This is a genomic window from Vibrio sp. SS-MA-C1-2 (genome assembly GCF_021513135.1).
Classification (GTDB): Bacteria; Pseudomonadota; Gammaproteobacteria; order Enterobacterales; family Vibrionaceae.
In genome coordinates this window covers 2,883,576-3,066,809 of sequence record NZ_CP090981.1, presented here as the reverse complement: position 1 = coordinate 3,066,809, position 183,234 = coordinate 2,883,576, and the positions used below count along the sequence as shown (strand labels likewise).

The window sequence follows — 183,234 nt, the reverse complement described above, 5'->3', positions numbered from 1 at the left end:
TTCTTTTTATCGATAAAGTAACGGATTATGAAGAAGGTCAGTATCTTCATGCAATTAAGAATGTGTCGGTAAACGAGCCTATGTTTAACGGCCATTTTCCTGTAATGCCTGTATTTCCTGGAGTTCTAATTTTAGAAGCAATGGCTCAAGCTACTGGGTTATTGGCATTTAAAACCTTTGGTGCACCTACTGAGAACGAACTTTACTACTTTGCAAGTGCGGATAAAGCAAAATTCCGTAGCCCTGTCGTACCCGGTGATCAACTTGTTGTTGAAGTGAACTTTATTCGCGATCGTCGCGGTATTGCTCAATTTGATTGCTATGCAAAAGTTGATGGTAAAGTTGTTTGTTCTGCTGAGTTGAAGTGCGCCCGCAGAGAGATCGAATTATAATGATTGATAGTACCGCTCAAATCCATCCAAGCGCAATTGTGGAAGATGGAGCTACTCTTGGTGCAAATGTAAAAGTTGGTCCATTTACCTATATCACAAAAGATGTTGAGATTGGTGATGGAACTATTGTTCACTCAAATGTTGTGATCAAAGGTCCAACGGTGATTGGTAAAGACAATGAGATCTTCCAATTCGCGTCTGTTGGTGAAGAGTGCCAAGATCTAAAATACAATAACGAACCAACGCGTTTAGAAATTGGTGATCGAAATAAGATCCGTGAAAGTGTGACTATTCATCGCGGAACAATTCAAGATCAAGGTCTAACTAAAATTGGTAGCGATAATTTGTTTATGATCAACACCCACGTTGCTCATGATTGTGTTATCGGTAATCGCTGTGTATTTGCTAACAATGCAACACTAGCTGGACACGTAACCGTTGATGATTTTTCTATCATTGGTGGTATGTCAGCGATTCATCAGTTCTGTGTAATTGGTGCCCATTGTATGGTGAGCGGAACATCTGCCGTTGTTAAGGATATTCCTCCTTATACTATGGCTTCAGGTAATCGTTGTGCGCCATTTGGTGTAAATAGCGAAGGCTTGAAACGTCGCGGCTTTACTAAAGAAGCGATTAGCGAGATCCGTAGCGCATATAAACTATTATATCGCTCAGGACAAACATTCGCAGAAGTTAAACCACAAATTGAAGAACGCGCAAAAACAGTGCCTGAGCTTCAACTTTATGTCGATTTCTTCGAACGTTCGACTCGCGGTATTATTCGATAATGAACAAAAAACCTCTACGCATTGGCATTGTCGCTGGAGAGATCTCTGGCGATATTTTAGGTGCAGGCTTAATTGAAGCACTTCGAAAGCAACATCCTGATGCTGAATTTATCGGCATCGGTGGCCCTTTAATGATCGAACAAGGTTGTCAATCTTGGTTTGAAATGGAAGAGCTTGCCGTGATGGGAATCGTAGAGGTTCTTGGTCGCTTAAGACGAATATTAAAAATTAAAGCGGCATTAAAAAAACGCTTTATTGCCGATCCACCGGATATTTTTATCGGCATTGATGCTCCTGATTTTAACCTTCGCCTAGAAGCGGATCTTAAAAATGCAGGCATCAAAACCATCCATTACGTGAGTCCATCGGTGTGGGCGTGGCGTCAAAAACGAATATTTAAAATAGCCAAAGCAACCAATCTTGTTTTAGCCTTTTTACCTTTCGAAAAAGCCTTCTATGATAAATATAACGTACCCTGTCGTTTTATTGGTCATACAATGGCAGATGCAATTCCATTGGAATGCGATAAAGAAGCCGCGAAAGCAGAACTAGGTTTACAGCTTGATCGACGTTGGTTAGCTGTGCTACCAGGTAGTCGTGGTAGTGAAGTATCAATGCTGGCACAACCTTTTATCGAAACCTGTAAAATCCTTCACCAACGCTTTCCTGATCTCGGTTTTGTCGTACCCGTGGTGAATGATGCTCGTCGCCAACAGTTTACGGAAGCATTACAACAATATGCGCCAGATCTTGAATTTACTATTGTCGATAAAGCTCGCCCAGCAATGATTGCTGCCGATACGGTATTGTTAGCCTCAGGCACTGCAGCATTAGAATGTATGTTAGTTAAACGCCCAATGGTGGTTGGCTATAAAATGAAGCCATTTACATTCTGGTTAGCGACTAAGTTAGTTAAAACCGCTTATGTTTCACTACCCAATTTGTTAGTGAATCGGGAGATTATTCCTGAACGATTACAGCATGATTGTACTCCTGAAAACCTTGCCACAGAGCTGACTTCATTATTAGAGAATGATAATCATGCATTGATTGAACAATTTAATGAGCTGCATTTAATGCTAAAAAAAGATGCCGATAAACAGGCTGCTGAAGCGGTGTTAACACTAATTGCTGAGTAAGCACTCTTAACACTATTTCTCGTTTATCATCTTTCATGTAGTTAAAAGCGGAACCATTAATATGAGTAAGATACTTCCTGATTTTGAATACCCTGCTGGATTTGAACTTTTTGCCGGTGTAGATGAGGTGGGGCGTGGTCCATTAGTGGGTGATGTTGTCACTGCGGCTGTTATTTTAGATCCCAATAACCCAATATTAGGTCTGACTGACTCCAAGAAGCTTTCTGAGAAAAAGAGAGAACTGCTTTTTGATGAGATCAAAGAGAAAGCATTAAGTTGGTCTATTGGCCGCTCAGCTCCTCAAGAGATCGATGAAATCAATATTCTACAAGCGACGATGATTGCCATGCAGCGTGCGGTTGAAGGTCTATCTGTTAAACCGAGTTACGTGTTAATTGATGGTAATCGAATTCCTAAACTATCGATACCTGCTGAGGCGGTGGTAAAAGGTGATCTTCGTGTTGCTGAGATTAGCGCAGCGTCAATCATTGCCAAAGTCACTCGAGATCGTGAAATGGTTGAATTAGATAAACAATACCCTGAATATGGTTTTGCGGGTCATAAAGGTTATCCAACCAAAGCGCATTTAGCAGCCATTGAAAGACATGGTGTTTTTGAACAGTACCGTAAAAGCTTTAAACCGGTAAAACGAGTTCTAGGGTTAGATTAAATCGCTCTGAATTCTGTTAAACAACTTAGTTATAAATCTCTGTTCTATTCCGCTTACTGCTATTTTTTACTGGAAATACACAGTAATTATCCTTTCAGTTTGATACACTAAATTCAAGCTCACAATTAGTATTTGACCCTATTATGACCGATCCGCGTTTTATTCATCTTCGTATTCACTCTGATTTTTCCATGGTCGATGGCCTAGCAAAGATCAAGCCTTTAGTTAATGCTGTTGCAGATAACAAAATGCCCGCCATGGCACTAACGGATTTTACTAATCTATGTGGTTTAGTGAAGTTTTATAACAGTGCCCAAGGTGCTGGTATTAAGCCAATAGTGGGGGCTGATTTTAAAGTACAGTCGTCAATTTTTGGTGATGAGCTTTGTGATTTAACCATTTTAGCATCAAATAACGAAGGTTATAAAAACCTCACCTTATTGATCTCTAAAGCTTATCTTAGAGGGCATGTTCAACACACACCTGTGATTGATCGCGATTGGCTAATCGAATATAAAGAGGGATTAATCCTCCTTTCTGGTGGTCGCCATGGTGATGTTGGTAAGGCATTACTAAAAGGAAATCAGCAACTGGTTGAAGAGTGTTGTGATTTTTATCAGCAGCACTTTTTAGATAACTATTATTTAGAGTTGATCAGAACCGGCCGTCAGGATGAAGAAGCTTACTTACATTTTGCGGTTGAGCTAGCTGAGCAGTTAGATATCCCTGTTGTTGCGACTAATGATGTTCGTTTTATTAGTCCAGATAAATTCGATGCCCATGAGATTCGAGTTGCAATCCATGATGGGTATACTTTAGATGATCCACGTCGTCCTAAAAATTATAGCTCAGAGCAGTATTTACGCAGTGAAGAGGAGATGGTTGACCTCTTCTCTGATATTCCTGAAGCACTAGAAAATAGTGTCGAGATAGCAAAACGTTGTAATGTGACGGTGCGGTTGTATGAATACTTTCTTCCTAACTTCCCGACTGAAGGGTTAGAAACGGGTGAGTTCTTAGTTAAAAAATCAGAAGAAGGATTAGAAGTTCGATTAGAGGCGCTATTCCCAGATCCTGAGATTCGAGCACAAAAACGTCCTGAATATGATGAACGTTTAGATATTGAATTGAAAGTGATCAACCAGATGGGATTCCCCGGTTACTTTTTGATTGTGATGGAGTTTATCCAATGGTCAAAAGATAATGCGATCCCTGTTGGTCCTGGGCGTGGTTCAGGCGCGGGATCTTTGGTCGCATATGCGCTTAAAATTACCGATCTTGACCCGTTAGAACTTGATCTACTTTTCGAACGATTCTTAAATCCTGAACGTGTATCGATGCCCGATTTCGATGTCGATTTCTGTATGGATAAGCGTGATCAGGTTATCGATCACGTTGCTGAAATGTATGGTCGTGATGCGGTCTCTCAGATCATCACCTTTGGTACGATGGCGGCTAAAGCGGTAATTCGAGATGTCGGTCGTGTTCTTGGGCATCCTTATGGCTTTGTTGACCGTATATCTAAATTAATTCCACCTGATCCAGGCATGACGCTAGCAAAAGCCTTTGAAGCTGAACCTCAATTACCGCAACTTTATGATGGTGATGAAGAGGTGAAAGCGTTAATCGATATGGCGAGAATTTTAGAAGGTGTGACCCGAAATGCAGGTAAACATGCAGGTGGCGTGGTTATCTCTCCAACAACAATCACTGACTTTGCGCCGATCTACTGTGATGCTGAAGGTAACTTCCCGGTTACTCAGTTCGATAAGAATGATGTTGAAACAGCGGGACTCATCAAGTTTGACTTCTTGGGACTTCGAACGTTAACGATTATTGACTGGGCATTGGCGATGGTAAATCCTCGTCGAGTCGAGCAAGGATTAGATCCAATCAATATTGAGACGATTCCTATTGATGATCAAGCCTCTTTTGCTTCATTGAAAAGATCAGAAACCACGGCGGTTTTCCAGTTAGAGTCGCGCGGAATGAAAGATCTAATCAAACGCCTACAACCTGATAGTTTTGAAGATATTATCGCGCTGGTAGCCCTGTTTAGACCGGGACCGCTGCAATCAGGCATGGTAGATAACTTTATCGATCGTAAACATGGTCGAGAAGAGGTCTCTTACCCCGATGCACAATATCAGCATGATTCACTGAAAGAGATCCTTGAACCTACCTATGGAATTATCCTGTATCAAGAACAGGTTATGCAGATCGCACAGGTATTGGCGGGTTATTCATTGGGTGGCGCAGATTTACTTCGTCGTGCAATGGGTAAGAAAAAACCAGAAGAGATGGCAAAGCAGCGTTCCGTCTTTAAAGAGGGTTCTGTCAATAATGGTGTTGATGCCGATCTGTCGATGAAAATCTTCGATCTGGTAGAGAAGTTTGCAGGTTATGGCTTTAACAAATCACACTCGGCAGCTTATGCACTCGTCTCTTATCAAACGTTATGGCTAAAAACCCATTACCCAGCTGAGTTTATGGCAGCGGTAATGAGTGCTGATATGGATAATACCGATAAAATTGTCGGCTTAGTAGAAGAGTGTCGCCGAATGGGGCTTACGATCCTCTCTCCTGATATCAATGCTGGGACTTATCACTTCACCGTCAATGATAAAGGTGAGATCGTTTATGGTATTGGTGCGATTAAAGGGGTGGGTGAAGGGCCGATTGATGTCATTATTGCGGCACGAAAGCAGGATGGTTACTTCCGTGATTTGTTTGATTTTTGTGCCCGTATTGATACTAAAAAAGTGAATAAACGCGTGCTTGAAAAGCTGATTCAAGCCGGAGCAATGGATCGTTTAGGGCCTCATCGAGCGGCAATGATGGCGACTCTTCCTGAAGCGTTAAAAGCGGCAGGGCAGTTCCATCAAGCACAATCTTTTGGTCAGGCTGATATGTTTGGGGTTTTAACCGAAGCACCAGAGCAAGTTGATATCGCTTATGCTTCCGTTCCTAAATGGCCTGAAAAAGTTTGGTTAGAAGGTGAGCGTCAAACACTGGGTCTCTATTTGACAGGACACCCAATTAATAGCTATGTTAATGAATTAAAGCATTATATAACATGGCGATTAAAAGATGCGCATCCGACAGGACGTGATAGAATTGTTACTATTTCTGGCTTAATTGTTGCCTCAAAAGTGATGACGACCAAACGAGGCGCTAAATTAGGTATCGTTAGTTTAGATGATCGTTCCGGTAGAATGGAGGTCATGTTATATTCAGATACCTTGGAACGTTATGTTGATCTGATACAAAAAGACAAAATAGTGGTGATTAGTGGACAGGTCAGCTTTGATGACTTCAATGGAGGGCTTAAAATGTCAGCCAGAGAAGTCCTTGATATTAGTCAAGCAAGAGAGAAATATGCTCGGGCTATTGCAATATCAATAACAGATAACCAAGTAGATAGACAGTTTTTTGAGCGATTTAATAAAATATTAGAACCTCATAATGGCGGTACAGTCGCGGTTAATATTTACTATCAACGTCCTGATGCACGAGTTAAATTAACCCTCGGTACGGAGTGGCGTATAACACCTAATGATGATCTAATGGATGAGTTAGCGTTGTTAGTTGGTGAAAAACAAGTTGAACTAGAATTTAGTTAAAAAGTATATAGCGAAGAGATCGGATTCTCTTTGTATTAAATTAATATATCTTGCTTCTAAAAAGAGAGAGCAAGATAGCGTAGAGGAATCGTAGTGATATGAGCATGAACTTTCTTGATTTTGAACAGCCTATTGCTGAACTTGAGGCAAAAATTGAAGCATTACGCGCGGTATCTCGTCGTGATGAGCCATCTGCAATCGACCTACAGAAAGAGATTGAACAGTTAGAAAAGAAAAGCCTAGAGTTGACTAAAAAAGTTTTTGGTGATCTTGGTGCATGGCAGGTTGCTCAACTTGCTCGTCATCCACAACGTCCTTACACATATGATTATATCGAACATATCTTTACTGATTTTGATGAATTAGCCGGTGATCGCGCTTTTGCTGATGATAAAGCGATGGTGGGTGGTATCGCTCGTCTAAATGATATGCCTGTGATGGTAATGGGGCATCAAAAAGGTCGTGAAACCAAAGAGAAAGTATTACGTAACTTTGGTATGCCAAAACCTGAAGGTTACCGTAAAGCTCTGCGCTTAATGGAAAAAGCTGAAAAGTTTAAGATGCCTATTATTACTTTCATCGATACCGCTGGTGCTTATCCTGGTGTTGGTGCAGAAGAACGTGGTCAATCAGAAGCTATTGCTCGTAACCTTAAAGTGATGTCTAGCTTGCGTGTGCCAATCATCTGTAACGTTGTTGGTGAAGGTGGTTCTGGTGGTGCATTAGCGATTGGTGTTGGCGACCGTGTTAACATGCTACAAAACTCAACGTATTCCGTTATCTCTCCAGAAGGTTGTGCATCAATTCTTTGGCGTGATGCAGCTAAAGCGTCAACCGCGGCTGAAGTGATGGGGATTACCGCTCCTCGTCTAAAAGAGTTAGAGTTGATTGATTCCATTGTTGCAGAACCGCTAGGTGGAGCGCACCGTAATCCTGTGCAAATGGCTGCAAACCTTAAATCACAAATCATTACAGACTTAACTGCACTGCAAACACTCTCTACTGATGAGTTAATTGAGCAGCGTTACCAGCGTTTAATGTCTTATGGTTACTGCTAATACCTATTTATCGTACTCACGTTACTGATAAATAATCATCAAGGTTGATATGAGTTTTATAACTGATATCAACCTTGATTTTTTTGCCTGTCTATATACCCTTCTTACTTGAAGTTGCTAGGTTGTTGGCGTCGCTCATTCGCCCCAATTATATAGTACATCTATACTCATGGGGCCTCATTCACTTGCCGCTGACTAGCAACTCCAACTACTTTGGGTATACCTTTATTATTTTGTGTATAATAGATTTATCCTCTGACTGATAGTGCTCTATTATGCTCACAACACTGCCAAATTTCTCAACTCAACTATCTCCATTCCAAAGTGTTCCATCTATCACTATCGCATTTAGTGGTGGCGTTGATTCTCGCGTGCTATTACGTAATGTCTCTCTGTGGGCGAAAGAGAATGATTGTTTAGATCGAGTCAATGCGGTGTATATCCATCATGGATTAAGTGTAAATTCAGAAATTTGGGCTGAAAAGTGCCAACTATGGGCTGAAGATGAAGGTATCATCTGTTATGTGGAGAGAGTTGATGTTTCACAAGATAAAGGCGTCAGTGTCGAACAAGAAGCGAGAAATGCACGTTATCAAGCCTTAACTCCTTATGTTAAGCCGGGTGGAATACTAGTAACAGGGCAGCATGCAGATGATCAAGTCGAGACCTTTATCCTTGCTCTTAAACGAGGTAGTGGGCCTGCCGGCTTAGCATCTATGCCTTATCAACTCTCTTTTGCTGAAGGACAAATTATTCGTCCGCTATTAACCTATAGTCGCCAAGAGATTGAAGTTTATGCGCAACAGCATAGATTACAATGGGTCGAAGATGAGAGTAATCAAGATAATAAATATGATCGCAATTTTCTCAGAAATACACTTATTCCACAATTCGTTGATCGTTGGCCGGGGTGGAAAAAAGCGGTTAATCGCACCGCTAAATTATGTGGTGAGCAAGAGCATTTATTAAATGAACTAACCGCAGATAAGTTACAACAGGCAATTTTTAAAGACGGTAGTTTGCAAATTGATTCGTTAGTTAGATTGAGTGATGCATTAAGTCGAAGACTTGTTCGCGATTGGATTAAACAGAAGAAGCAGCTTGAAAACAGCAATATTACTTTACCTAGTGAGGCACAACTCCAACAAATATTTCATTCAGTGATTGATGCTAAACCTGATGCAAATCCTCAAGTATGCTGGGGCGATATTCAAGTAAGGCGTTATCAAAATCGTTTGTATATTGTTGAAAATTTGCCTTCTATTGAAGATCTCGTCATTGATATACAGTTAGATAAATGGGTCAGGTTGCCGGAAAATTTAGGTGAGATAAGGCTACAGCATCGACCATTTGGTGATGGAAACTTAAGATTGCCGATTGAACTTAATGAGGAGACTCAAACCGCGTTAAGTCCGATAACGATTCGTTTTAATGGCTCTGGTATCGCGATTAAACCTGTAGGGCGGCAAGGAAAAAGAAAACTGAAGAAACTGTATCAAGAATATGGGGTGCCAAGTTGGTTAAGAAAAAGAACACCACTGCTTTTTTATGGTGAAAATTTAGTTTCTGTCGCCGACTTATTTGAAAATAGTGCTTTTGTTGGTCTAGACTGTCAGTTATATTGGAGAAGAACTATTTGTGATACAAAAGAGTAGTTTACTATCAAACTTAATAAAGGGAACTTATGAAAAAGCTAATTACAGCCGCAGCTCTATCCGCTCTACTTTCTTTTACTGCCTCTGCCGCCGATATTGAAGCGGGTAAAGCTAAATCATTAGTCTGTAGTGCATGTCATGGACCAAGTGGTGTTGCTGTTATTCCAACGTATCCTAATTTGAAAGGACAGCATGAGGCATATATTAAATTAGCACTTCATGCATATAAAAATAAAGAGCGTACTGGTGGGCAGGCGGTTATTATGCAAGCTCAAGCCGGCTTATTAAGCGATACAGATATTGATAATCTAGCCGCTTATTATTCAAGTTTAAAGTAATTATTTAAGCCATACCTAAAGTAATTGGAGTTGCTAGTAGGCGAATGAGTACAGCCAACAACCTAGCGACTTCAAGTAGGAAGGGTATAAAAGTAATTACGTAAACTTAAAGTAACGTTTGATCATTATGATTGAAGAAAAAAGCCGGTCGCAATAATCTCATTCGATTAGGTTATTGCTACTGGCTTTTATTTTTTAGGATAATAATCGAGGTGATTAATTATCTTTGCAATCACTAAATATCTTTATGGTCACTAATCAAGAGGTTGGCTGCGGCATAAGCGGCTTGTTCTCTTAACTCTAAAGCGATGTTCTCATCACTTGCTACACGGTTTAGCGCTCGAATTGCACAGCCGATAGATTTTGGCATATACCCTTGTTCGCCACTTCCAATTAATGCATATTGAATACGGATCATCTCACAGCAATCAGCTAAATTCATATATTAACTCTCTTTAATTATATTTATATATCGTGTGATATTAGCAGGAGTTATTCTATATTTTAAATTAATTCTATATTTTTAAAAAAGCACGGAGTTCAGTTTCTCTATTCATCGCATCAGTAAAACCAATATTGATTAATGCCTTAATATAATCAGGTTCAAAAAGAAGATAACTGGTTAGCGCAGCATCATCTTTTGGACTAATACCTAGTAGTGTTAATAAGCCTCGGACTGCTGGCGGTAAAGAGGGATAGTAACCGACTGCATAGCGATCAAATGAGACAGAAGGGCTAAGAATGAAGGTTTCAATCTCTTTTCTGCTAGCATGTTTTCTAACCTGTTTAGGCATCTCCGCTAATAGTTTATTGGTTTTTAACAAATTATCATGATCAGCTGATAGGGTATCACTAAAAACGGCATCCATTAAATGACCTGATATTTTCGCCAATCCCGGTGGATCTTGTGGGCGTTGCTTATTAAGCTTCGATGTTGTTTGATCGATGATTAATATTTTTTCTGCCCCCATACGAATTGCAGGCTGTAAGGGAGCAAGTTGGTGAATAGAACCATCACCATAGTAATGTTGGTTTAATTTTTGAGCTGGGAAAATCAAGGGTATAGCAGAAGAGGCCAAAAGGAATTCATTGTTAATTCTTGCTCGACGCCCTTTTGCTCTTGGGCGATCCCAAGGCTGAATATCTTCGTTGCCTTGATAGAAACAGACCGATTTCCCGCTGTAATAACTTGACGTATTAATGGCTAAAGCATCTAACTGTTTTGTCGCAATTTGTTGTTCTAAACGGCGATAATTTACAACTTCATTTAGCAGCTCTAGTAGTGGGCTATTATCGAGTAGGCTAAATGGTGGAGGGGTATAATAATCTGCTTTTACACGAGCCAACCACTGTTTCATTATATGTTTACTTACACCCGTCGGAGATGAGACCAGTATATTCTCAGAGTGAAGACGAGACCAGAGCCAGTGAAGTTTCTTAACCCCTAAACGAAAACTCGAATTATAACAAGCAATCGCCGTCGCATTAATTGCGCCAGCAGAAGTGCCGCTATAGATTGAAAAAGGACTTTGATGGATTCGAGGGTACCATTGAGAGATCGCTTGCATCGCGCCCACTTGGTAAGCGGCACGAGCTCCTCCCCCCATTAATACTAACCCTAACTTATCAGCCATAAAATCCTTTCCGTTTCAGATTACTATTTAAATATAGACCCGAAATAGCGGTTTTTTATATTGCTAATTATTGATGATTAAATTGGATTAATTAATGTGAAGGTATATATAAAATATATACTTAAAATAATTGGCGTTGCTAGTCGGCGGCAAGTGAGTGAGGCCCCAAGAATATAAGTGTACTCTATGATTGAGGCGAGTGTAGCCAACAACCTAGCGACTTCAAGTCTGAAGGATATAGAGAATAAAAAAACCCACCGCAATATATTGTTATCAATAAAATACAATATTCGCGATAGGGTTTAATATTTAAATTAGAGAAGGATTAGCTCATTTGTGATTTGATGTAATCAACAATATTGTCCATCTCTACTGGTACTTTGTCGCCACCTTTACGTGACTTGTACTCAAATACGCCGTTATCCATGCTACGATCACCGATAACAACAGTATGTGGAACACCAATTAACTCTGCATCAGAGAACATCACGCCTGGACGCTCTTTACGGTCATCGAATAACACTTCAATACCTTGAGCCGTTAGGTCTTGGTATAGTTTCTCAGCTGCTTCTTTAACGCGCTCAGACTTGTGCATATTCATCGGTACGATAACCACTTGGAATGGTGCTAATGCTTCAGGCCAGATAATACCGTTTTTATCGTTATTTTGCTCAATAGCTGCAGCAACAACACGAGAAACACCAATACCGTAACAACCCATTTCAAGAATCGCACTCTTACCATTTGGACCCAGAACGGTTGCACCCATTTTTTCAGAGTAGTTATTACCAAGCTGGAAGATATGACCGACTTCGATTCCACGTTTTAGTTGAAGAGTCCCTTTACCACAAGGGCTTGGATCACCTTCGATCACGTTACGAAGATCTGCAACAGCAGTGAACTCCGCATCACGTTCCCAGTTAATATTGATGAAGTGCTTATCATCGATATTTGCACCGGCAGAGAAATTACTCATAACCGCAACTGAATGGTCAACAATGATTGGCATTGGTAACTTAACTGGGCCTAAAGAACCTGGTCCTGCATTTACTGCGTCACGGATTTCTTCTTCTGTTGCAAACTCAAGTGGAGAGGCAACCATTTCTAGATGCTCAGCCTTGATTTCATTTAGCTCATGATCACCACGAACAAGAAGCGCCACTAGTTCACAATCTGCATCTTCAGCCGCTTTAACAATTAATGTTTTGACTGTTTTCTCAATTGAGAGACCAAATTGCTCAACCAATTCGTTGATGGTTTTTGCATTTGGTGTATCAAGGTTTGCCATCTCAGCGGTTGGTGCAGTACGCTCAGTTGATGGTGCTACAGCTTCTGCTTTTTCAATGTTCGCTGCATAATCAGATTCAGTAGAGAAAGCAATCAGATCTTCACCACTTTCCGCAAGCACATGGAACTCATGGGAACCATTACCACCGATAGCACCGGTATCAGCTAGCACTGGACGGTAATCAAGCCCCATACGATCAAAAGCTTTACAGTAAGCCGTATGCATTGCTTGATAAGACTCTTCTAAGCCACTTTTGTCAAGATCGAAGCTGTAAGCATCCATCATAGAGAATTCACGGGCACGCATCACACCAAAGCGAGGGCGTCTTTCATCTCGAAACTTAGTTTGAATCTGATACAGGTTCAACGGTAGTTGCTTGTAAGAGTTTACTTCGTTTCGAACAAGGCTTGTAATCACTTCTTCAGCGGTTGGGCTAAGAATAAATGGACGTGTATGGCGATCGGTGAAGCGAAGTAGCTCAGCCCCCATTTTTTCAGAACGACCAGTCTCTTCCCACAGTTCAAAGGGCTGTACTACGGGCATTAAGAGCTCAACAGCACCAGCATTATTGATCTCTTCACGAACAATATTTTCGACTTTACGAAGAACACGCAAACCGGTAGGTAGCCAAGTATAAAGACCTGACGCCAATTTACGAACCATGCCTGAACGAAGCATTAGCTGATGGCTAACAATCTCCGCATCGTTTGGCGTCTCTTTCAGAGTTGAAAGGAGGTAGTGACTAGTACGCATCTAGAATATCCATTAGTTGAGAATTATTTGAGATTTACTTGAGTAAAGTATCACTTTGCACAATAAGAGCAAAAAAAGCACTAATTGGCTAGATTCTTTTTTATTGGCATTTGGTAGCTAATATTATAGCAAGGGCGCTATTTTACCAGTCAAATTTACTGCTCAAAAGGATTCGATATTAATTACTTCGATTTGTTGCTCATTTATACGAAATGTGACGTTAAAATCGAATAAATGCACCGCATACTCTTTTGTATCTGGCTTATTTTTCTTATAAGCAGGGCGTGGATCTTGAGCGAGTACTTCCATAATGACTTGTTGGTAGTAACCGCAATGAGAGGTTGAGTTTAATTGCTGAAGGCTAGCAGAATTAAAAGTAACCGTTTTTAGCTCAGGTGCGTCACTGGCAAATCCTCCCTCAGCCTCTTCGATAATGTCAGAGTAGGGGATATAAGGTTTGATATCGATAATCGGGGTATTATCAACTAAATCGACACCACTCAAATGCAGAATCACTTGTCCCTCTTTTAACTCTACACGCTCTAATTTTACGGCAGACATACCAATGCTATTAGGGCGAAAAGTAGCACGACTAGCAAAAACGCCAATTCGTTGGTTTCCCCCTAAACGAGGCGGACGAACTGTTGGACGCCAGCCTTGTTCTAAGTTTTTATCAAACAGAAAAAGCAGCCACAAATGAGAGAACTGTTCGATTTCTCGTACTGACTCTGGTGTGTTTGCTAGACCTTCCAAAATTAATTGAGAATGAGCCGAAGGCACCAAATTAGGCTGTCGAGGAACGGCAAACTTCTCTTTGTAAGGGGTGTTGATATGTCCTACAGGGGTAATTGTATACTCATTCATCATCGTCGCTTTTTAAATGTCTTTTTTGATAAAAGAATTATGACATTAAATTTATAATCAGACGAATGAATCCTGCAGAGTAACTAAAAAATTCACTGCTAGACTTACAATAGTTTATTGGATTTTTAAAAGGTTAAAGATGGAACCCATTAAAGTCGGTGCATTTGTTTCATTTACAGTCGCAATACTTTTGCTTTTTGTTGGCAAACGGTGCATTAGTAAGTATGAAATACTGAGAAAATATAGCATTCCAGAGCCTGTTATTGGTGGTTTTTTGTGTGCCTTAACGGTGGCTGTTATTTATGGAGTGATGGATACAAAGATAACCTTTGAGCTTCCAGCCAGAGATCTTTTGTTGCTCTACTTTTTTGCCGCCATGGGATTGAATGCTAGTATTCGTTCATTACTCGATGGTGGAAAACCATTGTTAATGTTAATTATCCTTGCGGCTATTTATATCGTCTTTCAAAATAGCGTTGGAATGAGTATCGCTTATCTATTTGGGATGGATCCTAAAGCGGGATTAATGTCTGGATCGGTGGCATTAATCGGTGGTGTGGGAACAACATTAGCATGGGCGCCAACCTTTGTAGAACACCTCAATATTGAAAATGCGTTAGAGCTAGGAATTGCCAGTAATACGATCGGATTGATTTTTGCTTGTGTTATCGGTGGGCCAATCACTAATTACTTAATGAAAAAATATGCGATTGAAGGTAACGATGAGCACGACTTAGATGTGGGATCAACCCATGTTAATGAAGATGAACATATCTCCAGTTATAGTCTACTTTTTGCATGGTTACGTCTGAATATTGCGGTGATTTTTGGTTATGTTATTAATCATGGTTTAACGTATCTTAATATTGAATTGCCGATGTTTGTCTCTTGTCTGTTAGCGGGTATATTAATTGGTAATCGTACAGCGATTGTCTTTCCTAAGCCAAAAATAGAGGGCAGTGATCGTGGTTTATCGTTGATCTCTGATATTTGTTTGGGGATGTTTATTGTAATGGCATTGATGGATCTTAAAATTTGGGAACTGTCTGGAGTGATGGGGTATATCTCGGTTGTGATGGCAGCGCAGATCTTTATTACTATCCTGTTTACTATTGTGGTGGTCTTTAAATTGATGGGGAAAGATTATGAGTCCAGCGTCATCTGTTCAGGATTTGGTGGTATTACACTTGGTTCTACGGCTACTGCTATTGCAAATATGACAGCCGTAACCAAAGAGAATGGTAGCGCTAAAAAAGCCTTTTTGTTGGTGCCTTTAGTTTGTGGTTTCTTTGTTGATATATTGAATGCGATAGCGATTAACTTTTTTATTGCCTTATAAATTGGCTATATTTTCATTGTTATCAACCTAAAAATAAAAAGTCAGACGTTCTATTTTTATCCATAGAATTTCTGACTTTTTTAATTAATTATTTCTAGAATTAATTAAATTTATCAATTCAGCAACAGCCTATTAAGTCAATCATTGACATGTAATACTAATCCTCAATCTTTTTTAGCACCTCTTTTTTACTGATGCGACAGTATACCCAAGTAATTGGCGTTGCTAATAGGCGGCAAGTGAGTGAGGCCCCATGAGTCTAGATTTTCTATATGATTGGGGCGAATGAATATAGCCAACGACCTAGCAACTTCAAGTAAGAAGGGTATAACGCAGCCAATAATCTAGCAGCTTCAGATATGAAGAGTATAAAAGGTTATTAATAATATTTGTAATCAATATGAATAAGTAAACAACTTAACTAATTAATCATGAGGGATTATTAATGTTTATTTCATATATAAAAAAATTATCATTTATTAATTTAGCAGCAATTTTAGTGGCAGCCCCTTTTTTGGTTTCAGCTGAGACATTAAAGGAATTCCAAGTCTCTTTACCCTCTCATAGTACCTTAAAAGTGTTATATGACTTTAATGATGAAGGGTTAGATAATGTTAGCCAACGGGGACATCAAAATACTGACATTAAATCGAGATCAAAAAATATCACTCAGGTGGATAATGAAGAATTGATGCCCGGTAAGGCGATTGCGTTTTCATTACCTGACTCAAGTTTAGTGGTAAATAATATCTTCTCTGATATTGAGCATACCGTTTCTTTCTGGCTCAAGCTTGATGCTCTTCCTGAAAAAGGGCAATTACAATCTATCTTTGAAGGCTCAAATTGGAGTGCGAGACGATTGCCTGTCATGTTATTGACCGATGAAGGGCAGCTTCAAATGTGGTCAAAACCTCGATTTCAGAAGATCAAAGAGGCAAGATTACTCTTTGAGACCGATCAAAAAGGGTTGATCGAAACCGGTAAATGGACGCACTTTACTTACTCATCAGATAGAGATAAATCTTCTCTTTATATTAATGGTAAAAAAATCATTGAGGGAGAATCCGCACTAACGGCTTTTCAACGATTGCGGTTTGGCGTGGTTGATGATCCCAAAGAGCAAGTTAACTCATTTAAAGGGGCATTGGATAACTTAACGGTCTTTCGAGGACGTTTAGATCAAGCGCATATTGATCGAATTTACAGCAGTGGATTTAAACAACAAGAGTCTCCGCTTTCTGCCGCCCTACCTAACCCATCAAATACCCTAGAAAATGTTCAATTAACTCAGAAAACACTGACATGGACAGTAGATTCGCTCTTTATGGGCACTCAAAATCCAAAATTTAGACTGCAGCTAAGTAAGAGTCGTGATTTATCTTCCCCTCTGGTTAATGAGCTCATTGACAATAATGCTGAAACAGAGACGTTTGAGTATTCATTACCAGATAATATCAAGTTAGAACCAGAAACAACTTATTATTGGCGAGTCGATTATGATGGGGCGCCTTTTATCAATGAAACTTGGCAGTTTAAGACTGAAGCGCTGAAAACGGATAAGTTAGATACCGTTTCTGTGATGGCGTGGAATATCTTTGAAGGTGGACAGCTGGTGGATCCTGTTCATGGTCATCGCTTTATGGCTGAAATCATATTACAAAATAATGTCGATATTATTACTCTTCAGGAGCCAAAAAACATCGATAATGTAAAACGTGTCGCTGATAAATTAGGTTTCTATTACTCTTTTGGTGAAGGGAATGAGTATACAACTGCGATTATTAGTCGTTATCCAATTACTCAGTTTTATGATGCAAAAGATAGAAATACGGCATATCAAGTACAATTAAATGATGAAAAAGCATTAGATATCTACTCTGTTCATCTTAAACCTTCTCCTGATGTCGCCTTTAATTTGGCGAATAAGGAGTTCAGTGATCAAGATTTGATTATGCAGGATCAAGATGATGAGAAGTGGAATAAAAAAGGCAGAGTCGGTGAAGTTGAATTACTATTGAGTGTCATTGATGAGCGAGCGAAAACCATTAATCATCCGATTATTTTAGCGGGTGATTTTAACACCTTATCGGCACGAGATTTTACCGAACAGAATAAAGATCATTATCAAGGACGCAGTAATATTAATTGGCCGTCGATCTCCCTCTTAGAGAGCCAAGGAGGATTTGTTGATAGCTATCGAGTGCTAAATCCGAGTGCAGATGGTGAGTTAGGGCTCACATTCTCCCCATTCTTTATTTCAAGTTCACCCCCTGTTCGCATTGATTATACGTTCCATAAAGGCAATGAAATTACGCCAGTAGAAAGTTTCACCAATGAAAAGACTCATCCGGTACTTTGGACATCTGATCATGCTGGTGTAGTCACTCGTTATAAGATAACCCCTTAATATAGGATGTTGATATCGCTTTCAAAATCAATGTTATAAACTTAATCCTCACAAGAGGGTGATAAAAACAGCCATTCTTGATGATGGCTGTTTTCTTTTATATCGGGTGACGTTTTGATAGAGAGAGCCGTTATATTATTGCTTAATATGGTGTTATCGATTGGATTAGCTTCTTTTTATAATAGAGGTTTCCTAAGTAAATCAAAACGGCGGAAGCCATACATAATCCCACCATATTAATAACAGAGGTTGATGTACCATCAAATAGTCCGCTACTTACATCAATTAAAATAGCGACAACCACTAAACGAATCGCGGTGACTAGTGAAGCGCTAACACCGGTTTGATCAGGGCAAGCATCCATCGATTTAGCAAAGAATATTCCGATACAAAAGCCTGCTCCAAATGAGTAACCCGTCATGACGGCGGTAATAATCAAGGGAGAACTTTGTAATGATGAGGGTAAAAGAACAAGTGCCATGGTGGCTATCGACATTAAACATAAGCCAATATTCTTCATTCTCTCTGAGCCAAAGCGGTCAATCAAGCGACCACTATTAACACTGGAAAGAACAAAAGAGACCAATAAGGCGACTTGATAATAGGGGAATGTATTTTCATTCACATTTAAATAGTTAATAAATAGAATCGACATATTGGATACGAAAATAATGTACCCTGAAAACATAAAGCTGACGATCATACAGTTAGTCCAAAAGTCACCACTCTTTAATACGATTTTATAATCATTAGAGATTGTTTTCATTGATAAGGGTTTTCTTTTTTCTTCGACTAATGTTTCTGGCAATAAAATATAGCTCATTGCGCCAGTAACTAACGTTAATACCGCGATAAATAAGAAATTATAATGGTATCCAAATGTTAGATTGATCCAGCCACCAAGCATTGGTGCAAAAGCCAAAATGCTCACCACTAAACTATTTAAGTCACCAATGACTTTTGCTGCTTTATCTGAAGTGAAGCGATCAAATATCATCGCAGAGCCAACAATCATACAAGCGGCACTACCAAAACCTTGAATAAAACGAAACACGATTAAGGTTTCAATGGTATTGGCAAAGACACAACCAAAGCTAGCAATAATAAAAATGAGATAACCAACATTAAGGATCTTTTTTCGGCCAAAAGAGTCAGATAAAGGGCCATAAACTAATGATGACAAACAGATACCGAGAAAGTTAAAACTCAATATCCGTTGGATCATTACTTCATTCGTATTATAAGCCACCATCATATCGGGAAAGGCTGGCAAGTAAATATCAGTTTCCATTGCAGCAGCAAGAAATACAATGGTAATTAAGAAGCGAAATGTCCCTTCGCTAGTTTGTTGTTTATTCATAAACTCTCTTTTATCGTCCCAGATCTTCAGGCGCTATAATTAGTTATTTTTAATAGTTATAAGCAAAGTAAGCTTGGATTATACCTTTCTTATTTTATGTTACTATCCCCTTCTTACTTGAAGTTGTTGGTTGTTGGCTACGTTCGTTCGCCTCAATCATATAGCGCACCTATATTCATGGGGCCTCACTCACTTGCCGTCTACTAGACACTCCAATTAACTTTGAGATCTTTTCGATTAAAAACAAAAAAGCTCATCGACTTTTTATTCGAAGTCGATGAGCTGTTATTAATTTAAGGTGATTGCTATGGTTTAAATTTTATTCAACAAAAAATGAGATAATCTCCTCTTTATTATCTGCAGTTATTTTCATGATAACTTCAACGGGTAAAGTGGACGAATGAATCGTGCCTGTTGCAATATAGATACCTTGATCAACAACAGGAGCATGATTTAAACCAGTACCAGACATTTCTTGAGCTTTGAAGGTCGTTGCGCCACCGACATCAATCATCACAAAATCACCATGCTCAAAATAATTGTCATCCGCTTTTTTAAACTCTTGTAATTCAATAATGGCTGCTGTTTCTGGTGGCGTAGTCTCTTTTATTTGATGAGAAAGCCTAAATGACGCACGGCTATCTTTTGAGTTAAAGTAGTTTGGTGAGCCATCTTGGAAATACATATAATGGTTCATTTCAGCATGCCAAGCACCAATAAATAGGTTACTTGTGTGATTAACTTGATAGTAACCATTCACATCAGCAGCAAGGATTGATGGGTAATTGGTTAAGTTTTTATCAGTAATCTCAATTGAATGCGTAGTATGTACCTCACCATATTTATTCAACACTTCAAAAATAACAAAATCACCTTCAGAAACATTGAACTGAGGATTGAACTCACCACCTTGGATAAGATTTTGTTCTGACTCTGGTTCAGGATCGGGAATCGGTGGTGTCACGGCATCATTAACGACAGTAATATCACTACAGTTATAGAAACCTTCACCAACGGCATCAATACGTTGCCAGCGTGAGAAAAAGATGTGATCACCAGACCGGTTGGAAGGAATCGTCACTTGAGTTGAATAGTTAGCACTGACCGAACCAGATGACTCATGAATTAATTCAAGATCATCCCAACCTAATCCATCTTCGTGATTCCAACCTTGTTTGGTCATATAAAACTGCCAAAAACTTGGATTATGTGGGGCTGTTGCATTAAATGTGTAGGTAAAGACGCCCGGTGCCATCTCTGTGCGTGTCCATGCATCAAAATCAGTTTCAGAACTCATGCCTGATTTACGGCTGTCATTTGCGTGACACAACGTTCCATTCGGAATCATAGCCTCAACAGTGGCTTGATTATTGTAGTCAGGAATATTGATAGAGAACTCATTACGCTGAACAAATGGATAAGAACCGGATTCATTTTTTGCTGTTTCACACCCTTTAGAGGGCGGGGTACCATACCAAATTCCCCCTTGTTGATAACAGACAGATTGGCGAGCTTCTGGATAAGTACTCCAACCATGAGCTTGAGTATCACCAGAATGTAAAGCTGAAAATATTAATGCTGAAAGTGGTGCTAGAGATAATAAAGAACGTTTCATTAAATAAACTCCATTTTAATTAAAATCATATAGTTAATGTTTAAATATTATTTTTTATGCTTATCAGAAATGAGCGATAAATAATTTACCATGGTGAATATGTATATTTAACTATAATATTCTTATTTATAAATTTTTATTATTTACATTTTGTGTTTAAGTGTTTCACTTGTTTATGAATTTTTTCTTATTCTTAAGTTTTTATTAATCGATTGTTTTAAATGTATTTTTTAATTTTTCATTTTTACTGTGTTATATTTGTGTATGTATATCATCAAATGATGGGTTTATTTAATAAATCCATTTTCTTTGCTTTTATTTATATTCTTAAGGGGATAAGTGTAAGAGTGAAATAATAACTATGGTAGTAAATATAATGAATAAAAGGAATATTCTTTCTTTTCCAGAATTATCTGGATTATCTTTATCAATACTTTCTTTATCGATAATAACGTTATCAACGATTAGTTTTCCAAGTCTTAGTTCAATGATGATTAATGAGTGGCAAGCGAAAAGTTATTTAGGTGATGAAGAGGTTTGTTACGATCAAGTACATTACCGAGCTAAATGGTGGGTTGGAGCCACAGATATCCCATCAGTTGATGCGGCTCAGCTGCCAGTTGAATCTGGATGGGGTGCCACAGCTTGGTTGCCTCTTATTGAATCAAACCTGTGTATCAATTCTGAACAAGAGGATGTACAACAACCCCCACAAGAGGTGCAATATAAAGTCAATCGACGATTAGAGGTTGAACTAACACAGAGTGAAGCTAAACAAGTTCATCGTGATTATCTAACTTTAACCGATAATCAAAAACTACCAATCGTCCCTGATCTTATTCGATTAGATAATATTGAGATTAAAGCAGGTCAATTAATCAATAAAACCCCTTATCGTTTAAATGAAATTTATCTTCAATCTAAAGGGAATATCTATCGTTTAGAACTAACGCCTTCTTTGGATGCTTATTCTTTGGCTACTTTGCCAGCTTATTGGCATCAAGCTGAATTTATTCACTCACAATCTATTGCTAATTCAATCATCAATTATCGAGGTGAAAGAGGAAATAGTAGCCAAACCAGTAACTCTAACTATCTGAATAAAATAGAAAGAGACAATGCAGAACGAGCGCATATTTATGAGCGTTATATGATGAATCATCCTAATATGTTGGATGAAGTCTATCAACGTTTAAATCTTATTTGTGAAGATAATCGAAAGTGCTTTAATTATCGCGGTGGTACAGAGAAATACGCCATTGATACTTATTTTGCTAAATCAATTTCTGGTGTTACGACGACCCTATGGATGGATAGCGATATTTGGGGAATTGCCACGGGAGGTCCCCTCAATCAGAAAGAGAGTCATGCGGAACAACAATTTTCAACAGTTTGGATGCACCCTGAATTAATGGAGTACATCAATACAGGAACTCATTTAAAACAAATTGAAGGTGCACAAGCGTTAATGCATGAGATTTATCATAATTATGGCTTCAGTCATGATTCAGGTTGGGCTTCAACCAAAGGTATCGATGATCTCTTTGGCGAAAAATTTGTGAACTATTATCGCGCTGACATTGATAAAGACTATATTCCATCTGAGTTATTGGTTATCGATAAGTATGACGCTGAAAGCAATCGCTATCAATTTGAACTCTATGGTGAAAGTAATAATATTAATCTTAGGTTATTAAGTACAACAGATCTGGATGTTGAAGTGACTGAAAGTGGCACTCATCAAGTTAGTATTCAATTTTTACAACAGCCCAAAGCAGATGTTTATGCCTCCTTTTATACTGATACAGGTCAGCAGATGGCAACGGTGCCACTTAATTTTGTAACTGAAATCAATACGCAGCCGGCTTTAGAGAGCTTTAATGAGCAGATTGTCCGTTACCTAGAATCAAGTCCAATCGTTTATGTGACAACCGTGGATGGCTCATGGGTAAAAGATTTTCATTTACCAACGCTGGGTGTAGAAGTAGGTCAAGAGGTTCACTTTACTCGTCATGCGGGTTATGCCTCTTATGTCCATTATAATGGTCAAGATAAAGAAACCTTAATAAAAGATAAAACGACGATGTTTCGATTTAATGGGGAAGATTGGAGTCAGATTAATTAATTCAAATGATTTTAAATATAGGATAAAAAAGATAAGCAGAACATCATGTTGTGCTTATCTTATTGGTGCAATGTAAATTAAATATAAATCAATCTATTTCCAGAATTTAGCTGGGAAGTTGATAAACGGAAACATTTAACAAAGCCATTATCCGCACAGTTAAATAGACCTAATTGAACACCATCAATCTCTTTCGTGACATTAAAGAAACCTAATTGTACTGCTGAGTTTTCAGAGACATTACCAAAACCAAAATCAACTAAAGTGTGGCCTTTTGAATAGTTCATTGCGGCGATATTGATGCCGGTAACATTGTTGGTCATATTAAATAGACCCAAGTTTACTCCGTTGGTTTGTCCGGTGTTCCAGTTAAAGGTTCCAAGAGATACACCCGTCATGCTGTTATTGATTTTTGAGGAACCAAATAGCAAACCAAAGTTCAGACCAACAGTATTATCCGTTTCAGACATACCTAAAATAGAGACATCAATCCCTTTTAGATCTGAAACTGTACCACGTAGCACAGCTAAACGAACCCCTTCGACTTCTTGAGCATCAGGTGTATTGTAATTAATGGTAGAAAACATCGCCGGAGCCGTTTCTGCCACCGCTAATGGGGAAGCGAGCAAGAGAGTTGCTGCTAATGTGTGTTTTAATTTATTCATTATTATATTTTTAAACTTCACAATTAATAAAAAGAGTTTAAAAATTATAGCCAACTATCTTTTATTTTTTAGTCCTAAGTAGGTATTTAAGCGATGACTCAGAAAGATAAAAAATTGATTAGCGATTAACAATATGATCTCTATTCAATTTATTTTTATGCAAAGTACGATTTTGTCCTGTTAACATAATAGAGCCATTATCCAACAATTCGATTAAGTTGAGAAATAATGGCTCTACTTTTTTGGTTTAACTTATCTTACCTAAAATAATTGGAGCTGCTAGTAGGCGGCGAATGAATATCACCAACAACTTAGCAACTTCAAGTAAGGCGGTATAGCTTAAAGAGGGAAGTTAATGATAGGGAAACATTTTAAGAAACCATTATCAGCACAGTTTAATAAACCAATTTGAACACCATCAATCTTCTTAGTCATGTTAAAAAAGCCAAATTGCACGGTAGATTCTTGAGATATATTGCCTAAACCAAAATCAACTAAGGTGTTACCTTCAGAATAGTTAATCGTACCAAAATTCAAACCTTTTACATTATTGGTCATATTGACTAAACCAAAGTTTAAACCATTAGTTTGACCTGTATTCCAGTTAAATAGACCTAATGACGCACCGGTCATGCTGGTATTAACTTTTGATGCACCAAAAAATAGACCGAAGTTAAGACCCGTTGTCGTATTCGTTTCAGACATCCCTAAAATAGAAAAGTCGACCCCTTTTAACTCTGAGACTTCACCATGTAGCATGGCTAAGCGAACACCTGATACTGAACTCTTAGCTGGAGCATTAAAGCCGTCCACACTAGAGAACATCGCACCAGCAGAGTCAGCCATGGCTAAAGGTGAGGATAAAAGTAGAGCTGCCGCTAAAGTCCGTTTAATTGTCTTCATTTTTATATCCTATTGATAATATTATTCATATTAGAGTAGTCTATATTTATTCTAATTTTCATATTTTTTATGATTTTGTCTACTAAGTATGTATAGCGTTGAACTCATTATTATTAAGATTGAGTTCAATCTGGTCAAGTTGTTGCCAAAAAAATTCAGCATTTTTATGTAGTTTTAAACTATTGCGATATAAGCGAATTTGATATGGAATTTGGTAACTATCAGGGTCAATGGCAGTCAATTTTCCTTCCATTAACTCAGTATTAATTAAAACATCAGGAAGCCATGCAATGCCTTGGCCCGAAAGTACGAGTTCTTTTTGTAATTGGCAAAGAGAGGTTTCGAACACTGGATAAGTATTTAATTTTTTACTCTCAGCGACATAAGTATCTAATGCTCTAGCACCATACGAATTTTGACTGTACTCAATCATAGGAATTTTTTTATTCTGATAGGGAGTAAATAAAGGTTTATTGTGATTATCGTTGGCGGTGACTAAAAGAAAATGACCTTTACCTATATATTTATGCTCAAATGGGGTTTGTAACAACTTTTCATTATCAAAACCTAAATAGAAGTCACAATGAGAATTAGATATAGCCTTAATCGCTTCATTGACCCTTAAAATGTCAATAATCATTTTATGTTGATATATTGATTGATATTGATTGATGATCTTTAAAAGTGGAAAGGATGATAGTGTGTGGGGAGCCGCTATTTTAATTGGTTGAGAAGGACTACTTTCTTCGCCATTTATCTTTTTAATTCCCTCATCTAATTGAGATATTATATTTTTTGCAACAAGTTGAAACTGCTTCCCTTCCGATGTTAATTTTATTGGTGTTCGGCTTCTATCAATAAGTTGCTGACCAACCATCTCTTCTAAGGCTTTAATATGTCGGCCAAATGCGGGTTGTGTAATATTTCTTAATTTTGCAGCATGGGAAAAATTTCGGACTTCTGACAACACTAAAAAGTCTTTTAACCACTTTATATCCATTTTTAACTCTCCATGCTTTCAAGAAAAGATAGTGATGCCATTCTAGCATTGTCTGTGCATTATTGGCATTTCACAATTTGTTGAATATCAATGATACTCGTATGATGAAAACTGATTATGAGCAAAGGAATGGACAAAAAAAGTTTAACCATGGATGAATTTTTTCATCAAATCCCTAAAGTTGATCTTCACTATCATTTACTTGGTGGAGTGAGAATGGAGACGATGCTTGATTTTGCCAACAAGTACGGGGTTCAATTAAGTGAAGATGAAGCAAAGTGTTATTATCGTGCATATCAACATGAAACGCCGACGACAAAAGGAGGAATAGAGGCATTAACTTTCTTATACCAGTTAATGAAAGAACCTGAAGATTATTGTCGAGTTCTTAATGAAGTTGCAGAAGATGCCGCTGAAAGTCATATTAAATATATTGAAACCTTTTGGAACCCTTCCGATACGACACTTGATTATAAAGTTGTCACTAACGCTTTGATTAAAGCCATAGATGATATTGAGGAAAAACACTCAATTATTATTCGCTTAATCCCATCGATTAATAGAGAAAAATCACCGGAAGAAGCGATAACCATGGTAAAGGCGATGATTGATAATCCTCATCCGTATGTACTTGGTATTGGCATTGATTATAAAGAACAAAATTCACCGGTAGAACATTACTGGAAAGCTTATCAATTAGCGCAAGAGTTTGGTTATAAAACAACAGCACACTGTTCTGAGTTTGGTTTACATTGGCGAAATGTTGAAAGTGGTATTGAGTTGATCAATGTCGATCGAATCGATCATGGTTATACAATTATTGATAATGCAGAGTTAACTGAGAAATATGCTCAAGAAGGCATCCCTTTTACTGTTATACCTTCAAATACATATTATCTGAAACAATGGCCTGATTATCATGAGTGGGTATCTCAACACCCAATTCGCGAAATGGCTGAGGCTGGACTTGTTATTATCCCATGTACGGATGATTGGCACATTCATAATACGACGGGTGCCAATTGTTATCGTGTTATGTGTGAAGATTTTGGCTTTGATTTAGATAGTATAAAACAACTCATGTTGAATGGAATTCAAGCAAGCTGGCTTTCTGATGAGAAAAAGAAACAATATATTCAAGATTGGAGTGTATTATTCGATCTTTTACGTAATCGTTTGCGTTCAGAGCCAACCTTAAAGAATGACAATGTGATTCATTATAAAACAAAGAATTTAAACTACTTCTTTGATTAAAAGGAATAAGAATATGGATATTGCACAAAAACAGAGTCAAAGCCTATTATCTAGGTTCTTTAAATTTGATGAAAATAAAACAGATTTAAAAACTGAAGTTATCGCAGGATTAACAACATTTGCTACAATGGCATACATGATTGCCGTTGTACCCGGAATGATGAGTAAAGGTGGAATCCCCTTTGAGAGTGCCTTTACTGTCACGATTATCATGACAATTATAACAACGATTGCTATGGGGATTTATACTAACAGACCTTTTGTACTCGCGCCGGGTTTAGGTAGTGTTGCCATTTTTTCATACACCCTTTTAGGGAATGATGTTCCGTTAAGTATTGCTTCTGGCATCGTATTTATTAGTGGTGTGTTATTTATGCTGGTCTCTTTTCTTGGTGTGAGAGACTTTATCGTTAAAATTATTCCACAGAGTGTCAAAGTTTCTGTTGGAGTTGGTATCGGCCTTTTTATTGCATTGCTAGGATTTAAGCAAGCTGGGATTGTTGTTGCAGATCCGAGGAAAAATGTTCTAGTTTTTGGTGATTTAGCGTCTTTAGAAGTTATCATTGCTCTAATTGGCTTTTTTACTGTTCTTTGGTTTACCTCTAAAAAGATACAAGGAGGTATTATTTTATCGGTATTGCTGATTACTCTAATTTGTCTTCCTTTGGGAATTACTTCTCTGCCATCTACCATGTTTAGTCTCCCTAGCTCTATCGATGGAATGTTATTTGAGTTAGATGTGTTAGGTGCATTAAACCCCGTATATTTGCCTTTCTTATTAGCTTTTTTTATTCCTGATTTCTTTTCTACCTTAGGGGCAATGCTCGGTATAGGTGGACAAGCGGGTTACTTAGATAAGAATGGTAACTTACCTGGCATTGAGAAAAACTTTCATGTTGATTCAACGGCGACAACCATTGGTGGTTTGTTTTCTTGTCCAGTATTAACAACGTATGTTGAGAGTTCTGCCGGTGTTGAAGCAGGAGGCCGAACTGGCTTTACGGCATTAGTTACTGCTGGTTGCTTTCTTTTAGCGTTATTCTTTTCACCTATTGCAGGAATGATCCCAACCGTCGCAACAGCACCTGTTTTGATGTATATCGGAATAACGATGATGAGCTCAATGAAGAAAATCAATTACGATGATATTACCGAATATTTACCCGCATTTGTCTGCGTCGTAATGAGTGTATTTAGCTTTAATGCAGGTAATGGTATTGCATCAGCGATGTTGGTTTATGCTTTCTTAAAAATAGCCACAGGACGTTATAAAGAAGATCATTGGTCTGTTTATGTTATCGCCGCGAGTATGATCTATTATTTTTATATTATATCAGCACATTAATCTTAAAAGAGCCTATACCAAAATTAATTGGAGTCGCTAGTCGGCGGCAAATGAATGAGGCCCCATGAGTATAGGAGTACTCTATGATTGGGGCGAATGAATATAGCCAACAACCTAGCAACTTCAAGTAAGAAGGGGATAGGCTTTTTATGATGAAGGAACAGTCATGACTAAATGTTACTTTTTTATCCATGGTGCGTTACATGGTAGCTGGTGCTGGGATAGAGTCGTTAAATTGCTAAAGCTTCAAGATCCAGACTGTATTATACAAGCTATTACGCTAAAGGGACTTTCCGATAGACAAGAAGAAATGACACCAAACCTTTCCGTTAATGATCTTGTTTGTGATTTAGAGAAGCAGTTAGAACCATTGTTGATTCATGATGTGGTTTTAATTGCTCATAGTTACGGTGCTGTTATTGCCAATTGCTTAAATGAAAAATATGGGCAATCTATCAGACATCTTATTTTATTTGATGGCTTAGTTTGTGATATTGATAAAAAACCTATAGATATATGGAGTTTAGAACAGCAAACTCAAAGATTAAGTCATCAGGTTAAAATCAATAATATCCCTTGTTTTGATGTTGCACCAGCCGAAGTTTTTGGAATTAATGAGCTTGAAGATATTGTTTATGTGAATAACTTACAAACACCACAACCTATATCAACCTACACAACGAAGACCGCTTTAAAAAGATCATTAAAAAATCAAAACAATGTTGTTTATTTTGAATTGACAACACCTAAAACAGCAACAGCGACAACCAGTGTTGATTATATTCAATCTTATTTAAACTGGAATATTGAGTCAATTGACTCAGGACATGATGTGATGATTACCGATCCTAAATTAGTTATTGAATTAATCGCTAAAGTAATAGAGGAAAATAATTGCGTTTAAAGTAAGATATAAAAAATTTAAAATACAAACTATAAAGTTGTCATTAAATGAAAAAGCATGTCGAAGTTGTTGCTGGGATCTTACAATATCAAGATCGATTTTTAGCGGTTCAGAGAGCTGAATCCCCGCTCTCTTATGTCAGTCAAAAATGGGAGTTTCCCGGTGGAAAAGTTGAACAAGGTGAATCGTTAATTGAAGCACTAAAGCGAGAGTTACAAGAAGAGTTAACGATTACGATTGATCATGCCGACTTTTTATTAACCATTGAGCATCGTTATCCTGACTTTGATATCACCTTACACTGTTTTCTTTGTCAGTTAAACACGCCAGATATTGATCTGAATGTTCATATTGATCAGCGCTGGCTACAACGAGACCAATTATTTTCAGTCGATTGGGCTGAGGCTGATATCCCTGCGGTTGATAGGCTTCACTTCGTTATTGATAATAAAGTGGGAGGTTAAAATGAAACTAGAATCTATCCATCATGTGGCGGTAATCTGCTCTGACTATCAAAAATCTAAAGCATTTTATGTGGATATCTTAGGGCTGAAAATTATTGCTGAAACGTATCGAGAAGCACGGGGATCTTATAAATTGGATCTTGCATTGCCTAACGGGAATCAGATTGAATTATTCTCTTTTCCTAACCCTCCCGAGCGCGTGAATAACCCTGAAGCGAGAGGATTACGACATTTAGCATTCTCTGTCTCGTCTGTGGCAGCATTCGTTGAATATTTAACCTCGTTAGGGATAGAGGTTGAACCGATCCGTGTCGATCCTTTAACGGATAGAGCATATACCTTTTTTAAAGATCCTGATGGATTACCGTTAGAGCTATATCAAGTTTAATACCACACTTATTTTTTATACCTTAATCTAGTACATTAATCGCACGATATTCATCAAAAGCGTATTGATCGGTCATGCCGCTAATATAGTCTTGAATTAATCGCACTCGAAAATAGAATTCCCATATATCATCACTGTAATCGTGAGGTAAATAAGGGATCTTTGCTTGTTTCTCTTTTTCTGTCTTGTTTTGTTTTTCCATCTTTAATGTTTGAATCGCAATTTCATAAGCGCGTAAGTGTTTTTTCGGCAGCTTTTTATATAGCCTTCTTTCATAAAGCGGTGCTTTTTCAATTTCTGAGAATGTTTTACTATCCAGTAGCAATAGCGGTTTATATGCCTCCAATAATCCACTAATGATCCGATACCCCTGAAGCTCTCTTTTCTCTACTTCTGGATGGCAAAACGCATATTTTACCGCGATATTTTTGAGGGTTTGGACTAAAGCATGGTTATCTTGATAGTCTTCAATCAGAGCTCGGTTGAATGAACCATGGAAAACATCGTCGATATTGTCGATAAATTGCTTACATGCATGTGTAGGTAAGCGTTTGTTCATTTCAACCCTAAGATTGACAAAAAACTGACTATCGATGAAATTTTCCTCTTCATGCGTCTGTTTCATTGCATTATCGACGATCTTTTTCATCGTATCTCTATCTGATAATTGATATTGACCATCAAGAGCTTGAAACTCTTCATTAAGCGCATATTTTAATTGCTCAACGGTGAGAATGCCTTTTTCTACTGCATCTTCAATGTCAGCGATCCCATAAGAGATATCATCGGCGGCTTCCATAATATATGAGAAAGGAGAGCGGCAATGATCACTCATGGATAACACCTGTTTCATTGACTCTATGTAGCGGTGTTCACTGAGGTAATAGCCCTCTTTTTTCATTAAATAATTAAACACCGCAGGGGCTGATTGTTTGGTTTGATCGCCTCGACGCGTGTACTTAAAAATACCGGAAACTTGAGTATAAGTAAGGTTTAATTTTAGTAAGGTATGAACGAGACGAATAGCTTGAGCATTACCCTCAAAATGAGTGAGTTCTTGCACAATAGGCGCGGGAAGTTCAAATTTAGCTCTATTTTCGAGATCTTTAGTGAGAGAAATAAGGTTGCGAGTAAACCAATCATTAATCGCTTGTTCACCAAAATGGCCAAAAGGGGGATTGCCAATATCATGCATTAAGCAAGACATCTCAACAATCGATTCTATTTGGCGCTCTAAATCGATTAGGCGGTATGCCTGTAATTGCTGTTTTGATAACGACTTAAAGATTAACTGAGAAATATAACGACCGACTTGTTGAACCTCTAAAGAGTGGGTGAGTCGACTACGAACGGCGGCATTACGCTCTAATGGGAAGACTTGAGTTTTTTGCTGTAAACGTCGAATAGCCGCTGAGTTGAGGATACGACCACGATCACTTTCAAAGTTCTCTTGCTTTGCGATTGAGTCTAATTCATCAAAGGGCTTAGGTTTGGCGACTTTGCCATTATGATAAACCCTTTTCCCTCGTACTTTTTGATGAAAGTTAATCGTCATTGTTTGCACTGCCTCTCGTCTGATCGCGATAAGTGACTCGTCATTATTATCCGAGTCATTACTTTCAATATACTTGAGTGCGAGTATAAATCTATGCGCAATCCAGAGTTTTAACTGCTGATTCTAGTTTTTGAGGGGAGAGTGTAAGTATTGAGAGCAAAAGGTTATTCAATATTTATATTCTTATTCCCTTCTTTTTATCAATTCTTATTAATCTCCCCATCTCTTGTAATCCTTTTTAATCGTCGCATACTGGGTCTCTTATAAACAGTAAAAGCAAAATATTTCATTGCGTATCAACGAATTAGGAATGTGTTGATATTGATAATTTAGAATAAAAAGAGGGAATTTAATGAATAAGTTCTTGAGTTTTTTAGATAGAGCGATAGCGTGTTCTGCCGCAAGCCGCAAGCCGCAAGCCGCAAGCCGCAAGCCGCAAGCCGCAAGCCGCAAGCCGCAAGCCGCAAGCCGCAACAATAAAAAAAATTGTTTAAACAAATTATTATTAATACCTTATTACCCTAGAATACCCCACCTGATCCGTTATCCATTACATCTTATTATGCTAGTGCTGGCCGCAATGGTTTATTCACCCATGAGCGCTGCTGCTTTTTCTGAAGATGAGGTTGATCTGTTTTTTGGTAGTCAGAGTACAGGGCGACTCCCAGCCGAAATCGGTGACTTATTAACGGAGTTTGGTATTGTTGATCATGAAGGTAAGGCTGATCCTTCTGACGTTAGGTACATTCTGGAGATGAATCTGAACGACAAACATATTACTTATTTCCAAAATAGCAAAATCAATCTTATTGTGTTAGCTAAAAAATCTAACCCTAAAGCTCTAGCAACCTTGATGAAGGCTATCAAGACACACAGCACGGGGATATACCTTATTATCATTAGTGATGGGGCGTATAATAATCCTACCGGAGTCTATGAACAATTTTTTGAACATTTTGGTAATTTAATGCCTTATCAGTTATCGGCTTCTCCAGCTATGGGAGGAAATGATGGCGGCTATAGTATTACAAATAATTATGGAGGAAAACCAGATTCGACGAGTCCGTATGGTGCTTATTATTCAGGTAATAAATACATAGACTTAATTTTTGACCGATATAACGCTGTTCTTGGTGCTAATCAACAGAATGAATTTTTTCGTGCTGAGGACGGCGAAACATTGGCTGTGATGTATGGCTACAATGAAATGCGTTTTCCCGATACTGGAAAAATAACTCCAATCCAAGGGGCTTGTATTATCATTATGGATTATAACCCGCTTTCTGGGAATGATGGGAATCGGGTTGCCAATAAAGGGAAAGTCCGAAAAATGGTGGAGTTTGCTATAGAAGAGGGGGGCGCTTGCCATGCTGAAGTTAATTCTGTTCTTGCTAGACCTGACCCTCATCCAGACTCACCTCCTGAAGTCTCACGTTATTTTACTGTCAAATTGGACTCAACTTTTTCTGATAATCCACTTAATGGCGTATTAAACAATGATGAAACAAAAAAGTTTGATGGAGCACTTTATCTGACGGCAATGGGCAGTGATATCGCTGATGTGGGAAATAATATTCAGAGTACCGAGACAACACATGGGTGGCTACAAAAATCGGGTATTGGAGCGGCTACCACCTTTGAATACAAACCGAAAGCGAGTGCACCTGCTGGGGGAGAGGATACGTTCTTTTATCGTGTTTGTGCGGACACCTCACCACCGCGTATAGAAACCTATTGCTCCGTGAGTTCTGTGACGATCACTTTTGGCGCCCGCCCGCCACCACCACCGCCGCCTAATTTTGTTGTTGAAGGCTATCTGTTTAACGACAACAGCTCCACCGCCCCCCATAACGGTTTAAAAGAGGCTGGGGAAGAGGGGTTAGCCAACCGCGTTGTAATTCTAACGAATGTGGATAACGCCACTGAAACCTTAAGTGCCGTCACCGACTCCGAAGGCTATTTTTCTTATCCCTTACCTAACGAATGGAAAACCAAAAACATTACCTTAACGGTTGAACCTACCGCAGGCTGGCAAGCGATCAGTGAATCTATTAATGGAACGGCACTGACGGGAAGTTCAGCAAGCAATAGTGAGTTTGCTAATGCGCTTGCTGATAATAACGCCTTCCTTTTCGGTCAAATTAAAAAGCCCGTATTAACCCAGGATCATAAAAGAAGCATTGCTGCCAATGAAGGGACGCAATATTTTGCTCATCAACTTCAACTCTATTCACCTTCTACCCTTAAAATCTACCAAGATGATAATTGTAACGGGGAATTAGAGCTGGGCGACACTGAAATCACCGCCGATATCACAACGACTCAGCCAGAACAAACATTCTGTATCGTGACGGAAGTGCCCCCTCAATTTTCAGCCAGCGGCGTCGATGCTGATTTTTACTATTACCTTGATGTTGAAGTCAAGCCGCAAGACGTCGGAACAAGCCACGGGGTCGCTTTTGCTCTCAGTAATCAAGATATTTTGAGTTTAACGAATTTTGGCAAACTGACCCTAGAAAAGACCGTAAGAAACATGAGTGAAGTGGGCAGTGTAGAGAGTAAAAATAACACCGCAAAATCGGGGGATACCTTGGAATATAAACTCTACTTCTCTAATGAGTCAGAGCATCCCATTTCCAATGTGGTGCTCTTAGATTATGTGCCTGAATTTAGCCAGTTAGTGGGGGGAGTTTACCCGTCACACAAAATTGTGGTTTGTCAAAAACTATTGAATGCGAATTAAAACAACCACTCGGTGCAGAGAATGCTATTGGGTACCAAGGGAAAATTCGTTGGGTACTCCCTGAGCCGCTAAATCCAACGGACCGTGGTGTCGTAAGTTTTCAAATCAAAGTCGATGATTAGAGGGAATAAAAATGAATCAGTTAATATATAAAATAGTTCGTGATAGTTTGGTTATTTGTCCCCTTATTTTAGGGGTTATCGCGTTCCCTTCATTAAGTGATGAGGAGAAACGGGGTGAAGGTTGGACGCGAGAAAATACATTAATAGTCAAAGGGTTCGTCTTTAATGATAACAGCGAGCAAGGGCGAGGAAATGGCATTTTAGATAACGGCGAGCAAGGGTTAGCACAACGTTGGGTATTGGTGTCGTACGATAATACCTACAGCACCGTTGAGACCAATGAACAGGGGGCTTTCTCGGAGTCTATTCCACTAGAGGCTAAAAATAAAAAAATTAAGATCTCACTCAGTCCCGTCAATGATGAGCAAAAGTACCGTTGGTGGAACATCAGTAAATCGTTCAACGGACGACCAATGGCAAGTTGATCGGTAAAGTGGATGATGTGTTCTATTTCGGGCTGGTGGAAGTGAAGTGATTGAAGATCCGATACATCTATATCTAAAATAATGGAAGTTGCTAGTCGGCGGCAAGCGAGTAAGGCCTCATGAGTATAGATGTTCTATATGATTGGGGCGAATGAGCGACGCCAACCACCTAGCGACTTCAAGTATGGAGAGTATAGCCGTAAAAAGATACGAGGTGATGCCTTTATACCTTAAACATTGTGCTTTACATCATGAGCTTGAATATGTGGTATTTACTCTTATTCGTTGAAGAAAACATGATAGAATCTAGAACTCTTTTGTTATCATTTTAATGTCACGTAATAATACTTCATAAGGTAAAGCATGATTTTAGAAAATAAATTGAATATTACAGATCAAATCATACTTTCTAAAACAGAAGAGAGAATAAGTAAGCAGAAAGCTAAAGAACTGTTTGATTCAGGTGAAATTAATCAAGTGAACATTGGAACTTTTGCAGGGTTAAGCTTTATTCATGGTTATCTATTTGATGAGATTTATCACTTTGCTGGAAAAATGAGAGATGTAAATATTGCTAAAGGTAATTTTCGATTTGCCCCATTAATGTATTTAGAACAGTCTCTAAAGTTCATTGATAAAATGCCACAAAGTAATTTTGATGAAATTATCGAAAAATACATTGAAATGAACATAGCTCATCCATTTAGAGAAGGTAACGGACGTTCAACGCGTATCTGGTTAGATTTAATTTTAAAGAATGAGATTAAGCAAGTCATTGATTGGAATGCCGTAGATAAAGATGATTACCTTTCTGCAATGGAGCGGAGCCTAGTCAAAGACATTGAGATTAAGTATCTATTAAAACAAGCATTAACTTCGGATATCAACAGCCGTGCGCTCTTTATGAAAGGTATTGATGTTAGCTATTACTACGAAGGCTACAGCGAATTTAAGACCGAAGAATTGTAAAAGTGACAGCTTCAGAGGCGTGTTTAATTCAAAAAACACCTCATTATTCATTTATTTCGAACCACTCTTTAGCGACATTCAATAAAGCGTGCTGATTTGATTTCTTTATCTGTTAATCTTGACGTAGTTCTAGCCATAATAGGTACACCAAATTGAGACAGTAAAACCAGTGTACCTTGTGATGTACCTATAAATAAAAAAAAGCTATTGGATGCAGATAGACGTCAATAGACGCTAAATTATTGATTTTTTGTTGTTCGGATACAAAAAAAGACGCCCTAGGACGTCTTTTTTTGCTTATTTGGTGGAGCTGGCGGGAGTTGAACCCGCGTCCAAAATCACTCTAACCAATGGCGCTACATGCTTAGTCTACCTTTAATCTCGTAAGTACACTGCGAGCAGACACGCTATGTAAATACATACCAGAATTCTATTTCGCGGTTCAGCTCTCTAGTCAAAGCTTCCCTCGCTATCTTGTTTGGGTTTGAACTTCTATGATTCCCCGTCTTACAAGCGGAAGCTAGGGTAGAAGTGCTCTAGGAGGTTATTAAGCTGCTAGTGCGTAGTTTTCGTCGTTTGCGACTATTTTTTTGCGGCTTTTTACGAGGCCAACCGCCCCTCGACATGCTCCACAAGCCTTTATGATCCTGTCGAATCCTAAATCAGCCCCAGAGAAGGCAAATAGTAACAGATAGCTATTTGCCGTCAACTCTTTATCAACGAACAGAGTATTAATTTGTGTTGAATGGTTAAATTAACAGCAAATTAGAGACTATCGATTACTCTGCTTCATGATTCTTGCTTTATCACGTTGCCAATCTTTTGCTTTTAGATCGCTGCGTTTATCGTGCAGTTTCTTACCTTTAGCAACACCAAGCTTAAGTTTAACCCAAGAACCTTTCCAATAGAGTGCTAATGCAACTAATGTAAAGCCGTCTCGGTTTACTTTGCCGACTAAATTGTCGAGCTCTTTACGCTTAAGTAATAACTTACGATAACGCATCGGATCGGCAACAACATGGGTCGATGCCATATGTAGTGGTGTAATCGTAGAAGCCAATAGGTAGGCTTCGCCATCTTTCAAGAATACATAACTCTCAGTGATATTGGCTTTACCAGCTCTTAAGGCTTTGATTTCCCAGCCTTGTAGTTCCAGTCCTGCTTCAACCTCTGTTTCGATTGTATATTCATGACGGGCCTTTTTATTTAAAGCAATCGTGTTGCTACCCGATTTGTTCTTTGATTTTTTCTTAGCCATAGTCATTATATTATAAGCAAGTAATGGACGACATTACATGACTTTATTCTCTTTTAGTCAATAAGATTGATTTTAACCCAATTTTGGCATCAGATGTTACAAGATGGTATGATGGGGAGGATATTTTTAGAGGACCCTTTATGCCACAGATTCGCCGTTCAGCTTTGGTACCATTTAGTGCCCAACAGATGTTTGACTTAGTTAATGATGTTAATGCTTACCCGCAATTTTTGCCGGGATGTGTTGGCAGCCAAATCATTGACGAAAAAGATGATTTAATGACCGCGTCGGTTGATGTATCAAAGGCTGGGATCAGTAAAACCTTTACGACTCGCAATCAATTAGTGACTGGCGAGCGAATCGACATGCAACTGATCGATGGCCCTTTTAAAAAGCTAATGGGTGGCTGGCATTTTACTGAGTTAGACAGTGATGCCTGTAAAATTGAGTTGAAACTCGACTTTGAATTTAAAAATATGTTTGTTGAAATGGCATTTGGCAAAGTATTTAGCGAATTGACAAATAATATGGTCAATGCATTTACCTCAAGAGCCAAAGAGGTTTATGTCGATGCCACAGTCTGATGACAGTCTGATCCGTGTTGAGGTAGTTTATCCTTTACCTCATCAACAAAAGATCTTTCAGCTAATGGTGACACAAACCAGTTCAATAGAAGAGATCATTCGCAAATCAGGGGTGCTTGAGAGTTACCCTGAAATTGATCTTTCTAAAAACAAGTTGGGTATTTATAGCCGCAGCGTGAAATTATCAGGCTCTGTTCGTGATGGTGACCGAATTGAAATTTATCGTCCATTGATTGCGGATCCTAAAGAGATCCGTCGTCGTCGTATTGAGCAGAGTAAAGAGAAGAAGTAATTTAATCTAGGGAGTTAGGATGAAGAAGATAGAAGCGATCATTAAGCCGTTTAAATTAGATGATGTACGTGAAGCATTGGCTGATGTTGGTATTGCAGGGATGACAGTAACAGAAGTAAAAGGCTTTGGTCGTCAAAAAGGTCACACTGAACTGTATCGCGGTGCTGAATATATGGTCGATTTTTTACCAAAAGTGAAATTAGAAATCATTGTTGCTGATGAAGTGGCTGACCAATGTGTTGATACAATTATTGAGACAGCACAAACAGGAAAAATCGGCGACGGTAAAATCTTTGTTTATGAAGTTGAACGTGTGGTTCGAATTCGTACCGGCGAAGAAGATGAAGAAGCAATTTAATGATTAAAGCCTTTTTAATTACTAAATGTGTTGAAGTTGTTAGCCCTAAAGTAATGAATAATAACACTACCTCTATCGATGCATATTCGGTAGACTAATGACAAGTTTAACCTTTTTACTGTAACGTAATCGTTTGCATGGAGAGGTTTCTCTGTAAAATAATACAATAGAAACACCACCTCTTTTAACGTTAAGATTATTTTGAATCAGGAGATACAGATGCTAAAGCGTGATATGAATATCGCAGATTATGATGCGGAATTATTTGCAGCTATTCAAGAAGAAACGGCTCGTCAAGAAGAACATATTGAATTAATTGCGTCTGAAAATTATACCAGCCCTCGCGTCATGGAAGCACAAGGGTCTCAGCTAACCAATAAGTATGCTGAAGGTTATCCAGGGAAGCGTTACTACGGTGGTTGTGAGTATGTTGATAAAGCGGAAACATTAGCAATTAATCGTGCTTGTGAGTTGTTTGGTGCGGAATATGCCAATGTACAGCCACATTCAGGATCTCAAGCTAACTCAGCCGTTTATATGGCACTGCTTAATGCCGGTGATACCGTTCTAGGCATGAGTTTGGCACATGGTGGTCACTTAACTCATGGTTCTCCTGTAAATTTCTCTGGTAAGCTTTATAACATTATTCCTTATGGTATCGATGAAGCGGGTCAGATTGACTACGAAGAAATGGAAGAGTTAGCCGTTAAACATAAGCCAAAAATGATCATTGGTGGCTTCTCTGCTTACTCTCAAATTGTTGATTGGGCAAGAATGCGTGAAATCGCAGACAAAGTTGGCGCTTATTTCTTTGTTGATATGGCACACGTTGCGGGTCTTATTGCTGCTGGCGTCTACCCAACACCGGTTCCTCATGCCCATGTTGTGACAACAACAACCCATAAAACATTAGCAGGCCCTCGTGGTGGTTTAATCCTATCGAATGCGGGCGAAGCGCTATATAAAAAGCTAAACTCAGCGGTTTTCCCTGGTGGACAAGGTGGTCCACTAATGCATGTCATCGCAGCAAAAGCGGTCGCATTTAAAGAAGCGATGGAGCCTGAGTTTGCAAGCTATCAGCAACGTGTCGTGGATAATGCACAAGCGATGGTTTCTGTCTTCCTCGAACGCGGTTATAAGATCGTCTCTGGCAGTACTGAAAACCACCTATTCCTTGTTGATCTGATAGATAAAGATCTTAATGGTAAAGAAGCGGATGCAGCACTCGGTTCGGCAAACATTACCGTCAATAAGAATAGCGTACCTAATGATCCATTAAGCCCATTTGTAACATCTGGGATTCGTGTGGGTACACCCGCTATTACTCGCCGTGGCTTTACTCAAGATAATGCAAAAGAACTTGCTGGTTGGATGTGTGATGTATTAGACAACCATCAAGATATGGCGGTTATCGAAGCGACCAAACAGAAAGTCCTTGAGATCTGTGGGCGTCTTCCTGTTTACGCATAATCAATAAAAAAATCGACAACCTATACCTAAAATAATTGGAGTTGTTAGTCGGCGGCAAGTCAGTGAGGCCCCGTGAGTATATACTCAAAGTAATTGGAGTTGCTAGTAGGCGGCAAGTGAATGAGACCCCATGAGTATAGATGTACTATATGATTGGGGCGAATGAGTGACGCCAACAACCTAGCAACTTCAAGTATGAAGAGTATAGATGTACTATATGATTGGGGCGAATGAGCGATGCCAACAACCTAGCGACTTCAAGTATGAAGGGGATATACCCAAAGTAATAAGGGTATATTGATGTGATGTTGATTCTCTCTAGGGTGTTTAAAGGCGTGTCATTTATCTTTAAATACCCTTGTTAATTTCTGTTGTTCAGGATTTTTACTTTTTACTTTTTATTTTTAATCATTTTTACTTTTATTTTTTCATAAAGAATTCGTACCATTTTTATTTAAGGAACTCATATGCACTGTCCTTTCTGTGCTGCAAATGATACCAAAGTTATCGATTCGCGATTAGTGGCTGATGGCCATCAAGTTCGTCGTCGTCGACAATGTTTAGCATGTAGTGAGCGTTTTACAACCTTTGAAAGTGCCGAGCTGGTTATGCCACGTCTAATTAAAACAACAGGTAACCGTGAACCTTTTAATGAAGATAAACTTCGTGGTGGAATACAACGCGCCTTAGAAAAAAGACCGGTAAGTGTTGAAGTGATAGAGAGCACGATTAACCATATTAAGTCTCAATTAAGAGCAACAGGAGAGCGTGAAGTTCCTTCTGATATGGTGGGTAATTTAGTGATGGATGCATTAAAAGAGCTGGATAAAATTGCTTATATCCGTTTTGCATCAGTATATAAAAGTTTTGAAGATCTTCGTGAATTTGGCGAAGAGATCGCAAGATTAGAAAATTAATTGGATTATAATCAATTGAGTGATAATTGATTGATTGTATTGTTATTAATTGATTTTATTCACTTGTTCTCTTTAATTAATAGGTAGTTTTATGTTTTCACCGTTAGATCATCAACATATGGCGCGTGCATTGCAATTAGCAAAACGAGGCGAATTTACTACGGCGCCAAACCCGAATGTGGGGTGTGTGATTGCTCATGGAAATCAGATTGTTGGTGAAGGTGCGCATTTAAAATCGGGTGAACCTCATGCCGAAGTTCACGCACTGGCGATGGCAAAAGAGCAAGCAAAAGGCGCGACGGCTTATGTTACCCTTGAGCCATGTTCTCATTATGGTCGAACACCGCCTTGTGCCAACGCATTAATTAAAGCAGGCGTGAGTCGAGTCGTCGCAGCGATGGTTGATCCAAACCCTAAAGTGGCTGGGCGTGGCTTATCAATGCTCGAAGAGGCTGGAGTTACTGTTGAGTCTGGTTTAATGCAAGCGCAAGCTGAAGCATTAAATGTTGGTTTTATTAAAAGGATGAAAACCGATCGTCCCTTTGTACAGTTAAAAATGGCGGCTTCGCTCGATGGACAGACGGCCCTTGAAAATGGCGAGAGTCAATGGATAACTGGCAGTGCTGCTCGCGCTGATGTTCAACGTTTTAGAGCGAAATCAGCCGCGATTCTTTCAGCTAGTGGAACGGTTCTTGCTGATAATCCTAGTTTGAATGTTCGTTGGTCACAGTTGCCGGAATCGGTAAAAGTAAACTATTCTGAAGAAGAGTTAAGAATACCCACTCGAGTGATCATTGATAGCCAAAATCGTGTGACCAGTGATTACCAATTATTAAGTTTGGCAGGCAAGACTATTTTAGTTGGCACTCAAGCGAGAGATGATATTGAGTCGTTGGGTGATTCGAGCCTTAAAAATGTGACACAATTAGTGGTCGCAGAAAAAGATGGCAGAGTTGATCTTGTCAGTTTAATGGATCAGCTTGGCGAGTTAGGTATTAATAACCTTTGGATTGAAGCGGGTGCAGAATTGAGTGGGGCATTATTTGATGCCCAATTAGTCGATCAGGTCATTCTCTATATTGCGCCTAAATTGATGGGTTCAACAGGGCGTGGTGTGTTAGATTTAGCGGCAATGCACTCAATGACAGAGGTTCCTGAGCTAAAAATAGATGATCTACGCCAAATTGGTGATGACATCCGAATTATTGCGACGCCTCAAGGCAATGAACATTAATTTAGTAAATAATAACGTATTTTATACCGAAGTCAGAAAGGTATAACAAGTAAAAGCAGGTTGACTTTAAATGTTTACAGGTATCATTGAAGCTGTTGGTAATATCACAGCAATTACACCCAAAGGGCAGGATATTGCGATTACTGTCAATAGCGGTACATTAGATTTAGACGATGTGAAGTTAGGGGATAGTATTGCCACGAACGGTGTTTGTTTAACCGTGGTTCAGTTAACCGGAAATGGCTATGTTGCCGACCTTTCTCTGGAGACGATGAACCGTACTGCCTTCGCAACCTATAAAACAGGTCAACGAGTGAACTTAGAGAAGGCGATGTTGCCGACAACACGCATGGGTGGACATATGGTGTCAGGTCATGTTGATGCTGTTGCTACGATTGTTAGTCGTCATTCATTAGGGCGTGCAATTGAGTTCTGGCTACAAGTCCCTTCCTCCCTAGCTAAATATATTGCAGAGAAAGGTTCAATAACGATTGATGGAATTAGCTTAACGGTTAATGATGTTGATGGTGATAAATTTAAGATTACGATTGTCCCTCATACTGCGCAAGAGACAACGATTGAGCAGTTCAATGTTGGAACGAAAATTAATTTAGAAGTTGATGTGATTGCTCGTTATTTAGAGCGCCTAATTCTTGGTGATAAAGCCGCAGAATCATCATCAACCAAAAGCGAAGTAACCATGGAGTTATTAGCTAAATCAGGTTTTTTAAAGTAGTTAAAGTTGGCTTTAAATTTATATTAATGAAAAATTAAGGATTCCAGATCATGGCAATTAGTAGTGCAAAAGAAATTATTGATGATATCCGCCTAGGTAAAATGGTTATCTTGATGGATGATGAAGATCGCGAGAATGAAGGCGATCTTATTATTGCCGCTGAAAAAGTGACACCTGAAGTGATTAACTTTATGGCGACACATGGTCGAGGATTGATCTGTTTAACATTATCAAAAGCGCGTTGTTTACATATGGGATTAAACCCGATGGTTGACGATAACACCGCTCAGTACAGTACGGCCTTTACGGTTTCAATTGAAGCTGCCGAAGGCGTAACGACGGGGATCTCAGCTGGCGATCGTGCAGTGACAGTTCAAGCGGCTGTGGCTAAAAATGCCGTTGCTTCTGATCTTGTTCAACCTGGACATATTTTCCCATTAATGGCTCAAGATGGTGGCGTTTTAACGCGCGCAGGCCACACTGAAGCCGGTTGCGATCTTGCTCGTTTAGCCGGCTTTGAACCAGCAAGTGTGATTGTCGAAATCTTAAAAGAAGATGGCACCATGGCGCGTCGTCCTGATTTAGAGATCTTTGCTGAACAGCATGATATTAAACTAGGCACGATTGCAGACTTAATTGAATACCGTAATAACAACGAAACGACCATAGAGCGTGTTGCAAGTTTTAAAATGCCAACCGACTTTGGCGAATTTGATGTTGTAACCTATCGTGACACTATTGATAACAAGATCCATCACGCCCTAACTAAAGGTAAAATTGACGCTGATCAGCCAACGTTAGTTCGTGTTCATCTGCAAGATGACTTTGCTGATCTATTTCACTCAGACCGTTCAACAACACGTAACTGGCCACTAGAAAAAGCGATGGAAAAGATCGCGAAAGAAAATGGTGTGTTAGTTGTGCTCGGTAATCATGATACGACGGACAGCATTATCCACAAAGTGAAGAACTTTGAACTGGAAGATGGCGGCACTAAGACTGCTGGAACTAAATGGCAAGGAACCTCTCGTCGAGTTGGTGCTGGTTCTCAAATTCTTGCTGATTTAGGGGTTGCAAAAATGCGTCTACTCTCATCTTCGGACAAACGTTACCATGCATTATCGGGTTTTGGTTTGGATGTGGTTGAATACATAACACAATAAAAGTTTATTTTAGTGTAATAATAGAAGTAGGGTGAATTTATGTTGTTAATATTTCAGCCTATTTTATAATGATGTCGAATGGTCACCGCTATCTTTAAGTCAGTTTTATTGAAGTAAAACTCATAGTGACTATTCTAACTATTAATAAGTGTGATAGAATCCGCCGGTTTCTCTCACCAGAATGATTTTACAGGAAGAGCCATGAAAATTATCGAAGGCGGTATCGCTGCTCCAAACGCAAAAATTGCAATTGTTATTTCTCGCTTTAACAGCTTCATTAATGACAGTTTACTTGCTGGCGCGGTAGATACTCTAGAGCGTCTAGGCCAAGTTAAGAGCGATAATATTACTGTTGTTCGCTGCCCAGGTGCAGTTGAGCTGCCAATTACTGCACAACGCGTTGCACGTAGCGGTAAATTTGATGCTATCGTTGCATTAGGTTCAGTTATCCGTGGCGGTACTCCTCATTTTGAATTTGTTGCTGGTGAGTGTAATAAAGGTCTAGCACAAGTGAGCCTGGAATTTGATGTTCCTATTTCATTCGGTGTGTTAACGACTGATACTATAGAACAAGCTATCGAGCGCGCGGGTACCAAGGCTGGTAATAAGGGAGCTGAGGCAGCTCTAAGCACGCTTGAAATGGTTAATGTTTTATCCCAAATTGAATCCTAATGGGGGTTAGTGTGAAACCAGCCGCACGTCGTAATGCACGTCACTTTGCGCTACAAGCAATCTATTCTTGGCAGATCACCCAAGATAATGTTGCTAGTATCGAACAACAATTTCTTTCTGGCGGACACGATTTTGAAGAAGAAGAGCATCGCTCAGAAGCGCCAAAATTAAGTCAACCAGATACTGATGTTGAGTATTTCCGTAACTTGTTAACGGGTGTAGTGATGAGCTACCAAGAGTTAGATAGCAAGATGCGTCCATACCTGTCTCGTCCTTTACAGGATCTTGATCAGATGGAATTAGCTCTACTACGTTTAGCTATGTATGAAATGACTAAACGTGAAGATGTGCCTTTTAAAGTTGTTATTAACGAAGCAATTGAACTAGCTAAAGCATTCGGTGCTGAAGATAGCCACAAGTTCGTTAATGGTGTTCTTGATAAAGCGGCACCATCACTTCGTAAAGCAAGAGCGAAGTAATTGTGAAGTTTTAAGAAAAGGTCAGCTTATTTGCTGGCCTTTTTTATGCCTGTTTTTTGGCTTAATTCTCCAATAGTTAAGAAGAGAATAAGCGACTTATCAATGATATTTGTAAAGAGAATATAACCGGTTATGAGTTGTAATGAGTTTGATCTTATTGCTCGCTACTTTGAGCAGCAGAATGTCAATCGTAACGATGTGATTGTCGGTATTGGTGATGATTGTGCGCTATTAGAAGTGCCAGAAGGGTGCCAGATTGCGATCAGTACCGATACGTTAGCGGCTGGAACACACTTTCTTGCTGATGCCGATCCTAAATTAGTGGCTCATAAAGCATTGGCTGCTAATCTTAGTGATCTTGCGGCAATGGGGGCTGACCCCGCATGGGTTTCATTGGCGCTAACAATGCCTGAAGCCGATGAAACTTGGCTGACTGGATTTTGTGAAGGCTTCTTTTCATTAGCTGAATATTTTAACTTACAGTTAATTGGCGGGGATACAACAAAAGGCCCTCTGAGTATTACGATCACCGTTCAAGGTTTTGTTCCTCGAGGTAAATCGTTACGTCGTAGTGGTGCTAAAATTGGTGATTGGATCTATGTAACAGGGGAGTTGGGTGATAGTGCGGCAGGTTTAGCGCTTATTTTAACGCCGCCAGATAAGCTAAACTCAATAGAAAAGCAGTTAGTGGAGCGTCACTATTTGGCCGATCCTCGTATTGTGACCGGGATTACATTGCGCGAATTTGCTAGCTCTGCCATTGATATTTCAGATGGTTTAATTTCTGATTTGGGACATATTCTCAAACAATCTAATGTTGCTGCGATCATAAATGTCGATAATTTACCTCTCTCTCCGGAATTAATTGCATCTCATGATGATCTAAGTCAGGCTCAAAAAATTGCCCTTACCAGTGGTGAAGAATATGAGCTATGCTTTACTGTCCCTAACCATAAAAGAGAGCAGTTGACTGTTGAGATGCAGAGAAATGGGATTAATGCGACCTGTGTTGGACAGATAAAACCAGGTATTGGATTACAATTATTAAATAATGAACAGAAAGTGGATTGGTCGTCGCTTTCTGGTTATGACCATTTTAAATCATAGGATAAATTACATATGTCAGATCCAAGAGATAAGATCCAGCTATCTAATATGACGCATTTTCTCGCGACAGGATTCGGTAGTGGATTATCACCCATTATACCGGGCACGATGGGGACACTGGCTGGGATCCCTCTTTATCTTCTTATTGCTCAACTATCTTGGCCACTTTATTGGTTAGTGATTATTGTTGCTTCAATTATTGGTTGTAAACTTTGTCAAAAAACTTCAGATGATATGGGCGTCCATGATCACGGTTCAATTGTTTGGGATGAATTTGTTGGTTTATGGATAACGTTAAGTATTGTGCCTATGATGGGGATTTCTCCTTTTGATTGGCAATGGTTACTTGCGGGCTTTGTATTATTCCGTTTCTTTGACATGCTAAAACCTTGGCCAATTAGCTACTTTGATAAAAATGTCCATGGCGGTTTTGGTATCATGATTGATGATATTGTGGCGGGTTTTATTGCTTTACCTTGTCTATGGGCATTTGGCACTTGGATGGGTTGGTAATATTTAATACCTTGCTAATCACGCAATAAAAAGCCGCTAATTTAGCGGCTTTTTTGATGGCGATTCGACTCTTCAAGTAAGAAAGGGTTAAAACGAGATTTAATCTAGATTCTATTTCTCGATATAAGCTCGGATCTGTTCTTCAATTCCTTCAGCATCAAGTTTAAGGTCATGCCACAGTTCTTGTTGTGTTCCTTGAGAGATGAATCGATCTGGAAGCCCTAAGTTAAGGACCGGTTTGGCGATCTTCTCGGCCATGAGGAACTCATTAACGGCTGAACCTGCACCACCTTTGATAGTATTCTCTTCAAGGGTCACGATAATATCATGCTCAGCTGCGATTTTTTTAGTCAGATCTTCATCAATAGGTTTTACAAAACGCATATCAACGACTGTTGCATTGAGCGATTCTGCAGCGATGAGTGCTTCTGAGAGGAAAGTACCAAAGTTTAGAATAGCGACTTTCTCTTTATTGTCAGCTTTTTCATTTTGTTGTTGATATTGACGACGAATCACACCTTTACCAATTTCAATGGCAGTCATCTCTTCAATAACTTCAGCACCAGAACCTGTACCACGCGGATAACGGACGGCACTTGGTCCTTGATGCTGGTGGCCCGTATAAAGCATCTGACGACACTCATTCTCATCACTAGGTGCCATAATCACCATGTTAGGAATACAGCGCATAAAGCTAAGATCAAAAGCACCTTGGTGTGTTTGACCATCAGCACCGACTAAACCTGCACGATCGATAGCAAACATCACCGGCAGATCCATAATCGCAATATCATGGATCAGTTGGTCATAACCGCGTTGTAAGAAGGTTGAGTAGATTGCAACAATCGGATGATTGCCACCAATTGCTAAACCTGTTGCCAACGTCACGGCATGTTGTTCTGCAATTGCAACGTCGATATATTGCTCTGGGAATTTTTTAGAGAACTCCACCATGCCTGAACCTTCACGCATTGCAGGAGTAATCGCCACTAATTTAGGATCGATAGCGGCCATATCACAGAGCCAATTGCCAAATATTTTAGAGTATGATGGCTTGCCACCGCTACTTTTTGGTAGTGAATTTTCAGCTGGATCAAATTTAGGTACACCGTGATAACCGATGGGATCATTCTCAGCGGGAGCGTAGCCTTTACCTTTTTTCGTCATAATATGAAGGAATTGAGGGCCTTTCAGATTACGCATATTCTTAAGGGTTTTCACTAGCTCGTTAACATCGTGACCATCTATAGGGCCAATATAGTTAAAACCTAGCTCTTCAAATAAAGTCCCAGGGACAACCATCCCTTTGATGTGCTCTTCTGCTCGTCTCACTAATTCTTTAATCGGCGGTGCACCGGCTAATACTTTTTTTCCACCTTCTCGAATAGAGGTGTACAAGCTACCCGATAGGATTTTTGCTAAATGATTATTCAGAGCACCGACGTTTTCTGAAATCGACATTTCGTTATCATTTAGAACAACGAGCATATCGGAATGAACCGCACCTGCGTGATTCATCGCTTCAAAAGCCATACCTGCAGTGATCGCACCATCACCAATCACACTGACCACTTTACGATTTTTCTGTTCTTTTTCCGCGGCAATAGCTAAACCTAAGCCTGCACTGATGGATGTCGATGAGTGCCCAACTGAAAGCACATCATATTCACTCTCTTCACGCCAAGGAAATGGATGCAGTCCGCCTTTTTGACGAATCGTCGGTAACTGCTCACGACGACCGGTTAGGATCTTATGAGGATAAGCTTGGTGCCCGACATCCCAAATTAGCTGATCAAAAGGGGTGTTATAAACGTAATGAAGAGCAACAGTAAGTTCAATCGTCCCCAAGCCTGAGGCAAGGTGACCACTCGACTGACTCACCGAGTTTAAAAGGTAACGACGAAGCTCATCACAAAGAGTTGGCAGGCTCTCTTTAGGTAATGAACGGAGCTCTTCAGGAATGCTGGCAAGAGCTAAAGTTGGGTATTTTGATATATCTAAACTCATAAAATAACAGCACTTTTGTTTGAATTAATTATTGCGCTCGATGATATATCGGGCGAATGCTTCTAATTGTGTTGTATCATAAGGAATGGCTTTAAGCGCTTCCAACGCGTCTTGCAACAGCAGTTGAGCTTTCTCTTTTGCCCCTTCTAAACCGAGGAGTGAAGGGTAAGTACTTTTATGAAGTTCAAGATCTGAACCGCTAGGTTTTCCTAATGTACTGGTGTCACTGGTTATATCAAGTATATCGTCTTGAACTTGAAATGCTAAACCAATAGCTGAAGAAAATTGATTTAATGGCTCTAAAATAGCCACACCACGCTGACCTGCAGCTAATGCGCCTAATGTTATTGCACAACTTATTAGGGCTCCGGTTTTATGCTGGTGGATCTTTTGTAGATGCTGAAGTGATACTTGTTGATTTTCAGCTTCAAGATCATAAGCTTGTCCAACACACATTCCCGCCGCACCCGATGCTCGAGCTAGAGCTTGAATCATCGCAATACGTTGACTTTCAGCTTCTTTTGATAATTGACCACTTGCAAGTACTTCAAAAGCGAGTGTTTGTAGTGCATCGCCAGCTAAAATAGCAATAGCTTCATCAAAAACGATATGACAAGTTGGTTGTCCGCGGCGTAGTTCATCATCATCCATTGCTGGGAGGTCATCATGAATTAATGAGTAAGCATGAATAAACTCTATGGCGGCTGCTGGGGTATCGAGATCGTCTTCTGATACACTAAGCATCTGTCCGATAGTATAGACCAAAAAAGGTCTAATTCGTTTACCGCCTAATAAAGCACCATGACGCATCGCTTCTAATAAACGAGAGTCCTCACAACTTGGTTGAGTTAACCAGTTTGCTAAGGATTGATTGCTTCTATCTTGGCAGTGCTGCATTAACACAGCGAATGATTGATTACTCATCATTCGTATCAAATGGTGTTAAAGCTGCATTTTCATCTTGCTGAAGTAATATTTCAACACGTTGTTCTGCTTGAGATAATTTTTGTTGACTATGGCGAGCAAGAGTAATGCCACGTTCAAACTTTTTCAGTGCGTCTTCTAATGCTAGCTCACCAAGTTCTAGTTCACTAACTATCGAATCTAACTCTGTCGTTGAGGCTTCAAACGACATATTTTCAACTTTTTTATTGGCCATAGTTACATTTTTCTATTGGAATGCTTAAGAGAAAGTTAACGCACCATAGTCTGGTGGTCAAATATAGTTATCTTTTTTGTGTGATAAATTATATTTCTAATGGAATCATCTAATTTTAGCATGATGAACAAGGAAATATTGATGGAAGTTGCCTTATTGATAACTTTTTTTATTATAACATTTCAGCATCTAGTTGCCATGATGTATAATCCGCGCCCTACTTTATAGTGATGTTTGACTTTTGATAAAGCAAATGGTGATACTTTCCCCTCTGGTTGGACGATGAGCTATAATTGAGATCTCTAATGACTATTGATTAGCTGCAGTGCTCAATAGTCTCTATTTTTTGTTATTTATATTGTGAAGGCTGTTATGAAATTTATTGTTAAAATTCATCCAGAAGTGATCGTAAAGAGTCAATCTGTGCGTAAACGTTTTACTAAGATCCTGGATAGTAATTTACGTAACATATTGAAACGAAGAATAGAGAAGGTGGCTGTTTTTAATCGCTGGGATCATATTGAGATCCAATGTAACGATGATGAAAAGCGAGATGTTGTCCTTGAAGTTCTTACCAATACTCCGGGTGTGAATCATGTATTAGAAGTGACGCAAAGTGACTTTATTGATCTCCATGATATTTACCTACAAACAGAAGCGGTAGTGAAAAGTCAGATCGAAGGAAAGAGCTTTTGTGTTCGTGTGAAGCGTCGCGGTAAGCATGATTTTACTTCAATTGATGCTGAGCGTTATATTGGTGGTGGTCTTAACCAATCTGTTGAATCGGCACGTGTTCAATTAAAACGTCCAGATATTACCGTCAATCTTGATATCGATAATGAAAAACTCAACCTTGTACTTAACCGTTTTGCAGGGTTAGGTGGTTTCCCTATGGGGACGCAAGAAGATGTATTGAGCTTAATCTCTGGGGGTTATGATTCAGGGGTTTCTAGCTATCTTCATATTAAACGTGGCAGTAAAGTTCATTACTGTTTCTTTAACCTTGGTGGTGCAGTGCATGAAACTGGCGTTAAAGAGGTGGCAAGTTTCTTATGGCATAAATACGGTTCTTCAGCAAAAGTAAAATTCATCAGCATTGATTTTGAACCGGTTGTCGCAGAAATTTTAGAAAAAGTGGATGATGCTCAAATGGGTGTTATTCTTAAACGTATGTTTGTCCGAGCGGCCAGTGATGTAGCCGATCGTTTTGGTATTCAAGCATTAGTGACGGGTGAAGCATTAGGTCAAGTATCTAGCCAAACCTTAACCAACTTAAAAATGATCGATCAAGCGACAGATGCATTGATTCTGCGCCCTCTTGTGACATGGGATAAACAAGATATCGTTGATCTTTCTCGTGTTATTGGTACTGAAGAGTTTGCTAAAGTCATGCCTGAGTTCTGCGGTGTGATCTCTAAAAAGCCAACCATTAAAGCAGAGAGAGCCAAGCTTGAACGCGAAGAAGAGAACTTTGATTTCTCAATCTTAACTAGCGTAGTGGAGAATGCACGTATTATGGATATTCGTGACATTGCAAAAGAGAGTCAAGAACAAGCGCCTGATGTTGAGCTTGTTGAAGAGATTGATAGCAACAGTGTTGTGCTTGATATTCGTAGTGCAGAAGAAGAAGAGCAGAGTCCTTTAGAGCTGGATGATATTGAAGTGATTCATCTTCCATTCTTCAAGTTAGCAACCAAATTTGGTGACTTAGATCAGTCTAAAAACTACTTATTGTATTGTGATCGTGGTGTGATGAGTCGTCTCCAGGCACTGTATTTGAAAGACCAAGGCTTCAATAATATTAAGGTTTACCGTCCTTAATTTATCAATTTCTTGGTGGGGCAGAAATGATTTTAAATCATTGAATAGTAAGGCCGGTTTAGTGAATTTAAACCGGTCTTTTTATTTGGAAATTTGTTCAGTAATTTTGAATAAAGTGAAAAATGATTAGCTATTCATTTTGTTGCTCTGCTTCCAAATTTTCTTTTGGTTTTCGATACTTTGAGCTGAAAAAACAATACTTGGCAGTAAAACCATTGGCGCGGCAGTATCTGTTGCATGTTGTTTACTGGTCAATTGACTAACAATCTCTAGCGCAAACTCTTGTGCCGTCCCCGGCCCTTGGCTAGTGATCAAATTATGAATCGTATCGACCATGACACGCTTAGTTTTTAAGTAGTACTCAGGAATATGACTGGCAAAGTCAGGATGACAGGTCATAAAGGCTTGAGGGTAGATATTATGATGAGCCAATACTAAAGCAGGGGACGCACAGATAGCCGCAACCCAACGCTGGTCGCAGATCTGTTGTTTTATTATCTCAATCACCAATGGGCTATCACGGAAGCACTTTGCGCCTTCAGCTCCACCCGGTAAGACAATACACTCAAACTCATCATCTGCAACTTTGGCAATGGTGGTATCAGCTACCAAGGTTACACCTCGTGAACAGAGGATATCTAAACGACCATCAAATGCAGTACTTGCGGTCGTGACATTAAACCCCGCTCGAACTAAAGTGTCGATAGTAATGACCGCTTCCATCTCTTCAATACCGGGCGCCAATAGAACCAGAATATCCTTACTCTCAATTTCCATTAAAAGATCTTGTGCTGCACCAGAATGATTATTCGACATAATTGAACCCTATCTTATGATTGTCATTATCTCAACGATTATACTATGGAAATCATTATCGGCAATATTAGTTAACAGGGGAGAGCATTGACACTTAAATAATGGTTAAAAATTGTTAAAAAGAGCTAAGTAAGAAAAGAGGTTTTTGAGGCGATACTTAATAAAAAAGAGCCAACATCAAGGTCAGCTCTTTATCGAAATAATTTTAATAAGTTCTATTTAGCTTAGAACTTATAAGTCACACTGAAGTAATGAGACCAACCACTACTTGCGAAATCCGTGGTATCAGGGATTAAGTAAACATCTTTATACCCTTTTAAGCCATAACCAGCAGCATAGTGCTCTGAATGCCAATAAAGTCCAAAGAAGGCACCACCGCCATTGTCTGCTTGTTTCGTACCTTTAAAAGAGTCATCAGAGAATTGCCAATCGACATAACCTTGGAAGGATAGGAAACTATCGTTGTTGAAAGTATAAAAAGGCTTAAACCAGTTAGTTGAAATTTGAGCACCATTCCATGCCTTAGCATTCATATCATAAACCGCATACAGATTTAAGCCCATCTTTCCTAACCAAGGTACCATGATATCGGAACCTAAACCGACTTTATAACCGTTAGTGTCAGTGCCACCGTAGGTTACCTCTTCATATGAACCATCACTTTTCTCTTTATAGCCATCATAAGAAGCGCCACCACCACCAATTTCAAAAAGGGTAGCAATATAAAGCTCTTGAACTGGGCCAAAAGAGAGATCTTTGCCTGTCATTGCATCAAGTGAAAAACGAGGGTTCAACTTTAAATACATTTTATTCTGGCCATCTTTATCAGAATGACTGTTTTCAGTGATGTTGAAGATATCAAGGTAACCATACAGATCAACAATGCCAGAGCGGCCACCAAACTCTAACTCAAGGTAGTTATGCCCATTATCTGAATTAGGTGAAGTTTTATCTTGCGGTTTTTCATCTAATGCATACATGAGGTTAAATTGACCCCATTTATAATCGTTTTTATGGATATCGTCTGAGTAGTCTGCAGCTTGAACACTAAATGTAGATAAAGCAGCCAGAGAGCTTAAAGCTAAAAGAGTTTTGCGCATATTGTTACCTATTGAGTCAAAGTTAGGTGAATAGCAACAATCGGATAGCTGCTATTTTCCATTGCTACTTTCACTGTAGATAAAAAAAATGAACCTTTTTTTAATTTATCAATCACTATGAATTTAGTGTGATTGTGATCACACTTTTTAGGCCGGTATTTATGATTTATTTATTCATCACTCTCATTTGTCTTTTCTGCTTATTGCTCTTTTTTTGCTTATTGCTCTTTTTTATCTTGGCTTAATTGATTGAAGTGGTCTTTCATTGAAATTAATAGCACTAAACTAGGAATAACCATTAATGCGGTAATAATAAAGAACAATGACCAACTATTTAGCCACTCGACAAAGACACCACTCAGTGAGCCTAGTGTTGTACGACCAAAGTTGCCTAATGAAGCAAGCAGAGCATATTGAGTGGCTGAGAAAGCTCGCCCCGTTAAATAAGTTAAGAATGAAACAAAAGCAACACTAGCAAATGCGCTGGTAAAGTTATCAACTAAAATAGTTGCTAAGAATAGATGTTCATTAGGGCCGACGGTTGCTATCCATGCAAACATTAAGTTGGAAGCAGCCATTGCGATCCCACCAATGAGCAGCCCTTTGACAATACCAAAGCGAACATTAATCGCACTACCAATTAAGGTAAAGACAATCGTTGCAACCCAACCAACCAATTTAGAGTATTCTCCTATTTGTTGGTTACTGAATCCAATTTCTTTATAAAAGACAATCGACATGCGTCCAAGGAAGGCTTCGCCAATTTTAAATAGAAAGACGAACAGTAATAAAGAGATTGCTATTCGAACCCCATTACGGCGGAAAAAGTCGATAAAAGGTTCAAAAACAGTGACTGAAATCCAGCTAATAAGGCGAATCCAAGCTGTTGGCTTACCATCACTTAACAGTTTTGCATGACGTAATTCAGCCTCACTTTGCAGCTTTTCTCTAAATGTTACGGGTTCTCGAACGCAAAGAGTAAAAATAATTAGCAAGACAACAAAGCCCGCCATTCCATAGTAAACACTATTCCAACCAACAGAATCGGCGTTGGTAAAAGCAAAATAACCCGGCAGAGAGTAGCCTGTCCACCATCCCATGACGGCCATGGCAGAAGCTTGAGGCATTTTATGTTTTTCATCTTCCCTAAAACTATCAATACGGAAAGCATCAATGGCGATATCTTGAGTTGCTGAGCTGGTGGCAATCACCAATGCTAAAGCGGAAGTGATGGCAATATTATGTGCAGGGTCAGTACCAGCTATCGCTAGCGTCGCGATTAACATCACAATTTGAGTGAGGAATATCCAACTACGTCGTTGCCCTAACCACAGATTTAAGACTGGAAGTTTGACACGATCGATCAGAGGTGCCCAAAGAAAGTTGATAGCATAAACGGCAAAAACCGAGCCAAAAAAACCGATAGCAGCACGAGTTAATCCCGCATCTTTTAACCAACCTGACATATTAGAGCCGATTAAAACCCAAGGAAAACCACTGGCACACCCTAACATAAATACCCAAAGTAGACGTTTATCTAGGTAACTTTGGAGTGTTTCTCTCCATGAAAGTTGATTCGCCATGTGGTGTCCTTGTTGTTAACTAATGAGTTGATCGTTTTTATTTAATCACTTTAATTTCAGTGATCACAATCGGAGTGTTTGGCACATCACGCATACCGCCTTTGATACCTGTTTTAGTTGCTGCAATTTTTTCGATGGTTGAATAGCCTTCTGTAATTTTACCAAAAACGGCGTAACCGACTTTAGTTGAACTTTGATCTAAAAAGCCATTATCTTTGACATTGATAAAAAACTGACGAGTTGCAGAGTCGGGTACTTGAGTTCTTGCCATTGCTATAGTGGCGACATTATTTTTAAGACCATTACTGGCTTCATTCTTGATTGCAGGATATGTTGCTCGCTTATTCATCTTGGCATCAAACCCACCACCTTGAACCATAAAGCCTGCAATAACTCGATGGAATTGAGTGCCGACATAACTGCCATCTTCAACATAACGAAGAAAGTTTTTGGTCGAGATCGGTGCTTGTTCACTATTTAGATTAATGGTGAATTGACCATCCGTCGTGGTGACTTGAACAAGTGGTGCTGCCATCGATGGTGTAATAAAAAGTGCGGCACTGAGTGCGATGGCTGCGGTTAAGATTGTTTTTTTCATCTTCTACTCTTATTTGTCAATTGTGTATTGGTTATTTTTCTGGGTGCTGTTCAAATTTACTGTTTGATTAAGAATTGCTGTAGTTCATTATCTTTGGCGATATCAGATAAAACCAAGCTTAATAATTGACTGACTTTCTCAGAAATATCTTCTTCAGACGCTGAACCACCACTAGTCTCTGACGATTCACCTGAATAACGTTTAGTAAATTGATGACCTTCGGCTTGTGCAATTAGCTGTACTTTTACTCGACTCTTGATGGTGTTAGTGACTGTTTCATTTTTCACATTGGCAACCATGTCTAAAATATCGACCTGAAGAGTTAACGGCGCATTTGGTTGAATCTTAAACCCTTGTGATTTTAGTTGTAGTATTAATAAATCACTAAACGTGGAACGAAGGTTTTGTTGTGCATGAAGAGGGTAGACAAACTTCTCTCCTGTATCATTGAGTGCAATATACTGAGCGGTTCTTAAATCATTAACGGTTAGCTCTATTGATCTATCTTTTACGATAGGGGCTGCTGCTAATGTTGCTTTTGGTGATAAATCGATCGGTTGTGGGGTTTTTGAACTACAACCCGCAATTGCAATTAAAGCGAATAACCCAATTAAGCCATTTTTCATTTTCTATCCTTAACAATATATATTGATATTTCAGTTAGATAACCATATTAGTATATGGTAGTTATTGCTTTTCTGATTGATAAATAACAAATTTTTTATTAGAGGCAACTTTAGAGCAATTACCAAATAAGCGGTTCAATTTTTCGTGATACTTTAAATGGCTATTACCAATGACCATTAATTTTCCATTTGGTTCTAATACTTGATAAGCATCGTTAAACATTTGCCATGCAATATGATCAGTGATGGTATTTTGCTGGTGAAAAGGCGGGTTACAAATCACCATGTCGGCACTGTTGAGATCAAAATCATCAAGACAATTATTTACTTTCAGATCGATATTATGATTATCGGGTACATTTAACTGGCAATTCTCGGTTGCTGAGGTAATAGCCATATAGCTTTCATCAATGCTGGTAATTTTTGCACTTGGATTCAGTTGGGCTAATCGAATGGTTAATACGCCATTACCACAACCTAAATCAATAATATGCTTATACTTATCACCCTTTGGCAGATGAGGTAAAATAAAACGAGCTCCAAGATCTAAACTCTCACCCGAGTAGACATTGGCGTGATTAGTTAGGGTGATATGATACTCATCAACAGACCAACTTAAAGGTTTTGGTAGCGGTTGTGATGTACTTTTATCAACCGTCGTAAAAATAAGACGTGATTTCTTTTTTGCCAAAGAGGTGGTTGTTTTACCTAAGTAGCGTTCAAATAACTTTAAGGTCGAAGTATGGATATCCTTTGCTTTACCGGCAGTGACAACAATTGTTCCATCTGGTAGTGCCTGACATAATTGGATAAGTTGCCATGTTAGCAACCGCTTACTCTTAGGTAACTTCATCATCACCGCATCGGCTTCAGGAAGGGCTTTTAATCCATCTTGAATAAGGATAGGGTTAGCATTATTCGATGATAAATTCTGTTCAGTTGCTTGTTTTGCAATAAAAGAGTCTGTGACCAAAGTGACATTGGATCGCTCTTGAAACCAGCAGCTTAACGCACCAAACGTATCATTTAAGATAAGATAATGCTGAGGAGATAAATCCTGTTGTTGCTCGAAGTGATGAATGAGATATTCATCAGCCGAATCCCAAGCTTGTAAGGTTTCATTTTTTCTAATTGGGAAGCGTTGTAGAGTAAGAGAGCGATCCAAAAGGGATAATGTGGTTTCCATGGGGCATCCAGTTGGTAGAAAATAATTTGTTATTAATTAAATGAGCGTTGTTTTTATACCTATAACGATAGCATAAACAACAGAGTGATAGTCAGTTTAAAGCTAAATCACACTGATTAAACAGGTGGTTTATACTATAGTAGTTAAGACGTCGTAAGATAAAAATAAATAGCATCTTGATGCAGTTAAAGTCTTTGACTATAAAATAGAGAATTTATATTCAAAGGTTTATATCTATACCTAAAATAATTGGCGTTGCTAGTCGGTGGCAAGTGAGCGAGACCCTATGAGTATAGGTGTACTCTATGATTGGGGCGAGCGAGTGCAGCCAACAACCTAGCGACTTCAAGTATGGAGGGCATAGCAATTTGAAGTCAAGAGAGGAAAAGCACCTCTGTTGATGGTCAGAGTGAGTTTATATTAAATGGTTTAATCAATAATCTAACACAATATGAAGAAGGAAATTTTATGGTTGAAAATGATATAAATAGTAAGTTAGAGAATGAGTTCTCTCCAAACTATTTAACCGTTGAGAATGAAAGCCACCGACATAATGTCCCGCCTGGTTCAGAGAGTCATTTTAAGGTGGTGATTAGTAGTGCTCAATTTGAAGGATTGCGTTCAGTTAAGCGTCATCAACTTATTTATAGTACGTTACAAAAAGAGTTTGATGAAGGGTTGCATGCGTTGGCACTACACACATTTACACCGGAAGAGTGGAGTGCATTAGATAATGATGTTGCTGCTTCCCCGGGTTGTAAAGGTGGTTCAAATCATTAGTATTTAGTGTTTGTTTGAACGATATATTTTATTTTTAATAAATTTGATTTTAAAGTTGCACAGTTATTATTTTTATTAAAGCTAGGTGCTTGTTGGTTGCGGCAATGTAGACAACTTGTACTGTATGAACATTGGTCTTAACAGCTTATTCTTAAACTTAATCTAATGGTTATTTATTCATGTCTATAACTTATTTATATTGGATTATATTTTTGTGATCTAAGTCTAGTTTAGCTGTTTGTGCGTCAATATAAGGCTATTTTATGACTCAAAATGATAGTTGATTACGATTTCGATGGGCATGAAATTAGAAATAATGATAGAATATGCAACTTGAAAATTAAGCTCTGTATTTTGTTTGTTCAATATATAGACGATCGTCATGACTAAAAAGTGACAAAATAGGGATTACTTACTTTAATATAAAGGTAAGTAGTTTAAGTAGAATTCTTTCCCGTTAATGTAGTGCAAAAAATATGATTACAATTAAGAAGGGTCTGGATCTCCCCATTTCAGGGGCCCCAGCACAGGTGATACATGATGGTCCAACCATCAAACAAGTTGCCTTGCTTGGCGAGGAATATGTTGGAATGCGTCCTACAATGCACGTGCGTGTAGGCGATATGGTAAAGAAAGGCCAAGTTCTTTTTGAAGATAAAAAGAATCCTGGTGTTAAATTTACTGCTCCAGCATGTGGTAAGGTTGTTGAAATCAACCGCGGCGCTAAGCGAGTGTTACAGTCTGTTGTTATCGATATCGATGGCGACGATCAAGTAACGTTTAATAAATATGATACAGCTCAGCTAACAACACTAGACCGTCAGGTTATTGTTGATCAGCTAGTCGAATCTGGTGTTTGGACTGCATTACGCACACGTCCATATAGCCGTGTTCCTGCTATTGATGCTGTACCTAATGCTATCTTCGTAACAGCAATGGATACGAATCCTTTAGCTGCAAACCCTGAAGTGATTATCAATGAAAACACAGCGGCATTTACTGCTGGTTTAGATATCGTTTCACGTTTAACTGAAGGTAAAGTTTACGTTTGTAAAGCAGGTTCTAGTTTACCTAAGAGCAATGCAACAAACGTCGAAGAACATGTGTTTGGTGGAGTTCATCCAGCAGGCCTCGTTGGTACTCATATTCATACTCTTCATCCTGTAAGTCTTGGTAATGTCGCTTGGCATTTAAATTATCAAGATATTATCGCTTTTGGTAATTTTTTCCTTACCGGTGAAATTGATACCCAACGTGTAATTTCATTAGCGGGTCCAGTTGTAAACAAACCTCGTCTAATTCGTACAGTAAAAGGTGCATCAATTGCAACGCTTGCTGATAACGAAGTGATGCCAGGTGAAGTTCGCATTATCTCTGGCTCTGTACTGAGTGGTACAGCGGCTAGTGGTCCTTCTGCTTATCTTGGTAATTACCACCTACAAGTTTCTGTTTTACACGAAGGTCGTGAAAAAGAGTTATTAGGTTGGATTGTTCCGGGTAAGAGCAAGTTCTCAGTAACACGTTCTTTCTTAAGCCATCTGTTTAGCGGTCGGTTATTTGATATGACAACAACAACAAATGGTAGTGAGCGTTCAATGGTGCCAATTGGTAACTACGAAAAAGTGATGCCTCTAGACATTGAGCCAACATTGCTACTTCGTGACATCCTTTCTGGTGACCTTGACAGTGCACAGGAATTAGGTCTTTTAGAGCTAGATGAAGAAGATTTAGCGCTATGCACTTATGTGTGTCCTGGTAAATATGAATATGGTCCAATCTTACGTGATTGCTTGGACAAGATTGAGAAGGAAGGTTAATCCATGGGCCTGAAGTCTATTCTTGAGCGGGTAGAACCGCATTTTGAGCCAGGTGGTAAATACGAAACTTGGTTTGCATTGTATGAAGCATTTGCAACCCTAATGTATACCCCAGGTACGGTAACTCGTACTGGTGCTCACGTACGTGATAGTATCGATCTAAAACGTATCATGATTATGGTTTGGTTTGCCGTATTCCCAGCAATGTTCTGGGGTATGTACAATACTGGTAACCAAGCTATCGAAGCGCTTAACCACCTATACTCAGGTTCTGAGTTAGCAACTGTTATTGCTGGTGATTGGCACTACTGGTTTACTCAGATGTTGGGTGGCTCACTAGCAGCAGATGCTGGTGTAGGAAGCAAAATGCTTCTTGGTGCTGCTTATTTCCTACCTGTATATGCAGTTGTATTTGCAGTAGGTGGTTTCTGGGAAGTTCTATTCTGTATGGTTCGTAAACATGAAGTTAATGAAGGTTTCTTCGTCACTTCTATCTTGTTTGCGTTAATCCTTCCAGCGACGATTCCTCTATGGCAAGCGGCACTAGGTATTACCTTTGGTGTTGTTGTTGCGAAAGAGATCTTTGGTGGCACAGGTCGTAACTTCTTGAACCCAGCATTAGCAGGTCGTGCATTCCTATTCTTCGCATATCCGGGTGAAATCTCAGGTGATGCAGTATGGACAGCGGCTGATGGCTTCTCTGGTGCTACTGCTCTTAGCCAGTGGTCACACGGTGGTCAAGGTTCAGTTGTACATAATGTAACTGGCCAAGCTATTTCTTGGATGGATGCATTTATTGGTAATATCCCTGGTTCAATGGGTGAAGTTTCGACTTTAGCTATTTTAATCGGTGGCGCAATGATCGTATACATGGGTATCGCATCATGGCGTATTATCGGCGGCGTACTAATCGGTATGATCGCAACTGCAACTCTTTTCAACATTATTGGTTCTGACACTAACCCAATGTTCAGCATGCCTTGGCACTGGCACCTAGTATTAGGTGGTTTTGCATTCGGTATGATTTTCATGGCGACAGACCCAGTATCAGCTGCATTTACCAATAAAGGTAAGTGGTGGTACGGCGCGCTAATCGGTGTAATGGCTGTATTAGTTCGTGTTGTTAACCCTGCATATCCAGAAGGTATGATGTTAGCTATTCTATTCGCTAACTTGTTCGCACCACTGTTCGATCACTTTGTGGTACAGGGCAACATTAAACGGAGATTAGCTCGCAATGGCAAGTAATAACGATGGCATTAAAAAGACGCTGATTGTTGTTATCGCATTAAGCCTAGTGTGTTCGATTATCGTATCACTAGCCGCGGTTGGATTGCGTCCTCTGCAGAAAGAAAATGCTCTTTTGGATAAGCAGAAAAACATTTTATTAGTAGCTGGTCTTCCGATCGATACCAATAAAGAAATTCAGGATAACTACAAACAGTTTATCCAACCTCGTCTAGTTAACCTAGATACAGGTGATTTCAATACTACGCTTGATCCATTAACGTACAACCAACGTTTAGCAGCAAAAGATCCTAGCGAGTCAATTAAACTGACTCCAGAGCAAGATAAAGCGAAGATTATGCGTCGTGCAAATGTCGCAACTATTTATCTTGTTAAGGATGCAAATGGCAACACAACGAAAGTCGTGCTACCCGTTCATGGTACAGGTCTTTGGTCAATGATGTATGCATTTGTTTCTGTTAAAACTGATGGTAATACAATTGAAGGTATCACTTACTACGAGCAAGGCGAAACAGCCGGTCTTGGTGGTGAGGTTGAAAACCCTAAATGGCGTGCACAGTTTGTTGGTAAAGAACTATTTGATGCAAATGGTAAACCAGCACTACGCGTTGTTAAAGGTGGCGCACCACAAGGTGATATCCACGGCGTTGATGGCATCTCTGGTGCAACATTAACGGGTAACGGTGTACAGCACACCTTCGACTTCTGGCTAGGTGATAACGGCTTTGGTCCTTTCCTTGCTAAAGTCCGTAAGGGAGTTCTAAATAATGGCTGATGCAAAAGAAATGAAGAAAATCCTTACTTCGCCGTTGGTTGATAACAACCCAATTGCGTTGCAGGTTCTTGGTATCTGTTCTGCTTTAGCAGTAACAACCAAGATGGAGACAGCGGTCGTAATGACAATTGCTGTAATGTTTGTAACAGCATTCTCTAACTTGTTTGTCTCTCTAATTCGTAACCACATTCCAAACAGTGTACGTATTATCGTGCAAATGGCGATTATCGCGTCATTGGTAATCGTGGTTGATGAAGTGCTTCGTGCATTTGTTTACGATATCTCTAAGCAGTTATCTGTATTCGTTGCACTTATCATTACAAACTGTATTGTAATGGGTCGTGCTGAAGCATTCGCGATGAAGTCTAAGCCGCTACCCGCATTCATTGATGGTGTTGGTAATGGTCTTGGTTATGGTGTCATTCTACTAGCCGTGGCATTCTTCCGTGAACTATTTGGTTCAGGTACGCTATTTGGTATTGAAGTTTTACCGCTGATTAAGAATGGCGGTTGGTATCAGCCAAACGGTATGATGCTACTAGCACCATCTGCGTTCTTCCTTATTGGTTTCCTAATTTGGATCATCCGAATTATTCGACCTGAACAAGTAGAAGCGAAGGAGTAAGGGTAACATGGAACATTATATTAGCCTGCTAGTAAAATCGATCTTTATCGAAAACTTAGCATTATCTTTCTTCTTAGGTATGTGTACATTCCTAGCAGTATCGAAGAAAGTAAAAACCTCTTTAGGTTTAGGTATTACCGTTACGTTCGTACTTGCAATTGCAGTACCAGTTAACAACCTGATCTATAACCTAGTGTTACGTGAGAATGCGCTAATTGAAGGTGTGGATTTAAGCTTCCTTAGCTTCATTACATTCATTGGTGTTATCGCAGCATTAGTACAGATCTTAGAGATGGTTTTAGATCGTTTCTTCCCACCACTATATAACGCTCTTGGTATTTTCCTACCATTGATCACAGTAAACTGTGCAATCTTTGGTGCGGTATCATTCATGGTTCAGCGTGATTATAACTTTGGTGAGTCTGTAGTTTATGGTATCGGTTCTGGTATCGGTTGGACATTAGCTATCATTGCACTTGCGGGTATCCGTGAGAAGATGAAGTATTCTGATGTACCTCCAGGTCTACGTGGTCTAGGTATTACCTTTATCACAGTAGGTTTAATGGCGTTAGGCTTTATGTCTTTCTCTGGTGTTCAACTGTAGGGTAAGCACCCAATAATAAGGAATAACAAATGCAAAGCATTATTCTTGGTGTAGCGATGTTTACCATTATTGTATTGGCGCTAGTTTTAGTGATTTTATTCGCTAAATCTAAACTAGTACCTACAGGTGATATCACTATATCTGTTAACGGCGATCCTGCAAAAGCAATTAGCACAGGCGCTGGCGACAAATTACTTAACGCACTATCTGCAAATGGTATCTTTGTATCATCTGCGTGTGGTGGTGGTGGCTCTTGTGGCCAGTGTCGCGTAAAAGTGAAATCAGGTGGTGGTGATATTCTACCAACTGAACGTGATCACATCTCTAAAGGTGAAGCTCGTGAAGGTGAGCGTCTAGCTTGTCAGGTTAGTATCAAAACTGACATGGCAATCGAACTTCCTGAAGAGATCTTCGGTGTTAAAAAGTGGGAATGTACTGTTCTTTCTAATGACAACGAAGCGACATTTATCAAAGAGTTGGTTCTTAAGATCCCTGAAGGCGAGGAAGTTCCTTTCCGTGCAGGTGGTTATATTCAGATTGAAGCTGAACCACACCATATTAAATATTCAGACTTTGATGTTCCTGAAGAGTACCGTGGAGACTGGGATAAGTTTAACCTATTCCGTTACGAGTCAATCGTAAATGAGCCTTCAATCCGTGCTTATTCAATGGCATCTTATCCTGATGAAAAAGGCCTTATTAAGCTAAACGTGCGTATCGCTACGCCGCCGCCTAATAACCCTGATGTACCACCAGGCATTATGTCTTCGTACATCTGGTCTTTAAAAGAAGGTGATAGCTGTACTATTTCTGGTCCATTTGGTGAGTTCTTCGCTAAAGATACGGATAATGAAATGGTATTTATCGGTGGTGGTGCTGGTATGGCACCAATGCGTTCACATATCTTTGATCAGCTTCTACGTCTTAAGTCTAAGCGTAAGATGACATACTGGTATGGTGCACGTTCTAAGCGTGAAATGTTCTATATTGAAGATTTCGATAAGCTAGCTGCTGATAATGATAACTTCGATTGGCACGTAGCCCTATCTGATCCTCTTCCAGAAGATAATTGGGATGGCTACACAGGTTTCATTCATAATGTTATTTATGAAAACTACCTGAAAGACCATGACGCACCAGAAGATTGTGAGTACTACATGTGTGGTCCTCCAATGATGAATGCTGCGGTAATTGGTATGCTACATGATCTAGGTGTTGAAGATGAAAACATCCTACTTGATGACTTCGGTGGTTAAGTAGATCTCAATACCGATAAAATGGCTAGCCGTAAAGGTTAGCCATTTTTGTTATAATGATAATAAATTTTCATTATTTATTATTTACTATCTAATTGATTTCTTTAATACATAAAATCAAATGTTTTTTATGTCTTGAGGTGGATGAATGATTAAGAAATTTCGCCATTGGCTCGTTTTATTAAGTTTTGCATTTTTAGTGACCGGTTGTAGTCAACCTCCCACTGAGATCCACATGACTGGACAAACGATGGGAACCTACTATTCGATTAAAGTTGTGTCTCAAGACGGTATGCCAGACAAAGCAACACTGCAAGCTGCACTTGATGATGAATTAGAAGCAGTTAATGGCAAGATGTCTACGTATAAGCCTGATTCTGAATTAAGCCAATTTAACCAATCTCGTCAAACAACACCTATTATGGCTTCTGCTGAGATGACTAAAGTTGTCAAAGAGGCGATTAGAATTAGCAAAGCAACAGATGGTGCGCTTGATGTGACGGTTGGCCCTTTGGTTAACCTTTGGGGTTTTGGACCAGATGGGCGTCCTGATCGTGTTCCATCTGAGCAAGATATTGCAGAAAGATTAAGTCATGTGGGGATTCAAAATTTATCTGTGACTGATAACACGATGACTAAACAGATCCCTGAGCTTTATGTTGATCTCTCATCGATTGCTAAAGGATTTGGTGTTGATCAAGCCGCTGATTATCTCGATCGTATCGGGATGAAAAACTACCTTGTTGAAGTAGGCGGAGAGCTTCGTGTTCGTGGGCATAACAGTAAAAATGTTCCTTGGCGTGTGGCGATCGAACGTCCAGCACCGGGAGAGACAGCCGTTCAAGGTATTATTGCTCCGGGAGATATGGCGATTGCTACATCAGGTGATTATCGTAACTTCTTTGATCAAGATGGCGTCCGTTACTCTCATACTATAAACCCAAAAACAGGTCGACCGATTACAAGTCAGCTTGTTTCTGTTACAGTAGTTGCTAAATCTTGTATGACAGCAGATGCATTTGCAACCGGGCTCGATGTCCTTGGTCCAGAGAAAGGGCTAGAAGTTGCGGAAAAAGAAAATTTAGCTGTCTTTTTAATTGTTCAAACGAAAGATGGTTTTGAAGAGTATGCTTCAACCGCTTTTAAACCTTACATGAAGTCGTGGAGTAAAACCAAATGAGTACTTTTCTAATTACATTTGGCACTTTTTTATTAGTGATTGGCGCTATGTCAATCGGCTACATTATCAAACGTAAAACTATCAGTGGAAGCTGTGGTGGTTTAGGTAGCGTTGGTATCGAAAAAGAGTGTGATTGCCCAGAACCTTGTGATGCGCGTTTAAAGCGTGAAGCACGAGCAGCCAAGCAAGCTGAATGGAATAAAGATCGTATTGCTTAATTAACTTAGCAATATAAATAAAGCGTCATCTTCCAATTAACTTAATCTTATAGAAGTTAAGCTAACTGGAGGTGACGTTTTTTTTTGCTATTTATTTTATAACTGGTTATATTTACAGTATGAGTGAGCCAGTAACAAAAAATCGAAAAATTATCCACGTTGATATGGATAGTTATTATGCATCGGTAGAAATGAGGGATAATCCTGAATTGCGGGGCATACCAATGGCGATTGGAGGCAAGAAAGGGCGTGGGGTACTCTCAACCTGTAATTATGAAGCGCGTGAGTTTGGTGTTCGTTCAGCAATGTCGACAGCGAAAGCTTTGCAGTTATGTCCTAATCTTACTGTGATCTCTGGAAACATGGAAAAATATCGCCAAGTCTCTAAACAGATCCATCAAATATTTTCTAGGTATACAACTATTATCGAACCTCTATCTTTAGATGAGGCTTACCTTGATGTGACCGACTCCTCTCTATTCAAAGGCTCTGCGACACGGATTGCTCAAGATATTTGTCAAACAATTGAACAAGAACTTAATCTTACAGCTTCAGCCGGTGTTGCTCCGTTAAAGTTTGTCGCTAAGGTGGCTTCTGATATCAACAAACCCAATGGGATTTGTGTTGTTCCTCCTGAAAAAATAGACCCATTTATTGCCGAACTTGAACTCGGTAAAATATCTGGTGTCGGTAAAGTGACCCTTGAGAAATTACATCGATTAGGATTGTTCAAAGGGAAGGATATTAAAGCCTACGATCAAACTGCGTTATTAAAACAGTTCGGCAAATTTGGACATACTTTATGGCAGCGCTGTCACTCTATTGATAATCGTCCCATTGTTGTTGAACGAGTTAGAAAAAGTGTTGGTGTTGAAAGAACCTTTTTAACCGATATCTATAATATCGAACAATGTATTGATGTTATCGATACCCTTTATTTAGATCTAGAGGGAAGAGTCAATAAAGCATTAGAGGATAAAATCATTACTAAACTTGGCGTAAAACTGAAATTTAATGATTTTCAACAAACCACCGTTGAACATAAACATGACGTTTTAGATAAAGACTTTTTTATCTCTCTCTGCCAAGAAGCCATCGGCAGAAGTAATGGCAGAAGTATTCGTTTAGTTGGTTTGAATGTCGGTGTTGAACCCATCAGTTTGAATGCGCAATTAACGTTGCCTTGGTAGCCGTTTCTTTTAAAAAATTAACTGATATACCCTTCTTACTTGAAGTTGCGAAGTTGTTGGCTATATTTATTCGCCCCAATCATAGAGTACACCTTGACTCATGGGGCCTCATCCACTTGCCGCCTACTAGCAACTCCAATTACTTTGGGTATAGGTGGTTTTTACGTTTTCTAGAGTCAAATTTATATAAAAAAAAGAGCACCTCATTGAGATGCTCTTTTAATGTTAAAGCGAATTACTATGCTTTAGCGGGAATGTTCTCAAGCATCGCAATCATTTGACGCCAGAATTCACCGACAGTCGCAATGTTAACTTTCTCATCGGGAGAGTGAGGGAACTTGATCGTTGGACCAAAAGAGATCATATCCATGTTTGGATAAGGCTTCTTAAATAGACCGCACTCAAGGCCAGCGTGAATTACCATAATATTTGGCTTGTGGCCGTAGATATCTTGATAAACATCACGGAATATATGCATGATCTCAGAGTCTGCATCAGGCTTCCAACCAGGGTAAGCGCCAGAGAATTCAATTTCAGCACCCGCTAATTGGGCAACAGAAGCTAACATACCTTCTGCCATTTCTTTGCCTGAATCAATAAGAGAGCGAATTAGACAAAGTACGGTGATTTTATCATCTTCGGTGGTGATAACACCGACATTTAGTGATGTTTCAACTACACCTTCAATATCATCACTCATACGAAGCACGCCGTTCGGACACGCATTTAAGCCTGCAACAAAACGGGCTTGTGACTCAGAAGAGAGTACGCTCATTGATGATTCAATGGCTGTCACAAAAGAAACAATGCTAGTTTCAACCTTACCCATCTCTTGAGTGAGTAATGCGGTGTACTCAGTAAATAGTTGCTCAAGTTTCTCAGCGTTTTCTGTAGGAACGGCAACCGTAACGAAGCCTTCACGAGGGATTGCATTACGTAAACTGCCCCCACGGAATTCAATCAAGCCAAGCTCTAATTCATTAGCATACATCGCTAAGAAACGACCAAGAAGTTTGTTTGCATTACCACGGCCAGTGTGAATATCACAGCCAGAGTGACCGCCTTTTAATCCTTTTAAGGTTAACTGACGTACAACTGAACCTTGAGCTTGCGCTTGACGAGTAATGTTGAAAGTAAATGCACCATCAACACCGCCAGCACAACCCATGTAGACTTCACCCTCTTGTTCAGAATCGGTATTGAGAAGAATATCACCTTCTAACCAACCTGCTTCTAAACCAAAAGCACCTGTCATACCTGCTTCTTCATCAATAGTGAGAAGTACTTCAAGTGGACCATGTTTTATATCATCAGCAGCAAGGACAGCGAGTGCTGTTGCCATGCCAATGCCATTATCTGCACCTAATGTTGTCCCCTTAGCTGTTAACCATTCGCCATCAACATAAGTTTGAATTGGATCTGTTGTAAAATCATGGTCAGTATCTTCATTCTTTTGCGGAACCATATCTAAATGGGCTTGAAGAACCGTACCTTTACGATTTTCCATTCCTGCCGTTGCTGGCTTTTTAATAATGATATTGCCCACATTATCACGACGAACATCAAGATGACTCTCTTGAGCCCAAGATACGATATATTGAGCTAATGCCTCTTCATGCTTCGAAGGGTGAGGAATTGAACAGATTTTTTCGAAAAAATGCCATACAGGTGCTGGCGATAGTTGGCTCATCTCAGACACAGTGATCTCCTTGATGTGAGAAAATATAATAAAATAAAAGTTTTATACCCTTCAATGACTTTAGGTATAGATAGTTAAGGAAAGAATACCACTGCATAAAGGGAGGCGGTAGTGAAATTAACTGACAAAAGTAAGATGTTACTTATTAGTTTTGATTAAGTTCGTCCGTTAGAGGTGACGATTGTGATATTTGATCATCAGATAAACGTTTGCTTCGAATATTTTTTAAAATAAAACTGTGATCTACATCTCAGTTGTTGTAATTAATTTTATTTCTGTTAACCTGATCACATTAACAGAGTAAATCGATACGTAAATCAGTTCAAGGATTGAACCCATTTATATGCCTCCACGGAACCGAGTTATATCGTCAATGATATCTATCTAATTGTAGTTTTATACTTTACTTAATTGAGAGTTAGCAGTGTAAATTGCAACGGCAATGAAGTTGATATCGAATCATTTGATTTAACGTGACTAGAGGTAATTATCATGTATAGCATCGTAGCAAAAAACTATTGGACCACTCGCGCTAACCAGTACAACATCTTCAAATATTCATCGTTGTTTGGTTACTAAGTTTAATCTTTATAGATTGGCTGTAAATATAGTGTAGAGAAAAACCACCTTTAATCGGTGGTTTTTTTATATCTGGATTTTGTTATCTCACGCAATATTTAGAGTGAGTGACAATAAATTAAAGCAAAAATGAAGTTAAAATAACCAGATTAATAAAAATTATCCTTAATTGTGTGATCTTAGTGGAATGCAAACGTTTGACCAGTTACAATTTAAGGCAATATTTAAGTGGGTTGGATGTATCGTACTCATCTTTCTTTTTAACGAATAGCCAAAATTACTGATTCGAAGGTCTTTATGAGCAAATTTATTATTACATGGGATAATATTCAGTCTTACACTCGTCAACTTGCTGAGCGTCAGCTACCAGTCGAACAGTGGAAAGGAATTATTGCAGTTAGTCGTGGTGGGTTAGTTCCTGCCGCAATTCTAGCTCGTGAGTTAGGTATTCGTTATGTTGATACGGTATGTATCGCAAGTTATAGCCATGATGAGCAACACGATCTTAAAGTGCTTAAGAAAGTAGAAGGCGATGGCGAAGGTTTTTTAATCATTGATGATCTTGTCGATACCGGTGGTACGGCTGAAATGATCCGCCAAATGTATCCAAAAGGTAAGTTCGTGACTGTATGTGCTAAGCCTGCTGGTCGTCACTTAGTTGATGATTATGTTGTTGATATTGCCCAAGATACTTGGATTGAGCAACCATGGGATATGACGGTTGATTTCGTTGATCCAATCTACAAGCGTAAATAATGTCCTGCCATTCCATAGTTAATTTTCCCTCGATAATTTCTTAAATGAGCTTGGGATCATAATTGACATAAAAAAAGGTCACTTCGGTGGCCTTTTTCTGTATTGTAGACCCTTCTTTTATTTTCGAGGAGACATTTCTAATGACTAATAACAACCTCTCCACGACGCTCTTTAGTAAGCATAAAAGTGCCAAAGAGACCTCAACTCTTGTGACCTCTTTTCGATCTGATAATTCAGGCTTATCGAGTAAAGGCCATACAAAACATTGGTATCGAGTATTAAAACGTGCTCAATGGATTTGGTTAGGGATTGATCCTATTGAACAAGAAGAGATATTGGCAAAAATTGCCAATTCAGGCGCAGAACGTAGTGATCCTGATCTACTTGATACCGTTATTGGCTATCGTCCAGGCAATTGGATTTATGAGTGGACGGCTGCGGGTATGATTTACCAAAAGCGAGCGGCTGAAACTGACGATCATGAAGAGGCTGGAAAACTTTACATTAAAGCCAGCCATTATTTTTGTGTTGCCGCTTACCCTAATATTAAAGGTGACACATTGGCGGATCAAGCCGCACTATTTGCACAAAAAGCCTACCATAAAGGAATTGAACTGCTACCGATGGCAGTGAGAGAATTGAATTTTAAATTGCATGGAAAAACAGCGACCGCTTATTTGCACCTTCCTCAAGAGCAAGTACAACGCCCATTAACGACGATTGTAGTTTCCGGTGGAATGGACATGTTACAACCTGAAGCATGGCGTCTTTTTGAGCAATATCTAGCACCTCGAGGGATAGCGATGGTGTCTATTGATATGCCGAGTATCGGAGAGAATCGTTCTTTTGTATTACAGAATGATGGCAGTGAGTTACATCGTGCTTTGCTTAACCATTTACAAAGTGTGCCTTGGGTAGATAGTAAAAATATCTTAGGGTTAGGCTTTCGATTTGGTGGCAATATTTTAGCGCGCTTAGCTTTTACTAATCCGGATAAATTTAAAGCGGTGGCGACGATTAGCGGTATTATCGATGAGATGTTTACCGAAAAATTACTTTTAGCCTCAATACCACCAATGTTTATTGATGTGATGGCATCTCGAATTGGCCGTCAGAATGTACAAAAAGAGGTGATGTTACCGCAATTAGCCATTTGGTCATTGAAGCGTCAAGGTTTACTCTCTGGCCGTAAAACAACGGTTCCGATATATGCTTTAACCGCGGAAAAAGATCCAGTTGCGACCTTGAAAGATACCGAATTACTAGCAAGAGCAAGTCAGAAAGGTAAATCTCAAGTATTAACGTCGACATCTCAATATAGCGCTTATGACCAGACGATTACGTTAGCGTTAGATTGGTTACTGGATCAAAAATGATGATATTTATTTCTTAATTAAATGATATTGCAATTATTTTAGACTTGAAATAATTAGAGTTGCTAGTAGACGACAAGTGAGTGAGGTCCCTGAGCATAGACCGACTATACTCAAAGTAATTGGCGTTGTTAGTCGGCGGCAAGCAAGTGGTGCCCCATAAGTATAGGTGTGCTATATGATTGGGGTGAACGAGCGTAGCGAACAACCTAGCAACTTCAAGTATGAGGGTATAGATATCGTGTGTAAATGCGATAGTAATGGATTGCTGTAAAAATCCTGTTAAATATTATTATTTTTTATTGTTTATTTTGTTATCATGGTTCAATTACTTATACCATGGAAGCGTAATTATGCCAGAAGATAATAATCAAATAGAAAATAAAAAGCCCGTGCTAAGTCACCCAAGAGTAATGGCAAAGTTACTAGCATTAGGTCCTTACCTTCGTAGTGAACAGTCGAATAAAGAGGGATACTTTTTTGATTGCCTTGCTGTGTGTCTTGATCCAGAAAAAACACCAGAATCAAGAGAATTTTGGGGGTGGTGTTTAGAACTAACACCACTGGAAGAAGGATTTGCTTACCGCTATACATTTGGTCAATACGACTTAGAAGGTAAGTGGATTAACAATGAGATACCTAAAGAGCATCAAGACGAAGTTCAGAAAACATTAGATGTATTCTATAATAAATTAAGTAAATTAGTTGAGAAAGAGCTAGAGTTACCACTTCAGGCACACTCAAAGTTTTCTGGTGACATACTGGTTTCCGTTGCTTAAATATAAATTATCTTGAACTTAGGTCAAATTTAACATTATTTGCTAATTTCACTTGTCAACGCCTCTTAGTATTGTTAAAAGAGCAGCTAATTACTGCTCTTTTTTATTGTCTTTTTTATGAGGTCTGTTTTGACATCAACGAAGTTATCGACAGAAAACCTGTCCTCTTCAACAACGACTCGAAAAAAAACCATCGTTGTTAAGCTGGGAACCAGTGTATTAACTGGGGGATCGCTAAAAATTAATCGTTCGCACCTTGTTGAGTTGGTTCGCCAATGTGCTCAATTAAAGCAACAAGGACATAAAGTGATTGTTGTGACATCAGGAGCGATTGCTGCTGGTCGAGAACATTTAGGCTACCCCGAACTGCCCAGTACAGTTGCGTCAAAACAGATGTTAGCAGCGGTAGGGCAGAGTCGCCTTATCCGTGAGTGGGAAAATCTATTTCTGCTCTATAATATCCACGTTGGACAGATGTTACTGACTCGAGCTGATCTGGATGATCGCGAGCGTTTTCTGAATGCCAGAGATATGCTACATGCTCTATTGGATAATAATATTGTTCCTATTGTTAATGAGAATGATGCGGTATCAACCGCTGAAATTAAAGTGGGCGATAACGATAATTTATCTGCATTAGTTGCCATTTTAGCCGAAGCGGATAAGTTACTACTTTTGACTGATCAAAAAGGGCTATTTACTGCTGACCCTCGCTCTAATCCTGATGCTGAGCTGATTCGTGAAGTTCATACCATTGATGAGACATTACGTAAATTAGCCGGGGACAGTGGAACATCTTTGGGCACAGGTGGCATGGCAACGAAATTACAAGCAGCTGATGTTGCTCGTCGTGCCGGTATTGAAGTGATTATTGCCGCAGGTAGTTCACCTGAAGTCATTAACGATGTCGTAAATAAAAAGAATATTATTGGTACTCGCTTCTTGCCATTGAGTAGCACTTTAGAAAGCCGTAAACGCTGGATCTTAGCTGGGCCTCCGCCAGCTGGAGATATTATTGTTGATACGGGAGCTAAGTTAGCATTAACCGAACGAGGCAGTAGTCTGCTCTCTAAAGGAATTACTTCTATAAAAGGCGATTTTCCACGTGGTGCAGTTGCGCGCATTTGCGATCAAAATGGTGAACGGTTAGCGCGTGGAATTTGTCGCTATTCCAGTGATGATTTAAAGAAGATTGCTGGAAAACACAGTCAAGAATTTACTGTTATTTTAGGTTATGAATATGGACCCGTCGCTATTCATCGTGACGATATGGTTGTTATTTAAAGGAGTTTATTATGAATTTAAATCAAATGGGATTAGCGGCTAAAGAAGCCTCTTATTCACTAGCAACCGCCTCGACAGCGGTAAAAAATAGCGCATTAGCAACCATTGCTGATCAACTAGAAGCGAATCAAGCGGCTATTTTAGCTGCGAATGCAAAAGATATTGAATTGGCTCGAGATGCGGGTATCGGTGAAGCTCTACTTGATCGTTTAATGCTTAATGAATCGCGCTTAACAGGCATCGCTAATGATGTTCGTCATGTGATAACCCTTGATGATCCAGTGGGTAGCGAGCTTGATAGTCGAGTCCTTGAAAATGGGATGTCATTAGCAAAACGTCGTGTTCCTTTAGGGGTTGTTGGCGTGATTTATGAAGCTCGCCCTAACGTAACGATTGATATTGCTGCTCTGTGCCTTAAAACGGGGAATGCGAGTATCTTACGTGGGGGTAAAGAGACGTTCTTTTCTAATTTAGAGCTAGTTAAAGTAATTCAAACGGCACTAGAACAGAGTGGGCTGCCTGCAACATCAGTACAGTATATTGAACAGCCTGATCGTGAATACGTAGCACAACTGCTAAAACTGGATGATTATGTTGATATGATTATTCCAAGAGGTGGTGCTGGATTGCACAAAATGTGTAAAGAGAATAGCACAATCCCTGTGATTATCGGTGGCTTTGGTATTAGTCACTTATTTGTTGATCAAAGTGCAGATCTTGAGCGTTCATTAGATGTTGTTATTAACTCAAAAACACAACGTCCATCAGCGTGTAATTCACTCGATACATTATTAATTCATCAAGATATTGCTCAATCATTCTTAACGCTATTAGCCGATAAGATGAAGAGTTTAGGTGAGAAATCTTGTCAGCTGGTGGCAGAGCCTGAAGCGTATAAGTTACTTGAAAGTGCCAATGCAGAAAAATTGCGAGCTGCGATTGAAGGTGATTTTGATACAGAATGGCTAAGTTATACTTTAGGTGTCAAAATCGTGGCTAATGTTGAGGGGGCGATTACTCATATGCGTGAACATAATGCCAGTCATTCAGATGCGATCATGACCAACAATATGACTGCTGCAGAAGCATTTATTAATGCGGCAGGTTCTGCTGCGGTTTATGTTAATGCATCGACACGCTTTACTGATGGCGCTCAATTTGGCCTTGGTGCTGAAGTCGCAGTATCAACTCAAAAACTGCATGCTCGTGGTCCAATGGGATTAAAAGAACTTACCAGCTACAAATGGGTCGGTAAAGCGGATTACCTTTGTCGCCCATAGCGTTATACCCTTCATACTTGAAGTCGCTAGGTTGTTGGCTACGTTCATTCACCCCAATTATAGAGTAGACCTATACTCATGGGGCCTCACTCACTTGCCACCTACTCGCGACTCCAATTATTTTGGGTATATATTAAAAATGACATCATAATAAAAAGGCATTGAATCTTGCTATCATCAGCGGATTCAATGCCTTTTTTAGTTAGCTTTTTAGTTAGGTCAAAGAGATTATTTAATCTCAATACCTTTTGCTTGTAAGTCAGCGTGGTATGAAGAACGAACGAAAGGTCCACATGCAGCATGGGTAAAACCAAGTTCTAATGCAATCTCTTTTAACTCATCAAACTCTTCAGGCGGCACGTAGCGCTCAACAGGCAGGTGATGACGGCTTGGAGCAAGGTATTGACCTAAAGTCAGCATTGTCACGCCGTGAGCGCGAAGATCAGTTAATACCTGAATGATCTCTTCTTTGGTTTCACCTAATCCCATCATGACGCCTGACTTAGTCGGAATTTCTGGGTGTAACGCTTTAAACTTCTGAAGTAATTCTAATGACCACTTATAATTCGCCCCTGGACGCGCTTTGCGATAAAGGCGAGGTGCTGTTTCTAAGTTGTGATTGAATACATCTGGTGGAGATTGCTCTAAAATTTCTAGTGCCTTATCCATACGACCACGAAAATCTGGGACTAATGTCTCAATACGGATCTCTGGGTTCTCTTTACGGATCGCAGAGATTGAATCAGCGAAGTGTTGTGCACCACCGTCACGTAGATCATCACGATCGACAGATGTAATCACCACATACTTTAACTTCATATCTTTGATTGTTTGAGCTAAATGTTGTGGCTCGTTACTATCTGGCGTTAATGGGCGACCATGAGCAACATCACAGAAAGGACAACGACGAGTACAGATAGCACCTAGGATCATAAAGGTGGCCGTACCGTGGTTAAAACATTCCGCAAGGTTAGGGCAAGATGCCTCTTCACAGACTGAGTGCAGCTTATTTTTACGCATTGCTGATTTGATCTCTTGAATACGCTTGCTGTCACTTGGTAATTTGATCTTCATCCAACTTGGCTTTCTAAGCATCTCTTTCTGCTCAGTTGGAATGTTTTTTGTTGGGATCAAAGCCATTTTGTCGGCGTCACGATATTTAACGCCACGCTCCATCTGAATAGGTTTACTCATGATTGTTTTCCGTGATTAGGTTTACACTACTGTAGTCGAGTAACTGAGATAGTTGCTCAATGAGTACGGGTTGAATCTCTGCAAGTTCTGTGGGGCCATTTAACATTGACGTTTGTGTCATCTCCATTCCAGCATAACCACATGGGTTAATTTGCAAAAATGGCGAAAGATCCATATTGATATTAAGGGCTAACCCATGAAATGAACAGCCTCGTCTAATTCGTAAGCCGAGAGAGCAAATCTTTCTGTTATCAACATAAACACCGGGAGCATCTGCTCGAGCTACTGCTTCTATTTTGAAGTGAGCTAGGGTGTTGATAACCGCGTTTTCGATATGAGTGACGAGATCTCGTACACCTAACGACTTGCGCTTCAAATTGATCAAGATATAAGCGATCTGTTGACCAGGGCCATGATAGGTAATCTGCCCACCACGATCACTGTTGATGACTGGGATATCACTATTACTTAGTAGATGTTCCGCTTTTCCTGCTTGTCCTTGAGTAAAAACAGGAGGATGCTCGACTAACCAAATTTCATCAGGTGTCGATTGATCTCTATTATTGGTGAAATCTTGCATCGCTTGCCAAGTTGGCTGATAAGGTTTTGAACCTAATTGCCTAATATATAAAGAGTCATCAAAAGATGAATCAACAGGATCGCTCATAGTTACTGTCCAGTTTTATTGAGGATTCTTTAATTAAAGAACAACACGTACGATGTCAATCTCACCAAGTTCTTTATAAAGTGTTTCAACTTGATCAATATTAGTCGCAGTAATGGTCACTGAAACTGCATCGTAAGTGCCTTTTTTACTTGGTGTAATTTTTGGAGTGTAGTCGCCTGGAGCATGACGTTGAATAACCTCTAATACTAAATCGGGTAATTCTGGTTTAGCATAACCCATCACTTTAAAACTAAACTGACATGGGAACTCTAATAGGTCACGTAGTGTTGCTTGCTCTTGTTCTTGCATTATTGCTCCTGAGCTCAATTATCTCTAAATGTTGAGAGAAAGGTATAAAAGAGAAGCATCTTAATCCTAGAAAGAAGATAAAACAAGCGGATCTGGAGGGAATATTGTGAGATTTTTATCAATTTGGCAATAGGATAAATTAGAAATAGCAATAGAAATAATAATAAGAAATTTGATTTATATTATGTTTTGTACATTTCTGATTTGAAATTATTGTCGCTATTAATGACAAGAATAAAAAAGAGCAACCTTGGCTGCTCTTTCGTTTTCATGGTAAATCTTGAAGGAAGAGAGGAGAGGTTAACTCATCCAACCTTGAAAAAGTAACATGATGTAGTCAATAAAGCGGCTGAAGAAACCACCTTGTTGAACATTCTCTAATGCCACTAGTGGATATTCAGCAACATTTTTACCGTCAACTTGGTAATAAAGTTTACCGACTGTATCACCTTTATGGATAGGGGCTTTTAACTCTTTATCTAAAATAAAGTGGGCTTTTAGATCGTTAACTTGACCACGAGGAAGCGTAACATAAGTATCTTCAGTCACACCTAATGTCACTTCTTTTTTGTCACCCATCCAAATGCGTTCAGTAACAAATGTTTGGTTGGCTTTGTGTGGAGATACCGTATCAAAGAAACGGAAGCCATAGTTTAGAAGTTTCTTACTTTCCGCACCACGTGCATTTGCACTTTTAGTTCCCATCACAACAGAGATTAAACGCATTTTCCCTTCTGTTGCTGAGCTGACTAGACTATAACCTGCATTGTCGGTGTGGCCTGTTTTCATGCCATCGACATTCATGCTCTTATCCCATAATAGGGTATTACGGTTGTACTGGGTAATATTGTTATAAGTATAAGATTTGATTTTGTAAATATCGTACTCATCGGGTACATCATGGATAACGGCTTTAGCAAGGCGAGCCATATCATGAGGCGTGGTATAAAGGTTTGGATTATCTAAACCATGAACATTGGCAAAGTGGGTATCTTTCATACCAATAGTTTGTGCCCAAGAGTTCATCATATCGACAAATGCCCCTTGAGAACCTGCAACATGCTCAGCCATTGCAACACAAGCATCATTACCAGATTGGATAATAATACCATGATTTAATTCATCAACTGTTACCGTATCGCCAACTTCTAAGAACATTTTTGATGAACCAGGGAAATTCTTTGCCCAAGCTTCTTTGCTGATCACAACATCATCATTCTTTGAAATGTCACCACTTTTTAACTCTTGACCAATGACGTAACTGGTCATCATTTTTGTCAAGCTCGCAGGGGATAGTTTTTTCTCTGCGTTACTTTCAGCCAATATTTTGCCTGAATGATAATCCATTAAAATATAACCCTTTGCTGCGATTGCTGGCGCTTGAGGGACGATCGCAGGTGCTGCAAAAGCGGAGACAGAGCTAAGCAGGGTCGAACTAATAATAAGTGTACGGAATAAGGATGATTTTTTCATTGCGAATCTTATAAGTTAATGGAGTCGAGATTGCTATCACGATAGCACGTTTTTCTATAATTAGGGGTCAATAAATATGATCTCTAACTTCCTGTTTGACTATTTATTGGAATTTCTATTAAAAATGCGGTTGGATAACCTAAGTTTTTAATTTTATCTAGCAGTATATAGGCTTGCTTGTAATCTTCAATGGGACCAAGCTGTATTCTTGAAACTGTTTTTGCCTTTACGATCTGATGTTTGATTCTCAATTGCTCAGAAAGTTCCGCAGCTAATGCATTGGCTTTAACATTATCACCAATTGCTGCGACCTGAATCATATATTGATGAACGACAGGAGTTTGCCATACATTATCAATGGTCGGTTTATCAACATTGATGAGTTCAACACTAACAGCGGTTGTTCCTGTTTTTAGCATATCGAGTTTTAACGCAGCGACATAACTAAGATCGATGATTCGTCCTTCATGGAAAGGACCACGATCATTAACCCTGACCACAATACTTTTACCATTATTTTTATTGGTTACTTTGACGTAACTTGGTAAAGGCAGAGTTTTATGAGCCGCTGTCATTGAGTACATATCGTAGATCTCACCATTAGAGGTGAGGTGCCCATGAAATTTCTTACCGTACCAAGATGCGAACCCTTCTTGGTAGTAGGTATCTGGGTTTTTTAGCACTTGGTAATTGACACTTCGCACCGTGTAATTTTTATTGCCACCTTTACTCGGTGCTTCATAACGAGGTTGAGCATCTTCAATATGAGCCAGAGAAGGGGGAGCTGCAGGTGCAATATCATCCTTCATATCGTAACGTTCACTTGAATTTGATGAGCATCCCGCCATAAGCAGAACAATAAAAATACAAAATACGCGCATTAATTTGCCTTTGATAATAGTTTTTTATGGGTATTTATCGACATTAAAATACCAAATCCAGCCATCAGAGTGACCATTGATGTCCCTCCATAACTGACTAATGGAAGTGGAACGCCTACTACGGGAAGTATGCCACTCACCATACCAATGTTAACAAAGATATAGACAAAAAAGCTAAGGACAATACTGCCACCCATTAAACGACCGAAGGCTGTTTGGGCTTGACTCGCAAGAATGAGACCACGACCGATAATAAAGAGATACAGAGTTAGTAATAAGAGTACACCAATTAACCCCCACTCTTCGGCAATAACCGCAAAAATAAAATCGGTGTGACGCTCTGGCAAGAATTCCAGCTGAGATTGAGTTCCATGCAACCAACCTTTGCCGAATAGACCACCTGAGCCAATCGCTATTTTTGATTGGATAATGTGGTAACCCGCACCAAGAGGATCTGACTCTGGATTAAACAAGGTTAACACTCGAGTTTTTTGATAAGGATGCATCAGATAGAACCAGAGAATAGGGAGAAATGCCGCAACTAATACACCCGCGGTTAGAATCACTCGCCATCGGATCCCGGAAAGGAAAATAACAAAAACCCCAGAGGCAGCAATAAGAATCGAGGTACCTAAGTCAGGTTGCTTTGCAATTAGAATTGTTGGAAGAAAAACCATCCCTAATGCAATAAAGATATCGCTTAACTTTGGAGGTAATGGACGACTACCAATATATTTCGCCACCATTAGTGGTACTGCAAGCTTGAGTAATTCCGAAGGTTGAAAGCGGATAAAACCGAGATCTAACCAGCGCTGAGCTCCTTTTGAGCTGACACCAAAAAAGAGCACCCCAAGTAGAAGAATAACGCCTGCACCAAAAAGATATGGCGCCCAATTTTCATAATAGCGAGGAGGGATCTGCGCTAAAATAAACATCACGCCAAGTGATAACACCATTCGAAAAGCTTGGCGTTCCATCATGGCCATATTCATGCCGCTAGCACTATACATAATGACCAATGCGCAGCCCATCAAGAGCAGTAGACCTGCTAACAACGGAAGATCAATGTGGAGGCGCTCTGCAATCGAGGCTTTTTTGTGCTGGTTATAAAGGCTCATCTCTTTTTCTCTGCATTAGCGTTAAGTTTATTCTCTTTCAATAAAATATAATCAAATATTTCACGAGCAACAGGGGCTCCATTACTCGATCCTCCACCGGCATTTTCTAAAACAATAGAAACAACAACCTCAGGATCATCAAATGGAGCAAAGGCGGTGTATAATGCGTGATCGCGAAGATGTTCCGCTAACTCATCGGCATTATATTTCTCGTCTTCACCTAGCCCAAAGACTTGCGCTGTTCCTGATTTCCCTGCGGTTTCATATTTAGCGGTAGCGAAAGCTCGACGAGCTGTACCGCGTTTTCCATGATTAACTCGATGCATGCCCTCTTTGGCAATATTCCAATACGACTCTTTAACATTATCGATCGGGGGATAAAGTGTTTCTGGCGCTTTTTTTATTTTCGCACCTTCAATTGTCTCTTTTAACAGTTGTGGAGCTCGAACAATACCATCATTAATTAAGACTGTTGTTGCTTTGGCTATTTGGAGAGGCGTCGCCGTCCAATAACCTTGCCCAATCCCCACTGGAATGGTATCGCCTTGGTACCAAGGTGTTCGATAGCGGCGCATCTTCCATTCTCGAGTTGGCATATTTGCACTGCTCTCTTCTAAAAGATCAATGCCCGTCTGCTTACCATAACCAAACTTCATCATCCAAGAGGAGAGGCGATCTATCCCCATATCAAAGGATACTTGATAAAAGAAAGTATCGACCGATTCTTCTAGCGCTTTGGTGATATTAACCTTGCCATGTCCCCATGCTAACCAGTCGCGAAATGGACGAGTTTTAGAGTTGGGAATTCGCCAATAACCGGGGTCATTTCGAGTTGTACTTGGCGTGATCACCCCTTCAGAGAGTGCGGCAACGGCAATCATTGGTTTAACCGTTGATGCGGGAGGATAAATACCTAACGTGGCACGATTCACTAATGGGCGATCAGGATCGTTGAGGAGTTCTCGGTAATTTTTGCCTGAAATACCATGAACAAACAGGTTTGGATCGTAGCTTGGACTAGAGACCATAGCTAATACACCTGAGTCTTTAGGATCGACAACAATAACCGCACCACGACGTTTTGCCATTTTTTCCATGATAAATAACTGGAGTTTAATATCGAGATTGAGAACCAGATCTTTTCCAGCAATCGGTGGCTTATATTCGAGGGTTCGAATGATCCGTCCACGGCTGTTCACTTCGACTTCTTGATACCCAGCGGTTCCATGGAGCGTTGATTCATAGAATCGTTCAATGCCTAATTTACCAATATCGCGGGTAGCTTTATAATTCGCATAGTTCTCGTTACGTTTTAAACGAGCAATATCTTTGTCGTTAATTTTTGCGACATAACCGAGAACATGAGTTAAGGCTTCACCGTATGGATAGTAACGCTTTAGGTAGCCATTAATTTCAACACCAGGAAATTTATGCTGATTGACTGAAAAAAGAGCAACTTGTTGTTGAGTCAGCTGGTTTTTTAATAATACTGATTTAAAGCGTCGAGAGTGGCGACGCTCTTTTTCAAATTGAGTAATATCATCGTCAGTGAGGTTAACCAACGGCTTTAGTCGCGCTAATGTCTCGCTGATATTATCAACATCTTCGGGGATAACTTCTAACGTAAAGACGGGACGGTTTTCAGCTAAAGGGACACCATTACGATCAAAGATTAAACCTCGATTGGGTGCGACGGGAACTACTTTGATTCGATTATCATTGGATCGTGTTTTATAGTCCGTAAATTCGACGACTTGCAGATTATATAAATTAATAATCAGCGTCCCAAGAAGAGAAACAATAGCAATAAAGCAGACTATCGCTCGTCGTGAGAAGAGAGATGATTCTGCACTGTAGTCTCTAATTGGGGTTCGTTTATGCCTAGCCACGATTACTCTCTATGGTAAGGGTGATTTGCTGTAATGCTCCATGCGCGATATAGACTTTCAGCCATCACAACACGAACTAAAGGATGAGGAAGCGTTAAAGGTGACAGAGACCAGCTTTGATCTGCTGCTGCTTTACAAGCCGGTGCTAAACCTTCTGGACCACCAATTAAAATCGAAACATCACGACCATCTAGTTTCCAGCTCTCCAACTGTTGAGCGAGTTGCTCTGTTTCCCAGCGTTTTCCTGGTATATCAAGCGTAACAATCCGGTTACCTTTAGGGACAGCCGCAAGCATTGCCTCTCCTTCTTTCTGGAGAATACGAGGGATATCTGCATTCTTACCACGTTTGCCTGCTGAAATTTCGACTAACTCTAAAGGCATGTCTTTGGGAAAGCGACGACTATACTCTTTATAGCCCTCTTCAACCCATTTTGGCATTTTAGTACCAACGGCGATTAACTGAAGTTTCATCGTCCTAACTCCATAACTTTTCTAGTTGGTAAAGGTTACGCTGCTCTTCTTGCATGATATGAACAATCACATCACCCATATCAACAACAACCCATTCGGCTTCTTTTTGACCGTCGATAGCATGAGGCGGGATCCCTGCAAGTTTACTCTCTTTACACAAATTATCAGCAATCGATGCAACATGACGTGTGGATGTACCTGTGCAGATCACCATCATATCGGTAACGCTAGATTTATCGGTAACATCTAAAGAGAGGGTGTCGCTAGCTTTCATATCATCGATAGTGTTAATGATGAAGTCGTGTAATTCTGGGTTGTGCAAGTTGATACCTCATTTATATCAAAAATTATAAGCGTTGGAGAGTAATGATCAGGAGCGCTAATTTTTATCTGGTTCAACGGCAGATCGTAAAATTACTCTATTTAATTCCAACTATGTCATTACAACGTTAAGTTACAGCAGTTTATCAAGTAAAAGAATCTGAATGTAGTGGCATAAGCTGATTGTTGGCCATTGAAAGGCAAAGTAAGGCGAGTTGAGGCCAATTATCTTGACTAAAGTGAACTTTGCTTTCGATTTCTATCTCTTTGAGTAACTGTATTTGCTGGCGTAACTTGATTAAATTGGTTCGATTAATCGCTTCAGTATAGAGAGGTCGCTTATTTTGCCAAACTCTTAACTGCTCAAATAGCGTGTGAAGCGGAATCCCTTTATCTTGTTGTTCTTTAATCGAGTAAAGCTGGAAAAGCTCTTTTTGTAAAGTACGAAGAATAATGATGATTTCAACACCTTCTCCTTCTAGTTGATTAAGAATACGTAATGTACGTTTAGATTTACCCGCTAAAATAGCATCAACCAGTTGATATGGAGAGTAATGGTTTTGTTGGCTTAGTGCTTGTTCGATACGTAATAGTGTTAATTGACCGTCTGGATAGAGTAGCGCTAACTTGTCTAAGCTCTGTACTAGCGCTAATAAATTCCCTTCATGCCATAAAGCAAGTTGTTGAATACTTTCATGATCGGCTTTTAATTTTAAGTTGTTACAACGCTGTTGAATAAAGCGAGGTAAAAAGCGTTGATCTGGGGTATTGGTTTGAATATATAATCCACTTTTTTCAAAACTAGAGAACCATTTAGCACTCTCTTGTCTTTTAACTAGTTTCGGGCCAATCAAAATTAAGATGATATCTGGATTAAGTAGAGGCAGAAGTTGTTGAAACTGCTTAGCTGCCGCTGCATTGACCCCACTCTCAGGAATGGTGATCTCGATAAGCTGTTGAGAGGAGAAAAGACTCATCTCTTGACAGCTATGAAAAACATCATCCCAATTGAGTTGATTATTAAGCTCAAATTGGTGGCGTTCTTGGAAGCCTTGATGAGACGCGGCCTCTCGAATAGCACTTTGTGCTTCTAATTTTAAAAGCGGCTCATTACCAAAGATAAGGTAAGTTTGACACAACGATTTAGTTAAATGTTGTGCCAATTGTTCAGGATAGATACGCATTATTTCGCGCTTAAACCTGTGTAGTCTGCAACAGGCTTGTCGTCAACGACGGCATTTAATCGTGCCATTTGACGCATGATCTGTTCAGAAACTTGTTCTTGCATCTCACCTCGGATTTTATCCTCTTCAACAGATTTAGCCAATGCCGCTTCTGGATTATCAAGATAACTACGGTGGGAGGTTGAAGTATAAGTCACAGGCTCTTCATTTGGAATCGTAACGCGATACTTCACGCTGTAGGAGATCTCTTTCTCAGCGGTACGACCGGTTTGGTAAAGAGATAGCGTTGAATCATCGCTGTAACTTTCATTAATAATATGAAGGTTTGCGACATTTTTAGCTGGTGGAACTTCTGTTATGCCGTGAAGTTTTAATTTATTCTCAATGATACGATGGAAATCACTATATTGATCAAAACTGGTTAGAGATAAATTATTCACTTCATTGGGTAACAGGTAGTTACCTCGTAAATGGAAACCGCAAGAAGCGGTGGTCAAAGCGACCACCGCAACAAGCAGGAACCGACAGAATTTTTTCATATTCATGGCTCCTTTTGGAATTTAGTTAGCAACGATGTTGAGAAGTTTACCCGGTACAAAAATTACTTTGCGGATAGTTTTGTCTTCAACAAATTTAGTTACATTTGGGTCATCCATCGCTAAAGCTTCAACCTGCTCTTTAGTGATGTCTGCGGCAACGGTCATTTTTGCACGTAGCTTACCGTTGACCTGTACGATAATCAGTTTTTCACTCTCAACAAGTGCTGATTTATCTGTTTCTGGCCATAAGACTTCATCGATGTCACTCTCAGATAGGCTCTGCCACATCTCAAAACAGATGTGTGGAGTGATAGGATAAAGCATACGAACAACCGCTTTTAGTGCTTCATCAAGTAGCGCTCGATCTTGGGTGCTTGCTTGAGGCGCTTTAGCCAGTTTGTTCATTAACTCCATAATGGCAGCAATCGCAGTATTGAATGTTTGACGACGGTCAATATCATCTGTCACTTTTGCAATCGTTTTATGAAGGTCACGACGTAGTGCTTTTTGATCTGAAGTTAATGCGGCAATATTTAACGGATCTACTGCACCTTGAGAAACGTGCTCATTAACTAGTTTCCAAACACGACGTAAGAAACGGTTAGCACCTTCAACACCAGACTCTTGCCATTCAAGTGTCATGTCGGCAGGAGAAGCAAACATCATAAATAGACGTACCGTATCTGCACCGAACTTATCAACCATCTCTTGTGGATCGATACCGTTGTTTTTTGATTTAGACATTTTAATCATGCCTGAGTGATCAACTGGACGACCTTGGTTATCGACCGCTTTTTCGATACGACCTTTTGCATCACGTTCTACAGTAACATCCGTCGGCGCAACCCACTCTTTGCCACCTTTCTCTGTGGTGTAGCTAAATGCATCAGCCAATACCATTCCCTGACAAAGTAGTTGCTTGAATGGTTCATCAGAAGTCACATAACCTGCATCACGTAGTAATTTATGGAAGAAACGTGAATAAAGTAGATGCATACATGCGTGTTCAATACCACCAATGTATTGATCAACAGGCAGCCAGTAGTTGGCTTTTTCTGGATCTAGAATATCATCAGCTTGTGGTGAACAGTAACGCGCGTAATACCACGATGATTCCATAAAGGTATCAAAAGTATCCGTTTCACGTAGTGCTGGTTCACCATTGAAGGTGGTTTCAGCCCATGACTTGTCGGCTTTAATTGGGCTAGTTACGCCATCCATTACCACATCTTCAGGCAAGATTACAGGTAACTGATCAGCAGGGACAGGGTGAACTTCACCATCTTCTGTTGTTACCATTGGGATTGGTGCGCCCCAGTAACGTTGACGAGATACCCCCCAGTCACGTAGACGGAAGTTAACGGTCTTTTTGCCTTTACCTTCTGACTCAAGCTTTGTTGCGATGGCATCAAATGCCGCTTGGAACGTTAAGCCATCAAACTCACCGGAGTTAAATAGTTTACCTTTCTCGGTATAAGCTTCTTCAGATATATCTAATTCAGAACCATCTTCAGGCGTAATAACCGCAGTAATATCGATGCCATACTTTTTAGCGAACTCGAAATCACGTTGATCGTGAGCAGGAACCGACATGACAGCGCCTGTTCCATAATCCATAAGAACAAAGTTAGCGACGTAGACCGGCACTTCACGGCCATTTAGAGGATGAACCGCAGTTAAGCCAGTGTCCATACCACGTTTTTCCATGGTGGCTAATTCAGCTTCTGCAACTTTGGTGTTACGACACTCATCAACAAATGCAGCAAGTTCAGGATTACTCTTAGACGCTTTTTCTGCTAGTGGGTGACCCGCAGCGATAGCAACATAGGTTACACCCATTAAGGTATCAGGACGTGTAGTGTAAACCTCAAGTGGCGCTTCTTCACCGTTAACAGCAAAAGAGAGTTCAACACCTTCTGAACGACCAATCCAGTTACGCTGCATGGTTTTTACCATTTCAGGCCAACCTTCAAGGTTGTCTAGATCGTCTAATAGCTCTTGTGCGTATTCAGTGATTTTAATAAACCACTGTGGAATTTTTTTCTGTTCTACTGGAGTATCACAACGCCAGCAGCAACCATCTTCTACCTGTTCATTAGCGAGAACAGTTTGGTCATTTGGACACCAGTTAACCGAAGAGGTCTTCTTATAAACTAAACCTTTTTCATATAGCTTAGTAAAGAACTCTTGTTCCCAGCGATAATATTCAGGTGTACATGTTGCAAACTCACGATTCCAGTCATAACCAAAGCCTAAAAGCTTCAGTTGGTTTTTCATATACTCAATATTTTCATACGTCCAAGGTGCAGGTGCAGTCTTGTTTTTAACCGCTGCATTTTCCGCTGGTAGACCAAATGCATCCCAACCGATTGGCTGCATCACATTTTTGCCTTGTAAGCGTTGGAAGCGAGAGACAACATCACCTATAGTATAATTACGGACGTGTCCCATATGGAGACGGCCACTTGGGTAAGGGAACATAGATAGACAATAGAACTTCTCTTTATTTGGATCTTCGGTCACGATAAAGGTGTTATTATTGTCCCAATGTTGCTGAACTTTGGATTCAATATCTTTAGGGTTATATTGTTCTTGCATTATTAAGTATCCGGATTTTGTGAGATCAACATGATCACGACGTTGTTTTTAGTATAGAGTAACTAGTTTCTTTACATATACCCATCTTACTTGAAATTGCTAGGGTGTTGACTGCATTCGTTCGCCCCAATGATATAGTACAGCTATAATCATGGCGCCTCACTGACTTGTCGCCGACTAGCAACTCCAATTACTTTAGGTATAGAATAACTAAAGGATCGCATCGCAACAATAGCTGATATGCAGAGGTGAGTTATGTCTAAGCAAAAAAAGCAGTATGAAGCATTATTAGAGCATGTAACTAAGGTGATACAAACTAGCCCCGAGCTTCTCAATCGTTGGATTGATGTATCTGAACAATACATTAATGCAGCGACAACAATGAGTAAAGATGAATGGGCGATTATATCTAAATATTTTCAGCGCGATATGGCAGAGTTTGCGTCTGAATATCAACAAAGTAAAGGTGCTTTTTCAGAAAGTCCATTTTATTACTCGCTTATCGATACAGCATGGCATGGATTAGCTGAAATTACCGACAAAACAAAAGTTGAATGGACTGAGCTACTTGATGATATCGAACATCAAGGAATTTATAAAGCAGGAGAAATTGTAGGGTTAGGTAAATTGGTGTGTGAAAAGTGTCAACATACAACGATTTATGATCACCCTCAAACCCTCGAGTCTTGTGACAAGTGTCATCATGATCACTTTACTCGTCAATTACTTGAGCCTTAATCACTTCAATATTTTACCTGCCAGTATTCATCTCAATAAAAAGGGAGATCGCCTTATTCTCCCTTCATTTTTGTTTCACTTTCAATTTAACGTTACTCTTTATCTTTAGAGTTAGCTTTGAAGCGCCAAATAATCGCAATCGATAAGCTTATTATTACATAGATTATCAGCGGCCAACTTCCCCAACGATTATAGGGGGTTAAACCTGTTGTTGGTGTGACATCGGCGCGTAGTACACCGGTTTCAAATTGAGGCAGTGAGGCGGTGATATCTCCTTTCTCATCAACAATTGCCGTCACGCCATTATTGGTAGAGCGGATCAATGGACGGCCTAATTCGATCGAGCGCATTCTTGCCATCTGCATATGTTGTAGCGGGCCAATCGAATGACCAAACCAACTATCATTAGAGAGAGTTAATAGCAGATCCGTATTGTTATCAACATTACGACGGACTTGATCACCAAACGCGATCTCATAACAGAGTGCGGGCGCTAAATGCAGTCCGTGGGCTGTGATATTCTTTTGCACTAATGAACCTCGACTAAAAGAGGACATGGGTAGATTAAAGAAAGGTGCAATTGGTCGCAAAAACTCTTCAAATGGCACAAACTCACCAAAAGGCAATAGGTGATGCTTGCTATAACGATGCGCTGTCGAGTAATTATAATCTCCATCGCCATTATTACCCAAGGTCAAAATACTATTGTAGATCTTACCCATTTGTAATTGATTATTTTGATCGCGAGTATAGGGCTTTTGATCTAATACCCCAGTAATTAATGCTGAATCATTATTTTTTGCGGCACTGTCTAATTGACTTAAAAATGCGGGTAATTCTTGTTCTGTCGCGGGTATAGCGGCTTCTGGCCAGATGATGATATCCGCATTCCAGTTTTCACGAGTCAGATCATTATATTTGATTAATGTTGGCCAGCGTTGCTCTGGTAACCATTTCTTAGCTTGATCGATATCACCTTGAATGAGAGCAAAGCTGGTTTTCTTTTCAGGTACTTTTTGTACCCATTGAGTTTTGTTTAACCCAGATGCAGTGAGAGCTACGGTTAATATAATGGTGATAGAAAGTGTTAACCCTTGTTGTAGTCGACGATTAGTTAGGGACTCACTAACAAAAGTAAAAAACAGATTCAGTGCTGCAATTTTAGTAGTTGATTGTAGGCGATCTTTTTGCGCTTTATATTGTTGAAACTCTTTATTTAGCAATAATATAAAATAGGCTATCGCTGAACCAATAAAGATCAATGCTAAGGTGATCCCTTCTACACCAAGTAATGGGCCGTAACCACGTAGTGGGTTATCTGTTTGACTGTAGCCGAGCCAAAGCCAAGGAAATCCTGTCATCACCCAACCACGTAACCAATCTGAGATTAACCAGAGTGCGGGCGCGGCAATAAAAAAGCGTAACCGATTAAATTTTGGGGTTAGTTTCGCCCAAGCAGCGGCAAATAGTGTTGGGTAGATAGCCAAGTAACTGACCAACAAAAACATCATTAAGACACTAGCAAATTTAGGGAGTCCACCAAAGTTATCGATGCTGACATGAACCCAACTGATCCCTGTCGCAAATTGGCCAAATCCCCAAGAAAAGCCAACCCAAGCAGATGGTTTGGTTTTTAAGTTATGCAGCAGTAAGAAAAGAAGTGCGATTGAAATTGGTGCGATAAATGCGAGATGATAAGGTGCAAAGGCAAGGGTTGTTGCTGCGCCTATCAGTACGGCTGCAAGGAGCCGTACTTTTAGAGATAAATTGAATGTCATTATCTAATTATCAAGTGTGGGTTGAGGGGTTCCTTCAGGGATAGTCACTTGAAGCTGAAGGATTCGACGGTTGTCTGCTGCTGTTACTTTAAACTGGTATTTATCAATTGTAATGGTTTCACCACGATTAGGTAGATGGCCAAATGTCATTGAAACTAAACCACCTAATGTATCGACTTCATCATCGTTGAATTTGGTTGAGAAGGCATCGTTAAACTCTTCTATCGTTGTTAATGCTTTGATAGAGAAGGTATGTCTGCTCAGTTGGCGGATATCATCTTCTTCTTCATCATCAAATTCATCTTCAATTTCGCCGACAATCTCTTCTAAAATATCTTCGATAGTAACAAGACCAGACACACCACCAAATTCATCGACAACAATCGCCATATGGTAGCGCTCTTCACGGAACTCTTTGAGCAGACGGTCAACACGTTTGCTTTCAGGGACAATAACGGCAGGGCGAATAATATCTTTCAGATCAAACTCTTCAATCCCTGGTCTTAGGTAACGAAGAAGATCTTTTGCTAGAAGAATACCTTCTACGTGATCTTTATTCTCATTGATAACCGGGTAACGGGAGTGGGCTGCATCAGTAATGATTTCAACCACTTCTTCGAGAGTGAGCGTATTGTCGATAGTGACAATTTGTGAACGAGGGATCATGATATCACGAACGCGGTGTTCAGATATCTGCATGACTCCTTCAAGCATATCTCGGGTGTCATGATCAATCAGGTGGTTTTCTTCTGAGTCACGGAATACATCCACTAACTCTTTACGATCTTTAGGTTCACCTTGAAATATTTGACCGATACGTTCGAAAAAAGATTTTCGACTCGGACCTTCTTCATTTTGAGAGTTATCGTCGTTCATTGTTCGGTTTTGTTTAGCCTCAACTTTAGGGAAATGATAGTTTGATTGTGTAACTATCAATATTTAATATTTAGTAAAATAGAGCTAGGATTAACCCTAACTCATATTATTTGCATCATACGCTATATTATGACGCGAAAGACATCAATATTATGAACTAATTTTTTTCTTCGTGATAAGGATCAGTAAAACCAAGCTGTTGCATAATCTCGGTTTCAAGACTCTCCATCTCTTCCGCTTCTTCATCATCAATATGGTCATAACCAAGAAGGTGAAGCGAGCCATGAACAACCATGTGTGCCCAATGAGCTTGTAATGGCTTATTTTGCTCCTTGGCTTCTTGCTCCACCACGCTTTTACAGATCACCAAATCACCAAGTAGATCGAGCTCAACCCCATCAGGCAGCTCAAAGGGAAAAGATAACACATTGGTTGGTTTATCTTTTCCACGATATTCACTGTTGAGTTGTTGGCTCTCTTCGCTATCAACAATACGAATGGTCAATTCAGCATCGGGAACGGCTTTTCCAACCGCCGCTTCAACCCAAGTGACTAATGCTGGTTCTGACGGGAGGTTATCTTCTTGCTCTGTTGCGATTTGTAGATCAACAAAAATAGCCATAAATACTCACTTCTTCTACTTAACTAATTATTGTGATTTAGCTTCTGCTTCACGTTCTGCCTTACGGCGCTGTTCTGCTGCTTGAGTCGCTTTACGATCTGCCACTTCCCAACGCTCATAAGCATCAACAATTTGAGCAACAACAGGGTGACGAACCACATCATTAGACTCAAAGAAGTTAAAACTGATCTCTTCCACTTCACCTAATACTTCAATCGAATGACGTAAACCTGATTTGGTATGACGAGGAAGATCGATCTGAGTGATATCGCCCGTAATCACCGCTTTTGAGTTAAAGCCGATACGGGTTAAGAACATTTTCATCTGTTCAACAGTGGTGTTTTGGCTCTCATCAAGAATAATAAATGCATCATTCAACGTACGGCCACGCATATAAGCCAATGGTGCAACTTCGATAACATTACGTTCAATCAGTTTTTCAACACGTTCAAAGCCAAGCATTTCAAATAAGGCATCGTAAAGAGGACGTAAGTAAGGATCTACTTTCTGGCTCAGATCACCCGGTAAGAAACCTAACTTTTCACCAGCTTCAACAGCTGGGCGAGTTAAAAGAATACGGCGGACTTCTTGGCGCTCTAATGCATCAACAGCTGCGGCAACGGCAAGGTAGGTTTTACCTGTACCTGCTGGGCCAATACCAAACGTGATGTCATGGGAGAAAATATGAGAAATATAGTTTGCTTGATTGGGGGTGCGAGGTTTAATAACGCCTTTTTTGGTTTTGATAACCGCGGCTTTATTATAAAGATGATTAGTATCGCTATTCTGATCGAGGATTCCATTCTCTTTAATTGCTAAGTGCACTTGTTCAGGATCGAGATCCCCAATAACACCTTTCATTGGTGCAGTATTAACATAAAGCTTTTGTAAAATATCGATAGCGGCTTTGGTGCGATACTCTTGGCCGGTAATCGTAAAAGTATTGCCTCGGTAGTTAATCTCAACAGCTAAACGACGTTCTAATTGTTTTATATTGTCATCAAAAGGGCCGCAAAAACTGATTAATCGTTGGTTATCTGATGGCTCTAGGATGGTTTCAGCAGTGATTATTTTACTCAAAGTTACCTCTCAAATTGTCAGGACAGCATGAGACTGCCCTGACCAATTAATGTGACTATGGCGTATATGTACCTACACCTAGTTCATCTTCTTTACGTGTTTTTTCCATCATTTCGGTTGGAGACATTGCCATGCGAAGATCCATGTCTGCTTCAACACGAACTAATTGACCGCGTAGAGAGTTAGGATAGACCTCTGTAACCTTAACATCAACAAATTGACCGATAAGATCAGGCTGTCCTTCAAAGTTAACCACGCGGTTATTCTCTGTACGTCCACGAAGTTCCATTGGATTCTTACGTGATGGGCCTTCAACAAGAATACGTTGCTCAGTCTCTAACATTTGACGAGAGTAGCGCATTGACTGGCTATTTACCTGTTGCTGAAGATCGTATAGACGTTGCTTTTTCTCTTCCATTGGTACATCACAAGGGTAATCTGCCGCTGGTGTTCCTGGGCGAGGAGAGAAGATAAAGCTGTAGCTCATATCAAAATCAACATCACGGATCAGTTTCATCGTATCTTGGAAATCTTGAACTGATTCACCAGGGAAGCCAACAATAAAGTCAGAGCTTACTGAGATATCAGGACGAACTTTACGTAATTTTCGGATCTTTGATTTGTATTCAATCGCAGTATGAGGGCGTTTCATTGCTGTAAGAATACGATCTGAGCCACTCTGTACCGGTAAGTGTAAGAAGTTCACCAATTCAGGGGTATCTTCATAGACTTCAATGATGTCATCAGTAAATTCAATTGGGTGGCTGGTGGTATAACGAATACGGTCAATACCATCAATGGTTGCAACTAGACGAAGCAGTTCTGCAAAAGAGCAGATCTCATCGTCATGCATTAATCCACGGTACGCATTTACGTTTTGACCTAATAGGTTTACTTCACGTACGCCTTGCTCTGCAAGTTGAGCAATTTCAAATAACACATCATCAAGAGGACGGCTAACTTCTTCACCGCGTGTATAAGGAACAACGCAGTAAGTACAGTATTTAGAACAGCCTTCCATAATAGAAACGAAAGCAGTAGGACCTTCAGCTCTTGGCTCAGGTAAGCTGTCGAATTTTTCAATCTCAGGGAATGAAATATCCATAACAGGCATATGTTCGCTGTTTGAACGTTTAATCATCTCAGGTAAGCGGTGTAGCGTTTGAGGGCCAAAGATAACATCAACATAAGGTGCGCGTTGACGAATATGGTCACCTTCTTGAGTTGCAACACAACCACCAACACCGATCACAAGATCAGGTTTAGTATCTTTTAATGTCTTCCAACGACCAAGCTGGTGAAACACTTTCTCTTGTGCTTTTTCACGGATAGAGCAAGTATTCAGTAACAAGACATCAGCTTCTTTCGGGTCTTCAGTTAGTTCATACCCGTTGGCAGCGTTTAATAGATCAGCCATCTTAGATGAATCATATTCATTCATCTGACAACCCCAGGTTTTAATAAGCAGTTTCTTAGTCATGTACTCTTACTCTTTTCTAATTAATGTAGATAAACAGATAGACGAGGGTAAAACTCGGGCTATTTATCATGCAAGCGGGCTATTGTACTTGTTTCCATTGTCGGTGACTATACCCTTCTTACTTGAAGTTGCTAGGTTGTTGGCTACTTTCGCTCGCCCTATTCAAGTAGTACCAATACCGTTATTGAGCCTGTTTAACGGGACTTTCGTTAAGAAACTCTATGAATTAAGGTTGATAGCGATAGGGTGACAAATGTGGGAGGGGTGCTTTTGCTTAAGTGGATAGAAGGATACAATAGCGCTAGATCTCTGATTATGGATAGATAAATGAAAAGTTTTGATGTAGTTATCGTGGGCGGCGGAATGGTTGGTGCAGCAACAGCGGTAGGGTTAGCGCAACAAGGTAAATCTGTTGCCATTATTGAAGCGCACACTCCGAAACCATTTGAACGTGAACAAGATATGGATTTGCGAGTTTCTGCTATCTCTCATGCTTCCGTTGAGTTACTAGAGAGCTTAGGGGCTTGGGATGCGATAAAAGCGATGCGTATTTGTCCTTATAAAGAGTTAGCCACGTGGGAAAATCCTGAGTGCAAAGTGAGTTTTCATTCTGATGAAATCAATATTGAACAATTAGGTTTTATTGTTGAAAATCGTCTAATTCAACTCGGACTTTGGCAGCAGTTCGAATCATTGTTAAATTTAAAATGCTTTAGTTCAACAACGATGAGCAAAATAGTTCGATCTGATGATGGCATTGATATCCATTTAAGCAGTGGTGAAACTCTGCATACTCAATTACTGGTTGGGGCAGATGGCGCAAACTCTCAAGTTCGCCAATGGGCCAAAATTGGCTTAACCTCATGGGATTACCGCCAACACTGTATGTTGATAAATATTTCAACCGAAAAACCACAGCAAGATATTACTTGGCAATGGTTTACGCCGTCAGGGCCGCGATCTTTTTTACCACTGTCGGGACAAAAAGGCTCTTTAGTTTGGTATGACTCCCCAAAAAGAATCAAGCAGCTTCAGAATTTAAACCCTGAGCAATTGAAGGATCAGATTATTCATGCATTTCCTGATTTGATTGGCGAGTTTACTGTTGATGCATCGGGAAGCTTCCCATTAACACGTCGTCATGCTCAATCATATTGGCAGCCCAATATTGTTCTGTTAGGTGATGCAGCTCACACTATTAATCCACTTGCTGGGCAGGGCGTAAATTTAGGCTTTAAAGATGTTAAAGCGCTACTCGAATCTATTGAGCAGCACAAAGAGAATTGGGCATCTGAAAAGACTTTACGTCAATATCAGAGTAAGCGTCGAAATGATAACTTGCTGATGCAGAGTGGGATGGATTTTTTCTATGCAGGATTTAGTAACAATATCACACCATTGAAGATTATTCGTAATTTAGGGTTTGCTGCGGCTCAACGTGCTGGTTTCATTAAGCATGAATTGATTAAGTATGCGGTTGGTTTAAAATAATGAATTGGTCTGCTAATTAACGTCAAAAAAGTGCTGATGAATCTCTCAACGGCACTTTGACTTTTCAGCTATTTAACGTTATCCCCACATCACTAAAATTGCTGCGATAGCGATTAAAATCAATCCTAATACCTCTTTTATTTTCACCTTATCTTTTAACCAGAAGACAGCAATGAGAAGGGTAAAGAATACTTCAATTTGTCCTAAGGTTTTCACATAGGGGACGGCCTGTAAAGACATAGCACTAAACCAGCCAATTGAACCAATACAGCTCGTTATACTCGTAAGAAGCGTTAACTTTGGTTGTTTTAATAACCCACTCACTGTTCTTTTATCAACAAAATAAGCATAGAGTAATAAAACGATGGTTTGAATAGAGAGAACCAGTAGTAAAACCCAAGCGGCTCGATGTTGAAAAGGCAGATCTAAGTTCAGGCTCGCTTCTCTAACCCAAAGAGACGTTAAGGCAAAAGCTGTACCACACGCTAATCCTAATAGAATTGTTGGCAAGGAAAGTTGTTTATATCCTTGCTTACTGCTCATTAAAAAGACCGCAATACTGCCGATGAATACCCCAAGCCCACCAATCCAAGAGAGTTGGGTGCCAAAAAATAGCACCCCAAGGATTGCGGCAACTAATGCCTCACTCTTTGCTAAACCAGCACCAACGGCAAAATTTTTCATCTTAAACAGTTTGACCATTAAACAAGTAGCTAAGATCTGCATTGCTGAAGCACCAAGAATAAAACTACTAAACTTGGCGGTTATCGTTGGTAGTTGAGTTGGTTGCCAAAGATAGAGAGCTAAAAGGTAAAGTGCGGCAATCGGCGTTGCCCAAATAAAGCGAGCTAATGTCACTCCAGCGATGTTAACATTTTTACTGAGTTGGCTTTGAAAGGCGTTACGCCATGCTTGCATTGAGGCCGCAAGAAAAGTGAAGAGGATCCATGTCATTATTTATCTACCATTAAAAAGTCCCAAATTTACTCTGAATGTTTGCAATGAAAATGGTAATCAAGCGCTGATTATATCTAGCAACTTCAGGTCTGAAGAGTATCTCCTTCTTACTTGAAGTTGCTAGGTTGTTGGCTACGCTCATTCGCCCCAATCATATAGTACACCTATACTCATGGGGCCTCACTCACTTGCCGCCGACTAACAACGCCAATTACTTTGGGTATAAAGTAAGTCTAAATAGGGAAGAAGGAATAAGTATAAATAGGTTGAAATATGGTACTGAATTTTAGGCAAAAAAAAACTCGTCAAAAGACGAGTTTCTTAATATGGCTGGGATACCAGGATTCGAACCTGGGAATGACGAGATCAAAACCCGTTGCCTTACCGCTTGGCGATATCCCAATTGCTAACTTAATAAACTGTTAATAAAAACAAGAATATCAATAGCACTTATAATGGTGCGGAAGGAGAGACTTGAACTCTCACACCTTACGGCGCCAGAACCTAAATCTGGTGCGTCTACCAATTCCGCCACTTCCGCAAATTGTTTTACAGCTTACGCTGAAAGTTAGTAATAAATTACTTACTTAAATATGGTGCGGGAAGAGAGACTTGAACTCTCACACCTTACGGCGCCAGAACCTAAATCTGGTGCGTCTACCAATTCCGCCATTCCCGCAAAGTCACTGATATGATTAATCAATCACTCTAAATATGGCTGGGATACCAGGATTCGAACCTGGGAATGACGAGATCAAAACCCGTTGCCTTACCGCTTGGCGATATCCCAATTGCTGATGAATTCTATCTAAAATTAGACCAACTCTCAACAGCGTTTAGCTAGAAACTCTAACTAAATAGTTGTAATGGTGCGGAAGGAGAGACTTGAACTCTCACACCTTACGGCGCCAGAACCTAAATCTGGTGCGTCTACCAATTCCGCCACTTCCGCATTTATTCATGGTGGCTACGACGGGATTCGAACCTGTGACCCCATCATTATGAGTGATGTGCTCTAACCAACTGAGCTACGTAGCCGTAATAAACTGATTTCTCAATTTATTATTGTATATGGCTGGGATACCAGGATTCGAACCTGGGAATGACGAGATCAAAACCCGTTGCCTTACCGCTTGGCGATATCCCAATTGCTGTTATTTATCGTCTCACTAATATTGCTATTATCAGACCAATGTTCACAGCGATTTAACTCATTATCAGTCATAAAATCATTATTTAGGTATGATTTTATGTTTCAAGTATCAAACGAGTCAAATTGTATAAAATGGTGCGGAAGGAGAGACTTGAACTCTCACACCTTACGGCGCCAGAACCTAAATCTGGTGCGTCTACCAATTCCGCCACTTCCGCATTTTATTCATGGTGGCTACGACGGGATTCGAACCTGTGACCCCATCATTATGAGTGATGTGCTCTAACCAACTGAGCTACGTAGCCGTAATAAACTGATTTCTCAATTTATTATTGTATATGGCTGGGATACCAGGATTCGAACCTGGGAATGACGAGATCAAAACCCGTTGCCTTACCGCTTGGCGATATCCCAATTGCTGTTATTCATCGCCTAACTAATATAAATATTATTAGGCCAACTTTACAGCGGTTTAATTAAACTTAATTAACTAAACAATGTAATGGTGCGGAAGGAGAGACTTGAACTCTCACACCTTACGGCGCCAGAACCTAAATCTGGTGCGTCTACCAATTCCGCCACTTCCGCATAAGGTAATAGTCGTAACTATTATCTTTAAATATGGCTGGGATACCAGGATTCGAACCTGGGAATGACGAGATCAAAACCCGTTGCCTTACCGCTTGGCGATATCCCAATTGCTACTCTGAATAGCTGTTCTACTGAAAATATCATAAATGATTAATCAATAAAACCAAAATATGGTGCGGAAAGAGAGACTTGAACTCTCACACCTTACGGCGCCAGAACCTAAATCTGGTGCGTCTACCAATTCCGCCATTTCCGCAAATGGTGGCTACGACGGGATTCGAACCTGTGACCCCATCATTATGAGTGATGTGCTCTAACCAACTGAGCTACGTAGCCAATGTCATAATTTCTTCTCCTCTTTCGAAGAGTCTCTGTCACGACAGCGAGGCGCATTATGCTGATACTAAGGGCAACCGTCAACCCTTTTTTATCATAAAATTCATTTCTTAGTTTGTTCGTTGTAAAATTATACAGAATGGTGGGATATTCCCCAATTTTTGCGGTTTTAGCGTTATTTTCTTCTTTGATGGGGAAATTAAGTTTATGAAAGAAAAGTGATAACTATCTTTATTAATGGATATAAAAAAACCAGCCTTAACAGACTGGTTTCATTGTTATTTAATTTAGCTTGAAAATTAAACGTTAAAACGGAAGTGGACAACATCACCATCTTTAACGATATAATCTTTTCCTTCTAGACGCCACTTACCAGCATCTTTCGCGCCACTTTCGCCTTTGAATTCAATATAAGCGTCATACCCGATAACTTCAGCTCGGATGAAACCTTTTTCAAAGTCAGTATGGATCTTACCTGCCGCTTGTGGTGCAGTAGCCCCAATAGGAATTGTCCATGCACGAACTTCTTTTACACCTGCGGTAAAGTATGTTTGTAGGGTTAAAAGATCGTAACCTGCACGAATAACACGATTTAGACCAGGTTCAGTTAACCCCATCTCTTCTAGGAATACTTCTGCTTCGTCTTGCTCAAGCTCAGAGATCTCACCTTCAATTTCAGCACAAACAGCAACAACAGTTGCCCCTTCTTTAGCTGCAATCTCTGTCACAACGTCAAGATATGGATTATTTTCAAAACCATCATCATTAACGTTAGCAATATACATAGTCGGCTTCATTGTTAAGAAGTTTAAGTAGCTAATCGCAGCATCTTCTTCTTTAGTTAGCTCAACAGCACGTAACATGCCGCCTTCTTCAAGATGAGGTAAGATTTTCTCTAGTACCGCAATCTCAAATTTAGCGTCTTTATCGCCACCTTTCGCTTTCTTAGCTTGGCGTTGAATAGAGCGTTCACATGTTTCAAGGTCACAAAGTGCAAGTTCAGTATTGATCACATCAATATCTTCTGCTGGATCAACTTTTCCTGCGACGTGAATAATGTTGTCATTTTCAAAACAACGAACAACGTGGCCGATAGCATCAGTTTCACGGATGTTTGCTAGGAATTTATTACCTAGACCTTCACCTTTTGAAGCACCTGCAACTAAACCCGCAATATCAACAAATTCCATCGTCGTTGGTAGAATACGTTGTGGATTAACAATTTCTGCTAATGCATCTAAACGTAGATCTGGCACAGGAACAACACCAGTGTTTGGTTCGATAGTACAGAACGGAAAGTTAGCTGCTTCGATACCAGCTTTTGTTAATGCGTTAAATAGTGTTGATTTGCCTACGTTTGGTAAGCCAACAATGCCACATTTAAAACCCATGGTTAGTAACCCTTATTTATTAATTTATTCAGCTTTGAAAGAGTGTAATCTATTTTGCGCTTTAGCTAGATCATCTTTCAGTAAAATATCGAGACAGCGAACGGCTTCATCAACCGCTTGCTCTGTGTTGCTAAACTCTTGCGCTGGGGCTTTAGTTAAAACAAAGCCAGCGACTTTATCTTTATGTCCTGGATGACCAATACCAATACGAAGACGATAGAAATCTTTGTTATTTCCCATTTTAGCAATGATATCACGTAAACCATTATGGCCACCGTGACCGCCACCTTTTTTAAATTTAGCGACACCAGGAGGAAGATCTAATTCATCATGAGCAACCAAGATCTCTTCTGGTTTGATACGATAGAAGTTGGCTAATGCAGATACCGCTTTACCTGATAAGTTCATAAAGGTAGTGGGGATCAGTAGCCTAAGATCTTGACCATCGACAGTAATACGGCCTGTTAGACCAAAATATTTGCTTTCTAACTTTAATGTCACATTATGTTGGCGCGCTAACTCTTCAACCACCCAAGCCCCCGCATTATGGCGAGTTTGTTGATATTGTGCTCCAGGGTTCGCTAAACCCACTAAAAGTTTGATTTTGTTGCTCACAATTACTCTCTTGTATTCACGCGTTAAGATGCGTCATCAGACTTGGGCGCTATAGTACCACTATCCTCTTCTTACTTGAAGTCACAGCGATACTGGTCATTCTCATCATTATATACGCTTCATACTTGAAGTGGCTAGGTTGTTGGTAATACTCGTTCGCCACAATCACAGAGTCGATCTATATTCATAAGCCCTCACTCTTTTACCGCAGACTAGCAATACCCATAATCTTGAGTATCAAGAACGCAATAATTTCAAGCTGTTGAATTGACAATTAACGCAAGTATACCCTTCATACTTGAAGCTGCTAGGTTGTTGACTACACTCATTCGCCCCAATCATATAGAACATCTATACTCTTGAGGTCTCATTTACTTGCCGCCGACGAGCAACTCCAATTATTTTAGGTATAGACATAAAAAAGCCCCGCATTAAGCGAGGCAATTTTTATCTAGCAAGCTGTTTTTAAGAGTTAAACATTGCTGAGATAGATTCTTCATTACTGATACGACGAATAGCTTCTGCAAGCATAGTCGATAGGGTTAGTTGAGAAACTTTACCTGTCGCTTTCATCTCTTCAGTTAATGGAATAGAGTCAGTCACGATAACTTCATCGATCACTGAATCTTTAATGTTTTGTACTGCAGTGCCTGAGAATACTGCGTGAGTTGCATAAGCAAATACACGTTTAGCACCACGTTCTTTCAGTGCTTCAGCTGCTTTACATAGTGTGCCACCCGTGTCGATCATATCATCAACGATAATACAGTCACGACCTTCAACGTCACCGATTAGGTTCATTACTTTTGATACGTTTGCACGTGGACGACGCTTATCGATGATTGCAATATCGATATCATCTAGAGATTTAGCAGTTGCACGAGCACGAACAACACCACCGATATCAGGTGATACGACGATTGGATCTTCAAGATCTTTCGCTACCATATCTTCAAGAAGTACAGGAGTACCGAAGATATTATCGACAGGAACATCGAAGAAGCCTTGGATCTGTTCAGCGTGTAGATCAACTGTCAATACGCGGTCAACACCAACATTTGATAGGAAATCTGCAATAACTTTAGCAGTAATAGGCACACGAGCAGAACGTACACGACGATCCTGACGAGCATAACCAAAGTAAGGAATAACCGCGGTAATACGACCTGCAGAAGCACGACGTAGCGCATCGATCATTACAACTAATTCCATTAAGTTATCATTAGTTGGCGCACACGTTGATTGAATGATGAATACATCACTGCCACGAACGTTTTCATTAATCTGAACACAAACTTCTCCATCAGAGAAGCGAGATACTGTCGCATCGCCAAGAGAAATGTATAAACGATCCGCAATGCGTTGTGCTAATTCCGGAGTTGCGTTACCAGTAAACAGCTTCATATCAGGCACAGTAAAAACCTCTGAGTTTTGTCCAAATTACAATGATGGTTGTGATTTTAGTTGGGTTAGTAGGGGAGATTCGTTGATCCCTTTTGCTACAAATCCGGTTAAATCACTCGGTAGTTGTTTAAGTATGTTGTTGGCTTCTTGTTCTGATTCAAATTCTGAAAACAGACAAGCGCCGGTTCCCGTTAATCGAGATGGGGCATATTCTAACAGCCAAGAAAGCGCCTTATCAACCTCAGGGTGCAATCTTCTTACAATATTTTCGCAATCGTTTTCGTATTTTTGTGCTAATAGGGTTGAAATGTTGCGAGTTCGTGTACCTCGTGTTAGTTCTTTGTGGTTGAATATGTCTGCCGTTGCGATATTGATCTCAGGTTTAACGACTAAATACCATTTTTCGTCAGGAAGTGCTGGCTGAATCACTTCTCCAATGCCTTCTGCAAAGGCGGAAAATCCACGAACGAAAACGGGAACATCAGCTCCTAAGGATAGCCCTATTTCTGCTAATTTATCGAGACTTAACTCTGTTTGCCATAGATAGTTTAAAGCAACAAGTGTCGTTGCCGCATTAGACGAACCACCACCTAATCCCCCCCATTGGTAAGTGTTTATCAATGGCAATATCTGCACCTAATGGTGATTTTGTCGCATTTTGCAGTGAGATGGCAGCACGATAGATAAGGTTATCTGTTAATTCAACGCCGGGCATCTCCGTACTAATGGTGATTTTACCTGAATCGTTGGGTGTAATGGTTAACGTATCGCCGTAGTCTAAAAATTGAAACAAGGTTTGTAATTCATGGTAACCATTTTCTCGACGACCTGTGATATAGAGAAAAAGATTTAATTTCGCAGGGCTAGGCCATTGGATTGGATTATTTATCATTGAGGTTCCATTTATTGATGACAAATTTTATTTTCTGCTTATTTTGACTTAATACCATATTCTGTGGCAGTTGGATCGTCCCAGTTTTAAAATCTGTGGGATCTAAATCGGTATTTGCCAAATGGATGGTTTGATAATGATTATAAGTTAATTGCCACTGACGAGAATTTATCTCTTTATTTAATTGCTTAATTAGTTGTTGCTCATTAAAAGAGTATTGATTAGTGCCGGTAGGCAATCCTTTAATCCAATCTTTCATCTCATCAATAGGCAAAATTAATCCGGTTAACTGATAAGCCATTAGGGAAGCCGATTGACCAATGTGAGTTTTCCCTTCACGATCAACAAGTGTGACTTTATGGGGCGTTACATTCAGTTTTAAAACGGTACCACCCAAAAATGTTGAGAGACGAAGTTGGTAGGTATCTTGATCTTGCTGCTGCCATTCGAACTGAAGGCTCACTCTCTCCTCAGGGCTGATATAACCTATCTTTCCTGATGCCGTAAAATGAGTTAATTGAGACAGTTTTTGTTGATGATGCTGCCAATTTTCGACTTTAACCGATGGGGTGGGTACGGTGGCACAACTGACCGTGATCAGAGAAAGAAGAGCAATGATCAGAATGTGAAGTTTAGATCTCAATGTCGTAAGGCCTCAAGATAATATAATAGCTATAGTGTAGCGATTTATTACGCTATGCTCTACTCTGATTTATCTGATAAGGGACAATATTGCCTATTTCATCCACTATTATGCTACTTGACGCAACATTTAATCGGATCTATTTCTTCTCATCATGTGAAGCATGCAGTAATATTAGGCAGCAAAATTTTGTAATTACTTATTAATTGAGAGTTATTATCATTAATGAATATTTCATCAATTAATTTCACTGTTTTGGATAGTACTTTTAATGTCAATCATTGCTCTTGGAATCAATCATCAAACCGCATCTATTGCATTGCGTGAAAAAGTTGCTTTTTCACCGAGTGTATTAGATGACGCGTTACAACAAATAATAAAAAAAGAGTCCATCAGTGGTGCTGTTATTGTCTCAACCTGTAATCGAACAGAAGTTTACGCAACTTCTGAAACAGGTGATGAAGATCAATTGATCAATTGGCTGGCAAATTTTCATCAAATTTCTTTAGATGAGCTAAAACCAAGCCTTTATATACATAAAGATGATGCAGCGATCGTTCACTTAATGCGAGTGGCTTGTGGGCTAGACTCATTAGTTTTAGGTGAACCCCAAATCTTAGGACAAGTTAAACAATCTTACACGGATGCAAAGAAACAAAATGCTATTTCAAGCCACTTAGATAAACTTTTTCAATCAACATTTAGTGTTGCAAAAAGAGTTCGTACTGAAACCGATATTGGTGGTAATGCCGTCTCCGTTGCATTCGCAGCATGTACTCTAGCCCGACAAATTTTTGAATCCCTTTCTGATACGTCTATTTTACTTGTTGGCGCTGGTGAAACAATCGAACTGGTTGCTAAACATTTGTCGCAGCATGGCACAAAAAAATTGATTGTCGCAAACCGTACTGTTGAAAAAGCGCAATCCTTTGTTGATGAATTTGGAGCAACAGCCATTAGCTTGCCAGAAATTCCTGAATATCTTCATCAAGCGGATATGGTGATCAGTTCAACAGCGAGTCCATTGCCGATTATTGGTAAAGGGATGATGGAGCGAGCCTTTAAAAAGCGTCATCATCAACCCATGTTATTAATCGATATTGCGGTTCCTCGTGATATTGAGCCAGAAGTGGGCGATCTTGCGGATGCTTACCTCTATACCGTGGATGATCTGCACTCTATCGTTGAAAAAAACATAGAACAACGTAAACTGGCAGCCACTCAAGCTGAGGTTATTATTACCCAAGAGAGCGAAAGCTTTGTCAATTGGGCGCGTTCCCTTGAAGCTGTCGATAGTATTAAGCACTATCGTCAACAATCTAATGAGCTAAGACAGCTTCTTTTAGATAAAGGTTTACAAGCGCTTTCTGCTGGTGCTGCACCAGAAGAGGTGTTAACTTCCTTAGCAAATCAATTAACTAACAAACTTATTCATTCACCAACCCGCGCAATGCAACAGGCTGCACAGGAAGGTGATATGGAACAGCTGACTGTTATCCGTAAAAGTTTAGGTTTGACCACGCAGTAATATTAGACACTAATTATGAAACCATCGATTCAATTAAAATTAGAAACACTAGCAGAACGCTACGAAGAAGTTCAGTACTTACTGGGTGATCCAGAAATTATTGGTGATCAAAACCGTTTCCGTGAATTATCAAAAGAGTATTCACAGTTAGAGGAAGTGACTAACTGTTTCAATGCTTTTAAGCAAGCTCAAGAAGATCTGATTGCAGCAAAAGAGATGCTGAAAGAAGATGATGAAGAGATGCGTGAAATGGCAAAAGATGAGATCAAAGAAGCAGATGCCGTCATTGAAAAGTTAAATGATGAACTGCAAATCTTATTGCTGCCAAAAGATCCTAATGATGGTAATAACTGTTTTGTTGAAATTCGTGCCGGTGCGGGCGGCGATGAAGCAGGTATTTTTGCCGGTAACTTATTCCGTATGTACTCAAAGTTTGCTGAGAAAAAAGGCTGGCGCGTTGAGGTGATGAGTGCCAATGCTTCAGAGCAAGGTGGCTATAAAGAGATGATCGCGAAAATTAGCGGTGATGGCGTTTATGGGACCATGAAGTTTGAATCTGGTGGTCACCGTGTTCAGCGTGTTCCTGAAACCGAATCTCAAGGTCGAGTTCACACTTCGGCCTGTACTGTGGCGATTATGCCTGAGATCCCTGAAGCCGACCTTCCAGAGATCAAAGCTTCTGATCTTAAAATTGATACTTTCCGTGCATCAGGTGCTGGTGGTCAGCACGTTAACACCACCGATTCTGCGATTCGTATTACTCACTTACCAACCGGTACGGTGGTTGAATGTCAGGATGAGCGTTCTCAGCATAAGAACAAAGCAAAAGCGATGTCGGTACTTGCAGCTCGTATTATTCAAGCTGAAGAAGCGCGTCGTGCAGAGGCTGTGTCAGATACTCGTCGTAACCTATTAGGTTCTGGTGATCGTTCAGATCGTATTCGTACTTATAACTATCCGCAAGGTCGTGTTTCGGATCACCGTATCAACTTAACACTATACCGTTTAAATGAAGTGTTAGAAGGTGATGTCGATTGCTTGATTCAACCTGTACTTCAAGAGTATCAAGCGGATCAGTTAGCTGCACTTTCTGAGAACCATTAATCATTATGATTAATACCATTGAAATGGTACAAAAAACGTCAGAGTCAAAACTTGCAGAAGCAGGCTTTGACTCTGCGCGTATTGATGTCTCGGTACTGTTATGCCATGTATTAGATAAACCATCGAGTTATCTTTTTACTTGGCCAGAAAGAGAGTTAACAGAATCGCAATTGACTCAATTAGAACAACTGATAACCCGGCGTTTAAGTGGTGAGCCCATTGCTTATATTGTTGGCTGGCGAGAGTTTTGGTCATTGCCTTTAAAAGTTTCACCTGCGACGTTAATACCACGCCCAGATACTGAACGTTTGGTTGAGTTAGCTCTCGATAAATTAACACCACAATGTCAGATTTTAGATTTAGGAACCGGTACAGGTGCGATTGCATTGGCGATTGCTAGCGAACGGCCGGATTGCCAAATCACAGGTATTGACCTTCAACCTGAAGCACAAATATTAGCTGACGAGAACAGAGAAAGACTCGAAATTAATAACTGTCAGTTTTTAGCCGGAAGTTGGTATCAACCATTAAAAAATAATCAAAAATTTCACATTATCGTGAGTAATCCCCCTTATATCGATCAAGATGATCCTCATCTCGCGCAAGGTGATGTGCGTTTTGAACCGTTAAGTGCGCTAGTCGCAGAGAATAAAGGATTAGCCGATCTAGATTATATTGTTGATAAAGGACGAGATTATTTACAACCGAAAGGTTGGATTTTACTTGAACATGGCTATCAACAAGGCGATGATGTCAGAGCGATACTCGAACAGTATGGCTATCAATATGTGGTGACTGAGCTAGATTATGCTGGTCATGGAAGAGTCACTGTGGGTCAATGGCCGGCAGCGAAAATTTAATAAAAGAGAAGTCAAATGTACGCAGCTGTTAAACATATTCATCTATTAGCTATTGCATTAAGTGTTACACTTTTTGTTTTTCGATATATATTATTAATGGCTAACTCTAAAATGTTAGAGAAGAAGTGGTTGAAAATCACCCCTCATATTACTGATACGGTTTTACTTGTATCGGGTATAACCCTGATTTTTATTACCGGCTTTATTCCGTTTACAACTTCAGCCGTTTGGTTAACAGAAAAAATTACTTGTGTCGGTGTTTATATTGCCCTTGGCTTTGTCACCTTCCACTATACCAACAATAAAGTATTTAAAACATTTGCTTTCTTAGGGGCGCTTGGCTGGTTATTTATGGCGGCGAAGTTAGCGATGATGAAAGTACCGATGTTCTTAGGATAAATATGTTTGATTTTGATAATGATGAACTAGATAACATGAGTCTTGTCGACGCTGGCTTAGCCGTTAGCGCGGAAATTAAATCATCGCTATCTCAGTCAATCGTTAAGAGAGAATTAGCTCAACTTGTCGAAGAGGCTGAGCAGAAATTATTAACAATCTCTGATAAGAGTGAGCAATTAGAAGGTTTAATCGAACTTTTTTATCGAGAGTGGGGATTTACAGGCGACTATCAAGAGTATTTTAAATCTGAAAATATCTTTCTTGATAGTGTCATTGAACGTCGTCGTGGGATCCCAGTGACTTTAGGTGCTATTTTCCTTTATTTAACAGAGAAATTAGATCTACCGGTTCAAGCCGTTAACTTTCCTACTCAATTAATATTGCGTGTCAATATCCCAGGAAAGTCAGCCAGTTTTATTAATCCATTTGATGGCAACGTGATCACTTCTCATTTATTGGAAGCTTGGTTAAAAGGGCATGAAGGGGCATTTGCAAAAGTCACTTCCGCTCATCTTCATCCAAGCAGTAATAGTAGTATTATTAGTCGTTGGCTGGGGGTGATGAAGAATATCTTGTTGGGTGAGCACCAGTTTGATTTGGCTCTACGCTGTAGTGATTTGGCGTTAATATTGAATCCTGATGATCCTTATGAAATTCGTGATCGTGGTTTTATTTTTCAGCAATTAGACTGTAATCACATTGCAGCATCTGACTTTGAGTACTTTATTGAACAGTGCCCAGATGACCCATCTATTGAGATTTTACGACTACAATTAAAAGCACTTTCTGAGCAAGGTGTCGTATTGCATTAATAATCATTGATACCAATTAATAAAGATAAGAGAGTAAATAATGAATCAGAAAATTGTAAAAGTTGGTGATATTGACGTAGCCAATGACAAGCCGTTTGTACTATTTGGTGGCATGAACGTGCTTGAATCACGTGATCTAGCGATGGAGATCTGTGAGCATTACGTTACAGTGACTGAGAAGTTGGGTATTCCTTACGTATTTAAAGCTTCTTTTGATAAAGCAAATCGCTCATCTGTTCACTCTTATCGTGGTCCAGGCATGGAAGAAGGTCTTAAGATCTTTGAAGAGTTAAAAGCTCAATTTGGTGTGAAAATTATTACCGATGTACATGAAATTGAACAAGCACAGCCTGTTGCAGAAGTGGTTGATGTGATTCAGCTTCCTGCATTCCTTGCTCGTCAAACAGATCTTGTTAAAGAGATGGCAAAAACAGGTGCTGTCATTAACGTGAAGAAACCTCAATTTATGAGCCCTGCTCAAGTGGGAAATATCGTTGAGAAGTTTGCTGAGTGTGATAACGAAAATATCATTCTTTGTGAGCGTGGTGCATGTATGGGTTATGATAACCTAGTTGTCGATATGCTTGGCTTTGGTGTAATGAAAAAAGCTTCACAAGGCAGCCCAATCATCTTTGATGTGACTCACTCTCTACAAATGCGTGATCCGTCTGGTGCCGCTTCTGGTGGACGTCGTGAGCAGACTGTTGAATTGGCACTGTCTGGTATGGCAACGGGGATTGCAGGTTTGTTTATGGAAGCACATCCATCACCAGATACTGCGCGTTGTGATGGACCATCAGCATTTCCACTGGATAAGCTAGAGCCATTTTTAGCACAAGTTAAACAGCTTGATGACTTGATCAAGGGCTTTGCTCCGATTGATGTGAAATAATCACTTTTAATGATTTTATAAAATAATGAGACCGATATTGTGATGATCGCAGTATCGGTTTTTTATTGCCTTTTTTATGGTGATTGTTCATAAATATAGCGGAAATAAGTGATCCCTTTAGCAATTTTAACAGAACAGTTTCGAGGAAAGCCCAAACGAATTTACAATATATATTCAAAATAATTGATGTTGCTAATAGGCGGCAATTGAGTAAGGCCCCATGAGTATAGGCGTACTATATGATTGAGGTGAGCGAGTGAAGCCAACAACCTAACGACTTCAAGTATGAAGGGTATAGCGATATGAATTTACACATATAATTAAATTAGGATAACAAGGATGAACAAACCTTCAAAACTGACCTTATCAATTGGTATGGCACTGTTAAGCTCAACAGTCGCAAGTACTGCGGTATTTGCAGAAACTGAATGGCAAGCAGATAAAACCTATAATATTACTATTTTGCATACTAATGATAACCACGGACGCTTCTGGCATAACCGTAATGGCGAATATGGAATGGCAGCGCGTAAAACGTTGATTGACCAGATCCGTCAAGAAGTACAAGCGCAAGGTGGGAGTGTATTGCTTCTTTCAGGTGGTGATATCAATACCGGCGTTCCTGAGTCTGACCTTCAAGATGCTGAACCTGATTTTAAAGGCATGAACCGTATCGGCTATGATGCGATGGCGTTAGGCAATCATGAGTTTGATAATCCGCTTGAGACGTTATTTAAACAGCGTGATTGGGCAAATTTTGCCATGCTTTCTGCCAATATTTACGATAAGCAAACAGGGAAGCGTTTATTTTCACCTTATAAAATTTTTAATAAGCAAGGGCTTAAAATCGCGGTTATCGGTTTAACCACAGAGGATACGCAAAAGATTGGTAACCCTGAATACATTAGCGGTCTAGACTTTAGAGATCCAAAAGCAGAAGCTAAAAAAGTGATTGCGGAGTTAAAAGCCAATGAAAAGCCTGATCTGATCATTGCAGCAACTCACATGGGACACTATGAGAACGACAAGCGCGGCGTGAATGCCCCAGGTGATGTTGCATTAGCTCGATACTTAGATGAAGGCGAGCTTGATATGATCGTAGGTGGCCACTCTCAAGAGCCTGTCTGTATGGAAGCGCCTAACTTAACCAATAAAAACTTTGCGCCTGGTGATGTATGTAAACCCGATAATCAAAATGGCACTTGGATTGTTCAAGCCTATGAGTGGGGGAAATTTGTTGGTCGTGCCGATTATGAATTTAAGAATGGCGAGCTAAACCTAGTGAGTTACGATCTTATCCCTGTCAATCTAAAGAAAAAAGTGATGGTTGATGGTAAAAAGCAGCGTGTCTTTATCGAAGATGAGATAGCTAAAGATCCAGAAATGGTCAAATTCTTGAAACCTTACCAAGAGAAAGGGCAAGAAGAGCTGAATATTAAAGTCTCTGAAATAGATCAAAAATTAGAAGGTGACCGTGATGTCGTTCGCTTTAAGCAAACTAATTTAGGCCGTTTGATTGCGACCTCTCATATGGAGCGAGCAAAAGCAGATTTTGCCGTAATGAACTCCGGTGGGGTACGTGATTCTATTATAGCGGGTGATGTGACTTATAAAGATATTCTTAAAGTACAACCATTTGGCAATATTGTCACTTATGTTGATATGACCGGTGCTGAAGTTAAAGAGTATCTGCAAGTGGTGGCAACAAAACCAGTTGATTCTGGAGCGTATGCACAGTTTGCTGGCGTTTCCATGACAGTTGAAGGCGATAAGGTTAGTGATATCGAGATTGGCGGAAAATCGCTGATAGAAGAAGAGACTTACCGCTTTACCGTGCCAAGCTTCAATGCTGCGGGTGGTGATGGTTATCCTAAAGTTGCTGATCACAAAGGTTATGTAAACACTGGCTTTGTTGATGCTGAAGTATTAAAAGAGTACTTATCAACTCACTCTCCAATAAAAGTGGAAGAGTTTGAACCTAAAGGTGAAGTCACTTATAAATAATGGGTGATTAAGCTCAAGTTACTGACTGTATATACCTAATTAATTTGGGTATGGTTTTTTATCTAGTTGTGACTGTAGATAATACGACTAAAGCCTCCTACCTTATGCGATTAGCTAAATGTTAGGAGGTTTTTTTGTTTCATTTTATGGTTTTATAACTAAATCAGATATTTTAATCTTTCCTGTTGAGATCAATAACCCAGAGGTATAAAGTTACTCGCTTCTCGTTATTAATTATTGATCTGTAAGGTAAGATATGACTCCAGCAATAAACCTAGCCAAAAAGAAGGCGATTCCTCATACCGTTCACCAATATCATCACGATAGTAATAATGAGAATTACGGTCAAGAAGCCGTCGAACAGTTAGGACAAGATCCAAAACGTGTTTTTAAAACATTGCTGTTCTCATTAAATGGTGATGTTAAAAAATTGGCCGTTGCAGTGGTACCCGTTAATGGAATGCTTGATTTGAAAGCAGCCGCAAAGGCTGTTGGTGCAAAAAAAGCAGAGATGGCCGATCCTAAATTAGCAGAGAAAGTGACGGGTTATATTGTCGGAGGGATCAGCCCACTTGGACAGAAGAAACGTTTACCGACAATTTTAGATCAGAGTGCTGAACAATTTGAGACAATTTTTGTCAGTGCGGGTAAACGCGGTTTAGAGATTGAATTGGCAGGGAACGATTTACTTACCTTAACCGGTGGTAGTTATGGAAAAATTGGGAAGTAGTTCTCAGTTTAAAAATAAAGGATGATAAAAAATGACATTTACAGTTTGGCTATCACTATTAGCAATCGCAATGTTAGGTGCAATGTCGCCAGGGCCTAGTTTGGCCGTCGTTGTTAAACACACATTAGCGAGTGGTCGAAGTCATGGGATTGCAACGGCTTGGAGTCATGCGCTTGGTGTGGGTTTGTATGCATTATTAACGCTTTTAGGGTTAGCCGTTGTACTGCATCAGTTTCCTTTAGTGTTTAATACGGTCGCCTATGCGGGTGCTGCTTATCTTGCATGGTTAGGCTATCAAGCACTCTCTTCAAAGGGTGGAATTGCCGATAAGCTAGCAGCTGGCGAGCCAGCAAGTTATAAAGAGGCGATGCGTGATGGAGCAATGATCTCATTATTAAATCCAAAACTTGCACTTTTCTTTATCGCACTATTTAGTCAATATGTTGCCATTGGCAGTGAATTGAGCAGCAGAGTAATTATTGTTGCCACACCTCTGATTGTGGATGGGTTGTGGTATACCTTTGTTGCATTTGTTTTATCACACTCCTTAATTCTTGATAAATTAAAGCAAAAAGCGGTTTGGATTGATCGTATCTCTGGGGCTATCTTGATTCTATTAGCGATTCGTGTGGTGTTTGTGATTTAAGCTATTTTTTAGAATAAAACAATAAAACAATAAAACCGATAGCTAGGAATTAGTTATCGGTTTTTTATTGCCTATGTCTAAAATAATTGGAGTTGCTAGTCGGCGGTAAGCGACTGAGCGTAGGCTCTACTTTTATGAATAAACGACTCAACGACTTTAAGTCAAAATATGAATGGGATGTCGAATAATGAGTTAAACCTAAATTAAGAGGGTAATTAACTACGACGAGCTTGATGATGCTCTCGATTATCAAGTTTCTTTGCTGCACTTTTCTTTAGCATCACATAGAGCGCCCCAGATCCTCCATGATGAGGTTGTGTCGAGTGGTAACACATAACCTCTTTAATTTGAGAAAGCCAGCTAGAGACATAACTCTTCATCATCGCGGGTGGAACGGCATTTGCGCCTTTGCCATGAATAATGATCACTGTACGAATATCTAATCGTTGAGATTGACGGAAAAAAGCCAGTATTTCTGAGCGAGCATTTTCCAGTGTCCGTTTATGGAGGTCTAAACGAGCTTGAATTGGGTATTTTCCTAATCTTAATTTACGATAAACCCCTTCTTGAACGCCATCTTGACGATAGCCAATAATTTCATTAGGCGCGAGCATTTTTGCGTTATCAAGAGAAAGGTATTCATTATCAATTTCTGAAAGGCTTATTGCAGCCAAACGACGAGCAAGTTGAGAGTCTTTGCTCATATTTGATTGTTTTTTAGGGGCGATCTGATTTTGCTCCAGGGGATCAATATCAGACATCATTTTTTGGAAGAGTGCTAAATCGTCGTGGTTAGTCATGGTCGTTCAAGAGCAAAATAAACAATAAATTAAGTATACAAAAAAAGCCTCGTTGTTGCCAACGAGGCTTATAAATTGGTCGGTGAAGAGGGATTCGAACCCCCGACCCTCTGGTCCCAAACCAGATGCGCTACCAAGCTGCGCTATTCACCGATAATTTTGTTAATACCGTCACTGAATTATTATCAGATAACCATATTATATTGTTTGGTCGGTGAAGAGGGATTCGAACCCCCGACCCTCTGGTCCCAAACCAGATGCGCTACCAAGCTGCGCTATTCACCGAACTCTCGTTGCACTATCGCGCTTCGAGGAGGCATATAATACCGAGCAAAATTATAATAACAAGCTATTTTTACTATTTTTTACTAATTTCACTACCAAGTGATTAAAATCAGAGCGATGATGATAAAAAAGCAGCACAATAGCGATTACATCTTGATTATCAATCTATTATTTAAACATTTTTGGAATCAGGATCACGAAAATTTCTAAGTACAACGATCATTGGTTATTTATAGTATAAGTAAAGTTAATACTGATAATTATTGATTATTATTTTTATTAATAATCAATATTGAATATTATTTAATTGTTCTCGCTGGAGAGCAACTTTTTCCTTATTTTTTAATATTTAGCAAAGTGAGAAAATGATGTCCGAAATTATTCAATTAGATTGTGATAAAAATATCCATTGCCTTTCATGTCCAGTTTATTGTAATAAAAATGGCGTTCATCTTAATGACAACTTTTTTAACTCCATTAGAATGAGTTCAAATGCTATGCGCGCTTGTTGTCTTTTTGAGACCAATATAAACAGTGTTTTACCTTATGATGATATTGTTCAGCATGTTTGGAATACCAAGTATATTGGAGCGAGTAGTCTCCCTGTTCTTATTAATGAAGTAAGAAAGGTTTTTAAAGAGAAAGAAATGAAAATCTTAAATGTAAGAGGCGTAGGTTATATTTTAATAAATAAGAAATAATAAACTTTATTTACTTTTCTATGATTTTATTTTTCTTATTAATTTTATCTAATTATTTTTAATTTTATATAATTTGATTACTTTAATTCTTGTTGTTAGTATTTGTTTGTTGTTACTAAATAATAACAAATAAATATTAAAAGGAGTTTTAGTCATGAATGATGGAATTATTTCAACAAAGTTTATTGAACTGCAAAGCGATTGTAAGGGGCGAGTTCACTGCGTCGGTTGTAAAGGGCTCGACTATGACTTTATTAAAGAAAGTGGTATTGAGGTCACTGTTGCGGAGAAAGATATTATGCTAACGATTGTTGGTAGTAGTCGAACAATGAAATGTAGTCTTTATGCAATTCGAGCACTCTGTTTATTAACGAATTCAATTAATAGACCGGTTTCAAAAGAGGAGTTAACGACACACATCTGGAATCGAAGTATCGTTAGTAGCAGTAGTTTACCGGTACTTATTTCAGAGTTGCGGGCATTAATTAGAAGTTCAAAATTCAGTTTAATTACGATTAGAAAGTATGGTTATGTCATGAGTATTGAACAAGATTAATAGTACTTATTTAGTTGAGCTGCACCTGATTTTATTAATTTAACTATCTTTTTACTATGACTATAAATATTAGCATGAATATTAGCATGAATATTAATTAATTTATCATTAATTAATAATGATAAAGGATAGGTGGGTTTTTTTAATCTTATTTTTTATTAATTATAAGTTAAAGTTAGTTATGTGTACCATAAAATAAGTGGTGTTGCTAGTAGATGGCAAGTGAATAAAGCCCCAATCATATAGTGCACCTATACTCATGGGGCCTCACTTGCTTGCCGCCTACTAATAACTCCAATTACTTTGCTATATATTATTAACGCTTGATTACGGATAAAAGCGTTAATAGTTCCAACAGGTTTACCGTCGTGAATTTATTTCCTGTTAATAAAGCAACGCATAAAGTTGACGGCGGAATTGACCGGTAATTGGGTTTTCTTGGCCTAATGCAGCCAGCATATCTATCATGGTTTTCTTCACTTCACCATCGAGAGCATTAAGGTCTTTACGAAGAATCGTAATCAGTAATTCTAAAGCCTCTTGCTGACGATTTACCTGACTATATTGAATAGCCAGTTGATAGTTTAAATCTTGATTCATTGGATCTTGTTCTAATTGTTGCTCAATTGCACGAATCTCTGGTGTATCTGCAGCTTGAGTATGCAATTCTAATTTAGCCACTAAACTCGCATATTGTGTATCTTGATCTTTCATCGTCACGGTAGCTAAAGTAACTTCAGCTTGATCATATTGTGCCGTCTCAATTAAGCACTCGGTTAATGCTAATGCAACTTGACCATTTTCTGGCTGCTGCTGGTATAACTGTTGTAATATCGGGAGAGCTTGTTGGAATTCACCTTGTTGTACTAATTGGAAGACTTGTTTTTGTAGTATCTCTTCAGCACTTGGTAAGTGTTTAGCTAGGAGCGATCGAATAGCCTGTTCCGTCTGAGCACCAGCAACCCCATCAGCAGCTTGGCCATTGATAAATACGGCTAACGTAGGAATACTTTGAATACCAAATTGGATGGCGAGTTCTTTATTTTGTTCACAATCTAAAAGAGCTAAAGTAAATGCACCGTTATATTCCATTGCTATTTTTTCAACAATGGTACGGATTTCCATGCTTTCTGGACTCATGGCTGCCCAACAAACTAAAACAACTGGTTTTTCCATTGATTGTTGTAGTACTGGTTGAAAGTTTTGAGCATTTAATTCGACAATAAACCCTTGTTGCGTCATCGCTTGTTCCATCTTTAATATCCGACTATTTATGAGCTGATATTAACTATATTGGGTTTAGAACTCATTTTTCAAGTCGTTAAACAATTAGAAAAAAACTGACAACGATAAAAAAACAGATAAAATTGATTTTTCCTAGTGACATATTAATAACTCATCAACCTTATAAATATAGATGCTGACTTCAAGTTACTCCGTTTTATGTTGTAACTAAAAATCATGATGCATAAGAGTAAATCTCACCGAGAGCACTAAAACTCAAGGTGAGGCAATTTAATGGGGTTATGATGTCAGAAAAATATTTCAGCAATATGACAATGGCTAATTTTTGATCATTTTATCATGAGCTAAATTCTTTTATTTAAAAAAAACTAGTATGTTAGTTAATGTAGGGCATCATCTGTTTCGACATATAGTCAGCGATCCAAGGTTGAGCTTCTGGTTTCGGGTGGAGATTATCACTCATCATTAATTCAGGTTTTATAATCACTTTTTCTAAAAAGAAGGGTAATAAGGGAATATTATTATTATTACTTATATTTATGAAAATTTTATTGAACATTTCGCTATAACGACGGCCATAATTAGGTGGAACGCGAATCTGCATGAGCATGACAGAAGTCTGCTGCTGTTGCGCTAGGGAAACTATCTGTTGTAGATTTTCGGCAATCGTTTTTGTTGGGAAGCCTCGTAAACCATCATTGGCACCCAGTTCAATTAATAGGTAATTAGGCTGGTGTTGTGTTAATAGCTCAGGTAATCTCGCTAATCCATTGCCTGTAGTATCACCTGAAATACTGGCATTAATTATTTTTATATCTTGATTGGATTGCCATTTTTCTTGTAACAGATATGGCCAGCTCTGTTCTATACTCATTTGATAACCGGCACTTAAGCTATCACCTAAAATTAGTAATGTTTTTTCGCCAATATCTCTATCTGTATTGGCATGACTGATAGGTGAAAGGATAAATAAAAGCAAAAAAAGGAATTTATACATGTCAACGCTCCCTATTATTAAAGCCACTAATGTAACCAAAACAGTGACCAGTGGGAATGAAAAATTAACAATTCTTAACAATCTATCCTTAGAAGTGATGACCGGAGAGACTGTTGCGCTAGTGGGTGTATCGGGAGCGGGGAAGTCAACCTTAATGTCTTTGCTCGCGGGATTGGATATACCGACATCCGGTGATATTGATTTAGTTGAACAACGTATTTCAAATCTTGATGATGAACAACGAGCAGCCATTCGTGCACAATCATTAGGGTTTGTATTTCAAAGTTTCCTATTAATTCCTTCTTTGACAGCCCTTGAAAACGTATTATTGCCTTCAACTTTACGAGGCGAAAAAGAAGATAAGAGACGTGCTCAAGAGTTATTAGCGGAAGTTGGATTAACTGGACGAGAACATCATTTACCAAGCCAACTTTCTGGCGGTGAACAACAACGTGTTGCGCTAGCTCGTGCCTTTATGATGCGACCAAATATTCTGTTTGCCGATGAGCCAACTGGGAATCTTGATCAACAGACAGCAGAGAAAATCATCTCGCTACTTTTTGCTTTAAATCGAGATCATGGCACGACATTGGTTCTTGTTACCCATGACAATCAGCTAGCTGCACGCTGCCACCGTATTTTCACCTTAAGTCAGGGGAACGTCACTGTTGCAGAGGGCAATGCAATATGAACAACCAAAACGTATTTTTATGGCGTTGGTCTTGGCGAGAACTTTATCAAGCCCAACTTTGGCCGATTGTGGTTGCATTAGCGTTAGTCATTGCGACGGTATTTGCAATTTCTGCATTGGCTGGGCGATTAAGTGTGGTACTGGAGCAGCAAAGCAGAACCTTGATGGCTGCTGATCAAGTATTGAAAACTTCAAATCCTATTTCACCTGAATTGATGATGAAAGGGGAGCAACTCGATCTGACTGAATCGTTTAAAACAAAGTTTAGCACGATGGCGTTTAGTGATGCACAGATGCAGTTGGTTAGTGTGACGGCAGTGGATGATAAATATCCATTACGTGGTGTACTCGAACTTAAATCACCTCAAGGGATTGTTAATAAAGTTTCTCAAGGTGAAGTGTGGCTATCGGCACAGTTATTTTCTCTTTTAGATGTTAAAGCCAATGATACCCTTTATATTGGGGATGCTGCATTAACGGTGAAAGGGCAGATTATTCAACAGCCTGAGCTTTCATTTAATCCATTTTCTCAACTTCCTTCCGTTTTTATTCATCAGCAAGATGTTGCCACCAGTAATGTTATTCAACCGGGCAGTCGGATCAGTTATTACTGGTTATTAGCCGGCTCTGATGACAATTTAAGTGAGATCAAGCAAGCTTATACACCAGTTGCAGGGGAGAGTTGGCGTGATAGTCAAACTCAATCACGTGGTAATGAGTTAATGCAGCGTGCGCAAAAGTATCTTTCATTAAGTATTACCTTAGTGATATTAATGGCGGGAGCAACACTGGCAATGACTTGTCATCATTATGTTGAGAGTCGAGTTGAAACCGTTGCCGTGCTAAAAAGTATGGGGGCATCCCGAAAGTGGGTGATTCGTTGGTTATTGCGCCAACTGTTGTTATTAATGAGTTGTGCGGTGGTACTTGGATTACTGCTCGGATTAGGATTAGAGGTGTTGATTCGCCAGCCTCTCTCGACAATGTTACCGGACACGCTACCACCGATAAATCTACTTTCGTGGATCATTGCCCCTATTGTGGCAATGATTGTGGCTTTACCCGCCCTGGGTTTACCGCTTTATCGGTTGTTAGCAACACCAGCATTAACTGTCATGCAGCGGGATATCAAAGTTAAAACCTCGATAATAACTAAAGTGATCTTTTTTGCTCTACCAACATTAAGTTTAATTTGGTGGTTTGGTAGCGATATTATTATGTGGCTAATTGCGATTATTTTGTTGCTTGTGTTGGCTTTTTTAGCAGCTGTTGGTGCTGGGTTAATTCGCTTGATTCAGCGCTTTCTTCCTACAACACCTGCGGTTAAATTAGCGATTAGTCGAATTAGTCGTTCAACATTAGCAACAGGAACTCAATTGAGTGCTTTATCTATCTCATTGATGTTGCTGGCGACATTATGGTTATTGCGCGGTGACTTAATTGCGGATTGGCAAAAAAGCCTGCCTGAAGATGCGCCTAACGTTTTTGCCATTAATATATCTCCAGCAGAAAGAGCGGATTATCTTACGGAGTTAGATAAAGCCGAAGTCCCTCGTTCTCAAAGCTTTCCCATGATTCGAGGTCGTATGATTGGAGTTAATGGGGAGGATATCAGTACGCGAGTTCAAGATCGTGAAGATGAAGGCGGGCAAGTCTTACGCAGAGAGTTGAACTTTACTTGGTTAGAGGCTATCCCAACCTATAATGAGCTTATTGAGGGAGAGTGGGGAGACAAGAGTGGCGTCTCTATTGAGTCCAGCATCGCTAAAAATCTTGGAATTAAAGTCGGCGATCAAATTGATTTTATTATTAGTGGTGAGTCGATTTCTGCTCCAGTCAATAGCATTCGTAAAGTTGAATGGCGTGATATGAAACCCAATTTTTATGTGATTTTCACACCCGATCTGTTGAAGCAATTTTCAATGGGAGAAATGCTAAGCTTCCGTATTGATGAACAAAACCCGCAATTATTAACGACTTTAGCACGAGACTTTCCGACGGTAACTCAGTTGGATATCCGTCAATTAATGGTGCGCATTCAGTTGATGATTGAACAGATATCTGCTGCACTTTCTGTGTTAGGTGCTGTTGGGGTTGTCAGTGGCTTATTATTGATGCTGGCAATTCTCCGTTTAAGCTTGGTACAACGACAGCAAGAGGTGAAGTTATATCGCTTATTGGGCAGTAGTCGCAAAAAGATCAGTGCAACGCTGAATTGGGAGTTTGGTGTCATAGCTGTGATGGCTGGTTTAATTGCGGTATTTGGTGCTGAAGCAACATTAGCTGTTGTCCTAAAATGGGGTTTTGAAATGACGCCCGTAATGCATCCTATATTGTGGCTTTTACTCCCATCACTTGCGGTTGGCCTGGTGTTATTTTCGGTTAGAGGTGCGATTAAGCGGTTGATTAACTTGAATTAACTGAATTAAGTTGTATCCAAAATAATGGGTGCTGCTAATAGGTGTTAAATGAGTGGTACCTCATGAGTATAGGTGAACGATATGATTGGGGGAATGAGTACAATCAACAACCTAGCAACTTAATGGCATAAGAGGCTTGAAGTTCCTTGTGAACTTTCAAGCCTTAACACCGAGCTATGATAATGTCTCTTTAAGAGCTGATCTTATTTCTGAATGACTAAATCGGAATCCGGCTTCTTGTAAGCGAACAGGGTGAATTTTTTGGCTCTCTAATAATAGGCAAGAGGCCTCACCTAACATCAATTCTAACATCCATTCTGGTGCTCTAAATAAGCATGGACGATGAAGTACAGACGCTAATGTTTTACTAAACTCTCGATTAGTGACAGGATTTGGTGCGGTAAAATTAAATGCGCCTTTGGCTTCTGTGTGTTGTAAAAGGAAGAGAATGCCTTTAATCATGTCATCGATATGGATCCAAGGGAAATATTGGTTCCCTGAGCCTAAAATAGCCCCCGCTGCAAATTGAAAAGAAGGTAGCATTTTTGCTAATGCCCCGCCTCTTTTACTCAAGACAATACCTGTTCTTAGCAAGCAAACACGCGTTTTTTCATTTTCAGCTTGTTTTGCAATACTTTCCCATTGGTGACAGACATTATAAGCAAAGCTTGATTGCACGGGTTCCGATGTTTCATCAATAATATTATTGCCATGGTCACCATAAATACCCACCGCAGATCCACTGATAAAAGTATGTGGTGGTTCAGAACTTTTTTTAAACAGTGCGACAAGCTGCTCAGTGATATTCCAACGACTACTACAAATGATATGTTTCTGATGACGACTCCAACGTTTATTGACTATTGGTTCTCCTGCTAAATTTATCACAGCATCAAAATCATTAAGATCATTGAGACAATCAAGATTGGAGATAATTCGAATATGATGACCAACTATTGGGTAGGCGTTATGAGGGTTTCTACTCATTACCGTTAATAGTTCTTGGTTTAAGTGGTGAACTAACTCTCGGCCAATAAAACCTGTACCACCCGTTAATAATATTCTCATAAATCCTCATCGCCCCTGACTGATAATAATAAAGATATTCTTGTTTCTGATAATCAGCAAGTTTTCTCCCCAATGAAATCATATTTAATCTTAAAGTTGGTTCTTTAGCTCAATTTAAAACAGTAAAGTCGTTAAGATAAGGACTATCCTTAATCATAGGGTATGCTACCTATTTTTTAAATCACGAGATAAGGAGAGTCAATGCAAGGAATCAAGACATTACTCTTTGCCTTATTGAGTAGTTTTCGTGATCTTATACCTATCATTATGGTGATCGGTTTCTTTCAATTAGTTGTTTTACAACAGCCACTCCCTAATATCACCTCTATCCTTATTGGATTATTGCTCGTTGTCTTTGGACTTACCTTTTTTATTTTTGGACTCGACATGGGACTATTTCCTATTGGTGAGTCGATGGCTCATGCACTGGCTCAAAAAGGAAGTATTTTCTGGTTAATTGTGTTTGCCTTCTGCTTAGGGTTTGGTACCACCATTGCAGAGCCTGCATTAACGGCGGTAGCTAATGAAGCTGCGAATGTTGCCGCTGAAGGTGGCGTTATTGTTAATCAGCTTAAAATAAAACAAGAGTACGCCGATGGTTTGCGTCTTACTGTGGCATTTTCTGTTGGTTTAGCGATTGTTATCGGCGTAATTCGAATTTTAAAAGGGTGGCCGATTCAATATTTGATTATTGGTGGTTACTGTTTAGTGATGATATTAACGTGGTTTGCACCAGAAACTATTATTGGAATCGCTTACGACTCTGGTGGTGTCACAACATCAACGATTACTGTTCCTCTAGTCACAGCTTTAGGTGTCGGTTTAGCAACGGTAATTAAAGGACGAAATCCAATGCTGGATGGCTTTGGTTTGATCGCTTTTGCTTCGCTTACACCGATGATCTTTGTGATGATCTATGGGATGGTGATGACATGATGGAGAGTACTTTCTTTACTCAATTAATATCGACATTTTTCTCAACGATTAGAGATGTCTTACCTATTGCAGCTATTTTATTGACCTTTCAATTGGTGATATTAAGGCGTCCTATTGCCAATGTTGGGCAAGTTATCCTTGGCTTTATTTACGTTATTATTGGGCTATCCCTTTTTTTGATGGGTTTAGAGTTGGCACTGTTTCCTTTAGGTGACATGATGGCCATGCAATTAACCGCGCCCTCATTTATTTATCCTGACGGTGTTATACCTGAGGATATTCATTGGCAAGACTATTATTGGGTCTATTTTTTTGCCGCAGCGATTGGTTTTAGTACCACGATTGCCGAACCCTCTCTTATCGCTGTTGCCATTAAAGCCAATCAAGTTTCAGGTGGCGCGATTGGAGTTAACGGATTAAGAGTTTCAGTTGCATTGGGTGTGGCGTTTGGCATTGCGCTAGGAAGTTATCGTATTGTTTCTGGCGATCCTATTCACTACTATATTCTTATTGGTTATTGTGTTGTGGTGCTACAAACCTTTGTCTCTCCCAAGTTTATTATCCCATTGGCTTATGACTCTGGCGGTGTTACAACCTCGACCGTGACTGTTCCTCTAGTGACCGCTTTAGGTTTAGGTTTAGCCTCAACGATACCGGGGCGAAATCCGGTTATTGATGGCTTTGGCTTAATCGCATTTGCCAGTCTATTCCCTATTATTTCTGTGATGGGTTATGCCCAAATTATTCAATGTTTAACCCGTGAATTTGAAAGTCATTCACTTGAAACAGAAATGGCTGATTCTAATGAATCGGTGGAAGATGAAAATGGAAAAAAATTGAACCATTAATTGTGAATCAAAAAGAGCCGATGAATTCGAAAATAGGCCATAAATCGGACGCTTCTTTTGATCCATTATCTGAAAAAAGAAGAGGTGAATAATGCGTTTTAAATTGATTATTGCATTTGTTGAAGATCATAAAACTGATACTGTTCTTTTAGCAGCAAGAACCGCGGGAGCCACTGGGGCGACGGTGATTAATCATGCTCGCGGAGAAGGGTTAATACAGAAGAAAACCTTTTTTGGTTTAACATTAGATGTACAACGGGATGTTATTTTATTGGTTGTTGAAGAGCACCTTTCGCGAGCTATTTTAGAGACAATTAATGAAAAAGGGGAGTTTGATACCTCTTCGGGACAGGGAATTGCAATACAAATTGATATTGAAGATGCAGTCGGTGTTGCTCACCAAATAGAGTCATTGACTAAAGTTGTTGAGGATCAAATATGATGAGTAACAGAGAAATTGTTCGAGTTGAAGATGTGATGCAGAGTGATGTTGTTATAATTAATGGGCTAATTACCATTGAAGAAGCGATTAAGCTGGCAAAGTCTCATCAGGTAAAAGCCCTGATTGTTGATAAACGGCACCCTGATGATGAATATGGCCTCTTATTGATGAATGATATTGCTAAAAAAGTGTTAGCCGTTGATCGCTCACCAGCGCGAACCAATGTGTATGAGATTATGTCTAAACCTGCACTCTCCGTCTCACCTGTGATGGATATTCGTTATTGTGCGAGACTTTTTGAGCGTTTTGGTATTAGTCGTGCACCAGTAATCAAAAATGGTGAAGTATTAGGAATGGTAAGTTATAACTCGATAGTCATCAATGGTATGACGGAGTAGCTTCAATTCAATCAATAATTAGGCATCTTAAATTATTAATAGGCGTGAATACTCCTAATAATTTTACCACTTCAAGTAAGATGGATGTAAATTGCAATAAAAGAGCTCATAAATGGCGTAGGGTTTTATTGAATGAATGCTTATACTTTATAAATTCTTATTATTTTCTATTTGGAGTTAACTGTGGATCTTTTTTTCGCCTCTGATCTTCATGGTTCATTGAGTGTCACTGAACAAATTATTGACCGTTATCGAAAAAGTGGAGCAACACGGCTTATCTTATTGGGTGATCTGCTAAATCATGGGCCTCGAAACTCGATCCCAGAAGGATATGAGCCCGCTAAAGTTGCTGAATTATTGAATCTATATAAAAATGAGATTATTGCTATTCGTGGTAATTGCGACAGTGAAGTCGATCAGATGCTATTAGATTTTCCGATTTTAAATGATGCCCACTCGTTATTACTTGCTAATGGAACTCGACTTTTTTTGACTCATGGGCACATTAATAATCCAGATAAACAGCCGCCATTAATGAATGGAGATGGTTTAGTTTATGGGCACACGCACATACCTGTTGCAGAGTGGCGTGAGGGTAAAGTCATTTTCAATCCCGGTTCACCAACATTCCCGAAAGGTGGTTATCCTGCGAGTTATGGTATTTTAAAAGATAATGAATTGCATGTGGTGGCATTAAGCGGCGAAGTGGTAAAATCAGTATCGTTATATTGACGTTTTTCGCTAAAGAAGTAAGAATTAAAGCAAGCTGTCGCTAAAGAAAGCATAGTGAAAGAAAGTAGCGTTAAATAAAGAAAAAGGTCAGGATCTTCACTGCATTTTAAAAGTAAAATGCTCGTTTGATCACTGACCTTTTTTTATTCACCCTCTACGGTTTAAGTCGTCAAGAGTGAAGTACGATGATTAGTCGTTTTGACTCGCTTGGATAGCTGTTAGTGCGATAGTGTAAACAATATCATCAACTAATGCACCACGAGATAAGTCATTTACTGGTTTACGCATGCCTTGAAGCATTGGACCAATAGAGACAAGATCAGCTGAACGCTGTACCGCTTTGTATGTTGTATTACCTGTGTTTAGGTCAGGGAATATAAATACGGTCGCTTTACCTGCAACTGGTGAGTTAGGCGCTTTAGATGCTGCCACGTTCTCCATGATTGCTGCATCGTACTGAAGAGGACCATCGATGATAAGATCAGGACGTTTCTCTTGAGCTAGTTTCGTCGCTTCACGTACTTTTTCAACATCAGCACCTTTACCAGATGTACCCGTTGAGTAAGAGATCATTGCTACGCGTGGCTCGATACCAAATGCCGTTGCAGAATCTGCTGACTGAATCGCGATTTCAGCAAGTTGCTCTGCCGTTGGATCTGGGTTGATCGCACAGTCACCATAAACCAATACTTGGTCAGGGAGTAGCATGAAGAAAACAGAAGATACGATAGATGCATCTGGTGCTGTCTTGATGATCTGGAACGGAGGAACAATGGTGTTTGCTGTGGTGTGTACTGCACCAGAAACAAGACCATCAACTTCACTATTCTCAAGCATCATCGTGCCAAGGAATACTGAATCTTGTAGCTTCTCTCGAGCAACAACTTCAGTCATCCCTTTTGCGCCACGTAGCTCAACTAGACGATTAACGTAGTTTTCTCGTACTGCTGCCGAATCAACGATATGAACGCCAGTACCAAGCTCAACACCTTGTTGTGCCGCAACACGCTTGATTTCATCTGGATTACCCACTAATACACATTCTGCAATACCGCGCTCAGCACAGATTGCTGCTGCTTTAATGGTACGTGGTTCATCACCTTCAGGAAGGACAATACGTTTGCCTGCGCGACGTGCAAATTCAGTTAACTGGTAACGGAATGCTGGTGGGCTTAGACGAAGTGACTTTTGTGTCCCTTCTGTCATTGATTCAATCCAGTTTGCATCGATGTGGCTTGCAACGTGTTCGTTGATGTATTCGATACGTTCTTTATCATCAGCAGGGACTTCTAAGTTGAAGCTCTGAAGATTTAAAGATGTTTGCCAAGTGTTACCTTGAGCTTTGAAGATGGGTAAACCTGATTCAAATGCTGGCTCACAAAGGTTCATGATCTCTTTAGGGATATCATAACCACCTGTAAGAAGTACAGCACCAATTTCAACACCGTTCATCGCAGCAAGTGCAGCAGCAACGATAACGTCTGGACGGTCAGCTGAAGTTACAAGTAATGAACCTGGCTTGAAATGTTCAATCATGTTTGGAAGAGAACGTGCACAGAATGTGATGCTCTTAATACGACGAGTATTAATATCACCTTCGTTAATGACTTCTGCATTTAAATGCTTCGCCATATCGATTGCGCGAGTGGCAATTAAATCGATACTCCAAGGCACACAACCAAGAACTCGGATCGGTGATGAGTTGAAGATCTCCATCACTTTTAGCTCATTCTGTTGTGCGCTGTCTGCATCATCAAAAATTTCAGATAGATCAGGACGAGTACGACCAGCATCATCAACAGGTGCATTTAACTTGTTGATAATAACGCCTGAAATATTCTTGTTTTTAGTACCACCAAAATTTGAACAAGCAACTTCAATACGCTCTTTAAGCTGAGTTGGGTTGTCTGTACCTGGGGTCGCAACTAATACGATCTCAGCGCCAAGAGTTGCAGCAACTTCAGCATTCACTTGGTTAGCAAATGGGTGCTTGCGAGTTGGAACTAAGCCTTCAATAAGCGTGACATCAGAATCGCTGTTGATCTGATTGTAACGTGCAACAATTGTTTCTAAAAGCTCATCCATGTTGTCGTTACCGATTAAGCTCTCAGCAACAGACATCTGTAATGGTTGACCTAGTTTAGTATCGTTATTCATATTAACGATAGTTGACGTTAGATCGGGTAGGTCGCCACCGCTACGAGGTTGAGCGATAGGTTTGTAGAATGAAACCTTAACACCTTTACGTTCCATGGTGCGGATGACACCCATGCTAACACTTGTTAGGCCGACGCCTGCGCTAGTAGGGATAAGCATAATAGTACGGGACATTAAGCAGTACCTTTAACAATAGAAATAAAAAGCCTAACTGCGTATTCCTTGCTCTTAATCGAATAACGAGAGATCTAGAATAGGAGTTAAGCCCCAGAGGTTAATAGAAAAACGGGTTAGCGATAAAGGCTAACCCGTTGAATCATTATACGTTTGCTAAACGAGCCGTATCTTCTGCAATCACTAACTCTTCGTTAGTTGAGATAACCATTGCTGGAATGCGGCTGCTTTCTGTTGTGATAGTACCTTCACCACCGAAGCGTGCTTTAAGGTTAGCAGCACCATCAACTTCGATACCGAAGATACCTAGACGGTTAAGTACCATCTCACGGATAGGACCAGAGTTTTCACCGATACCACCAGTGAAGACGATAGCGTCTAGACGACCATCCATAGAAGCCGTGTAACCTGCTACATATTTAGCTAGGCGGTGACAGAATACGTCCATTGCACGAGTTGCTTCTTCTTTCTCGCCGTAATTATCTTCTACGAAACGACAGTCAGAAGTCACTTCAGTTAGACCTTGTAGACCAGACTCTTTAGTTAGCATGGTGTTGATTTGATCAACAGAGTAACCCAGTGCGTCATGTAGGTGGAATACGATAGCAGGATCGATATCACCACAACGTGTACCCATCACTAGACCTTCAAGTGGCGTTAGACCCATTGAAGTATCTACAGATTGACCATTTTTAATTGCACAAACAGAAGCACCGTTACCTAAGTGACAGTTAATGATGTTAACTTCTTCTGCTGGCTTGTTAAGAAGGCCTGCAACTTCACGAGTGATGAATAAGTGTGAAGTACCGTGCATGCCGTAACGACGGATACCGTGTTCTTTATAAAGATTGTACGGTAGTGCGTATAAGAAAGATTCTTCCGGCATTGTTTGGTGGAATGCGGTATCAAATACAGCAACATTCTGAAGTTCAGGGAAGCTGTGTTTCGCAGCTTCGATGCCGATGATGTGTGCAGGGTTATGAAGAGGGGCAAATGTTGATGCGTCTTGAATACCCTTAAGAACTTCATCAGTAATAAGTGCAGACTGAGTGAACTGCTCACCACCATGTACGATACGGTGACCGATAGCGCCTAAGTTCTCTTTTAGTTCTGGCTTAGAAGCAAGAATAGTTTGTACCATGAATGCTAGCGCTTCTTCGTGCGCAGCACCATCGCCTAGTTGTGCTTCGTGCTTGCCATCAAGTTTCCACTTAATACGAGCTTCAGGAAGGTGAAGACACTCAGCTAAACCAGTTAGGTGCTCATCACCAGTAACAGGATCAACAACAGCAAACTTAAGTGAAGAACTTCCGCAGTTAAGTACCAGAATCAACTTAGACATTAGTAACTACCTTTAATTTTTATCAGGAAAGTAGAATTCAGCATTACTCTTGCAATGCAAAGAATTAGGATCATTTTTGGTTAATCGTTTTATTTTAGCCAAAATTGATAATTTAGCGAATAGAGAGTCATCGTTTATTTCAAGATCTAATTATCATTTGTTAGAACTTCTTGGAATAACAACGACCTGCTAGAAACGCTTAAAATATGATAATATTGATGAATTCATGAGTGTCATATTTTAGGCGCGCTAAGAATACATTATCATATGAGATTATAACAAAAAATTTTTACGAAAACTTAATTTGTATCAACTTAGTTGTCATTTTTTTTTAATTCTTATACATTTTGTTTGGGTTTTATCCGTGTGATGTACTATTTATGGTGAAATATTGTGATAAATATTAGCCTTTGCTTTATATTCTGAATAATTCTCCTTATACTCAAAAGGTCGGGTAAATAAAGGATCATAGTGAGTTATTAGCTTTTATGATAAGTTATCTTTCAAACTAGCGGTTATGTACAAAGAGGTAAGCGTTATGGTAAATAAGCGTTTTTTAGGGCGTTTTAGTGATGGGCAAGCGTACATGGAAATGTGGCCTAACCGTAAAGAATTAGCGCCGATCTTTGCTGAAAATCGAGTAATTAAAGCGACAAAATTTGCTAATAAAGTGATGCCGGCTGTCGCTGTGATTAGTATATTGACCCAAATGGTTTTTGCTAATCAACAAGCTCTACCGCAAACATTGGTAATAGCTCTATTTGCGATCAGTATGCCATTGCAAGGACTTTGGTGGTTAGGTACCCGTAGCCGTACTACATTACCGCCTCAGTTAGCGACTTGGTATCGAGATATTCATCAAAAAGTGGTGAAAGAAGGTTTTGCTCTAGAGCCGATGAAACCAAAGCCGAGTTATTTTGAATTAGCTAAATTGCTAAATAGTGCATTTAAACAATTAGATAAAGGGGCGTTAGAGCGCTGGTTTTAATTGTTGTGGACTAATCACCGATCATCACTGAAATAGACTTCAAGTTCTTCAAGAAGATATAGATAGTGATATAAATACCGTATTAGATGGCTTGTGCTTGTTATTGAAGCACAACTCTTATTAATACGGTATTTTTCTATTTCTATTTCTATTTCTATTTCTTTTTATTCCAATGGCCGACCTTTTAGCGCTCTTCTTACCCAGATTTTTGCTGGATAAATAGATTCTAATACCGATATAGGTAACGGTAGCGGATCCCCGCAGATCTCTGACGCTAATAACTCACCAGAGAGTGGAGCAGAACAGACACCACGTGAGCCTAAAGCCGCAATCATAAATAGATTATGATGAATAGGCGTTGGGGCTATCCCTTCATTTTCCGCCACTCTTTTTCTCTTATTCCAATCTATATTCTGCTTTAAATCTTTAAATTGCTCAAATAACTGTGTTTCATCGGCGACATTGCCAATAAAAGGTAGATGATCTCGAGATGCACAACGAACCCCAACTCTGGCTTTTTGTTCGCTTATATCGACGGTTTTAGGCCAGTTAACCTCCGTAATACAATCAACCAATTTTTGTTTGTTCTCTTGTTGTTCTGTTTCTGAATAATCTAAATTTTGGCTATGACGATCATAACTAGCCCCAATACAATGATGCTGATTATTTGGGTTTACAGGGGTTAAATAACCTTCGTAGCAAATAACCCCTTTAATATGATTAAGTTCTGAATTGGTGGGAATATGACTAACTTGCCCACGAACAGCCGTAACTGGTAGCGATTTACATTGATCGAACTGCTGATGTACTTGATGTCCCGCAGCAATGACGACTGTTTGATGCTCTGTTGTTATGACGGTTTGATATGATGTGGTAAGCACTTGCTGCTCTATCGTCAATTGCCATTTGTCGTTATCTTTGGTCAAATTGGTGACTTTATGATTGAATTTGGCTTTAAAATCGCTAAATGTTAGACATTGATTTAATAGCGCTTGAGATAACTGCTGTGGTGATAACCAACCGCCTTGAGGGAAATGAATCCCTGGTAGGTTAGTTTTTACGCCAGTTAATTGTTCTGTTTGGTCTCTATTTGTCGCATAGATTAATGATTCAGGGAGATCTTGTTGTAACATGTGATTCAGTTTGCTCCCAGCTTTGTCACTCCAAGCTAATTGAGTGACACCACACCAATCATGATCAAAACGTTCAACTTCCGCTATTTGATCAAAAAATTGACGAGCAAAAAGAAATGCTGGCGCAAAGAAGTCAGTGACTGGGTATTGTGTGTGGCTATTAAGGAGAGGGTAAAGCGCCCCTTGACGATTACCTGAGGCTCCTTCAGCAACCTCTGAGCTATCACAATATAACGTCACTTTTTTTCCGCGACGAAGCAGGGAAAGCGTTGTAGATAGTCCCGCTACACCGGCTCCAATTATTGCAATATCATCGGTTGATTCAGCAGGGGTGATGCGGTACCAAGGCTTATCTTTTTTTGCCTTTTTTCTCTTCAACATGTTCTGAGATAACACCAGCAATCATTTCACGTTTATGACCAAAGCCCTTCACCTTTGTCATCGCAAAGCCCGCCTCTATCAATCCACGACGTACAAAACCCGCAGCAGTAAAGGTTGCACAATGGCAATCAGGTTTTGCTAATCCAGCCATATTATTAAAAAGTTGTTGATTCCACATTTCAGGATTTTTACTTGGGGCAAAACCATCGAGGAACCAGCAATCCACAACGCCATTTTCACCGCTCCAGACTTGCGGCATCGTCTCTTTAATATCACCAAACCAGAGATCTAATGTGACGGCACCATTATCAAGAATGATTCGATGGCAGCCTGCAACCGCAACGGGGTAGTAAAGATGAAGCTGTTCCACTAACTCAGCCATCTCTGGCCACTGTTTATGCGCTACTTTTAAATCATTGAGTGTGACGGGAAATTTCTCAAAACTAATAAAGTGCAGTTGTTGCAACGAATTTTCAGGGTTTTCGTTACGATATTGACGAAACTCATGCCATGCTGCTAAAAAGTTAAGCCCAGTTCCAAATCCTGTTTCAGCAATGGTAAAACGTGGATAAGGACAGGTTAACCAGCGCTCAGGTAACCGATTTTGTAATAAAAAGACATATCGACTCTCTTCTAATCCATTGTTATTCGAAAAATAGACATCATCAAACTGATTCGAAATAGGAGTACCTGATTCATTCCATTCTAAAGTGGCATTTTCTATTTTTTTACTGCTTGAATTAGGAGAACTGGTCGAATTAGTCATTATCAAATGCTCTTAGAATCGTTGAATTTGTCACAATTATACCCGAAATATGGGAAAGCTGACCACTTTCTGACGATAAAGCGTTTATTATCGACCACAGATTACGTTATTAGGATATTAAAGTTATGAAACGTGCAGTTATCACAGGTATGGGTATTGTCTCTAGTATTGGTAATAATACAGAGGAAGTATTAGCATCTCTAAAAACAGGAAAGTCAGGTATTAACTTTTCTGAGCAATTTAAAGAACAAGGTCTTCGTAGCCAAGTTTGGGGTGATCTAAAAATTACACCTTCAGAGCATATCGATCGTAAACAGATCCGTTTTATGGGTAATGCGGCTGCATATGCTTACATTGCAATGGATCAAGCGATTGCTGACTCAGGCCTAAGTGAAGAGCAGGTTTCTAACGAACGTACTGGTTTGGTTGCAGGTTCAGGTGGTGCATCGGCACAAAACCAAACGTTAGCAACAGATACTATTCGTACCAAAGGTGTTAAACGTGTTGGTCCTTATATGGTACCACGCACAATGGCATCAACCGTTTCAGCTTGTCTAGCGACGCCATTTAAAATTCGCGGTGTTAACTACTCTATCAGTTCTGCATGTGCAACATCAGCACACTGTATTGGTCACGCAGTAGAACTTATCCAATTAGGCAAACAAGATGTCGTATTTGCTGGTGGTGGTGAAGAGTTAGACTGGAGCATGACCATGATGTTTGATGCAATGGGCGCGCTTTCAACTAAGTACAATGAAACACCAGAAAAAGCATCACGCACTTATGATGCAAATCGTGACGGTTTCGTTATCTCTGGCGGCGGCGGTATGGTCGTTATCGAAGAGCTAGAACATGCATTGGCTCGTGGCGCAACTATCTATGGCGAAGTTGTGGGTTATGGTGCAACATCTGACGGCTACGACATGGTGGCTCCATCTGGTGAAGGTGCGGTGCGTTGTATGAAGATGGCGATGCAGAATGTTGATTCTGTCGACTATGTTAATACTCACGGTACATCAACCCCTGTTGGTGATGCAAAAGAGCTAGGTGCTATCCAAGAATTATTTGGTGAAAACAGCCCAGCAATCTCAGCAACGAAAGCGATGACTGGTCACGCTTTAGGTGCTGCAGGTGTTCATGAAGCAATTTACTCAACACTGATGCTAAATAATAGCTTTATTGCACCAAGTATTAACGTTGAAGAGTTAGATAGCGCAGCTGAAGGTCTAGATATTGTGACAGAAGCGCGTGATGCAGAGCTAACGACAGTTATGTCAAACAGCTTTGGCTTTGGCGGAACCAATGCAACGCTAATCATTAAAAAGTTTAGTGAGTAATGATTTTTTGATTCGCTGCTAATTAAGCGTAATTAAATAATTCAAAAAATCGTGAATGAAACCAGCATTGATAGGATTATCGGTGCTGGTTTTTTATTTGGTGTCTGTTCCAGCCGGTTTTTGTGTTGTTTTTTCTTTCATCTCTTTATTTTTTGATTCTTTATTATCAACTTGCTCAATTGCTTCAATATCAATGATCTTGCTTCTATTTAGTACCACTTTCCAACGGTAGTAGTTTGGTTCACCTAAATGATTATCTTCTTTAATCACTAAGTTGATAAGATGACGCTTTTCTACAGATTCACGACTTACTTGACCGTTGTTAAGTTGATATATCTTATTGGAACCTTTGTTGATTAGGCGAGCAATAGAACGAAGATCGACCATTAAACTCTCTTTGGTCTCTTCATAGCCACTTAAGAATTGAGACGAACTCATTTGTACTTCAGAGCGATAACGTAGAATTTTCTCTTCTCGTTGTGCAATCTTCTTTTTCCGTATTGCTAAAATATCCTTGGGTATCAATTTACTCGACAAGTAATCCAACCATTCTAGTTTTTGGCCAATCACTTTTTTCGTGTTGGGGTCACTATAACGTCGACGCCACTTTGGACGATTTTTTCTGATCCAACGCCATAAAATATCACGCAGATCATCTTTGAATATTTCGCGTAATGCATAGACAAATGACATTGCCATAATAAAGGATGCTGTAATTTCCCCCCAATAACCACGAGCAGAAATTGCCACAATCGTCACGACAATCATCACTAAACCCGTTGCGAGTCCTTTTACCATCCGTTTCATGTTACTGCCAAGGGAAGTGAGTTGCTCATTGAGTTTTATTGGATGTTCAATTAAACGGCGAAGTAAACGCATTTTATTACTGAGTCGCGTTATATCGGCCTGAACTCTAGTTGAGTTATAGTTTTTTTCCTCTCGGTAAAGTTGTTCTTTTTCAATAATGGCTATCAATTCTTCTTTAATCGCTTTGTAATCAGCATCTCGATTCATGTGGGAAATTAAAGAGAGGAAACGTTGTTCCGTATACCAAGAGAGATAATTATCAATATTATTGTAATAATGTTTGAGATCTTTTTCTTCGGGCACCGAGCGGCGTAGACGTTTTAAAATGTCGAGGGAGAGTTCGATCATATTTAAAATATCATCAATAATCGTCTCGCTATTATTCTTTTTATTGAATTGATTAACCGCTTTATCGAGAGCAGTAACATATTGATAAGCGAAAAGGCTTAAACTGACTCGGTATTGATTAAAAGAGAGTTTTCCTCGTTTTGCTAATCGACTATGCACTAAAGGAAGGAGTATTTTATCACTGTAATAAACGCGTTTCTGTGTGATTGAGTTATAGTAAAAATTAGACTCAGAAATAATATTTGGCGTAATACCAAGCTCACCGGGAATAAAGAAATAGATCTCTATATCCAGTTTTTTACTTTGAGAAATAACATTTGCTATTTTTAATGTAATCGCATCATGCCGATCAACCGTAACCAATCACGACTCCTTAGTGAGATTTAATAATATATTCTTATGTTTAACAATAAAATACCTCTTATCTTAATATAGCACTATTACAATTTTAATCTTTTGAGATGAACTATTTTATAAAGGGAGAAAATAGTTCATCTATATTGATCAAAACTAAATATTCTTATTAAATAGACGATCGGCTATAATCAACACCATAATGAAGATTAACCTTCAAGATAGATCCATCATATGATGAGATTTAGCACAGTAACGACAGGATAAACACTGATGAGTCAAAAATTTAATATTGCTGTTTTAGGCGCAGAAAGCATTGTGGGTACCGCAATGGTGGAAGTATTAGAAGAGCGTGATTTCCCGATTGATACCCTTTTCTTATTGGGTAGCGAAGAGAACGAAGGTGAGTCTCAGAAGTTTAAAAATAGAAGTGTTGCTCAAACTAATGTTGCTGATTTTGATTGGTCTCAAGTTCATTTAGCGCTTTTTGCTACTGATGAGCAGACTGCATTAGAATGGGCGCCTACAGCGGCTGATTTTGGTGTTGTTGTGATTGACAGCAGTGGTGCTTTTAATCAGCAATATGATATTCCTCTTGTCGTGCCTGAAGTTAACCCTGAAACACTCGCTGAATATCGTAACCAAAATATTATTGCAGTACCAACCAGTAATGTGACCGAAATGTTGGTGGCATTGAAGCCTATTTATGATGCTGTCGGTATTGAGCGTATTAACGTTTCTACTTACCAATCTGTTTCTGGTAGCGGCAAAGCGGGTATTGATGAATTAGCTGGGCAAACAGCAAAGTTGCTTAACGGACTTCCTGCTGAAAATAGTGCTTATGATAAGCAAATTGCCTTTAACTGCCTACCTCAAACGGGTGGGTTGCTTGATAATGGTTACACACGTGAAGAGATGGAATTGGTTTTAGGTGCTCAAAAAGTACTGGCAGATGAGTCTGTTACTGTAAATCCAACTTGTGTTCGTATCCCTGTTTTCTATGGTGATGGCATGAGTCTTCATATTGAAACGGCACAACCAAGTAGTGCTGAAGAGATTACGTCTATTCTTGAACAAGCTGAAGGCGTTATTCTTTTCCCGAATGGCGATTATCCAACAGCTGTAGGAGATGTGACAGGAAGTAGTGATGTCATGATTGCACGTGTTCGTGAAGACATTAGCCATGTTAGTGGGATTAACTTGTGGCTAGTGGCTGATAACGTTCGTAAAGGCATTGCGATTAATACAGTGAAAACGGCTGAAGTGTTAGTTCGCGATTATCTATAGTGATTAAAATGACTCGCTATTAAAATAACGAAAATTTTAAATGAACGGGTTGTTTAAATAAAATAATCGTTAAAACTCAACATTGATAAAAATGGGTGCTATTGAGCAGATAAACTGCTTGTAGTGCCCTTTTTTTATCTGTTATTTCTTCCCCCGTTACTTCTGAAGCTCTAATTATCGAGAGAATTATTGTTTTATTATTGAGAAGTTGAGACGAGAAAAGAAAGAACAGCATCACTCTCATTATTTAGTTAACCGTTTTATTGATTAGGTTTGTATAATTAATGAAAGCTTATATAGGTATTTAAAGATTAACGAGTTTATAAGGACTGACTGAATGAGGATAAAAAAATTTGGAAGCAATGAGATGAAAATGCGTAGTGATAAAACGAACTCTCTTGTCTTTTTATTGGCTCTATCATTGACTGTATTGATGTTTTTTTTCTCCACTAACTCTTATGCATCACCTGATAAGCAATCGACAGCCACTTTGACAATGCAACGCTATGGTCCAACTTCGGATACTGAAACTCTCTGGTCTATTGCGAGTAAAGTAAAAAAAGAAGGTAACTATCGAGCCGATATTTATCAAATTTTAGTGGTGATTTATCGTCAAAATCCAACCGCATTTGCTGATAATAGCATCCATGGTCTGATCCCTAAATCACAGCTATCAATTCCTTCTGATAAACAGGCATTACAGATTAACAGTCAGCAAGCAAAAGATTTACTCGAAAAACCAACGAAATCTAAAGTTAAAACTAAGTCGAATGTATCAACGGCAAGCACTCAAAAAATAAGTAAAACAACCAATAAACATGCCTCATCAAACTTAAAATCAGCATCGAATGAGATAGAGCAAGATATCGCTCAACTACAAAAACATAATCAACAATTAAAGTTACAAATGACCAATATTCAACATCAAATTATGTCACTAAAAGATCAACTTAAAGCCGAGGAGCAGATTCAAACCCAATTAAAAACGGTGATAGCAGAGCAAAAGCAGACGATACAAGTACAACAGCAGCAACAGACTAAAGAGAGTCATCGATTAAGTAATAATGATGATGATTCTCCTTCACTATTAACCTTCATCTTAGGCTTTATCTCTATTGCTATCGGGTTAACTTTTTTATTTTTTATCTATATTAACTACAAGAGAAAACGTATTCTCCGTGTTAATGAAGAGAAGAAACGTTTATTACAAGATCAAGATAGCGAATTTTAATTATAATCTTTTGTTTTTCTATGGTTTGTTGACGTTTTTCTACTGTTTGTTTACTTCATGGGCTTATCACCGACTAGCAACTCTAATTACTTTGGGTATAATTATGCTCCATTTCATTAGTTGGGTAGCAAAATATGCGAATAGCGCTAGGTATTGAGTATGATGGTGCAAGGTATTATGGTTGGCAGCGTCAGCAAAGTGTCGATAGTGTTCAAGAACGGTTAGAGAAAGCGCTCTCAACTGTTGCTAATCAACCTATTAATGTTTTTTGTGCTGGTAGAACTGATTCTGGCGTTCATGGTACTGGGCAAGTCGTACATTTTGATACAACCGCCATTCGTAAAGAGGCCGCTTGGACATTAGGGGTTAATGCGAATCTTCCTGGCGATATTGCTGTCCGTTGGTGCAAAGTTGTTCCTGATGATTTTCATGCTCGCTTTAGTGCGACAGCTCGTCGTTATCGTTACATTATTTTTAATAATAATTTTAGACCCGCTATATTGGCAAAAGGGGTCAGTCATTACCATGGTGAACTCGATGCCGATAAAATGCATCAAGCGGGACAACTGCTTTTAGGTGAGAATGATTTTAGTTCTTTTCGTGCCGCTCAATGTCAATCTAATAGCCCATGTCGAAATATGATCCATTTGAATGTCACTCGGCAGGGCAGTTATGTCATTGTCGATATTAAAGCCAATGCTTTTGTTCATCACATGGTCCGTAATATTGTTGGTAGCTTAATTGAAGTTGGGCGAGGTGAACAGCCAATTGAATGGATGAGTTGGTTATTAGAACAAAAAGATCGTAATTTAGCCGCGCCGACAGGAAAAGCTGCAGGGCTTTATTTAGTCGATGTTGATTATCCCAAAGTATTTGAACTCCCTCGAGTACCAATTGGACCACTTTTTTTACCAGAATGTTAACTATTTGTTCTGAGTGTTCTGAGGGTTTTTTACTATTAGCTCAATGAGATAGTGTCAAATTCTCATTCTTGTTCAATGAAATTAGACAGGTTTTTGACAAAAGATGGGTTGTTAATCCTCTTTTCTAGCAGTAATATTGTTAAATATCTATAGCTTATGCATGACTTTTGCATAGGTACAACCAGTTTTTTATCTACAGAACAGTTGGATTATGGTTTAATTCAACCTAGATTTTAATCACCCCATATATTCTTGCGTCAATAGTTTGATTATTGACGAAAGATAACGCCAACAGACAAATACGATTTGTTGGCTCTAAGATGAAAAGGTTCTTCATGAGTTGGCTAGAAAACATACTAACAAAAAGTAATATCGTCTCTACTCGCAAGGCATCCATTCCAGAAGGGATTTGGACTAAATGTACGTCATGTGATCAAGTCTTATACCAAGCTGAGTTAGAACGTAGCCTAGAAGTTTGTCCTAAATGTGGACATCATATGCGCATGAAAGCGCGTCGCCGTCTTGAAACTTTCTTAGATAGCGAAGGCCAAATTGAATTGGCAAATGATCTTGAGCCAAAAGATATCCTTAAGTTTAAGGATTCAAAAAAATATAAAGATCGTATCTCTGCTGCTCAAAAGAAGAGTCAAGAGAAAGATGCATTAGTCGTGATGAAAGGTACCCTTATGGGGATGCCAATGGTCGCTTGTGCGTTTGAATTCTCGTTTATGGGCGGTTCAATGGGTTCTGTTGTTGGTGCTCGTTTCGTTAAAGCCGTTGAGCAAGCGATGGAAGATAACTGCGGCTTGATCTGTTTTTCAGCAAGTGGTGGTGCACGTATGCAAGAGGCGTTAATGTCGCTAATGCAGATGGCAAAAACCAGTGCTGCACTTGAGCGTCTATCTCAAAAAGGCTTACCATTCTTTTCAGTATTAACGGATCCAACAATGGGTGGTGTTTCTGCCAGTCTAGCTATGTTAGGTGATATTAATATCGGTGAACCAAAAGCGCTAATCGGTTTTGCAGGTCAACGCGTTATTGAGCAAACAGTAAGAGAGAAGTTACCAGAAGGTTTCCAGCGTAGTGAGTTCTTACTTGAGCACGGTGCCATCGATATGATTGTGGATCGTCGTGAAATGAGACATCGTGTTGCAGGTCTACTTTCTAAAATGACCAATCAACCTTCACCTCATGTTGTTCCAGTTGCCGCAAAGCCAACTGAAGAGAGTAGTGAAGCGTCATCATCGGAAGATAATAACGAGTAAATAAGTTACTTATGACTACACCGAGTACACCTAAAGCCACGGGCACGTTAGAGTCGTGGCTTTCTTATCTTGAGTCTATACATTCTAGTGCGATAGATCTTGGTCTAGAAAGAATGGAGATTGTTGCTAATAAACTCTCCCTCATTAAACCTGCCCCTTTCGTCATTACAGTAGCTGGAACCAATGGTAAAGGCTCTACCTGTGCGATTCTAGAAGCGATTTTATTAGATGCTGGCTATCGAGTTGGCGTTTATAGCAGCCCTCATATCATCGATTATAATGAGCGAGTTCGCATCAATGGCGAGCAACTTGATAATCAACACCACATTAATGCTTTTGAATACATTGAATCACATCGAGGAGAAACGAGTTTAAGTTTCTTTGAGTTTGGTACTTTAGCCGCTCTGCATATTTTCAAACAGCAGCAACTAGATATTGTGATATTAGAAGTAGGCTTGGGCGGACGACTGGATTCAACTAATGTTGTTGATCATGATATTTCTATTATAACGAGTCTTGCCGTTGATCATGTTGATTGGCTTGGTGATGATATTAATCAAATTGGTTACGAAAAAGCGGGTATTTTCCGTAAAGATAAACCGGCTATTTGTGGTGAACCAAAACCTCCTGCTTCTGTCGCGGCATATGCAGATGAGATTGGGGCAGAACTCCATCAAGTTGGTTATCAATTCAGTTATAAACAGCATGCCAAGTCTTGGGATTGGTTTTGTGGTGCATTTGATTTGACAGAGCTACCTCTTCCAAATTTACCTGTTGCTAATGCGGCGACGGCAATTATGGCGCTAGGTTTAGCGGAATTAGAGTTGAGTGATGAAAATATCGTTGCTGGTCTAAAGCAAGCTTCTTTACCAGGTAGAATGCAAACGTTGAGTGAAGAGCCATTAATGATTGCCGATGTTGCACATAACCCTCATTCTGCAAAATATTTAGCAGAACAGTTGAGCGCAATAAAAGCAGAAAAAGCTGAAGCTCAATCTGAAGTAGGTCAAGATCAAACTGTTAAGATTCATGCTGTGGTCGGAATGCTAAAAGATAAAGATATTGCAGCGACTTTGGCGGAAATGGATGGGATTGTTGATCTATGGTACCCCGTGTCGTTAACTGGAGTAAGAGCAGCAACAGCCGAGCAATTACAGTGCCACTTACCTCAAGGTACCCTTGGTTATAGTGAAACGAAAAACGCGATTGAAGCCGCAACATTAGTCGCATCTAAAAACGATATTATTATTGTTTTTGGCTCATTTCACACTATAGCAGCGGTCTCTTAATCACTGGACGTTAATTATAGAAAGGAGTTTCTATGGCAAGTCATTTTCAAAGTCGTCTGGTTGGCACCATTATTTTAGTCGCGATAGGGATTATCGTATTACCTGATCTTTTTGATGGAAAAAAACAGACTTATCAAGAAGAGTTTAATGAGATCCCTCTACAGCCGGCTATCTCTCAAGAAGTGATGAATATTGATGAGATCAAACCACCATTAGAAGATCATACTTTACCACCGGATCCTATTGCTGTGGTAGTCAAAGATAAAAAGGTCGATGATGGTCAATTTGAACCTGTTGTTGAAAAGGTTCAAAACAAAGGATTAAAAGAGAGTGCTTGGGTTATTCAGCTGGGCGTGTTTAGCCAATCATCTAATGCAGTACAGTTAATGACTAAATTGCGTGAAGCGGGTTACCAATCTCATGTTTATCCTGAAAAGCCACAACCTGATGTGTTAAATCGTGTGGTTGTTGGACCTAATGTCTCAAAAGATACATTAACGGAAAAATTATCATCATTAGAGAAGTTAACTGGGCTAAAAGGGCAGGTTTTACGTTTTGATCCCCTTGCGCCTTAATTATGATAGTTACTCATAATAATCAGTACGCCTTACGATATTCAAATTTAAAATCGTTGAGTCAGTGACTAGTTAGATCATTATGGGGAAAGGGGTATTTATAAAAATGGATAAGAGTAGGTATTTACTATTATGTTGATTTGGATTGATTACGTTATTATCGGAATTATTGCATTTTCTGCATTAATTAGTTTAGTTCGAGGCTTTGTTAAAGAAGCACTCTCCTTGGTTATTTGGGTTACTGCTTTTTTTGTCGCCAGTAATTTCTATCTACTACTAGCGGATTACTTCACCAAAATTCAAGATCAAATGGTCAGACACGGGGCGGCGATTGCTGCGTTGTTTATCGCGACTCTGATTGTGGGGGCTGTGGTTAACTATGTGATTAGCCAACTAGTTCAAAAAACCGGACTATCAGGCACCGACCGGGTATTAGGTGTTGTCTTTGGTGGGCTTCGTGGTGTGCTTATTATCTCGGCATTACTGTTTGCCATTGATACATTTACGGGCTTATCGAGTTCGGATTGGTGGCATGATTCTGAATTAATTCCACACTTTGGTATTGTTATTGAATGGTTTTTTCAATATATCCAAGGAACTTCAAGTTTTTTGCCTTAAATATCCCCAGTTTTTGCTGTAGACTGCATTTTAGTTAGCGATGTTGTCATCTTGTTAAATAAAATTAAGGATGCAGAATCAGTTTAACGATAAGATATTTCCATTGATAGCTTTACGTTTAGTCTGAATGTTTAAATTTAAAGTTATCGACATTAGAAACAGACCTAATATTCACGACGAGATAAAAGGGATAGATCATGTGTGGAGTTGTAGGAATTGTTGGAAAAAGCGCTGTAAATCAGTCAATTTATGATGCATTAACGGTATTACAGCATCGTGGCCAAGATGCAGCCGGTATTGTTACCATAAAAAGCAATCGTTTCCGTCTGAGGAAAGCTAACGGTTTAGTGAGCCAAGTCTTTGATAATCAACATATGGAACGACTGCAAGGTCATGCCGGTATTGGTCATGTCAGGTATCCGACTGCTGGCAGTTCCAGTGCCTCAGAGGCTCAACCTTTTTACGTGAACTCCCCCTATGGATTAACCCTCGCCCATAATGGTAATTTAACGAATACCGAAAACATTGAAAAAGAACTCCAGCAACGCCGCCGTCACCTCAATACTAATTCAGACTCCGAAATCCTCCTTAATATTCTTGCCGATCAATTAGATCAACTTGGTCAATGCCAACTAAAACAGTTAGGTCGTTCCCAACTTGATAAGATTGATATCTTTGCTGCTATTGCGGCGGTGCACCAAAAAGTGACAGGTGCTTATGGCGTGGTCGCTATGGTCGTTGGGCATGGCTTATTAGCATTTAGAGACCCTTATGGTATCCGTCCTCTCTGTTTTGGTGAGAGAGTATTAGAGGATGGCAGTAAAGAGTACATGGTCGCTTCTGAGTCGGTAGCGTTAGATGCTGTTGGCTTCGAGTTTGTGCGTGATGTTGAGCCAGGAGAGGGGCTGTATATTACCTTTGATGGTCAGCTTTATAGTCAACAATGTGCGGTTAAACCTCAGCTTGCACCTTGTATCTTTGAGTTTGTTTATTTTGCACGTCCAGACACTTTTATGGATAAAGTCTCGGTATATAGCGCTCGCGTTAAGATGGGACGTAAATTAGGTGAGAAGATTCAATCGCAATGGTCTGATAAAGATATTGATGTGGTGATTCCTATACCTGAAACTTCTTGTGATAGTGCGTTAGAAATTGCCAGAGTACTTGATAAACCTTACCGCCAAGGGTTTGTTAAGAATCGCTATGTAGGGCGAACTTTTATTATGCCTGGACAACAACAGCGTGAAAAATCGATTCGTCGTAAACTCAATACCATCAAGTCGGAGTTTAAAGGAAAAAATGTTTTATTAGTTGATGACTCGATTGTCCGCGGGACAACTTCTCAACAAATTATTGAAATGGCAAGGGAAGCAGGAGCAAAAAATGTTTATCTTGCTTCCGCTGCACCAGAGGTTCGTTACCCTAATGTCTATGGTATTGATATGCCAACAGCTGAAGAACTCATTGCTCATGGTCGAGAGGTTGAAGAGATTGCTGCTCTTATAGGTGCGGATGGACTTATTTTTCAGAATTTAGACGATTTAATGACAGCGGTTCAAGAAGAGAATCCTCAGATTGAACAGTTTGAGGCATCGGTATTTAGTGGTAAGTATGTAACCGGTGATATTACAACGAACTACCTTGAATATTTAAATCTTCAGCGCAGTGATAAGGCGAAGGTTATTCAACAAGAGCAACAAATATCGGCTTGATATTGGTTTTTCGATAACGAGAAAATGCCCTGTGCAACAGATACTCCAGATAGTGTATCATTGCCACAGGGCATTTTTATAATATCGCTAAAATTGAGCGATTAATTGATATAAAGAATTTGTGAGCCAAACGTTAGGTTAGTCAGTAAGATTGCTTGATCATCAACAATATCAACTTTCTTTGCCTGTTGAGTGACCGTTTTTATTACAGTTAAAACAAAGTTGATCTGATCTTCACTGAGAATGTCTTCATTGCCTGATGTAATATGACTCTCTTTCGTGTCAGTGAAGACTAAGAAGCCATCGTTAACTCGCCATCGCCCATTTTCTGAAATGTTAATTCTTATCTGTTGCCCGTTATTATCTGTTAAATAAAGAATTGTTAATTTAGAGTAGAGATGATTATTTAAAAATAGATAAGAGGTATTCGCTGACATACTATCAATGTGTGGTAACTTTTTGACATCATTGGGTGGCAGAATGAGCTTAGACTTTAAACTCCAACCATGATTGAGCAATAAATTTTCAATTCGTTGATCGTCGGCATGGTAGATAGTAAAGCTACCCACAATCGAGATCAATAACAGAATGATATGCCATGACTTCTTTAGCTGAGGTGTAAGGTTTTTATTTATCGACATATGATTTCCGGGTTACTCTCGCCTTCAATTAAAGTAATTAAGTTATCTTCGATTTTAATATTCGGGGCATGAATAAAGTTGACAATAAGATTATGGTTTAGCCCTGGGGATAAAATGATTTTTTGTGGAGCTTGCTCAGTTTTGTTGGTATCTAAATAGTTCGTTGTACACTGCTTAAGGAGTGGCATCCATTGTTCAATCCCTTTATGTTCTTGTACAGTATAAATAGGTATCCCCTCAATATCGGTAACTTGTAGAAGTTCAACTTTTTCAATGTCTGTTAACGTGTAAGCTAAAATAGGCAATAGTAATGCGATAACAATGGTGATAATTTTAAAAATACTTAAACCTTGTGAGGTGTTTGTATTTTGGTCATTAAGGGAGGAACCCGTTGCGCTGGTATTTAAATCTGCTTGGTTTATCACGCGATCATTGAGTGATACAGGTGCTGAACGATGAAGTGCTTCCGTTGTATTTTCACTATGGTTTATATTCTCTGTACTAATATCCAGAGACGCTGTATTAAACTCTTCATTGGTTTCTGATATATCAAAATCTGTTGATGTTAACTCGAGAGAGTTATCTGAGTTGTTTTCGATATTAGCGATAAACTGATAGCCACGTTTAGGAATAGTTTTAATATATTCTGGGGACTTAGTTGAATCCTGTAATAGTTTTCTTAGGGTTGATATTGCTTGAGTTAAGCTGGAGTCATCCACTTCAAAACCATGATCTCGCCAGATGTAAGCATGTAATTGTTGACGCGAAACTGTTGATTGACGATTATCAATTAAGAATTGTAGTGCTCGATTCTCATTACTACCTAAACGAACAATGTCATCAGGAATAGCGATATTAATCAGCTCGCTATTTTCGCTATCAAAGATAAATTTCTTATTTATCAGTTTCTTGTCAATTGGTTGTGTCATTTATCTCTCATGATCCTGTGAACTGTTCGGATCAGATTATACTTAATAATCATAATAATTCATATTATTTAGTTATCTTGAAATTGATATAGATCTTGTTAGATAAATAAAAATATTCTATTTCAAACTATTGAAATATGAAATTTAGTCCCAATTTATTCATAATAATCCCTATTATTTGACGTTGCTGGGGAGTCGTTAGTTCATCACCTCCAATCGTATATGACACAGATAAGATTGAGGTGTTATTACTTACTCGCTATTCGCAACGCTAATTACTTTGGGCACCGCTTATTAAGTCATAAGCATTTTTATCAAATTAGATTTATTGATGGAGTAATGATGAGCAGCAATACAACCGCTAACAATAAAGAGACTCGTGGCTTTCAGTCTGAAGTTAAACAATTATTACACTTGATGATTCACTCTCTTTATTCGAATAAAGAGATTTTCTTGCGTGAATTGATCTCAAATGCTTCAGATGCTGCAGATAAGTTACGTTTTAAAGCGCTTTCTGATACCGCACTTTATCAAGGTGATGCTGAATTACGTGTGCGAATCTCATTCGACGCCGATGCTAAAACAGTAACGATTAGCGACAACGGTATTGGTATGGATCGTGATAGTGTCATTGAGCATTTAGGTACGATTGCGAAATCTGGAACGGCTGAATTTTTTGAAAACTTAAGTCAAGATCAGACCAAAGACTCTCAGCTTATCGGTCAGTTTGGTGTGGGTTTTTATTCTTCATTTATCGTTGCTGATCTCGTCACAGTTCGCACTCGTGCCGCTGCTTTAGAAGCTAATCAAGCAGTTCAATGGTCTTCTGAAGGTGAAGGTGATTACTCGATTGAAGATATCGTTAAAGAAGATCGTGGAACAGAGATCACACTTCACCTTCGTGAGGACGAGTCTGAATTCTTAAATGAGTGGCGTTTAAAAGAGATTGTTGGTAAATATTCAGATCATATTGGTATCCCAGTTGAGATCTTTACCCATGAAAAGGATGAAGAAGGGAAGTGGGAGAAGATCAACAAAGCTCAAGCACTTTGGACATTAAACAAGTCTGATATTTCCGATGAAGAGTATGTGGAGTTTTATAAGCATATTTCTCATGACTTCGCTGACCCTTTAAAGTGGGCTCATAATCGTGTAGAAGGGAAGCAAGATTACACTAGCTTACTTTATATCCCGTCAAAAGCACCGTATGATCTTTTCAATCGTGACCATAAACATGGTTTAAAGTTGTATGTTCAACGTGTCTTTGTTATGGATGATGCTGAGCAGTTTATGCCTAGTTATCTTCGATTTACTCGTGGCTTAATTGATTCAAACGATTTGCCATTAAATGTTTCTCGTGAAATTTTACAAGATAATAAGATCACTCAGTCGCTACGTAATGCGTGTACTAAACGTGTATTAACCATGCTTGATCGTATGGCGAACAATGATAAAGATAAATATCAAATGTTTTGGGATGAGTTTGGATTAGTACTAAAAGAAGGCCCAGCAGAAGATCGTGCAAACGGTGAAAAAATTACCAAGCTGCTGCGTTTTGCTTCGACTGAGAATGATAATTCAACCCAGACAACATCTCTTGATGAATACATTAGTCGTATGAATGAAGAGCAAGATAAGATTTACTATATTACTGCGGATAGTTACGCGGCAGCAAAAAATAGCCCTCATCTAGAGCAGTTTAAAGCCAAAGGTATTGAAGTTATCTTAATGTTTGATCGCATTGATGAGTGGTTAATGGGACACCTTAATGAGTATGCAGGCAAACAGTTCCAATCTATTGCTAAAGCTGATTTGGATCTTAGCAAGTTTGATGACGAGAAAGACAAAGAGAAACAAAAAGAGACAGAAGAAAATTTTGCTTCCGTTCTTGAACGTACAAAAGCTTATCTAGGTGATCGTGTCAGTGAAGTACGCACGACGTTCAAACTTATCAGTACGCCTGCGGCTGTTGTCACTGGTGAGCATGAGATGGGCACTCAAATGGCTAAATTACTTGCTGCTGCCGGACAAGACGCACCTGAAGTGAAATATATCCTAGAGCTAAACCCGGAGCATGCATTAGTTAAAAATATGGCGGATGAAGCTGATGAAGAGCAGTTTGGTCGTTGGGTTGAACTACTGTTAGGCGAAGCGATGTTAGCTGAACGAGGGAGTTTAGAAGATCCATCTAAATTTCTAGGGGCCATTAACCAGCTTTTAGTTAAGTAAAAAATATAAAATAAAAAGCAAAGTCTGACAGCTTTGCTTTTTATCCTTAACGTTATTTAGTTATGCTTATAACGACTCTTCTCTTCACAGGCTTGGCAACGAAGCGTTGCAGGATCCTGTTCTAATCGCTCTTCTTCTATTTCATCTTCACAATCAACACAAAGACCAAATAACTCAATAGATATTGAGCTTAATGCTGACTCAACTTGTAGAAAACGTTGAAAAGTGTGTCCTAAGTCTGGGTTTAACGCGATAGCAGAAGTATGGCTATTCGAGAGTTGAAGGTTGTCAGGAATCTTACCGTCTGATGTTGGAAGTTGTTGTTGTAGAAGATTAAACTCTGATAATAAACGCTGGTGATATTGCTTAACTGTTTGATTATTTGTTTTTATAGTTAACATCTAAGGTTATCCCATGACCAATATTTAAATATAGTCTATCCTTATCAGAAGAGTGTTGTATGATATAAATCAATTAATTAGTAATAAATAATCAATTAGTTGTAACAGTTAATTAACATTTATTGATTTGATCTTTGTGACTTAGATCAATATAACGACTGATTAAATATAGAGGGATCTGACTTTTTTTGTTCTTATTACATTAAGTTAGAGTATTTGTATTTGAGGTGAAGGTGACTTTGAATCAAATTAGTTTAAGTATAGATCTGAAATAAATAGGTAATCTCACTCTTATGATGAAAAAAAAGCTCATTGAATTTATTTTTAATTTTTTGGGTATTTGTGCAACCATTTTAGGCTGTATCGGTATTATTTTGCCTCTACTGCCTACAACGCCATTTTTACTGTTGGCGAGCCTCTGTTTTATGCGAGGTTCACCACGATTTAGAGATTGGTTACATCAGCATCAACATTTTGGTCCAATTATTAATAATTGGCAAAATAATAGAGCGATCTCTTCTGTTGTAAAAAAACGTGCAAGATGGTTTATTGTTGTTAGTTTTATGTTGTCAATATATTTAGTGTCATTATTATGGTTGAAATTTGTACTACTATTTTTTGGGATTGGATTATTATTGTGGTTTAATCGTTTGCCTGTGATAGATAATATTGCTCATTGTCAAAAAAATCACTAGTATTGTCTGGTTGTGTTGAAAACGCCTGCGAACATAAATTGAGTGGGCGTTTTTGTTTGTCGAATAGGTGACCGACTCAAGTCGGAGAAACAGGTTATGACTCAAGAAAAATTAGCTCTAATTAAACAAAGCATCAAAACAGTCGTTGATTACCCAAAAGAGGGGATCATGTTTCGTGATGTGACAAGCTTAATGGAAATACCTGAAGCATATCAAGCGACCATTGATATTCTAAAAGAGAAATATCAAGGTCAAGGTTTTACTAAAGTTGTAGGCACAGAAGCACGTGGTTTCCTATTTGGTGCACCATTAGCATTAGAATTAGGTCTAGGTTTCATTCCTGTTCGTAAGCCAGGCAAACTACCTCGTGAAGTTATCTCTGAAAGCTATGAACTTGAATATGGCCATGATGTGCTAGAAATCCACACCGATGCGATTGTCGAAGGTGATAAAGTATTAGTGGTTGATGATCTTCTTGCAACAGGTGGTACGATTGAAGCAACAGTTAAACTGATCCGTCGTCTTGGTGGTGATGTTAATGATGCTGCATTTGTTATCTCATTACCTGAAATTGGTGGTGAAGAGCGCCTAGCCGCAATGGATATTAATGTTTACAGCTTATGTGAGTTTGCTGGGCACTAATTTTCATCAGTGATGAAGTATGGGTAGCATTAATTTATTGATAGCTACCTACCTAAAAAGCAGTGATAATTATTCTTTTAAGTATTGATGATACTTAAATTTGAATAATGGTTGCTGCTTTTTTGTATCTAAAGAAAAACGGGGTGGACTCTTTTTACCTCGAGCATTCAATGAGAAATACTCACCATGATCTGGCTTGTCGATAAAGTGGTCGCTTACCCTGCTATTACTCGTGACTTGCGCGCTGCTATGCTACTATTGTTAGCTTAACTCTCGAGGGAAATGTTAATCATGAGCTACCAAGTTTTAGCCCGTAAATGGCGGCCGCATTCATTTGATCATGTTGTAGGACAATCGCATGTTTTAACTGCATTAAATAATGCGCTAACCCATCAACGACTCCATCACGCTTATCTATTGAGTGGGACTCGTGGTGTGGGTAAAACCACCATTGCGCGTATTTTTGCCAAAGGCTTAAACTGTGAAGAAGGCATAACAGCAACCCCTTGTGGTGTGTGTCAAACCTGTCAAGAAATTGATCAAGGGCGTTTTGTTGATCTACTTGAAATTGATGCGGCATCACGAACCAAAGTCGAAGATACTCGAGAACTACTTGATAATGTCCAATATAAACCGGCTAAAGGGCGTTATAAGATCTATATTATTGATGAGGTACATATGTTATCTCGTCATAGTTTTAATGCATTATTGAAAACCCTCGAAGAGCCGCCGGAATATGTAAAGTTTATTTTAGCAACAACGGATCCTCAAAAATTACCGATTACGATTCTTTCTCGTTGTTTGCAATTTCATCTTAAACATTTAGATGTAGAGCAGATCCAACAGCAATTACAGTTGATCTTAGAAAAAGAAGAGATTAACTTCGATAGTCGTGCTTTGAGAATGATGGCAAGAGCAGCTGATGGTAGTATGCGTGATGCCTTAAGCTTAACGGACCAAGCTATCGCATTGGGTAATAATCAGGTCAACAGCGATATTGTTGCTGAGATGTTAGGAACGTTAGACAGTTCTCAAGCTTTACATTTATTAGCGCCACTTGCTCAAAATGATGCCAGTGCGGTAATGGAACAGCTTAACGAGTTAGCAAGCTTTGGTGTTGAGTGGGATGGCCTGTTAAAAGAACTGGCTAATCAATTTCATCAAATTGCAATGTTACAAGCATTACCTGGTCTCTTTAACCCTCTTGATAGTGACAGTGAGCAGCAACATAGTCTTGCGGGTAAATTTGCACCTGAAGATATCCAGCTTTGTTATCAAATTGCGCTACAGAGTCGTCAAGATTTAGCTTTAGCTCCTGATGGTAAAGCAGGCGTTGAGATGGCATTGTTACGAATGTTGGCATTTAGGCCGGCAATTAAACAGAGTATTACACCACAAAGTATCACGATACCGGCCACTGAGCCTGTATCTGCAATCAATCAAGGTAGAGAACTGCAAGCAGAAAATAAAGCGATCTCACAATCGATAGCTCAACCAAAAGCAAGCGCTCCTGCTCGATCTCAAATTAATCCAGCGGCAAGAGCAAAAGCCCAATTGAGTGAACAGAAGAGACAAGATCAACCAAGTTCTTCTACTCAAGCACAAGCACCGCAAAAAGTACAACCACAAAAGCTGGTTCAATCTCAGTCTGATGCTCCGATCCAATCAACGGCTAATGATCAGCAACGAGTTGAGAAACCAAGCGCGGCTATTCAGCAGAGCATGGTTCAACAACAAAAGAATCAACAATCTATCTCTTCTCCAGCTCGATCAATGGAACAGGTATCAGCGCATGGTGCTTCGAATGATACTTCTAGGAATCATCTACCTAGTAATGACGTATCGAAAAATGAAGCGCCACAACAAAATCAACAATATGATTATGATCAAGCTAATGCTGACCGCTATGATCAACAAGACAATTTAGATCATGATGAGCAGTTTGCATCAACTCCCCCTGATGTCGCGATAAACACTCAAGTGGCAGTAAATAATCCACCGGTTAAAAAGACATCAGCAAATAGTTTATTATCAGCGCGTAACCGTTTAAGAAGTAAAATGTTAGCGGATAAAGGGGAGACCCCACCCGTAAAAAAAGTAGACCGACGTTAGAATCAACGCCTTCAAGCAAAAAGCAGAATGTATTACAGTCTCGTTTGAACAGTAATACAGACTCTGTTACTCCAACGTCGGCACAAGAACACTTAGCAAACATTAATAGTCGGGTCGCACAGCATCAAAGCACAGAACAGCCAAAAGATGAGAGTTATCGTTGGCAAGAAACTGAGCACTATCAACAGCTAGTGACTAAAGAACGCCCGTCTTCAGGCATATCACCGATGGTACTCAAACGTGCTCTAGAGCATGAGAAAAGTGCTGAAATGGTAGAAAAATTGGTTGAAGAGTCAAATCAAACAGATCCGTGGTGTAAAACAATATCTCAACTTAATTTAGCAAAACTTGTGCAGCAGTTAGCTCTCAACTCAGCAATGAATGAACAAGATAATCAAGTTAAGCTGACTTTACGAGCTAATCAAGCTCATCTTGATAATCAGCGAGCAAGGGAACAATTAACTGAAGAGTTAAGTCGTGTTTTCAATAAATCGATCCAGTTAAGCATTGAATTAGGTAGTGAAGGGGAAACGCCATTAGATATCCGAGATCGACTTTATCAACAGAGATTACAAGTGGCCATTGAAAATATTGAACAAGATCCCAATGTTACTATATTACGACAACGATTCTCAGCGACTATCGATGATGATAGTATACGACCACTATAAATATGGCGGTTTTTATCACGGTAATCTACAGTAATAAGTAGAATCGCTATATGCTAGAAAAATTTACAACGGTACTTTTAACGATAAAAGTGCTATTTATTGACATGATACCCGAGTTATTTCAAGTTAGGGTATAGCCAAAGAGAGAGAAGTTATGTTTGGTAAAGGCGGAATGGGCAACTTAATGAAGCAAGCCCAGCAGATGCAAGATCGTATGCAAAAGTTACAAGAAGAGATCGCAGAGATGGAGATCACCGGTGAATCAGGTGCAGGTCTTGTGAAGATCACGATTACTGGTAGTCACAGTGTTCGTCGCGTTGATATTGATCCTAGCTTACTAGAAGATGATAAAGAGATGCTCGAAGATCTTATTGCTGCCGCGTTTAATGATGCCGCTCGCCGTGTAGAAGAGACGCAAAAAGAGAGAATGGAAGGCGTGACTGGAGGAATGAACCTTCCAGCTGGCTTCAAAATGCCGTTTTAATCAATGCGTACTAGCCCTTTATTAGAACAACTAATGGAAGCATTACGCTATTTGCCCGGTGTTGGACCAAAATCAGCTCAACGTATGGCTTTTCACTTGTTACAACGCAATCGTCAAGGTGGCTTGCAACTAGGTCAAATGCTCAATCAAGCGATGACTGAGATCGATCACTGTCAGCACTGTCGCACATTTACAGAAGAAGAGGTTTGTGCAATTTGTGCTAATCCTCGTCGTAAAGTGAATGGACAAGTTTGTGTGGTTGAAAGTCCAGCAGATATTGTGGCAATTGAACATACAGGACAGTATAGCGGTCGGTATTTCGTTTTGATGGGGCACTTATCTCCCCTTGATGGTATTGGGCCTCACGATATTGGATTGGATATTTTGGAACAGCGTCTGGCTGAAGAAGATATTAACGAACTAATCTTAGCGACGAATCCAACGGTAGAAGGCGAGGCGACAGCTCACTATATTGCTGAGCTTTGTCATGCACATAATGTTAGTGCAAGCCGAATTGCTCATGGTGTTCCTGTTGGTGGTGAGTTAGAGCTGGTGGATGGGACGACTCTGTCTCATTCTATTGCTGGTCGTAATAAAATCTAATCTATCCCTTTCTTACTTGAAGTTGTTAGGTTGTTGGCTGCGTTTATTTGCCTACGAGCAACCCCAATAACACTCTTCAAGTATGAAGGGAATATAAATAAAAAAGAGCCATTAAATAGGGAATCCTACTTAATGGCTCTTTTTTTATTGGCTATTTACTCTCAGTGCCTTGCCATTACTGATGTCATTACTATAGACGAAAGTATTGGCTAGAGAATTCGATAAATAGACGTAATTTTTCAGACTGATGCTCACGGTGATTATAAAGTAAAAATACATCACGGGAGTTTGCTGACCACTCATCAAGGACACGAACTAAAGAGCCTGATTCAATATACTCTTTCGTCATGGCATCGGGCATTAAAGTAATACCTAAACCATCACAAGCCGCCTTACGAACAACGTTTAATTGATTTGATTCAAAACGTCCTTCCTCATTAATAGCCACTTGTTCATTATCATTATTAGTTAAACGCCAGCGTAAAAGTGGACTGCCTTTTAATAGCATATGAGAGTGCAAATCATTAGCATGTTCAAGTGTAGGCATCTTGCTAACGTACTCTGGAGATGCAACTAATATATCTTCAACTTGGTGAACTTTTCGAGCAATTAATGTGGAATCACGTTGTGGACCCGCACGGAAAACGACATCCCAATCCGTTGGATCGATCTGATCAGTTTCACTACTCATTAATAACTCTAAGCTAATTGCAGGATGTTGAACCATAAAGGCATTAAACATCGGCTGTAATATCACTTTCGTTAAGTTTGATGGTGCAGCGATTCGTAATTTACCTGCTGCACTGTGATTCTCTTCACTAAGCAGATCAATACTATTGACAAGATTTTTTAGCAAAGGACTACATTCACTGTAAAAACGTTGACCAGCATCCGTTAGTGACAGTTTGCGTGCATGTCTATTGAGTAATCGAATATCCAAGCTTTCTTCCAATGCTTGAATTCTTCGAGTTAATGTTGCTACCGGAACGCGGCTCTTGCGGGACGCTGCAGTATAGCTTCCTTGCTCAACTACCATCCGGAAGAGATTAAGATCATCTAACTTCATTACTATTCTAATACCTTCATGATGTGTGAGGATTCGATTATATATCAGAAACCCTGATGGATATCAGGTTTTTATGAAAAATTATTTTAACTTATACTTAACAGTTAAAAGTAATTGTTTCTAAAGATATTTTATCATTATCACAAATTAAAACAGATCCTTGAGTATACCAATCACCTAATACAATTCGAGATTTCTGTTGATTGTTTACATTTATCTCATGGATATTAGGTCGATGTGTATGTCCGTGAATCATTAAGTTTACTTGATATTTATTCAGTATAGACTCAACTTCTGAAAATGTGACATCCATAATCTGATTAGATTTTGTTTGATTATCGTCACTGCTCTGATTACGAATTTTTGCCGCAATTTTTCGACGATATGAGAGAGGAAGGTGGCGGAAAATCCACTGAATAACTGGATTATGAACTTTTTTACGATATTGCTGGTAACTCACATCTTCAGTGCAAAGTGTATCACCATGGAGGATAACCGCTTTTTGGCCATTAATATCAATAACCGCTTCTTCTGGAAGTAAAGTGACATTGGTTTGTTGACTAAACTGCTTACCAACAAGAAAATCACGATTACCGTGTATAAAAAAGCATGAGGTACCGGTGTCAGTCAGAGTTTTGAAGGCATTGATAATGGTCTGATTAAATGGGGTAAGGTTGTCATCACCTATCCAGTATTCAAACAGATCACCCAAGACATAGAGCTGATCGGCTTTTGGGGCTTCATTCGCCATAAAGTCGAGAAAACAGTCTGTAATCTCTGGATGTTGTTCGCTGAGGTGAAGATCTGAAATAAATAAGATACGCATAGACGTAGAAAGGGCAGCGTTAAACTGCCCTTTATCTATTACTCTTCGATAGTAACAGAGTTGATTAAGATGTTTTCTACTGGAACATCTTGATGTACATAGCCAGCGGTGCCTGTAGCTACGCCTTTAATCTTTTCTACGACATCCATTCCTGCAGTCACTTTACCAAATACACAGTAACCCCAGCCATCAGCTGTTGGTGAACGGTGATCTAGGAATGTGTTATTGCTTACATTAACGAAGAACTGAGAGCTAGCAGAGTGTGGTTCCATGGTGCGAGCCATTGCGATTGAACCAACAACATTGCTTAAACCGTTGTCTGCTTCATTCATGATAGGTGCACGAGTCTGCTTCTCTTCCATACCTTCGATCATACCGCCACCTTGGATCATAAATCCATCGATTACACGGTGAAAAAGAGTGTCGTTGTAAAACCCATCACGGCAATATTGTAGGAAGTTAGCAACCGTTTTTGGTGCTTTTTCTGCGTTTAGTTCAAGTGTAATATCACCACAAGTTGTATGAAGAGTTACCATTATATAATCCTTACAGGGGTTTTGTTATAGAGAGTGGATTCTATCTGATTCAACTCCACCATAAAAGAACTGAGTTGAAATGAGTTTTATTTTAGCTCAATTAAATTGAATAATTGAGGAAATTACACCTTTTACTATTTTTTACGACTATTTACGACCTTGTTACCTCGCAACGATAGCCTATTTAAGTATATAATCGGCTACATTGACGCTGTTAACTACAGCTTACCCTGATTTTTAACCCTTAATATCGAGTAACTTTCGCAATGTTAAAAATATATAACTCACTAACAAAACAAAAAGAGCAATTTGTTCCTATCAATCCTGGAAAAATTGGAATGTACGTCTGTGGTGTGACGATCTATGATCTTTGTCATATCGGGCACGGTAGAACATTTGTTTCGTTTGATGTTATTAGTCGTTATCTTCGTTATTCTGGATATGATTTAACGTTCGTGCGAAATATTACAGATATTGATGACAAGATCATTAAACGTGCCGCAGAGAATGGCGAAAGCTGTGAAGCGCTAACAGAGCGTTTAATTGGTGAAATGCATAAAGATTTCGATTCTCTTCAGATGAAGCGCCCTGATATTGAACCAAGAGCAACGGAATATATTGCTGAAATTATTACTCTTGTTGAGCGTCTCATTGAACGTGGTTTTGCTTATGTTGGTTCAAATGGCGATGTGATGTTTGAGGTAAGTAAGTTTGATGAATATGGCAAGCTTTCTCGTCAAGACTTAGATCAGTTACAAGCCGGGGCTCGAGTTGATATTGAAGCTGCAAAACGTAGTCCGTTAGATTTCGTTCTGTGGAAAATGTCAAAACCGGGAGAACCAACATGGGAATCTCCATGGGGAGCGGGTCGTCCGGGTTGGCACATTGAATGTTCTGCGATGAACTCAGCACTATTAGGTAATCATTTTGATATCCATGGTGGTGGCTCAGATTTACAGTTCCCACATCATGAAAATGAAATTGCCCAATCATGCTGTGCTCATGATACCCCTTATGTGAATACATGGATGCATAGTGGCATGGTGATGATTGATCGTGAAAAAATGTCTAAATCACTGGGTAACTTCTTTACAATTCGAGATGTATTAGAGCATTACGACAATGAAACGGTTCGTTATTTCTTAATGTCAGGTCATTATCGTAGTCAGTTAAACTATAGTGAAGAGAACTTAAATCAAGGTCGTTCAGCTCTTGAGCGTTTATATACCTCTTTACGTGGTTTAGATTCAACAATTGCTGCCGAAGGTGGTGAGCAGTTTATTGAGAACTTTAGAAAAGCGATGGATGATGATTTTAATACTCCAGAAGCCTACTCTGTTCTATTTGATATGGCGCGCGAAATTAACCGCTTGAAATCGACGGATCTGGTTGCCGCATCTAAACTTGGTGCACGCATGAAAGAGTTGGCTGAAATTCTTGGCTTATTAACTCAAGATCCTGAAGCTTTCCTTCAAGGCCAACAAGATGGCGCTGATGATGAAGTCGCTGAAATTGAACGTTTAATTAAAGCTCGTAACGATGCGCGTGCAGCAAAAGATTGGCCAGCCGCCGATGCTGCCCGTGATGGTTTAGCCGCAATGAACGTGGTATTAGAAGATGGGCCTCAAGGTACAACTTGGCGCCGTAAATAGTCATGATTTAAATTTATAGAGTAGTTAGTATAATGAACTGCTCCATTTATAATAGTTAAAACAATTTATAATAGTTAAAACAATGGATGAATCATTGGAGAAGGTAGAGATACTCTTTTCTTATTTATCCATTTGAATATATTTAACCTTACAATACTTAATTAAAGTTATTAGGAGAACAAGATGCGCATTATTCTTTTAGGTGCTCCCGGTGCTGGTAAAGGCACTCAAGCTCAGTTCATTATGGACAAATACGGTATCCCACAAATCTCAACAGGCGATATGCTTCGTGCAGCGATCAAAGCTGGAACTGAGATGGGTAAAGCAGCTAAAACCGTGATTGATGCAGGACAGCTAGTTTCTGATGATATTATTCTTGGCCTTGTTAAAGAGCGTATTGCTCAAGATGATTGCGCTAAAGGCTTCTTATTAGACGGTTTTCCTCGTACGATTCCACAAGCTGAAGGTCTAAAAGAGATCGGTGTTGCTGTTGATTACGTACTAGAGTTTGCGGTTGATGACTCAGTGATTGTTGATCGTATGGCGGGTCGTCGTGCGCACCTTGCGTCTGGTCGTACTTATCACGTTGTTTACAACCCACCAAAGGTTGAAGGTAAAGATGACGTAACAGGTGAAGATCTTGTTGTTCGTGATGATGATAAAGAAGAGACAGTACGTGCTCGCTTAGGTGTTTATCACGACCAAACTAAACCATTGATCGATTTCTACTCAAAAGAAGCGTCTGCTGGCAACACTCAGTACATCAAGTTTGATGGAACTCAAGCAGTTGAAGCTGTCAGTGCTGACATCGAAAAAGCATTAGGCTAATTATTTTTAGCTTTAATGATGAATAAAGGCAGCGTGAGGCTGCCTTTTTGCTATTTGTGGCTTATGATATACCCTTCTTACTTGAAGTTGCTAGGTTGTTGGCTATGTTCGTTCGCCCTAATCATATAGTCGGTCTATACTCATGGAGTCTCACTCACTTGCCGCCTACTAGCAACTCCAATTATTTTAGGTATAAGACGATTGTTAAGAACAAATGGATATAAGATGACTTTACCGATAAAAGAAAAAAGCAAAAAGGGTGTATTACTGGTTAACTTAGGAACCCCAGAAGCACCAACAGCCGCAGCCGTTCGTGCATTTTTATCTGAGTTTCTCCATGATCATCGTGTGGTTGACCTTTCACGTTGGCTTTGGTGTCCAATACTGCATGGTGTTATCTTGCCAATAAGAGCACCAAAAGTGGCTAAGCTTTATCAATCTGTTTGGATGAATGATGGCTCACCTTTAATGGTCTACTCTCGCCGTCAACAAAGTGCATTAGCTGAACAGCTTGATTGTCCCGTTGCTCTGGCGATGACGTATGGAAACCCTTCTATTGATAATGGGATTAATCATCTACAGCAACAAGGTTGTGAGGAAATTATTGTTCTTCCTCTTTATCCTCAATATTCAGGAACGACAACTGCCGCGGTGTTTGATCGTGTCGCTAAGGCGGTAAAGAAAACGCCTCATATACCCGCGTTTCATTTTATTAATGATTACTATAATCACCCTGCATATATTGAAGCATTAGCGCAATCAATACGAGATCATTGGGATAAGAATGGCCGTAGTGATTATCTGCTTTGCTCTTATCACGGCATACCACAGCGTCTTGCTGATGCGGGTGACCCTTATCCTCTACAGTGTGAAGAGACGACACGTTTGTTAGCTAAAGCATTAGATTTGAATGATGATCAAATTGGGCATAGCTATCAGTCTCGTTTTGGGCGTGAACCTTGGTTAATGCCCTATACTGATAAAACCCTTGAGCAGTTACCTAAAAATGGGGTTAAATCACTGGATATTATTACGCCAGCTTTTTCTGCTGATTGCCTTGAAACGTTAGAAGAGATTGCAGAACAGTGTCGAGATAGCTATTTAGAGGCTGGTGGTGTGAGCTTTAATTATATCCCATGTCTTAATGATAATACTGTTCATATTGAGGCATTAAAAGTCATACTTTCTCCAGCGATCTCATCTTAAGTTTGGTGATAATTTAACGAGAAGTTTATTGAGTTTATCCCCTTTATACTTGAAGTCGCTAGGTTGTTGGCTGCACTCGCTTGCCTACTAGCAACGCCAATTACTTTGGGTATAACAGCAATAAAAAAGGGCATTAAGATACGAATTGACTGACGTATCTTAATGCCCTTTTTATTATTGATTACTCGCTCTTTACAAAAGAGTGTCTCAATTTAAGAGTGAGAATTAACGTTCCCAGTATGCCTCTTCTAAACTATCTTCACGTTCAGGTAATCCTCTGGATAGGCGAGGAGAATGCTGAGCCAATACTTGATAGCTTACACGGTTTGCATATTTACAAACTTGAGATAACGATGAGTAAGATAAGAAAGTGTGCTTATGCTTACTTGAGTTTGGCACATTATCTCGATGGTGACGATTAGCGGCCATGTCATGTAATAGAGCGGAAAGCGCACCATCACCAGCACCGTTAGTATTTTTAATCTTTTCTGGGCCACCCATAAATGGGGCAATGTGCGAGTAGATTTTTACTGGATTTTGACAATCTGAGTACTTCATTGGGCGACTAAATTCATACATATTAAATTCAGCAATTTCGCCTGGTAGTAGTGGAAAGCTAGTTTCTCGTTTAGTCTCTTCATCGGTAAAGCCCGCCATATAAAGCCCAACTGGACCAGCGGTACAAAGTACTAAATCAACCCATTGCAAGGTTTTATCTGCTGCTACTAATGGGTCAGACTCGCCGGTTAATGCTTCTGCTTCATCTTCATTCATTGCGACAACGGTGACATTATCTTTAATGAATTTTTGCCACCATTCAGGATTATCTTGAATAACAAATTTAGTCCCTAATGTTAGAACAACAGGAATGTCATATTGTTTTGCGTAATCAATCGCTTTTTGGGTTGCTTCAGGCATTGGGTCACCCTCTTTACAGCGCACCAAATAAGCGGTTAATACCAATGCAGAGGCTTTTTTAAAAACTTCTTCCGGAATGCTTTTCGGTTGAAGTTGATTCATTTTACCTTCGTTAATCGCAAAGGTTCGTTCACCATCTTCTGTGATTAAAGCAAAACAGCGGCCAATCGGCCCTGAGACCGGTTGCAAATAATTTAAATCGACACGAGAAGAGGTATTACAGAGGTAGCGATAAGAATAGCTGCCAATCTTGATATCTTTACTCATCACGCCTAAAAGTAGAGATTTATCATCTGCTAATGTTGAGTAATTATGTAATGTATTGCCAATCGTTCCGCCAGCAAACTCATGAGTAATGAGCGCATGCTCTTTTAGCTCGGTATAAAGCGCCTCTGCTGCTTCATCGGTAATAACTAATGAATGGCCTTTACTTAGATTATATTTTTCCACAAATGTGCTATCAACCTTAGCTTCAATGTCGACTAAGGTTTGATCAATTCCGACAATGTGATTGGTATGCATTTTTTTCTGCGGTGTGTTAACAAGAGGATCGCGCTCGCTAACGGGAAAGTAGTGTTTTGATTTACGTTGTCCAGGAAATTTCATGATCATTATTGAATATGAGGAAAGATAAGATAATTTTAGATTGATTTATGACAGACAGCAATCCTCTTATACTTTTATTTATTATTGAGGAATGTCATTAATCATAAATGGTCATTGAATTGTAGTTTTAAGGTAGGTAATATTCTGTGTTTTTAAAGGTAATTGCTGCCGGGTAATTATTACTATTATATTCAATTTTTGGGAAGATTTATGAAGAGTTGGTATCTACTGTACTGTAAAAGAAGTGAGTTACAGCGAGCTATCGTTAATCTTCAACGTCAAGGTGTTGAAACCTATATCCCAGAAGTTAGGGTTGAAAAAATTCAACGTGGAAAGAAAATGATCGTGGTTGAACCTCTCTTTCCCAATTATGTTTTTGTCCATTTTGATATTGAAATACTTCATACAACGGCAGTGCGATCGACTCGAGGGGTGGTTGATTTTGTTCGTAGCGGCACTCACCCTCAAAATGTAACTGAAGATCTTATCACTGGATTAAAAGAACGTTCAAAAATTGAATACCTGAAAGATGGCTCATTACCGAGTCAAGGGGAAATTTTTATTCTAAATCAAGCACCTTACATCGGTATTGAAGCGATTTATATGGAATCTGATGGGGAAAAACGTTCATTTATGTTGATCAACATTATAAATCAACAGGTTAAAGTCTCCATTGATAATAAAGAGTTGGCAAATAAAAAAGAAATTAACTAACATAGCATTATTATTGGATACCATTATCTATACTTAATTATACCTTTGTTACTTGAAGTTGTATTAAATAGCGTTAAAAACTTCATGTAAACAGTGAGTGTCATCATTATATTAAAAAGAATTAAGCGGGAAACGATGAAAATTGCAATAGCAGGTACAGGTTATGTTGGTTTATCCAATGCAATGTTATTGGCTCAAAATAATGAAGTCATTGCCATTGATATCATTGAAGAGAAAGTAGAATTATTAAATAGTGGTAAATCACCGATTGTTGATCGTGAAATTGAAGATTTTCTCGCGAATAAAGCATTAAACTTTAAAGCAACACTCAATAAAGAGTTAGCTTACCAAAACGCGGATTACGTTATTATCGCTACGCCGACTGATTATGACGTCAAAACCAACTATTTTAATACTTCTTCAGTTGAAGCTGTTATTCGTGATGTTCAAAGCATTAATCCGAATGCAACGATGATTATTAAGTCAACGGTCCCGGTAGGTTATACTCAGCGTATTAAAGAAGAGTTAGCAACTGATAATATTATCTTCTCTCCCGAGTTTTTAAGAGAAGGTAAAGCTTTATACGATAATCTTTATCCATCACGTATTATTGTGGGTGAAAAGAGTGATCGTGCAACAATATTTGCAAACCTACTAGTTACTGGCGCATTAAAAGAAGATATTGATGTGTTATTTACTGACTCCACTGAAGCTGAAGCGGTTAAATTGTTTTCTAATACCTATTTAGCAATGCGTGTTGCTTACTTTAATGAATTAGATTCTTACGCTGAAGCGCATGGTTTAGATGCTAAACAAATTATCGAAGGGGTAGGGTTAGATCCTCGTATTGGGAATCACTATAACAATCCATCATTTGGCTATGGTGGTTATTGTCTGCCGAAAGATACTAAGCAGCTATTAGCAAATTATCAAGATGTACCAAATTGCCTGATTAATGCCATCGTTGATGCTAATACGACACGTAAAGATTTTATCTCTGACTCGATTTTAAAGCGTAAGCCGAATGTCGTTGGAGTTTATCGCCTAATTATGAAGTCTGGTTCTGATAACTTTAGAGCGTCATCGATTCAAGGGATCATGAAGCGTTTAAAAGCGAAAGGTGTTGAAGTGGTGGTGTTTGAACCTGTATTAGAAGAAGACGACTTCTTCCATTCTCGTGTGATTAAAGATCTCGAAGAGTTTAAACAATGCTCTGACGTGATTGTTTCAAATCGAATGGATGAAGAGTTGAAAGATGTTGCAGAGAAAGTATATACGCGCGATCTTTTTGGCTCAGATTAATGTCGAGTCATGAGTTGAGTTAGTATCATGTTGTTTTTTCGTCACCGATAAAATATCAAGTACAGTCAAGAAAATGCACAGCAGAAATGTTGTGCATTTTTTATTTAAGTTGAAAAAATAACCAGATTTTTAGTCTATCTTTATAAAAAGAAATAAATAAATAAGAAAACAATTGCATTTGTATCCTATTCGTTTAGTTATACCTATTAATAAGGTTTCTAATTATGAAAATTAAACCTGTTACTTTAAATTTCTTTTCTCAATATAAGTCGATATTTAGAGAGATGTCTCTTTTGCCTGCTTTATTTGCATCTATCGGTTTACTTTTTGCACCACTCATTTTTGCTTCAGACTCTTCACCCTCACCTATTTCTAAGATATCCACGACTCAAGCAGAGAATAAACGTGTTAAACCATCAATACCTTTCCCTGATAATCATCGCTGTAAAAAGACACTAAATTACCATACCTACTTAGCAGGGGTGAATATTGGGGAATTAACACGGATTATTGATTGGCAAGAGCAACAAGCCCATGTCGATTCCGCAGGAAAGTTAAGTCTATTGGGTGTCAAAGCTATTTTTGAACAACAAACGGTATTGATTTGGTCGCCCAAGTTTGGCGCATTTGTTCCTTCTTCATCAAAACAGACTTTAGAAGGCTTTAAAGACCGCAAAATGAAGACAAGTTTTAGTGATGATGGGACTAAATCTAGAGTTATTCTTGATGGCAAACCTCAAGAGTTTGATAATGAAGGAATGCCACTGGCTGATATTAATACAGTGAGCACGGCAATTCGTTACGCGTTATTAAATGATATCAAAGATATTAAATTATATCGTCAAGGTCGTAATAAAATTAAACCTCTTCATTTTCAAGTTCAAGGATTAGATAAAATTAAAACGAAAACATGGGGAGAAATTCCAGCATATCGTGTCTATGAAGTGGGTAAATATAAAAAAGTGCAACTTTGGTTTTCACCAGATTTTGACTACCAATTGGTAAAAGCAAGGTATGATACGGTTTTAAATGTTACTGTTGAATTAGTAAAAAAACACGTTGAGTGTTAATCCTCACTGTATTTAAACAAATTATTTTGAGAACTTTTTAATTAAGAGGCAATAATGGACAAGCTATCCTCCATCGTCAAAATACTACTCTTGGTCTTGATCAGTAGTTATTCTCTATCTACATTTGCAAACACTGAAACGAACTCGGCGCCAACGGCTAAACAGTGGCCTCAACAAATTGAAGTGGGTAATAACAGCTTAGTTGTTTATGAACCTCAAGCTCAAGAACTCACGGGGAATGTTTTACAAGGGAGAACCGCAGTCTCTTTTAAAGTCGATGGTGGAGAACCAATCTTTGGAACGATGTGGTTTACAACACGAGTTGATATTGATAAATCTGAAGATAAAGCGACGGCAAGAAACTTTGTTGTGACAAAAATGGGATGGCCAAAAGATAGTGAAGTGGATAGTGTCGCATTTACGAAACGAGTCAATGATACGATTGAAAACTCCGTATTCATTTTTTCAGCCTCAAAGTTAGCCGCAAGCCTTAAAATTGCCGATAGAGAAAATAGCCATATTGCTGAGTTGAAAAATACGCCACCGAAAATGGTCTTTTCTAATCAACTCGCGCTGTTATTACTGTTTGATGGTGAGCCGAAATTTAAGGTAATCCCGAATAGTGATTACCTTCGCGCTGAGAATACACCTTATTATGTGGTAAAAAGTACGAAAACGTCGCAGTACTATTTAACCGATGGTGTTAATTGGTATTTTTCACGCAATGTGATGAGTGGTTGGATGCCAGAGTCGACACCGCCGAGTGATTTGATTCAACTGGTTTCAAAGCAGATGCCAGCAGACCAAAAAAAACGTCAAAATCAATTTGCTCATAATTTGAAGATTATTGTCGCTACTGAGCCCACTGAAGTGATTTCAACCGACGGCGTTCCTAATTGGCAAGCGTTATCGACAGGCAATATCTTATACGTTAAAAATACAGAAACCGCTTGGCTACGTGATCTCTCATCCGGCGAAATGTATGTATTGCTTTCTGGACGTTGGTTTAAATCAACCTCTAAAAATGGTCCTTGGGTCTTTGTTCCTGCAACTGAACTACCAAAAGCGTTTAAAGATATTCCTGCGAATTCTGAGATTGGCGGTGTACGTACCTCGGTTGCTGGAACGCCAGAAGCAGATCAAGCGGTAATGGATGCTCAAATCCCTCAAACAACTGCCATTGATAGAAGCAAAGCAACATTAACTGTGGCATATTCTGGTCAACCACAATTTGTGGTCATTCCAGGCACCAATATCTATTATGTCCAAAACTCTGGAACACAGGTTTTGCGAATTGATAACCGTTATTACGCTTTAGATAATGCGGTTTGGTTTACTTCTACCAGCGCAAGTGGTCCTTGGGTTGTAGCTGATACCATTCCAACTACCGTCATTGCTGAGATCCCACCAAGCTCGCCAGCTTATAATATGACTTTTGTACAGATTTATGATTCGACGCCAACGGTTGTTTATGTTGGTTATACTCCGGGGTATTTATGGTCTTTCCCATATTATGGTGTCCCTGTTTATGGTACAGGCTGGTATTATCCACCTTATGTTGGAGCTATTTATTATCCTCGTCCTGTCACTTGGGGTCTTCATGTTGGTTATAACTCATGGACGGGATGGAATGTTGGAGTCAGCTGGAGTAATGGCTTTATCAGTGCTGGCTTTGGTTGGAGCCAAAATTGTTGTGGTCATTGGGGCTGGGGTGGAAATAATATCCATGATAATAATATAAATATTGAGAATAACGGCAATATTAATATTGGTAATACGGTCAATATTGGTAATCGAACGGATGTGAATAAGCATTTTAATAATATCAATGGAAATAATGTTAATAGAAACGACATTAATCGCAATAATATTTATCAAAACCGAGATAACCGCCTACGTAATGCTAACGTCAATCAACTGAGAGATAATCATCCTAAAGCGCGAGTCAATAATCAGTTGCGTAATAATGTTTATGCAGATAAGAACGGCAATATTATGCGTAATGAGAATGGACAATGGCAACAGAGAACAAATAATAGTTGGAAGACTAGAGATCTAAATCAATTAGATACCAATAGAGTGAATCAACAGCAGCGTCATAATAGACAGTTGGATAATCATCAGAATTTAAATAATAATCATAAATTTCAAGGTAATAATCAGTGGCAGCACCATTCAACCATTGATAGAGAGGGCTTGAATCACTCTTTCCAAAATCGTCAATTCCAAGGTCAATTTCAGGGGCTTGGCGGAATGCGTGCCGGCGGTGGTTTACACAGTGGTGGATTTGAAGGACGTTTACGTTAAACTTTAATAAATACTTACTCATAAATATTGCATATAATTTCAAGTGGGGTATTATGCTCTTGTGTTGGGAATAAATGCAGAATAAGTGAATGAGTATTCAAGTTAGCGGTTTAGATAAAAGTTATGGTAAACATCAAGTTTTACATGATGTCAGTTTTTCGTGTGAAACGGGCGATACCCTTGTGTTACTTGGCCCAAGTGGTGCAGGTAAGAGCTCTCTATTACGTGTTTTAAATCTGCTTGAAACAGGTGAAAATGGAGAGCTTTCTATTGCCGATCAGTTCTTTGACTTTTCAGCACCATTAGAAGAGAGAAAAGGACAAGCTTTAAGACGTCAAGTTGGTATGGTCTTTCAACAATATAACCTATGGCCACATCTTTCTGTATTAGACAACTTAATCGAAGCACCTATCAAAGTATTAGGAATGAGTCGTCAAGACGCAAAAGCAGAAGCGATTCTTCTTCTTAAACAACTTCAATTAGAAGAAAAAGCCAATCATTGGCCCCTTCAGTTATCTGGTGGTCAGCAGCAACGTGTAGCTATTGCTCGTGCATTAATGATGAAACCAGATGTTCTTCTTTTTGATGAACCTACCGCAGCTTTAGATCCTGAGATAACCAGTCAAGTCGTTTCAATTATTCAAGAGTTAAGTGAAACGGGGATAACTCAAGTTGTCGTTACTCATGAAGTCGACTTTGCTAGAAAGATTGCCAGCCATATTCTCTACCTAGAACAAGGAAAAGTGGTAGAGTTTGGTGATAACCGTGCATTTACAGCTCCTCAAACACAAGCCTTTGCTAACTATTTAGCTCACTAATTCATAAAAACAATTTATAATAATTAATAATGGAATCGATATTATGTTGAATAAAAAATTAATTGCCTTAGTACTAGCAGTAACATCATTTCAAGTAGCAGCTAAACAGCAAGAGATTAGCTTTGTAATGGAAGCGACTTATGCTCCTTTTGAGTATATCGATCAAAATAACCAAATTCAGGGTTTTGATGTTGATCTTGCGAATGCGCTTTGTAAAGAACTAGATGCTAAATGTAGTTTTCATAATCAAGCTTTTGATAGCTTAATTCCTGCCCTTAAGTTTCATCGTTATGATGCCGCTATCTCAGCAATGGATATTACCGAAGCCCGTAGCCAACAAGTGAGTTTTACTGCGCCTTATTATGATAATGCCGCTATTTTTGTTGCTAGTGACAAAACACTGACAAATGCAGAGCAATTAAAAGGTAAACGAGTAGGTGTACAAAATGGCTCTACTCACCAAAGTTATCTATTAGATAAGATGCCAGATGTAACGCCAGTTCCTTACGGTAGTTATCAAGATGCATTCATGGACATGAAAACAGGACGTATTAATGCCGTATTTGGTGATACAGCGGTGATTGCGGATTGGGTGAAAAAAGATGCAGATGTATCAACCGTGGGTCAACCAGTAACAGACAAACAGTATTTTGGTAATGGTTTTGGCATTGCAGTAGGTAAAGATAATACTGAGCTATTGGGGCAACTAAACAAAGCATTAGTGGCTGTTAAAAAAGATGGCACCTACCAAGAAATTTTTAATACGTATTTTGCTAAGTAAATGATGTCATTTGAATCAGGCTACGGTTTATTATTGGTACAAGCTAGTTGGATGACTATTCAGCTAGCCGTTGCTAGCTTAGCGTTAGGGTTAATTCTCTCTATCATCTTTACATTAGGTGAAACCAATAAGTTTAAAATGATTGCATGGCCAACGACTATTTTTGTCACTTTATTACGCGGTCTACCTGAGTTATTGGTCGTTTTATTTATCTTTTTTGGATCGAGTCAAATTATCTTCTATATCACTGGAGAGTTTGTTGAGATCAGCCCATTTCTATCAGGAACTATCGCTTTAGCGCTTATTTTTGCCTCTTATGCATCACAAACTATCCGAGGTGCATTAAAAGCAGTATCAAAAGGGCAGGTCGAAGCTGCAACTGCTCTCGGTATTGGTCGAGCTTATACTTCATGGCGCATTATTGCTCCGCAAGCAGCAATTCATGCATTACCGGGTTTAACTAATCAATGGTTAGTCTTATTAAAAGATACGGCATTGGTTTCATTAATTGGTGTTACCGAACTTTTAAAGCAAGCTCAGTTAACCGCAGCAGTGACTCACCAAAGTTTTAATTGGTATGCAGGCGTAGCAGTAATATATCTTGTGATTAGCCTTGTCAGTCAAAAATTGATTGACCAAATGAATAAGAAACTGGCCATTCCAGGGCATGGTAACTAATTATGAATGAAGTCCATTTTTGGCAAATGGTTGGTGGCTTACAAACCAGTTTGATTTTGAGTTTTTCTTCATTAATCGTAGGCGGTATTCTTGCGATTCTGATGACAATGGTACTGGTGACTCGTATTCCAGTATTATCTTTATTTACAAAAGCGATCATTACCGTATTTACCGGAACACCATTATTAGTCCAGATTTTCTTGATCTATTATGGACCTGGTCAATTTGAAGTGATTCGTGAAAGTATCTTATGGTCTTGGCTGAGTCAGCCATGGGCGTGTGCGATGTTGGCATTGGCACTTAATACCGCAGCATATAGTACTCAATTATTTAAAGGTGCATTTAATAGTATTGCATCTGGACAATGGGAAGCGTGCAGATCTCTTGGTATGGGGCAGTGGAATACATTAAGAATTTTATTACCTTTTGCGATACGTCGTGCAATTCCTGCCTATTCAAATGAAGTAATTTTAGTTTTTAAAGGGACATCTTTAGCAAGTACTATCACAATTATGGATATCATGGGATTTGCACAGCGTATTAATGCACAAACTTATGACACTTTGACGGTATTTGCAGTTGCTGGTGGGTTTTATCTTATCGTAAATGGCTTACTCACTTTACTCTTTAGAATACTAGAGAAGAAAGCATTAGCATTTGAAAGTCACTAGGTATTCAATTTTTCTATCATTTAATTTTATTAACTCCTTTTATTACCACTGTTATGATTACTCAAATTGAAGTGTTCAGGTACGGAGGAATAAAAGGAGTTATTCTATTTTGTTCGAGTCATATCAAGGTAGAGCTCTTCTACTTTTGTTCTTGCCCAATCTGTTTTACGTAAAAACTTAAGACTCGAGTTGATACTGGGATCTTGGGTGAAACAGCGTATATTAATTCGATACCCCAATTCTTCCCAACCATAATGTTCAACCAGTTCCGTTACTATCTTTTTTAATGTAATACCATGTAGAGGATTATTTTCTTGAGTCACTGTTTATCTCCTTGCTAATCTTTTGATGTACTGTAAAGCAATTATACCTTTCTTACTTGAAGTTGCTAGGTTGTTGGCTGTATTCATTCGCCCCAATCATATAGTACTCTTATACTCATGGGGCCTCATTCACTTACCGCCTACTATCAACTCCAATTAATTTTGGTTATAGATAACAGATTCTAGTGATTCCCTCTGTCATAATGAAATATACTTTTTTATGTAAAGCTAGTTAGACTTGGTCGATTCTTTGGTTCGGATTAATAGAAAAATAGCACTTATCGTTTACAAAATAGACGAATACAAGTCGAAAACAAAAAAAAACACAAAAATAGTCTATTTATTATTCGGTTGAGAAAAAAGTACTTTACATTAGAACGGCACTACCTTAGTATCAGCGGCGTTGGAGAGATGGCTGAGTGGTCGAAAGCACCGGTCTTGAAAACCGGCAAGGGTTTGTAGCCCTTCTAGGGTTCAAATCCCTATCTCTCCGCCACATTCAGTTGTTTGAGTTTTTAAACTTGGATAACGAAAACAAATATTGTGCCGACTTAGCTCAGTAGGTAGAGCAACTGACTTGTAATCAGTAGGTCACCAGTTCGACTCCGGTAGTCGGCACCATTATTTGCGTGCATCGTATAATGGCTATTACCTCAGCCTTCCAAGCTGATGATGCGGGTTCGATTCCCGCTGCACGCTCCAAATTCTATTTTTAGATTTTGAAGTGACAACCTTCGAACGAGGGTGGTCAACAATTTGTTTCTTTTTATTATTTATCAAATAATTGAAATTAATTGTTGACTTAAAATTAGGGAACTGTATTATACGGCTCCTTGCTTCGCAACTGTTAGCGATAACAACTGCGATGTCAATGCTCTTTAACAATTTAACTTATTCAATCTGTGTGGGCACTCGTTATCGAGAATCAACAAAAAGATTACTCAATGAACTGAGTGACCAATACAGTGTAAGACATAATTTATTATGAATTATACTGGCACAGTCAATTCACTATCATTCTGTTGGAATGATAGTAGCTTTAAGATTACATTCTTTATTTATAAAGAATTAGTTTTGAAGTCAGTATTCGTTGAGCCGTTTCGAAAGAAACAACAAAACTTTAATTGAAGAGTTTGATCATGGCTCAGATTGAACGCTGGCGGCAGGCCTAACACATGCAAGTCGAGCGGTAACAGAGAGTAGCTTGCTACTCTGCTGACGAGCGGCGGACGGGTGAGTAATGCTTGGGAAGTTGCCTTAATGAGGGGGATAACTATTGGAAACGATAGCTAATACCGCATAATTCTCTACGGAGCAAAGCAGGGGACCTTCGGGCCTTGCGCATTAAGATACGCCCAAGTGGGATTAGCTAGTTGGTGAGGTAATGGCTCACCAAGGCGACGATCCCTAGCTGGTCTGAGAGGATGATCAGCCACACTGGAACTGAGACACGGTCCAGACTCCTACGGGAGGCAGCAGTGGGGAATATTGCACAATGGGCGAAAGCCTGATGCAGCCATGCCGCGTGTATGAAGAAGGCCTTAGGGTTGTAAAGTACTTTCAGCAGTGAGGAAGGTGGTAAGCTTAATACGCTTGCCACTTGACGTTAGCTGCAGAAGAAGCACCGGCTAACTCCGTGCCAGCAGCCGCGGTAATACGGAGGGTGCGAGCGTTAATCGGAATTACTGGGCGTAAAGCGCATGCAGGCGGCCTATTAAGTCAGATGTGAAAGCCCGGAGCTCAACTCCGGAAGGTCATTTGAAACTGGTAGGCTAGAGTCTTGTAGAGGGGGGTAGAATTTCAGGTGTAGCGGTGAAATGCGTAGAGATCTGAAGGAATACCAGTGGCGAAGGCGGCCCCCTGGACAAAGACTGACGCTCAGATGCGAAAGCGTGGGTAGCAAACGGGATTAGATACCCCGGTAGTCCACGCCGTAAACGATGTCTACTTGAAGGTTGTGGCCTTGAGCCGTGGCTTTCGGAGCTAACGCGTTAAGTAGACCGCCTGGGGAGTACGGTCGCAAGATTAAAACTCAAATGAATTGACGGGGGCCCGCACAAGCGGTGGAGCATGTGGTTTAATTCGATGCAACGCGAAGAACCTTACCTACTCTTGACATCTACAGAAGCCAGCGGAGACGCAGGTGTGCCTTCGGGAACTGTAAGACAGGTGCTGCATGGCTGTCGTCAGCTCGTGTTGTGAAATGTTGGGTTAAGTCCCGCAACGAGCGCAACCCTTATCCTTGTTTGCCAGCACGTAATGGTGGGAACTCCAGGGAGACTGCCGGTGATAAACCGGAGGAAGGTGGGGACGACGTCAAGTCATCATGGCCCTTACGAGTAGGGCTACACACGTGCTACAATGGCGCATACAGAGGGCTGCAAGCTAGCGATAGTGAGCGAATCCCAAAAAGTGCGTCGTAGTCCGGATTGGAGTCTGCAACTCGACTCCATGAAGTCGGAATCGCTAGTAATCGTGGATCAGAATGCCACGGTGAATACGTTCCCGGGCCTTGTACACACCGCCCGTCACACCATGGGAGTGGGCTGCACCAGAAGTAGATAGCTTAACCTTTCGGGGAGGGCGTTTACCACGGTGTGGTTCATGACTGGGGTGAAGTCGTAACAAGGTAGCCCTAGGGGAACCTGGGGCTGGATCACCTCCTTAACGATTTGATATTTCGTGATGAGTACCCACACAGATTGAATAAGATTAATATGTAGTAGAGATGATAAAGGGGTTATAGCTCAGCTGGGAGAGCGCCTGCCTTGCACGCAGGAGGTCTGCGGTTCGATCCCGCATAGCTCCACCACTTTCTAAAAGCTTTAGGATAGAGCTTTTAGGAAGTGGTTTTTTTATCACTAAAATCTTGCAAAAGATTATGCTCTTTAACAATTTGGAAAGCTGACTAGTAAACTCGTTAGTGATTTTTTAATCATTAATAAGTTGAAAAGTAATAATTGTTTATTCGAAAGAATAAACGAGTTCTCAACACAATACACATTCAAGTGTCTTGTATTCAAATTAACATCATTGATGTTAATTCTATATTGAGTCCGGCAAACGATAATTAACATTACCCTGTTGATTATCAACAATCAAAAACCTTGGTTGCTTTTTGTTTTCACTTTTTAAAAGTGAAGGCAAATTTGTATCATACATAAAGACCCTTTCGGGTTGTATGGTTAAGTGACTAAGCGTATACGGTGGATGCCTTGGCAGTCAGAGGCGATGAAGGACGTGCTAACCTGCGAAAAGGGTTGGTGAGCTGGTAAGAAGCGTTATTAACCAACCATGTCCGAATGGGGAAACCCACTTAGCATAAGCTAGGTATCCTATAGTGAATTCATAGCTATAGGAGGCAAACTCGGGGAACTGAAACATCTAAGTACCCGAAGGAAAAGAAATCAATTGAGATTCCGACAGTAGCGGCGAGCGAACTCGGATTAGCCCTTAAGCATAGTTAGAGTTAGGTGAACACGCTGGAAAGCGTGGCGATAGAGGGTGATAGCCCCGTAGCCGAAGAGTCTAATTAAGTGAAATCGAGTAGGACGGGACACGTGGTATCCTGTCTGAACATGGGGGGACCATCCTCCAAGGCTAAATACTCCTGACTGACCGATAGTGAACCAGTACCGTGAGGGAAAGGCGAAAAGAACCCCTGTGAGGGGAGTGAAATAGAACCTGAAACCGTATACGTACAAGCAGTGGGAGCCTCTTTTATGGGGTGACTGCGTACCTTTTGTATAATGGGTCAGCGACTTATATTCAGTGGCAAGGTTAACCGTTTAGGGGAGCCGTAGGGAAACCGAGTCTTAACTGGGCGACACAGTCTCTGGATATAGACCCGAAACCGAGTGATCTAGCCATGGGCAGGTTGAAGGTTGAGTAACATCAACTGGAGGACCGAACCGACTAATGTTGAAAAATTAGCGGATGACTTGTGGCTAGGGGTGAAAGGCCAATCAAACTCGGAGATAGCTGGTTCTCCCCGAAAGCTATTTAGGTAGCGCCTCGGACGAATACTACTGGGGGTAGAGCACTGTTAAGGCTAGGGGGTCATCCCGACTTACCAACCCTTTGCAAACTCCGAATACCAGTAAGTAATATCCGGGAGACACACGGCGGGTGCTAACGTCCGTCGTGGAGAGGGAAACAACCCAGACCGTCAGCTAAGGTCCCAAAGTTGTGATTAAGTGGGAAACGATGTGGGAAGGCTCAGACAGCCAGGATGTTGGCTTAGAAGCAGCCATCATTTAAAGAAAGCGTAATAGCTCACTGGTCGAGTCGGCCTGCGCGGAAGATGTAACGGGGCTAAATCACACACCGAAGCTACGGCAATATAGCTTGCTATATTGGGTAGGGGAGCGTTCTGTAAGCGGTTGAAGGTGTATCGAGAGGTATGCTGGACGTATCAGAAGTGCGAATGCTGACATGAGTAACGATAAAGGGGGTGAAAAGCCCCCTCGCCGGAAGACCAAGGGTTCCTGTCCAACGTTAATCGGGGCAGGGTGAGTCGACCCCTAAGATGAGGCTGAGAAGCGTAATCGATGGGAAACGGGTTAATATTCCCGTACTTTTTACGACTGCGATGGGGGGACGGAGAAGGCTAGGTGGGCCTGGTGATGGTTATCCAGGTTCAAGTGCGTAGGCGGAAGGTTTAGGTAAATCCGGACCTTTTTTAACGCTGAGACACGATGTCGAGCTACTAAGGTAGTGAAGTCATTGATGCCATGCTTCCAGGAAAAGCCTCTAAGCTTCAGGTCGTAAGAAATCGTACCCCAAACCGACACAGGTGGTCGGGTAGAGAATACCAAGGCGCTTGAGAGAACTCGGGTGAAGGAACTAGGCAAAATGGTACCGTAACTTCGGGAGAAGGTACGCTGCCGGCGGTGATGGGACTTGCTCCCTAAGCTGCTGGCAGTCGCAGATACCAGGTGGCTGCAACTGTTTATTAAAAACACAGCACTGTGCAAAATCGAAAGATGACGTATACGGTGTGACGCCTGCCCGGTGCCGGAAGGTTAATTGATGGGGTTATCTTCGGAGAAGCTCTTGATCGAAGCCCCGGTAAACGGCGGCCGTAACTATAACGGTCCTAAGGTAGCGAAATTCCTTGTCGGGTAAGTTCCGACCTGCACGAATGGCGTAATGATGGCCACGCTGTCTCCACCCGAGACTCAGTGAAATTGAAATCGCAGTGAAGATGCTGTGTACCCGCGGCTAGACGGAAAGACCCCGTGAACCTTTACTACAGCTTGGCACTGAACATTGACCCTACATGTGTAGGATAGGTGGGAGACTTTGAAACCGCGTCGCCAGATGCGGTGGAGTCAACCTTGAAATACCACCCTTGTATGCTTGATGTTCTAACGTTGGTCCCTAATCGGGATTGCGGACAGTGCCTGGTGGGTAGTTTGACTGGGGCGGTCTCCTCCCAAAGAGTAACGGAGGAGCACGAAGGTGGGCTAATCACGGTCGGACATCGTGAGGTTAGTGCAATGGCATAAGCCCGCTTGACTGCGAGAATGACAATTCGAGCAGGTGCGAAAGCAGGTCATAGTGATCCGGTGGTTCTGAATGGAAGGGCCATCGCTCAACGGATAAAAGGTACTCCGGGGATAACAGGCTGATACCGCCCAAGAGTTCATATCGACGGCGGTGTTTGGCACCTCGATGTCGGCTCATCACATCCTGGGGCTGAAGTCGGTCCCAAGGGTATGGCTGTTCGCCATTTAAAGTGGTACGCGAGCTGGGTTTAGAACGTCGTGAGACAGTTCGGTCCCTATCTGCCGTGGGCGTTGGAAGATTGAAGGGGGCTGCTCCTAGTACGAGAGGACCGGAGTGGACGAACCACTGGTGTTCGGGTTGTCATGCCAATGGCATTGCCCGGTAGCTAAGTTCGGAATCGATAACCGCTGAAAGCATCTAAGCGGGAAGCGAGCCCTGAGATGAGTCTTCCCTGGCACTATAAGTGTCCTAAAGGGTTGTTCGAGACTAGAACGTTGATAGGCAGGGTGTGTAAGCGTAGCGATACGTTGAGCTAACCTGTACTAATTGCCCGTGAGGCTTAACCATACAACACCCAAAGGGTTTTGATGGACTCAAAAGAATACGACTCGACGAGTCAAAAGATACTTGAATGAAGTATTGAGAATATTATTACTTAAACAAAAAAGTTAATTATCAGACTTTCCAAATTTCGTTAAACGCGAATATTCGCGGTTAACAACAAAATTTGCTTGGCGACCATAGCATTGTGGACCCACCTGACTCCATTCCGAACTCAGAAGTGAAACACAATCGCGCCGATGGTAGTGTGGGGTCTCCCCATGTGAGAGTAGGTCATCGCCAGGCTTCAAATTCTGTCTTTAGATTTTAAAATCTGAAAGCAAACCAGTTCTGCAATAGCGGACAGTAAAGAACCCAGCCTTTGGCTGGGTTTTTTGCGTTTTGGTAAATTAAAGTGTTTCTGATTTAGACTTCAGTTAATAAATAATAACGGATCTTTAGATATTACGAATGTTCATCTATTAAAAAACTTTATACTGACTATCTGCTATCTTGGCTTTTAGTCTTGATTATTTGAATAAGAATCCCAGTTGCTTAATTTATGTTATTTAGTATGCATGAATCTTCTTCTTACTTGAAATTGTTAGGTTTTTGGCTTTGTTTGTCTCGATTATATATAACACCTATATTCATCGGTCTCACTCACTAACCATCGACTAGTAACTCATATATATGAGACTTATTCACGTATCGCTTACTAGTTACTTCAATTATTTTAAGGATGAATATCAGATAAAAAGTCTTTTTTAAATAATTCAATTCTATTTGTCGTATTTATATTGTATATGAATGGTTTGTTAGATATAAGTTATAAATAAATATTTTTTAGCATTAATTGATTTTGTTTATCTTTATTTTTTATGTTTATTGTTTGTTTTAATTGATTCTTGTTAATGCTTTTGTTGTTTAATCATGTTTTATAATTACTAATAATTTAAATTTATTATTTATATCAGTTTTTCTTATTTTTGCTATCGGTATTTATAGGGTTAGGTTGTATACTCTAGTGTATAAGCCTATAAATAAGTGGCAATAATAAAATGAATAGTCATCATCAAGATAGTAAAGTGAAAATTAAAGTTAATTTGACTTTACTATTATTAAAATTAATTTCCAGTTTTCCATTAATTTGGCAAGAGCATCTGGGTAAATTTATTGGGAGAAAGATATTTCCCATGTTAAAAGATCGCAGAAGTATTATTAAAAAGAATTGTGATCTTTGCTTTCCTGAGTGGTCTGAAGTTGAGAGAGAAATACTAGTTAATAAAAATATTGATAATACCGGCATTGCAATTTTAGAGACAATGAGAGCTTGGAGTTGGAATGATAAGCAAATATCTAAAAATGTGACAATTGAGGGCTTAGAGAAGCTGATAGAGCTGCAAAAAGAGCAACGTGGTATTATTCTACTGGGTGTTCATACCGTTCACATGGAAATGGCCATTAGAGCCCTGTCTATTCAAGCGGATATTAGCGGAGTATATCGTGCAAACAAGAAAGCTTTTGTTGAACATTTACAAGTTAAAGGTCGAACAAAAAGTAATCTGAAATTAATTAATCGTAAAGATGTACGCACTATGATTAAGACATTGAAAGGTGGACAAACGCTTTGGTTTGCTGCCGATCAAGATTATGGTAATAAAAAAGGCAGTGCTTTTGCACCTTTTTATAATGTAGAAGCATGTACCATTACAACAATAAGAGATCTACAGCGGATTTCTAACAGTTTAGTTGTTTCTGTTTCTTTTATTAGGAAATCGGATGGGCATTACAAAATGGAAATTAGTGATCCCTTGACAGATATTATTTGTAATTCGGCAGAAGAGCATGCAGTGGCAATAAATAAACTGAATGAGAGTTTGATTAATTTAGCTCCAGAGCAATATATGTGGATTCATCGTCGTTTTAAAAACAGACCATTAGGTGAATGTAGCGTTTATTAATTCTGGTCACTAATAAAATAAAAAAGATCGTTAACTTAATCAGTTAACGATCTTTTTTATTTTATACTCTTCATACTTGAAGCTGTTAGGCTGTTGACTGCGTTCACTCGCTGTTAGTTAATACCCATGGAGCCTCACTTACTTGTCGCCTACTAGCAACTCCATATATATCAAATTTTATTATTCAGTTTCTTCTGAAGAGTGGTTCGTCATCTGGTCATAATAGCGGTGGTGAATTGTATGATGGTGATGATGTTTCTCTGAATGATCGCTATGCAGGTGCTCATCGTGATTTTTTCATACACGATTAGTTATTATGTAAACGAAGAAAGAATGGCGTCCCCACCAGGACTCGAACCTGGAGCACAGACTTAGGAGGTCTGGGATTTATCCTGTTAATCGATAGAGACATTGATATTTATTCTATCTAAAATATCAATTGAATAAAAGAGTTATGATAAAACTTAATTAATGATCTAATCTAATAATGAATCATAGATATAAGTTGTAAAATTGAGGGAATTAAACTACCTATTTAGAGTTATTTTTATTTCTTATGCTTATTAATACCCTGTAAATAGTAGGGTGAATTTATTATATCTAAATAGGTACCAGTTGATTTACTTGCCGGTAACATTAGTGACAAGGTGTTTACTTGGTTTTTTGAGTGCTTATTTATACCAAGATGGTGAAAGTGTGATTTGAAACATACTTTGTCCCATTTCTTTGTAAATTGATATTAATAGTGAACACAAAGCTATCAGTCAACAATTTGCGTATGCTAATATTTATAACTTATAAGATTATATTGGATAGTTGTCTTTATTATGTTGGATGTTAAAAATCTTAGTTGTATTCGTGATGAAAGGGTTTTATTTGATGAACTCTCATTTTCTGTCACTAAAGGGGAACTTATTCAAGTTGAAGGACCTAATGGAGCAGGGAAAACCAGTCTATTGCGAATTTTAACGGGATTAGCTCCGGCGGATGAAGGAGAAATCTATTGGTGTGGTGAACGTATTCAATCTGCAAGAGAAGAATTTCATCAAGATCTTCTTTTTCTTGGACATCACTCTGGAGTGAAAGCAGAATTGACAGCGTTTGAGAATTTAGCTTTCATTCAATCATTACATGCCAAAAAAGATGAGGATAAGATTTGGCAAGCTTTAGCTAAAGTTGGATTAGCTGGACGTGAAGATATTCCAGCAGGACAATTATCAGCAGGTCAACAACGTCGAGTTGGTTTAGCTCGTTTATGGTTAAGTGAACAAATATTATGGATTTTAGATGAGCCATTAACGGCAATTGATAAACAAGGGGTTGCTGTACTCGAAGAGCTCTTTATGGCGCATGCAGATAACGGTGGTATTGTTATCCTTACGACTCATCAAGATATGTTTATTGATAATCCAAGATTAAGAAAGATCATTTTAGGGAATGTGTCATGATCGGAGCTATCGGACAAATTATTCGACGCGAATTGACAATTGCGTATCGAAAACAGGCTGAAATATTTAATCCATTGTGGTTCTTTTTGATTGTTATCACCCTTTTCCCACTTGCGATTGGTCCTGAATCAAATTTATTAAGTCGTATTGCTCCCGGTATTGTATGGGTTGCGGCATTGCTTGCATCACTATTGTCATTAGAGCGACTTTTTCGTGACGATTACATGGATGGATCACTTGAACAGATGATGTTAATGCCTGTTCCTCTCCCTGTCATTGTTTTTGCTAAGATTTTTGCTCATTGGATGTTAACGGGATTACCTTTACTGTTAATTAGTCCATTACTGGCCGTTTTGCTCTCTTTAAGCTTTAATGTCTGGTTTGCGGTTGTATTAACGCTTCTGTTAGGTACACCGACCCTGAGCTTTCTTGGTGCGATTGGGGTTGCATTGACTGTTGGATTAAGAAAAGGTGGCGTACTGCTTAGTTTACTTGTTCTTCCGCTTTATATCCCGATTTTAATTTTTGCCACATCAGCCATAGAAGCGGCGGATTTAGGAATGGCAATGAATGGCCAATTAGCGATTCTAGGCGCGATGTTAACAGCAGCAGTTACACTTTCTCCATTTGCTGTTTCTGCAGCATTAAGAGTCAGTGTTAATTAAAATTATTTCTTTTATTTATTTCTTTTATTTTTTAACTTTTAAGTGGGTATTGTAATGTGGAAGTGGCTTCACCCTTATGCACAAGCAGAAAAGACCTATAACCTTTGCGGTAAATTGATACCGTGGTTTGCCGTCTTAGCTATTGTGTCACTATTTACAGGGACGATCTGGGGATTAGCTTTTGCGCCTTCAGACTATCAACAAGGCGATAGCTTTAGACTGATTTATATTCATGTACCATCGGCGATTTGGTCTATGGGTGTTTATATGTCGATGGCAATTGCTGCATTTATTGGCTTGGTCTGGCAGCTAAAACTCTCAAGTATGGCTGCGATAGCGATGGCGCCAATTGGTGCTGTTTATACTTTTATTGCGCTATTAACGGGTGCGATATGGGGCAAGCCTATGTGGGGAGCTTGGTGGGTTTGGGATGCTCGTTTAACCTCTGAACTTATTCTACTTTTCCTCTATTTTGGTGTGATTGCACTTTATAATGCATTTGATAACCATAAAACGGCAACTAAAGCAGCAAGCATTTTAGCATTAGTTGGCGTCATTAATTTACCGATTATTCACTTCTCAGTTGAGTGGTGGAATACATTACACCAAGGTGCAACCATAACTAAATTTGATCAGCCTTCAATTAGTGGGGATATGTTATGGCCACTATTACTGAATATTTTAGCTTTTGCTATGTTCTTTGGTTGGGTAATGTTAGTGAACTTTAGAAATGAAATTTTAGTTCGAGAAGGACATCGTCCTTGGGTTAAAACATTAGTTAAGAAGAAGGGATAACACATGCATTTTACTTCATTTTCTGATTTTTTAGCCATGGGTGGTTATGCCAGTTATGTTTGGAGTGGTTTTGGAATCACTTTCTTTGCTATGGCCGTTATTTTAACTACAACGTTGAGAAAGCATAGCAAACTGACAAAAGAGATAAGTAAAAGAATAGCTCGAGAACAGCGAGTTAAGGATGCTGAAAAAATGGAGAATACTTTATGAATCCTAGACGCAAAAAACGCTTAACGATTATCTTAGCATTAGTTTTTGGTGTCGGCTCTACTATTGGTTTATTGCTCTATGCTTTAAATCAGAATATTGATCTTTTTTATACACCCACTGAATTAGTGTATGGCAAGCCTGATGGGACAAAACCTACCGTAGGCCAACGCTTAAGAATTGGTGGGATGGTTGTTGAGGGTTCTGTTAAACGTGACTCTAACTCATTAAATGTTAGCTTTAATCTTGCTGATATTGGTCCTGAAGTGACGGTGACTTATGACGGTATTCTTCCTGATCTATTCAGAGAGGGACAAGGCATTGTTGCGCAAGGTGTTTTAGTTGATCCAACGACAATTAAAGCCAGTGAAGTACTCGCGAAACATGATGAGAATTACATGCCACCTGAAATTGCTGAAGCAATGGAGAAGACGCATGAGCCAATGGGCTATACAAAAGAACAGTTACAGGAGAGTAATTAATGATAGCTGAAATCGGCCATTTTGCGCTGATAATCTCCCTTGCTTTCGCCATTTTATTGAGTATTTATCCTCTCTATGGTGCGGCAACCGGAAACATGACCATGATGCGTTCCGCGAGACCTCTCTCGTGGGGCATGTTTGGTATGTTATTTCTTTCATTCTGTATTTTGGCTTGGTCATTTTACAGTAATGATTTTAGTTTAAACTATGTTGCAGCAAACTCGAATAGTGCCCTTCCTTGGTATTATCGAATTACTGCAGTATGGGGAGCTCATGAAGGTTCACTCTTGCTATGGGTGTTAATCCAAGCTGGTTGGACGGTCGCGGTAGCTATCTTTAGTCGTGGCATGCCTCAAGAGTCTGTCGCTCGAGTTTTAGCTGTGATGGGAATGATTTCAGTTGGCTTCTTGCTGTTCATTATCCTAACATCTAATCCATTCTTAAGAACCTTACCCATGTTCCCAATTGATGGACGTGACTTAAACCCATTATTACAAGATCCAGGTTTAATCATTCATCCTCCAATGTTGTATATGGGTTATGTGGGCTTCTCGGTTGCTTTTTCTTTTGCGATTGCTTCTTTGATGACTGGACGTTTAGATACGGCATGGGCACGTTGGTCTCGTCCTTGGACGCAAGCTGCGTGGTTATTCCTAACGATTGGTATCGCACTAGGTTCATGGTGGGCTTATTATGAGCTTGGCTGGGGCGGTTGGTGGTTCTGGGATCCAGTAGAAAATGCATCATTTATGCCTTGGTTAGCAGGTACTGCGTTAATGCACTCATTAGCAGTAACTGAAAAACGTGGTACGTTCAAAGCATGGACTGTATTACTTGCAATCAGCGCATTCTCATTAAGTTTATTAGGTACATTCCTTGTTCGTTCAGGTGTTTTAGTCTCGGTTCACGCCTTTGCTTCTGATCCTGCTCGAGGCATGTTTATCCTTGGCTTCTTATTGGTTGTTATTGGTGGTTCTTTACTTCTTTATGCCTTACAGAGTGCAAAAGTACGTTCACACGGAAGCTATAACCTGTTTTCTCGTGAAAACTTCTTATTAGCGAATAACTTAATCCTTGTTGCAGCACTTTTAGTGGTACTTATTGGTACTTTGCTTCCTTTAGTTCACAAACAGTTAGGTTTAGGATCGGTTTCTATTGGTAAGCCATTCTTTAATACGTTATTTACTTGGTTAATGATCCCATTTGTTATCTTTATGGGAATGGGACCGTTAGTTCGTTGGAAGCGTGATAAGTTTAGTAATCTAGTCAAACCGTTAGCTATCACTGCTGTTATTACTGCAATTAGCTCAATTGGGTTGATTGCACTTTATGGTGGTATCTTCAAGCCATTAGCGGTTGTTGGTCTTGCAATGGCAATTTGGGTAACGATCCTTCAAGGGTATGAGATTTACCTACGTGCAACGCATCGTCACTCATTTGGTAAAGGTCTAACAAAACTAGGACGTAGTCACTGGGCGATGATCTTTGGTCATATCGGTCTAGCGATGACGATCGTTGGTATTACGATGACTGAAAACTATGGTGTTGAGCATGATGTTCGTTTAGCGCCGGGTGAGTCATACATGGTTCAGGATTATCGTTTCAATTTCACTGGTGTGATGGAACATGATGGCCCTAACTATGACGGCTATATTGCTCAATTTAATATTTATGACGGTCAAGATATTTCTGCAACGCTAAATGCTGAAAAGCGTTTCTATAACGTTCAACGTTCTATGATGACAGAAGCAGCGATTGATTGGGGGGTAACTCGTGATCTTTATGTTGCGATGGGTGAGCAATTAGAGGGTGGAGCTTGGGCTGTTCGTCTTTATTACAAACCTTATATTCGTTGGATCTGGTGGGGTGCGCTTGTAATGTCTATTGGTGCAGGCCTTGCGATGAGTGATAAACGTTACCGCTTCAGAAAAAATAAGAAAGGGGAGAAGTAGATGAATAAAAAGTTTCTTTTTATACCGTTAATCCTTTTTTTACTGTTAGTGGTGATGTTCAGCATCCAGCTAACAAGAAATGCAGGTGGCGATGATCCAACAAAACTAGAGTCTGTTTTAGTGGGTAAGCAAGTGCCTGAATTCCATCTGGAAGATCTGGCACAACCCGGTAAAATTTATTCACAAGATATCTTTAAAGGACAACCTTTATTACTTAATGTTTGGGCGACATGGTGTCCAACTTGCCGAGCAGAGCACAGTTACTTAAATAAACTCTCTGCTCAAGGTATTAAAGTGATAGGTCTTAACTATAAAGATGATCGAAGTAAAGCCGTTCGCTGGTTGCAAGAATTAGGTAATCCTTATCAAGTTACGCTATTCGATGGTGATGGGATGTTAGGACTAGATCTTGGCGTTTATGGCGCACCAGAAACGTTCTTTATCGATGCCAATGGGGTTATTCGTTATCGCCATGTGGGTGATGTAAATCCAGAAAACTGGAACTCTACCTTAAAACCTATTTTTGATAAGCTACAGAAGGAGGCAACCCAGTGAAACTAGTTAAAGTACTCACCGCGGC

161 protein-coding genes, 21 tRNA genes, 3 rRNA genes, 1 other RNA gene and 3 pseudogenes (1 of these 189 cut by a window edge) are annotated in these 183,234 nt (G+C 39.5%); 111 read left to right on the top strand and 78 right to left on the bottom strand.

Features of this window, described 5'->3' with window-relative positions:
* The 8 genes and pseudogenes from fabZ to L0B53_RS18245 form a co-directional block, all read left to right on the top strand.
* A pseudogene (gene fabZ / locus L0B53_RS18280) lies at nucleotides 1-392 on the top strand (3-hydroxyacyl-ACP dehydratase FabZ); the annotation flags it as partial.
* Nucleotides 392-1,180: an acyl-ACP--UDP-N-acetylglucosamine O-acyltransferase gene (gene lpxA, locus L0B53_RS18275; RefSeq protein WP_235060985.1), complete on the top strand. Its 789-nt coding sequence runs from the start codon at nucleotides 392-394 to the stop codon at nucleotides 1,178-1,180. The pseudogene fabZ and the gene lpxA, both read left to right, overlap by 1 nt.
* The gene (gene lpxB / locus L0B53_RS18270; protein ID WP_235060984.1) at nucleotides 1,180-2,319 is read left to right on the top strand and encodes a lipid-A-disaccharide synthase; all 1,140 of its coding nucleotides are present in this window, start codon (nucleotides 1,180-1,182) and stop codon (nucleotides 2,317-2,319) included. Before lpxA ends, lpxB begins: the two co-directional genes overlap by 1 nt.
* A gap of 61 nt (nucleotides 2,320-2,380) precedes the next feature.
* Nucleotides 2,381-2,989 (top strand): ribonuclease HII, encoded by a 609-nt coding sequence (gene rnhB, locus L0B53_RS18265; protein ID WP_235060983.1) that lies wholly within the window; start codon nucleotides 2,381-2,383, stop codon nucleotides 2,987-2,989.
* Nucleotides 2,990-3,132: 143 nt separating this feature from the next.
* A complete protein-coding gene (dnaE, locus tag L0B53_RS18260; protein WP_235060982.1) occupies nucleotides 3,133-6,612 on the top strand; it encodes a DNA polymerase III subunit alpha in 3,480 nt (1,159 codons plus the stop codon).
* Nucleotides 6,613-6,710: 98 nt separating this feature from the next.
* Nucleotides 6,711-7,670: an acetyl-CoA carboxylase carboxyl transferase subunit alpha gene (gene accA, locus L0B53_RS18255; RefSeq protein ID WP_235060981.1), complete on the top strand. Its 960-nt coding sequence runs from the start codon at nucleotides 6,711-6,713 to the stop codon at nucleotides 7,668-7,670.
* Between the two features lie 275 nt (nucleotides 7,671-7,945).
* Nucleotides 7,946-9,325 (top strand): tRNA lysidine(34) synthetase TilS, encoded by a 1,380-nt coding sequence (gene tilS / locus L0B53_RS18250; protein WP_235060980.1) that lies wholly within the window; start codon nucleotides 7,946-7,948, stop codon nucleotides 9,323-9,325.
* A 29-nt stretch (nucleotides 9,326-9,354) separates the two neighbouring features.
* Nucleotides 9,355-9,663 (top strand): cytochrome c, encoded by a 309-nt coding sequence (locus L0B53_RS18245; RefSeq protein ID WP_235060979.1) that lies wholly within the window; start codon nucleotides 9,355-9,357, stop codon nucleotides 9,661-9,663.
* Nucleotides 9,664-9,898: 235 nt separating this feature from the next.
* Here the strand turns inward: L0B53_RS18245 and L0B53_RS18240 are convergent, their stop codons facing one another.
* The 4 genes from L0B53_RS18240 to tsaA all read right to left on the bottom strand — a co-directional run bounded on the left by L0B53_RS18240 (nucleotide 9,899) and on the right by tsaA (nucleotide 14,205).
* Nucleotides 9,899-10,105: a YaeP family protein gene (locus L0B53_RS18240; RefSeq protein WP_235060978.1), complete on the bottom strand. Its 207-nt coding sequence runs from the start codon at nucleotides 10,103-10,105 to the stop codon at nucleotides 9,899-9,901.
* Nucleotides 10,106-10,178: 73 nt separating this feature from the next.
* A complete protein-coding gene (locus L0B53_RS18235) occupies nucleotides 10,179-11,297 on the bottom strand; it encodes a patatin-like phospholipase family protein (protein WP_235060977.1) in 1,119 nt (372 codons plus the stop codon).
* Nucleotides 11,298-11,622: 325 nt separating this feature from the next.
* A complete protein-coding gene (locus tag L0B53_RS18230; RefSeq protein ID WP_235060976.1) occupies nucleotides 11,623-13,338 on the bottom strand; it encodes a proline--tRNA ligase in 1,716 nt (571 codons plus the stop codon).
* A 162-nt stretch (nucleotides 13,339-13,500) separates the two neighbouring features.
* Nucleotides 13,501-14,205, bottom strand: coding sequence for a tRNA (N6-threonylcarbamoyladenosine(37)-N6)-methyltransferase TrmO (gene tsaA, locus L0B53_RS18225; RefSeq protein ID WP_235060975.1), 705 nt, complete (start codon nucleotides 14,203-14,205; stop codon nucleotides 13,501-13,503).
* Between the two features lie 136 nt (nucleotides 14,206-14,341).
* Between tsaA and gltS the strand changes: the two genes are divergently transcribed.
* Entirely contained in the window at nucleotides 14,342-15,541 is a 1,200-nt protein-coding gene (gene gltS, locus L0B53_RS18220) for a sodium/glutamate symporter (protein WP_235060974.1), read from the top strand.
* Nucleotides 15,542-15,986: 445 nt separating this feature from the next.
* Nucleotides 15,987-17,948 (top strand): endonuclease/exonuclease/phosphatase family protein, encoded by a 1,962-nt coding sequence (locus L0B53_RS18215; protein ID WP_235060973.1) that lies wholly within the window; start codon nucleotides 15,987-15,989, stop codon nucleotides 17,946-17,948.
* 142 nt (nucleotides 17,949-18,090) lie between these two features.
* Here the strand turns inward: L0B53_RS18215 and L0B53_RS18210 are convergent, their stop codons facing one another.
* Together L0B53_RS18210 and L0B53_RS18205 are read right to left on the bottom strand one after the other, a co-directional pair.
* Nucleotides 18,091-19,308, bottom strand: coding sequence for a multidrug effflux MFS transporter (locus L0B53_RS18210; protein ID WP_235060972.1), 1,218 nt, complete (start codon nucleotides 19,306-19,308; stop codon nucleotides 18,091-18,093).
* Nucleotides 19,309-19,627: 319 nt separating this feature from the next.
* Nucleotides 19,628-20,923 (bottom strand): lytic polysaccharide monooxygenase auxiliary activity family 9 protein, encoded by a 1,296-nt coding sequence (locus L0B53_RS18205; RefSeq protein ID WP_235060971.1) that lies wholly within the window; start codon nucleotides 20,921-20,923, stop codon nucleotides 19,628-19,630.
* Between the two features lie 376 nt (nucleotides 20,924-21,299).
* Here L0B53_RS18205 and L0B53_RS18200 point away from each other — a divergent pair, with 376 nt between their 5' ends.
* Complete coding sequence (locus L0B53_RS18200; protein ID WP_235060970.1) at nucleotides 21,300-23,048, top strand: hypothetical protein; 1,749 nt, start codon at nucleotides 21,300-21,302, stop codon at nucleotides 23,046-23,048.
* 77 nt (nucleotides 23,049-23,125) lie between these two features.
* On the opposite strand, the gene L0B53_RS18195 is transcribed toward L0B53_RS18200, so the two are convergent.
* The 3 genes from L0B53_RS18195 to L0B53_RS18185 all read right to left on the bottom strand — a co-directional run bounded on the left by L0B53_RS18195 (nucleotide 23,126) and on the right by L0B53_RS18185 (nucleotide 25,616).
* A complete protein-coding gene (locus L0B53_RS18195; protein WP_235060969.1) occupies nucleotides 23,126-23,713 on the bottom strand; it encodes a VC2662 family protein in 588 nt (195 codons plus the stop codon).
* Nucleotides 23,714-24,052: 339 nt separating this feature from the next.
* Nucleotides 24,053-24,616 carry a VC2662 family protein gene (locus L0B53_RS18190; RefSeq protein WP_235060968.1) on the bottom strand — a complete coding sequence of 188 codons (564 nt, stop codon included), beginning with the start codon at nucleotides 24,614-24,616 and terminating at the stop codon, nucleotides 24,053-24,055.
* 82 nt (nucleotides 24,617-24,698) lie between these two features.
* A complete protein-coding gene (locus L0B53_RS18185) occupies nucleotides 24,699-25,616 on the bottom strand; it encodes a LysR substrate-binding domain-containing protein (protein ID WP_235060967.1) in 918 nt (305 codons plus the stop codon).
* Between the two features lie 129 nt (nucleotides 25,617-25,745).
* Here L0B53_RS18185 and L0B53_RS18180 point away from each other — a divergent pair, with 129 nt between their 5' ends.
* The 5 genes from L0B53_RS18180 to L0B53_RS18160 all read left to right on the top strand — a co-directional run bounded on the left by L0B53_RS18180 (nucleotide 25,746) and on the right by L0B53_RS18160 (nucleotide 29,971).
* On the top strand, nucleotides 25,746-26,870 hold the full coding sequence (locus L0B53_RS18180) for an adenosine deaminase (RefSeq protein ID WP_235060966.1): 1,125 nt from the start codon (nucleotides 25,746-25,748) through the stop codon (nucleotides 26,868-26,870).
* A gap of 13 nt (nucleotides 26,871-26,883) precedes the next feature.
* On the top strand, nucleotides 26,884-28,215 hold the full coding sequence (locus L0B53_RS18175; protein ID WP_235060965.1) for an NCS2 family permease: 1,332 nt from the start codon (nucleotides 26,884-26,886) through the stop codon (nucleotides 28,213-28,215).
* 166 nt (nucleotides 28,216-28,381) lie between these two features.
* Nucleotides 28,382-29,119, top strand: coding sequence for an alpha/beta fold hydrolase (locus L0B53_RS18170; protein WP_235060964.1), 738 nt, complete (start codon nucleotides 28,382-28,384; stop codon nucleotides 29,117-29,119).
* A gap of 47 nt (nucleotides 29,120-29,166) precedes the next feature.
* Nucleotides 29,167-29,583 (top strand): (deoxy)nucleoside triphosphate pyrophosphohydrolase, encoded by a 417-nt coding sequence (locus L0B53_RS18165; protein ID WP_235060963.1) that lies wholly within the window; start codon nucleotides 29,167-29,169, stop codon nucleotides 29,581-29,583.
* A 1-nt stretch (nucleotide 29,584) separates the two neighbouring features.
* A complete protein-coding gene (locus L0B53_RS18160; RefSeq protein ID WP_235060962.1) occupies nucleotides 29,585-29,971 on the top strand; it encodes a VOC family protein in 387 nt (128 codons plus the stop codon).
* A 22-nt stretch (nucleotides 29,972-29,993) separates the two neighbouring features.
* On the opposite strand, the gene dgt is transcribed toward L0B53_RS18160, so the two are convergent.
* The gene (gene dgt, locus L0B53_RS18155) at nucleotides 29,994-31,526 is read right to left on the bottom strand and encodes a dGTPase (RefSeq protein WP_235060961.1); all 1,533 of its coding nucleotides are present in this window, start codon (nucleotides 31,524-31,526) and stop codon (nucleotides 29,994-29,996) included.
* A gap of 595 nt (nucleotides 31,527-32,121) precedes the next feature.
* On the opposite strand from dgt, the gene L0B53_RS18150 reads away from it, so the two are divergent.
* From L0B53_RS18150 to fic, 3 genes are all read left to right on the top strand, one after another.
* Nucleotides 32,122-34,269 carry a hypothetical protein gene (locus L0B53_RS18150; RefSeq protein WP_235060960.1) on the top strand — a complete coding sequence of 716 codons (2,148 nt, stop codon included), beginning with the start codon at nucleotides 32,122-32,124 and terminating at the stop codon, nucleotides 34,267-34,269.
* A gap of 133 nt (nucleotides 34,270-34,402) precedes the next feature.
* Nucleotides 34,403-34,816: a hypothetical protein gene (locus L0B53_RS18145; protein ID WP_235060959.1), complete on the top strand. Its 414-nt coding sequence runs from the start codon at nucleotides 34,403-34,405 to the stop codon at nucleotides 34,814-34,816.
* A 363-nt stretch (nucleotides 34,817-35,179) separates the two neighbouring features.
* On the top strand, nucleotides 35,180-35,785 hold the full coding sequence (gene fic, locus L0B53_RS18140; RefSeq protein WP_235060958.1) for a protein adenylyltransferase Fic: 606 nt from the start codon (nucleotides 35,180-35,182) through the stop codon (nucleotides 35,783-35,785).
* A gap of 302 nt (nucleotides 35,786-36,087) precedes the next feature.
* Here fic and ssrA read toward each other — a convergent pair.
* Nucleotides 36,088-36,455: a transfer-messenger RNA gene (gene ssrA / locus L0B53_RS18135) on the bottom strand.
* Between the two features lie 102 nt (nucleotides 36,456-36,557).
* Complete coding sequence (smpB, locus tag L0B53_RS18130; RefSeq protein WP_235060957.1) at nucleotides 36,558-37,043, bottom strand: SsrA-binding protein SmpB; 486 nt, start codon at nucleotides 37,041-37,043, stop codon at nucleotides 36,558-36,560.
* A 140-nt stretch (nucleotides 37,044-37,183) separates the two neighbouring features.
* On the opposite strand from smpB, the gene L0B53_RS18125 reads away from it, so the two are divergent.
* From L0B53_RS18125 to pgpA, 12 genes are all read left to right on the top strand, one after another.
* The gene (locus L0B53_RS18125) at nucleotides 37,184-37,627 is read left to right on the top strand and encodes an SRPBCC family protein (protein WP_235060956.1); all 444 of its coding nucleotides are present in this window, start codon (nucleotides 37,184-37,186) and stop codon (nucleotides 37,625-37,627) included.
* On the top strand, nucleotides 37,614-37,919 hold the full coding sequence (locus L0B53_RS18120; protein WP_409202818.1) for an RnfH family protein: 306 nt from the start codon (nucleotides 37,614-37,616) through the stop codon (nucleotides 37,917-37,919). Before L0B53_RS18125 ends, L0B53_RS18120 begins: the two co-directional genes overlap by 14 nt.
* Before the next feature lie 19 nt (nucleotides 37,920-37,938).
* Nucleotides 37,939-38,277, top strand: a complete 339-nt coding sequence (gene glnB, locus L0B53_RS18115; protein WP_235060954.1) for a nitrogen regulatory protein P-II — start codon at nucleotides 37,939-37,941, stop codon at nucleotides 38,275-38,277.
* Nucleotides 38,278-38,496: 219 nt separating this feature from the next.
* Nucleotides 38,497-39,747 carry a serine hydroxymethyltransferase gene (glyA, locus tag L0B53_RS18110; protein ID WP_235060953.1) on the top strand — a complete coding sequence of 417 codons (1,251 nt, stop codon included), beginning with the start codon at nucleotides 38,497-38,499 and terminating at the stop codon, nucleotides 39,745-39,747.
* Between the two features lie 467 nt (nucleotides 39,748-40,214).
* Nucleotides 40,215-40,664, top strand: a complete 450-nt coding sequence (nrdR, locus tag L0B53_RS18105; RefSeq protein ID WP_235060952.1) for a transcriptional regulator NrdR — start codon at nucleotides 40,215-40,217, stop codon at nucleotides 40,662-40,664.
* Nucleotides 40,665-40,755: 91 nt separating this feature from the next.
* On the top strand, nucleotides 40,756-41,898 hold the full coding sequence (gene ribD, locus L0B53_RS18100; RefSeq protein WP_235060951.1) for a bifunctional diaminohydroxyphosphoribosylaminopyrimidine deaminase/5-amino-6-(5-phosphoribosylamino)uracil reductase RibD: 1,143 nt from the start codon (nucleotides 40,756-40,758) through the stop codon (nucleotides 41,896-41,898).
* 70 nt (nucleotides 41,899-41,968) lie between these two features.
* Complete coding sequence (locus L0B53_RS18095) at nucleotides 41,969-42,634, top strand: riboflavin synthase (RefSeq protein WP_235060950.1); 666 nt, start codon at nucleotides 41,969-41,971, stop codon at nucleotides 42,632-42,634.
* Between the two features lie 50 nt (nucleotides 42,635-42,684).
* The gene (gene ribBA / locus L0B53_RS18090; RefSeq protein ID WP_235060949.1) at nucleotides 42,685-43,797 is read left to right on the top strand and encodes a bifunctional 3,4-dihydroxy-2-butanone-4-phosphate synthase/GTP cyclohydrolase II; all 1,113 of its coding nucleotides are present in this window, start codon (nucleotides 42,685-42,687) and stop codon (nucleotides 43,795-43,797) included.
* A 201-nt stretch (nucleotides 43,798-43,998) separates the two neighbouring features.
* Nucleotides 43,999-44,469, top strand: a complete 471-nt coding sequence (ribE, locus tag L0B53_RS18085) for a 6,7-dimethyl-8-ribityllumazine synthase (protein WP_235060948.1) — start codon at nucleotides 43,999-44,001, stop codon at nucleotides 44,467-44,469.
* Complete coding sequence (gene nusB, locus L0B53_RS18080; protein ID WP_235060947.1) at nucleotides 44,469-44,948, top strand: transcription antitermination factor NusB; 480 nt, start codon at nucleotides 44,469-44,471, stop codon at nucleotides 44,946-44,948. The genes ribE and nusB overlap by 1 nt, the downstream gene beginning before the upstream one ends.
* A gap of 132 nt (nucleotides 44,949-45,080) precedes the next feature.
* Nucleotides 45,081-46,055, top strand: a complete 975-nt coding sequence (gene thiL, locus L0B53_RS18075; RefSeq protein ID WP_235060946.1) for a thiamine-phosphate kinase — start codon at nucleotides 45,081-45,083, stop codon at nucleotides 46,053-46,055.
* 12 nt (nucleotides 46,056-46,067) lie between these two features.
* Nucleotides 46,068-46,568, top strand: a complete 501-nt coding sequence (gene pgpA / locus L0B53_RS18070; protein WP_235060945.1) for a phosphatidylglycerophosphatase A — start codon at nucleotides 46,068-46,070, stop codon at nucleotides 46,566-46,568.
* Nucleotides 46,569-46,679: 111 nt separating this feature from the next.
* On the opposite strand, the gene dxs is transcribed toward pgpA, so the two are convergent.
* Genes dxs through xseB form a run of 3 tightly spaced genes read right to left on the bottom strand, consistent with a single transcriptional unit; the run spans nucleotide 46,680 to nucleotide 49,734 of the window.
* Nucleotides 46,680-48,575 carry a 1-deoxy-D-xylulose-5-phosphate synthase gene (dxs, locus tag L0B53_RS18065; protein WP_235060944.1) on the bottom strand — a complete coding sequence of 632 codons (1,896 nt, stop codon included), beginning with the start codon at nucleotides 48,573-48,575 and terminating at the stop codon, nucleotides 46,680-46,682.
* A gap of 24 nt (nucleotides 48,576-48,599) precedes the next feature.
* Complete coding sequence (gene ispA / locus L0B53_RS18060; RefSeq protein ID WP_235062300.1) at nucleotides 48,600-49,499, bottom strand: (2E,6E)-farnesyl diphosphate synthase; 900 nt, start codon at nucleotides 49,497-49,499, stop codon at nucleotides 48,600-48,602.
* Entirely contained in the window at nucleotides 49,492-49,734 is a 243-nt protein-coding gene (xseB, locus tag L0B53_RS18055) for an exodeoxyribonuclease VII small subunit (protein WP_235060943.1), read from the bottom strand. The genes ispA and xseB overlap by 8 nt, the downstream gene beginning before the upstream one ends.
* Before the next feature lie 372 nt (nucleotides 49,735-50,106).
* Here xseB and thiI point away from each other — a divergent pair, with 372 nt between their 5' ends.
* Nucleotides 50,107-51,555, top strand: a complete 1,449-nt coding sequence (thiI, locus tag L0B53_RS18050; RefSeq protein WP_235060942.1) for a tRNA uracil 4-sulfurtransferase ThiI — start codon at nucleotides 50,107-50,109, stop codon at nucleotides 51,553-51,555.
* Nucleotides 51,556-51,681: 126 nt separating this feature from the next.
* Here thiI and L0B53_RS18045 read toward each other — a convergent pair whose 3' ends face one another.
* The 6 genes from L0B53_RS18045 to L0B53_RS18020 all read right to left on the bottom strand — a co-directional run bounded on the left by L0B53_RS18045 (nucleotide 51,682) and on the right by L0B53_RS18020 (nucleotide 57,464).
* On the bottom strand, nucleotides 51,682-52,371 hold the full coding sequence (locus L0B53_RS18045) for a DJ-1 family glyoxalase III (RefSeq protein WP_235060941.1): 690 nt from the start codon (nucleotides 52,369-52,371) through the stop codon (nucleotides 51,682-51,684).
* A 224-nt stretch (nucleotides 52,372-52,595) separates the two neighbouring features.
* Nucleotides 52,596-53,471 (bottom strand): outer membrane protein OmpK, encoded by an 876-nt coding sequence (locus L0B53_RS18040; RefSeq protein WP_235060940.1) that lies wholly within the window; start codon nucleotides 53,469-53,471, stop codon nucleotides 52,596-52,598.
* A 218-nt stretch (nucleotides 53,472-53,689) separates the two neighbouring features.
* Nucleotides 53,690-55,054 carry an AmpG family muropeptide MFS transporter gene (locus L0B53_RS18035; protein WP_235060939.1) on the bottom strand — a complete coding sequence of 455 codons (1,365 nt, stop codon included), beginning with the start codon at nucleotides 55,052-55,054 and terminating at the stop codon, nucleotides 53,690-53,692.
* A 37-nt stretch (nucleotides 55,055-55,091) separates the two neighbouring features.
* Nucleotides 55,092-55,652 carry a peptidylprolyl isomerase gene (locus L0B53_RS18030; protein WP_235060938.1) on the bottom strand — a complete coding sequence of 187 codons (561 nt, stop codon included), beginning with the start codon at nucleotides 55,650-55,652 and terminating at the stop codon, nucleotides 55,092-55,094.
* A gap of 56 nt (nucleotides 55,653-55,708) precedes the next feature.
* Complete coding sequence (locus L0B53_RS18025; protein WP_235060937.1) at nucleotides 55,709-56,278, bottom strand: YajG family lipoprotein; 570 nt, start codon at nucleotides 56,276-56,278, stop codon at nucleotides 55,709-55,711.
* 61 nt (nucleotides 56,279-56,339) lie between these two features.
* Nucleotides 56,340-57,464, bottom strand: a complete 1,125-nt coding sequence (locus tag L0B53_RS18020; RefSeq protein ID WP_235060936.1) for a methyltransferase — start codon at nucleotides 57,462-57,464, stop codon at nucleotides 56,340-56,342.
* Nucleotides 57,465-57,932: 468 nt separating this feature from the next.
* On the opposite strand from L0B53_RS18020, the gene L0B53_RS18015 reads away from it, so the two are divergent.
* The 10 genes from L0B53_RS18015 (at nucleotide 57,933) to dinB (ending at nucleotide 67,157) form a co-directional block, all read left to right on the top strand.
* The gene (locus tag L0B53_RS18015) at nucleotides 57,933-58,244 is read left to right on the top strand and encodes a BolA/IbaG family iron-sulfur metabolism protein (RefSeq protein ID WP_235060935.1); all 312 of its coding nucleotides are present in this window, start codon (nucleotides 57,933-57,935) and stop codon (nucleotides 58,242-58,244) included.
* 476 nt (nucleotides 58,245-58,720) lie between these two features.
* Nucleotides 58,721-60,061 carry a Na(+)-translocating NADH-quinone reductase subunit A gene (locus tag L0B53_RS18010; protein WP_235060934.1) on the top strand — a complete coding sequence of 447 codons (1,341 nt, stop codon included), beginning with the start codon at nucleotides 58,721-58,723 and terminating at the stop codon, nucleotides 60,059-60,061.
* Nucleotides 60,062-60,064: 3 nt separating this feature from the next.
* Nucleotides 60,065-61,309, top strand: coding sequence for an NADH:ubiquinone reductase (Na(+)-transporting) subunit B (locus L0B53_RS18005; RefSeq protein WP_235060933.1), 1,245 nt, complete (start codon nucleotides 60,065-60,067; stop codon nucleotides 61,307-61,309).
* Nucleotides 61,299-62,084: a Na(+)-translocating NADH-quinone reductase subunit C gene (locus L0B53_RS18000; protein WP_235060932.1), complete on the top strand. Its 786-nt coding sequence runs from the start codon at nucleotides 61,299-61,301 to the stop codon at nucleotides 62,082-62,084. The genes L0B53_RS18005 and L0B53_RS18000 overlap by 11 nt, the downstream gene beginning before the upstream one ends.
* Nucleotides 62,077-62,709, top strand: a complete 633-nt coding sequence (locus L0B53_RS17995; protein WP_235060931.1) for an NADH:ubiquinone reductase (Na(+)-transporting) subunit D — start codon at nucleotides 62,077-62,079, stop codon at nucleotides 62,707-62,709. The genes L0B53_RS18000 and L0B53_RS17995 overlap by 8 nt, the downstream gene beginning before the upstream one ends.
* Nucleotides 62,710-62,716: 7 nt before the next feature.
* Entirely contained in the window at nucleotides 62,717-63,313 is a 597-nt protein-coding gene (gene nqrE / locus L0B53_RS17990) for an NADH:ubiquinone reductase (Na(+)-transporting) subunit E (RefSeq protein ID WP_235060930.1), read from the top strand.
* A 29-nt stretch (nucleotides 63,314-63,342) separates the two neighbouring features.
* Complete coding sequence (nqrF, locus tag L0B53_RS17985) at nucleotides 63,343-64,569, top strand: NADH:ubiquinone reductase (Na(+)-transporting) subunit F (RefSeq protein ID WP_235060929.1); 1,227 nt, start codon at nucleotides 63,343-63,345, stop codon at nucleotides 64,567-64,569.
* Between the two features lie 148 nt (nucleotides 64,570-64,717).
* A complete protein-coding gene (locus L0B53_RS17980) occupies nucleotides 64,718-65,749 on the top strand; it encodes an FAD:protein FMN transferase (RefSeq protein ID WP_235060928.1) in 1,032 nt (343 codons plus the stop codon).
* Nucleotides 65,746-65,967 carry a (Na+)-NQR maturation NqrM gene (gene nqrM / locus L0B53_RS17975; protein ID WP_235060927.1) on the top strand — a complete coding sequence of 74 codons (222 nt, stop codon included), beginning with the start codon at nucleotides 65,746-65,748 and terminating at the stop codon, nucleotides 65,965-65,967. The genes L0B53_RS17980 and nqrM overlap by 4 nt, the downstream gene beginning before the upstream one ends.
* Before the next feature lie 119 nt (nucleotides 65,968-66,086).
* The gene (gene dinB, locus L0B53_RS17970; protein WP_235060926.1) at nucleotides 66,087-67,157 is read left to right on the top strand and encodes a DNA polymerase IV; all 1,071 of its coding nucleotides are present in this window, start codon (nucleotides 66,087-66,089) and stop codon (nucleotides 67,155-67,157) included.
* 238 nt (nucleotides 67,158-67,395) lie between these two features.
* On the opposite strand, the gene L0B53_RS17965 is transcribed toward dinB, so the two are convergent.
* Nucleotides 67,396-68,847, bottom strand: a complete 1,452-nt coding sequence (locus tag L0B53_RS17965) for an aminoacyl-histidine dipeptidase (RefSeq protein WP_235062299.1) — start codon at nucleotides 68,845-68,847, stop codon at nucleotides 67,396-67,398.
* Between the two features lie 885 nt (nucleotides 68,848-69,732).
* Between L0B53_RS17965 and gpt the strand changes: the two genes are divergently transcribed.
* From gpt to L0B53_RS17940, 5 genes are all read left to right on the top strand, one after another.
* A complete protein-coding gene (gpt, locus tag L0B53_RS17960) occupies nucleotides 69,733-70,191 on the top strand; it encodes a xanthine phosphoribosyltransferase (RefSeq protein WP_235060925.1) in 459 nt (152 codons plus the stop codon).
* 140 nt (nucleotides 70,192-70,331) lie between these two features.
* On the top strand, nucleotides 70,332-71,567 hold the full coding sequence (gene frsA / locus L0B53_RS17955; protein ID WP_235060924.1) for an esterase FrsA: 1,236 nt from the start codon (nucleotides 70,332-70,334) through the stop codon (nucleotides 71,565-71,567).
* 350 nt (nucleotides 71,568-71,917) lie between these two features.
* On the top strand, nucleotides 71,918-72,343 hold the full coding sequence (gene crl, locus L0B53_RS17950; protein WP_235060923.1) for a sigma factor-binding protein Crl: 426 nt from the start codon (nucleotides 71,918-71,920) through the stop codon (nucleotides 72,341-72,343).
* Between the two features lie 117 nt (nucleotides 72,344-72,460).
* Complete coding sequence (gene proB, locus L0B53_RS17945; protein WP_235060922.1) at nucleotides 72,461-73,627, top strand: glutamate 5-kinase; 1,167 nt, start codon at nucleotides 72,461-72,463, stop codon at nucleotides 73,625-73,627.
* A gap of 11 nt (nucleotides 73,628-73,638) precedes the next feature.
* Nucleotides 73,639-74,907, top strand: a complete 1,269-nt coding sequence (locus L0B53_RS17940; RefSeq protein ID WP_235060921.1) for a glutamate-5-semialdehyde dehydrogenase — start codon at nucleotides 73,639-73,641, stop codon at nucleotides 74,905-74,907.
* Nucleotides 74,908-75,135: 228 nt separating this feature from the next.
* Here L0B53_RS17940 and lipA read toward each other — a convergent pair whose 3' ends face one another.
* From lipA to leuS, 12 genes are all read right to left on the bottom strand, one after another.
* Nucleotides 75,136-76,101 (bottom strand): lipoyl synthase, encoded by a 966-nt coding sequence (gene lipA, locus L0B53_RS17935; RefSeq protein WP_235060920.1) that lies wholly within the window; start codon nucleotides 76,099-76,101, stop codon nucleotides 75,136-75,138.
* Entirely contained in the window at nucleotides 76,094-76,768 is a 675-nt protein-coding gene (gene lipB / locus L0B53_RS17930) for a lipoyl(octanoyl) transferase LipB (RefSeq protein ID WP_235060919.1), read from the bottom strand. The genes lipA and lipB overlap by 8 nt, the downstream gene beginning before the upstream one ends.
* Nucleotides 76,769-76,801: 33 nt before the next feature.
* Entirely contained in the window at nucleotides 76,802-77,077 is a 276-nt protein-coding gene (gene ybeD / locus L0B53_RS17925; RefSeq protein WP_235060918.1) for a DUF493 family protein YbeD, read from the bottom strand.
* A 300-nt stretch (nucleotides 77,078-77,377) separates the two neighbouring features.
* Nucleotides 77,378-78,550 carry a serine hydrolase gene (locus tag L0B53_RS17920; protein WP_235060917.1) on the bottom strand — a complete coding sequence of 391 codons (1,173 nt, stop codon included), beginning with the start codon at nucleotides 78,548-78,550 and terminating at the stop codon, nucleotides 77,378-77,380.
* Nucleotides 78,551-78,633: 83 nt separating this feature from the next.
* A complete protein-coding gene (locus L0B53_RS17915; RefSeq protein WP_235060916.1) occupies nucleotides 78,634-79,431 on the bottom strand; it encodes a septal ring lytic transglycosylase RlpA family protein in 798 nt (265 codons plus the stop codon).
* Nucleotides 79,431-80,549 carry a rod shape-determining protein RodA gene (gene rodA, locus L0B53_RS17910; RefSeq protein WP_235060915.1) on the bottom strand — a complete coding sequence of 373 codons (1,119 nt, stop codon included), beginning with the start codon at nucleotides 80,547-80,549 and terminating at the stop codon, nucleotides 79,431-79,433. The genes L0B53_RS17915 and rodA overlap by 1 nt, the downstream gene beginning before the upstream one ends.
* On the bottom strand, nucleotides 80,546-82,438 hold the full coding sequence (gene mrdA / locus L0B53_RS17905) for a peptidoglycan DD-transpeptidase MrdA (protein ID WP_235060914.1): 1,893 nt from the start codon (nucleotides 82,436-82,438) through the stop codon (nucleotides 80,546-80,548). The genes rodA and mrdA overlap by 4 nt, the downstream gene beginning before the upstream one ends.
* Before the next feature lie 2 nt (nucleotides 82,439-82,440).
* Nucleotides 82,441-82,911, bottom strand: a complete 471-nt coding sequence (rlmH, locus tag L0B53_RS17900) for a 23S rRNA (pseudouridine(1915)-N(3))-methyltransferase RlmH (protein WP_235060913.1) — start codon at nucleotides 82,909-82,911, stop codon at nucleotides 82,441-82,443.
* Between the two features lie 4 nt (nucleotides 82,912-82,915).
* On the bottom strand, nucleotides 82,916-83,233 hold the full coding sequence (gene rsfS / locus L0B53_RS17895; protein ID WP_260115565.1) for a ribosome silencing factor: 318 nt from the start codon (nucleotides 83,231-83,233) through the stop codon (nucleotides 82,916-82,918).
* A 145-nt stretch (nucleotides 83,234-83,378) separates the two neighbouring features.
* Entirely contained in the window at nucleotides 83,379-84,416 is a 1,038-nt protein-coding gene (gene holA, locus L0B53_RS17890) for a DNA polymerase III subunit delta (RefSeq protein ID WP_235060912.1), read from the bottom strand.
* Nucleotides 84,416-84,955 carry an LPS assembly lipoprotein LptE gene (lptE, locus tag L0B53_RS17885; protein ID WP_235060911.1) on the bottom strand — a complete coding sequence of 180 codons (540 nt, stop codon included), beginning with the start codon at nucleotides 84,953-84,955 and terminating at the stop codon, nucleotides 84,416-84,418. The genes holA and lptE overlap by 1 nt, the downstream gene beginning before the upstream one ends.
* 21 nt (nucleotides 84,956-84,976) lie before the next feature.
* Nucleotides 84,977-87,553, bottom strand: a complete 2,577-nt coding sequence (gene leuS, locus L0B53_RS17880) for a leucine--tRNA ligase (RefSeq protein WP_235060910.1) — start codon at nucleotides 87,551-87,553, stop codon at nucleotides 84,977-84,979.
* 255 nt (nucleotides 87,554-87,808) lie between these two features.
* Here leuS and L0B53_RS17875 point away from each other — a divergent pair, with 255 nt between their 5' ends.
* Nucleotides 87,809-88,291, top strand: coding sequence for a zinc ribbon-containing protein (locus L0B53_RS17875; RefSeq protein WP_235060909.1), 483 nt, complete (start codon nucleotides 87,809-87,811; stop codon nucleotides 88,289-88,291).
* Nucleotides 88,292-88,383: 92 nt separating this feature from the next.
* On the opposite strand, the gene lnt is transcribed toward L0B53_RS17875, so the two are convergent.
* The 5 genes from lnt to miaB all read right to left on the bottom strand — a co-directional run bounded on the left by lnt (nucleotide 88,384) and on the right by miaB (nucleotide 94,127).
* A complete protein-coding gene (gene lnt / locus L0B53_RS17870) occupies nucleotides 88,384-90,069 on the bottom strand; it encodes an apolipoprotein N-acyltransferase (RefSeq protein ID WP_235060908.1) in 1,686 nt (561 codons plus the stop codon).
* Nucleotides 90,070-90,072: 3 nt separating this feature from the next.
* Nucleotides 90,073-90,945 (bottom strand): CNNM family magnesium/cobalt transport protein CorC, encoded by an 873-nt coding sequence (gene corC / locus L0B53_RS17865; protein ID WP_235060907.1) that lies wholly within the window; start codon nucleotides 90,943-90,945, stop codon nucleotides 90,073-90,075.
* Between the two features lie 157 nt (nucleotides 90,946-91,102).
* Complete coding sequence (ybeY, locus tag L0B53_RS17860; RefSeq protein ID WP_235060906.1) at nucleotides 91,103-91,567, bottom strand: rRNA maturation RNase YbeY; 465 nt, start codon at nucleotides 91,565-91,567, stop codon at nucleotides 91,103-91,105.
* Between the two features lie 27 nt (nucleotides 91,568-91,594).
* The gene (locus tag L0B53_RS17855) at nucleotides 91,595-92,647 is read right to left on the bottom strand and encodes a PhoH family protein (protein WP_235060905.1); all 1,053 of its coding nucleotides are present in this window, start codon (nucleotides 92,645-92,647) and stop codon (nucleotides 91,595-91,597) included.
* A gap of 55 nt (nucleotides 92,648-92,702) precedes the next feature.
* Nucleotides 92,703-94,127 (bottom strand): tRNA (N6-isopentenyl adenosine(37)-C2)-methylthiotransferase MiaB, encoded by a 1,425-nt coding sequence (gene miaB, locus L0B53_RS17850; RefSeq protein ID WP_235060904.1) that lies wholly within the window; start codon nucleotides 94,125-94,127, stop codon nucleotides 92,703-92,705.
* Between the two features lie 327 nt (nucleotides 94,128-94,454).
* On the opposite strand from miaB, the gene L0B53_RS17845 reads away from it, so the two are divergent.
* Nucleotides 94,455-95,618 carry a 2-octaprenyl-3-methyl-6-methoxy-1,4-benzoquinol hydroxylase gene (locus tag L0B53_RS17845; RefSeq protein WP_235060903.1) on the top strand — a complete coding sequence of 388 codons (1,164 nt, stop codon included), beginning with the start codon at nucleotides 94,455-94,457 and terminating at the stop codon, nucleotides 95,616-95,618.
* 78 nt (nucleotides 95,619-95,696) lie between these two features.
* Here L0B53_RS17845 and L0B53_RS17840 read toward each other — a convergent pair whose 3' ends face one another.
* From L0B53_RS17840 to lolB, 20 genes and pseudogenes are all read right to left on the bottom strand, one after another.
* Nucleotides 95,697-96,572: a DMT family transporter gene (locus L0B53_RS17840; RefSeq protein ID WP_235060902.1), complete on the bottom strand. Its 876-nt coding sequence runs from the start codon at nucleotides 96,570-96,572 to the stop codon at nucleotides 95,697-95,699.
* 330 nt (nucleotides 96,573-96,902) lie between these two features.
* Nucleotides 96,903-96,977 (bottom strand) — tRNA-Gln (locus L0B53_RS17835).
* 54 nt (nucleotides 96,978-97,031) lie between these two features.
* A tRNA-Leu gene (locus L0B53_RS17830) sits at nucleotides 97,032-97,116 on the bottom strand.
* Nucleotides 97,117-97,169: 53 nt separating this feature from the next.
* A tRNA-Leu gene (locus L0B53_RS17825) sits at nucleotides 97,170-97,254 on the bottom strand.
* A gap of 36 nt (nucleotides 97,255-97,290) precedes the next feature.
* Nucleotides 97,291-97,365, bottom strand: a tRNA-Gln gene (locus L0B53_RS17820).
* 77 nt (nucleotides 97,366-97,442) lie between these two features.
* Nucleotides 97,443-97,527 (bottom strand) — tRNA-Leu (locus tag L0B53_RS17815).
* 9 nt (nucleotides 97,528-97,536) lie between these two features.
* A tRNA-Met gene (locus L0B53_RS17810) sits at nucleotides 97,537-97,613 on the bottom strand.
* Nucleotides 97,614-97,647: 34 nt separating this feature from the next.
* Nucleotides 97,648-97,722, bottom strand: a tRNA-Gln gene (locus tag L0B53_RS17805).
* Between the two features lie 139 nt (nucleotides 97,723-97,861).
* Nucleotides 97,862-97,946: transfer RNA gene (locus L0B53_RS17800), tRNA-Leu, on the bottom strand.
* A 10-nt stretch (nucleotides 97,947-97,956) separates the two neighbouring features.
* A tRNA-Met gene (locus L0B53_RS17795) sits at nucleotides 97,957-98,033 on the bottom strand.
* Nucleotides 98,034-98,067: 34 nt separating this feature from the next.
* Nucleotides 98,068-98,142: transfer RNA gene (locus L0B53_RS17790), tRNA-Gln, on the bottom strand.
* Nucleotides 98,143-98,231: 89 nt separating this feature from the next.
* A tRNA-Leu gene (locus tag L0B53_RS17785) sits at nucleotides 98,232-98,316 on the bottom strand.
* Between the two features lie 34 nt (nucleotides 98,317-98,350).
* Nucleotides 98,351-98,425: transfer RNA gene (locus L0B53_RS17780), tRNA-Gln, on the bottom strand.
* A gap of 65 nt (nucleotides 98,426-98,490) precedes the next feature.
* Nucleotides 98,491-98,575, bottom strand: a tRNA-Leu gene (locus tag L0B53_RS17775).
* A gap of 3 nt (nucleotides 98,576-98,578) precedes the next feature.
* Nucleotides 98,579-98,655, bottom strand: a tRNA-Met gene (locus tag L0B53_RS17770).
* Nucleotides 98,656-98,954: 299 nt separating this feature from the next.
* The gene (ychF, locus tag L0B53_RS17765; RefSeq protein ID WP_235060901.1) at nucleotides 98,955-100,046 is read right to left on the bottom strand and encodes a redox-regulated ATPase YchF; all 1,092 of its coding nucleotides are present in this window, start codon (nucleotides 100,044-100,046) and stop codon (nucleotides 98,955-98,957) included.
* A 24-nt stretch (nucleotides 100,047-100,070) separates the two neighbouring features.
* Nucleotides 100,071-100,661 carry an aminoacyl-tRNA hydrolase gene (gene pth / locus L0B53_RS17760; RefSeq protein WP_235060900.1) on the bottom strand — a complete coding sequence of 197 codons (591 nt, stop codon included), beginning with the start codon at nucleotides 100,659-100,661 and terminating at the stop codon, nucleotides 100,071-100,073.
* Between the two features lie 465 nt (nucleotides 100,662-101,126).
* Nucleotides 101,127-102,074, bottom strand: coding sequence for a ribose-phosphate pyrophosphokinase (locus tag L0B53_RS17755; protein ID WP_235060899.1), 948 nt, complete (start codon nucleotides 102,072-102,074; stop codon nucleotides 101,127-101,129).
* 27 nt (nucleotides 102,075-102,101) lie between these two features.
* Nucleotides 102,102-102,957, bottom strand: a pseudogene (ispE, locus tag L0B53_RS17750) (4-(cytidine 5'-diphospho)-2-C-methyl-D-erythritol kinase).
* Nucleotides 102,947-103,600, bottom strand: a complete 654-nt coding sequence (gene lolB / locus L0B53_RS17745) for a lipoprotein insertase outer membrane protein LolB (protein WP_235060898.1) — start codon at nucleotides 103,598-103,600, stop codon at nucleotides 102,947-102,949. The pseudogene ispE and the gene lolB overlap by 11 nt, the downstream one beginning before the upstream one ends.
* 271 nt (nucleotides 103,601-103,871) lie before the next feature.
* Here lolB and hemA point away from each other — a divergent pair, with 271 nt between their 5' ends.
* The 9 genes from hemA to L0B53_RS17700 all read left to right on the top strand — a co-directional run bounded on the left by hemA (nucleotide 103,872) and on the right by L0B53_RS17700 (nucleotide 112,575).
* Nucleotides 103,872-105,128: a glutamyl-tRNA reductase gene (gene hemA, locus L0B53_RS17740; RefSeq protein WP_235060897.1), complete on the top strand. Its 1,257-nt coding sequence runs from the start codon at nucleotides 103,872-103,874 to the stop codon at nucleotides 105,126-105,128.
* A 15-nt stretch (nucleotides 105,129-105,143) separates the two neighbouring features.
* Nucleotides 105,144-106,232 (top strand): peptide chain release factor 1, encoded by a 1,089-nt coding sequence (prfA, locus tag L0B53_RS17735; protein WP_235060896.1) that lies wholly within the window; start codon nucleotides 105,144-105,146, stop codon nucleotides 106,230-106,232.
* Nucleotides 106,233-106,237: 5 nt separating this feature from the next.
* Nucleotides 106,238-107,092: a peptide chain release factor N(5)-glutamine methyltransferase gene (gene prmC, locus L0B53_RS17730; protein ID WP_311197306.1), complete on the top strand. Its 855-nt coding sequence runs from the start codon at nucleotides 106,238-106,240 to the stop codon at nucleotides 107,090-107,092.
* A 15-nt stretch (nucleotides 107,093-107,107) separates the two neighbouring features.
* Nucleotides 107,108-107,491, top strand: coding sequence for a SirB2 family protein (locus L0B53_RS17725; RefSeq protein WP_235060895.1), 384 nt, complete (start codon nucleotides 107,108-107,110; stop codon nucleotides 107,489-107,491).
* A 2-nt stretch (nucleotides 107,492-107,493) separates the two neighbouring features.
* A complete protein-coding gene (locus L0B53_RS17720) occupies nucleotides 107,494-108,303 on the top strand; it encodes a SirB1 family protein (RefSeq protein ID WP_235060894.1) in 810 nt (269 codons plus the stop codon).
* Between the two features lie 37 nt (nucleotides 108,304-108,340).
* Nucleotides 108,341-109,195 carry a 3-deoxy-8-phosphooctulonate synthase gene (gene kdsA, locus L0B53_RS17715; protein WP_235062296.1) on the top strand — a complete coding sequence of 285 codons (855 nt, stop codon included), beginning with the start codon at nucleotides 108,341-108,343 and terminating at the stop codon, nucleotides 109,193-109,195.
* 375 nt (nucleotides 109,196-109,570) lie between these two features.
* Entirely contained in the window at nucleotides 109,571-111,199 is a 1,629-nt protein-coding gene (gene ushA, locus L0B53_RS17710; protein ID WP_235062295.1) for a bifunctional UDP-sugar hydrolase/5'-nucleotidase UshA, read from the top strand.
* Nucleotides 111,200-111,455: 256 nt separating this feature from the next.
* Nucleotides 111,456-111,929 carry a Cys-tRNA(Pro) deacylase gene (ybaK, locus tag L0B53_RS17705; RefSeq protein ID WP_235060893.1) on the top strand — a complete coding sequence of 158 codons (474 nt, stop codon included), beginning with the start codon at nucleotides 111,456-111,458 and terminating at the stop codon, nucleotides 111,927-111,929.
* Between the two features lie 31 nt (nucleotides 111,930-111,960).
* Nucleotides 111,961-112,575: a LysE family translocator gene (locus L0B53_RS17700; protein ID WP_235060892.1), complete on the top strand. Its 615-nt coding sequence runs from the start codon at nucleotides 111,961-111,963 to the stop codon at nucleotides 112,573-112,575.
* Nucleotides 112,576-112,790: 215 nt separating this feature from the next.
* Here L0B53_RS17700 and smrA read toward each other — a convergent pair whose 3' ends face one another.
* The 3 genes from smrA to L0B53_RS17685 form a co-directional block, all read right to left on the bottom strand.
* Nucleotides 112,791-113,375: a DNA endonuclease SmrA gene (gene smrA / locus L0B53_RS17695; RefSeq protein ID WP_235060891.1), complete on the bottom strand. Its 585-nt coding sequence runs from the start codon at nucleotides 113,373-113,375 to the stop codon at nucleotides 112,791-112,793.
* Nucleotides 113,376-113,451: 76 nt separating this feature from the next.
* A tRNA-Pro gene (locus L0B53_RS17690) sits at nucleotides 113,452-113,528 on the bottom strand.
* 55 nt (nucleotides 113,529-113,583) lie between these two features.
* Nucleotides 113,584-113,660: transfer RNA gene (locus L0B53_RS17685), tRNA-Pro, on the bottom strand.
* 365 nt (nucleotides 113,661-114,025) lie between these two features.
* Between L0B53_RS17685 and L0B53_RS17680 the strand changes: the two genes are divergently transcribed.
* Both L0B53_RS17680 and L0B53_RS17675 read left to right on the top strand, forming a co-directional pair.
* Nucleotides 114,026-114,361 (top strand): helix-turn-helix domain-containing protein, encoded by a 336-nt coding sequence (locus L0B53_RS17680; protein ID WP_235060890.1) that lies wholly within the window; start codon nucleotides 114,026-114,028, stop codon nucleotides 114,359-114,361.
* A gap of 154 nt (nucleotides 114,362-114,515) precedes the next feature.
* Nucleotides 114,516-114,917, top strand: coding sequence for a winged helix-turn-helix domain-containing protein (locus L0B53_RS17675; protein ID WP_235060889.1), 402 nt, complete (start codon nucleotides 114,516-114,518; stop codon nucleotides 114,915-114,917).
* A gap of 384 nt (nucleotides 114,918-115,301) precedes the next feature.
* Here L0B53_RS17675 and L0B53_RS17670 read toward each other — a convergent pair whose 3' ends face one another.
* Complete coding sequence (locus L0B53_RS17670; RefSeq protein ID WP_235060888.1) at nucleotides 115,302-116,171, bottom strand: tetratricopeptide repeat protein; 870 nt, start codon at nucleotides 116,169-116,171, stop codon at nucleotides 115,302-115,304.
* A 367-nt stretch (nucleotides 116,172-116,538) separates the two neighbouring features.
* The gene (gene tesA / locus L0B53_RS17665) at nucleotides 116,539-117,159 is read right to left on the bottom strand and encodes a multifunctional acyl-CoA thioesterase I/protease I/lysophospholipase L1 (protein ID WP_235060887.1); all 621 of its coding nucleotides are present in this window, start codon (nucleotides 117,157-117,159) and stop codon (nucleotides 116,539-116,541) included.
* Between tesA and L0B53_RS17660 the strand changes: the two genes are divergently transcribed.
* Both L0B53_RS17660 and L0B53_RS17655 read left to right on the top strand, forming a co-directional pair.
* On the top strand, nucleotides 117,158-117,850 hold the full coding sequence (locus L0B53_RS17660; protein WP_235060886.1) for an ABC transporter ATP-binding protein: 693 nt from the start codon (nucleotides 117,158-117,160) through the stop codon (nucleotides 117,848-117,850). The two genes, tesA and L0B53_RS17660, sit on opposite strands and share 2 nt — an antisense overlap.
* Nucleotides 117,847-120,270, top strand: a complete 2,424-nt coding sequence (locus L0B53_RS17655) for an ABC transporter permease (RefSeq protein ID WP_235060885.1) — start codon at nucleotides 117,847-117,849, stop codon at nucleotides 120,268-120,270. Before L0B53_RS17660 ends, L0B53_RS17655 begins: the two co-directional genes overlap by 4 nt.
* A gap of 174 nt (nucleotides 120,271-120,444) precedes the next feature.
* On the opposite strand, the gene L0B53_RS17650 is transcribed toward L0B53_RS17655, so the two are convergent.
* A complete protein-coding gene (locus L0B53_RS17650; RefSeq protein ID WP_235060884.1) occupies nucleotides 120,445-121,338 on the bottom strand; it encodes a TIGR01777 family oxidoreductase in 894 nt (297 codons plus the stop codon).
* A 201-nt stretch (nucleotides 121,339-121,539) separates the two neighbouring features.
* Here L0B53_RS17650 and L0B53_RS17645 point away from each other — a divergent pair, with 201 nt between their 5' ends.
* The 5 genes from L0B53_RS17645 to yfcE all read left to right on the top strand — a co-directional run bounded on the left by L0B53_RS17645 (nucleotide 121,540) and on the right by yfcE (nucleotide 124,694).
* Nucleotides 121,540-122,274, top strand: a complete 735-nt coding sequence (locus tag L0B53_RS17645; RefSeq protein ID WP_235060883.1) for a DUF1538 domain-containing protein — start codon at nucleotides 121,540-121,542, stop codon at nucleotides 122,272-122,274.
* Entirely contained in the window at nucleotides 122,274-123,122 is an 849-nt protein-coding gene (locus L0B53_RS17640) for a DUF1538 domain-containing protein (protein ID WP_409202844.1), read from the top strand. Before L0B53_RS17645 ends, L0B53_RS17640 begins: the two co-directional genes overlap by 1 nt.
* A 91-nt stretch (nucleotides 123,123-123,213) precedes the next feature.
* The gene (locus L0B53_RS17635) at nucleotides 123,214-123,564 is read left to right on the top strand and encodes a P-II family nitrogen regulator (protein WP_235060881.1); all 351 of its coding nucleotides are present in this window, start codon (nucleotides 123,214-123,216) and stop codon (nucleotides 123,562-123,564) included.
* Complete coding sequence (locus tag L0B53_RS17630; RefSeq protein WP_235062294.1) at nucleotides 123,564-123,962, top strand: CBS domain-containing protein; 399 nt, start codon at nucleotides 123,564-123,566, stop codon at nucleotides 123,960-123,962. The genes L0B53_RS17635 and L0B53_RS17630 overlap by 1 nt, the downstream gene beginning before the upstream one ends.
* Before the next feature lie 183 nt (nucleotides 123,963-124,145).
* A complete protein-coding gene (gene yfcE, locus L0B53_RS17625; RefSeq protein WP_235060880.1) occupies nucleotides 124,146-124,694 on the top strand; it encodes a phosphodiesterase in 549 nt (182 codons plus the stop codon).
* Between the two features lie 189 nt (nucleotides 124,695-124,883).
* Here the strand turns inward: yfcE and pta are convergent, their stop codons facing one another.
* Together pta and L0B53_RS17615 are read right to left on the bottom strand one after the other, a co-directional pair.
* Nucleotides 124,884-127,025 (bottom strand): phosphate acetyltransferase, encoded by a 2,142-nt coding sequence (gene pta, locus L0B53_RS17620; RefSeq protein ID WP_235060879.1) that lies wholly within the window; start codon nucleotides 127,023-127,025, stop codon nucleotides 124,884-124,886.
* Between the two features lie 145 nt (nucleotides 127,026-127,170).
* The gene (locus L0B53_RS17615; RefSeq protein WP_235060878.1) at nucleotides 127,171-128,367 is read right to left on the bottom strand and encodes an acetate kinase; all 1,197 of its coding nucleotides are present in this window, start codon (nucleotides 128,365-128,367) and stop codon (nucleotides 127,171-127,173) included.
* A 538-nt stretch (nucleotides 128,368-128,905) separates the two neighbouring features.
* On the opposite strand from L0B53_RS17615, the gene yfbV reads away from it, so the two are divergent.
* Nucleotides 128,906-129,355: a terminus macrodomain insulation protein YfbV gene (yfbV, locus tag L0B53_RS17610; protein WP_235060877.1), complete on the top strand. Its 450-nt coding sequence runs from the start codon at nucleotides 128,906-128,908 to the stop codon at nucleotides 129,353-129,355.
* A gap of 164 nt (nucleotides 129,356-129,519) precedes the next feature.
* On the opposite strand, the pseudogene mnmC reads toward yfbV, so the two are convergent.
* Nucleotides 129,520-131,635, bottom strand: a pseudogene (gene mnmC / locus L0B53_RS17605) (bifunctional tRNA (5-methylaminomethyl-2-thiouridine)(34)-methyltransferase MnmD/FAD-dependent 5-carboxymethylaminomethyl-2-thiouridine(34) oxidoreductase MnmC).
* 125 nt (nucleotides 131,636-131,760) lie between these two features.
* Between mnmC and fabB the strand changes: the two are divergent.
* The gene (gene fabB, locus L0B53_RS17600) at nucleotides 131,761-132,972 is read left to right on the top strand and encodes a beta-ketoacyl-ACP synthase I (protein WP_235060876.1); all 1,212 of its coding nucleotides are present in this window, start codon (nucleotides 131,761-131,763) and stop codon (nucleotides 132,970-132,972) included.
* A gap of 93 nt (nucleotides 132,973-133,065) precedes the next feature.
* Here the strand turns inward: fabB and L0B53_RS17595 are convergent, their stop codons facing one another.
* Complete coding sequence (locus L0B53_RS17595) at nucleotides 133,066-134,490, bottom strand: hypothetical protein (protein WP_235060875.1); 1,425 nt, start codon at nucleotides 134,488-134,490, stop codon at nucleotides 133,066-133,068.
* A gap of 264 nt (nucleotides 134,491-134,754) precedes the next feature.
* Between L0B53_RS17595 and L0B53_RS17590 the strand changes: the two genes are divergently transcribed.
* The 8 genes from L0B53_RS17590 (at nucleotide 134,755) to purF (ending at nucleotide 143,381) form a co-directional block, all read left to right on the top strand.
* The gene (locus L0B53_RS17590; RefSeq protein ID WP_235060874.1) at nucleotides 134,755-135,768 is read left to right on the top strand and encodes an aspartate-semialdehyde dehydrogenase; all 1,014 of its coding nucleotides are present in this window, start codon (nucleotides 134,755-134,757) and stop codon (nucleotides 135,766-135,768) included.
* Nucleotides 135,769-136,141: 373 nt separating this feature from the next.
* On the top strand, nucleotides 136,142-136,999 hold the full coding sequence (locus L0B53_RS17585; protein ID WP_235060873.1) for a FimV/HubP family polar landmark protein: 858 nt from the start codon (nucleotides 136,142-136,144) through the stop codon (nucleotides 136,997-136,999).
* A gap of 134 nt (nucleotides 137,000-137,133) precedes the next feature.
* Nucleotides 137,134-137,922 (top strand): tRNA pseudouridine(38-40) synthase TruA, encoded by a 789-nt coding sequence (gene truA, locus L0B53_RS17580; protein ID WP_235060872.1) that lies wholly within the window; start codon nucleotides 137,134-137,136, stop codon nucleotides 137,920-137,922.
* Between the two features lie 335 nt (nucleotides 137,923-138,257).
* On the top strand, nucleotides 138,258-139,187 hold the full coding sequence (accD, locus tag L0B53_RS17575; RefSeq protein WP_235060871.1) for an acetyl-CoA carboxylase, carboxyltransferase subunit beta: 930 nt from the start codon (nucleotides 138,258-138,260) through the stop codon (nucleotides 139,185-139,187).
* Nucleotides 139,188-139,198: 11 nt separating this feature from the next.
* Nucleotides 139,199-140,476: a bifunctional tetrahydrofolate synthase/dihydrofolate synthase gene (gene folC, locus L0B53_RS17570; RefSeq protein ID WP_235060870.1), complete on the top strand. Its 1,278-nt coding sequence runs from the start codon at nucleotides 139,199-139,201 to the stop codon at nucleotides 140,474-140,476.
* A 32-nt stretch (nucleotides 140,477-140,508) separates the two neighbouring features.
* Entirely contained in the window at nucleotides 140,509-141,051 is a 543-nt protein-coding gene (locus L0B53_RS17565) for an SPOR domain-containing protein (protein ID WP_235060869.1), read from the top strand.
* A gap of 135 nt (nucleotides 141,052-141,186) precedes the next feature.
* Nucleotides 141,187-141,669, top strand: coding sequence for a CvpA family protein (locus L0B53_RS17560; protein WP_235062293.1), 483 nt, complete (start codon nucleotides 141,187-141,189; stop codon nucleotides 141,667-141,669).
* 197 nt (nucleotides 141,670-141,866) lie between these two features.
* Nucleotides 141,867-143,381, top strand: coding sequence for an amidophosphoribosyltransferase (purF, locus tag L0B53_RS17555; protein ID WP_235060868.1), 1,515 nt, complete (start codon nucleotides 141,867-141,869; stop codon nucleotides 143,379-143,381).
* Between the two features lie 101 nt (nucleotides 143,382-143,482).
* On the opposite strand, the gene L0B53_RS17550 is transcribed toward purF, so the two are convergent.
* Together L0B53_RS17550 and L0B53_RS17545 are read right to left on the bottom strand one after the other, a co-directional pair.
* The gene (locus tag L0B53_RS17550; RefSeq protein WP_235060867.1) at nucleotides 143,483-144,022 is read right to left on the bottom strand and encodes a regulatory protein ToxS; all 540 of its coding nucleotides are present in this window, start codon (nucleotides 144,020-144,022) and stop codon (nucleotides 143,483-143,485) included.
* Complete coding sequence (locus L0B53_RS17545) at nucleotides 144,013-144,951, bottom strand: winged helix-turn-helix domain-containing protein (protein ID WP_235060866.1); 939 nt, start codon at nucleotides 144,949-144,951, stop codon at nucleotides 144,013-144,015. The genes L0B53_RS17550 and L0B53_RS17545 overlap by 10 nt, the downstream gene beginning before the upstream one ends.
* Nucleotides 144,952-145,293: 342 nt before the next feature.
* On the opposite strand from L0B53_RS17545, the gene htpG reads away from it, so the two are divergent.
* Nucleotides 145,294-147,180 (top strand): molecular chaperone HtpG, encoded by a 1,887-nt coding sequence (gene htpG, locus L0B53_RS17540; RefSeq protein ID WP_235060865.1) that lies wholly within the window; start codon nucleotides 145,294-145,296, stop codon nucleotides 147,178-147,180.
* A gap of 56 nt (nucleotides 147,181-147,236) precedes the next feature.
* On the opposite strand, the gene L0B53_RS17535 is transcribed toward htpG, so the two are convergent.
* On the bottom strand, nucleotides 147,237-147,581 hold the full coding sequence (locus L0B53_RS17535; RefSeq protein ID WP_235060864.1) for a TraR/DksA C4-type zinc finger protein: 345 nt from the start codon (nucleotides 147,579-147,581) through the stop codon (nucleotides 147,237-147,239).
* A gap of 296 nt (nucleotides 147,582-147,877) precedes the next feature.
* On the opposite strand from L0B53_RS17535, the gene L0B53_RS17530 reads away from it, so the two are divergent.
* From L0B53_RS17530 to recR, 6 genes are all read left to right on the top strand, one after another.
* On the top strand, nucleotides 147,878-148,276 hold the full coding sequence (locus L0B53_RS17530) for a YbaN family protein (protein ID WP_235062292.1): 399 nt from the start codon (nucleotides 147,878-147,880) through the stop codon (nucleotides 148,274-148,276).
* A gap of 96 nt (nucleotides 148,277-148,372) precedes the next feature.
* A complete protein-coding gene (apt, locus tag L0B53_RS17525) occupies nucleotides 148,373-148,918 on the top strand; it encodes an adenine phosphoribosyltransferase (protein ID WP_235060863.1) in 546 nt (181 codons plus the stop codon).
* A 291-nt stretch (nucleotides 148,919-149,209) separates the two neighbouring features.
* The gene (gene dnaX, locus L0B53_RS17520; RefSeq protein ID WP_235060862.1) at nucleotides 149,210-151,030 is read left to right on the top strand and encodes a DNA polymerase III subunit gamma/tau; all 1,821 of its coding nucleotides are present in this window, start codon (nucleotides 149,210-149,212) and stop codon (nucleotides 151,028-151,030) included.
* A gap of 44 nt (nucleotides 151,031-151,074) precedes the next feature.
* A complete protein-coding gene (locus tag L0B53_RS17515) occupies nucleotides 151,075-151,701 on the top strand; it encodes a DNA polymerase III subunit gamma/tau C-terminal domain-containing protein (protein ID WP_235060861.1) in 627 nt (208 codons plus the stop codon).
* 154 nt (nucleotides 151,702-151,855) lie between these two features.
* Entirely contained in the window at nucleotides 151,856-152,185 is a 330-nt protein-coding gene (locus tag L0B53_RS17510; RefSeq protein ID WP_235060860.1) for a YbaB/EbfC family nucleoid-associated protein, read from the top strand.
* Nucleotides 152,186-152,188: 3 nt separating this feature from the next.
* A complete protein-coding gene (gene recR / locus L0B53_RS17505) occupies nucleotides 152,189-152,788 on the top strand; it encodes a recombination mediator RecR (RefSeq protein ID WP_235060859.1) in 600 nt (199 codons plus the stop codon).
* 190 nt (nucleotides 152,789-152,978) lie between these two features.
* On the opposite strand, the gene L0B53_RS17500 is transcribed toward recR, so the two are convergent.
* From L0B53_RS17500 to L0B53_RS17490, 3 genes are all read right to left on the bottom strand, one after another.
* The gene (locus L0B53_RS17500; RefSeq protein ID WP_235060858.1) at nucleotides 152,979-153,854 is read right to left on the bottom strand and encodes a LysR family transcriptional regulator; all 876 of its coding nucleotides are present in this window, start codon (nucleotides 153,852-153,854) and stop codon (nucleotides 152,979-152,981) included.
* 97 nt (nucleotides 153,855-153,951) lie between these two features.
* A complete protein-coding gene (gene lpxH, locus L0B53_RS17495) occupies nucleotides 153,952-154,680 on the bottom strand; it encodes a UDP-2,3-diacylglucosamine diphosphatase (protein WP_235060857.1) in 729 nt (242 codons plus the stop codon).
* A gap of 38 nt (nucleotides 154,681-154,718) precedes the next feature.
* Entirely contained in the window at nucleotides 154,719-155,216 is a 498-nt protein-coding gene (locus tag L0B53_RS17490) for a peptidylprolyl isomerase (RefSeq protein WP_235060856.1), read from the bottom strand.
* Between the two features lie 266 nt (nucleotides 155,217-155,482).
* Here L0B53_RS17490 and cysS point away from each other — a divergent pair, with 266 nt between their 5' ends.
* From cysS to hemH, 3 genes are all read left to right on the top strand, one after another.
* Nucleotides 155,483-156,868 (top strand): cysteine--tRNA ligase, encoded by a 1,386-nt coding sequence (gene cysS, locus L0B53_RS17485; protein ID WP_235060855.1) that lies wholly within the window; start codon nucleotides 155,483-155,485, stop codon nucleotides 156,866-156,868.
* A gap of 183 nt (nucleotides 156,869-157,051) precedes the next feature.
* A complete protein-coding gene (adk, locus tag L0B53_RS17480) occupies nucleotides 157,052-157,696 on the top strand; it encodes an adenylate kinase (protein ID WP_235060854.1) in 645 nt (214 codons plus the stop codon).
* Between the two features lie 237 nt (nucleotides 157,697-157,933).
* Entirely contained in the window at nucleotides 157,934-158,902 is a 969-nt protein-coding gene (gene hemH / locus L0B53_RS17475; protein WP_235062291.1) for a ferrochelatase, read from the top strand.
* A 225-nt stretch (nucleotides 158,903-159,127) separates the two neighbouring features.
* On the opposite strand, the gene L0B53_RS17470 is transcribed toward hemH, so the two are convergent.
* Nucleotides 159,128-160,426: an inosine/guanosine kinase gene (locus L0B53_RS17470; RefSeq protein WP_235060853.1), complete on the bottom strand. Its 1,299-nt coding sequence runs from the start codon at nucleotides 160,424-160,426 to the stop codon at nucleotides 159,128-159,130.
* A 210-nt stretch (nucleotides 160,427-160,636) separates the two neighbouring features.
* Between L0B53_RS17470 and rfaH the strand changes: the two genes are divergently transcribed.
* From rfaH to artM, 8 genes are all read left to right on the top strand, one after another.
* A complete protein-coding gene (rfaH, locus tag L0B53_RS17465) occupies nucleotides 160,637-161,140 on the top strand; it encodes a transcription/translation regulatory transformer protein RfaH (protein WP_235060852.1) in 504 nt (167 codons plus the stop codon).
* Nucleotides 161,141-161,275: 135 nt separating this feature from the next.
* Nucleotides 161,276-162,442 carry a nucleotide sugar dehydrogenase gene (locus L0B53_RS17460; protein WP_235060851.1) on the top strand — a complete coding sequence of 389 codons (1,167 nt, stop codon included), beginning with the start codon at nucleotides 161,276-161,278 and terminating at the stop codon, nucleotides 162,440-162,442.
* 224 nt (nucleotides 162,443-162,666) lie between these two features.
* Nucleotides 162,667-163,512: a DUF3108 domain-containing protein gene (locus L0B53_RS17455; RefSeq protein WP_235060850.1), complete on the top strand. Its 846-nt coding sequence runs from the start codon at nucleotides 162,667-162,669 to the stop codon at nucleotides 163,510-163,512.
* Nucleotides 163,513-163,566: 54 nt separating this feature from the next.
* Nucleotides 163,567-165,819, top strand: a complete 2,253-nt coding sequence (locus L0B53_RS17450) for a hypothetical protein (protein ID WP_235060849.1) — start codon at nucleotides 163,567-163,569, stop codon at nucleotides 165,817-165,819.
* A gap of 89 nt (nucleotides 165,820-165,908) precedes the next feature.
* Complete coding sequence (gene artP, locus L0B53_RS17445; RefSeq protein ID WP_235060848.1) at nucleotides 165,909-166,637, top strand: arginine ABC transporter ATP-binding protein ArtP; 729 nt, start codon at nucleotides 165,909-165,911, stop codon at nucleotides 166,635-166,637.
* Between the two features lie 46 nt (nucleotides 166,638-166,683).
* On the top strand, nucleotides 166,684-167,418 hold the full coding sequence (locus tag L0B53_RS17440; RefSeq protein ID WP_235062290.1) for an arginine ABC transporter substrate-binding protein: 735 nt from the start codon (nucleotides 166,684-166,686) through the stop codon (nucleotides 167,416-167,418).
* Between the two features lie 3 nt (nucleotides 167,419-167,421).
* Complete coding sequence (gene artQ / locus L0B53_RS17435) at nucleotides 167,422-168,096, top strand: arginine ABC transporter permease ArtQ (protein WP_235062289.1); 675 nt, start codon at nucleotides 167,422-167,424, stop codon at nucleotides 168,094-168,096.
* Nucleotides 168,097-168,098: 2 nt separating this feature from the next.
* Complete coding sequence (artM, locus tag L0B53_RS17430) at nucleotides 168,099-168,767, top strand: arginine ABC transporter permease ArtM (protein ID WP_235060847.1); 669 nt, start codon at nucleotides 168,099-168,101, stop codon at nucleotides 168,765-168,767.
* 104 nt (nucleotides 168,768-168,871) lie between these two features.
* Here the strand turns inward: artM and L0B53_RS17425 are convergent, their stop codons facing one another.
* Nucleotides 168,872-169,090, bottom strand: a complete 219-nt coding sequence (locus L0B53_RS17425) for a VF530 family DNA-binding protein (RefSeq protein ID WP_235060846.1) — start codon at nucleotides 169,088-169,090, stop codon at nucleotides 168,872-168,874.
* Between the two features lie 405 nt (nucleotides 169,091-169,495).
* Here L0B53_RS17425 and L0B53_RS17420 point away from each other — a divergent pair.
* The 8 genes from L0B53_RS17420 (at nucleotide 169,496) to lpxL (ending at nucleotide 177,105) form a co-directional block, all read left to right on the top strand.
* Nucleotides 169,496-169,586, top strand: a tRNA-Ser gene (locus L0B53_RS17420).
* 49 nt (nucleotides 169,587-169,635) lie between these two features.
* A tRNA-Thr gene (locus L0B53_RS17415) sits at nucleotides 169,636-169,711 on the top strand.
* A gap of 6 nt (nucleotides 169,712-169,717) precedes the next feature.
* Nucleotides 169,718-169,792 (top strand) — tRNA-Gly (locus L0B53_RS17410).
* Between the two features lie 419 nt (nucleotides 169,793-170,211).
* Nucleotides 170,212-171,757: ribosomal RNA gene (locus L0B53_RS17405) — 16S ribosomal RNA — on the top strand.
* A gap of 69 nt (nucleotides 171,758-171,826) precedes the next feature.
* Nucleotides 171,827-171,902 (top strand) — tRNA-Ala (locus tag L0B53_RS17400).
* Between the two features lie 371 nt (nucleotides 171,903-172,273).
* Nucleotides 172,274-175,168, top strand: a 23S ribosomal RNA gene (locus tag L0B53_RS17395).
* Nucleotides 175,169-175,331: 163 nt separating this feature from the next.
* Nucleotides 175,332-175,447 (top strand): 5S ribosomal RNA (gene rrf, locus L0B53_RS17390).
* The 16S, 23S and 5S rRNA genes sit together here with 4 tRNA genes alongside, the layout of an rRNA operon.
* 755 nt (nucleotides 175,448-176,202) lie before the next feature.
* Nucleotides 176,203-177,105, top strand: coding sequence for an LpxL/LpxP family Kdo(2)-lipid IV(A) lauroyl/palmitoleoyl acyltransferase (gene lpxL / locus L0B53_RS17385; RefSeq protein ID WP_235060845.1), 903 nt, complete (start codon nucleotides 176,203-176,205; stop codon nucleotides 177,103-177,105).
* Between the two features lie 334 nt (nucleotides 177,106-177,439).
* Here the strand turns inward: lpxL and L0B53_RS17380 are convergent.
* Nucleotides 177,440-177,515: transfer RNA gene (locus L0B53_RS17380), tRNA-Arg, on the bottom strand.
* A 417-nt stretch (nucleotides 177,516-177,932) separates the two neighbouring features.
* Here L0B53_RS17380 and ccmA point away from each other — a divergent pair.
* The 8 genes in view from ccmA to L0B53_RS17340 are tightly spaced (at most 54 nt apart) and all read left to right on the top strand, a layout consistent with a single transcriptional unit that may run on beyond the window.
* Nucleotides 177,933-178,553: a cytochrome c biogenesis heme-transporting ATPase CcmA gene (gene ccmA, locus L0B53_RS17375; RefSeq protein ID WP_235060844.1), complete on the top strand. Its 621-nt coding sequence runs from the start codon at nucleotides 177,933-177,935 to the stop codon at nucleotides 178,551-178,553.
* Nucleotides 178,550-179,218: a heme exporter protein CcmB gene (ccmB, locus tag L0B53_RS17370; RefSeq protein WP_235060843.1), complete on the top strand. Its 669-nt coding sequence runs from the start codon at nucleotides 178,550-178,552 to the stop codon at nucleotides 179,216-179,218. Before ccmA ends, ccmB begins: the two co-directional genes overlap by 4 nt.
* Nucleotides 179,219-179,272: 54 nt before the next feature.
* Nucleotides 179,273-180,013 carry a heme ABC transporter permease gene (locus tag L0B53_RS17365; RefSeq protein ID WP_235060842.1) on the top strand — a complete coding sequence of 247 codons (741 nt, stop codon included), beginning with the start codon at nucleotides 179,273-179,275 and terminating at the stop codon, nucleotides 180,011-180,013.
* Nucleotides 180,014-180,016: 3 nt separating this feature from the next.
* Complete coding sequence (gene ccmD / locus L0B53_RS17360) at nucleotides 180,017-180,223, top strand: heme exporter protein CcmD (protein ID WP_235060841.1); 207 nt, start codon at nucleotides 180,017-180,019, stop codon at nucleotides 180,221-180,223.
* Complete coding sequence (gene ccmE / locus L0B53_RS17355; protein WP_235060840.1) at nucleotides 180,220-180,702, top strand: cytochrome c maturation protein CcmE; 483 nt, start codon at nucleotides 180,220-180,222, stop codon at nucleotides 180,700-180,702. The genes ccmD and ccmE overlap by 4 nt, the downstream gene beginning before the upstream one ends.
* On the top strand, nucleotides 180,702-182,654 hold the full coding sequence (locus tag L0B53_RS17350; RefSeq protein WP_235060839.1) for a heme lyase CcmF/NrfE family subunit: 1,953 nt from the start codon (nucleotides 180,702-180,704) through the stop codon (nucleotides 182,652-182,654). The genes ccmE and L0B53_RS17350 overlap by 1 nt, the downstream gene beginning before the upstream one ends.
* Nucleotides 182,655-183,209: a DsbE family thiol:disulfide interchange protein gene (locus L0B53_RS17345; RefSeq protein ID WP_235060838.1), complete on the top strand. Its 555-nt coding sequence runs from the start codon at nucleotides 182,655-182,657 to the stop codon at nucleotides 183,207-183,209.
* On the top strand, nucleotides 183,206-183,234 hold the start of the coding sequence (locus L0B53_RS17340) for a cytochrome c-type biogenesis protein (RefSeq protein WP_235060837.1). It continues 499 nt past the right edge of the window; only the first 29 of its 528 coding nucleotides appear in the window; the start codon lies at nucleotides 183,206-183,208; its stop codon lies off the right edge, out of view. The genes L0B53_RS17345 and L0B53_RS17340 overlap by 4 nt, the downstream gene beginning before the upstream one ends.

Excerpts from the sequence above, each read along its gene's own strand:
- lpxA (WP_235060985.1), top strand. The coding sequence starts at position 392 with ATGATTGATAGTACCGCTCAAATCCATCCAAGCGCAATTGTGGAAGAT.
- lpxB (WP_235060984.1), top strand. The coding sequence starts at position 1,180 with ATGAACAAAAAACCTCTACGCATTGGCATTGTCGCTGGAGAGATCTCT.
- rnhB (WP_235060983.1), top strand. The coding sequence starts at position 2,381 with ATGAGTAAGATACTTCCTGATTTTGAATACCCTGCTGGATTTGAACTT.
- dnaE (WP_235060982.1), top strand. The coding sequence starts at position 3,133 with ATGACCGATCCGCGTTTTATTCATCTTCGTATTCACTCTGATTTTTCC.
- accA (WP_235060981.1), top strand. The coding sequence starts at position 6,711 with ATGAGCATGAACTTTCTTGATTTTGAACAGCCTATTGCTGAACTTGAG.
- tilS (WP_235060980.1), top strand. The coding sequence starts at position 7,946 with ATGCTCACAACACTGCCAAATTTCTCAACTCAACTATCTCCATTCCAA.
- L0B53_RS18245 (WP_235060979.1), top strand. The coding sequence starts at position 9,355 with ATGAAAAAGCTAATTACAGCCGCAGCTCTATCCGCTCTACTTTCTTTT.
- L0B53_RS18240 (WP_235060978.1), bottom strand. The coding sequence starts at position 10,105 with ATGAATTTAGCTGATTGCTGTGAGATGATCCGTATTCAATATGCATTA.
- L0B53_RS18235 (WP_235060977.1), bottom strand. The coding sequence starts at position 11,297 with ATGGCTGATAAGTTAGGGTTAGTATTAATGGGGGGAGGAGCTCGTGCC.
- L0B53_RS18230 (WP_235060976.1), bottom strand. The coding sequence starts at position 13,338 with ATGCGTACTAGTCACTACCTCCTTTCAACTCTGAAAGAGACGCCAAAC.
- tsaA (WP_235060975.1), bottom strand. The coding sequence starts at position 14,205 with ATGATGAATGAGTATACAATTACCCCTGTAGGACATATCAACACCCCT.
- gltS (WP_235060974.1), top strand. The coding sequence starts at position 14,342 with ATGGAACCCATTAAAGTCGGTGCATTTGTTTCATTTACAGTCGCAATA.
- L0B53_RS18215 (WP_235060973.1), top strand. The coding sequence starts at position 15,987 with ATGTTTATTTCATATATAAAAAAATTATCATTTATTAATTTAGCAGCA.
- L0B53_RS18210 (WP_235060972.1), bottom strand. The coding sequence starts at position 19,308 with ATGAATAAACAACAAACTAGCGAAGGGACATTTCGCTTCTTAATTACC.
- L0B53_RS18205 (WP_235060971.1), bottom strand. The coding sequence starts at position 20,923 with ATGAAACGTTCTTTATTATCTCTAGCACCACTTTCAGCATTAATATTT.
- L0B53_RS18200 (WP_235060970.1), top strand. The coding sequence starts at position 21,300 with ATGAATAAAAGGAATATTCTTTCTTTTCCAGAATTATCTGGATTATCT.
- L0B53_RS18195 (WP_235060969.1), bottom strand. The coding sequence starts at position 23,713 with ATGAATAAATTAAAACACACATTAGCAGCAACTCTCTTGCTCGCTTCC.
- L0B53_RS18190 (WP_235060968.1), bottom strand. The coding sequence starts at position 24,616 with ATGAAGACAATTAAACGGACTTTAGCGGCAGCTCTACTTTTATCCTCA.
- L0B53_RS18185 (WP_235060967.1), bottom strand. The coding sequence starts at position 25,616 with ATGGATATAAAGTGGTTAAAAGACTTTTTAGTGTTGTCAGAAGTCCGA.
- L0B53_RS18180 (WP_235060966.1), top strand. The coding sequence starts at position 25,746 with ATGGACAAAAAAAGTTTAACCATGGATGAATTTTTTCATCAAATCCCT.
- L0B53_RS18175 (WP_235060965.1), top strand. The coding sequence starts at position 26,884 with ATGGATATTGCACAAAAACAGAGTCAAAGCCTATTATCTAGGTTCTTT.
- L0B53_RS18170 (WP_235060964.1), top strand. The coding sequence starts at position 28,382 with ATGACTAAATGTTACTTTTTTATCCATGGTGCGTTACATGGTAGCTGG.
- L0B53_RS18165 (WP_235060963.1), top strand. The coding sequence starts at position 29,167 with ATGAAAAAGCATGTCGAAGTTGTTGCTGGGATCTTACAATATCAAGAT.
- L0B53_RS18160 (WP_235060962.1), top strand. The coding sequence starts at position 29,585 with ATGAAACTAGAATCTATCCATCATGTGGCGGTAATCTGCTCTGACTAT.
- dgt (WP_235060961.1), bottom strand. The coding sequence starts at position 31,526 with ATGACGATTAACTTTCATCAAAAAGTACGAGGGAAAAGGGTTTATCAT.
- L0B53_RS18150 (WP_235060960.1), top strand. The coding sequence starts at position 32,122 with ATGAGCGCTGCTGCTTTTTCTGAAGATGAGGTTGATCTGTTTTTTGGT.
- L0B53_RS18145 (WP_235060959.1), top strand. The coding sequence starts at position 34,403 with ATGAATCAGTTAATATATAAAATAGTTCGTGATAGTTTGGTTATTTGT.
- fic (WP_235060958.1), top strand. The coding sequence starts at position 35,180 with ATGATTTTAGAAAATAAATTGAATATTACAGATCAAATCATACTTTCT.
- smpB (WP_235060957.1), bottom strand. The coding sequence starts at position 37,043 with ATGGCTAAGAAAAAATCAAAGAACAAATCGGGTAGCAACACGATTGCT.
- L0B53_RS18125 (WP_235060956.1), top strand. The coding sequence starts at position 37,184 with ATGCCACAGATTCGCCGTTCAGCTTTGGTACCATTTAGTGCCCAACAG.
- L0B53_RS18120 (WP_409202818.1), top strand. The coding sequence starts at position 37,614 with ATGCCACAGTCTGATGACAGTCTGATCCGTGTTGAGGTAGTTTATCCT.
- glnB (WP_235060954.1), top strand. The coding sequence starts at position 37,939 with ATGAAGAAGATAGAAGCGATCATTAAGCCGTTTAAATTAGATGATGTA.
- glyA (WP_235060953.1), top strand. The coding sequence starts at position 38,497 with ATGCTAAAGCGTGATATGAATATCGCAGATTATGATGCGGAATTATTT.
- nrdR (WP_235060952.1), top strand. The coding sequence starts at position 40,215 with ATGCACTGTCCTTTCTGTGCTGCAAATGATACCAAAGTTATCGATTCG.
- ribD (WP_235060951.1), top strand. The coding sequence starts at position 40,756 with ATGTTTTCACCGTTAGATCATCAACATATGGCGCGTGCATTGCAATTA.
- L0B53_RS18095 (WP_235060950.1), top strand. The coding sequence starts at position 41,969 with ATGTTTACAGGTATCATTGAAGCTGTTGGTAATATCACAGCAATTACA.
- ribBA (WP_235060949.1), top strand. The coding sequence starts at position 42,685 with ATGGCAATTAGTAGTGCAAAAGAAATTATTGATGATATCCGCCTAGGT.
- ribE (WP_235060948.1), top strand. The coding sequence starts at position 43,999 with ATGAAAATTATCGAAGGCGGTATCGCTGCTCCAAACGCAAAAATTGCA.
- nusB (WP_235060947.1), top strand. The coding sequence starts at position 44,469 with ATGGGGGTTAGTGTGAAACCAGCCGCACGTCGTAATGCACGTCACTTT.
- thiL (WP_235060946.1), top strand. The coding sequence starts at position 45,081 with ATGAGTTGTAATGAGTTTGATCTTATTGCTCGCTACTTTGAGCAGCAG.
- pgpA (WP_235060945.1), top strand. The coding sequence starts at position 46,068 with ATGTCAGATCCAAGAGATAAGATCCAGCTATCTAATATGACGCATTTT.
- dxs (WP_235060944.1), bottom strand. The coding sequence starts at position 48,575 with ATGAGTTTAGATATATCAAAATACCCAACTTTAGCTCTTGCCAGCATT.
- ispA (WP_235062300.1), bottom strand. The coding sequence starts at position 49,499 with ATGAGTAATCAATCATTCGCTGTGTTAATGCAGCACTGCCAAGATAGA.
- xseB (WP_235060943.1), bottom strand. The coding sequence starts at position 49,734 with ATGGCCAATAAAAAAGTTGAAAATATGTCGTTTGAAGCCTCAACGACA.
- thiI (WP_235060942.1), top strand. The coding sequence starts at position 50,107 with ATGAAATTTATTGTTAAAATTCATCCAGAAGTGATCGTAAAGAGTCAA.
- L0B53_RS18045 (WP_235060941.1), bottom strand. The coding sequence starts at position 52,371 with ATGTCGAATAATCATTCTGGTGCAGCACAAGATCTTTTAATGGAAATT.
- L0B53_RS18040 (WP_235060940.1), bottom strand. The coding sequence starts at position 53,471 with ATGCGCAAAACTCTTTTAGCTTTAAGCTCTCTGGCTGCTTTATCTACA.
- L0B53_RS18035 (WP_235060939.1), bottom strand. The coding sequence starts at position 55,054 with ATGGCGAATCAACTTTCATGGAGAGAAACACTCCAAAGTTACCTAGAT.
- L0B53_RS18030 (WP_235060938.1), bottom strand. The coding sequence starts at position 55,652 with ATGAAAAAAACAATCTTAACCGCAGCCATCGCACTCAGTGCCGCACTT.
- L0B53_RS18025 (WP_235060937.1), bottom strand. The coding sequence starts at position 56,278 with ATGAAAAATGGCTTAATTGGGTTATTCGCTTTAATTGCAATTGCGGGT.
- L0B53_RS18020 (WP_235060936.1), bottom strand. The coding sequence starts at position 57,464 with ATGGAAACCACATTATCCCTTTTGGATCGCTCTCTTACTCTACAACGC.
- L0B53_RS18015 (WP_235060935.1), top strand. The coding sequence starts at position 57,933 with ATGGTTGAAAATGATATAAATAGTAAGTTAGAGAATGAGTTCTCTCCA.
- L0B53_RS18010 (WP_235060934.1), top strand. The coding sequence starts at position 58,721 with ATGATTACAATTAAGAAGGGTCTGGATCTCCCCATTTCAGGGGCCCCA.
- L0B53_RS18005 (WP_235060933.1), top strand. The coding sequence starts at position 60,065 with ATGGGCCTGAAGTCTATTCTTGAGCGGGTAGAACCGCATTTTGAGCCA.
- L0B53_RS18000 (WP_235060932.1), top strand. The coding sequence starts at position 61,299 with ATGGCAAGTAATAACGATGGCATTAAAAAGACGCTGATTGTTGTTATC.
- L0B53_RS17995 (WP_235060931.1), top strand. The coding sequence starts at position 62,077 with ATGGCTGATGCAAAAGAAATGAAGAAAATCCTTACTTCGCCGTTGGTT.
- nqrE (WP_235060930.1), top strand. The coding sequence starts at position 62,717 with ATGGAACATTATATTAGCCTGCTAGTAAAATCGATCTTTATCGAAAAC.
- nqrF (WP_235060929.1), top strand. The coding sequence starts at position 63,343 with ATGCAAAGCATTATTCTTGGTGTAGCGATGTTTACCATTATTGTATTG.
- L0B53_RS17980 (WP_235060928.1), top strand. The coding sequence starts at position 64,718 with ATGATTAAGAAATTTCGCCATTGGCTCGTTTTATTAAGTTTTGCATTT.
- nqrM (WP_235060927.1), top strand. The coding sequence starts at position 65,746 with ATGAGTACTTTTCTAATTACATTTGGCACTTTTTTATTAGTGATTGGC.
- dinB (WP_235060926.1), top strand. The coding sequence starts at position 66,087 with ATGAGTGAGCCAGTAACAAAAAATCGAAAAATTATCCACGTTGATATG.
- L0B53_RS17965 (WP_235062299.1), bottom strand. The coding sequence starts at position 68,847 with ATGAGCCAACTATCGCCAGCACCTGTATGGCATTTTTTCGAAAAAATC.
- gpt (WP_235060925.1), top strand. The coding sequence starts at position 69,733 with ATGAGCAAATTTATTATTACATGGGATAATATTCAGTCTTACACTCGT.
- frsA (WP_235060924.1), top strand. The coding sequence starts at position 70,332 with ATGACTAATAACAACCTCTCCACGACGCTCTTTAGTAAGCATAAAAGT.
- crl (WP_235060923.1), top strand. The coding sequence starts at position 71,918 with ATGCCAGAAGATAATAATCAAATAGAAAATAAAAAGCCCGTGCTAAGT.
- proB (WP_235060922.1), top strand. The coding sequence starts at position 72,461 with ATGAGGTCTGTTTTGACATCAACGAAGTTATCGACAGAAAACCTGTCC.
- L0B53_RS17940 (WP_235060921.1), top strand. The coding sequence starts at position 73,639 with ATGAATTTAAATCAAATGGGATTAGCGGCTAAAGAAGCCTCTTATTCA.
- lipA (WP_235060920.1), bottom strand. The coding sequence starts at position 76,101 with ATGAGTAAACCTATTCAGATGGAGCGTGGCGTTAAATATCGTGACGCC.
- lipB (WP_235060919.1), bottom strand. The coding sequence starts at position 76,768 with ATGAGCGATCCTGTTGATTCATCTTTTGATGACTCTTTATATATTAGG.
- ybeD (WP_235060918.1), bottom strand. The coding sequence starts at position 77,077 with ATGCAAGAACAAGAGCAAGCAACACTACGTGACCTATTAGAGTTCCCA.
- L0B53_RS17920 (WP_235060917.1), bottom strand. The coding sequence starts at position 78,550 with ATGAAAAAATCATCCTTATTCCGTACACTTATTATTAGTTCGACCCTG.
- L0B53_RS17915 (WP_235060916.1), bottom strand. The coding sequence starts at position 79,431 with ATGCGCGTATTTTGTATTTTTATTGTTCTGCTTATGGCGGGATGCTCA.
- rodA (WP_235060915.1), bottom strand. The coding sequence starts at position 80,549 with ATGAGCCTTTATAACCAGCACAAAAAAGCCTCGATTGCAGAGCGCCTC.
- rlmH (WP_235060913.1), bottom strand. The coding sequence starts at position 82,911 with ATGAAACTTCAGTTAATCGCCGTTGGTACTAAAATGCCAAAATGGGTT.
- holA (WP_235060912.1), bottom strand. The coding sequence starts at position 84,416 with ATGCGTATCTATCCTGAACAATTGGCACAACATTTAACTAAATCGTTG.
- lptE (WP_235060911.1), bottom strand. The coding sequence starts at position 84,955 with ATGAAAAAATTCTGTCGGTTCCTGCTTGTTGCGGTGGTCGCTTTGACC.
- leuS (WP_235060910.1), bottom strand. The coding sequence starts at position 87,553 with ATGCAAGAACAATATAACCCTAAAGATATTGAATCCAAAGTTCAGCAA.
- L0B53_RS17875 (WP_235060909.1), top strand. The coding sequence starts at position 87,809 with ATGTCTAAGCAAAAAAAGCAGTATGAAGCATTATTAGAGCATGTAACT.
- lnt (WP_235060908.1), bottom strand. The coding sequence starts at position 90,069 with ATGACATTCAATTTATCTCTAAAAGTACGGCTCCTTGCAGCCGTACTG.
- corC (WP_235060907.1), bottom strand. The coding sequence starts at position 90,945 with ATGAACGACGATAACTCTCAAAATGAAGAAGGTCCGAGTCGAAAATCT.
- ybeY (WP_235060906.1), bottom strand. The coding sequence starts at position 91,567 with ATGGCTATTTTTGTTGATCTACAAATCGCAACAGAGCAAGAAGATAAC.
- miaB (WP_235060904.1), bottom strand. The coding sequence starts at position 94,127 with ATGACTAAGAAACTGCTTATTAAAACCTGGGGTTGTCAGATGAATGAA.
- L0B53_RS17845 (WP_235060903.1), top strand. The coding sequence starts at position 94,455 with ATGAAAAGTTTTGATGTAGTTATCGTGGGCGGCGGAATGGTTGGTGCA.
- L0B53_RS17840 (WP_235060902.1), bottom strand. The coding sequence starts at position 96,572 with ATGACATGGATCCTCTTCACTTTTCTTGCGGCCTCAATGCAAGCATGG.
- ychF (WP_235060901.1), bottom strand. The coding sequence starts at position 100,046 with ATGGGTTTTAAATGTGGCATTGTTGGCTTACCAAACGTAGGCAAATCA.
- hemA (WP_235060897.1), top strand. The coding sequence starts at position 103,872 with ATGTCAATCATTGCTCTTGGAATCAATCATCAAACCGCATCTATTGCA.
- prfA (WP_235060896.1), top strand. The coding sequence starts at position 105,144 with ATGAAACCATCGATTCAATTAAAATTAGAAACACTAGCAGAACGCTAC.
- prmC (WP_311197306.1), top strand. The coding sequence starts at position 106,238 with ATGATTAATACCATTGAAATGGTACAAAAAACGTCAGAGTCAAAACTT.
- L0B53_RS17725 (WP_235060895.1), top strand. The coding sequence starts at position 107,108 with ATGTACGCAGCTGTTAAACATATTCATCTATTAGCTATTGCATTAAGT.
- L0B53_RS17720 (WP_235060894.1), top strand. The coding sequence starts at position 107,494 with ATGTTTGATTTTGATAATGATGAACTAGATAACATGAGTCTTGTCGAC.
- ushA (WP_235062295.1), top strand. The coding sequence starts at position 109,571 with ATGGCACTGTTAAGCTCAACAGTCGCAAGTACTGCGGTATTTGCAGAA.
- ybaK (WP_235060893.1), top strand. The coding sequence starts at position 111,456 with ATGACTCCAGCAATAAACCTAGCCAAAAAGAAGGCGATTCCTCATACC.
- L0B53_RS17700 (WP_235060892.1), top strand. The coding sequence starts at position 111,961 with ATGACATTTACAGTTTGGCTATCACTATTAGCAATCGCAATGTTAGGT.
- smrA (WP_235060891.1), bottom strand. The coding sequence starts at position 113,375 with ATGACTAACCACGACGATTTAGCACTCTTCCAAAAAATGATGTCTGAT.
- L0B53_RS17680 (WP_235060890.1), top strand. The coding sequence starts at position 114,026 with ATGATGTCCGAAATTATTCAATTAGATTGTGATAAAAATATCCATTGC.
- L0B53_RS17675 (WP_235060889.1), top strand. The coding sequence starts at position 114,516 with ATGAATGATGGAATTATTTCAACAAAGTTTATTGAACTGCAAAGCGAT.
- L0B53_RS17670 (WP_235060888.1), bottom strand. The coding sequence starts at position 116,171 with ATGGAACAAGCGATGACGCAACAAGGGTTTATTGTCGAATTAAATGCT.
- L0B53_RS17660 (WP_235060886.1), top strand. The coding sequence starts at position 117,158 with ATGTCAACGCTCCCTATTATTAAAGCCACTAATGTAACCAAAACAGTG.
- tesA (WP_235060887.1), bottom strand. The coding sequence starts at position 117,159 with ATGTATAAATTCCTTTTTTTGCTTTTATTTATCCTTTCACCTATCAGT.
- L0B53_RS17655 (WP_235060885.1), top strand. The coding sequence starts at position 117,847 with ATGAACAACCAAAACGTATTTTTATGGCGTTGGTCTTGGCGAGAACTT.
- L0B53_RS17650 (WP_235060884.1), bottom strand. The coding sequence starts at position 121,338 with ATGAGAATATTATTAACGGGTGGTACAGGTTTTATTGGCCGAGAGTTA.
- L0B53_RS17645 (WP_235060883.1), top strand. The coding sequence starts at position 121,540 with ATGCAAGGAATCAAGACATTACTCTTTGCCTTATTGAGTAGTTTTCGT.
- L0B53_RS17640 (WP_409202844.1), top strand. The coding sequence starts at position 122,274 with ATGGAGAGTACTTTCTTTACTCAATTAATATCGACATTTTTCTCAACG.
- L0B53_RS17635 (WP_235060881.1), top strand. The coding sequence starts at position 123,214 with ATGCGTTTTAAATTGATTATTGCATTTGTTGAAGATCATAAAACTGAT.
- L0B53_RS17630 (WP_235062294.1), top strand. The coding sequence starts at position 123,564 with ATGAGTAACAGAGAAATTGTTCGAGTTGAAGATGTGATGCAGAGTGAT.
- pta (WP_235060879.1), bottom strand. The coding sequence starts at position 127,025 with ATGTCCCGTACTATTATGCTTATCCCTACTAGCGCAGGCGTCGGCCTA.
- L0B53_RS17615 (WP_235060878.1), bottom strand. The coding sequence starts at position 128,367 with ATGTCTAAGTTGATTCTGGTACTTAACTGCGGAAGTTCTTCACTTAAG.
- yfbV (WP_235060877.1), top strand. The coding sequence starts at position 128,906 with ATGGTAAATAAGCGTTTTTTAGGGCGTTTTAGTGATGGGCAAGCGTAC.
- fabB (WP_235060876.1), top strand. The coding sequence starts at position 131,761 with ATGAAACGTGCAGTTATCACAGGTATGGGTATTGTCTCTAGTATTGGT.
- L0B53_RS17590 (WP_235060874.1), top strand. The coding sequence starts at position 134,755 with ATGAGTCAAAAATTTAATATTGCTGTTTTAGGCGCAGAAAGCATTGTG.
- L0B53_RS17585 (WP_235060873.1), top strand. The coding sequence starts at position 136,142 with ATGCGTAGTGATAAAACGAACTCTCTTGTCTTTTTATTGGCTCTATCA.
- truA (WP_235060872.1), top strand. The coding sequence starts at position 137,134 with ATGCGAATAGCGCTAGGTATTGAGTATGATGGTGCAAGGTATTATGGT.
- accD (WP_235060871.1), top strand. The coding sequence starts at position 138,258 with ATGAGTTGGCTAGAAAACATACTAACAAAAAGTAATATCGTCTCTACT.
- folC (WP_235060870.1), top strand. The coding sequence starts at position 139,199 with ATGACTACACCGAGTACACCTAAAGCCACGGGCACGTTAGAGTCGTGG.
- L0B53_RS17565 (WP_235060869.1), top strand. The coding sequence starts at position 140,509 with ATGGCAAGTCATTTTCAAAGTCGTCTGGTTGGCACCATTATTTTAGTC.
- purF (WP_235060868.1), top strand. The coding sequence starts at position 141,867 with ATGTGTGGAGTTGTAGGAATTGTTGGAAAAAGCGCTGTAAATCAGTCA.
- L0B53_RS17550 (WP_235060867.1), bottom strand. The coding sequence starts at position 144,022 with ATGTCGATAAATAAAAACCTTACACCTCAGCTAAAGAAGTCATGGCAT.
- L0B53_RS17545 (WP_235060866.1), bottom strand. The coding sequence starts at position 144,951 with ATGACACAACCAATTGACAAGAAACTGATAAATAAGAAATTTATCTTT.
- htpG (WP_235060865.1), top strand. The coding sequence starts at position 145,294 with ATGAGCAGCAATACAACCGCTAACAATAAAGAGACTCGTGGCTTTCAG.
- L0B53_RS17535 (WP_235060864.1), bottom strand. The coding sequence starts at position 147,581 with ATGTTAACTATAAAAACAAATAATCAAACAGTTAAGCAATATCACCAG.
- L0B53_RS17530 (WP_235062292.1), top strand. The coding sequence starts at position 147,878 with ATGAAAAAAAAGCTCATTGAATTTATTTTTAATTTTTTGGGTATTTGT.
- apt (WP_235060863.1), top strand. The coding sequence starts at position 148,373 with ATGACTCAAGAAAAATTAGCTCTAATTAAACAAAGCATCAAAACAGTC.
- dnaX (WP_235060862.1), top strand. The coding sequence starts at position 149,210 with ATGAGCTACCAAGTTTTAGCCCGTAAATGGCGGCCGCATTCATTTGAT.
- L0B53_RS17510 (WP_235060860.1), top strand. The coding sequence starts at position 151,856 with ATGTTTGGTAAAGGCGGAATGGGCAACTTAATGAAGCAAGCCCAGCAG.
- recR (WP_235060859.1), top strand. The coding sequence starts at position 152,189 with ATGCGTACTAGCCCTTTATTAGAACAACTAATGGAAGCATTACGCTAT.
- L0B53_RS17500 (WP_235060858.1), bottom strand. The coding sequence starts at position 153,854 with ATGAAGTTAGATGATCTTAATCTCTTCCGGATGGTAGTTGAGCAAGGA.
- lpxH (WP_235060857.1), bottom strand. The coding sequence starts at position 154,680 with ATGCGTATCTTATTTATTTCAGATCTTCACCTCAGCGAACAACATCCA.
- L0B53_RS17490 (WP_235060856.1), bottom strand. The coding sequence starts at position 155,216 with ATGGTAACTCTTCATACAACTTGTGGTGATATTACACTTGAACTAAAC.
- cysS (WP_235060855.1), top strand. The coding sequence starts at position 155,483 with ATGTTAAAAATATATAACTCACTAACAAAACAAAAAGAGCAATTTGTT.
- adk (WP_235060854.1), top strand. The coding sequence starts at position 157,052 with ATGCGCATTATTCTTTTAGGTGCTCCCGGTGCTGGTAAAGGCACTCAA.
- L0B53_RS17470 (WP_235060853.1), bottom strand. The coding sequence starts at position 160,426 with ATGAAATTTCCTGGACAACGTAAATCAAAACACTACTTTCCCGTTAGC.
- rfaH (WP_235060852.1), top strand. The coding sequence starts at position 160,637 with ATGAAGAGTTGGTATCTACTGTACTGTAAAAGAAGTGAGTTACAGCGA.
- L0B53_RS17460 (WP_235060851.1), top strand. The coding sequence starts at position 161,276 with ATGAAAATTGCAATAGCAGGTACAGGTTATGTTGGTTTATCCAATGCA.
- L0B53_RS17455 (WP_235060850.1), top strand. The coding sequence starts at position 162,667 with ATGAAAATTAAACCTGTTACTTTAAATTTCTTTTCTCAATATAAGTCG.
- L0B53_RS17450 (WP_235060849.1), top strand. The coding sequence starts at position 163,567 with ATGGACAAGCTATCCTCCATCGTCAAAATACTACTCTTGGTCTTGATC.
- artP (WP_235060848.1), top strand. The coding sequence starts at position 165,909 with ATGAGTATTCAAGTTAGCGGTTTAGATAAAAGTTATGGTAAACATCAA.
- artQ (WP_235062289.1), top strand. The coding sequence starts at position 167,422 with ATGTCATTTGAATCAGGCTACGGTTTATTATTGGTACAAGCTAGTTGG.
- artM (WP_235060847.1), top strand. The coding sequence starts at position 168,099 with ATGAATGAAGTCCATTTTTGGCAAATGGTTGGTGGCTTACAAACCAGT.
- lpxL (WP_235060845.1), top strand. The coding sequence starts at position 176,203 with ATGAATAGTCATCATCAAGATAGTAAAGTGAAAATTAAAGTTAATTTG.
- ccmA (WP_235060844.1), top strand. The coding sequence starts at position 177,933 with ATGTTGGATGTTAAAAATCTTAGTTGTATTCGTGATGAAAGGGTTTTA.
- ccmB (WP_235060843.1), top strand. The coding sequence starts at position 178,550 with ATGATCGGAGCTATCGGACAAATTATTCGACGCGAATTGACAATTGCG.
- L0B53_RS17365 (WP_235060842.1), top strand. The coding sequence starts at position 179,273 with ATGTGGAAGTGGCTTCACCCTTATGCACAAGCAGAAAAGACCTATAAC.
- ccmD (WP_235060841.1), top strand. The coding sequence starts at position 180,017 with ATGCATTTTACTTCATTTTCTGATTTTTTAGCCATGGGTGGTTATGCC.
- ccmE (WP_235060840.1), top strand. The coding sequence starts at position 180,220 with ATGAATCCTAGACGCAAAAAACGCTTAACGATTATCTTAGCATTAGTT.
- L0B53_RS17350 (WP_235060839.1), top strand. The coding sequence starts at position 180,702 with ATGATAGCTGAAATCGGCCATTTTGCGCTGATAATCTCCCTTGCTTTC.
- L0B53_RS17345 (WP_235060838.1), top strand. The coding sequence starts at position 182,655 with ATGAATAAAAAGTTTCTTTTTATACCGTTAATCCTTTTTTTACTGTTA.